Genomic DNA, 212947 nt, shown 5'->3' with positions numbered 1-212947 from the left:
GTTTGATTTGAACTCGAAAGGGGCGCAGTACCTGGACGAAGGCGACACCATCACGCTGACCTACACCGTGACCGTAACGGATGATAATGGCGCAACCGACACGCAAGACGTGGTCATCAGTGTCATTGGTAGCAACGATGCGCCAGTGATTTCGGTTGACGATAATACTGGAAAGATTGAACAAGCAACTATTTCAGAAGACGGTAACAGTGATGTGCCGGCAAACACTGATCCGACTATTATTACTGGTACATTAACTGCTATCGATGTAGACGATGACGCTAGTTCGTTGACCTGGTCGACCACGGGTGAGGCTACTTCTGTTAGTGTGGCTAGTGAGAGTGGAGAAACTTACAGCGACAAAGACTTAACTGCTCTGGGTTCATTCGAGCTTGTTGCAAACGCAGACGGTACTTACAGCTGGAGTTTCGATTTGAACTCTGGAGAGGCGCAGTACCTTAATGAAGGTGATACCGTAACTCTTACATACGCGGTTACAGTAACGGATGATAACAGCGCTTCTGATACTGAGTACGTAACCATTACAATCACTGGTAGTAACGATGCACCAGTCGTGTCTTCTGTTTCTGTCGATTCTTCATCTGAAGCTTCAATTTCAGGCGATGCTAATAGTGGTTACACAATTACTACAGCAGAAGATACATCTGTGCTGGGAAGTGTTGCGGCTACAGATATAGATAGTGGTGATGTGCAAACTTATTCATTTGATAATTTGAGTAATGGATATACTGTTACTGAACAGATAGTTAATGATGTTGTTATCTATACATTAACCACTCCTTCAGGAAGTACGGTTACCTTAAATTCATCAACAGGTGAATATAACTATGAACCAGCAAAAGATTATAGCGGTGATGATGAATCATTCACTGTATTAGTCACTGATTCATATGGTGCAACAGACAGTGTAGTTGTGTCATTAGAGGTTACACCAACAAACGATGCACCAGATGCGATAGACGATACTTATAGTGCTTCCCAAGAGACGGTACTCTTTACTGAATCCTTCGAGGGTATGACGACGCTATCTTCGGGTCGCTGGACTATTCTGTCAAACAGTGAAGTAAAAGATCAGAGTGCGTGGGAATCAACCAACGGTTTAGAAATTCAAAGTAACGGTGTATTGACGGATACTAACGCTAGCGATGGTTCGTATTACGCTGAGCTAGACCCGAATAATAACACGTCAATCAAAACGACAATTGATACCACAGGGCAAGATAGTGTTCGTGTAGAATTTGATTATAACCCTCGCCAAGATGGTAATTCTTCATCGAACATGAGTTTTGCTGTAGGTTCAATTTTAGTCTCCCTGTCAGCGGATGGCACAGTAAGTACTTCTGATGACAGTGTCTCTGTGACTATTGAAGGTCCGGATGCAGATGGTTGGTATCATATCAGTGGTACGTTCCCAGCATCAAGTGACGGAAACACAGATTTAGTTCTATCGGGGGAAGGTAGTAGCGATAGCTATGGTGCGTTAGTTGATAATATCGTTGTTACCGGAATTGTGAATGCTGACCTGACTACGACGGAAGATACTGCCTTAACTATCAGTGCAACTGACCTGCTGGAAAATGATAGTGATCCTGATGGTGATACGTTAACCATTACTTCGGTTAATGCAACTTCAGGTACCCATGGCACAGTAGAGTTAATTGACGGGAAGGTAGTCTACACACCTGAAAGTAATTATAACGGAGTTGCTAGCTTCACTTACACCATTAGTGATGGTCATGGTGGCACTGATACTGCAACAGTAACTGTGAATGTAACTCCTGAAAATGATCCTCCTGTAGCTGAAGACGATGGAAATACTGTCTCTAACGATCAGACAACTGCGGTTGGTAACGTACTGATTAATGATACTGACGTTGACACGCCTCACGAAGATTTGAAGGTTACATCAATCAATTATGATGGTGTTGATTATTCAGTTGATGAAAGTACGGGAGCGACAATCACAACGCCTTCTGGAACTTTGACTATTTATAGCGATGGTAGTTATACGTTTGAGGTTTCCTCTTCCTCAACAACAGACAACATCAATTTATCTGATTATGTTTCTGGGGTTGTATCTAATACTCAAACTACGAACGGTATTGAAGTATATGGATTAACTTCAGGCAGCTATACCTATCAGGTAGATGATGCTGTTTATGTTATCTCTAGTAATGAAACCCTAGAGAACAATGTATCTAGCAATGGCTCTGGAATTGGGGTTAAAGACTCAAATTCAAATGAAAGTAAACTTGACCAAGGTGAATCACTAATCATTCACTTAGATGCTGGCGCCAGTGCTGTCACTGTTGGGTTAAGTGAGGCTGACGACAAGGAAGTAACAATTTCAGTCTTTGATGTAAATGGTAAGCTGATTACGGACTATTCATATGAATACACTTACATAGGAAATAGTCACAATGTGAGTGCTATAACTATTACATCGACTGCTGCCGAAATAGGATACATAGTTTTCGAAGTATCAGATGATCTTAATCGCAACGATAATTCCTATCGATTAGATGGTGATATTGAGATTTCATACTCAGGAACTACCGATTCTCAGTTCGAAGAACAATTCACGTACACCGTAGAAGATGGTGATGGTGGCAGTGACACAGCAACGCTAACCATTAACGGTGAATATCCAGTTGATGATGCGCCTATTATTACATTCGAAAGTGGTCAAGATAGTGCAGTCGTCTCTGAAGAAGGGTTAGCGGCACTTAATGCTCTTCCAGATTCTGAAGGCACATCTGATACAACTAATGCCACAATTGCTAAAGGTACATTTTCTGTCAGTGATGTTGATACAGATAGTGACGATCTATCCGTTTCTCTAATTGCTCCAGATAAGGCTTTATACTCCAATGAAGTCTCTATCGAATGGACTACAGAGAATGGAAACCTAATTGGTAAAGCGGGTGATGAAACAGTAATCGTGATTTCTTTAACCCAAGATTCTTCTGACCCGAGTTCATATAGCTACACTGTGACTCTACTAGGAGCAGTCGATCATTCAGATACAACGACGGAAGATACGTTGTCTTTTGATGTCGGCGTATCTGTTTCAGATGGAACAAATACAGTTAAAGAATCCATAACTGTAACTGTGGAGGATGATTCTCCAGCAACGCCAGAGAATATCGTGGTGAATGCTGTTGAGAATAATGATTCAACGACCGTTTCAATGGGTAGTTATACATTTACTCAGCGACCAAATGAATCTGGATGCCACAATAATAATGCGTATACCTTCTCAGATACCAATACTGGAAGTTCAGTTTATGTTTATGCAGTAGGGTTAGATCGAACTCATCACAATGAGCTGACGTTTTCTTCTAATGGGGGGATGGGAGTTAAGTCATCTTCTTGGGGAGTTAACGATAGAACCGATAGCGAAATTGATTATCAAAATGGTAGCTCTGAAAAGATAGTAATGGATCTTGGTAACAACACTGCGTATGGCATGCAAGTTAGCTTGTCTTACTTCTATTCAAATGAAGGGGAAAAGGGCAAAGTTGTTTTCAAGTTGAATGGTGAAGTTGTCCAAGAAGAAGATTTGGTCGCGACGAGTGGTGACGGTAGCTATTCCGCGACTTTTGATGTTCCAAAAGGTTTTGATGAAGTAATTTTTGAGTCTGTAACGAATGGTAATGGCTGTGGGTCTGATAATAGTGACTACGCTATCAAATCAGTTTCATTCGTTAGTTCAATTGCTGACCCAGTAATTGCCTCTGATGAAGGTACAATCAGTGCAGATTTTGGTGCAGATGGTGCAGGTTCGATTAATTTAACGGGTATTGCTGACACAGATATTAAAACTGCTGCTGGTTTATCAATCAGTCTTGGTTCTACGACGATTGTAGATGGTATCCAAACTCAAGTTTGGGTTGATACCAACGGTGATAAAGTGTTTGAAATCGAACTTGATTCCAGCACTGGTGAATGGTCATTCACTCAGTATATAGAACTAGCTCAGGGTGACAGTGTACAAATTACCTATGATGTAGTGGATGCTGATGGTGATACAGTTTCATCTGTTGCGCCTGATACTGATTCTGGATCGGGTGACAATACTCTGACCTCGGGCTTACTCGGACAATTCTATAATGTAAGCTGTCAACTAGGTACAATTGCTCAAGCTACAGCAGTAATTAATTCTCAGAAAGCGAATGCTGAGTTTATCGCTACAGAAGTTGATTATCATAGCCATATTCAGCAGTTCTCTGATGAAGACCTAGGTGGTTTAGTGGGTAATGATAGTTCTCACTTACAAGAGTGGCTAGGTGATGATTCATCGAGTGTTGAATTCAGTAATAGAACAGATACTAATGATTCTGTTGTAAGACTTTCTGGTGGCGTGGAAATCGCTGCTGGCACTTATACGATGAAGGTCATTGCTGATGATGGTTATCAGATCAAAATTGATGGTGATGTCGTTGCTTCATTTGATAGAAACACGTCGAAGAGAACGGAAGAATTTAGTTTCACTGTAAGTGACGATGGTATCCATACAATTGAAATCATCTATTGGGATCAAGGTGGTGCCTACGTTTTAGACGTATCTATTAGTGATAGTAACGGTGAACATTATGAAACATTGGGCAGTGAAGCATATCCTACTTATTTGCCTGAAGAGACCCCATTTAGTTTCACCGAAGTTTCAACTAACTTGAGTGCCAATATTGCCGCATACCAGACTCATGCTAATGAAGTTGTTTATGGCAATACTAAATTTGGGGATTCAAATGAGGACACACTGACAGGTAGTGGCACTAACGACCATTTGTCGAGTGGCAACTCACAAGACCATCTGTATGGTAAAAGTGGCGACGATTGGCTAGAAGGCGGTGATGGTGACGATTATCTAGAAGGTAATTGTGGCGATGACGTGCTGGATGGAGGTTCGGCACAAGATACAATGTATGGTGGTGCAGGTAGTGATTGGCTGCTTGGGAGGGATGGAGATGACTACCTAAATGGTGGTTCAGGAAATGACCTACTACAAGGTGGCCAAGGTCAGGATAAGTTGTATGGTGACTACGGCAACGATATTTTAATTGGTGATGATGGCGATGATAAGCTGTTTGGTGGTGATGGTAACGATATATTAATTGGTGGGCTTAATCATGACACACTTGTTGGTGGTGAAGGTCACGATTTGTTTGTATTGACAGGCCGACTAGAAAACTCAGATCTGATTGTAGATTTTAATGTTTCAGAAGATGCTATCGATATATCTGATTTACTACACATAGAAAATTCAGGCGATCACAGTGCCGTTCAAGAGTATTTAGACTCAGCAAATTCTTCATTTGCTATTACCGCAAATAATGATGGTTCTGCAACAATCAGCATCGCAGATCAAAATCACATATGGGCCACTTCAGGTAGCTTTGGTGAGGGATCGCAAATTGCGTCTGGTGATATCGTTTCGGTGCTATTCAATAACCAAGAATATAAAGTGACAGTTGATTAACATTGATTGAGCTTTGAATACAAAAAGACCGGAGTTATCTCCGGTCTTTTCATATCTATCTATTAAAAATCAAAACAAATAAGGAAACAGCTTCTTCCTTTCTTCAGGGCTGAGGTTACTTACTCGCTCGATATTGATATCCGGAATAACTTCTGGATTTGGGTAGTGCTTGAGAACCTTTTCCATGCTCTCTTCACGAATAAGGTGGAAGATTGGGTATGGAGAACGGTTGGTTAAGTTTTCCGCGTCTTCGGGATCAGTTCCAGCAAAGTAATAGTCTGGGTGGAACGTCGCCACCTGAAAAACACCTTCCCAATCTTGCTGCTTTATTAATGCTTCAACCCAATCGATAAAAAAGTTGTAGTCGATAAAGTCATTCAACATATTGGGAACAACAACGAGAGTAGTTTCTAACTCGCTAGGTTCTTTTGTATCTAGTTCCAATAACTGGTCTAGGATGTCTTGCAGTAGGTTTTCTTCATTAGCTGCTTCACTGACGTAAATTTTTATCTGTTTATTACGCTGTGGCTTTGCAGCAAAAGGGCAAAGATTTAAACCAATCACTACGTCATTGAGCCATTGGTTGACTTGTTGAGTAATGTTTTGAATATCAGTTGTTGAGCTCATTAATTCGGATATATGTCATAGCTATTATTTGCCGCAAGCATACCACACTTAGTTCGTTGATTGATTAGTGCGTTGAATTGAGCATTGCAGATTGATTCGCTACAGGTAAGCGTGATGTCTGACTTAGCTTCCAACATAAACCAAACATTAATGCGTAGATTGCCAAACCTGCCGTCGCAACCATTGTCCAGCCGCCATGCTGCCAAAAATAGAGTAAGTAGAAGCCACCTAAACTACCGCCAATATAGTAATGAGAAAGATACAAAGCTGTTGCTGTTGCCTTTGCTTCTGTGGCCTTCTGGCTTACCCAAGCATAGGCTAGAGTATGAGTAAAAAAAGCGCCGAAGCTAATCAGCATTAAACCAATAAGCATAAAGGGTATGGAGTCGACAATGGCAACTAACATACCACTAAGGCTGATCACACCACCCAACACCATTCCCGAAATTGGAGGAAAGCGTTTACTCCAATTGGAAGTCAACTTTGAACTTAGCGTTCCTGCTAGGTAACAAACGAAGATCAGAGAAGCTAAACCGATAGGTAAGTTGTATGGTTCGCTGACGAGTCTGAATCCCATAACCGAATACAGGTTTACAAAAAGTGCAAAGTTAGCACCACCGATGAGCATGGCAAACCAGAGTGTTTTGTTTGATAGGTGTTTAATTAGGGCGCGGTTGTGATGGAAGAAAAGACCTTTTTGAGGTTTGAAATTCTTCTGAACGGGCAATAAGACAAGAACTAAGATGGCTCCAAATAGAGTAAAGATAGCCGCAATTATGAGTGCTTCTTTCCAACCTAACGCATCGGTAAGTAAACCACCGAAAATACGTCCGCTGATCCCACCTAAAGAGTTTGCTGCAATATAGCCACCAATCGCTTTACTAAATGCTTGTGGTGATAGCTCTTCAACCATGTAGGCAACTGCGACCGAAGCGAATGCTGCTAATGCAATGCCAAGTAGCGCTCTTGCTGCAACCATAACCCAAAATTCGCCACTGATTAACATAACTAGGCTTATAAAAGGCATGGCGAATAAGCCGAGCAACATAACCTTTCTGCGACCAATCGCTTCTGAAGTAATCGCCCAAGGCACCAAGCATACAGACAGTGCAAAGGTAGATGCTGCAAATAACCAGTTGATTTGTGTTTCAGAAACAGCAAAGTGCTTTGCCATGTAGGGTAACATCGGTTGGAAAAGATAGAGGTTGCAGAATACGAGGAATGAACCAAATGCGAGAGCAAAAGTAACTTTCTTGTATTGCGGACTTTGTAATTCGATCATGACGCTCTCAACACACCAACTGGTGAATAAAACTGGAAGACGCTCACAAATTATCAGTGAAATATAAATTAATAAAATATATTAAAACTATAATCGTAATATAAATAATCAATAGTTAGCCGTTGGTCTGAAAATGGAAACTCGCCATCTCAAATATTTTGTCGCTGTTGCAGAGCAGCAAAGCTTTACTCATGCAGCGAATGCTTTGCATATTGCTCAGCCAGCATTGAGTATTGCCATCAAAAAATTTGAGCAACAGCTTGGGGTAACCCTGTTTAAACGTGATGAAAGGAAAGTTAGCCTGACTCATGAAGGGGAAGTATTGCTTGAACACGCTTTGCGGATATTACGACAGCTAGAAGACGCTCAATTGGCTGTGGACGAATTGAAAGGTCTGGTGAAGGGGGAAGTTAGGCTTGGAACTCCCAGCATGATGGGGTCGTATTTCTTTCCAGAGATCATCATGGCGTTCAAAAGCTATTTTCCTAACCTGAAGATGACCATGGTGGAGGCGGGTACGCAATCAATACGTAAAATGCTACTTTCAGGCGAACTTGATATAGGCGTTATTCTCAATCATGACCTACCGCCGGACTTGGAAGTAGACCCGCTATTATCGTCGCAAATGGTTGCCGTAGTGGGTAAAGACCATGAGTTTGCGGATAAGAAAAAAATCGAGTTTGAAGAGTTTTTTAAACATGAGTTGGTGATGTTTAAACCGGGCTATTTTCACCGTGACTTCATCGACAACACATGTAAAGAACACAAATTAACAGCCAATATTTCGTTTGAAACCAACCTGCTGCCAATGATTCTGAGTATTGTGAAGCACGAGTACGCCATTACTGCGTTGCTTGAGCTGGTGACTGACCACGAACCAGAAGTTCGGGCAATACCCTTTAATCCACCGGTTTATCTTGATTTGGCACTAGCTTGGCGAAAAGAAGGTTACTTGTCTAATGCGGACAGAACCTTTATTGAGTTCGTGAAAAAGTACGTCTAGTCTAACCAAGCAGGCTTAGCCTTTTCCGTACATGCGGTCAAAGTTATTTGGATTCCAGCCAATCATTACGCGATCACCAATTTTCAATACAGGAACGCTGCGAGCGCCCATTGCATCGAGTTCTTTACGACCACGTTCCATTTTCGCATTACACAAGCGGTACTTTATGCCTTTAGAATCAAGGTATCGCTGTGCATCTTTGCAATGTGGACATTTGTCTTTGACGTATAAAACAACTCGTTTCATTGTATTAACTCTGTTCGTAAAGTGGCTTAGGTAACATGAAATAGAAAGCGGCAAAGTGTACCTATACTCATCTAGCGATGCAAACTCATAAACAGATACGTTACAGCTTGCCTAATACGTGAATCATGCACGAGTTTCAGCTAAACTGTGCGGCTTCGTTTTAAGGCTTTCAATAAATACGCATGAATTCAGTACTCAGATACATTCAAGGTTATCCTGCTCATATTGTCGAGTCAGTCCAGAAACTGGTTGATTCCGATAAGCTCATTCCATGGTTTGAGCAGCGTTACCCTGACCGTCATTCAATTCAAAGTGAAAAGGCACTGTTTGAATATACGATGGCGATTAAAAATCAGTATATGAAGAAGACCGCGCCTTTAAGTAAAGTGGTTTATGACAGCAAAATACACCTAATAAATAACGCGCTTGGACTTCATACCTACGTATCGAAAGTACATGGCAATAAAATCAAGTCTAAGAACGAGATTCGCATTGCTAGTATGTTTAAGAATGCACCAGAGCCTCTATTACGTATGCTGGTGATTCACGAACTGGCACATCTGCGAGAAAAAGATCACAACAAGTCTTTCTATCAGCTTTGCTGTCATATGGAACCCAATTACCACCAGTATGAATTGGATGCGCGTATTTACATGATGGTTTTAGAATTAAGCCGAGGTAACAACGGATGAACAATAAACCAAGTACGGGTAAAGCTCGCAGCAGTGTGCCAAACAACAAACCGTCAGCTGCAAAACTTGGTCGAAACAAAGGGGGCTCTTCAAATCAGTCTTCTAAGCCCAAAGCAAAGGTTCATTCACAATTGAGTGTGCAGAAAACATCATCGACTAAGCCAAAGCCAGCGGTAAATTCAGCGCAGTCAACGAAAGGCAAAGAGGGATTACACAATAGGAATCGCCATAAAGGTAACTACGATTTTATGGCGCTGTGTAAAGTGCTACCTGAGTTAAAACCGCATCTGATTAAGAATCCTAAAGGTGATTGGAGTATTGCTTTCTCAGATCCAATCGCAGTGAAACTATTGAATAAGGCTCTGTTAGCTCTTCATTACGGTGTCACGTTCTGGGATATTCCAAAAGGTTACTTGTGTCCACCCATTCCGGGGCGTGCCGACTACATTCACCGTGTTGCGGATCTTCTGCAATCAGAGAACAAATTACTCAAACAAAGCCGAGTTCGCGCTTTAGATATTGGTGTAGGCGCTAACTGTATTTATCCAATTATTGGTGTGGCAGAGTATGGATGGAACTATGTCGGCAGTGATGTCGATCCAGTATCGGTAAAGCAAGCGAACAATATTGCCCAATACAATGACAATTTGCGCGGGCGCATTGAGTGTCGTTTGCAGGGAGATAGCAAATCGATATTCGCTGGCATAATCCAGCCGAATGAAAAATACGATGTGACTACGTGTAATCCGCCTTTTCATGCTTCATTAGCAGAAGCGGAGCAGGGAACGCAGCGCAAGTTAAAAAATCTTCAAGCCAATAAGAAGAAAAAAGGATTAGTTAGCCAGCCGATGAACTCAAAGCAAGGTGAAAGTACGACGCTTAATTTCGGTGGGCAAAAGGCGGAGCTTTGGTGCTCAGGTGGTGAAGCTGAATTTATTAAAAACATGGCGTTTGAAAGTCAACAATTTGCGGAGCAGGTTCTTTGGTTTACTACTTTGATATCGAAAAGTGAAAACGTACGCTGGATGAAAAAACAACTTCAGAAAGTGGGCGTGGAGTCGATAAAAGTAGTAGAGATGCAGCAAGGACAAAAGATAAGTCGTTTTATTGCTTGGACTTTTCAAAATGTTGAGCAGCGCAAGCTGTGGTTACAAAGTAAGTGCTAATCTAACCGTAGTGGGATTGACCTACTGAATGAGAAACTGAGGAGGTAAGCATGGACATTGTGTTCTTTCAACCTTGCCAACCCGATTGGATATGTAAGCCATTCCTAAGTGTGTTCTCATTGTTACTGATTGTTGGATTGGTTCTCTTTATTCGCATTGTTTATCGCGAATATCTCAAGATAAAGCGAGTTAAGAAGGTGCGACGTCTACGTCGAGTTCATTATCGCGATAGAAAAGGCGGCAATAGCAGCCGCCCTAATAATGCAAAGTAGTGACAGCATTACTGCTGTTTCAGTAGTGCCAAATACTTCTGTTCTAATCTCGAGTTGCCTGCTCGTCGTTCTAAATTTGCTAGTAATTGCAATGATGCTTTCTGATAGCCGTGTGTTTGATGAAACTGCATTAGTCTTACTCGCGCTTTAGAAAAATCACCTGAATCTATTTCTAGTTTCGATAATTGTAATATCGAGCGAAAACGCTGTGGGTCGTGATCGATGGCTCGGCTGAAGTACTTTTTCGCTTTGCTCAAATTGCCGTATTTTATGGCGCATAGTCCCGCGTTTTCATAGCTTTCTGCAACCAAGTAATAATACGGTTGTTCGACGGCCTGATTGAAATACTTGTCGGCTTGGTGATATTCGCCAATTTTACAGAGAAATGCACCGTAGTTATTAAGCACTTGACCGTTATCGTCGTGTTCACTTAATGCATCTTCATAGGCTTCATGAGCTTTTTCTGTTTCCCCCACAACGTCGTAATAGTGAGCTATAGCAAGCATTGCGCGGTAATATTCCGGAGCATGTTCTAACGCTTTTTCGAGATTCTCTCTTGCTTTAGACATGTTCCCATTCTCCAAATAGCCTAAGCCTAGCGTGATCCTAGATTCGGCTTTTTCGATAGGGTCACTATCTAGTTGGTGGCTCTCTTCTTGTTCAAACGTCATGCAGCCTAATAAAGAAAACGATAACAAAACGATGAGTACGTATTTCATTCACTTACTCCCTGGATTTTTGAAAGTATGATAATGAAATCAGTTGATTATCGAAGTTGTGGCTAAATTTTATGCGACAGATTTTGCATATTCACCGTTAATTTCATACTCAAATTGGTGAATAAAAAAGCCCATCAGTAATTGGTGGGCTTAACATCTTGCTCTAGGCTCTATTATTACTAATCGTCTTTAGTAAATTTGTCTTCGCTGAAGTGTTCCAAATCAAACGGAGTTTGTTGGTAAACACAGTAGTTGAGCCAGTTGGCAAAGAGTAGGTGACCGTGACTACGCCAGCTTGCTCTCGGCTGATTATCTGGATTGTCATTTGGGTAGTAATTCACTGGAATCATAGGTTCCATTCCTTCCCCTAAATCACGTACGTACTCATTGTGAAGAGTATTGGCATCGTATTCAGGATGACCAGTGACAAATACATTACGTTTGTCTTTGGTTGATGCCAAGTACACCCCAGCTACGTCAGAAGTCGCAAGGATGTCTAGATCGGTATGCTCACCCAAATAATCCGCATCGAAATCAGCATAACGAGAGTGCGGAGCCAAAAACGTATCATCGAATCCACGCAGAATAGGGTGGAACGGTTGATGGATATCGTGATGGTACACGCCCGATAGTTTTTCTTTACGCGTTCTTTTAGGCAGGTTGTACAACAACTTCAAACCCGCTTGTGCAGCCCAACAGACATAAAGTGTTGACGTTACGTGATGTTTTGCCCAAGTCATAATGGTTTGTAAGTGATCCCAATATGCTACATCTTCAAACTGAACCAGACCTAATGGTGCACCTGTGATGATCAAGCCATCGAAGTTACGGTCCTTAATTTTGTCGAATTGACGGTAGAAGGCATTAAGGTGTTCTTCAGGCGTATTTTTGCTTGGACGATCGTCAATGCGCAGCAGCTCAATATCCAATTGAAGAGGAGAATTGGAGAGTAGACGTAGAAATTGAGTTTCAGTCTCAATCTTTTTCGGCATCAGATTCAAGATCAAAACTTTAAGTGGGCGGATTTCCTGCGTTGACGCACGAGACTCTGGCATCACGAAGATGTTCTCATTTCGCAGTACATCACTTGCAGGTAGTTGATCGGGGATCCTAATAGGCACAGCTTTCTCCCTTAGCTAATATTTTGGACGTCTATACATCTAGACTTATAGCCTAACTATTCGCATATGTCGATAGCAAAATGCAGGCTGACCGAAATTAAGTTAATATTCGCGTTCACCATGGCTATTTCATCATCTTATATTCCACAAAAAGGCTCTCAATGCTGACACTCACCCTTATCCGTGGTTTACCTGGTTCCGGTAAATCAACTTTAGCAAAAACACTCAAAGGTGTGCATTTAGAGGCGGATATGTACTTTGTGAACTCGAATGGAGAGTACCAGTATCGCCCAGAAGCCATTGGAGATGCTCATCAGTGGTGCCAGAATCAAACGGATTATTGGTTGAAGCAGGGGGAAAACGTCGTTGTTTCAAATACTTTTGTGAAGCATTGGGAGATGAGCGTGTATAAGAAATTAGCCAGAAAATACAAAGCTAAGCTAATCATTATTGTTTGCCGCGAATCTTATGGGAATATCCACGGCGTAGACGAAGATGTCATAGAAAGGATGAGAAAAGACTGGCAAGAATAAGCGACCAGTCTCTTCGTTACTTAGCTGCAATAGCACCTTTAACACTTCTCACATACTGTGTTTTTCTCATTTGCCACCAAGCCAATAGTAGCCAGAAAATGACCTGTCCCCAAAGTAAAGTCCACTGTGGCGCAATCTGATACCACTCCGCATCCATCTGATTGAGCGCTAAGAAACCTTGAATCGCAGGTGTACTTGGAAAAAGTTTCGATGCCCAAACGATGGGTTGAGGTATTGCTTCCACTGGCCATATAAAACCGGCAGAAAAAATCAAAGGCATTGAACTCAACAATACGACTAAGGTTACCAATTCTCGTCTTGGTGTAACTGCACCGAGCCATATTCCAATAAAGCAAGAAGATAACAAAAACGGTAGCAGCAGAGTCAGTAGCTCTGTCGCATGCGCAAGAGTATTGACAGCATGTAAGTTAAAGCTAGCGCCGAAGTAATACATACTCAGCAGATAATAAATGGGGATGAGCACAACACTTCGCAACGCAATGAGTTTGATGCTCGAAAGGTGGCTCCAGTAACCATTTCCATGCTTTTGTGTCCCTACCATCATGCCAGAAGCAATCAACATCGTTTGTTGAAGTATCAGTACGAAAACTGCTGGCACTACGTAATCGACATAACCCATACGAGCATTAAATGTTGGCTTGAGGTTTTGCCCAGTAGGAGAGTAATGTTTTGACGCTAGAGATAGTGGTTCTCCATCAACCAATAAGCGAGCAACTTTGGTTTTAGCCGCTAATGTCCCCCCCGCCTGAGCGAGCCCTTCAACTAATGTTCCGTAAACTAAGAAATAGGAAGCATCACCTGCATAGGCAAGGGTGGTGCTTTTACCCAACATTAGGTCTTTGTAGAAATGTTCTGGGATGACCAGAATGCCGCTGACTTCTTTGTTTAAAAAAGCCATCTTCGCATCTTCAATTGTGGAACTTCGTTGTACCACTTTAACTTGTGGAGTTGCATCAACCATACGTTCTAATTGATAGCTAGCCTGGCTCTTATCCAAATTCACGATAGTAAGAGTTTGTTCTCTCGGAGTTTGATGGCTGTACGGAAGCGGGTACAAAAACGAATAAAATACCACGCCGCCAAAGACAGTAAGAACAACCACGGGGTTAGTGAAAAGTGCTTTTAGTTCAGCTTTGAATAAGTTAAACCAACCCATGTTTGCACCTCATTTTCTCTTCTGCTTTTAGGTGTTTTTTAAGCAGTAACAGAGTTAATCCCAGTGGAGCAAGATACCCCAACATTGGCAACAAAGACGCGAGTGAATGATAGGCATCAAGACCGTAACTGGCTTGACTGACTTGCACATCAATGTAATGACTCACAGGTAGTAAACTACGCCAGAATTGAGCCAATGTACCCATATCGCTGGTTGGAAACGTAATGCCCATAAAGGCAAAGCTAGGCGCTGTGTAGGCTGCGGCAAAACTCATCGCTCTAGCAGGATCGAGTGAAATAAAGAAAAACAGTGAGCCCATAATCATACAGGCGATGATGGTAAACCACTGAGCAACGAGAATCGTCGATATCTGACCGTGCATCGGCCAGTCTAATCCTTGATAGAACCAAGTAAGAAATCCTGCTCCCTGCAGTGCGAAGACCACAGAATATGGCGCAAGCGTTGCTGCTAACTGAGATAGAGGGTTCGGTCTCGCCCACATCGCTAATCCATATGTTCGGTGATTGGCCGTTAATATCATAATGGTGGTGACTACCATAGCGATTTGCCAAATAGCAGGCACAACAGCAGAAACAAGAAACTGAGCGTAGTTGGTATTTTTATTAAATAGAGGTGTTATTTGTGTGCGTATTGGCACCACGTGACTCATTGCACCAAGGGTAGTTTGCTGACCTTTGGCGAGGGTTTTCACGACTTCGATTTGCGCATTAAAAGTCGATTGAGCTTGCACAACCGCAGAGTTGATTAACCTTCCTACCAATATCATTTGGCTGTTAAAAAAGGTTGTTACTTGTGGCTGCTCTCCCCGATAAATAGATTTATCAAACTGACTTGGTATGACGACGTAAGCGTATATCTCGGTTGCTTTTAAATCCTCGCTGGCTTCAGCTACGTTTGCATAGCTGCGAATGACAGAGAGGGTGGAGGTTGCGTCAAATTCTCTCGTTAACTGACGAGATAAACGACTGTTAGATAAGTCCACTACGCCAATCGGTAGATCGCGAACAATCGCTTGCGAGAAAATCCACCAGATTGTTACAACCAGTGCAATAGGAATCCACGTTAGACACGAAAGCAGCCATCGATCTCTACGAAGTATTTGCCACTGAGAAGTGGCAACAGGTGAGGACGCAGAGGTTGAAACATCAGCGTGTTTCATCATTAAAGCTCTACCACCACGCTCATTCCCATACGTAAGCCTTCAATAGGCTCAACTGGGCGAGCTTCTACTTCAAAAGTACGCAGGTCGAAACCTTGTGTCGCATCGGTAGAACGCCAAGTTGCAAAATCGCCCATGACTGCAATATGAGTCACTTTGAATTGAAGTGTTTTGTTGAGTGCAGGAACTAATGCATTGAATTGTGCATCTTTCGGGAAGTGGCTGAGCAAGTCTTCACGAACATTCAGTACAACCCAAGAATCTTGCGTATCTACCACAGTTACAACAGGGAAACCTTGTGGAGCAAGCTCGCCGCTTTGCATAAGCACTTGTGCAACTTCACCGTCAAACCAGCTAGATATCTGAGTATCAGCGGCATATGCCTCTACTTCGGCAACTGCACCTTCAGCCATACGAACTTTCTCTGCTGCCGCTTGCTTGGTTTCTTCACGCGCCCCTTCTTGCGCCATGTTATACATTTGCAAAGCTGAGCTTTCAGTGTATTTTGCGGCTTGCCATTGCGTTAACGCTTCATCATTTTTCTGCTCAGCGACCACACCGTCTTTATATAAGTTATTGACACGTAAATATGTCTTCTCAGCTAATTGAGACGCCGCACGAGCTTTTAACCATTGGTCCTTTGCTGCCTGAATTTGTTGCTCTCGAGCTCCATTTTCTGCCTCTTGCGCGAGCGCGCCAGCGGCTTTTTTTCCAGCTATAGCTTGGTCAAGCTTGGCTTCGATTTCTGGGCTGTGAATGGTGAAAATAAGTTGTCCTTTTTCGACCATGTCTCCTTTTCGCACATACACTTGATCAATTCGTCCCGGCACTTTTGACGAAATGCTGTATTGCTGCGACTCAATCTGACCTTGCAAATGAATAGGCTTAGGTTGATACGCTTTATAGAAGCCATAACCGACCCATGAAACTACTGCTAGGGCAGAAAGAGCAACTAATGTCGTTTTTACAGCTTTCATGATGGATCCTTTTCATTCGCAATAGATTTTGAATCAGTACTCGGTTTTGAATCAGCATTGGTCAGAGGAATGGCTGATTTCTTATAGGTATCAAACGTGTCCATTTCGCTAGTCAGAGCGAGTAACTTATTCAGTGATATAAGGTAATTAAAGCTTGCTACATATTGCTGAGTTTTAATGCTTGCCAGATACAGTTCGGCATCGACAACGTCAACAGAGGTCGATAAACCTTGAGCGAAAGCTTTTTGTCGAAGCTTGAGATTTTCCTGCGCAAGATTAAGGCTGGAACTGAGCCCAGTGACTTCTTCAAGTGCTTGCTCCGCCTCGAGATAGGTTTTCTTTACTAACACTTGCAAGTCTTGTCGAGCTTGAGCCTTTAGGTATTTCACTTGTGATACGGCACTTTGTGCTGCTTTCATCTGATCGCTACGCCCGGTGTTTTCCAGCAAAGGAACACTGACACCGATACCGACTAACCAATCAGGGGTCATTTGGCTTGCAAGTGAATCATCTTCATAAAGGCTGTAATCGCCGTAAAGATAGACTTCAGGATAATACTTACCTTTCTCTGCATTAATTAAACTGCTGGCTTGCTTTTCCTTGGCATCAAGCAAATTTAAACCTGGATAAGTATTAAGGGTTTGATCGACAAAGGCGCTCATAGGCGGCAGACTTTGGTTGATAAATAACACACCATCTGGCTCGACTTGTGTTGTTTGCCCCAGAATTTCGGTTAAAGCGCTTTGTGCAATATCGAGGTCTTTTTGCGCCTTTTTGCGTTCAACCGCGGCTTTGTCTAGTGAAGCATCGGCCTGAAGTCTTTCCACGTGCGCAATTTGTCCCTGTTGCTCAAGCTTAACGGCATTATCCCTGTGCTTCGCCAATCCGGCTTCGACGGAAGAACGCGTCTCGAGTACTTGTTGAGCTAATACGACGCTGAAATAGTACTTGGCCAGGTCTTCATAGCGAGCTTGAGTTTCCATCGCGAGTTGGCTTTGTGCTTCTTCTTTCTGACCCTGCGCAGCGTTTTGCGCGGCGGAAATACGACCGCCAGTGAAAATAGGCCAAACCGCTCTAATAGAAGAGCTGAATATGTCTCGTTCAGTGACTGTCGAAGTAATAGAACCAATAGAGCTAAGCAATGCGGCAGGAAGAGGTACGGTTTGTCCTGTGCTTTCCATGATTTGCTGTCCTGAGAGCGTAATGTCTCGATCAAGACGAGTATAATTCGCACCTACACTTATGGATGGTAAATTGAGGCTACCTTTAGAATTCGTAAGATGTTCATAACGCTCTACATTGGCACGTTCTGCGGCAAGGGAATTATTGTTCTGTTGAAGAATTTCCCAAGCTTGTTGAAACGAAATTGGCGCAGAATAAGCAGTTTGAATACCAAGCAAAGAGCACACAAAAAGAGCGACGGTTTTTGTCTTCATGTTTAGCTCAGTCATAAATAATAATTAGAGCTTATGCTCTAATTATTTGTCTGTTAAGTCAACGGGTTTTATAGAACCCTGTACTTAAGTAAGAATAGCTGCTCTACAGAAAACGAAACAGCTATTGTTAGAAAGGGCAGTTGTTAGAAATGACAATTATTAAAAATGACGATATTTAAAAATGATGGTCAGAGGGGCAAAAGTAATCTGCACGCCACACGAGCTTTTTGGTGCTTTGCATCGTGCTTAATAATTCTCTGCCTGACATTTGAGGAAAAGATAGAAGCACTAACATCTCTTCTACGCATGCGTCATATGGATCGTAAGCTCTTACGTGCGTGAATGTTGAAGACAGCTGTTCAGATAACATATCTTTAGAAAGGCATATCCCTAAGTCGTCCCGTTCCATAAATTTACTTCCTTCAAAACATAGCCCCATCAAACATAAGAGCTCTAAATTCTAAAAAAAAGTGTTCACCGTAAAGTCACACAAAATAATGCTAGCCAAATAAATAGTCATACTTGTCTAATAATTATACAGCTCGATTTTTCATTCTGTCGAAGTAAAGCTTTCCCGCACTCTGTGACTTCTGCCAAATTTAGAAGATGTAATTAAACTTTATTACTAGCTCTTTGGGGGTAGGTCTAGATTCTTTCTTAGCGCTAATAATATTAGCTTTTTTATAGCGATAAGTTGTTCACACTATTCGTTACCTATTTAGCTTCGATGTTAATTAAGTGTTACTTTCAGCGCGGAGGTGAGACATGACTTGGAACAGCATCAGCTTTCGTAAACGCTTGTTAATCATAATGACGTTGTCAGGTTTGATTGAACTGCTACTTTTGGTTGCAGCGGGTTTTGCATACGTGAAACATAGCCAAGAAGAAGAAGTCGGATTGAAAGCATTAGGGGTAGCTTCGTTTCTTGCTCAATCACCAAACGTTATCAATATGCTTCAAACCGGACATGCGACGTTAGAACAACAAGAGCGATTCCGAGATCTCACACAGCTGATCGGTGCTGCTTTTATCTCTATAGGTGATAAGCAAGGTATTCGTCTTGTCCATCCGCTTGATGAACGTATTGGTGAGCCAATGGTTGGTGGTGATAATTACCGAGCCTTGGTCGCTGGAGAGTCTTATGTTTCATACGCCAAAGGATCATTGGGTAAGTCGGTTCGAGGCAAATCAGCCATTAGAGATGAGAGCGGACAAATCATAGGTGTTGTCTCTGTCGGGTACCTGATTGAGCGACTACAAAATCGAATAGAACCTTTTTTGATGTATTTGACGGGTATGGCTTTGCTTGTTGTGGCAGCAAACGTTGTTGTCTCTAATTATGCTTCTCGTCGTTTCCAAAAGGCAATTTTGGGTTTCGAGCCAGAAGAAATCGGTCGCCTCTATGTCGAGCTTGATGTGACGATGAGTACCATCAAAGAAGGTATTTTAAGCATTGATTCAAAGGGATATCTACGTTCAATAAACAAGAGTGCCTGTGAGATTTTAGGATTAGATAAAGATCTGGCGTTAAATCGTTTATTAACGGACTCTCTGCCTGACAGTGACCTTTATACGGTTTTGGAAACCGGAGAAACGGATAAAGATATCGAGTTGTACCTGAATAACCAAAGGCTAATAGCAAACCGAAGTGCCATTATCGTTGATGGAGAAGTTGTTGGAGCAGTATCCAGTTTCCGTTTGAGGGATGAAATTAACGATCTTACGGAACAACTATCACAAACAAAAGAATATGCAGAGATGCTTCGTTCTCAAACTCACGAACACCGCAATAAACTGAATACGATTAGTGGCTTAGTTCAAATGGGCGAACTTGAAGCGGTGCAACAATTGATAGGTCAGGAAACGGCTCTCTATCAAAACTTAATCGAATTTTTACGTGAGACCGTCAAAGATCCACTCATAGCGGGGTTGCTACTTGGTAAAACAGAAAGAGCCAGAGAGCTTGGTCTTGAACTCTTTGTTGAACAAGGCTCCAAACTAGAGAATCTACCAGACCACATCAAAGCTGAAGATATTGTTACCGTGTTGGGTAACTTAATTGATAACGCCTTTGATGCTTGCTTGAGCTCAATACGAAGTGGCACTTATATTTCGCCTGATCGCCGTGTGATTCAGGTTTCCATCAGCGACTATGGTCATGAATTGATTTTGGAAGTTGAAGATCAAGGTTGTGGTTTGCCTGAAGGCTTGACTCAGGAGCAACTGCTTCAGAAAGGTGTATCCAGTAAAGCTAAACACAACAGGGGAGTTGGATTGTACTTGGTTAAACAGCTTACCGAGCGTTATCTCGGGCAAGTCGAAATGGCTGCAAATAAACCGTTCGGTACTCGTATTACCGTTTATTTACCAAAGGAACAGCAATGAACACTCGAGTTTTGATCGTCGAAGATGATGTCGCCATAGCTCAGCTTCATAATAAATATCTGGATAAAATCGAAGGTTTTGAAGTGGTCGGTATTGCTACCAGCCAGGCAGAAGCTGAGATGCAGCTAGACGTTCTTAAACCAGATTTAGTTCTTTTGGATGTTTATCTACCTGATGGTACGGGGTTAGACATCATTCAACGTATGAGAGGCCAGAACGACAGTTGCGACGTTATTTTGATTACTGCTGCTAGGGAAGTTGAAACATTGCAACAAGCAATGAGAGGTGGTGTTGTTGACTATCTTTTGAAGCCAGTGATATTCCCTCGTCTAGAAGCGGCACTTAGCAAGTACCGTATTAGGCAAGCGGAGTTGGGTAAGCTCGCTGATTTGGACCAATCACTCGTCGACAAAATGATGAAGGCAAATATAGGCGATGAACCTAAACAGTACCGTCTTCCTAAAGGTATTGATTCGGTTACTTTAGATAAAATTCGTTATTTATTTCAAACGCCTACCAGTTTGACGGCTGATGAGGCCGGAGAGAAAATCGGAGCGAGTCGAACTACGGCAAGGCGTTACCTTGAGTATCTTATTAGCACTGGAGAATTACTCGCGGATCTCAAGTACGGCACAGTTGGAAGACCTGAACGCAGCTACAAGAAGTTTGTACGCTAAGGTCTAATTGTTCTGCAATATCTTGATAACCATCTAAAGTAAAAGAAGCCACTAAGCAAAATTTTGCCTCAGGGGAGAGTCAAATGTTTAAACACTTTTTGATGTCTTTGCTTTTATTGCTGTCTGTTCATACTTCAGCTGTAACAGCAACTACCCTTGAGTCTCTTATTTATTACACCGAAGACTACCCACCGTTTAATTTCCGTGAAAACGGGCAAGTCAAAGGCATCTCTGTAGACTTATTGCGTGAAGTTGCTGCTATGTCAGGCGTAGATATACCTGACAGTAATATCATCATACTCCCTTGGTCACGTTCGTATCGCTCAGCACTTATTCAGAACAATAGTGGTCTGTTCTCCACCACCAAAACAGTCCATAGAGAGGAACTCTTTCAATGGGTTGGGCCTATAGATATCACTAAAGTGACCGTAATGGCTCGTAAAGGAAGTAACATTGTAATTAACTCGCCTATTGATATGGCGAGCTATCGCATTGGCGTAATGCGGGACGATGTTGGTGAACAAATGCTCTTTTCATTGGGTGTTCCAAGGGAATCAATGCAAGAAGCGAGCGTTATTAGTCAGCTTATCGAACAACTGTATAAAAATCGCATTGATTTAATGGTGTATGACGAACGTTCTGCTGGTTGGTTAATTGGTAAGGCGGGCTATGAGCCAGATAGCTTTGAAACAGTTTACACCTTAGAACAGAGTGAAATTTATTACGCCTTCAATAAGAAAATCGATAAAGCTGTGATAGAAGAGTTGCAGAAGAATCTAGACAAACTAAAAAGTACCAAGGATTCAAATGGTGTGACCCGATATCAGGCAATAGTGGAAAAATATCAATAATTCCCATTTATTGAGTTAAAACTGCAATTATCAATTGCTAGAAGTTTTTCGCTGTATCAACATCTCTCAAAAGTTACCTTCAATACTGGTTTTTCTAATTAACTTCGGTTATGAATTAAGGTGTTAGCGTCGTTTAGCTCAGGAGTCAGCTTCTTATTATGACCAACATATTCATTGTTGTTGCCATTTTGGTTTTATTTTTTTACGTCATTCAGAAAACAGTTACTCGTCGTGATGAAACCAAAGACTTTGCCTACAAAACAAAAGGTTCAGTTTTAAATATGTCGGAAAGTGCTTTTTATAACGCACTGAGAACGGCGGTTGGGGACCATGGTGTCGTATTGGCGAAAGTAAATATGGCGAATTTAATTACCCCCACTAAAACCAATAATAAGAAGCAGTGGTTCATTGCCTATAACCGAATTGCAAAAAGTTATTTTGACTTTGTTGTTTGCGACGCTCGTACATTAGAGCCAAGGGTCGTGATTGAACTGGATGATGGAAAGGAACTGCAGAAGGGTAAAGTAGAGCGCGAGAAGTTACTTATTCATGTGTGTAAGTCAGCCAACATTCCATTGATTGGAACTAACGTAAAACTGAGTTATCAAGTCAGTAAATTGAGACGTTTGCTCGCCGCGCATATAGATCTCATCGAATCGGATAAAGAAGTGCGTTTTTGTAAACGTTGTGGCAGCCCAATGGTAATCAAAACCGCTAGCCAAGGTGATTTTAAAGGGCGTAGATTCTTTACTTGCAGCCGACAACCACATTGTACTTATACAGAAAACTACAACGTGGTGTATGAAGTCGATAATTTTGATGATGATGCGGATATTGAACGTCTAAATTGAGTAGCGCAATCTCAGCAGGTGCTGCTATCTTCGGCGAAATCTTTTGCAGAGCGACTTAAACGGACTTGGTTACGTCCGTTTTCTTTTGCTTGATAGAGTTGAATATCTGCAAGTTTTAATAGGTCACTGAGCTTATCCCCATCACTGTATTCACAGATCCCCACACTCAATGTAATTTGAATTCTCTTATCGCCGAATGAGAAAAGATGATGACTCATCATAGAACGAAGACGCTCACCGATTTGTTCTGCTTGCTCAATCGGATGATCGAATAGCGTCACGCAAAACTCTTCACCACCAATACGGTAAAGATTATCGTCACCAACTACTTGGCTGAGTATGCGAGTGGTTTCCATTAAAACTTTGTCACCTGCATCATGGCCATATTGGTCATTTACTTTCTTGAAATAGTCTAAATCAATGAAAAGCAAGCAAAGAGTTGTCTGTTCGTCTTTGTGCGTTTCAAAATGCTTGAATGTTGAGGTTAGTGACAGTCTGTTGTGAGCGCCAGTCAAAGAGTCTCGCGATGCCAAATAAGTTAATGAATTTTCTATGTTTCTACGATTAAATTCGTAGATGTGGGCAATGATCCACACACATATGTAGCAGGCAATCAGGTTTACGAAAGTTGGCAACACGGCAATGGATTCGTGAGAATCCATTTTGTGATAAATACTTGCCAAATGAACCATTAGTACAACGAAGCAAAAAATTCTTCCCTGTTTCAATCCCAACAAAGAGTAAAAGAAAACAGGAAATAACATCGTCCAAACATAAGTTCCGTGCTCAATTGGCTGAATGTAGATGCTGGTGGAAGCAACAAACGTCAGTAAATAGACGAAAATTTGAATGTGGAACCGTTTATGTTTGTTCTTCTTTGCTAGCTGATAAGCATAGAAAGAGTAGGAACCTAATATCAGATCCAACGTTAAGAGAAAATAATTGCCGACAACGTGAAAATGGAAAAGGGAAAAGCAGAGTGCAATAACAGAAATGAAAAGACTGACTCCCGATAAAACGGAAGCTCTCAGAGTGTGTGAGTTATCGAAAATATGAACGTCCATTCACTACTTTGATGTTGGTTGTCTTAGGCATTTTTCGGATAAATCCCATATTACGTTTTTAGAGTAATCAATCAATCTGTTTTTTGGGTGAATATCACAAAATTAAAGAGAAGTGGCTTGCGCGAGTCTTATTAATAAGATTGTCGGTAGCCTTTGTAAATAAAGATTTCGACAGTGTGAATAAAAAAACAGCAAACTGTCGATAGAAGAGCCAATTGGTTCAAAAACATAGAAATTGCACTTGCATGGTTCAGCCTCTGTCGATAATATCGCTTTCGTTCTAAAGCAGTGCGTCCGTAGCTCAGTTGGTTAGAGTATCGCCTTGACATGGCGGGGGTCGGTGGTTCGAGTCCACTCGGACGCACCATTCATTCTGTTAAGAATACTTAGAACACAGAATTTGGGTCTATAGCTCAGTTGGTTAGAGTACTACCTTGACATGGTAGGGGTCGGCGATTCGAGTTCGCCTAGACCCACCAGATTCGTTCTTTATGAACAAACAACAAAGCCCGCTTATTGCGGGCTTTGTTGTTTCTGCATCATTCTCTTTTCATCCCCAAGTTTATGCTTTCTTTTTTCTTTTAAAGATCATACGAACCGCTAAAAAAATAGACCCTTGTTGGTGGTTTTAATTGCAAGGTATTAAACACACGTCATACTATTAGTTTTGTGAATAAGACGGCATTAATGAAATCGTTTAGATTACACGCCGTGAACAAGCGCATTCATTGTCTGAACAGGGAGGATCAATGAAACGATGTTTTGTGATAATCTTCGTTATTAGGACATGCAAATGCTGAGGATTTTATTTTCTATCTTATTTGCATTCATTTTCTTACCGCATCTTGCTCATGCTGACCATAATGAGCAAAGTGTTTTAGTCACTGAAATCTCATATTTTCAGGAGCCTACTGACCAACCGCTAACGTTGTCAGAGGCGCAACAGTATTTTCAACACAAACCTACTACTGAGGCAGACAATAGTCTGCTTAACTTTGGTATTAGTGATAAGGCGAGTTGGGTAAGGCTTTCTGTAAACAGTATAGAGAAAGATGCTGTACATAGGCGATTAACCGCTGGACAGACATGGCTGGAAAGAGTGGATGTCTACTTAGCTAATGAAACACAGCTAAAGCATTGGTTCTCAGGTGATGGCGAAAAAGCGAATCATCATTTGGTGCCTGATGTGGGTATTGTTTTTGACCTCTTAGTTCCGCCGGGCGAGAGCACTATTCTTATCAGAGCTCAGTCATTTGATCCAATGACTTTGCCCATCGAACTTATTACCAACGAAGAAGCTCGTCAGAAAGACACCGTAAATCACGTAATGTCAGGAGTTTTGTATGGCATCTTGTTCGCGCTGGTGGGTTATAACATCATCCTATTTTTCACTTTGAAGCAGGCAGACAGCCTATATTATTGTCTTTATATTGCCTGTTTTGTCGTGATGAACTTAGGCTATAGCGGATATGCGTTTTTATGGGTTTATCCGAATTCGCCACTCGTTCAGAACTACAGTACGCTTTTCTTCATGGTGCTTCACGGAGTATGCGGGCTTATCTTCGTTTCCAATTTCCTGAATTTGCCAGAGCGTATGCCTAAGTTAGACCGAGCCATTCGTGTCTATATTACGTTTGGAATAGCAGCTATTACGGTGTTTGTTTTTTTACAAAAACATCTGCCAAGTGCCTTTTTGGCATTTGCATACCTATCAGTAACAACGTTAATTATGATTCTGATCGGCATTGCGAATCTTGGCAAAGTTCGAGATGCCCAGTATTTTCTACTGGCTGTGTCATGCAGCATGATAGGTCTACTGCTAACCACTTTATCTGTTTGGGGAGTAATTCCTTATACTTATCAAGGCTACAATGGTGCCGTCTACGGCGTTTTGCTCGAAGCTTTAATTCTGGCGTTTGTGTTAGCTAATCGATTGAAGTTAATAGAGAACGAACGTATTACTGCGAAATTTCTTTCTTCTTTTGATCCACTTACACAACTGTTTAATCGACACTCTTTCGTTCAGGCAGGAACAAAGATTTTACAAGATGGTGCAAGGTTTAAGGCGCCAGTAAGTTTTATCATTTTAGATATCGATTACTTCAAATCCGTCAATGATAATTACGGTCACCAAGTAGGGGATAGAGCGCTTTGTCATATCTCCAACCTGTTGCAAAAGTTCTGTCGAAACAGCGATGTAGTGGCGCGTTGGGGGGGAGAAGAGATGGTCATTCTGTTACCCAATACCGATATGACAGAAGCTCTAAGTTGTGCGGAGAATCTACGTTCAGTTATTGAAAATACGCCATTGAGCGTTGATGGAGAAGTCATTTCAATAACCGCTAGTTTTGGTATTTCGATTCGAATGAATGATGAAAGTCTCGACCAACTCTTTAAGCTTGCAGATAAACAGCTGTATATCGCAAAAAGTCGCGGGCGTAATCGCGTAGAACCTCAAAATCACAATTGTTCTGAGATCTATCTGAATAGTTAATACTTGTTTTCCCCTTTGGTTGACTATCTCTCAGTATCGGATATCGGATGCTTCCGACACGAAGAATAGAGATTTCACCTCTACATTCACTCCTTTAAGCGATATGGTGTAGCGCCTATTAAAACCAACAACTAAAGTTGATTATGCGACGAGTGAAAACTCACCGTTTAATTTTCGAAGTTAGAGTAATGCCGTGTCCGCTACATCATTTATTAATCGCCGTAAATCAACTCGCACTGAACTTAGGACAGTGGTAGCCGCTTCGTGTTTATTCAACCGCTGGTTTAAACCGGTAATTCCGGTACAGATTATCGATATCTCCAACCATGGTATGAAGATTTTTACCCAAGACTATTTAAAGCTATCCAATGCGTCTATGAGGATTGATGTATTAGGAGAAACCTTGCGCGGCAAAATTGTATGGAGAATTGAACGTAATGGAGGATACATGTGTGGCTTCATGGTACAGGAAGGACACGAGATCTCTGACGAAGATATTGACCATCTGGTTAACTTATAAAAATATCAAATATGCATAGCTATTTAATTGCTGAAGTCGAATTTTCATGTAAATGATTGTCTTATTTTTGAAACAATCGTTAATTATTCTCGATAGCGAGATAAAAATGCTGAACAATTTCAGCGCGCTATAAGCCTTGACTACAAAGACTTTAGTTCATTTCTCGCTCAAACCTTCTGTTTAAAATGGGGCATTTTCTCCTAAACGAGGGTGAGTTTTGGCATTGAAGATGCCTTGTTAATATGATTATTATTTTAACAATTTTGTCGATTAGCCCAAGTTGTCACATTAAAGTATGAAAGTTCTTATCTGCGATGATTCCGCATTAGCTCGCAAATCCTTAAGCCAGACTCTTGCTAATTTTTACAATGTTGAGATTTTGTTTGCGGAAAATGGCAGAGAAGCGCTTAACGTACTTTGTCAAAATCAAATCGATTTCGTGTTTCTTGATCTCACTATGCCTGTCATGGATGGCTATGATGTCCTCGGGGCATTACCTGTAAACTCATATCCAACTAAAGTGGTTGTCATTTCTGGTGATGTACAGAAAGCTGCGAAAGAGCGTTGTTTTTCATTAGGTGCTTCGGACTTCATTGAAAAACCTTTCAAAGTTGAGCAGCTTGAGTCTGTTTTTAAAGATACTAATGTTGAAAGTGCTTTCGTTCAGCGAGTAACAACAGAACCTCAAATCGATCCAGATTCAAAGTTTAGAGAGCTGACCAACATTGCGCTGGGCAAATGCGTTGCACTGATATCCGACAGTGTGGGTGATTTCATCAATATGCCGCTGCCTACGGTTGGCGTATTGGAGCCTTCTGACCTTGAAATGACGGTTCATGATGTTCTCTACCGAGACAGTGTAAACGCAGTGACTCAGCGCTTTACTGGCGCAGGTATTCATGGAGAATCACTCGTGACTATTCGTGGTCAGGAGTTTCCTAAAGTGGGAGAGCGTCTAGGTTATCCGTTACAGGACGCGACCAGCAACGAATCATTGCTTAACATTTCTAATCTCGCGGTATCAACCTTCTTGCGTGCTCTAGCGGAGCTTATTACTGTTAGCTTTACACTTCGTCAGCCCGTCCTGATCAACAGTTACGAGAAAGAATTGCTTGCTCTGCAAAAAATTAACAAGGCTGCATTTACTATTGAGTTTTCTTATTCTGCTGAAAACCTCGATTTCCAGTGTGACATTTTGCTGTTGATTGATATGGAATCGGTAAAAGTAATTTATAAAATGATGGAATCTTTCTGATGCCTAATTTGACTGTAAATATGCGAGATTTCCATTGGGGAATCCAAGCGTTAGATACGATTGACGTTGGATTGGTGGTGCTGGATGTCAATTATGAAGTGTGCCTATGGAATAGTTTTATGCAGAACTACTCTGGGGTCATATCGACAAAAATTATGGCTAAGAACCTGTTTGAAGTCGTGACAGATCTTCCTGAAGCATGGCTCAAGGCAAAAATTGATGCCGCTGTGAAATTGGATACTCGCACTTTCTCTCGTTGGGAAGATAGACCGTACGTTTTTCATTTCAAAAACTATTCACCTTATACTAATGAAAGCACAATCATGTATCAGAACATGGTTGTTACCCCTTTGAAGTCGCTCAATGGTGATGTCTCTCATGTGTGTATCATGATTCAGGATGTTTCAGACATCGCGAAGAACAAACTGCATTTGGAACAGTCGAACCAACACTTGTCGAATATGAGCCGTACGGACGGTCTCACACAGTTACTGAATCGCAGTTATTGGGAATCTTTGCTGATTCAAAAGTACGAGAAAATCAGCGCAACAGAGGACCCTGCATCACTGGTGATTTTCGACATCGACCACTTCAAGAAGGTCAATGATACTTACGGGCATTCAGCTGGTGATGATGTGATTCGTAAAACAGCGGAAATACTGCGTAAAACAGCCCGATCATCCGATCATTGCGGGCGGTATGGTGGCGAAGAATTCACAGTGCTTCTACCTAATACAACGGTAGACCAAGCGCGTTACTTTGCTGAAAGATTGCGTAAGCGTATTGAAGCAGAAGTCGTTAACACTGAGCAAGGTGAGATCAGATACACCATCAGTCTTGGGGTCTGTGCTTTTGATAAGAAATTTCGAACACACTCTGAGTGGTTAGAGCACGCAGATAAAGCGCTCTACGAATCCAAAGAGCAAGGTCGTAATCAAACTACGGTTGCAGCTTAAAGCCACATTCCTAAATACATTGTTGATAGCTAATCAAGAAAGCCAAATAGTCGAGCGAAACTATCTGGCTTTTGCTTTATCTGGCTTTTGTTTTATCTGGAAGTAGCACTGCGTAGTTTTGGTTTTTTCTGTGATAGCACTAAGCCGATAAATATTAATGTCAGAGCGGTATAGGTCGATGAACTGATGGAATCACCAAGTAACATCACACTTATGACCATGCCAAATACTGGTACGAGGTAGTTATTGAAAGAGGTGAAAGTCGCACCAACTTGCGCCAATAAGTTGTAAAGCAGGAAATAAGCAAAGCAGGTACAGGCAAGTGCCAAAATTAAGAGCGCAGACATGGAACGAGCATTGAAAGTAAAAGAGCTGACATCATCCACAATCAAAGCAATGGGCATAGAAAGCACTGCCGAACATATCAAAATTCCAGCGGCATTTGCCAATGGATTGTATTGAGTAATTTTACTTCTGCGAGCATAGACGGAAGAGACTCCGTAGCAGCACGCTGCAACGATAACAGCAAGTTGTGCCCATATATGTGTTCCAAATCCTTGCAACGCGTCAACGCCGATGAGCACCACCACACCACCGCCGCCAAGTATCACGCCCATAACCTTGTGTAACGACATCTTTTCATCGTCAGTGAGGTAATGTGCTGATATTAACGTCGCAAGAGGTATTAAGCCCATTAGCACTGAAGCTAAAGCCGCATCTATGTATTGCTCCCCCCAAGTAATTAAAAAGAATGGAACAATATTCCCCACAATGGCGACAACAGCATAGTGTTTCCACACTCTTAGCTCGGTTGGAATTTTGAGCTGAAAGGCATAAATGAATACCGACATAGCAATAGCTGACAAGGTTAAACGCATGGCAACCGTGAGGATAGGTGAGTAGCTTTCTAATACGATTTTGAGAAATGGAAATGAGCTTCCCCAAATGGCTGCCAATAGGAGAAGCATCAAATAGTGCTTGCCTTTTACCTGCATCTTATTAATCCGTTATGTCCATTACAAAGAGCGTACAGCTCTAGACGCTTGGTCGTAAAAGCCTGAAAGCGTGCGCATCATAGTTGCAATGTCGCTCAATTGATCATTCATTCCCATACGTTTGATCACATCCACCAAGCACTGTTCTCTAACGTCTTTATAGCGATTACAAAAATCCTCGCCGCTTTGAGTGACATTGTAGAAAGTATCTTTACCTTGTCTCACTCCTTCAACTAACTGAAGTTTAACAAGCTTTCGCACGGAATAAGCGACAGTATGTAAATCATCGATGTTGAGAGTAAAAGCCACGTCAGTGATACGTTTTGGACGATTACGGTGGTAGATGTTATGTGCCACCATAATATCGAGAGGGCTTAGCTCAGGCATTCCAGCTGTTGTACTGCATGACTGCATCCAGCGATGGAAAGCATTGTTCATCATCGTCAGTGCATATTCAAACTCACTAACGCTTGACCCCTCTTTACTCGCTAGGTGAGAAGAAGACACAATCGGCATTCTGTTTTTGTTGGTGTTTGAATCATTCATCAGGTTGTTCCTGTTAATTTTGCGTCATGCTCATTGGTAGCCAAGTCACCAGTTGTGGGAAGAGGGTGACGATCACAACGGCAGCCAATAGCACGAAGAAAAATGGCAATGCTGCTTTGGCGATATAAAGAATATTTCTGCCCGTTAAGCTTTGAATTACAAATAAATTGAAGCCGACAGGAGGCGTAATTTGCGACATTTCGACCACTAAAACGATGTAGATACCAAACCACAGCGGGTCAATACCTGCCTGAACTACCATCGGGAGTACAACAGATGTAGTTAGTACAACCACCGAAATACCATCTAGGAAACAACCCAGAATCACGAACAGAATCGTTAAATAAACCAATAGCATGTATGGCGAAAGCTGCATAAGAGCAATCTCTTCTGCCAGCATTCTTGGTAATCCAATAAAGCCCATCGTGACAGTTAGGAATGCAGCACCAGCAAGAATGAAGATGATCATACATGAGGTTTTTACTGCACCCATTAAACTTTGAGTAAAGGTCTCCCAGTTCAGTGTGCGGCTTGTTAACGCTAAAACTAATGAGCCTAAAACGCCAAAAGATGCGGCTTCAGTAGGGGTAGTAATACCTGCGTAGATAGAACCTAGTACAAAGATAACCAAACATATAATTGGCAGTAGTTTGAGCAAACCACCAAGCTTGTCTTTCAGCGTATAAATCACTTCATTTGGCGGCGTTTCATGTTTATTACGCAGAGACCAAAAAGCGGTGTAACCCACAAACATCAGGAGCAGCATGATGCCTGGGATAGCACCAGCAATAAATAGGCGAGCAATAGAGACTTCTGCAGAAACACCGTAAACGATAAGGATGATCGACGGTGGAATTAAAAGTCCCAATGTTCCAGAACCTGCCAATGTGCCAATAGACATCTTGTCGGAATAACCTTGGCGCTTAAGCTCTGGTAAGGTCATTTTGCCTATGGTTGCTGCTGTCGCAGCGGAAGAGCCAGAAACCGCTGCAAACATACCGCAGCTCAGAATGTTCACATGGAGTAATGAGCCCGGAAAACGGCTTAGCCATGGGGTTAAGCCTTCGAATAAATCTTTTGATAGACGTGTGCGAAATAGAATCTCACCCATCCAAATAAACAGCGGTAAAGCTGCTAGAGACCAGTCTGAAATCGCTCCCCATGTTGAGGTCGCGTAGATAAGACCGAAGGAATCATTGCCTAATAACAGCATTCCGACTATCCCAACGGATATCAACGACAAAGCAACCCAAGTCCCACTGGCTAGCAAAGCAAAAAGAACAATAATGGAAACTATGCCGATATAAATTTCGCTCATTTCGTTGCTCCTTGCTCCACACACTCCACATTAAGATCAATTGGCTCAGCTTCTGCCAGCTCTTCCTCTTCAGATTTAGGTATCATTTCTAAGCCTAAGAAGTGACGAACTGTAGTATCAATGACTGAGATAGCAAAGATGATGCTACCAATCGAGACGGGTAACTGAACGATCCATAAAGGCATCGGAATGTAGCCGTGGGTGACTTCTTCAAATTCCCAAGATTCCCAAACCATAAAGCTGAGTTGGTAACTCAAGTAGCTGACTAAAACAGAAGCGAAAAGAAGAATAGTGCGTTCGACAAAGACAAGTGTGTTTGGGTTGAGCTTTTGCAAAAACAAGCTCACACGAATATGGGAGCCGCTACGAAAAGAGTAGGCAAGAGCCAAAAAGCTTGAGGCCGCCAATAGATACCCTGCAATGTCACCACTGGATGGAATCACCACACCAAACCATCGGCCTGTAACCCGAACCAGTATGGTAATACAAATGATGACAATACAGACGCCGGAAATAGCTCCGGCGAATCGGTATAGGTTGTCGAGCATCCTTCTCATAGTCGAACTCCCTGTTCTTACTACAGATTATTTTTGATAAGCAGCAAGTACCGCTTTACCACTCTCTCCAGCTTCCGTGATCCACTCTTGAGTCATGGTATCTCCCACTTTTTTAAGTGCTTCCATTAGTTCAGGAGTCGGTTGAGCAACAGTTATGCCGTTTTGAGCGAGTTCTTTAGTTTTCTCAACGGTTTCAGTCTTAGCCATTTCCCAACCGCGTGCTTCTGCAGATTTCGCAGCTTCAAGCAAATCAGCCTGTACTTCTTTAGGTAAGCGCTTGAATGAACGTTGGTTGACGATCACCATGTTCTTTGGAATCCACGCTTGAACATCGGTGTAGTTGCTGAGGTAATCCCAAGACTGACTGTTCACGCCTGTAGTAGGAGAAGTGATCATCATGTCAACGATACCTGTTGAGAATGCTTGTGGGATCTCCACGTTTTCAACTGTTGTTGGTGTTGCATCCAACAAAACGGCTAAGCGAGACTGAGTAGGGCTATAAGCACGCATTTTAGCGCCTTTGATATCATCAACAGAGCTGATTGGTTTCTTACCGTAAATCCCTTGCGGTGGCCAAGGCACAGAATAAAGTAGCATCATGCCTTCTTTATTCAATTTTTCTTCAATCGCTGATTTAGAAGCAGCATAAAGCGCTTTTGCTTGATCGAAGTTGGTTGCAAGGAAAGGGATGTTATCAAGCTTATAAATCGGGTCACTATTACCCAAAATCCCGATAAATACTTCGCCAATTGGGACTTGCTGAGTGCGAACTGCACGTGCAATTTCTGGGTGTTTAATGAGTGAAGATCCTGAGTGAACAACAATCTCAAGTTCACCGTCGGTGGCTTTTTTTACATCTTCAGCAAACTGGACGATGTTTTGCGTGTGGTAAGTTGCATCAGGATACGGTGTTGCCATATCCCAGCGAGTAGCTGCGTAACTGGAACCAGTCGTTGCAACCAGCGCGAGCGTGATCAGTGATTTCTTTAACAAAGGTTTCATCATGGCCTGTTCCTCGAAAGTATTTCCTTGGCTATGTTGTAAAATCCGATTTTTCTACACTAAAACTGCGTGTTACATCAAAAATCCATGAGTAATCGTTTTTCACAATAACGATAAATAAACAAATTGACAACATTTAAAAAGCAATTACGATTTAAATTGCATGCAAATTGTATTTGATGGGTAAAGAATGCTCTTGAAAGTATTCTTGCGCTTCAATATAAAAAGAGAGTTTTAGGGAGAATGCTCGATGAAATTGAATTGTGATCTGGGAGAAAGCTTCGGTAGCTGGGTAACTGGCATGGATGACGAAGTAATGCCTTATGTTGATATGGCCAATATTGCCTGCGGGTTCCATGCTTCTGACCCAGACGTGATGGCGAAAACCATTCAAAGTGCGGTTAGATATGGAGTGGCTATCGGCGCTCACCCTGGATATGACGATAAAAAGGGATTTGGTCGTCGTTCAATTCCTCACACTCACAGTGAACTGAAAAACTTAGTGGCTTACCAAGTCGGCGCAATGATGGGGATGTGTCTGCTCTACGGAGCAAAGGTTGAGTACATCAAGCCTCACGGAGCGTTGTACAACGACATGATGAGCAATGTTGCGGTATATAAAGCGATTGTTGAATGTATTTCCCAAGCCAAATTTGGATTACCGCTGATGATTTTGGCCAAAGTAGATAACGAAGAATATCAAGCAATCGCAGATGAAGCAGGAGTAGAACTGCTGTTTGAAGCGTTTGCTGACCGCGCTTATACCAATGAAGGCACGCTGTCATCACGCAGTTTACCGGGTTCTGTACATCATGATCCCCAGCTCATCATCAATCAAGTGGAACAACTTGTCACAAAAGGTACTGTTACCACTATTGATGGTAAAGAACTTAGCCTGAAAGCCGACACCATCTGCGTGCATGGTGATAATCCAGAATCTATTAATACTGTTCAACTGCTGCGCAAAGTGATTGACCGATGAAGGTAGAGGTTTGTCGGGTATCCGAGACAAGTTTAATTATCTATTTTGGTCATTCGATTGATTTGCAGTTGATAGAGCGAATTGCTCTGTTTAGCCATGCGGTACAAGAAAAGTATCAAGGCAAAATATTTGAAGTGATCCCTTCATATACAACGCTGCTCATCGAATATCACCCTTTAAAAGTCGATGTCGAAGAACTCATGGATTGGTGCCAATATCAGGCGGATAAAATGGCTCATAGTAAGGCAATGATCAGCGAGTCGAAAACAGTGACTTTTCCCGTTTACTATCATCCTGAAGTTGCGCCAGATTTGGAACGCATTGCGCGAGAAAAGCAGCTAAGCGTTCAGCAGGTCATCGATATCCATAGCCAGAACGAGTACACCGTCTGTGCGATTGGTTTCGCGCCGGGTTTTGCTTTTCTAGGCTCTGTAGATCCTAAAATCGCTACCCCTCGTCGTTCAGAGCCTCGTCTTAAAGTCGCAAAAGGCAGTGTGGCCATTGCTGATGAACAGACTGCGATTTACCCGCAACAAACACCGGGTGGTTGGCAGATTATCGGTAATTGTCCAGTGGATCTGTTCAACATCGAACATGACCCAATGATGCCATTTGAAGTGGGGGATAAGGTTCGCTTTGAACCTATTTCAAGAGAGCAGTTTTTGGCATTGGGAGGTGTGCTATGAGTGGTTTGCAGGTCATCTCATCGGGAATGCTAACTCTTATTCAAGATCTTGGTCGATTTGGAGTGGCTCGCCATGGACTAAGTGTCGGAGGACCGGCGGATCTTCATGCGCATTGCTGGGCTAATAAGCTGCTTGATAATCCAGTAAATGCTTCTGTACTCGAAATCACAATGGGAAATGCTTGCTTTCAGGCATTAGAAGACACGTTATTGTCGCTGACAGGTGCGCAGACCAATGCACAGATAGATGGTGAAACTCTTTCGACATGGCGCAGCTTTCTTTTGCGTAAAGGTCAGACGCTCAAATTGGGTTACGCCAAAACGGGCTTTCGTTGTTATTTAGCGGTTGCTGGAGGTTTTGATGTACCAAAACTGTTTGGCAGCAGTGCGACAGTCGTTCGTAATCAGCTTGGTGGCCTTGAACAGGCCTCTGGTAGAGCGATTCAAAAAGGCGATATTTTACCTGTTTCTAATCTGAGTACGCAAAAAGCAGAAAAGTTTAACTGGGTTCCAAGGCCATTTATTCCCAAATATGCTAATGAAGTCAGTTTGGCTGTGATTGAATCTTACCAATCACATCTATTTAGTCATTTGGCAAAACAGACCTTTTACGCGAAACCGTATGAGATTAGTGATAAATCCGATCGTATGGGTATCCGATTACAAGGTAATGCGGTGCCGATGGGAATGAGCGGCGTAATTTCGGAAGGAATTGCTTATGGCTCGATTCAGTTTCCGTCTAATGGGCAACCCATTATTCTGCTTAATGATCGCCAAACACTCGGTGGATACCCAAAAATTGGCTGCGTCTCAAAAATGAGTTTAATGAAACTCGCACAGGCAAGACCGGGCAGTGTGATTCACTTTTATAGAGGCGATTTAGCCCTCGAAACACAGGCGTACTGTGAGTTTCTTAATTACTTTTCTCTATAGCTAAATATTACGTAGCCAACAATTTTCCTTACAGGAGTCACCTTATTACGAAGCTGACTCCTTTTTTAATTTTCTTTTTAAATATCAGATGTTTTTATATTTCTTCCTAACCCAAAGTAGGATGTTTTGTGTTAAAAAAGTGTTACATTTTGCATATGACAGTAGATACATATTTAGTCGTAGTGACTTGCACCCTTCAGTAATCCGAACTAGACGTTTAAAGGTATAAAACTAAAAACCGTACATTGGTTCATAAAACGAAGGTTTAGAGAAATGTCAGATGGCCGCTTCGTCTTTGCAGACGATCCAAGTAGTACTGAATCAATTAGTACTCTGGAGTATGAAATCCAACCAAGTTGGAAAGTACTTACAGTTGATGATGACCAAGGTTATCAGCAGTCGCTTATCTATAGTTTGAACGACCTAGAGGTAAACGGGCGCTCTGTAGAAGTACTTTCAGCCAACTCAGCAACGGAAGCTGCATATGTTCTATCGCAGCACCACGACATTGCATTAATTTTGCTTGATGTGGTGATGGAGCAAGATGATGCAGGTCTTCGCCTTGTTGAAACTATCCGTAACGTTCAAGGAAATGCACTGGTTCGTATCATTTTATTGACTGGTCAACCGGGTTTTGCGCCACGTAAAGATGTGTTGCTCCAATATGACATCAATGAATATTGGAACAAATCAGAAGTTGACCACGAAACATTAAAATCGATTGCTGCTGCCAACTTTCGCTCTTGGCAATCTATGTATGAATTGGATAAAGCCAGATTGGGGTTGCAATTGGTGGTTGATGCTTCTCGTAATATTGCCAGCAAATATGACACCAACACCTTTATCCAGGTGGTGATTAAGGAAATTGTCGGGCTTTTTGGTGGCTATGGAGAACCCATTCTCTGTGTTTTGCGTGTCGATAAGGATACCTCATTCGAACATGCACCGATTATTGCCTCTTCAGGAATTCACGGTGTTGAGCCCGGAAATACCTTAACGGAAGAGCTGAGATCAGAGTTTGAAGAACTGAGCCAAGAGGCTGTAGCTCATCAGAATCACAAATTTAAAAACAACCTATCTGTATTGTACTTTTCAGGTGACAGCCACGGCAGTTACTACTACTTAGTATTAGCTGAAAGTAAGCAATGCCTAAGCGAATATCATATTCGCCTGTTGCAGGTTTTCAGTGAGAACATCAGTTCGGGTTTTATGCAGATAGCGTTAGTGAATCAGCTCTCGAAGTTGGCTTATCAAGATATTGATCTAGAAGTGAAAAACCGAAATTGGTTGCTTCGTGAGCTTGATGTAATGAATCAGGACGAGATCAGCCAACTAGAAATGCTGGTGGTTGAATTGGATGACTATGACACTCATGCTATTTCATTCAATCAACAGTCCTTGATGGAACTAGTCGGATTGGTTTGCCAGCGGCTCGCTGATACTTTTCACAGTTCATCTGTCATCACTCGTGTTGGGTCAGATCGCTTTGCAATGCTATATAACAAGTCGTTTTCACTGTCCGATGATGAACTGATGAACTTATCGAACTCTTCATACTCAGTGGGCGGATTTCAAGTTCGCTGTACCCTTACTTTTGCAAGAGTTGAATTAAGCTTGTTAGCAACTTATTCAGCACAACAAATATTACATATGGCACGCAGCTTACTGTGTTGCGCTCGTGACCATAAAATGCAGATAGTGGCGTATGAGCCTTCCTATCGAGATAACCTTATGCGTGACTATCAAATCCTAGGGGATTTGAAAGCAGCAATAGATAGCGATGAGTTTTATGTCGTTCTGCAACCTAAATGTGACCTTAGAACGGGACGAGCAGTGGGCTTGGAAGCGTTGTTGCGTTGGAAAAAGCAAGAAACCATGATTCCACCAAATATCTTTATTCCAATAGCCGAACGCAGTGGCTTGATTAATAAGCTTGATGCCATCGCTGCAAAATTGACGTTCCAAGCACTTCATGTACTCGATGATGCAGGTTTTAGCCTGCCAACTTCAATTAACGCAACGGTTAAAGATCTAACTGATCCAGACTATATTGGTCTGCTATTGGATTTGGTAAGAGGTGAAGGTTTAAACCCGGATTTGATTGAAGTGGAAATCACCGAAAGCCAAGCTATGGAATCTTATTTAGAAATCAAACCGATCTTAGACCACTTACATAACGCAGGGATAAAAATCAGTATCGATGACTTTGGAACAGGCTATTCCTCGCTTTCACATATCTCGCAGCTTGCCGTTGATACCATAAAAATTGATATCTCTTTTGTTCGACGTCTTCATGAAGATATGGCTAGTCAACAAGTGGTTGAACTGGTTATGAGTTTGGCGAACTTATTTGATTTTTCTGTCGTCGCAGAGGGCGTTGAGACGGATGCACAACGTAATGCGTTGCTAGAAAAAGGATGTACCATCGGTCAAGGTTATTTATACGCTAAACCTATGGTGACCGACGAATTATTGGATTGGTTAAAGCAGAATAGATCTGATTGTAACGAATGAAAGTACGAAAGTTAGAACGGTCATTTCGACGAAACATATTGCTGTTGTTCTTATTTGGTCTGGTTATTTGTGGAATGCTGGGGGGATTGTTATATCGAAACGATATCAATCATCGTTTGGATACAGTCTCAATAGAGCAACAAAGAAAGATTGCCCAAGCCGAAGTTTTGTGGGGGCAAAATATCGGTGATATTCGGCATACCATAAAAATTCTTTATCGGTCCCCTGCATTCAACTATGCACTAGCTGTTGAAAGAGAAATCAATACCGATTTAATTCAACGCATATTCATCTCGTATGCAGAGAGCGTGGATTCCTTGATGCAAGTTCGTTGGCTTGACGAAGAAGGCTTTGAAAAAGTTCGGGTAGATATCAAAGATGGGCAGGTAATTCCAGTCGCAGAAGACGCACTGCAAAACAAAATGAGCCGCTACTACGTTAAGGAGGGTTTAGAGGCTGATGTCGGGAAAATATATCTTTCGAATATCGACCTTAATGTTGAAAACGGAGCGATTGAAGTGCCGTTTAAACCAACCATTCGCGCGTCAATTAAGACCGGACCCGAAAACGGATTGCGTGCTGGGTTATTGGTTCTTAACTACGACATTGGCGAGCTCCTTGAAGTGATTCGCACCTTTGACTCGGATAGAGTAACTCTACAAATCATTGATAAAGATGGTTTCTGGTTAAAGAACGGCGACCAAAACCTAGAGTGGGGGCGGGATTTGAAAAATGACACTCACAATATAGCCGTGCAAAATCCAGAAATTTGGTCGCTAATCAACAAGCAAACCTCTTTAAGCCAGTATTCACACGCTTCAGGATTTATTAGTTATGAGTGTAATAACTTGGTTGGCAGTTTTTTTTCTGTGGACATTACTAGTACTCCTTCATTGTGTTTTTTGGCAAGCACATCTGCATCTGTAATGACTCAGTTAAGAATTGACGCGCTGATTCCATCTCTCTCTGTATGCGTGACAATCGTGTTGTTTGGTATTTTTATCCTTCGGCGCGAATGGGATTTAAAAATGCAGCTTATTGGTGTTTACAGAGAGCAAGAAAGGGATAAGCAGAAAATTGAAGAGGCTTATGAGAACAATCGAAATCTATTGCAACAGCAACAACTTCTGCAAAATGATCTCGTGGAATCACGTAAGCTATCGGCGTTGGGGATGATGGTAGCAGGTGTTGCACATGAGCTAAATACACCCATTGGTACTGCAATATTGGCTGCTTCTCGGCTCAAATCTGAACATAAGCGTTTAGCCACAGCAATGTTAGAAGGTTTGAGTAAAAGTGCACTTGAGCAGTATTTAGTATCGACCAAAACAGGCTTAGAGTTGGTAGAAAAAAGTCAGAAAAAGGCAGCGGAATTGATTCGTAGCTTCAAACGTTTGGCGATAGATAGGGTTAGAGAAGATGTTGTTTCTTATCGATTAGATGTTGTAATCAAAGACCTGATTGCCACACTCTCTCCCCGTTTTAAAGAGAGCCAGATAGAGTTTGATGTGCATGTGGAACCTATAGATATGTTAGGTACACCGGGCGTAGTGTCGCATGTTGTACAAAATCTTATGGTCAACGCGATGCAGCATGCTTTCAAAAAGGAGATAGGCGGTAAGCTCAAAATAAGCGCAGGTTTGTGTGAAAACTCAAAGGATGTACTTATCCAAGTATCTGATAATGGTATGGGGATTGATCCGGAAATCTTACCAAATCTGTTTGACCCTTTTGTGACAACCAATAGAGCAGAAGGGAATACAGGCTTAGGTATGCACTTTGTTCACCAATGGGTGACAAGCTCAATGCAGGGAATGATTTCTGTTGAATCGGAACTGAGCAAAGGTACAACGTTTACAATTAAACTACCCAGACACTATCAGGAACAAGAAGAGATAGGGATTAGTTAGTTTTGATACTTGGGTTAAACCAATCAGTTTCGGTTGGCTACAGAGTCGCGAGTCACCAATTTACCTGTTACCAATGGCTTTTTGTCTGTTCCTCTACCACTTAAACAAGCATCTAATTGATCCATCGCTAAGTTAACTAATTGCTCCGAAGGATAGCTTATACACGTCAGTTGCGGATTCAACTGGCTGGCGAGTTGAGAGTCTTCTAGAGAGATAATAGAAACTTCATTCGGTGTTGCTAAGTTAAAATCACGCAGCAAATTCATTGCTACCGCAGCTTGGCTGTCACGCATCACCACAATCGCTGTAAACGGACTGTAGCTATTGAGCAGCGCCATTATTGATTGTTCAGTGTTGTTATTTGCCGTCACAATCAGTTGGCGGTTCACTGGCATCGCTAAGTTCTGCAAACAGGTTTTATAACCTTCCAGTACATGCTGCGAGGGGGCGTGTTCATCATCAAGAACTAAGGCAATAGATGTATGACCTTTACTTGAAAGGAAACGGCAGGCACTTTCGGCTGCGAATTTATAATCGTAGCCAATTGAAAAAGGAGACTCTGAAGTACCATCGATAGAGATGATCTTGTCACTTTTAATGTGAGAGCTGTTGCCACCAAGAGTGATGATTGCATCACAGTGGCTTTGCATCAGTTCTTCAATCAGATGAGATTGCTCTTCCGCTGATTCAGCAAATTGAACCAGCATGTGTTTACCTTTTTGCTTCAGGGATTTAGACAGTAAAGGCAAGTAGGTGGAAACTTGTCCTGCATCGCTTGAAGAAAGAATAACACCGATATAATCAGAACGTTGATTCGCTAGAGATTGAGCAGCGGCATTCGGGCGATAATTGAGTTCTTCTGCGGCACGCAGAACGGCTTCGCGGCTTTCAGCTTTTACACCTCGGCTACCACTCATTACGCGTGAAACAGTCGCTTTCGACACGTTTGCAAGTAAAGATACATCGGTAATCGTTGCCATCAATTAATAACCTTAAATTTGCTCAAATTTTCATAAATAGGAAAACGGTTCCAAAAGTTTTCATAGTTTACTCTTTCTAGTACATACAGCTCAAGTTTTGTTTGGCTTTTAAGCGTTGAGAATGAAAGGCTTTGTAAAAGTGCAGCCCGATATGGGCACGAGCTGCACAGGTTTGGTTTTTAAATTAAGCTGCTGAAACTTTCTTATGTAAGTCGATAAGTTCAGTCACGAGCTCTTTGGCTAACATTGATGTCATCAAATGATCTTGGGCGTGAACCAAGATCAGCGTCATCCTTGTTTTTCCTGTGCCTTCATCCGCTTCTATCAGCTGTGTTTGAACAAGATGAGCTTGATTGGCAAATTGTTGCGCTTCTTTGAGCAAGCCTTCAGCTTCAACAAATTCACCATTTTTCGCATGTCTTAACGCTTCGTAGCAAAGGCTGCGGGATTGTCCTGCGTTAATGATGATACCCATAACTTGTTCTTCTAAATCTATATTTTCCATGGTGTTGCCTTTAATTATTCTTCAATAAGTCTGCTATGACGTTGTTAGCGAAATCTATGTGTCGCTTGGTTTTGTATTGAACCGTGTTGTAGTGATTAGTGTTTCAACACTAAGTGTTTAGAAGCCATTGTTTTTAGAGACTTCAGCAAACCATTCGCCGCTTTTCTTTACTGAACGTTTTTGGGTCTTGAGGTCGAGTTGATAGAAGCCATAGCGGTTTTTGTACGCGTTAGCCCAAGACCAGTTATCGATGAACGTCCATAAGTGGTAGCCAAAGCAGTTCGATCCTTCCTCAATACCTTTATGAAGCCACTCAAGATGACCACGAATAAAATCGATTCGGTAATCGTCCTGAATTTGTCCCTCAACCAAGAATTTCTCTTCGCCTTCAACGCCCATGCCGTTTTCAGAGATGTAACAAGGCAAATTGCCATAGTTTTCACGCAGGTTAGTTAAGATGTCGTAGATTCCCTTTTCGTAAATTTCCCAACCTCGGTGAGGGTTCATTTTGCGTCCCGGCATTTCATAGTAATCGAAGAAAAACTCTGGCATGAACGGGGCGTCAGGGTGCACTGCATTCTCACGAGCTTTTACGCGTCGTGGCTGATAGTAGTTGACACCCAGTACATCAACTTTACCTTTGGCAATCAGTTCGCAGTCACCATCTTCTATCACAGGCATCTGATCATGTTGCTTAAGTAACTCAATCAGTTCCTGCGGGTATTCGCCTTTCACTGCTGGATCTAAAAAGCTGCGGTTAAACATTAAGTCACAGATGTTCGATGCTTTTAAATCTGCTGGATGCTCAGAGCGTGGGTAAGAAGGTGTAAGGTTTAAAATGATACCTATCTGACCATCGCTATTGAGTGCGCGATATTTCTCAACTGCTTTCGCATGAGCAAGAATTGTGTGGTAGGCGACGGTTGCGGCGCGTTTGAAATCAACCACGTTAGGGTAGTGGAAGTCATAGAGGTAGCCGCCTTCTACAGGCACAATGGGTTCGTTGAATGTGAACCAATGCTTAACTCTGTCACCGAATAATTTGAAGCAAATTTCAGCGAATGATGCGTAGGCATCCAAAACTTCTCGGTTTTCAAAGCCGCCAATATTTTGCATCTCTAAAGGCATATCAAAATGATAGAGACAGATAAAAGGCTCGATTTCTTGGGTAATCAGTTCATCTATTACTTTGTTATAAAACTCAACGGCTTCTTGATTCACTTCGCCTGTGCCATTGGGAATTAACCGTGACCAAGAGATGGAGGTTCTAAAACTGTTATGACCGATATCTTTCATCAGTTGAATATCAGATTTGTAGTTTTCGTAGAATGTTGAGGCATCCGTGGCGGAAACACCGTTGTGGAAGCGGTTTGGTTGTTGTTTAAACCAATGATCCCAGATGTTCTCGCCTTTACCACCGGAAAAAGCGGCACCTTCGGTTTGTGTGGCTGACGCTGCGCTACCCCAGCAAAAATATTCGGGAAATTGAAAGTTCATTTTGTAAGTCCTTTGCGAGGGCAGAAAGCTCTGCCCTCAATAGATGAAAATGGAAATTGATGAAGTCTGGTTAAGCTGTGACAGGTTGTTTCTTAGCTTCGCTTTGGGCGTTACTTTGTTCTTCTTGCTCAAGCAAAGTTTTTTCATACGCCTTCAGGAATGGGTAGTACATAACAGCAGAAATCAGCATACATACACAGCACATGATGACAGGACTAAACGCCCAGTTTGCAGCCCAAGAAGCACCGATTGGGCCTGGAGTTGTCCATGGTGTAAGCGATACAACACGAGCGACTAAACCACTATCAAGAGCCAACCATGCCAAGGTGGCATTGATCATCGGAATGAAGACAAATGGTAAGAAGAACACAGGGTTCATAATGATTGGCGCACCAAACAGCACTGGTTCGTTAATGTTAAACAGCGCTGGCACACAACCCAGTTTACCAATGGTTCTCAAATGGATTGCTTTACTGCGAATCAAGAGGAAAGCCAGCGGTAGAGTTGAACCTACGCCACCGATAAGTAGGTAGTGATCCCAAAAGCCCTGTACAAAAATATGAGGAATTGCTTCACCTGCGGCCATCGCAGCTTGGTTTACTGATAAATTCGCCATCCAAAATGGGTTCATAATACCTGTGACAATCAAAGAGCCGTGAATACCTGCAAACCACAAAATGTTACAGATAAAAACCGCTAGAAGTACGGCTGGGAGAGAGTCAGAAGCTGAAACTAATGGCTGCAGTAACGACATGATTGCTTCAGGGATGATCATGCCAGTTTGCGCTTCAATGAATAGGTTCAAAGGATGGAGCGTTAGAATGATCGCTAAAACCGGAATTAGAATTTCAAATGATCTTGCAACACCTGTTGGTACTTCTGGTGGTAGTTTGATAGTGATGTTGTTGCGTTTTAGATAGGCATACAACTCTGTCGAGTACAACGATGTAATGATTGCTGTGAAGATACCCTGACCTGAGAAGTATTGCATAGAAATCGTACCATCCTTCAAAGGCGCTGCCACAAGAAGGAATGACATCAGTGCCAATAGGCCCGTAGTTACAGCATCAAGATTGTGATGTTTTGCAAGGCTTGAACCTATACCAACGGAAATGAATATGGTCATGACCCCCATACTGAGATTGAATGGCAGCATCAACTCTTCACGGTAAGTTGAAGAGAAATTTAACCATGCTCGTGCAAATCCCCAAGAGGTGTCAGGAGAAAATGGAGGAAAGATAAACACCAGCATAAATGAACCAACAATCATAAATGGCAGTGCGGCGATGAAGCCATCGCGAATTGAGGTAACGTATTTTTGTTGACCAATTTTACCTGCAATCGGTGTTACTTTTTGCTCGATAACATTGACCATTTTGTCGTATAAAGCGCTCATGATTTGTATCTCGTATTGAATAATAAAAAGAGTTCGGTGCGAAAAGTTAATCAACGGAGCATTAATGGGTAGGTTGATTAACGGTGTAGGGGATAGCACCGAACCGTAAGTTAATTAATAAGTTCCAGTGCGAAATCTAAAACCTTGTCTCCCTTTTGCATGCCGTAATCCATCATGTTGATGGGCTCAACTTTGATGCCGTATTGATTGGCAACTTGTTGAAGATCGTTTTGCATGTATTTCACTTGGGGACCAAGAAGTACTACTTGGTAGTTCGCTACTTGATCTGCAAATTCGTTAGTACCAAACGCTTTTATTTCTGCTTCTATTCCGCGTTCCTGAGCAGAAGCCAGCATCTTTTTGACTAGCAGTGAAGTCGACATTCCTGCTGAGCAACAAAGCATTATTTTTTTCATTTTCGTTTACTCCTTACGTTCTTGTTACCGCGTTACTATGCGCTTTTGGAAATATAATGGAAACCGGTTTCCATTATATTTCCTTTGAGGCGTGAAAGTGATCACTGTATTTGATTAATAGGGACATTTTTTCGTGATTAAGATAACGAATTATCCTAGGTCGTTTCCAAAGTAGAGTTATCAATAAAGCGGAGGTTAATAAGCGTTAACTGAGAAAATAATGGGTTTAAATTTATGTGGTTAGGCTTTTGTTGTACTCAGTTGCCAAATTGTGTGTTCAAACCGTCAAAAAATGACAATCGGTTTCCGAGCTATGAAGAAGGTAGGGTATCCTAAGGTTAAGTCTCTTATACGGTAATTACCAAATGAACCATGTCATCATGAAAGTGTTTGCTTCACAGGTTGAACAAATTATGAATCCTGTGGCAAAGCTCCTAACGCGTAGCCAACATTTGATGGCTTTGCGAGATGGTTTTCAGTTGGCAATGCCGTTTATTGTTGTGGGATGTATTTTTGTTCCCATGATATTTCCGCCTTTTGCGGATGCCGAATCTCGCTTCTCGGTGTGGTGGTTTGCACTTGCCACTTCGTTAAGACCAATCCTTTTGCCCACATATCAGGTGACGCTGGGTGTGGTTGGAATCATAGTGGCATTTGGTATTGCTGCGAGCCTTGCTAAGAATTATCAGTTACCCGAGCGCCTTTCAGGTTTAACTGGTTGTATCGCTTTTCTATTGTTGGTTGGCTTTCACGACATGGGACCAGGATACATTCGTTATTTAGGTGGTTCAGGATTGTTCACCGCAATTATCGCAAGTATCTATTCTGTCGAAGTAATTAAATTTTTTGTTCGAAAAGGGTGGTACATCAGAATGCCAGAAGATGTACCTCTCCTAACACAACAGAGTTTTAAGTTGATGATTCCCATTTTTGTGGTTGTCACAACTTTATCGATGTTCAACGCTTGGGTTGATGGTAAGTTTGGCGCCCATCTACCTCAACTTATAGAAGCCGCTTTTCGCCCATTAATTCTCGCATCAGACAGTTTAGCTGCTGTTCTAATTTCTATTTTGATTTGCCAGTTATTGTGGTTTGTCGGGATTCATGGCGCATTAATTGTTACTGGAATAATGAACCCATTTTGGACCTCAAACTTGTTAGAGAACCAATCTGTGTTGGAGCAAGGTTCTGCGGTTTTGCCACACATATATCTCACCGCATTCTGGGATTTTTTCATCTTAGTTGGCGGTGTAGGTTCGACGTTGCCACTAATCTATTTGGCGATTAAGAGTCGATCTAATCAATTGAAATCAGTAGGTAAAATAGGTGTCATTCCGTCGATATTTAATATCAACGAGCCGATACTGTTTGGTTTCCCTATCATTATGAACCCATTATTTTTGCTGCCCTTTGTCTTTATTCCAATGATCAATGCGACCATTGCGTGGTTCTTGAGCTCTGCACACATCTTAGATCGCGTGGTGTTGATGATTCCTTGGTCTGTACCTGCGCCAATCGGTGCAGCATGGGCGGCAAATGGTAGTATCGTTAATGCTTTGATGGTGATTTTTGCGATGGTGAATGCGTACTTCTTGTATCTACCATTCTTCCGAGCGCATGAGAAGATTTTGGTCGAGCAGGAAAAAGAAAGAGCAGAACGGATTCGTAATCGCTAGTTCTGCTCTTATTCGAGATTAAGTGAGGAAAGTGGCGTAACAGAGCTAGTTGCTATTAGCTGCTTTTCTTACTCATTGTCACCATATAGATACCGCTACAAACCAATACGAGTGCAGCGATGTTCTTCCATTCCATAATGGTTTCACCAAGGAATATTGAAGAAAGACCACTACCAAATACAGGTACTAAAAAGTTGAAAATGGTTACCGTGCTGACAGGGTTATGTTTCAGCAACACACTCCAGAGAGCAAACGCGGCAGAAGATAAACAAGCGAGATAGAGAAGCAGTGCAATGCTGGCTAAATCGAAGTTGCCTGAGTGACCGCCAAAGACAAAACCTACGCACAATAGCGCTAGGCCACCAATAGCCAACTGCCACGCTGTCATTACCATTGCATCAATGCCTTGAGAGATTTTTTTACCATAAATGGAAGCCGCAGCAAGAATGAATGCAGCAAAAATCACTGAGCCTTCACCTAATAAACTAAACTGAAAATCGAGCAGTGATTGGTTGAAGTTAACAATGAACACTCCCAAGAAACCCACAGTACAGCCCAAAGCTTTTCTCTGTGTTAAGCGGTCATTGTGGTAGATGAAATGCGCCAATAGCACACTGAAGAACGTGCCGGTTGCGTTTAGGATTGACGCTTTTACGCCGGTTGCAAACGCCACACCCAGATAGAAGAAAATGTATTGAAGACTGGTTTGAGTTAAACCCAAAACCACGATTTGACGTACTTTTGTTTTGGTGATCGCGCCCGTACTGCGTTTAAACAGTACTGAAAGCACAATCAGAATGATCCCTGCCAGTAGAAAACGCTGTCCTGCAAACACCATTTGTGATGCTACATCATGGGCTTCAATGTTTAACAGGGCATAACCAGTCTTAATGGCTGGATAAGCGCTTCCCCATAAAAGGGTGCAGAGAATAGCTAAGCTATACACGACCATAGGTCGTGAGAAAAAATGCGGTGATTGCGATGACATAAAGCAGATTACCTAAGGGCAGAAAATGGCAAAAAATAATGTGGCTCATTGGCAACATTTATAAAACGATGGTTTGTATCTTTTTTGAACGAGGGGGATTCTATACCAAATCCCATACTTATTTAATCACTGTTGCATAAACAATTTTTAGCACTGATGGTTTGCTGTTCAGATTGGGCATGAATAAAGCAATAAACAGGTGAAAAACATGGCGTTTTTGGGCTATGTGCTAAATTTAAAAGGAATAATGAAATCGAAGCTTACTGCCTTGCGCAGTTATTGCATTCGATAAAACTAAAAGCGCTAAAAGTGAATGGACTGTTCAGGTAGGGATACGTTATGGCTAGGCGTAAATCAATTTTGGTAGTGGATGATTTTCCGGCGATGAGGAGTGCGCTAAGAAACGGATTAGAAAGCGTGGGCTTTCGGGATATAACGGTTTCACCGAATGGACGAGATGCATGGCGGCTATTAAATGCTGAAAAATTTGATTTAGTCATTTCCGATTTGAATATGCCTGAAATGAATGGATTAGAGCTGTTAGAAAAAATACGTTCCGATGATCACCTTAAATACATTCCCTTCATTTTAGTCACCGCAGAGCGTGAAAAGAATCTCATCACCCAAGCCATTGACCTAGGCGTCACCGACTGTTTAATTAAACCTTACCGTCCAGCCTATTTCATTGAGAAAGTACAAAAGGCATTTAAAAGCCAATCTCCACTCGTTAGTTCAAATCAAGATGATCAATCATCAGAATCTGGCGAGGTGACTGCACTCTCTGATGCGGAATCAATATCATCTCCAACATCAGTGTCATCAACAGATAACCAAGAAACTATTTTGGTAGTGGATGATGTTGAAGACAACATTGCTGTGATTGCCAATCTGATAAAACCTCATTTCAAAGTAAAGGTGGCAAAGTCTGGAGAAAAGGCGTTAGAGATAGCACAGTCCAGTGAGTTAGATCTAATTTTGCTTGATATCATGATGCCGGGAATGGATGGTTATGAAGTCTGCCGACAGTTAAAAGCCAAATATGAAACGGAAGATATTCCAGTTATATTTTTGTCCGGTAAAAATGATGTTAAGAACATTACCGAAGGTTTTCGTTTAGGCGCAGTTGACTACATTACTAAACCCATTGAGCCAGAAATTTTAATGGCGCGTGTTCAAACCCACATGGCTTTGCGTCGTAATCGCTTAGATTTAATCAAACAAGTCGATACCTTGATTGAAAACGCCCGCCTTAAAGAAGATGTAGAACGTATTATTCAGCATGATTTGACGAATCCTTTAGCCGCCGTTTCTAGTGAACTCGAATTGTTAATCGAAAACAAAGCATTATCACCGAAAGCCAAGGATCATTTTCGTTCAATGCAACGTTCCGTAGGGCAGGCATTAAGTACCGTTTCAAGCTCGCTGGATCTCTACAAAATTGAGAAAGGGAAGTTCGCTTTTAAGCCAAAACGTGTTGATATCAGTGAGACTCTCAATCAGGTCATTCGTGACTTGCATGATATCGCCGAAAATAAAAACATCCTGATAGAAAAGAGAGACAAACAGCAGCAAGTCTTTATCAGCGGTGATAGCGTGCTCTGTTATTCCATATTTTCCAATCTTTTAAAAAATGCCATTGAAGCATCGCCATCGTATGATCTGGTGATTATCACCGTAGAAGTAAAAGAATCCCAAGCACTTGTACATATCGAGAATACTGGGGTGATTGACCCAAGAATCCGAGACAAATTGTTCGATAAATATGTGACAGCCAACAAAAGCAACGGGACAGGGTTGGGAACTTATTCAGCGCAGATGATGGCTGCCGTGCAAGGTGCAAAATTGAGTTTTGCCACTAAAGACGAGGAAAAAACGGTGTTTACGGTTGAGTTCAAACGTTTTGACCAGCAATAGCAAATGGGTGGCGAAGACAGATTCTTCCTGAACAATCAGCCATTTATTTTCATTTTTATGAGTTTTCGATTGGCAAAATGAGAAAGGTGCTACCTATACTGATAACTTAATGGTTTTGTTGGTTTTTATGTTGTGCGCTGTATAAATAGAACTTAATTAGAAGAAGACTCTATGCGGAATTGGCTAGTTTCGGTTGTGTGCATTATTGCACTTAGTTTGTCGTCGATTGTTTTTGCTAAGGATGATAAACCTCTTATTAGAATTGGTGTGCCAGAAAACTTTGCACCTTTTTATTTTCAAGATTCTGAAGGTGCATACAAAGGTGCTTCTTACGAAGTGGCTGTTTCCCTTCTCAATTCGTTGGGCTATCGGGTGGAAACGACACATTACCCCAACATGAGACAGCTATTGGCACAAATCGCTATTGGACAAGAAGATATTGTTGTAAACCTCACCGCTACAGAATCCCGCCGCAAAGTCGCACTATTTACCCAAACCCCCCATATCTATGAATCACAGGACGTGATTGTCAGAGCTGACAGCAATATTCGCTTTGATGGCAAGTTACTTCAGTTATCCCCGTATCGAATCGGAACCATATTTGGTTGGACATACGGCCCTGATTTTGACAGCGCTGAATACCTAGATAGGGAGTTTGTTAATAGTTCTGAAGATCAGATAAAAGGATTGCTTGCGGGCAATTTTGACATGGCAATCAATAACAAACAGTTTGTTCAGGGCGTTTCACGTGAACTTGGTGTATCTGGCGCATTCAAAGCACTCGATACTTCGGTGTTTATTCTTCCCGTTACCATCGCGGTGTCTAAGGTACATCCTAATGCAGATACCTTGGTACGGCAGTTAGAAGAAGCGGTGATAAAGTTTCGTAAAACAAACGAATTCAAAAGTATCCTTACTCGTTACGGATTTGACCCAGAGATCTTAACCAAGGACGGTTCATTATGATGGGAAGCGTCTTTAAAAAGGTATTCGCCGTTGTATTCCTCGCATCGCTTGCCTTATCGATTACGATTGCAGCAACGGAAAACGAGCATGACCATCCAGATAACAGCGCGCTGCGTTTAGTGGAGCTGGCTCAAAACTTACGTTTACAAGACGAAATAGCGACGAGCGCGATTACCACCTACACCTATTCAAGCGACCTTCGCTGGGCAGATAGGTATGATCAGGCTATCACTCAATTTGATGCCACACTCTCCGAAATAAAACGTCTTTACCGTGGCGAAGGTTTGTCGGAAATTCTTCTTATTGAGGGTGCCAATGAGGCACTTTCGGCTTTAGAAGAACGGGCAAAGAAACTGGTGCTCAACACAGACTTAGAGCATGCGCAGTTGTTACTAGAGTCTGTGGATTACAAGCAAAATAAGACTCAACTGAAGAAATCGATAGATACCTTTGCTAGATATCTGGAAGAAGACTTATCCGACACTCTGACGATTGATGACAGTATAAAAGGCAGCTCTTTAGGTTTGTCTGATGTCAAATCTGCGCGACTCGATCTATCGGAAGAAGAAGAGCAGTGGATAGCAGATAACCCTGTTGTTACCGTCGGTAGAGAAGTCGATTGGCCACCATTTAATTTTGCCAACAGCGACGGTCAGCAAGTCGGAATTACGATTGATATTTTAAACCTGATTACCAAGAAAACAGGGCTTGGCTTTACCTTTTCCGAGCCTGCTAGCTACGCACAGTTGCATGAGAAATTGGCAAAAGGTCAGATTGATGTGATTGGCGCTGCGTACTTTTCGGAGGAACGTAGTACCTACGCGCTTCACACGCCAAGCTATATCGTCTTGCAAGAACACGTTTTCGTAAAAAGTAGCTCAACCATTCGAACTATGGATGATTTGAACGGGAAAATTTTAGCAGTACCAAAAGGTTATGCCACAACCGATATCATAAAAACTCAGAGGCCAAACATTAAGATCATTGAAACGGATTCGATCATCGATGGCATTGAAATGGTATTGGAAGGCAATGCAGATGCCACAATGGATTCGCAAAGCGTGGTGGAGTTCTATCTGCGAGAGCACGCATTGTCCGGCTTCCGTTCATTTTCTACGGATACGGGTAAACATCCTCTACTGATGCTGGTAAACGGCAGTAAGCCGCTTTTACATCAAATTTTAACCAAGGCGATTGTTTCGATTACCAGAGAAGAGCGTTTGGAAATCTTGGATGACTGGCTCCAACCTGAAAGACACTCGTCGGTGACTTATTCTCTGCCGACAACAGACCTTACCCCTGAAGAGCATTCTTGGTTAAATGGGCACCCAGTAATACGAATCGCAGGAGACCCTGACTGGCGTCCATTTGAATTTATGGACGATAGAGGTCAATACAGCGGTATTGCTTCGGAATATATGCGGTTTATTGGTGCTCAGTTAGGGATAGAGTTCGAATTCGTGCCTACCGCCTCATGGCAAGAAACATTGGATAAAGCTAAGGCAAAGGAAGTGGACGTTCTGCCAGCGTTCACTCAGACGCCTGCAAGAAAAAAAGACTTTGGCTTTACCGAACCTTATCTGAAGATCCCTACGGTAGTCATTACCCAAAGAACGAAACCGAATCTCTCATCTATTAATGATTTTGGCAAAATGACACTGGGTGCTATCGAGGGATATGCAAGCACTGAATGGTTAGAAACCAATTATCCGAACGCGAATATCGTGCATGTAAGCAGTATTACGGAAGGGTTAGAAAAGGTGTCTGATGGTCAGTTGGATGCCATGTTTGCGAATCAGTTGAGTGCGGTTGATCGAGTGAATAAGCTTGCTCTCAATAATCTTAAAATCAATTTTAGAACCAGCTTTCAGTACCAGCTCGCATTGGGTGTGCGTAAAGATTGGCCTGAGCTAATCCCGATTCTAAATAGAGCGTTAGAGAGCATTACACCATCACAAAGAGATGCGTTCAGGCAAAAGTGGGTCAGCGTTGAACTAGAAGGTGTCGTAGCACCTGCCATATCCAAAGAGAGTAGCCAATTACCCCTCGTTATGTTTGCCTCCGTGACTCTTGGACTTGCTACATTCTTTCTGATTCTCGCTTGGTATCTCAGTCGTAAAAGTGGTGGTGCTGTAACTTTTTATCAGTCGGGTCGTTTACGTATTTTTGGCATGTTGGGTGTCAGTGCGCTGTTAATTGTGATTGCGATGCTTACTTGGAACTCGTTAGCCAAAGAAGAACAAATAGCAAGGCAGCGCATGGGGCAAGCGTTAGTTACGGTATTGCAATCTACCCATGACACCTTGCGTTACTGGGTGAAAAGTCGTCTTCAGTTGGTTACGCTGGTGGCGAACGAATCTAATCTGAAAACTCTTTTTTCATCGACATCTACATCGAAACAAATTGAAGGCAACGATGCCTTTGGAGCCAATAAAAACTTGGCTTCATTACTCAATCGCCAAAATTTGGGCGAAGAAGACTGGAAGTTCTATATGGTTCTGACCGATGGAACCTCCGTATTTGATGGTGCTCCTCGTCTTGAGCACATAATGAATATTCTAATCAACAGAGTCTTTGCGGGCGAAACGGTCTTTATTCCGCCAACTCGCAATCCAACTAATGGCGAAGTTGAGATTTACTTTGCTGCTCCTGTGGTTGATTACTCAGGCAAAGCTATTGCCGCTGTGATTGCATCGGCCGATCCGAAAGGCGAGTACGCCAGTATCTTATCTAAGGGGCAAATAGGCGAAAGTGGAGAAACCTATGTCGTCGGTGCTGAAGGGTTATTGCTTTCGGAAAGTCGATTCCTAAACAAGCTCGATCAATACGGTGTGTTAACTAAGGGCGAGGTATCAATCCTCAATGTTCGATTAACCGATCCTGCTACTCGGTTTGCCAGTGATGAACCTTTGGGACTTGAAGGGTTGAGCCCTTCGGTACGTAATGTGATAGAGGGAACCAGCGGGTTAGAAACCCAAGGCGTCGATAGCTACTTAGACAGACCTGTTTTAAGTGCTTGGGCTTGGGATGCTGAGTTGGGTATAGGTCTGGTTACTGACATCAGTGAATCTGAGGCATTGCAATCTTTCGATATTTCACGAGTCACTATGTATTCAGTACTCGGTGTCACCTTGTTGTTATCACTCAGTTTAATGGCTATCAATGCTTGGATAGGTCATAGAGCTAACACCGCCTTGCTGAGGGCAAGAGATGAACTTGAAGACAAAGTCGAAGAGCGCACGGAAGAGCTGAACAAAACTAAAGACCAGTTCTATAACCTATTGGAACTGGCTCCTGATCCTATGGTGGTTTCAGATAAACATGGTCGAATTGTCATGCTCAATAATCAGGCTCAAAAACTGTTTGGTTATGAGAAGGACGAGCTAGTGGGACAATATGCTGAGGTACTTGTGCCACAAGAAGACCGAGGTCTTTACTCAAAAGAAGACGAATTGTTTGCCACCTCAGTACGCGAATTCTTTAGAGAGAAAGATGTTGAGATAAACGTTCTCACCAAAAATAATCAAAAAATATCTGTTGAAGTCAACGTTAGCCCTATTGAGTCTGAAAACGGCACCTTAGTGGCGAGTTCATTGCGCGATGTTTCTCAGCGTAAAAAAGCGGAAAAAGCGCTGGCTGAATCTCGGAAACTGTTGCAAGCCGTTCTCGATAACTCTCCTGCTTTAATCTATCTGAAGGATACTGAAGGTCGCTATATCTTAGTGAATCAGGTTTGGCAGACTGTGGTTCGACGCACGGATGAGTCAGGTATCGGTCTGAAAGATGAAGATTTTCTCCCGTATGACACTGCTACCGAACTGCGTGAAAACGATCTTAAAGTCATGGAACAGGGTGAGACTCTACAAATTGAAGAAAGGCTCACTCAATCAGACGGTTCTGAAGTGACATACATTTCCTTCAAGTTCCCTGTTTATGACGCGGATGGAGAGATATTTGCGGTTGGCGGGGTATCAACAGATATTACGGAGTTGGTTGAGGCTCGTGAGCAGGCTTATGAAGCCAACAAAGCGAAGAGTGAGTTTCTCGCCAACATGTCTCATGAAATTCGCACACCTATGAATGCAATCATAGGTATGAGCTATCTTGCGTTGCAAACCGAGCTCTCACCGCGTCAGCATGACTATGTCACCAAGATCAATTCTGCGGCTAACTCTTTGCTCGGCATAATTAATGACATTCTCGATTTCTCGAAAATTGAAGCCGGTAAACTAGAGCTGGAAGATATTCCATTCAATCTGGATGAAGCGTTAGAAACACTGGTTAACTTAGTCACGGTGAAAGTGCGTGAGAAAAACTTAGAGTTTCTTGTGTCTGTAGAATCGGATGTACCAAGAGGTTTGGTGGGTGATCCGCTTCGCTTGGGGCAAATTCTAATTAACTTAGTCAATAACGCGATTAAGTTTACCGAACAAGGCGAGATCATTGTTCGCGTCTCTGTACAAGAGATGTCATCAGACCGTGCTTCTGTGCAGTTTAGCGTTACAGATACGGGTATTGGCATGAGTAAGAAACAGATGAGTTCTCTGTTCCAGTCATTCAGCCAAGCGGATGCTTCAACCACCAGAAAATATGGAGGTACAGGTTTAGGTCTGAGTATCTGCAAAAACCTATCTCAGCTAATGGGTGGTGACATTTGGGTAGAGAGCATGCCGGACAAAGGCAGTACTTTCTCTTTCACCATTGATGTTGGACTAAGCCAAGAAGTGGAAAGTAAACCACTGACCTTAGATGCCGATCTAAGAGGGCTGCCAGTCTTGATCGTGGATGATAGCCCAATGGCTCGTCACATCATGAAGCAGACCGCAGAGTCACTGACTTTTGAGCCAATACTGGCATCTTCTGGAGCGGAAGCTCTGGAACTGATCGTTAAACAAGAACAACACGGTTATCCGTTCGCGATTGCATTTGTCGATTGGAAAATGCCGCGTATGGACGGTATTGAGCTAAGTGAGATTATTCATTCGGACTCAACGATAGCGTCGCCTCCGAAAGTGATACTTGTCTCCTCATATGACGTATCGGAAGTTCAAAGACACACCATGAACAAAACCGAAGGCATTCTGACTAAACCAGTATCGAGTTCTTCTATGTTAGATGCAGCGATGGTTGTGTTAGGTAAAGGCACTTCAAGTAACCAAATCGGTACTCAAAAAGGACAGGAACTTGAACTGGTTGCTGCCGTTACTGGCGCGAAAATACTGCTGGTGGAAGACAATGAAATTAACCAACAAGTGGCGACTGAGCTTCTTGTAAGAGCGGGGATGGAAGTGGATGTCGCAGAGAATGGTTTAGTGGCGGTTGAGAAAGTGCGCGCCAACCGTTACGACATAGTGTTGATGGATATTCAGATGCCTGTTATGGACGGTTTTACTGCGGCGAAACAGATACGCGGTGACAGCCAGTATGACGGTATGCCAATTATTGCGATGACAGCCAATGCGATGGCGGGAGATAAAGAGCGCTGCCTAGCCGCCGGAATGGAAGACCATATTGCTAAACCGATTGATGTTGAGGTTCTGTACAAAACGTTGGCGGAAAGAATTCGTCCCCGCGAAGGTCTAGGTAAAGAACTTATCAACCCAACAAACAGTGATGTTGCAGCTAATATTGAGTTACCACGTAACATAAAAGGTTTAGATATAGAAATTGGTCTTAGCCGTGTCACTGGTAATCAAACTCTCTATCAAGATTTGATTCGCCGCTTTGTAAAAAGCCAGAAAAACTCCACTACGGAAATCAGCGACGCCATTGAACAGCAGGACTTCAAAACCGCAGAGCGCCTAGCTCACACCACCAAAGGTGTAGCTGGAAATATCGGTGCAGTAGAACTACAGAATGTTTCTCAAAATCTTGAAACACTTCTGAGTAATGCTAGTGCTGACGCTGAGAGTGTGGTTCAAGAGTCGATGGCGCAGGCAATCAACACATTTGACGCTGTTCTAAGTGGACTGACGGACGAGCTATCTCAGTACCTTGGCAAACTGGATGAACAGCAAAGTCAAAACGGCAGTACAGGCGGCGATGTTGAACTTTATGCAGAGAAGCTCAAAGAGTTGTACACGCTCCTTGATGATGATGACGGGGAAGCTGAAGGTTGCTTTATTGATAATAAAGCTTTGATTCAACGTTTTGCACCAGTGAACATTTACAGAGAGCTGACTGACCATATCGAAAGCTTTGAATATGACGAAGCGGCAGAGGTCGTTCGCTATTTGCAAGCAACCGTTCCGCAGCGATCGAGTATGCCTACCCAAGTCGATATCTCCGAATTGCTACGATTGCTTGATGACGATGATGGCTCTTCAGTCGATATCTTTGAACAGCAGAAAGCAGCGCTGAAACAAACGTTGGAAGCAGATATATTCGGCTCTGTAGAAAGTGCGATAGAGAATTTTGATTTTGAAAATGCGGCAGCGTTGCTAAGAGAACATCAAGCCTAAACAGTTGGATGTGGAGTGAATGCAGCGATTTAAGGGAGTAAGCCGATGAGTGAGAAAAAAATAGTATTGATCGTTGATGACACGCCAGCGAATGTCTCTTTGCTCAATAGTATCTTGAAGGACGTGTATAAAACCAAAATCGCCACGAGTGGTGAAAAGGCGCTTAAACTTGCGGCATCCGAACCTCAGCCAGACCTAGTTTTGCTGGATGTCATGATGCCAGAGATGGATGGCTATGAAGTGTGCGAACGCTTAAAAACCGATGAAGCTACCCGCGATATTCCTGTTGTATTTCTTACTGCTAAAGTGGCAGTTGAAGATGAAACGAAAGGCTTGTCTTTAGGAGCTGTGGACTACATCACCAAACCGATCAGTCCGCCTATTGTTATGGAACGTGTGAAAAATCATCTCACTTTGAAAGAAGCTCGCGACTTACTCAAGAATCAAAATCGAATTCTGGAAGAGAAAGTAAAAGAGAGAACCCGACAGTTAGATGAGCTGCACGATGTTGCGATGGAAGCTATGGGAGCGCTTGCAGAGTCGCGAGACCCTGAAACGGGTAATCACATTCGCCGGACTCAGCTTTATGTCAAACTTCTCGCGGAAGCCTTAGCTCAACATCCGAAATTCTCAGACTTTCTTACGCCAGAAAATATTACTCAACTTTGTAAAGCAGCACCTTTACACGATATCGGCAAAGTGGGTGTACCAGATGCTATTTTGCTTAAACCCGGAAAATTAACCGATGAAGAGTTCGAAATCATGAAGCTTCATACGGTATATGGTAGAGACGCGTTGATATCTGCGGAGAAAAAGCTCTCAGTGCCGAGTGACTTCTTATTGTTTGCTAAAGAGATTGCTTATAGTCATCAGGAAAAATGGGATGGTTCGGGTTACCCGCAAGGATTGGCAGGGGAAGACATTCCTATTTCCGCAAGACTCATGGCGATTGCAGATGTGTACGATGCTTTGATCAGCCGCCGCGTTTACAAACCGCCATTTCCCCATGAAAAGGCGATGTCAATTATGATTGAGGGCAGAGGATCTCATTTCGACCCAGATATGTTGGATGCATTCGTAGAAATTTCTGAAGAATGCCGTTCTGTGGCAGAGGCGTATGCCGACACGGAAGAAGATGTAAAAGGGAAATTCTAACTCAACATTCACTCATCTTATTTAGAACCCGCTTGAGCGGGTTCTTTCGCTTTAATACGCTCGTCTGACTTGTCCTACTTAAAGCAACTCGTTTCTTATTTGTTACCCATTGCATTTGTTTTCATAGTAAATCGATTTTCTATTCAAAAATCTTGCGAAAGGCATCCGGTAAATCTGATTTCTTCCCATATTCGAGTTCATAAATCTGCATTTTGTTTGAGTTAGCTCAAAAAATATCAGGCACCGTTATTCGAAAGTACTAAAACGATCACAAATCAAATATGAATGAATTTGTTCAAATATAAATGAGTGATAAATTTCTCGCATCTTAAAGGAGGGTGCTATGCACATTAATTACAACAACAATCCAAAAGACGCGAAGTCGTACGATACGGATCGTTTAAGAGAAGAATTCCTAACTGAAGAATTGTTTAAGCAAGGTGAAATTACACTTGTGTACAGCCACATCGACCGTGTAGTGGCTATGGGTATCAGCCCAAGCAATGCAGTTCTTAAACTTGAAGACTTTGTTGATAACAAAGCTTTTGGTACTGACTATTTCTTACAACGCCGCGAATTGGGCATTGTGAACTTGGGCGAGAAAGCAGAAGTTCGCACTCAAAACGGTGTTTACGTGTTAGAGCACTTGGATGCGGTTTACCTAGGTAAAGGCGAGCAAGATATCGAGTTTCGTGCATTGGAAGGTGATTTCGCAAAACTTTACTGTTTAAGCGCTCCTGCTCATCACACATATCCATCACGCACTATTTTGCGTAGTGAAGCTCGCGTTGTTGAGTTGGGATCATTAGAAACTGCTAACGACCGTGTGATTAACCAATACCTACACCCAGATGTACTGCCAACTTGCCAACTTTGCATGGGCGTTACTCATCTGAAACCAGGTAGCGTTTGGAACACAATGCCAGCTCATACTCATGAACGTCGTATGGAAGCTTACCTATATTTCAACGTTCAACCATCTCAAGTGGTATTCCACTTCATGGGTGAACCAACAGAAACGCGTCACATCGTAGTGAGAAACCACCAACTTGTTCTATCTCCAAGCTGGTCAATTCACTCTGGTTGTGGCACTCAAAACTACAGTTTTGTGTGGGGAATGTTGGGTGAGAACCAAACATTCGACGATATGGATTTCGTTGATATGAACGAAATTCGATAACAAAAAACCTATTTGTATCCTACGGAGAAACATGATGTTTAAGAAATCTGCCCTAAAATTAGCAGCTATCGCAACAGTTGTTGGTAGCGCACTGAGCTACTCTTCAATTGCATCTGCTGCAACTGAAATCAAAGCTGCTTTCAACCAATCTGACAAGCACCCACAGTACCTAGCTCTTAAAGAGTTCGGTGAGAAGCTAAACAAAGAAACTGATGGTCGTTACAAACTAAACATTTTCCCTAACGAACTATTAGGCGACCAACGTGCAGCACTTGAGCTAGTACAAAACGGCGCAATTCAAATGGCGGTTGTAGCTAACCCATTGGTTGAAAACTACGACAAAACATTTGCTGTAATCGGTATGCCTTACGTGTACACAGGTTCAGCACACCAAGAGAAAGTATTTACTTCTGGCGTACTAGATAACCTATTTGCATCTACTCAAAAATTCGGTTTTGAAGTACTAACAGCATACACAGCTGGTGCACGTAGCATGTACACAAAAGGTAACTCTGTAGCAAACGTTGCAGACATGAAAGGTAAGAAAATCCGTGTAATGCAATCTGACACTATGATCAAGATGCTTTCTTGCATGGGTGGTACTGGTGTTCCAATGAGCCAAGGTGAAGTTTACACTGCAGTACAACAAGGCGTTCTTGATGGTGCAGAAAACAACGAAATCACTTACGCTGACCTTAAGCAATACGAAGTGGCTCCATACTTCTCTGCTACTCGTCACCTAATGGTTCCAGACCTAGTAGTAGCAAGCAGCTACTTCCTATCAACTATGTCTAAAGAAGACCAAGCTACATTCAAAAAGCTAGCGAAAGAGAGCACAGTAAGCGAATTCGCTCTATGGAATGCTCAAATCGAAACAGCTAAGAAAACAGCTATGGATAAAGGTGCAACTTTCGTAGAAGTTGATATCAAACCTTTCCAAGAGTCTTGCAGCGCTCTACAAAAAGACCTAATCAAGACTCCAGAGCAAAAAGATCTATTCGAAAAAGTTGCAGCACTGCAATAATTTTCACCGGTAATATGGCCGAGCGTTTGCTCGGCCTCATTAGCCTTCGGCTTTAGCCATAACAAGGTAAGATGTTATGTTAGACCATACTCCAAGTGGCTTATTTAAAGTTTTTTCTGTCGTTAAACATTGGTTAGACAAGATCGTTTCTTGGTTCTGTATTTCCATTGTTGCCCTTATGACTATTCTTGTTACTTATCAAGTAGTTGTTCGTTACGTTTTCAATAGCCCAAGCGCGGTAAGTGAAGTGCTTTCTCGCTACCTGTTTATCTGGTTAGTGTTGTTTGGTAGTGCGCTTGTTTTCGGTTTGAAAGAACACATGGCTATCTCTTTTATCAAAGAGAAGTTCTCCCAAAAAACACAAATCATCGTTGAAGCGTTTATCGAACTAGCGATTGTAACTTTCGCTCTATCAATCATGATTTTTGGTGGATACAGCAGCGCAACGCGCCAAATGTGGCAGTTAGATTCTGCACTACAAATTCCAATGGGAACGATTTACGCAGCGATTCCAATCAGCGGCGCGTTAATGGTTTTCTATTTTATTTACAATGAATTGCAGCTAGTCGAGCGCTGGAAGCAATTACGTTCTTCGGCAGAGTAGGAGTTAGTCATGGACTTAGCATTAACAGCTGCCTTAATTATGTTCGCCGGTGTGGTCTTCTTCCTCGTGATAGGCGCACCGATTGCTATCGCTGTAGGTATCTCATCTTTCGGCGCAATGATGGTTATCCTGCCTGCACAAGGTGCAATGGTTACGTCAGCACAACGTATGTTCGTAGGCTTAGACTCCTTTGCTCTGCTCGCCATTCCGTTCTTTATTCTTGCTGGTAACATCATGAATAACGGCGGTATAGCGATACGGTTGATTAACTTCTCAAAGATTGTCAGTGGTTTCTTCCCTGGTTCTCTTGCTCAAACTAACGTTGTATCGAACATGCTGTTCGGTTCAATCAGTGGTTCTGGTGTAGCATCTGCGGCGGCTATCGGCGGCATCATGTCACCAATCCAAGAGAAAGAAGGTTACGACAAGCGCTTTAGCACTGCGGTAAACATCGCGTCAGCACCAACAGGTATGTTGATTCCACCAAGCAACACGTTGATCGTTTACGCAACAGTAGCGGGTAGTGTATCTATCTCTGCATTGTTCATGGGTGGTTACATCCCGGGTATCCTTTGGGGGCTAGGTGTAATGCTTGTTGCTGGTGTAATGGCAAAACGTCGTGGTTACATCGCTAAACACCGTATGACGCTTAAAGAGTGTGTTCAAGTAACAGTGGATGCAATCCCAAGTTTGTCTCTGATCATCGTTGTAATTGGCGGTATCTTAGGTGGTGTATTTACAGCAACAGAAGCTTCAGCAATCGCGGTTGTCTACTCGCTACTATTGAGCGCAATGTACCGTTCGCTAGATTTCAGAAGACTGCCAGAAATCTTCCTACAATCAGCAAAAATGACGGCTATTGTTATCTTCATGCTGGCAACTTCGTCAATCATGTCTTGGGTAATGGCATTTACACAGATCCCAGGAATGATTGCAGATATGCTACTAGGTTTGACTGATAACCCAATCATCATCCTATTGATCATTAACATTATCTTGTTGTTTGTGGGTACATTTATGGACCCAACACCAGCAGTACTTATCTTTACACCTATCTTCCTACCAATTTGTATGGGCTTAGGTATGGATCCAGTACAGTTCGGTATCCTATTAGTATTCAACCTTTCACTAGGTACGATTACACCGCCAGTAGGACCGATTCTGTTTACCGGTTGTAAAGTGAGTGGTATCAGCATCGATTCAGTAATCAAAACATTGCTACCGTTCTTCTTCGTGATTTTTGCGGTACTGATGTTAGTAACTTACATTCCAGCAATCTCAATGACGCTTCCACAAGCGATGGGTTTGATTAAGTAAGTACTATGATTTATCAAAAACAACCTCAGCCTTGTCTGGGGTTGTTTTCTTTTAGATATAGGCGTGTGCGCTTATTAACAAAATGCTTTTTATACCAATGCCAGTTTTAAAATAGCGGGCATCGGTATGAGACAAACAAAGTTCATTTCGAGTATTATCGGCTCGTTTTGATGGGCATGTATTGAGTAAATGGTAATGGAATCAGTTAAGAAGACTGAATATAGAGCGCCTGCGCTAGAAAAAGGCTTAGATATTCTTGAGCTCCTTGCTCAACAAGATGAACCGCTGAGTAAAAAACAGATTGCGGAAAGCTTAGATAGAAGCATCAACGAAATTTTTCGTATGTTATCTGTGTTGGTTGAAAAACAGTTCATTGAATATGACAGCTACACATCAACCTATGCGCTAACACTTAAAATGTTTGCGTTGTCGAACCAACATCCACCGATAGCACAGCTTTTAAAACGTGCAACGCCTTTGATGGAAGACATCTGCAATAAGGTTAACCAGTCTTGCCATATGTCGGCATACAGTAACGGTGAAATGGCGGTTATCGCGCGCCATGAGAGCCCGTATAAAATGGGTTTCAGCCTGAGATTGGGTTCTATCATTGATATATGTTCATCGGGTTCGGGTATCGTATTCTTGAGTTTTCTCAGTGAAGAAAAACGCCAATCGGTATTAGACAGATTGGATGCAACCCCAGAAGAAAAAGCGCATGCATTAAGCCATGTAGAAGCGACAAGAGAGCGTGGCTACTACGTGGGTGAAAGTCCTCAGATCAAAGGTGTAACCAACATCAGTGTGCCGATCTTTGGTGTACTAGGGGATGTTTTAGCGACCATTACTATTCCGTATATGACGCTGAACTCAAACACTGTTCACCATCACATCGAAGATCTGGAAAACACCAAACGCGAATTGATTGAGCTTGCAAGCAAGTTAAATCAGAACCTGTCTTAATTAGAATAAACAGATTAAATAATCTGGTTTGTAATGTAGCGTTATCAAAGTTTTTCTTACGTGTTTGATAGCGCTACTTGCACACATCAATAAACCATTCAACAAATGACATGACAGCTTTGGAAGCGTCTTTTCGCTTACAGATATTATAAAATTTGTCTGAATTGGTCGCGATATCAAACAGAGTGATTAAATCTCCCCGTTTAAATTCATCACGGAACGCACCAATTGGGCAGAGTGCAACGCCATGTCCGGCAATTGCAGATATAACCAACAGATTGAAATCGGCGTATGTATTGCCTGGTAATCCATCCTCAATATTGACTCCTGCTAGCTTGAACCATTCTGTCCAGCCATCTTTGCTTTCATCATGAATCACTGCGGTTTGAAGGAGATCGATTGGTTCTTTAAATGGCCCGTTTTCTTGCAAGAACTTTGGGCTACACACAGCATAGGTATCTCTTGAAATAAAAGGCACTTCAATCACATCGCCGGATTTTTGCTCTATGTAAGTAATGAGTACGTCGTAGTTACTCCCAGCAAGTTGATCCTTCATATCTGCGTATAGAACCTGTACTTCTACGTCAGGGTGCAGCTCAGTAAAACTCTTTAAGTTGGGAACCAACCAACGTGTCGCAATAGATGGAATACAACCCACAACAAGTGAGCTTTTACGACCCCTTACTTTAAAATCAGTGGCAATATTCGCTAGTTCATCGAAGAGTTGTTCAGTACGGTGATTAAGCTCACGACCCGTTTGCGTCAGTTTTATATTTCTCCCTTTCTTCTTAAACAGTTCTATACCAAACCATTCTTCCAAATTGGATATCTGATGGCTAATTGCCGTGCTCGTGACATGAAGTTCTTCTGCTGCTTGTGAATAGCTTTCGTATTTAGCCGCGCTATTAAATGCTTTCAAGGCATTTAGAGGTGGAATTAAATTACTGATACTCTTCTTCATAATAACCAAGTTTTTCTCATCTATTAGTCTAGATTTGATCATTTGTTGTGCTAAAAGGCAAGTGATAGCATCAATTTACGTTAAATAGGTTGCCTAAACGTAAAATATTGGTGAATTAATTTCATAAGGAATGGTTATGTTTGTAAGAAGCTTAAATGATGTAGCGAATAGTGATTACTTTGTAGAATGGGGTAATGGTACTAGTCACCGTTTACTTACTGAAAAAGATGGTATGGGTTTTACGGTTTGTCATACCGTTGTTTCGCAAGGTTCTGAATCTGTTTTGGAATATAAAAATCACTTGGAAGCTTGTTATTGCATCGCTGGCAACGGCGAAGTTGAAGACATGGAAGGTAATGTCTACAAAATCACTCAAGGTGACATTTACGTATTAGATAAGAACGACAAGCACTATTTACGAGCTTCTGAACAAGGAGACATGGTTTTAGTCTCTGTGTTTAACCCGCCGCTTAAAGGTACTGAAAGACATAACTTAACTGGTGATGGGTCTTCAAGCTACTAGTTCATCCCCTTGAATTTTTAACTGCATTTAAGGAGGAATGCTTATGGCTTATACATATGCTGCTTTCATTTTCTATTTAATGGGAATGTTAGCGATCGGTTACTATTTCTATAAAAAGACGAATACAGTATCTGACTATATTCTGGGCTCTCGTAATCTGCCACCAAGTGTGGCAGCTTTAAGCGCAGGTGCTTCTGACCTGAGTGGCTGGGCTTTGATGGGGCTACCAGGTGCGCTTTATGCGGGCGGTTTGGGTTCAATCTGGATCATTCTTTTTACGCTAATGGGCGTATACATTAACTGGAAATTCATTGCACCTAAACTCCGTGTTGCTACTGAAGAGTTGAATGATGCTCAAACTATCCCTGAGTATTTGCATAATCGTTTCGAAGACAAAACAAACGCCTTGCAGCTAACGTCCGCATTAGTGACGCTTTTGTTTTTTACTTTGTATGTGGCGGCAGGCTTAAGTGGTGGAGCGGTTTTATTCGAAAGCACTTTTGGTTTAAGTTACGAGCTGGCTCTTGTCATAGGCTCAGTTGTTATTGTTTCTTACACCTTTATGGGCGGTTATCTTGCGGTTTGCTGGACAGATTTTTTTCAGGGACTAATGATGGCGTTATCGCTTTTCATTACAGCGCTGAGTTTGTTCTTTGTGTTTAACGCACCAGAGTATGATGTTTCATACAATCAGATAGTCAGTAGCTTATCATTTGAGAGTCTTAAACCTTCGGATGGTTGGTTATTAGGGTTACTATCACTGAGTGGCTGGTGTATTGGTTATATTGGGCAGCCTCATGTACTTGTGCGCTTTATGAGTGTACGAAGTGTAGAAGACATTAAGGTTTCTCGTCGTATCGCAATGGTGTGGTCAACAATCACTATGTTGTCTGCTGTTGTTGTCGGAATATTAGGCTCTTACTATTTTGAGCCAAAACTTGATAACCCAGAAACAGTCTTTATTGCGTTGGCTCAGGCTTTTTATCACCCGTTAGTGGCTGGCTTGATAATCGCAGGTGTTCTAGCTGCAATTATGAGTACGATAGATTCACAGCTTTTGGTATGTTCGACGACAATCTCGGAAGACTTGTACAAGACTTATTTGCGCAAATCTGCATCTGACAAAGAAGTGCTTTTTGTTGCTCGTCTCGGTGTCGTCATTGTTGCTCTTATTGGTCTAATGCTTGCGTTCAATAAGGCAGATAAGACGCTGCTGAGTATGGTCGCCTTTGCTTGGGGGGGATTTGGTGCTGCATTTGGTCCAGTGATACTGATGAGTTTATTTTGGTCTGCGATGACAAAAACAGCTGCTATTTTAGGCATGATAACTGGGGCTTCGGTTGCGTTGATATGGGAAATTATGGATGGGGGAATCTTTGACTTATTCGGTGTAGTCCCTGGATTTATAATTTCTATCATCACGATAGTGGTCTGTTCATTGTTAGCGCCAAATACTCAAAGTGATGAAAAACTGTCTTTATCATAACGGCAGCCCATTATTAAGAAATATCAGCACTTGTATGGTTATTCTGGGCTGAGGTTTTAAGAAAGGGGTTGCACTTTAGCCTCGATAAATAATAAAAAAGCCTAACTCTTTGAGTTAGGCTTTCTGCATTAATTCCCTAAGGGAGGGGAATTAATTATTTTGCGATTACGTTAGCTACGTCTTTAACAAGTGCAGCTAGTTCATCCCATTTTTCGCCATCGATAAGATCGTTTGGAACCATCCAAGTACCACCACAAGCTAGAACGCTAGGGATTGCTAGGTAGTCGTTAACGTTTTTAGGGCTTACGCCACCAGTAGGCATGAATTTAACAGGGTAAACAGCAGTTAGTGCTTTAAGCATGTTAACGCCGCCTGAAGGTTCAGCTGGGAAGAATTTAAGAGTACGTAGACCCATTTCCATTGCTTGTTCAACAAGGCTAGGGTTGTTTACGCCAGGTACGATTGTCGCACCACGTTGTTGGCAGTATTTAACCGTAGTTGGGTTGAAACCTGGGCTTACGATGAAATCAACGCCAGCGTCGATAGCTTCGTCAACTTGCGCAGTTGTTAGAACTGTACCAGCACCGATCAGCATTTCAGGGAAAGCTTCACGCATGTTCTTGATTGCTTGAACTGCAGCTTCTGTACGGAAAGTAACTTCTGCACATGGTAGGCCGTTTTCAATTAGAACTTCAGCAAGTTTCACTGCTTTGTCTGCATCTTTGATTGCGATTACAGGAACAACTTTGATTTCAGATAGTTGTTGGTTTAAATCTTTCATCTTCTCTTCCTTAAACTGTTGGCATTGCGCTATTTGGAATGATAGCACCACGGTATTGAATAACGGTTCCAGCCACTAGGTGACCAGCAGAAGCAGATTGTTCTTCGCTGCCTCCAAGAATTCGTTTCGCTAGGTAACCTGCACTGAATGAGTCACCTGCTGCTGTTGTATCAATCACGTTAGAGATCTTGTTCGCTGCAACAGTGTATTGCTCACCGCCGGTAATAACGAAACAAGCATCTGCACCACGTTTAACTACGATCTCTTCAACGCCGAAGCCTTGAGTACGCTCGATTGCTTGCGTCTCTTCGCTGTCGCCCCATAGTAGGACTTCGTCATCGAAAGTAAGGAAAGCAATATCAGTGATTTTTAGGATCTCAGTGTACACTTTCTTCGCGTCTTCAATAGAAGACCATAGAGCAGGGCGGAAGTTGTTATCGAAAGCAATCTTAACGCCTTTCGCACGGCATTTAGTGAGAACTTCGATAAGTGACTTCAGACAATCTTCAGGAAGAATCGCAACACTGATACCGCTTAGGTAAATCATTTGATGTTCGCAAAGCTGTTTCTCAAGCTCTTCAAGTTGAACATCACGTAGCCAGTATTTTGCTGCTGCATCATTACGCCAGTAGAAGAAGCTTCTTTCACCATCTTCACGAGTCTGGATTGTGTAGATACCCGGCAATTTTTTCTCAGATAGGAAAACCATATCTGTGTTAAGACCTTCTTGTTTCCATGCTGATAGCATTTCTGTACTGAAAGGGTCTTTGCCAAGGCCCGTTACGTACGAAGTCGTAACACCAGCAGACTGAGTAAGACGAGATAGGTAAACAGCAGTATTTAAAGTGTCGCCACCAAATCCTTGTTCAACTGCACCTTCGTTTTTTCTAAGTTCGACCATGCATTCGCCGATGATCGCCACTTTTTTGATTTGGTTCATAGGAAAACTCCGTATGTATTACGAGATTTGATTGAATCTAAACTCGTAATGAAACAAGGCGTAATAAGCAAAAATAAAACAACTATCCATATGGTTATATAAAGCAGCTGTCTTATAAAAAATTAAAATATTTCGACCATATTTAATCGAAAAAAGCCAACCAGAACTGGTTGGCTTAAAATCATCTATTCCCGATAAATGATTTACTCACAATTAAGCGATTAAAGACTTAACGTAAGCTTCAAGTTCTGCATCTTGGCAGTTGCTGAAGAAACACTCTTGGAAACGAGCGCCGCCAACAGCAGTTTTCACTAGCTCTTGGTCGATTGAACGTAGAGCTTCAACGATGCTGTCTTTAGCTACTGCAGATTTAACTTGGCTTAGGATGCCAGCGTTACGTTGTTGTGGTTCAGCACGCTCTTTAGGGTAGCCTTCGCCACGTGGGCCAGTGAAAGCTTTTTCGAACATGTAACGTACGTTAAGTTCGCCAGCCCAACCAAAGCCTTTAGCGAATGCTAGAGCAATAGCGTTACCGTTGTTGATTTGGTTGAATAGGAAAGCGTCAGATGGCTCTAGGCAGTAACCACAAACAACACCTGGGTGTAGGTTTAGAGACATCATTGCGCCTTGACCAGTACCACAACCTGCAACTACGAAGTCAACTGCTTTAGAGTTAAGAAGGATGCTAGCCATGATGCCTAGGTGGATGTAAGTTAGGTGGTGATCAGCTTCATCGCTCATACCAACGTTGAATACATCGTGACCAAGAGGAGCCGCAACAGTGTTTAGTTCGTTAAGAACCATTGCGTTTTTACCAGCTTGGCTGTTTTCCATCATCAATGCAATTTTCATCAGATTCTCCTGCAACCGTAGTTGCGTATATTATTTAAACTTTTAGCAGTCTTCTGCGAAGCTCACTAACGTTAACGTAATTAATACTGTTAGTTCTAAACACTGAGTGTCAACGCTTAGAACTAACACTCTTAGAGCTTAAATACTAGACGTTTATCTTAGTATAAAAGGCTAAGAATAAAGCAGTTCAGAATAGAGAAAGTGATCGTTAAACAATCACTTTCCCATAATCTGACAGTTAGACGAATTAACGTGCTAACCAACCACCGTCAACAGCGATAGTGTAGCCGTTGATGTAGTCTGAAGCTTTAGAAGCTAGGAACACACATGGACCAGCTAGGTCTTCTGGAGTACCCCAACGGTCAGCAGGGATACGCTCAAGGATAGCTTGGTTGCGGTCAGCGTCTGCACGTAGAGCAGCAGTGTTGTTAGTAGCCATGTAACCAGGTGCGATAGCGTTAACGTTGATGTTGTGCTTAGCCCATTCGTTAGCCATTAGACGAGTGATACCCATTACGCCGCTCTTAGAAGCAGTGTATGAAGGAACACGGATACCGCCTTGGTAAGAAAGCATAGAAGCGATGTTGATGATCTTGCCGCCGTTGCCTTGAGCCATGAATTGCTTAGCTACTGCTTGAGACATAAAGAATACAGACTTGATGTTGATGTTCATAACATCATCCCAGTCTTGCTCAGAGAAGTCGATTGCGTCGTTACGACGGATGATACCAGCGTTGTTTACTAGGATATCAACGCGACCACACTCTTCAACAGCGCGGCTAACGATTGAAGGGATGTCGTCCAACTTCATTAGGTTCGCACGAACGTCGATGAACTTTTGGCCAGTTGCTTTGATTAGTTCGATTGTTTCAGTTGGTTCAACAATGTTCACACCAACGATGTCACAACCTGCTTGTGCAAGACCTAGAGCCATACCTTGACCTAGACCAGTATCACAACCAGTTACGATTGCAACTTTACCTTTCACATCAAATGAATCAAGAATCATTACTTTTTCCTCAACGTACCCAATTAAATATGAACAGGAACTCCCTGATCATCATGTGCAGTAAACATAACAAAAAAAAAATCGACCATCAATTAAAAATGAAAGGGCATTTCAAAAATTTCTACCCACATCTAATTTTTGCTCTGTAACTCTCACTCTCAAAAACAAAATAGCATTTTAAAATTAATGTTAGTTAAAATTAAAGCTGTTACAATGGACATGTATATTAATAAATGGTTAAGAAGATATGACAGAAAAAGCGACCCTACCGGAACAAGTCTCTTCAGTACTGAAGGTGTTTAATATATTGCATGCCTTGGGCGAAAATAAAAAATGCGGTGTGTCCGATTTATCGCAACGTTTGATGATGTCCAAAGCGAAAACCATCCATTTCCTCGAAACCATGATGAGCTTAGGCTACGTAACTAAAGTTGGCGAGGAGTACTCTTTGACTCTAAAACTGTTTGAGTTGGGTGCAGGTCCGCTTGAATACATTAATTTAGAACAACTTGCGGACAAAGAGATGGTGTTTATCTCGGATGTGATTGGTGAAGCAATTCATCTAGGAGTATTAGAAGGTGACTGCTTCGTTCACACACATAAGATTGATGCGCAATATAACCTGATTACACATTCAGACATTGGTCGCCCGCGTCCTTTATACAGTACGGCGATTGGCAAGATGTTGCTTTCTGGCTTAGAAGACAGAGCAGTAAAAGCGCTTCTAAACGATATCGAATTTATTAAGCACACGCCAAATACGATGGAAAACGTTGAGCAGGTTGTGGCAGCGTTGGCTCCAATTCGTAAACAGCATTATTCGGAAAGTATGGAAGAGCAAGAACCGGGGATCCGTTGTCTTGCTGCACCTATCTATGATCGAATGGGTAACATTATTGCTGGTTTGTCGATTTCTACACCAACCATTCGTTACAACGAGACGCGTAAAGCAGAATGTATTCAACTGCTTCATGGCGCATGTCAGCGCATTTCAGCCCAGCTAGGATTCCATAAATATCCAGTGCCTGTGATGCAAGCTGAAGCAATCTAACTTATTTACTACTTTCCATTTATTAAAAAAGCCACCGTCGATAGAGGGTGGCTTTTGCTTTTTGAGTGTCTCGTATTAGGTTATTTCGTTAAACCTAACGCTTCATTCATCACGTGGAAGATGTAGTTTTGCTCAACCGCACCTTGGAAAAGGTAAGCTTGAGGACCACGAGCAAAGATAGCAACGTCTTCACCTGAGTGTGTTTCTGAATCCAGCTTGATCATTGACTGTTGTAGGTAGTCAATCTTCATCACTTCTTCTTCCGTTGGATTTGGACGATCTGCACCACCAGTCGCTACTGCACCAGGGCCGTTGCCATAGCTCAATGTCGTGTAGTTTTTGCCGTATGCATCAACGCTTAGCTTACCGTTTGATTTTGATAAACCTAGAATAGGGTTGCCACGGTCAGCATAACCATTAGAAATCAGTGTGTGTGCATGGTCAGCAGTAACAATGATCAGCGTATCTTCTGGATTTGTTTTATCGAGCGCGGCTTTGATAGCGTTATCGTAAGCAACGGTATCCCATAATGCGCGAGCTGCATTACCTTCGTGGTGCGCGTGGTCAATACGACCTGCTTCAACCATCAATACATAACCTTCTTTATTCTGAGCCAGTAGATCAATCGCTTTAGACGTCATTTCAGCTAAAGATGGTTCGTCACCTTTACGATCAGCTTCGTATTGCATGTGGCTGCTTTCAAACAGACCAAATACTTTTTTCGCATCAGCAGGGATGCTTTCGAAACCTTTTTGGTCGTAAACGTATTGACCATCTGGGTGCTGTGCTTGCCATTTTTCAACTAGGTTTTGACCATCTTTACGTTTACCTTTTTTACCTTCTGGATCGACGACATCGACAGGTAAGAATTCACGGCGACCGCCACCAAAGACGACATCCATACCTTTACCGTCGTTAAAGTTGATCAACTGCTGAGCGATATCCACACAGCCTTGATTCTTCGCGATGTTTGGCATTGTTGCGTCATTTTCCCAGTCGCGGTCAGCCGAGTGAGCGTAAGTGGTTGCTGGAGTTGCATGGGTAATACGTGCAGAAGAAACAACACCGACAGACATGCCTTTTTCAGCCGCCATTTCCCATGCTGTTTTTGCTTCGTTACCTTTCACGGTGTTACAGAAACCACGTTGAACGTTGTCATCTACGCTAATCACGCCTTGTTTCGTTTTCACACCTGTTACCATCGCAGATGCTGTACCCGCTGAATCTGGAGTTTGTGCGTTGGTATTGTAAGTTTTTGATAGCGCCATGTTTGGCATGCTTTCCATGCTTAGGCGATATTCTTCACCCATTAAACCACGGCGTTGACCTTCAAAAATTCGCGCAGCGGTAATGGTGCCAACACTCATACCGTCACCAACGAACAAAATAACGTTCTTAGCTGGCTTATCAATCGGTAGGTTAGCTTTTGCTTTCGCGATATTTTCTTGTGCTTGTTTAAACCAAACATCGTCTTTTTGCGGTGCAGTAACACCTGCTGTTTGGCTTTGAGAAGAACAACCTGCTAGGGCTGTCAAAATACCACTGACTAATAGAAGTTTTTTACTTTTCACGGGCATAGGCTCCAAATGTTTTTTCGAATTTCCATGTTGTTCAAAGGCTTAACAGAGACCAATTACCCAATATCTTTGTGAATAATGCGTTACTGATGTATGAAGTTTTTATTATTGTCATATTACTGTCTTATGGAGCGGGTAGTTTTTTGGCTAACGATAACTAACGTATCTTTCTGATATCAATAGAATTACTGACAATGAAAAAAACTCGATTAAAACGTTATGTAGGCATAGCGATAGTGGCAGTGTCGTGCGCGATGGGAAGTGCTTCAACTGCTGCTGCATCACAAGAAACGACAGTACCCAGTTCAGATGTTATCACTCTCGACTGGATGGATTTGATTCCTGAAAATGAACGCAACGTGGCTTTGATGCCGAAAAAAGCACCAGTTAACCATGAAAGCGACACGCCTGCGCAAAATTTGGCGGGTGGATTTCGTGATGACTTAGATGAAAAACAAGTGCGTATTCCGGGCTTTGTTATTCCCTTAGAAGGGAATGATGAAGTGGTGACTGAGCTACTCTTAGTCCCTTATTTCGGCGCTTGTATCCACGTTCCGCCACCGCCACCTAATCAAATTATCTATGTGAAGTTTGAGAAAGGTGTACCAATCCAAGGCTTGTGGGATGTGGTCTACATTGTAGGGGAATTGAATGTTGAAATGGTTGAGTCAGATTTAGGCCAAGCCGGTTACCTGATTAACGGTGTTACGGTAGAAGCTTATAACGATTCAAGCTCATAATGGATTACAAGGATCAATCGTTTATTGCTCAATCAGTTATTACTCAATCAGTGATTGTTTAAACTTTGATTGCTAGCAAAGACATCTAAGTATAAGAAGGCCGCTGAGAGGAAGGAAATTTACCCAGCGGCAAAAAAATTAGCCTATTTAGGTGGGTGGTGCTCAATCCAGTGGCGAGCGATTTGTTCGCGAGTGGTAATCCAAACACCTTCGTGAGACTGCACGTAATCCAAAAATTTCTTCAGTGCCATAAAACGACTGGGTTTACCTATGATTCGACAATGAAGACCAACCGACATCATTTTTGGTTTATCTCTGCCTTCTTCATATAGGCAATCAAAGTTCTCTTTTAGATATTGGAAAAACTCCTCGCCGTGGCTAAAACCATAAGGTGAAGAAAAACGCATGTCATTGGTATCTAATGTATATGGAATCACCAGATGTGGTCTGGTTTCCCCCGGTTTTTGACTGTTTGGTACATTTGTCCAGAATGGCAGGTCATCACCATAGTAATCGGAGTCGTAGAGCATGCCATTTTGCTCTGCAACTAATTCACGGGTGTTTGGTGAATCTCGTCCTGTATACCAACCAATAGGGCGCTTACCGGTTAAACGTTCGATGATATCGAGCGCTTGCTTCATGTGTTCGCGTTCTTTCTTGATCGGCATGTTTTGATAGTGAATCCACTTTAGACCGTGGCAAGCAATCTCATGTCCATCTTCGATAATGGCTTTGGTTACTTCTGGATTACGCTCTAAAGCAGTGGCGACGCCGAAAACAGTTAACGGCAGTTCGCGCTTTTTAAATTCATTGAGAATGCGCCATACACCTGCGCGTGAACCATATTCATAAAGTGATTCCATACTCATATGGCGAGTAGGGTAAGCCTCTGCGCCTGCTATTTCTGATAAGAAAATTTCGGAGTGTGAATCTCCGTGAAGAACACAGTTTTCACCGCCTTCTTCATAGTTAAGAACAAACTGAATGGCGATTTTGGCATTATTGGGCCATTTGGCATCTGGAACGTTATCTCGTCCATAACCTACGTAATCACGAGGATTAAATTCTTCCATGTTAACTTCCTTTTTAACGGCTTTTCTTTCTTTATATGTTGTACGTTTTTAGCATTTCTTTTTATTGGCTGAACCTAGCGGAGTCAGAGAAGCTATGACGTCCAGTGTTGGTAACGTCCTTTAAATGATTTTTTTAGTGGTGCTGCGTACTGACCACTTTTGGACGTCGTAAGCTTGAGCTGATGGAGTGACTCAGCCAGTTTGACGGCTGCGCTTACTCCGTCAATCACGGGTACGCTTAGCTCTGAGGAAAGCTTCTCAACTAAGTCAGACATTCCAGCGCAGCCCAGTACAATTGCTTCTGCTTTGTCTTCACGTATCGCTAATTGACACTCGTTAAGCAGCAGTTGGTAGGCTGAGTCGGTTAGGTCTTCAAGATCCAATACAGGAATATCTGTAGCTCTCACGCCTGAACACAAGTGCTGATATCCATAGCGATGCAAGAGATGGTCTGCTGCCGGCAAGGTGCGAGACATGGTCGTCACAACGCCAAATCGGTGCGAAACCAAACTTGCCAATTGGAAAGCTGCGCCTGCAATACCGATGACTGGAACGCTGGCTAGTTCGCGTGCCGCTTCAATAGCAGGATCACCAAAACAGGCAATAATATGAGCGTCTACATTTTCCGCTTCACCTTGAGCAATCACATCCAGCAGCGCGGCGGCGGCAATTGTTTCATCCAAAGCGCATTCAATACTTTCAGGCCCGTGTTCAGGAGAGCGGGCAATAATTTGTGTATCAGGCAAACATACGGCGCGTGCTGATTGTGCGATTTTGCTCGTCATACCTAAGCAGGTATTGGGATTAATTAATTGTATTTTCATCGCTGATTCCGTTGTTGCGTGCTTTTATCAATGTTTAATTAGGAAAATGCTTAATTAGGAAAAAAGGTTTAATTAGGCAAACAGTTTTCCAAAATCCACATGTGTGTCCTGTTTGCCAGTTAGTGAAATGGATGCTTTCAAATGCACTAGGTGGTGGCGCATCCAATGTTGAGCTTCACTAACTAACCCTTTGTCGAGTAAATCAACTAGGCTCATGTGATCGCCACAGTCGCAATTGACACTTTCACGTGTGCCATAAGCTGCGATCACCAATGAAGAGCGATAACACAGCTGCTCTACAAATTCAGCGAGCACAAGGTTGTTACCCACGCGGGCTAATTCATAGTGGAACTTAGCCGTGAGCTGAATCGCTTGCGCAACTTCGCCATTGAGATTAGCTTGTTTTTCTAGCTCAACCATTGTGCGGAACTGTTGTGATAACTTGTCGTTCCAACTCTCACTGATTGCTGGAATCAACAAAGGCTCAAGCATGATTCGGCTATCCCAAACTTCGGAGGCTTCTCTTCGGCTTGGTCGATTTACTTGCGCGCCTTTATTAGGTTGAATAACAACAAAACGCTCTAATGCTAATCGTTGCAGCACCTTGCGAATACCTGTACGGCTGACACCAAATGCTTCAGACAGTTTGTCCTCTGGAAGACGTTCGCCTGGCGGTAGTTGATGTTCAACAATGGCCTTTAGCATTTTTTGATAAATGATATCGTCGTTAGACATGTGGAACTCTCTAATTACGGTTGTATACAAAGCGGTAGTGCAATATGTATACCAAACAGTCTTTTATTGTTTTCCGTGCGCAGCAGCGATACTCAGGTTGATAATGCTTGGTCTTATTGCACTAAGATGCAGCATTTGTTCGACTCTGGTGCATAAAACTGTGTGTACAATATTCGGTAAGCTAGTGATATGGTAGCTTGTGAGTTTGGCACACTACTTGTATTTATAATTGTATACAATTGACGTAATTAAAAGCTTACATGGATATGTAGGGATTATTTAAAGAGCAGACACAATACTATGAATGTAATCGATAAGTTGAAAAAGGAATGGTTTCTCGTTGGCATGGTCGTCGCTATCGCTTTAGCAACGGTGAGCTCGGATGTGGGTAAATCAGGGGGATGGATTCACCTAGATGTGCTTACCGGTGTCGGTGTGGCGATTGTTTTCTTCCTCCATGGCTTAGGGCTTTCTCCACAAGCGATTAAAGCCGGTATGGCGAATTGGCGTCTGCATTTGTATATTCAAGCGGCGACTTTCGTTGTCTACCCGTTGTTGTGGGTGATCTTTGGTGAAGCGTTTATGGCCTATATGCCAGCCGCTTTAGCATTTGGTTTCTGCTATTTACTCGTGCTGCCAAGCACAATCTCATCTTCTGTCGCGATGACCAGCGTAGGTAAAGGCAACGTACCGGGCGCAATTTTCAATGCATCGTTATCGAGCATCATCGGCGTCGTGATCACACCATTCTTAATTCAACTCTTTATGGGTGTTGAAGGGGTAGAACTTGACTTAATGGCTTCGGTTTTATCCATTGCTAAGCTTCTGCTTCTGCCAATGATCGTCGGTCAAATTCTTCGTCCATACCTTGTTGATTGGATCTCTAAACACAAAGGTGCGGTGGGCAAAGTCGATAAGTACGTGATTTTGGCTATTGTTTACAACGCGTTCTGTGATTCAGTAGAAAACGGCATCTGGAGTGAGTTCTCAATTGGGCTGCTTGCGACTTCTATAGCGATCTGTTTGCTAATTCTGTTGTTTATGGTGCATTTAATTCAGTGGGGTGCACGCCGCGTAAACTTCGAACTTCCAGATGAAGTGGCTGCAGTATTCTGTGGCACTAAGAAAACACTGGCGGCGGGTATTCCAATGGCAAAAGTGATTTTTGGAACCGATCCTACACTCGGCATGATCTTATTGCCTATCATGCTTTACCACCCAATCCAGATTTTCTACTGTGCAATATTAGCGAATCGTTATGCGCGCCAACATGAAGGTGCAGCTGTGACGAATTAGTCGTTAAGAATATGAAGTTTAGTCGTTAATAAATAGAAAGATAAAAGGAAGTAAAATGACTAAGGATAGTCGAGTCTATTGCTCTCAAGGGCCAGAACAATTACCTGCCAAAGAACGCGGAAGCTTAAGCGGAAAACAGTTTGTTTTTAAAGACTTGTTTGATGTTAAAGGCTATAAAACTGGAGCAGGAAATCCTCAATGGTTGGCGACGCATGCTTGTGCGCCAACCACATCTTCATTGATCTCTAAGCTGCTCAATAACGGTGCCGAGTGTGTCGGACGTGTACAAACCGATGAACTGGCATACAGCCTAAATGGACAGAACATCCACTACGGCACACCAATAAACCCTGTTGCGCCAGATTGCATTCCTGGAGGCTCGTCCAGTGGCAGTGCTGTTGCCGTGGCAAACAGTGAATGTGATTTCTCAATCGGCACGGACACCGGCGGATCTGTACGAGTACCTGCCAGTTATTGTGGTTTGTTTGGTCTTCGACCAACACTCGGTTCGCTTGATCTTCACGCGTGCTTTGAACTATCGAAAAGTTTCGATACCGCAGGCATTTTCAGTCGCGAGTTACCATTGCTGCGCAAAGTTTGGCGTGTGTTGTCTGGTTCAAAATCAGAAAGTCGCAGTGCAACTCATCTCTACTTAGATAACCAGTGTGCACAAGTACTCAGTGAAGAACGCTTGGCTCGTTTAATAAGTTGGTGTGACCAAGCTGAGATTGAGTTAGTCCGTGGTGATGTCTTGCAGGAGAATGGTTGGCAATTAAGCGATCTCAGCTTGTTGTTCAGAACTATCCAAGGCTACGACATTATCCAAAAACATGGATTATGGCTTGAACAACATGGTGACAGTTTAGACCCAGCAATTTTGGAGAGAGTGAAGTGGTCTCGTACCATTTCTGAGCAGGATTATTTGCAAGCGTTGGATAAGCAGTCCGAATTCCGTGAGCTCATTACTTACCATCTAACTGAATATGCGCTTGCTTGGGCAATTCCAACCACACCATCAGGTCCGCCAGCGTTGACTATGAGTGGCGAAGCACTTGCGACTTACCGAACTCAGCTAATGGGTTTAACCAGTATTGCAGGTCTAAGTGGATTGCCTCAATTACATCTGCCAATGCAAGGATTGCAAGAAGGCCCATGCGGAGTATCCGTTATGGGTTTATCGAATCGAGAAGAAGACCTAATGACGTCAGGTGAAAAGCTGATCCAAGGAGAAAGTAAATGAAATATCAAACTGCTTTTACCGCTCCACACTATAAGGCTGCTCAAGTAGGTCAGAAGATCCTCGATCAAGGTGGCACTGCAAGCGAGGCAATGGTTTCAGCGGCGGCGATGATTGCTGTGCAATATCCTCATATGAATAGCATTGGTGGTGACAGTTTCTGGTTAATTGCCAAACAAGGTCAAACTCCGGTTGCCATTGACGGCTGTGGTGCGGCTGCAATGAATGTCGATGTTGAACACTACCGCAGTCAAGGTGCAGAACTGCCAGAATTTGGAGGTCAGGCTGCGATTACTATGGCTGGTACAGTTTCGGCTTGGCAAAAAGCACTAGAGCTTGATTCAACCAACCTCAGTTTGCATACCTTGTTAGACCCAGCGATCATCGCGGCGCAGCAGGGTATTGAAGTTACTCAAAGCTTAGTGAATGCCAGTGAGAAAACATTCGGTCGTTTAGCGCAGCTCAAATCATTTGCAGAACACTTTCTCAAGGACGGAAAAACACTGACAGTGGGTGACATTGTCACTAACCAAGCGCTGGCAAACACACTTAGAACTCTTGCTGAAAATGGGTTAGATGATTTCTATCGCGGAGAGGTAGCAAAAAGTGCCGCCGCTGAGTTGGCACAAGCCGGAAGTCCCATTTCGTTAGACGATTTCGAGCAACATCAAGCCAAAGTGATGGCTCCTTTATCGGTAGAAACATCGAAAGGTAAGCTTTACAACTTTGGCGCGCCAACCCAAGGTGTCGCATCGCTGCTGATATTGGCGATATACGACCGACTAGCATCACAAGCTCAAAGCGAAGTCGACCATATACATCTCTTGGTTGAAGCAACCAAACAAGCTTTCATCATTCGAGATAAAGAAGTGTGTGATGAGGAATATCTGACTCAACCACTACAAGAGTGGCTGAACGATTCAGTGATTGATCGTTGCACTGCACAAGTTTCAATGGAACAGGCATTGCCATGGCCGCATCAGGCACAACCGGGTGACACTATCTGGATGGGTGCAACCGACCAATACGGCACTATGGTCAGTTTCATTCAAAGTATTTATTGGGAGTTTGGCACTGGTGTTGTGCTGCCATCCACAGGTATTTTGTGGAATATCCGTTCAAAAAGTTTCTCGTTAGATGCTAAGCATCACAACGTGCTTGCGGGCGGTAAAAAGCCGTTCCACACATTAAACCCTGCATACGCGGAATTAGCTGATGATCGACGCATGGTTTACGGAACCATGGGTGGTGAAGGGCAACCTCAAACTCAAGCCTGTTTGTTTAGCCGCTACCACTATCAGGGATATGCGCTGGATGAAGCAGTTGCGCTTCCGAGATGGTTGTTAGGACGCACTTGGGGGGATTCAACCAACAACTTACGCCTTGAAGAATCTCTCTATCAGCAATATGGCGAACAACTGAAACAAAGAGGCCACGATGTTACTTACGTGGCGGATAACAACGAATTAATGGGACACGCTGGCGCAATCATTATTGATACGCATGGAAAAGCTTCGGCGACCAGTGATCCTCGTAGCGATGGAACTTATTTACTTGGAGAATAAAATGACAGCCCATAATGAATTGCATTCAACTGGCAACTTATTTGAAACGCTTAACCCGCCACAACGTCTGCTTATGGGGCCTGGGCCAATCAATGCGTATCCACGCGTACATCAAGCGATTTCGCAATCCCTGATTGGTCAGTACGACCCTGTAATGACAGGTTATATGAACCAAGTTCAGTCGCTGTATCGCGGTGTGTTTTTTACTAATAACCAACAAACTATGCTGGTGGATGGTACGGCTCGTTCAGGAATTGAAGCGGTATTAGTTTCGGTTCTTCAGCCGGGTGACAAAGTGTTGGTTCCAGTCATTGGTCGATTTGGTCATCTGCTTTGTGAAATAGCGCAACGTGTAGGTGCAGTCGTTAAAACGATTGATATTGAATGGGGTGAAGTATGTCCTGCTGAAAAAGTTGAGCAGGCGATTAAATCCTTCAATCCAAAATTGGTGGCGACGGTACAGGGTGACACATCCACGACCATGAATCAGCCATTGCAAGAAATCGGCGAGGTTTGTCAGCGTCACGGTGTACTTTTCTACTGTGATGCTACCGCTTCAATTGCGGGTAACGATCTTAAGGTGGATGAATGGCACTTAGATGCGGTATCAGCAGGTTTGCAAAAATGTCTTGGCGGACCTTCTGGTTCTGCGCCAATTACCTTAAGTGACCGTTGCGCGGCACTGATTAATCGTCGCAAACATGTTGAAGCCGGTATTCGCGCCGATCACCACACTCAAGGTGAGGATGCGATGATTCAATCGAACTATTTCGATTTAGCGATGATCATGGATTATTGGGGACCAGAGCGCCTGAACCACCATACAGAGGCGACCAGCATGCTTTATGCCGCTCGTGAATGTGCGCGAATCTTCCTTGAAGAAGGTCCAGAAAAGGTTATCGCGCGTCATAAGCAAGCCGGTGATGCAATGGCAGCTGGATTACGTGCGATGGGGCTTGAGTTATTTGGTAATCAAGCTTACAAGATGAACAACGTAGTTGGTGTCTACATTCCTGCGAATGTGAATGGTGATGCTGTTCGATTAGAGCTTCTAAACCGTTTTGGTATCGAAATCGGCACTTCATTTGGACCGCTACATGGCAAGATCTGGCGTATTGGCACTATGGGCTATAACGCTCGTCAAGAGTGCGTGCTTTCTACTTTGGCCGCTTTAGAATCGATGCTGATCAAGCACAAAGCGAAAATAGACCCAGGTCAAGCTGTTGCTGCGGCAATGGAATTTTATCAATAGTGGGAGTGTTATGACTGTTTTTATTGAGATGGACACACAAAGTCGCGCGATGCGACTGATGGAGCAATCTGATGTTCTTGCTTCATTTAGTGAGAGTGAAACGGGCTTAACACGGGCGTATTTAACACCACAACATCGTGCTGCGCATGATCAATTAGCATTATGGATGCAGCAAGCGGGCTTAGAAACTTGGCAAGACAGTGTGGGCAATCAGTGGGGCAGAAAAGTCTCGCCAAATCCAACTAAGCCAACGCTGATTTTGGGCTCTCATAGCGATACGGTGGTGAATGCGGGTAAATATGACGGTAACTTAGGTGTCTTGCTCGCCATTGAAACACTGGCAGCTCTGCGTGAAGAAACCTTTCCATTTCACATCGATGTTGTCGCCTTTGCTGACGAAGAAGGCACACGGTTTAACACCACGTTAATCGGTTCGAGTTCGGTTGCTGGCTGCTTCAACTCGAATTGGTTACAAGTGGCTGACGCTAACGGTGTCACTATGGCTCAAGCGATGCGAGAGTTTGGACTTGATCCTGAGAAAGCGGGCAGTGATGCACGTAAAGCGCAGGATGTTCAGGCTTACTTAGAAGCGCATATTGAGCAAGGTCCCGTGCTTGAAGCAGAAAATCTAGCGGTGGGTGTGGTAACGGGTATTGCGGGTGCAAAACGTTTTCAATGTGAAGTGACAGGTATGGCTGGTCACGCTGGAACAGTGCCAGTGCGCCTACGTCAAGATGCGATGAGCGGTGCTGCCGAGATGATTTTGGCAATTGAGAAACTGGCTAAAGATCAAGGCGTGGTCGCTACCGTGGGCAAATGCGAAATCATTTCCGGTGCAGTAAACGTGATTGCGGGCAAAGTGAAGTTTACGATTGATATTCGTAGCGCTTCGCAGTCCGCGTTAGAAACCGCAACTTATGAAATGTTAGAGCAACTGAAGCATATCGCTCAACAGCGCAAGCTTACTTTTGACTGTGAAAACATCTACAAAGCGAAAGCCGTTCAATGCAGCAATAAGCTGCAACAAAAATGGGCGAATGTAGTTGAGAAAGTCACCAACTCATCGGCTCGTTATTTGCCAAGTGGTGCAGGGCATGACGCCATGGTGATGGCGGAACTGACAGATACAGGAATGTTGTTTATTCGTTGCGAAAAGGGCATCAGTCATAACCCTAGAGAGCAGGTTCTGACGTCCGATGTTGAGATTGGTTTGGCGTGTTTTATTGAGATGATTCGAAGCTTTAACGCTTGATGAGATCTGCTTTTAGAAACTTCGTAAGATTAAATAAAGAACCCCACAATCGTGGGGTTCTTTATCGTTTTAGTTCAGCTCTTCTGCTTCAACAAGGTTGGCTGTTTTCTCTTCATAGGCATGCTCAAACGCTTTAAGACGTTTGTAGATAGACAGCAGTTCAACAATCGTAGTCCAAGAGTTGACTAAGTATTGGAATGAGTTTTCAACTTGGTTGAACGCGTTCATGATTCGTTGCATCACGCCAAGCGTAAACGCACCAGCAACAATCGATGGTGCAAGCGCAATAAACGGGATAAATGCCCCGAACTGCAAGTAGCCATAGCGAACCACGTTGAAATACACATAGTGCATGTACAGTTTGAAGTAGTTCTGACGAACATTACCAAACAGTTCTTCTAATGTGAGTGGATGTGCGCGGTCTTCGTAGTCTTCACCGTAAACCAGTTCTTTACGATACGCCGCTTCAACTTTCTGGTTGTTAAACTCTAGACCCGGTAGTTTGATACCTGCAAAAGCAAGCAGCACTGTACCAAAAATCGACCAAATGATAGCAACGAACACTAAGGCTTGTGGCACTTCGCCAACGAACGGTAGCGTTGTGACATAGCCCGATAATCCCCAAAGAATTGGCAGGAAGGCGATCAGTGTCATTACTGAGTTAAGCAAGCGAACGCCTAAGCTTTCCATGATGCTTGCAAAACGCATGGTGTCTTCTTGAATACGTTGAGCAGCACCTTCAATGTGACGAACATGTTCCCATCTTGCGGTGTAGTGTTCTGTCATTGCTGTGCGCCAACGGAACACAAAATGGCTGACGAAGAAGGCGTTACCCACTGCTACCATAATGGCGATCATCAGCAGTACCATCACTGTTGAAAGCTCAGAGTAAAACTCTGCGAGGGTAATGCTGTTAGGTGCTGTCAGTGCTTTTTGGATCAAGTTATAAAAATCACCGTACCACTCATTAAGCATTACACTGACTTCTACTTGGAACCAAGTAATAAACACAATTAAGCCAGAGCCAAGTACCGACCATTTTGCCCATTTCTGTCCACCGAGTATCATCCAACCGCCAATGAAAAGGGCGTAACACACCGTCATAAACTGATACAGCCAAGCATTCACGGCAGTTTCTGTTGCTGATTGAAACTCAGCAGTTACCGCTTCGCTTGCACCTTCAACCAGAGCCGCAGGATAATCAACGCCGAAGATGTGAGCCAAACTGAGGTAGGGGCCGAGATCTTCAATGACGGTATACCAGCCGATAACACAAACGAGTGCCCAAAGAACAAAGCTCAAGAAAAACAATTTGGGTTTTGGGAAAAAAGAACTAAACACGGCATCTTCCTTTTGATGACAAAACGCTACACCCACTTTCAGAATTTGAGTAAGGGTATCTTTAATTTCAGTATATTACTGACCGCATAAAATACGATTAGTTTTATACACATCCTAATTAAAACCATTTTAGACGTGGCTTGGTTTGTAAAAAAACTATTAATTAGTGTTAATGAGTATTTAATCCAACAAACCTCTTTTCTTACGGGTTCAACTTGTTTTAGTATCAGAACACTAAGTATTGGACATGCATCTCACATCGCCAGCCCAGACTTAACGGACTTATCTTTAGTAGTAATTTATTTGTAGGAAAAAATATGGCGGCTTTTGGTACTGTATTTATGCCTAAGATGGCATTAGCAACATTCGAAAATAATCAATGGTCAGACGCTGAAATCGTAGCTTCTGACAGCATCTCGCTTCATCCGGGTGCTCACGTCTTGCATTATTCAAGTACGTGTTTTGAAGGTTTAAAAGCTTTCCGTCACGAAGATGGTAGCGTGCACGTCTTTCGAATGGACCAAAACGTCAACCGTTTCGCACAAAGCAGCAAACTACTTTCTCTACCAGAAGTGAATAAAGAACAACTTTCAAAGATGATCGTTGATGTTGTTGCTGAGTTCGCTTCAGAAGTACCTGCGCCTCCGGGTTCTATGTACATTCGCCCAACTCACATTGGTACTGAAGCGGCTGTTGGTAAAGCAGCAGCTCCATCTCTATCATCTATGATGTATGTACTGCTTTCTCCAGTGGGTGACTACTTTGCTGGTGGTGCAAGTGCGCTGCGTCTTCTGCTTGATGAAACAGGTCAACGTTGCGCGCCACACATGGGTATGATTAAGAGTGGTGGTAACTACGCAAGTGCTCTTTCTCCGACACTAGAAGCAAAAGCAAAATACAAAGCTGACCAAGTTCTGTTCTGTCCAAACGGCTACATTACAGAAACAGGTGCTGCAAACTTCCTGTTGGTTGATGGCAACGAAATCATTACTAAAGCATTGGATTCAAGCTTCCTACACGGTGTAACTCGCTCAAGTATTCTGACGATTGCTAAAGATCTAGGTATGACAGTAAGCGAACGTGAAGTGTCTGTAGAAGAACTTCTAGAGCGAGCTGCGAAACCGGGTGTAGAAGCAATGCTTTCTGGCACAGCTGCGGTTCTAACGTCAGTAGGTACATTTATCCACAACGGCGAAGATGTGAAAGTAGGCAGCGGTGAAGTTGGTCCTATTGCTCAGAAACTTCGTCAAGCACTGAACGATATTCAGTGGGGTAAAGCACCAGATACACACAACTGGCTAACTAAGATTGCTTAATTCAATCATGTAGTTAGTTAGAAAAGACAACAAAAAAAGCCAGCGATGACCGCTGGCTTTTTCTTTATCGATTTCAATCTATTAGGAGCTATTATCCATAAGCCACACTTGGGAACCACAGTACCAGTTGTGGCCAAGCGACGAGACAAACCAGAGCAAATAGTTGAATCAAAATGAAAGGTACTACGCCTCGGTAGATATCTTTCAGGGTTACGCCTTCAGGGCAAACACCTTTGAGATAAAACAGCGCAAATCCCACTGGTGGTGTTAAGAAGCTGGTTTGAAGCGCCATGGCCACCAACATCACAAACCAAACCAATGACGGATCATCAACCACGCCGTGACCGTCCAGTTCGAAACCCAAACTTTTTACTACTGGTGCTAGTAATGGCAGCGCAATTAAGGTGATTTCAATCCAGTCTAGGAAGAAACCTAGGAAGAACACAATCATCAAAATAAACGCAATAATGCCGTACGGACCAAATGGTAATCCTCTGAGGAAACTCTCAATCAGTTCGTCGCCACCCAACTCGCGCAGAACGAGTGCGAAGCAAGATGCACCTAGGAAAATCATAAAGATGTAGGCCGTCGTACCGTAGGAAGCTAACACCACTTCTTTAACAACTTTCAGATTGAGTTTCTTGTTGTACACAGCAAGTAAAGTTGCACCTAGTGCACCAATGCCAGAAGCTTCGGTCGGTGTTGCGATACCAGCGAAGATTGAACCCAGCACAACAAAGATCAGTATTACCGTTGGTGTGATGTCTTTGAACACTTGCAGAATTAGACGCCATTCAACCGGTTGAATGTCTTCTGGGATCGGTGCCTTTACTGGATTCATCTTACCGACGAACAAAATGTAGAGGATATAGAACAGACCTAACAATAACCCCGGAATAACTGCACCCATGAAAAGGTCACCCACAGACAGTCCGAGCTGGTCAGCCATGATGACCAACATAATTGAAGGTGGAAGAAGTATTCCCAAAGTGCCAGCGGATGCCACTGTGCCTAGTGCCAGAGGTAGGTGGTAGCCTTGGCGCATCATGGTAGGAAGTGACATCACCGCGAGAAGCACAACCGACGCACCAATGATGCCTGTTGAAGCGGCGAGAATAATGCCTATCGCCATTACCGTGACCGCAAGTCCACCATGAACTTTACCAAATAGTGCTTGCATGGATGCCATCAGTTTTTCGGCAATTCCCGATTTATCAAGCATGTTGCCCATAAAGATAAACATTGGAAGCGCGACCAAAATCCAGTTATCCATGATTTTGTAAATGCGGTTTACCACTAAGCCAAGGCTGGTGAAGTTTAATCCGGTAAATGTGTCGAGATAAATATCCGCGAGGTACCCGACACCCGCAAAGAATACGCCAATACCACCTAAAACATAGGCTACAGGAATCCCAGTAAATAGAAGTAGGATAAACGAGCCGAACATCGCGATTACAATCCACTCATTTGGTTCCATGGCTATTTCCTTTGTAAATGATTTCTAAATTGCGCAGCACTTTTGCCAGCATTGAAAGCAGCAACAGTGAGAAACTGATTGGAATAACACTTTTGATTAACCAGCGATAAGGCAAACCAGAAGGGGAAGCCGAGCTTTCATTCACTCGCCAAGACTCATAGGTGAAGTCGTAGGAATGGATGATCACTACAATCACAAACGGTGCTGCCAGAAGCAGCAGACCTAGCAAGTCAATAATTGCTTTTTTGCGTTCACTAAACTTGTGGTAAAAAAGGTCGACTCGCACATGCATATCGCTTATTTGCGCGTACGCGGTGCCGAACATAACGGCTGTCGCATACAAATGCCATTGCAATTCTTCCAATGTGATCTGCCCGTTAGAAAAGACTTTGCGCAAAATAACTTGAAGAACGATAACACCGATAAGAAATACGTTAGTCCAAGCCAGAATTTTACTCGCTGACTGAACGACTCTTTCGATGTGGTAGTAAACAGGAATAGGTGGGGTTGAGCATAACACCTTACTCATTGCTTTCTCCTTGCCTGATTAGGGCTGGATGTACAAATCCAGCCCATATTTCCGATGTATGTAAGGATTACTCTAGAGTTGCGCGAGGTAGGAAACCGTTCGCTTGCCACAATGCATATCCCTGACGGAATGTGCTTAGGTCAGTCCATACTTTATCGAAGAAAGGATCTTCAGATTTTTTCTCTTCAACCACTTCTAGCCAAGTTTTCTTGAACAAATCCAACATCTCTTTGCTCCAGTAGCGAATTTCTACGCCATTTTGTTTCGCTTTTTCCATCGCGGTAAACTGAATTGCTTCACCTTCTGCAATCGAATAAGTCATCGATGCCATACACGTGGTTTCGATAGCGTCATGTTGGGTTTGGCTCATTTCGTTCCAAGTATCTTTGTTGATCAATAGTTCAAAGATGGTGGATTGTTGGTGCCAACCTGGGAAGTAGTTGTATTTTGCTACTTTGTGGAAGCCTAAGCGTTCATCGATAGCTGGTTGAGAGAACTCAGAGGCATCGATTGCACCTTTCTCAAGTGCGCCAAAGATTTCGCCACCCGGCAGTTGCACCGTGCCTGCGCCCAGTTTCTCCATAACTGATGCGCCCAAGCCGAAGAAACGCATGTTCAGACCTTTTAAATCTTCTGGTTTGTCGATTGGTTTTCTAAACCAACCAGAAGATTCAGGAGAGATGATTGCGCATGGCAGAACTTTTACGTTGTAGCCACCTTGGTCATACATTTCTTGATATAGCTTCAAGCCATTGCCGAAGTACATCCAAGCCATGTATTCACCCGCTTCTGGTCCAAAAGGAACCGCAGAAAACAGCGCGGAAGCCGGTAGTTTGCCTTGCCAGTAGCCAGCGGTTGAATAGCCAGAGTTTACTTTGCCGGTAGAAACCGCATCTAAAATTTCAGCAGGGTTAACCAGTTTACCCGGCTCATAAATTTTCATTTTGACTGTGCCACCAGACGTTTGACCGATGTGGTCTGCGTACCATTGAATTGGCGTACCCAATGCAGGTAAGTGGCTGCCAAAAGCAATCGGAGTTTTCAGAAGGATTTTTTTGTCTTCAGCATGTGCACTAAGTGAAAGTCCAACTGACGTTAAAGCAATGGCAGTTGCAATGGCAGCTTTTTTCAAATTCATAACATAGTCCTTGTTTGGTTTTTATGTGCTAATAAATGTGAACATTTCGTATTTAACGATGTTAATTTAATGTTACATTTGAGCTGAGTATAAGCAGGGGTAAACGGATGCTCTATTGGTGAAATTGCGCAAATTGAGTGAGTAGTTTGGGCAGTTTTTGATACAGGGAATCCGTAAAACTACGTATAAGAATTGGAAGCAAATATGGGCTTTGTCAGGAACAGAAAGCTAACCGTTAACATCATTTTACTGTCGATTGTTCCCTTGATTATTGTGGTGGCGATTGTCGCTGCGATTCTTTTTAGCCAAGCAAAACAATTAGTTGAAGATCAAGTTCAGCTCACTAGAAACAATATTCTGGCTGCCAAAAAACAAGAGTTGCAGCAGTACGTAGAAATGGCAGTAAAAAGTATCATGCCTTACTACCATGATGAGTCGTTAAGTGATGAACACGCCAAGCAGATTGTTGCCGAAAAATTGAGCCAGTTAACATATGGCGTTGATGGTTACTTCTTTGTTTATAACTGGAAAGGTGATGCCATAGTACTGCCTTATCAGCCAGAACGTATTGGCGTTAACTGGTGGGAAGTTGAGGATGTAAAAGGCAAAAAGCTGCTGCAAGAGTTGATTCGCGTGGGCAGGGCGGGCGGCGGTTTTGTCGATTATTTATGGCACAAACCCTCAACAAAAGAGCCGCTTCCCAAGCTCAGTTACGCTATCTCGCTGGATAAATGGCAGTGGATGGTGGGAACTGGTGTCTATCTGGATGATATCGAGCGTCAAGTCTCTCATATGCAAAACGGCTACGACCAAAATGTAGGTAGAACCAGCAGCGCGCTGTTCTTTGTCATGTTGATATCCATCTCTGTTATTGCCGCTTTAGGCGCTTCCTTAAACTTGAACATACGCCGCTTGGCGAATGAACAACTCAGTGTTTTGAACCAGCAGATCATCGACTCTCAGGAAAATGAACGTCAGCGAGTATCCCGTGAGCTGCATGACGGTGTAAATCAGCTTTTAGTCGCAGCAAAATATCGTTTGGACAACGTCGGGAAAGAGTTGCATCAAGAACAACAAGTGAGAGAGCTAGACGCCAGCAAGCGAGTAATGGAACAAGCAATTGTTGAACTACGTAGGATCTCCCGAGATTTAAGACCACCTCAGTTGGATGACTTGGGATTGGTTGCAGGTATTGAAGCCTATATTAACGACATGCGTCAACGTACCGAATTGGAGTTGGTGTTTGAACACGACATTGATGGTGTAGAGATGGTTCAAGAGGTTGAAACAACCTTATATCGCGTGATTCAGGAAGCAGTGCACAACGTCGAAAAACATGCTCAGGCTCAGGGCGTTGACATCATTATGCAGCGAGAAGGGCAACTACTGATTTTAACGGTGAGCGATGATGGAATCGGTATCGCACCGACCATAGCAAAACCGGGGAAACGTAATAAACCAAATTTGGAACATATGGGGTTACAGAATATGAAGGATCGTATTCACGCCATTGGCGGAACGTTCGCCGTATCAAGCATACCGGGCGAAGGTACGGAAATTCGCGTCAGCTTAAATATGGAGTTTGTATGATTAAGTTGGTACTTGCTGATGATCATCGCTTAATGCAGGACGGTTTGAAATCTCGTTTAGAGAGGGAAGACAATCTTGAGATTCTGTCTTGTGTCGGTACGGGTGCTGATGCACTCAAAGCGACACTTACACTCAAACCGGATGTGCTTTTGCTGGACATTAATATGCCCAACATGAACGGCATTGAGATGCTTGAAAAGCTTTCCCAATCTAAGTCAGAAACCGCAGTGATTATGCTGTCGATGCACGACAGTAAAGACTATGTGGTTCGCTCGGTAAAAGCGGGAGCAAAGGGCTATGTGTTGAAAGATGTGGGTTCTGAAGAGTTGGTGATGGCGATTAATCAGGTAGCTCAGGGGCGTTCTTATCTTTGCCCTCAAGCATCTGACCGTTTGCTTGAACAAATCAACGATAAACCAGAACCGAAAGACGATGAACTCTCCAAACGCGAGTTTGATGTTCTCAAACTTATTGTCAATGGAGCAGGAAACAAAGAGATAGCTGACACGCTACACATCAGTGTGAGAACCGTTGAAACACATCGATTGAGAATAAAGAAAAAGCTTGGTGCTACCTCTACCGCTGCGCTGGTTAAACTTGCGTTAGATAAAGGGTTGGTAAGCTGATGACAGGGAAATTGCTCTCCAGCCGCCAGCCTATCTTAGATAAGATTGTCTTTTTCTGTGCGGTGCTGAGAACGGGCTCATTTCGCGAAGCGGCTCTTCAACAAGGGCTATCTCCTGCTGCGGGAAGCCGCTGGGTGAAAGAGCTCGAAGAGGCAATGTCCGTTGAACTTATCAAAAGAAGCACACGACAATTGGTGGCGACTCAGGCAGGGCAGCTTCTTTACGAACGCTTCTCTCCGCTGCTGCCGGACATCAATAATCTGTGTGAAGAGGTTCAGAACCTTGCGGCTGAGCAGCAAGGTGAAATCAAGATATCTTCAACGCCTCTGTTTGCTCGCCAGTACCTAACGAAAATCGTGGCTGAATACATGGAAATGCATCCTCAAGTGCATTTTCGAATCTTTATTGAAGCGGGAGATTTTGATTCTCTCACTATCGATTTTGCATTCAGAGCCACAGCCAATTATGACGGCGACATCTCTCCTGATTCTTTGATTGTGCGAAAGCGCGTTCTTACGGAGCCACTTTATCTCTGCGCTTCAAAACACTATTTGCAGGAACATGGTGTGCCTGAAACCCCTGAGTTTTTAACACAGCATCGTTGCCTGTACGCGAGAACTCTATTGGGAGGAAATCGCTGGAGCTTTGAACTGAATGGCAAGCAAGAATTCGTGACCATTCAGGACACACTAGAATGTGATAACAGTGAAATGCTACTCGATTTCGCGATGGAACACGCGGGAATTGCTTATCTACCTCATTCACTGGTGCACAAGTGCATCGAAAGTGGCGACTTGATTCAGATCTTGCCCGATTATCGTTGCGCCAGCTTTGATATTGACCTTTTGTATCGTCCTCGTTCGCCGATGCCCGAACGTTGTGCTCGCTTCAAACAGTACTTGTTAGATCGAGTGAGTGCTATGCGTAGCGAAGGGATGTTCTAGCACGGATGATTGTTGCAAATTCGAAATTCACAATCTCTATATGTGCAATTATCAAACAGACTCTCTGCGTCTAACCTGAAATTCATCAAATCAAGGAAGGTGAATTGTGGTTAAACAACTTACAGCAGAGCAAGCAGCGCAATGGATTGAAAACGGGCAGTCAGTCATGCTCGGAGGCTTCATTGGCAGTGTAGTACCTGAAGCCATCGAACGTGCGATTGGCGAACGGTTTCAACAGTCAGGTTTGCCCAAAGATCTCACTCTGGTTTTCGCTGCCGGTCAGGGCGATGGTAAATCACGAGCCATTAACCATCTGGCGCAGCAAGGTTTGGTGAAAAGAGCCATTGGTGGACACTGGGGACTTGTACCTAAGCTGCAACAGCTGGTGGTTGATAATCTGATCGAAGGTTACAACCTGCCTCAAGGCGTGATTTCTCATTTGTTGCGTGATAGCGCGTCAGGCAAGCCTGGTTTGTTTACTAAAGTTGGATTAGGCACTTTCGTCGACCCACGTATTGAAGGTGGAAAGCTCAATTCCATTACGTCACAAGACTGGGTTCGAGTGACAGAAATTGATGGTGAAGAGTATCTGTTTTACAAAAAGCTTCCTATTGATGTGGCGATTTTGCGTGGCACAACCGCCGATGAAAACGGCAATATCACTATGGAAGATGAGTGTCTGATTGTTGAAAGCCTCGCCGCGGCGCAGGCTGCAACCAACAACAATGGCAAAGTGATCGTTCAGGTTAAGCAAATCGTACCCGCAGGTACTCTAGACCCACATCTGGTCAAAATTCCGGGCATATTCGTTGATGCGGTTGTGGTGTGTGAAGACTTAAGCGAGCACATGCAGACTTTTGCGACCCAAATGAATCCTGAGTTTATCGGACGTGGCAACAAATCATCTCACAACAACATTAACGCCTCGATTGTTGAACCGACGGTTGAAGCTGTCATCGACGCGAAAACCATAATTGCTCGACGTGCAGCGTTGGAACTCAAAGCGAACTCAGTACTCAATCTTGGCATTGGCGCACCTGAATATATTGCGAAAGTCGCTCAGCATGCGGGCATTCTGGATAAATTCACTCTGACGGTGGAACCGGGCGCCGTGGGTGGTTCTCCAGCTAGTGGATTAGATTTTGGTGCTTCCGCATTTCCTGACGCCATTATCGGACAAGATCAAATGTTCGACTTCTATGATGGTGGTGGTGTCGATCAAGCCTTTTTGGGGCTTGCTCAATGTGATGCCAAAGGTGACATCAATGTTTCCCGATTCGGCACCAAAATCGCCGGATGTGGCGGATTTATTAACATCACTCAAAACGCCAAAGAGGTGTATTTCTGTGGCACTTTCACCGCCAAAGGTTTGGATATTCAGGTGGAAGGTGGGCAACTGCAAATCACTACTGAAGGTAGCCAAAGTAAGTTCATCTCCAAAGTCGAGCAAATCACCTTCAGTGCCTATCAGGCATTAAAAGCGAATAAGCCAGTGCTTTACATCACTGAAAGGGCGGTATTTCGAATGGTAGCGCAAGGAATAGAGCTGATAGAAGTTGCTCCGGGTATTGATGTTGAGCGCGACATACTCCATCACATGGCGTTTAAGCCTTTGATTAGCCCTGAGTTAACAACAATGGATAGCGCCATTTTCCAACCCCAATTTTCTATAAATCTGCACTCTGACTAGATATCAGAAGTGGATTAAAACCCTACAGTTAAATAAAAAAGATAAAACAAAAGGTCAGCAAATATGTTTCAAAACAAGATATGTATTGTCACAGGTTCCGCACAAGGAATCGGTAAAGCAGTGGTTGAGCGTTTTTATTCTCAAGGCGCTGAAATGGTCTATGCATTGGACATGAATGATAAGGCGCTGATGGAAGCTTATTCCCATATTGAGCGAGTCGTACCTGTCACTATCAATATCTGCGACAGAGCTGCGATTGCAGAGCTTGTCGCCAGTATTCAAGCGCAATTCGGACGAGTGGATGTACTTGTTAACAACGCCGGTGTCACGCGTGATGCTCTGATCGATAAGATGACGGAAGCAGACTGGGATTTAGTCATTGATGTCAATTTGAAGGGTGTGTTTAACGTTACCCAAGCGGTTGCCCCTTTAATGATGGAAAACAACTATGGCTCTATCGTAACTATGTCTTCTGTTGTTGGTACTGATGGCAACATTGGTCAAAGCAATTACGCAGCAACTAAAGGTGGCGTGATTGCAATGAGCAAAAGCTGGGCGAAAGAGTTTTCACGCAAAGGTGCGCAAGTGAGATCAAACTGTGTTGCTCCTGGCTTTATCGAAACACCAATGACGGCGGATCTTCCTGAAAAAGTTCTCAACATGATGAAAGAGAAAACACCGTTAGGGCGCATGGGAACCACCGAGGATATCGCCAATGGCGTAGAGTTTTTGGCAAGTGATAAGTCGAGTTTTATTACCGGACAAGTACTAAAAATTGACGGTGGATTGGTGCTCTAATTGGGGAAATAAAACTATGGCTAACAAAGTTTATATTGTTGCAGCGAAACGCACCGCAATCGGCACTTTTATGGGTAGTTTGTCGCCACTATCAGCGGTAGAACTCGGCAGCGCCACAATCAAAGCTGCATTGGAACAATCGGGTATTCAACCAAAAATGGTGGATGAAGTGATTGCGGCAAATGTGCTCAGTGCTGGGCAAGGACAGGGGGTAGGACGACAAGCAGCAATGCACGCAGGTATCCCCGCCGAAACACCGGCATACACACTCAATATGATTTGTGGCAGCGGAATGAAGTCCATTTTGAATGCAGTGAACGCTATTCGATCTGGCGATGCAGAGATTGTCGTCGCTACAGGAATGGAGAGCATGAGTAATGCGCCGTTTGTCATGAATGGCAACCTCCGTTCAGGTAATAAAATGGGCGACTTCTCTGTCACCGATACCATTTTAAAAGATGGATTAACGGATGCGTTCAGCGGCATTCATATGGGCATTACAGCCGAAAACATTGCTAAGCAGTTTTCTATTAGTCGCGAAGATCAGGATAAGTTTGCTTTAGCCAGCCAACATAAAGCGGAAGCTGCAATTAAAGCAGGGCGCTTTAACCAAGAGATAGTCCCGCTAGAAATCAATACTCGTAAAGGTTCTGTCATGGTAGAAACTGACGAACATCCTCGCTTTGGCGCGACGCTTGAAGCGCTTTCTCAGCTTCGCCCTGCATTTGAAAAAGAAGGAACAGTGACCGCAGGTAATGCTTCAGGTATCAATGACGGTGCGTTTGCACTTGTGATTGCTAATGAGAATGCAGTCAAACAGCATGGCTTGAAACCGTTAGTGGAAGTGGTATCGACAGGACAGGGTGGTGTCGCTCCAGAAGTTATGGGTTTAGGTCCAGTTCCAGCGATTAAACAGGCGTTAACTCGCGCCAAATTGAACCTTTCAGATATCGATAAGGTAGAACTCAACGAAGCTTTCGCAGCGCAAGCAATTGGTGTGATGAAGATCCTTTCAGAGCAGCACCATCTGGACCAATCTTGGTTTGATGAACACGTAAATGTGAATGGCGGTGCTATTGCACTGGGGCATCCTATTGGCGCATCTGGTGGACGTATCGTCACAAGTTTGATCTATGAAATGCTACGTTCCCAATCTCAGTTTGGGCTTGCTTCTTTGTGTATTGGTGGCGGTATGGGAACGGCATTGGTGTTGTCTCGTTATCATTAAGCGTTAGTTACCTTCTCATAAAGCTCCGGTTCGGAGCTTTATGACTTTATATAAATCAGTATTTTTCTTATACAATCTACGTGCTCACTCAGGGCTTAAATTTTTGTACTTGGTTATTCCGTTCTTGTAGTTCAGTTCAATGTACACACTGCTGAGACCGTTGAAATGATGAGTCTGGTATTAATCGTATGTAGCCCTAATGTCTTCGGAAATACGACGCAAGCAACGTTTGGCACTCTCACTTACGCCCGACAACTGATGAAAACCATGAATCACACCTAAGTATCTTTCACAATATGCCTCAACTCCGGAATCCAACAACTGCTTATACAGTTGTTCACCTTCATCCCGCAATGGGTCGAATTCTGCGGTGATGATATGCGTAGGCGGTAATCCTTTTAACTCGGCGCACGCTAAAGGATGGAGATCTGGATTGGTGTTGATTGAACCTTTATCCATTTCACCCGTGTACATAGAGAAACCAGAAAGCAGCATGTTCGCTGTGATGATGTAGTCAGTACCGTTTTGAACATAGCTATGTGACTTGCCGAAAGGATCAAGCATCGGGTAAAGCAAAATTTGTTTCTTCGGTAGCCATTTTTGATTTTGCTTTAAGCGTAAAGTCGTGGTTAATGCTAATTGTCCACCAGCACTATCACCAACAAAGACGATGTTACTGGTATTGCCTCCGTACTGAGTTGCTAACTCTTTTATCGCCAGTACTGCATTGTAAACATCATCGTGTGCAACTGGATAAACGTTTTCAGGCGCTAAACGATATTGAATACAAATTACGATACTGTTTGACAATTTGGCTATCTGTCTGAGTTGTTGTTCGTGTGTTTTGAATCCACCACTGATAAAACAACCTCCATGAAAATAGATGGTAATCGGCAATCCTTCATCGTTGCTCGGTTTGTAAACTTTCAAAGTGATACCGTTGAGTTGATCGACGAACTCGTCAAACATCTCAGGGCTGCTACCCGATAGAATCGTACTGGAAAGGTAGCCAGCTCTTCGATTTTCAATGTCATATACAGAGAGGCAAGGTCTTCCGTCTGCTATAAACGTTTCAACAAGCTCTCTTATTCCTACTTCTATTTGATTTATCATCTAAGCCACCAACTTTTTAAAATGTTAGGCTTCAATAGTGTACTAGTACTGTTTTTTTGTACAGTTATAATGTCGAAAGATAAAACTCACAAACTGAATCTTGCTGGAATCAACAAGTATCAATACAGGCAGACCTTTGCAGAGCGGCGGATTGAAGTGATAACAAGCTTACTTGAACCTTCCTGTAGTAAAAATTAATTTTAAATCAATTGCCTATAGTTAAACTTCTAACCTCGGCTATGTAGAAAAGTAGCTGTTCTTGTCGACGGCTACTTATATGTTATTCAGTTATTAGCAGTAACATACAGTGGCGATGAAAATGACAGAACTTTAAGAATGAATTTTGAATATAAATTACTTGTTGATTATTAAAGAATATTTATTTAATTCAGAAATGTAATAAATATTAGTTTGATGATTTTATGCAACCATATAATAATAAAAGGAAATTTATTTATGGATGTATGTGTCTGTTTGTTATATGTTTCTCATCTTGTCTAATGGCGTGTTTATATATTTTTATATATAACTTCATGTTTATCAATTGTTTTATTTTTCATTATAATAATAGGTAATATGATATATGAATGAATTAATTATCAATTTACTTCGTTTTACGAAAAATTACATTTGTTAAACTTGATCTAAATCATTTTACTACTAAAGTATAGGTGTATGACCAACAATACCTTGGCTTACATTTGCCATAGGAATTTATTTATATAATCTGTAAGTTGCTAAATTTCTTGGTAATGGGAAGGTAAAGCAAGTACCAATACTACTTACGATACTTTCATTGGTTAGTTCATTGTAAGGAAATATTATGAAAGCGTTAATCACCTTAGCATGTTCTATGCTAGTTGCGTTTACCGCTACAGCAGGACCCCGTGAAACTATTCATAGAGATGCAACTCTGTATTCCGATGCGTTTGCTTCCAAACAAGAAGCAATTGATGCTGGCTTCAACATGTATGAGGCTCTAGAAACCGCCAGCGACAGCGATTTACGATGGAAACTAAACACAACCGGAGATACAGTAATTGGCGGCACTATGGTTGTTGAAAGTGCACAAGTCAAAATAGAGGAGTTCCCGGCAAGCAGAGATACTATGCAGTATCGTGCGATTGTAGAAGTCGATTACAACTACAAAGCAATTTCAGATAATTAATTAAACTTAAATCTCAGCTCTGTTTAATACAGTGAATATATAGTCATTATCTATATCGAGAAGTACATTATAGTGAACGCATACTTAGTTGATTGCTATGCTGAAATAAAAGGTGATTATTGATAATCACCTTTTCAGTATTTGTTGTCTATATTTTTATCGACTTATATTAACAGTAAACTCTTAACGGTAAACAAATTTGTCTTGCTTGCCATTTTTACTAGCAGATTTAAACTTATCAGAAATTCTGTCCAACTCTAATAAAGCATAACTGTGTTCACTAAAGTTGAATACATTTAAGGATAAAGCAAGTTTATAAACGCATAGCGCTCTTTTAATATCACCATTAGCCATATAATTCTTACCTAAATAAAAGTAAGCTTCGGTGAATTTTTGTGCCATTATGGTATTGTTTGCTGTGCTGTTGACAATATAATTTGAGACATCTTCTTCACTTACCTCATTTAATATAATGCCTACTAACATCCATTCCCATTGGTCTGTTTTGTTTTCATAAGTTGATTTTAGTCGGGTAAGAGCGGCATTTTTATCTAACTCAGATTCAATGATATAGAGCCACAATGCGCTGAAAGGGTCACTTGGATTACTTTCGTAATAAGTTCTCATGTCTTCTAACGCGAGATCTGGTCTTTTACCATAGTACTGAGCAACAGCTCGGTTAAAGACGGCGCTTAAATTTGAAGGGTCAAGTTCGATGGTTGAATCGAATGCTTGATAGGCCGTATCAAACTTACCGATTTGCGTGTAGTACATACCAAGTAAGTTATATACATCGGCTTGTCTTGGATTAATTTCTAATGATTTAAAATAATCCATTCTGGCTAGGTCTCTTAGGCCCATACTGTCGTAAGAACGACCACGATCTAGGTATATCTGGGCTCTATCTGCAGCCTTAACTTTGTCTCCTGACAGGAGTTGGGTTAGCTCTGCAATATTGTTTTCTGCCAATGTATTCGGCTGTAAAGGGACTGCCATTGCAGGATAGCTCTCTTGCTGGGCAGTGCTTGCTGTATTAACAGGTGTATCGACTGAACTGACAGGATTACACCCAGAAATAGCAACAATACTTACACACAAAAAGCCGAACTGTTTAAACATAAATCTACTCCTTTTTACTTCCGCATACCCGATGGAAGTAACGTCGGCACCTTTATAGCACAAAAAGCGACCAATTAGTCAACTGTTGAGTGTTTAATCATTAGTGCAGTCACAGTTCCTGAGTTTCTGAACCTAAAAGGGTATCTAACAATATGAAATTAAAAGAAATGTTGTAACTGTTTGATATGGCTTGATATTGTGCAGATTGCGAAAAACGTGGAGGAAATTCATTGTCGTTAGAAGAATCGTTTAGGTAGTTTATTTGTCCACCTAAACGCTCTTTAACGGTCACTTTTTGCTAAGCAGCGACAGAGACCAGTAATGAGACATTAAAAGACGTGTATATGTGCCGTGTAGTTAATCTGCCAAATTTCGATTGTTCTGCTCGATGGAACGTACTCAAACTCTAAACTTCGACACTTGGTTATTGAGTTCAATGTATACACTATTGAGATCGTTAAACTGTTGGCGAATCTCTTTAGAAGCTCGGTCAACTCCGTCAGTTTGGTCTTTCATTGAGATGAGATTTTGATTGATCTCATTTGAGACGCTGGATTGTTCCTGTGTAGCCAGTGCGGTCTGTTCGGACAAATCTCGTACTGAACTGAGAGAGTTGTTCAGTGCATCGAATACCTGAATAACGCTGTCAAAATTACTCACTGCGCTGTTGGCGTTGTCTTTACTGAGCTTGATTGCGGTAAACGCGTCAGAAACGCTGTCGGTCAATTGACTAATCATCTTCTCAATCTGGTTGGTGCTTTCACCTGTCTGAGTTGCAAGTTTGCGAACTTCATCGGCGACAACCGCAAAGCCTCGTCCAAATTCGCCTGCACGTGCAGCTTCAATTGCAGCATTCAAGGCGAGTAGGTTGGTTTGTTCGGCAATCCCACGAATGACTTCGAGAACAGATGAGATGGCCTCTGAGTTTTTCTCTAGCTCTTCGGCTTTTGTCATCGTCACATCAATATTGTCGACAAGTGAATCAATACTGGCGTGAGAAGACGTCACTACATCTCGCCCACGGTCAATGTGCTCGGCTGCGGAAGTGGATTCATCAGACGTATTGGCTGCGACATCCGCCATCTGAGCATTCGCCATCGACATTTCGCTGGCAGCACTAACAATGGAATCGCTCGATTCCACTAATTTTTGCGTGATATTGCTGACTGAGTTAGCCACAGCCTCCAAGCGATGAGTCGAGTCACCCAATGCTGAACTTTTTGATTGGATGGTCTTCATTATCGTTTGCAGATTTCCAACGAAGGTATCGAACTCTTGTGCCAATTCTCCCAACTCATCTTTTGCATTAGAGTTGATTCGCGCTGTCAAATCACCATCACCTTCTGAGATTTCACGAATTCGCTGCGAGATATTGTTTACATTTTGCGTAATGTTTTTCGGTATGTAGTAGCTGATCAAGAACGCAATCAGAAAACCGATGACGACTATACCAATGGTGACTTGTTGATAACGTTGAATCTCCTGAGCCGTCTCCTGTTCTTTTATCCGACCCTGATTCTTTACCGCTTCTCCGGCTTTATCGAGCACGTCTCTAATGCGCTCAAACTTCTCGTCGGTAGCGGATAAAACGTCTTTCTGACTGCCAGCAATTTTTATTTCATCAGAATCCATGAGATCGGAACTCTCTTTAAACCAGCCTGAAAAAAGGTCGTCAAATTGTTCATAGGGAGTAACAAACTCAGGTTCGGGAGACATCAAGGTTCTGTAAGATTGAAAACGGTTGTTTGCTTGGAGAGCGTTTTCTTGGAAATCGTTGAGGTTTTTCTCTGCATCACCAATACCAGTAACAAACTTTTGCTGAGCTAAACGTGCTTGATATAAATCGCGGTCAGCATTGAGCACTTCTGCCAGCGCATCGAGGTAGCGTTTAAGTATCTGACGGTCGGTATTATCTTTACTCCAGTCTGACGCATGGGTGCGAAGCTTCGCCTCTGCCTGATCGAGTAAATTACGCATGGTAAAGAAATCTTTATCGATATCAGCCAAACGATCATCCACGAACTGGCTTGCAACATAGATAGAGGAAACATTCTTGCTGCTTTGGAGCCAATCATCGTAGAGGGCGTCAAAGTTATTAAAAGGCTCTACTAATTCTGGTTCATCGACCAGATACTTGCGGAAACTTTGGAAGCGATCATAGACTTGTTGCGCATTCTCATCGAAGTCTTTTTGTTGCTGTTGTTTGTCTCCGTAGTCCGAGAGCATCTCTGCCTGAGCTAAACGCGCTTGATAGATATCCCGATCCGCATTGAGCACGACTGCAATGGCTTCAAAGTAGGACTTGGTTTGTTTCTCCATCGCCCGATCTTCTATCTTGATGATGACCTGCATAAAGACAAAAATTGAAATCACTAGCACAGTGAGCAAGATAATGGGCAACATCATTTTTAATCGAATCGAATGAAGTCTCATACTAACCTCTTAAAGAAATAAATGTTGACCACACTAAAGTGGCACTTTCCGTTAAGATTTATTGTAGTTCACTGTTGTATATGCGCAAATTTGAGGATGTTTGGGGAAATAGGAAATAGGAAATAGGAAATAGGAAATAGATGCAGTTGTGATTTCTGTGTTTTCACAAGGGATAAAAACCACCAGCATTGAGCTGGTGGTTTTCGTATGGTCAGTTAATCGTATTTAATAAATCACCTAACTGTTGACGTTCTTCGTCCGTCATTTTTGTCTTATTGAGGAAAGGCATATCTCCACTTACTACAGCTCGTGCGAGAATTCTCGGTTTCCATCGTTCAACATCTTGCCAACTATCGAACATTGCACCACCTTGAGCGACTTTAAATACATCATCGGTAGGCGCTGAACTGTGGCACTGACTGCATCGCGTTTGGATGATCTCAAAAACATCGTGCTGCTGCTGAGTTAAGCTCGCTGTAGTCGTTGTTTCTTCAGTTGTGGTCGAACTTGGACTTGCTACCACAGCTGCTTCACTGTTTTTCACTTTTGCTGCATTTTTCGCTGTATGCATTTGTTCAGTGGCTTGCCAACTGATCACAACTGCAAGTGCAAACATAGCCGCAGCGCCTGTGTACATCACGCTTGGTTTTGATTGACCAGAGTGCTTTAGGTTGAAGTAATGACGGATGTAAGCACTGATAAGCATGATTAACAGACCAACCAACCAACTTTGAGCGTGTTGGTAAATCATTGGGTAGTGGTTACTGATCATCAAAAAGATGATTGGCAAAGTGAAGTAGTTATTGTGGATTGAACGACGTTTGCCTTCCAAACCCGGTGCTGGGTCAACAGGCTCACCAGCTGCTACTTGTTTTACCATTTTGCGTTGACCAGGAATGATCTTATGGAAAACGTTGTTCACCATGATCGAACCAATTAACACACCCATATGAATGAACGCACCGCGACCACTAAACATATGCGAGAACGCGTAGAAGAATAGGGCACCGAACAAAATCAACACCGCAACAAACAGCGGCGTTGAGCGATTTAGCGGAGAACGCATTAAACCTTCATAGACAACTACACCTAGGAAGATTCCGCCCACACCTAAGCTCACTGCTTGAAGCGTGCTCAGTTCCATCACACGTGGGTCAATCAGGTATGCTTGCGCGTTGAAGTAGTACATCCAAATCAGTAATGCCGTACCTGTCATCCAAGTGGTATAAGCTTCCCACTTAAACCAATGCAGCTTTTCAGGCATCTGTTCTGGGCCAACTTGATATTTGGCAACTTCGTAGAAGCCACCGCCGTGTACCGCCCAAAGATCGCCTTTAATTCCTTTGTCTTGTTTCCATTTTGGTGGCGTTTCTAATGAGTTATCCAACCAAGTGAAATAGAAACTTGCGCCAATCCATGCAACACCGCAGATTACATGGAACCACTTGATAAATAGCGCAATCCATTCGTAGAGTTGTGGCCACATAACATTACATCCTTTTGATAAACTAAATTTCCATGAACATAGGTTTTCTCGATCACTCGCTCGTCACCCAGTGTGACCAAAGCGAAAAGTTGCTCTGACAATTCCTGACAACGCAAAATGCGCTGCTTGAGCATTGGAAATGCAGTCAGATCGAGTTCCACGAAATCGGCTTCAGTGCCGATATTAAAATTGCCGATAAGATGATCGAGTCCCATTGCTGCCGCAGCACCTTGAGTGCAGAGATAAAGTGACTCGAACGCGTCTAAGCTCAAGCCTTGTAGCTGACAAACTTTATACGCATCGCTTTGGTTGCGAAGTAAGCTCAAGCTAGTTCCTGCACCAACATCGCTGGCAATAGCGACCGGAATTCCCGCTTCTTTTGCTTTTTGATAGTCAAATAAACCACTGCCTAAAAACAGGTTCGAAGAAGGGCAGAACGCAATAGAAGCGCCGTTTGCCGCTAAAGATTTAAACTCACGATCATTAAGATGCAAAGCATGACCAAACAGAGCACGGTCTCGCACTAGGTTATAGCGCTCATACACAGCTAGGTAATCGTCTTCTTCTGGGAAGAGGTCTTTTACCCACGCCATTTCACCGTGGTTTTCACTCAAGTGAGTTTGAATAAAAGTATCCGGATGCTCTTTCGCAAGTTGTCCTGCTTTTGCAAGTTGCTCTGGCGTACTGGTTGGTGCAAAGCGAGGCGTAATGGCATAGAGCGCCCGCCCATTTTTGTGCCAACGTTCGATCAGTTCTTTACTGTCGCGATAGCCGGATTCAGGCGTGTCTTGCAGTTCGTCAGGACAAAATCGATCCATCATGATTTTGCCGCAAATCATTCGTGCATCATGTCGCTCAGCGGCTGCAAAAAACGCATTCACTGATTGTGGATGAACCGTTGCAAACACACTTGCTGTGGTTGTTCCGTGACTGAAAAGCTGCTGGATGAAAAATTCAGCTTGAGCGTTACAGTAATCCTGCTTAGAAAACCTTAGCTCGGTTGGGAAGGTATAAGTGTTTAACCAATCCAACAGCTGCTTACCATAGCTTGCAATCATCTCGATTTGCGGAAAGTGCACATGTGCATCAATCATCCCCGGAATAAGCAGTCCGTGGTGTTGAGTCACATGCCCCTGAATTAACAGTGCTTTATTCGCAGAAACAGAAAAGAACTCTTTCGCTTCGCCCACATGGGTAATGCGTCCATTTTCCACCACGAGCACACCGTCGTTCCAATACTGATAGTTATCAGCTGGTGACGATGTCACTTGGGGAAAATGGAGTAAACTCCCTCTATGTACCTTCAACGTCATACTAACTACCTCGATAGCTAGAATATGAGTACGGAGATAGGAGTAGAGGAATGTGGTAGTTGCAGTCATCTGCAACGGTGAAATGTACGTCTATCATCGGAAAGAATGACGAACCAAATTGTTCTTCGCAGTATGGTTGTACAAGAAAGCGCAATGTGAAATTGTGCTTATCCAGTGTGATCCCTTCAAAAACCGCACGACCGTCTGCGTTGGTTGTCTCTTCTGCAAGGCATTCAAAACTGCCTAAACGAAACAGTTTAACAACGATGTTAGCTGCGGGATGCCCGTTAGATGTGTCCAGCACATGGCAACTGAGTCTATTCATAAATAAGCTTCCATTCTTATCTGACTGATTTTTTGTTGTTCTATTGCGGCTTGCTGCAACTCTTGTTCACGAGTGCGGTTAATGCGCGCTTTTAACATGGCAAGCATTTCATCAGCACTTTTGTTGGTAGCGCACACGATGAAAATGAAACCGAATTTCTCTACATATTCTTTGTTGAGTGAAAGTAGTTGGTGCAAAGTTTCATCAGATGCGCCTTTTACGCCACCTTGCTCTTTTTCACTTAACGATTTTCCCTGTGCGTATTTCTTTTGCAGAGTGGAGATATCACCAATCATTGGATGACCAGCAAACGCTTCTAACCAATCTTGTTCTTCAAGCTCTGTAAACGCTGCGATGGCTGCACTTTTAAGCGCATCTGCATCCGAAAAAGGCATTTTTTCTTTAACCAGCGCCACCCATTTTTGGCTGGTGCAGATTTTGTTCAACGCTTGATCGTCTAATTCCAAGCTCGTTTTTACTGCTGTCATTGTTTCTCTTCCTTTAGAACCTTACGAGCTTCATTTGCTTGTTTCCATTGCACTTCTTCAACGTCAGATTGACTTTGCTGGCTGTGGTTTCCTTGTTCACTGAACAGACCAATCAACTGCGCTGCAACTGATACTGCCACTTGCATAGGCAACTTACCTTTGACCTCTGGATGACCAATCGGGCAGGTGAGATTGTCAATCAAGCCAGCATCTGAAAGTTGTTCTTTTAAGCGAAACTCAAAACGTTGCTTCTTACCTTGTGACCCTATTAGTCCAACAAAAGCAAAGCGGTTTTCCTCCAGTGCCAACCGAGCAATCTCGAAGTCCAGCCCATGATCTTGTGTCATCACAATCACATATGCGTTGTTGGGTAGGTGACCTAGCGCTTCACTTGGATTTTCTAGCAGTTCAACGTTGATACCTTTGTTCTGTAGAGGTTCAAGCCATTCGTGGCGGTTGTCTATCACTGTGAGTTGACAAGGCAGCTCACTTAGCACAGTGGTTAACGCTTGGCATACGTGCCCAGCACCGAAGATAACAACGTGAGGTGTTTGAGTATGGAAATACTCAAACATCACTTGCACTGCGCCGCCGCAACATTGACCGAGATCTGCTGAAAGAGAGAAACGTTCTATCGCCACTTGGTTTTGATGAGAAGCTAATCCTTCACGTGCCTGAGCTATCACTTGAAACTCAAGGTTGCCACCGCCCAGCGTGTCGAACTGACACGCCTGCGTAATGACCATTTTAGATCCACTCGCTCTTGGCACTGAACCTACGTAGGCAACGATGGTAGCGATGCAATACGCTTCACCCTGTTCCTCAAGCATTTGACACGCTTTGAGCCAGTGTAAAGATGGATTGTTTAGTAATCCTTTATGCAGTAAACCTTCGCTGAGAAGGCTTGATGACTTATGGTGTGACGGCATCTTCAGTCTCCTTAACGGCACTGTGCTCCAGCCAATGCAGCTGCTTTTCACACGCCGTTAGAATCGCTTCACCTGTCGCAGGTGCATGCAGCTCTGGCGCATGTCTGTGGCCACTGATTGAAGCCACTGCATCGAAAGCTGCGCACCAAACACTGATGCCGTGCATGAAAGGTGGTTCACCCACCGCTTTCGAGCGATAGATGCTGTGCTCTGGGTTAGCTTTTTCATACAAATCGATGTGCATCTGTTTTGGATAATCACCAATCGTCGGGATCTTGTAGTTCATTGGACTGTTGCTTAGTAGGCGACCGTCTTCATGCCACACAAGCTCTTCGGTTGTCAGCCATCCCAAACCTTGCACAAACGCGCCTTCAATCTGACCTCTGTCGATGGCTGGGTTTAAGCTGTTGCCCACATCGTGCAGAATATCCACGCGATCAACACGCATCTCGCCTGTTAGTGTGTCGATAGTGACTTCTGAGCACGAAGCGCCCAAAGAGAAGTAGAAGAATGGATGACCTGTAGCTGTCTTTCTGTCGTAGCCAATCTTCGGTGTTTGGTAAAAACCGGTAGCTGAGAGAGAGACTCGACCCATGTACGCTTTTTGTACCAACTGAGCCCAAGTGACGGTTTCACTCACACCCACAAGCTCGCCGTTAACGATATCGACGTCTTCAACCTTATAATGGCTGCGTGCGAACTCCAACAGACGCTGTTTAATCTCTAGCGCTGCTTTGTGCGCTGCCATACCATTCAGATCAGCGCCGGAAGAGGCTGCTGTCGGAGAGGTATTTGGAACTTTGTCGGTACGGGTTGAGGTGACGAGCACTTTGTCTAAGCTCACGCCAAAAGTTTGCGCCACGATTTGCGCAATCTTGGTATGCAGACCTTGCCCCATTTCAGTACCACCGTGCGAGACTTGCATTGTACCGTCTGTGTAGACGTGGATAAGTGCACCTGCTTGGTTAAGATGTGTTGCGGTAAATGAAATGCCGAATTTAATCGGTGTCAGAGACAAGCCTTTCTTCAATACAGAATGGGTTTTGTTCCATTGGTTTACTTGTTCACGACGTGCACGATAATCACTGCTTTGCTCAAGCTGCTTCATGATTTCAAGCATGGCGTCGTATTGATCTACCTGCATTCCATAAGGCGTTACATTTTTACCCGCGCGATAGAGGTTTTTAAGACGGATATCCAGAGGATCTTGTTTCGCTGCAAGTGCCAGCTCTTCCATCGCTTTTTCAATCACGATCATCCCTTGAGGACCACCGAAACCGCGATAAGCAGTATGAGAAACCATGTCTGTTTTTAAGCGGTTGCCTTCAATACAGGCATTTCCCAGAAAATAAGCGTTATCGGCATGGAACATCGCACGATCGACAATCGCATCAGAGAGATCGGGAGAGTGACCACAAAGTCCATTGACTTGGATATCCGCCGCGATGATTTCACCTTGTTTGTTCGCCGCGATTTGATAGCGGTTATAGAAAGGGTGACGTTTACCAGTCGCAGTCATATCAATGCCACGAGGAAGGCGCATTTTCACGGCGCGCTTGGTGTGGTATGCCCCTAATGATGCTAAACATGCCCATTGTGCTGCTTGGCTTTCTTTACCACCAAATCCACCACCCATACGACGCATATCCACCGTTACGTGGTTAAAATCAAGGTGCAGAACTTCTGCGATTAGCTTTTGAATTTCAGTTGGGTTCTGTGTGGATGAACGTACAAAAATACCGCCATCTTCAGTGATTTCAGCAAGACTTACTTGGCTCTCAAGATAGAAATGTTCCTGACCACCGACGTGCATTTCGCTGTCAATCGCGATATCAGCGCTAGCAAACACAGCTTGTTCGATATGTTTGCCCATCTGGTGAGAAGGAAGTAAATCACTGGCGTTTTCGTGGCTGAGTACAACCGCATCTTGTTGGTATTCAATATTCGCTAAACGTGCGGCTTTCCATGCCTGCTCATGTGTAGTTGCCAATACTAAAGCGATAGGCTGACCGTAATAGCGGATTTCATTATCCAGAGTCAGAAGCGGGTCGCCTTTGAAAATGGTGCCAATGTCTTTCTCGCCGGGAATGGCGTCCGCTGTATAGACTTTCACAACACCGTCAGCACTTTCAACAGGAGAAAGATCCAGCTTGGTAATTTTGCCTTTGGCAATCGATGAAATCACAACCGCAGCGTGAAGGCAGCCGCGTGGTGTGACGTAATCATCAACGAACAGTGCTTCGCCGCTCACTTGTTTATCAGCACTTTCATGTTTGTGCGGTTTGCCTACAACGTCAATGACAGGTTGTTGCCCAGAAGTTTGAGTATCAACAGCAGTTTGTTTATCAACGGAAGTTAATTTACGCATGTTGCACCAACCTTGTTTCAACTTGCTGTGATTCTAAGTAAAAGCGTTGCAGCAGGTTTTGTACCAGTTTTACGCGATACTCAGCAGAGCCACGAACATCGCTTAGCGGATGAATGACTTGCGTAACTTTTTGACGCGCTTTGTTGACGATAGGTTGGGTCAGTGGCTGACCGACAAAGACTTTTTCCAACTCGAACAGACGCACTGATTTCGCTGCAACACCGCCTGCGGAAATAATGCAGTTTTTCACACGTTTGTCTGAATCAATGGTCATGTTGATAGCCAGAGTGACCGTTGCGATGTCGTCCTCGTAACGCTTACTCACTTTGTAGATTGCGTGGTGCTGGTTAGGTGCCAAACGTGGTAGATGAATCGCGCTGATCCACTGATTTGGTTTGATCAAGGTTTCACGATAGCCAGTAATGTAGTCTTCAGGCGCATACAGGGTTTTGTTTGCGCCATCATCGAGTTCAATTTTGCCCTGAAGACTCATCAATAGTGGTGCAATATCACCAATAGGGGATGCGTGACCAAGACTGCCTCCCAATGTTGCTCGGTGGCGAATGGTTAAACTTCCTAAACGTTCTATAACTTCATCCGTTGTTGGGAAGTGTTTTTTCATAAATTCATGAACGATGTTCATTGGCACTGCTGCGCCAACACGCCAGCCTGATGTGGTTTCCGTGATACCAAGCAGGTCATCCACGCTTGAAATATCAATCAGTTCTGGAATGGATTTCAGTTGTTGTGTGACTTCTAGCGATAAATCGGTACCGCCAGCAATCAGTTTTGCATTCGGATGTTCAGCACGTGCTTTTGCCAGAGCTTGACGAGTGGTTGGCTTGATATATTGAGCACTTTCGAGTGGCTGAACAGATTTCATCCATGCTTTTACGCCTTCGATTTCAGCGCTGAGTGGATCTTCAATTTCAGTTGTTGCAATGGTGTTGGCTGCTTCAATCAGCGGACCATAACCGGTACAACGGCATAAGTTACCCGCTAAGAAATCTGCTGGGTGTTGTGGTTTTTCGGTCTGTTTGGATAAAGCATAAAGAGACATGACAAAACCCGGTGTGCAGAAGCCACATTGGGTGCCGTGCTTATCTACGACCATTTGTTGAACAGGGTGAAGTTGGTTGCCCTGTTTTAGGTGTTCAACGGTAATAACCTGTTTGCCATGCAGTGAGTGAATTGGCGTGATACAGGCGTTTATCTGGCGATAATTGGTGTTATCACCCTCTAAGCTGACTAAAACGACAGTACAAGCTCCGCAGTCTCCGCTTGCGCATCCCTCTTTAGAGCCTGTCATTTGTTTCTGCTCGCGTAGGTAGTTCAATAGCATGGTATCGGCTTTAGCAGACTCCACTTTGACCACTTCGCTATTAATCATTAGCTCTAACATAACTTCCTCTCTCCCTTTCTAATTGTAGCTGCAGCCTTGTCTATCTGCGCTTCCTTGCTTCAATGAGTACGGGTTTTTGTTATTAAACTTGTCCAACTGGTCAACTATTTGGGTAAAAAAAGACTCGCGTATCTTGAGCGGATACGCGAGTCGGGCTTTATTAGTTAGGAATTTTTGCGTCGATACCTTCAACGTACCACATTACTGATGCCAACTCTTGGTCAGTTAGAGAGTGGCCAGCAGCGATCACTTCTTTACCTTGGTTGTCTTTCATAGGACCAGTAAATGGAACGATTTCACCAGAGATGATTTTTGCTTCAGTTGTAGAGATAGCAGTCTTGATCTCTTCAGGAAGGCTAGGGTTGATAGATACGATTTGTAGCAATTCGTCTTTTAGACCACCCCAGTAATCTTCAGATTTCCAAGTGCCATCCATAACTGCTTGCACGCTCTTGATGTAGTGTGGTGCCCAGTGGTCACGTACTGAGAACATGTGTGCTTTAGGAGCAAAGTGGCTCATATCTGATGCTTGACCGATACCCATCATGCCGCGTTTTTCTGCTGCGATAAGTGGAGCTGGGCTGTCAGTGTGTTGGATGATGATGTCTGCGCCTTGGTCCATTAGAGCATTTGCTGCATCGGATTCTTTACCTGGATCGTACCAAGTGTTTACCCAAACGATTTTTAGTTTGATATCTGGGTTCACGCTTTTCGCGCCAAGGTAAGTTGCGTTGATGTCACGAATAACTTCTGGAATAGGGAAAGTTGCGATGTAGCCAAGAGTGTTTGTTTTAGTTGCCATACCAGCAGCAACACCAGATACGTAACGACCTTCGTAGGTACGAAGTACGTAAGTACCTAGGTTTTTATCCATTTTGTAACCAGTTGCGTGTTCAAACGTCACTTTAGGGAAACGTTTTGCAGCTTTAGCTGTTGGGTTCATAAAACCGAATGACGTAGTGAAGATCACTTCGTTACCAGATTTTGCTAGCTGAGTAATAACACGCTCTGCATCAGCACCTTCAGGTACGTTTTCTACGAATGTCGTTTCTACTTTGCCTTTAAAGTATTTTTCCATTTCTAGACGGCCTTGGTCGTGCTCATAGCTCCAACCGTGGTCGCCAACTGGACCTACGTATACAAAGCCGACTTTCATCGGGTCGTCAGCAAGGGTAGAAGTTGAAAACACTGCAGACACTGAAAGTGCTGCAACCGTCATCCACTGATTTATTTTCATGAAATTCTCCATTTCAAAGATATCGCTACTTTTAAATAGCTATTTGGTTATGCATTTTTTGATAAGCAAAAAATTAAGGTTAAAAGTTGTATGTAAAAAATGCTTGATACGAGTTTGTTAGCAAAAAGTTGACCAACTGGTCGTGTTTTAAATAAAAAATTTTCAATACTCTCGTAAGCATTGTGCACAAAGGGGTTAGCCACATTGTATACATTGAGTATAGACGCTGGTGTGAAAGTGACTTTAAGTGAATGTTTTACAATGGTGCTTTCTTGTATACAAAATGCACCATTTTGATGCGACTGAAAAAGAAACAGCCCGCGAAAGCGGGCTGAGTAGAACGGTTTTTACTGACGTTTAGGGTCGAACGGTTTGCCTAAACTCATTGGTGTTGCCAATTTCTGGCGCAGCTCGTTTGAACTCAACAGAACCATGACCACAACAGTTGCAACATACGGTGTCATCGCCAATAGGTTAGGAGAGATATCGATACCCGCACCTTGCATCATTAAATGCATGATGGAGGTAAAACCGAACAAGTATGCGCCTAACACCAGATAACCAATACGCCATGAAGCAAACACAACCAAAGCCAGTGCAATCCAACCACGGCCAGCGGTCATGTTTTCCATCCACATTGGTGTATACGATAACGACATATAAGCACCCGCAAGACCTGCGAAAGCGCCACCTAATAATGTGACCATGTAACGCACTTTGATAACTCTGATACCTAATGCGTTTGCAGAGTGCGGATTTTCGCCCACAGCGCGAATCACTAGACCAATACGCGTTTTATGCAGCACCCACCAAGAAGTACCAACAAGGATGAAACTCGCGTAAACCAAAATATCGTGGTTAAACAACAAAGGACCAAAGAACGGAATATCACTCAGCAGAGGAATTGCGATTGGCTTGAACCCTTGAATGGTATTACCCACTAAGCTGCCGCCTAAGAAGGCACTTAGACCAGTACCAAAGATAGTGAGAGCCAAGCCAGTTGCAACCTGATTCGAGCTCAGGGTTAGCGTCAACACGCCAAACAACCACGCCATCATCATGCCTGCAAACATGGCGACCAACACACCGACGAGCAAGCTGCCCGATACCATAGCGCCGGCAAAACCTGCCATTGCGCCCATCAGCATCATGCCTTCCTGACCAAGATTTAACACCCCTGTTTTTTCGCAGATCAGTTCGCCTAAAGCGATGATCAGCAGTGGGGTACCTGTTTTAAGCGCCGCGATACACAGCGCCTGAATTAGCATTGCATCCATTATGCGGCTCCTTTCTCTTTAACTAGTGAATTAGCAGATTGTTTGCTTAACGAACGATTCGGAACGAATCGGTAGTAAATTAAGAAATCACAAGCTAATAAGAAAAAGAGCAAAGTACCTTGGAACAAACCAGTGACGGCAGTCGGCAAATTCAGTTCGATTTGAGCAAGGTCACTTCCCATGTAGAGAGCACCCATAAACAGCGCAGCAATAATCACACCTATCGGGTTTAAACGACCAAGATAAGCAACGATGATGGCAGCATAGCCGTACCCCGGAGATACTGAAGGAACAAGCTGACCAATGGGGCCCATGACCTCCGAAGCGCCTGCAAATCCAGCCATTGCTCCGGCGAAAAGCATCACGCCCCACACCAATTTGTTTTCGGAAAAGCCCGCGTATTTTGCAGCGGCACGCTCAGAACCCATCACGCGAAGTTTAAAACCTGGCAGTGTTTTGAACAGCATCCAGCCTGAAGCTATTGCCACAATGACAGCAATCACAATCGACATTGTTGCGCGCCCAGATTCCATCAATGGTGACATGATTACTGCATCAACAAACACGGCTGATTCTGGGAAACCAAATCCAGAAGGATCGCGCAACGGACCATGTACAGCCCAAAGCAAAATGTACAAACCAATGTAATTAAGCATGATGGTGGTTAGGATAATGTTGGTGTGAAAACGACGGTTTAACCACGTCGGAATACCCGCCCATAACGCACCAGCGATAACACCTGCGCCAACGGTTAGCAGGAAAGAGCCAAAGCCAGAATCATCAGTCGCCGTGACTGCCACTGCGCTACTGGCAACCGCGCCAATCAACAATTGACCTTCAGCACCAATGTTCCACATGTTTGCTCGGTAACATAGCGCCAAACCAATCGCACACAACATGAGTGGTGCAGACTTCACCAATAGTTCGCCTAAGTTGTAGCTGTCTGAAAATGGCATCAGAACAAATACTTGGAAGGCTTTGATTGGATCAACATCCAACCAGACAAACATCAAGCTGGATACCGCCATAGTTAGTGCGACAGCAATGAATGGAGAAAGCCAAGACATCAACTTAGAGCTTTCTAAACGAGGTTGAACCTTAAGCATTTACTACCTCCGCATGAGAAACGAAACCACCGGCTATCCATTCCCCAATTTGATCGATAGAGGTATTGCTGGTTTTAACTGCGTCTGACACTTGCCCTTCATAAATCGCGGCTAAGCGGTCACACAAAATAAACAGTTCATCAATGTCTTCAGAGACAACAAGAATAGCTGTGCCTGAATCACGCAGTGCGATGAGCTGACGATGAATCGCGCTGGCTGCACCGATGTCTACCCCCCATGTTGGATGGGCACAGATAAGAACTTTGGGCTGCTGAGCTACTTCTCGCCCCATAATGAATTTCTGCAAGTTACCGCCTGAAAGACTCTTCGCTTGAGAGTTTTCATTGCGGCATTTCACTTGGTTATGACTAATGAGCTGCTGAGCCAATTGTTTGAGCTTAGGGAAGTTAATCACACCACGAGAGCTTAGAGATCGAGAGTGAGTCAATAGGGTGTTTTCTTCCAAACTCATTTCAGGGACAGCGCCTTGACCAAGGCGGTTTGCAGGAACATAGGCAAGACCAAGTTCACGACGTTTACCTGCGTCCCAATCGCCAATATTGATCTGCTGCCATTGAATGCTGTCTGCATTACTGCGAGTGTCTTCACCGCTAAGGACTGCTAATAGGTCTTCCTGACCATTACCCGCAACGCCCGCTAAACCGAAGATTTCACCAGTTCGAAGCTGCAAGTTCACGTTCTCAAGACCACAGCCAAATGGGTGAGAAGGTGAGAGTGTGAGGTTGTTTGTTTTCAAAATGATATTGGTCGTTTCCGTTTTCGGATAGCTTTCAGATAGCTGGGTTTCATCACCCACCATCATGCGAGCAATGGAATTTGGTGTCTCTTTGCTCGGGTCACATTCTCCAGTAACTTTTCCGCCACGCAGAATGACTGCTCGATGGCACAAAGAGGTGACTTCTTTCAGCTTGTGGCTGATGAACAAAATGGCGCAACCTTCGCTCGAGAGTTGGTTCAGAACTTCAAACAAACCTTCAATTTCCTGTGGGGCAAGCACAGATGTGGGTTCATCAAGGATCAAAAGTTTTACGTCTTGAATCAAACAGCGAAGAATCTCTACGCGCTGTCTTTCACCAATACTTAGGCTATGCACATAGCGGTCTGGGTCAACGTGCAGTTTGTATTGTTCACTCTTATCGATGATGAGTTTGCGTAAGTCAGAAACTGAATCAAGAAATTCCTTATCTAAACCCAGTTGAATGTTTTCCAATACGGTCAGTGTTTCGAATACGGAAAAGTGTTGGAACACCATGCCGATACCCATTGCTCTTGCTTGGTTTGGCGAGCTGATTGTGACTTCGTGGTTATTCCACATAATAGCCCCTTCGCTTGGGCTATTTACGCCATAAATCATCTTTACTAGCGTTGATTTTCCTGCGCCGTTTTCCCCTAACAGAGCTAGGATCTCTCCTTGATGGAGTTTCAAATTCACTTTGTCATTCGCCACGACGCCGGGGAAAAACTTACTGATATTCCACAGCTCGAGAAGTGGTGTGTCCATGTTGAGCAGATTCCTTTCTAATATTTTTTACGGCTATTTTTGTTTAATTATTTATTCTTGGTCTGAATTGATAAAAGCCAAATGCAAAAACCTGACCAAGTGTTCAACATCAATAGGCGTAAGGCTTGGCATTCAACGTTAGTCATTACTGTGCACTGATATAGTGCATGGTGTTGAAATTGGTGCAAAAAATAGGCACTTGACAACACAACCTTAACCATTGATTACTTTAAATATAGTCACGAATTAAAAGGAGTTCTTTTGGATACCGAACTTGCTCAGCACAAGCGGTCAATTTCAGGTGAAATACGTCGCCGAAATGAAACCTTGATCCTTCAAGCTGCTGCTGATGAATTTGTCAAACACGGTTATAAAGGAACATCGGTTCAGGCGATCGCAGATAGAGTTAATTTGCCCAAAGCCAATATTCTGTATTATTTCAAGTCGAAAACAGGGCTTTACAAAGCCTTATTACAAGACATTTTAAATCTATGGAATGAGGGTTTCTCTGAAGATGCCGCCAATATGCCGCCAGAAACGGTACTGAGGAACTACATCGTGGGGAAGATGCGCTATAGCCGAACACATCCGCAGGAATCCAAGATATTCGCGCAAGAGATTATCCAAGGCGCACCGATCATTCGTGATGAGATTCAATTCCCAGTGGTTGATTGGGCGACAGGAAAATCGTCAGTGATTCGCACTTGGATTGATAAAGGATTGATTCGTCCGGTTGAACCGCTCTATCTGCTGTTTTTGATTTGGAGCTCAACACAGTTTTATTCAGATTTTGATACCGAGATTCAATTGATAAAAGGCTCTCCCATGTCAGAAAGAGAATTTGAAGACGCACAAGATTTTTTGGTAAACATCATCATTCGTGGTTTAGCGGTAACAACATCCTAAGGTTTGTTGGACAACATAAATAATTTAAGTGAGGGAAAACTTGAGTCAGCACAGTTTTAATCAGCCAAGTGCAAAAATGCCGCTCTTTGGTATTGGCATTGCCGGTAATTTTGCAGGACATTTACAGCAGACCGGAGAAGCAAAAGGATTACAAGGAACCGTTGATACGCAAAGCCCACAGGCTTTGTTTCCGTTTTATGTACCTGGTGCTAGCGATGTTTATCTGGATGTGAATCCGTATTCTTTTGATGTTCTGATGTTACCTAAAGATCCTACAGCAAAAGTGCAAATGGAGCCCGAAATAGCATTGATTGCTAAGGTTAAATATCTGGGCACTTCGGTACTTGGGTTTGAGCCAGAATCAATGACTCTATTTAACGACGCTACTCATCGTAATGCGGTCGTGGAGAAATTGGCACAAAAGAAAAACTGGGGAGCGGCGTCAAAAGGTATCGCAACTAAAGTGATTCCTCTTGCTGAGTTCAGTAAGAGTGCTGATTTAGATAAATACCGTTTTTGTAGTTTTCTGGGGCGAGATGGGGAATGGAGTCTCTGTTGCAACGACGTTTCTCTCGGTGATTATAGCTACAGTTATGAGCAGTTGATTGCGTGGCTAGTCAGTCAAAGTAACACCCAAGCAAACGAAGGGGCACTGCATAGCATTCAGGATTTACTTGGTCAGGCTGGATACCCCGAGCGCATTTTGATTTCCCTTGGATCGTCACGCTACACATCGTTTGGCGAGAGTCATCAACTGCTCGTCAAGGATAAAGTATGCGCCGTACTCTATGACTCAACACGTATCGATGTGGATGAGATTCAATCATTTGTTGAACGCGAAGAAGTTAAGCAACTGAAACCGCACCATGTTGTGTTGTGGCAAGAGTGCCAGTGAAAAACACGCCAACTTGCTAGTTAGATAGCTCCAATTTGCGGGAAAAGATTGATAGGTCGGCTTATCTGAAAAGATAAGCCGTTTTTATATCAGTCTAGGATTTGTTGGCCGTTGATCGCTACAAAATGCACTTCTGAACTTCTTTAATCAGCCATTGAACGCTGTCTTGGCTGTCGTAAAGCTGATGAGTAAAAATACTCAGGGATAGTTCAGGGGTACCTTCTGGTAATTCTACAATTCTAACTGGCAGCATTTTGCTCAGTTCTGTTGCGATTCTGAAGGGAACACACATCAAATTGTTGGTATTTGCAATTAGTCGACCACCGACTGCATAACTCTGAACGATCATCGAAATGTGTCGCGCCTGATGTTGTTCTAGCAGCCATCGGTCAATTGGGTCGGCACCAGAGTTGATTAACGGCAAGTGAACCTGTGGTGTCTCAAGAAAAGCTTTAAAATTCAGCTTATTAGGCAGTGGGTTGTCGTTTGCAACAATACCAACGTATGGATCGGTAAGCCAAGGATAGCGATGATAGTAGCGCGGCATGGATTGTAATTGGTCAACACCTAATGTCAGATCAATATGTCCTTGTTCCACTCGCTCCATCTGCATGTTTTCAGACAGAATTTCAATCGCAATTCTGACGTTTGGTGCACTCTTTTCCAATGCTTTTCCAAGTCTCGGTAAAGCGTAAAACTCAAAGTAATCAATGGCACCGATATAGAAGGTTTTTGCATCCACACTTGGGTTAAACGGTTTAGTTTTAGCTAATGCCATGTCTATCGAAGAGAGTCCTTTTTGGATGTCTGGAAGCAGCATTTGCACCAAAGGAGTTGGTTCCATTCCCGTTCGAGTTTTGATGAAAAGCGGGTTGTCGAAACGGTCTCTGAGCTTAGACAAAACGTGGCTTGCGGCAGATTGGCTCATAAACATTTTCTGCGCCGCTTTTGATAAGTTTCTTTCCTTTTCCAGCACGACTAGCAATCGCAGCTGGTTGATGTCCATATCCATAAGTTATCGAAATCTCTCATATAAAGATAAAAATAATGCATTTCAATAATAACCACATAAACGTTAAAAATATCAACAGTTTTTGACTAGAAATTAAGGGAATTAAATGAGAAAAGTCACTGTTGCCGCGACTCAGATGTCATGTTCATGGAATGTTGAAGAAAACGTAGCAAAAGCTGAGCAGCTTGTGCGCGAAGCTGCTGCACAAGGCGCGCAAATCATTCTTTTACAAGAACTATTTGAAACGCCGTACTTCTGTATTGAAATCAGTGAGGGCTACCATAAGTTGGCTTCTACACTGGAAGAAAACGAGACTTTCAAGAAGCTCACCGCGTTAGCAAAAGAACTGCAAGTTGTTTTGCCATTTAGCTGGTTTGAAAGAGCAGGGAACGTTAAGTTCAACTCCGTTGCTGTGATTGATGCCGATGGATCACTACTGGGTGTTTATAGAAAAACTCACATTCCAGACAGCGATGGTTACCTAGAAAAATACTACTTCAGCCCTGGTGATACTGGCTTCAAAGTGTGGGATACGCGCTATGGTCGTATTGGTGTTGGTATCTGCTGGGATCAATGGTTCCCAGAAACGGCAAGAAGTATGGCACTGCAAGGGGCAGAACTATTGTTCTACCCAACAGCGATTGGCAGCGAGCCTAGCCAGCCACAATTAGATTCACAACCAGCATGGCAAAACGCGATGCAAGGTCATGCGGCTTCCAATGTTATGCCTGTTATCGCTTCCAACCGAATTGGTCGCGAACAAGCACAAACCCGAGATTTAGAAATCAACTTCTTTGGTTCGTCCTTCATTGCTAATTACAACGGCGAAATTCTGGCAAAAGCCGATCGTGAGACTCAAGGCATTCTTATTCATGAGTTCGACCTCGATGAAATTGCATTTCAACGTAGCGCATGGGGACTGTTCAGAGATAGACGTCCAGACCAATACAAGCACCTTTTAACACTGGATGGGCAACTAAAGGACTAATGTCATGGAAGACAAAAAAATGGGCGTGACGCCTCTAGCTCTGTTCAGCTTATGTGCGGTGTTAGTGGTGGATACGTTAACGGCATCAGCGTCAATTGGTGTCAGCTCGCTAGGATGGTGGGCGCTAATGTTGGTGGTATTCGTACTACCATACGGATTGATTACTTCTGAACTCAGTTCTGCTTATCCGGGCGAAGGTGGTATCTACGACTGGGTGAAACGTGCTTTTGGTCCGCGTTGGGCTATTCGCACTACATGGTTCTACTGGATTAACGTTGGCTTGTGGATGCCAGCGGTATACATCCTTTTCGCGGGTTCATTTGCCGAGCTGTTTGCACCTGATCTTTCATTGTTTGCTCAAGTGATCATGTGCGTTGCCCTGACTTGGCTAACCGTTTGGGTGTGTAACATTTCCGTTGATATTGGCGTTTGGGTAACTAACTTCTGCGCCGTATTAAAGGTAATCATCATTTCTGTGTTAGGCATTGGTGGATTCATCTATGCCGCAAAAAATGGTGTTGCCAACGAATTCACTTTTGAAACTGTGTTGCCATCTTTCGATTCTGGCGTCGCCTTTCTTCCTGCTTTGGTTTTCAACCTAATGGGCTTTGAGCTCGTGGCTACCATGACTAAAGAGATGAAAGACGTTAAGCAAATGCCAAAAGTCGTATTTCTGGCAATGACGGTAACGGCTCTGCTTTATGTACTTGGCACGTTAGGCATTCTGATGGCACTACCTGTGGAAGAGGTCGGTCTGGTTGCTGGCATCGTCGATACGTTGAAAGTCTTGTTTGGTGATGGTGCATTCGGTCAGTTCATGACTTACGCACTGGGCATTGTGACTTTGATTACCTTCATCGGAAACATGGTGAGTTGGACAATGGGTTCAAGCCGCGCTGCTGCTGAATCTGCACGTGATGGTGAACTTCCTGCTGCATTAGGCAAAACTTCAAGCCGTTACTCAACGCCAGTAGGGGCGAATGTTGGCACAGGTTTGGTATCCACCGCGGTAATCGTCGTATATGCGTTCTTTGCAAGCAGTAATGATGAACTGTTCTGGTCTATCTTTGCGTTCTCAAGCTGCGTGTTCTTAGTGCCATATCTATTTATGTTCCCAGCATACTTAAAACTTCGCGTGTCAGATGCTGATCGTCTGCGTCCCTTTAAAGCTCCGGGTAACATGGCCACACAAGCGGCGATGACGGCGATCTGTTTCGTTATCATTCTTCAGGCGGTGGTTCTTTTCATCTTCCCTGATGTGATTTTCGGATCAGTAGATTGGCAATATACCGCGCCAGTTTTAGCGGGTGTTATCGTAACGGTTGTGATTGGTGAGCTTTTACTGAAGCGTGCACATTCTCAAACTGAATCATCGGATGTGAGAGGTATAGCATGAGTAAAACATTAGAAGGCTCACCTAAAGATTTTGGCTATCACATGCCCGGTGAACACGAACCGCAAAGTGAAGTGTGGATGGCATGGCCGGTACGCAGTGACAACTGGCGATTTAGCGGCAAGCTAGCTCAACAAGCATTTGTCGAGGTTGCTACTGCGATTTCAAAGGCTACACCTGTGGTGATGTTGGTTGCACGAGAGCAATACGCCAATGCACGAGTTCAGTTGCCTGATCACATCAAAGTGGTGGAAATGTCATACAACGATTGCTGGATGCGCGACATCGGAGCAACTTACGTTGTGAATAGTGAAGGACAACGAGCAGGTGTTGACTGGCATTTTAATGCATGGGGTGGCTTGGTTGATGGTCTGTATTTCCCTTGGGATTTAGATGATGCCGTAGCGGATAAAATGGTGAACCTGACTGGTGATAACCTATTTAAAGCGCCTCTGGTTTTAGAAGGTGGCTCTATTCATAGTGATGGTGAGGGAACCATTTACACCACTGAAGAGTGTTTACTTCATCCAAGTCGTAACCCTGATCTGACTAAACAGCAGATAGAAGCATTGTTGCTGGCTTATCTCGGTGCTGAGAAAGTCATATGGCTACCAAACGGTTTATACAATGACGAAACCAATGGTCATGTGGACAACATCATGCACGTAGTGAAAGCTGGCGAAGTCGCATTAACTTGGTGTGACGACGTGAATGATCCTCAATATGAAATCAGTCGTAAGGCTTACGATGTGCTCAGCACGCAACTTGATGCTAAAGGACGAATTATCAAGGTGCATAAGTTGCCGATGCCGGGTCCGCTGTACATTGAAGAGCATGAAGCTTTTGGTATCGATCAAAGTGAAGGAATGGAGCGTGAAGCCGGTGAGCGTCTAGCGGCGTCCTATGCAAACTTCCTCATTACCAATAGCAGAATTGTGTTTCCTTTATTGGATGCCAGTAACGATCTGCTTGCCAAAGCCGTGTTACAAGAAGCGTTTCCGAATCACGAAGTGGTTGGCGTAAATGCTCGAGAAATACTGCTAGGTGGGGGTAATATTCACTGTATTACTCAGCAAGTGCCTTTAATCAACCATTCTTAAACACCCATTCTTAATTACCAATAACAAAAGCGGCGGATATTATCCGCCGCAAACTGTTTTAATCATCATCTTAACTACTTGTTTTAGATGCCTGCATCAAAATTATTCTTAGCAAACGCATTGGCATTTTTGTTGAGATACATTGCGTGGTCTGCTTTGGTGATTAAGCTATCGATATCTATGTTTTTATCGTCATAGATAGCGTAACCGATGCTCAAACTAGGTTTGATTTCCATATTGTTATGGTAGAAAGGTTCGCTTTCGATTTCCTTTTTAATCGACTGAGTGACACTGTTCACCTTCTCTGGCAAATAGATGTTTGTCAGGATAACCAGAAATTCATCACCGCCAATTCGCGCTACGGTGTCTGTGCTGCGAACATTCTCTTTCAACTTCATGCTGATGAACTGTAAAAACCGATCTCCAACATCGTGACCAAAATTGTCATTCACGTTTTTGAAGTCATTCACGTCAATACTCAATAAAGTAAAGTAACTATTACTTTCTCTCTTCGAAGACATCTTTCTAAGAAGTTCATTGATATAACGGCGGTTAGGTAAACGAGTCAGTTCATCCTGCATCGCTGCCATATGGATGGTCTTGTAGTTCTTATAAATTAAGAAAAACAGCGCATAGATAAGAAAGATCGAAAAGAACGCGGTAGACAGTATTGCGCGCTTAATGAACAACAGGTGTGCGCTGTCGGTCAGTTTGTATTTTGCTGCTAGCTGCCAACGACCAAACGGTAGATTAATGAAATGCTGAATGTCTGGCTTATCGAATGTTTCGATTTCGCCGTACAGCAATTTATTGGTGTTGGTGATGTTTCGAATCGCGATGTCAGCATCGAAAATATCGTAGATACCGCTGCTCTTCATCAGTGCATCATAATCGATAACAACGCTAACGGTTCCCCAATATGCCTTGTTATAAGGGAAATCGGAGTAAATAGGGTAGCGGGCGATCAAACCTCTACCACCTTGAACCAGATTAACTGGGCCATCGATATAGACGTGCTGGTTTTGCTTCGCTAACTGAATGGCTTTGTTCTGTTCTGGTACTTTCGAAAGATCTATACCTATGGCTGCTTCATTCCCTTTCAGCGGATAGATATAAGTGATGATGTTGTTCGGCGAAGCGGTAACGTTACGGACATGTTGAGACTTGCTCAGAAGCTGACTTGCCACAACGTCCCAATTTTTAAATGCAACGTGTGGATCGATAGTTATCAGTGTCGCTAAGCTATCAGCGAGGAAAGTATCCATAAAGATCGATGCTTCAAAGTTAGAACGCACTAGAGAAATGTTGTTCGCTACAACCATCTCAACTTTTTTGGACTCTAAACCGACGTAATGATTTTTGATTGCTATTGTAATTGGGGCAGCAATAGCAAAGTAGATGAGGGATAGTACGACAAATATGAGGTCTGTTTTCTTGTTATATGACACGTAATTTTGTATCCAGATTATTGAACAGTTGCGTAACTAACCTATTCGTTAGAGTTAATTGTAGGTAACGGTTAGCCAATACGAAAATCGTTAATTGTTAAAATAATTTTGCATACACGTATATATTTATAGTTCTATTTATATAAGTGTATCAATTAATAGTTCAAATATTTTTAATATGAATGAAATATACAATTTGAGCGGTTATTTGTGAAGTAAGTCGTAAATAAGTTTAACTGGTACGATAACAATCAAAGGTGAGTTTTTAACTGGCTTAGCAAGCAAGCAAGCAAGCAAGCAAGCAAGCAAGCAAGCAAGCAAGCAAGCAATCAATCAAGCAATCAAGCAACAAGAAGTAGAGAACTCCCTTTCCCTTAAATAAACACTAAGAGAAAGGGAGCATTTTTTTAGGCTAAATCAAAACGGTCTGCATTCATTACTTTTACCCAAGCAGTAACGAAGTCATTCACAAACTTCTCTTTACTGTCGTCCTGAGCATAGACTTCAGCGTAAGCCCTGAGTATAGAGTTGGAACCAAACACGAGGTCTACACGTGTTGCAGTCCATTTCTTGCTTCCGCTTTGTCGCTCACAAACTTCGTAGAGGTTTTCACCTGCGGGTTTCCATGTATAAGCCATGTCCGTGAGATTAACAAAGAAATCATTGGTGAGTTTACCGACGTCGCTAGTGAAAACACCATGGGTAGTTCCACCATAGTTCGTTCCAAGAACTCTCATACCACCCACTAATACGGTCATTTCACAGGCGGTTAAACCCATGAGCTGCGCTCTGTCGAGAAGCATTTCCTCAGCACTAACCACGTAATCTTTCATTTGCCAGTTTCTAAACCCATCCGCTAGCGGCTCTAGAACGTCGAAAGAGTCTACGTCGGTTTGTGCTTCTGTAGCATCACCGCGACCTGCACTGAAAGGTACTTTGATATTAAAGCCAGCTGCTTTCGCTGCCATTTCGACACCCACATTACCTGCAAGTACTATGGTGTCAGCAACACTAGCACCCGTTTCAGCGGCGATTGTTTCTAATGTTTTCAATACTTTTGCGAGTTTAGCAGGTTCGTTACCTTGCCAATCTTTTTGTGGAGCTAAGCGAATGCGAGCGCCATTCGCACCCCCACGTTTATCCGAGCCTCTAAAGGTACGGGCACTATCCCAAGCAGTTGAAACCATTTCACTTACAGACAAACCGGATGCCGCAATTTTCGATTTAACGGCCTCAATATCATAAGCAGTACTGCCCGCAGCTACAGGATCTTGCCAAATCAGATCTTCTTTAGGCACGTCTGGACCGAGATAGCGAGCTTTAGGGCCTAAATCGCGGTGAGTCAGTTTGAACCAAGCTCTTGCAAAGGTATCTGCGAAATAATCTGGATCATCTCTAAAGCGCTCAGAAATTTTGCGATAGTTTGGGTCCATTTTTAGCGCCATATCGGCGTCAGTCATGATTGGATTGTAGTGTTTGGATGGGTCTTCAACATCGGCCGGTTTATCTTCCGGAGCAATGTTAACTGGCTCCCATTGCCAAGCACCCGCTGGGCTTTTCTTGAGTTCCCAATCGTATTTGAACAAGAGATAGAAGTATCCGTTGTCCCATTGAGTTGGGTTGGTTGTCCAAGCACCTTCAATACCACTGGTAACCGTATCGCGACCAATCCCTCGAGTGTTGTGATTCATCCAGCCTAAACCTTGTTCTTCAAGCGGTGCGCCTTCAGGATCTGGACCAAGATTTGCTGCATTACCGTTACCGTGACATTTGCCCACTGTATGTCCACCAGCGGTGAGGGCAACAGTTTCTTCATCATTCATCGCCATGCGCGCAAAGGTAACCCGCATATCTTTGGCTGTTTTCAATGGGTCAGGATTGCCGTCCACGCCTTCTGGGTTAACGTAAATTAACCCCATCATTACGGCCGCGAGTGGGTTCTCTAAATCGCGTTCGCCAGAGTAGCGGCTGCCTTTCCCACCACTAGGTGCAAGCCATTCTTTTTCCGAGCCCCAATAAGTGTCCTTTTCTGGTTGCCAGATATCTTCACGACCAAATGCAAAGCCAAATGTTTTGAAACCCATAGACTCATAGGCCATGTTGCCAGCGAGGATGCTCAAATCTGCCCAGCTGATTTTGTTACCGTATTTTTGTTTTATCGGCCAAAGAAGGCGACGAGCTTTATCTAGGTTTGCGTTGTCTGGCCAAGAGTTAAGTGGTGCAAAACGTTGATTACCAGTTGCTGCGCCACCTCTGCCGTCGGCAATGCGATAGCTACCTGCAGCATGCCATGCCATACGAATCATTAAGCCTCCGTAATGGCCCCAATCAGCTGGCCACCAGCTTTGGCTGTTAGTCATGAGTGCTTTCAGGTCATTTTTGAGGGCGTCAACATTCAGTTTTTTTAGTTCTTCTTTGTATGAGAAATCGGCACCTAAAGGATTAGTCTTGCTATCGTGCTGATGCAGAATGTCGAGATTGAGTGCTTTTGGCCACCAATCCATGACTGACATATCTGAGGAAGTCATCCCACCATGCATCACAGGGCATTTTCCGCCTGTGTTTGCTCCATGTTTTTCCATGTCCAACTCCTTGTCTCACGTTGCTTTATTAAATTAGTGAATAAATTTTAAGGGCAGATATTACGTGTTACAGATATTGATATTTCAATTGCTTGGAACTAACTACTGATAAAACATAGTTCAAGATGCGAGTGTCGGCATGGAGATATGCCGATTAATTTATAGTTGGGTAAATAGGTCTCATATTTTGGAAAATGAAAACGAAAGTTTAATGGGAATCACAATACGAGAATTAATCTACGCACCAAAGAAGGGAAAGAGATGATAGAAGTTGCGTATTCTGCAACTTCTCGTAGACATTAAGTATTAGGCGTGCTGATATTTCATGGCTAAATTATTATAAATTTCGATGTGGTTAACGTTAGTGGCATAGGAAGTAAAACGTTAAATGATCTTTCCCCAGTATTTCTCGCTCAATCGTTTATTGCTTTTCATTATTTTAGGGGTATTTTCGCCTCTTAAAGCTTGGGCGCAAACTAGCCTGATAACGCCAACTTCTCTCACTGATTATTACGTCGATACGTGGACTTCTACAGAAGGCTTACCTCATAACAGCATCAATGCCATAGCTCAAACCCAAGATGGTTATCTGTGGTTTGCAACTTGGGAAGGTGTGGCGAGATACAACGGTCTTGAATTCAGATTGTTTGATCGCAGTCCTGATACGCATATGCTCGATTCAGGAACTCGTGCGCTGGTTTCCGGTAGCAACAATTCATTATGGGTCGGGGGTGCAAGGGGCAGCCTCAGTTTAAGAACGGGTTTTACTTGGCACCTGCAACAAGCAGCACCAAGCATGGTTAACCATGTATTAATCGACAGTTCTGGCAATCAATGGTTAGCGATAGAAGGTCAGGGGATTGTTCGTCGCCAACGAAACTCCGACGGCTCATTTGGTGACAATGTTTGGGTATTGCAACATATCAGTACCTATCGGTTAGTGGAAAATGCAGCCAATGAAATTTTTGCTGCGACCGAAAAAGGATTGTTCAAACTGTCAGACTCTTCTGCAGAAAGAGTCGACAACTCAAGTTTCGATAAAGTGTATTACCTCTCACTCGCACAAAATGGCGACTTGCTTATCGGTTCAAACCGAGGTGCATGGCGCTATGATGGCAAAGAACTCAATCTGCTTGATTCAAGAATGGATAAAACAGTGGTTACTGTTGTTGAGCAAGATACGGATGGCAATATCTGGCTCGGTACTATCAATAAGGGACTTGCACGTCTAGCTCACGGCGTTCTTGAATTTCTGGATGCAAGCGGAGGTTTGCCAAACAACCGCATACTTTCTTGGTATCAGGATATTGAAGGAAGTATTTGGGTTGGTACTAATGGCGGTTTAATTCGCCTTCGTAATGCGCCATTTATGTCGATTACACAAGATAAGGGTTTGGTCGGAAACTATGTCAGAACCTTGTTACCAATCGCTGAAGATGAGTTTCTTGTTGGTTCAAGTAATGGATTAAGCCTGATTAAACAAAATAGCGCAGAGAGAGCTATTAACGACGATATTTCGTTATCCGTGCTTAGTCTTGCCAATGCTTCAGATGGTGGTGCTTGGATAGGAACCTATCAGAAAGGTTTGATGCACTGGAGTAATGGCAATATCAAATCGGTCATTACCGATAAACAAGGCTTACCGACCAACGAAGTTCGAGCCATATTAGAAGATAGCCAGCGTAACCTTTGGATAGGAACACCGTTTGGATTAGTGAAAAAGCAGCCAGACGGCACTTTATCTCACTTTAATCAGCAAAATGGTTTAACGGATGACTATGTGATGGCTCTTGCGGAAGATGAGCTAGGCCATATTTGGGTGGGCACCGGCGTTGGTGTTGGCTATTGGGATGGTGCCCAACTGGTCAATTTGGATCTAGAACCTCTTGAGCAAGCTCAATATGCTTTCGGTTTTTATGTGGAAAAGGGCTATGTGTGGATAGCAACAGATAGAGGCATAGTTCGTTATCGTCACTCTGACCAAACTCTCGCGCTGGTCGGGCGTCCGCATGGTCTTCCTATTGATAAGTTTTTCCAGATCCAGAAAGATGAAGACGGGTATTTTTGGTTATCCAGCAACCGAGGTATCTGGAAAATTGATGCGAACCGAGCTCATAAAGTTGCAGATGGCACAGAGTCAAACATCATCTTTGAACATTTTGATGAAACAGATGGTATGGCAAGCAGCCAAGCAAATGGGGGATCCAACCCTGCGTCAGCCAAACTTAGTAATGGCGCTATCTATTTTGCTACGGCGAAAGGCGTAGCTTCTATCCATCCGACTAATCTTTACAAGTTAAGTAGTAATCCACTTCCTGTTGTGTTGCAGTCGATTCGATTTGACTCAGAAGCGGTGAACCCTGATGAAACTCGCTTAGTGCCGGCAGGTACCAGTCGAGTCTCAATCAGTTATGTGGGATTAGGTTATGTGATGTCGGAGCGTATTCAGTACCGAACAAAGCTAGAAGGGTTTGATAACTCTTGGTCTGAGCGCAGAAACATTCGCACAGCGGAGTTTACCAATTTACACCCTGGTCATTATAAGTTTCTTGTTAGTGCTCGATACCCCTACGGCAATTGGACAGAGGCGAAAGCGCTGTACGAATTTGACGTTGAACCTTTGTTCTGGCAACGCAAAGATGTCATCGTGTTTATCATCTTGTCAGTTATTGCATTGATTGGTTCTGGCGTTATGTGGCGTATTGAAATGCTCAAACGCAGCGCTATGTATCTGAAGCAGCAAGTGGAATTGCAGACTCAGGAGCTACGCTCACAAGCGGATATGTTTGAGAAACTATCCCACGAAGATGAGTTAACAGGGCTCGCTAACCGACGAGCTTTCGATGCAGAGCTGAAACAGAGATTTGAATCCGCAAAACAAAACGGTGAAGTATTGCACCTTGCGGTGCTGGATATTGACCACTTTAAACGCATTAACGACAAGTATTCACACTTGGTTGGTGATCACGCGATTGTTGAAGTAGTTGATGTTCTGAAAAATCACATCAACAGTGACACATTGCTAGCGAGATGGGGTGGAGAAGAATTCACACTGTTGTTTGTGGGTGACATTAATGAATCTAATGCTTACTTGGAGCGTCTACGAGAAGCGATTGAAGCACACAGTTTTGACAACGTTGCCTTCCTACTGAAAATTACCGTTAGTATCGGCGTTTCAAGTAGCGAATTAATTGAAGATTATGAAGACCTATTAAAACTGGCCGACCATGCCTTGCTTAACGCAAAAAGAAATGGCCGAAATCGAGTGGAAAGAATCACCGCTTAATAGATGAAAAACGGTCGCTAGTGCGACCGTTTTAGTGTGTGTTTGAATGCCGAAAGTATTTTTAGAATACCTTACAAGCAAAACCTTTTAGGTAGAAACCTTCTGGATAAGCGGTGTCTGTTGGGTGGTCTGCAGCTTGTTCAAAACGTTCTACGAATTTCACGTCACGTCCTGCATCCAAAGCCGCGTCCGCAATGATTTTTTGGAATAGCGCCTGATCCATCAAACCAGAGCAAGAATAAGTTAATAGCGTGCCACCCGGTTTTAAGATTTGCATCGCTAGCATGTTGATGTCTTTGTAGCCACGACATGCACCTGTCAACTGCGCTTTAGACTCAGCAAATTTTGGTGGGTCCATGATGACCACATCAAACTTAGTACCTTGATCGCGGTATTCGCGTAGCAGCTTGAATACATCGGCATTTAAGAAAACAGCACGCTTTTTAGAAATATCAAACTCATTCAATTCAGCGTTAAATTTTGCTGTATCAAGTGCTGGTTGAGACACGTCAGCGTTAATCACGCGTTTTGCTCCGCCTTTAAGCGCGTACAAACCAAATCCGCCTGTGTATGAGAAGCAGTTCAATACATCTTTCTCTTTCACATACTTCATTGACTGGAAGCGGCTGTCACGTTGGTCAAGATAGAAACCGGTTTTGTGCCCGTTGACGATATCAACATTGATTTTGATACCGTTTTCTTCAATAACCACAGACTTCGGTGGTAGCTCGCCGTGAAGCACACCGACACGCTCTTCCAAACCTTCTTTCTTACGTACAGCTACGTCAGAGCGCTCGTAAATATGGCAGTCAGGGAAACAGGTGTTCAATGCTTTTACCAGTGCATCTTTTTGGTATTCAGCACCGGCGCTTAAAAGCTGACACACTAGGTAATTATCGTATTTGTCGATAGTGATACCTGGTAAGCCGTCTGATTCAGCAGCAATTAAACGGTAACCAGTTAAGCCGTCACGCTCGATAAAATCATCGCGAAGTAGCTGGGCTTGTTGAATACGCTTAACGAAGAACGCGCTATCAATTTCATCTTTGTCGAAACTCCAAACACGAGCACGAATTTGTGAATGAGGAGAGTACGCTGCTTTGGCTAGCCACTGACCGTCGTTTGCATAAACATCTACAGTTTCACCTAACGCTGGTTCACCTTCGATGCGTTGAATACCACGAGAAAATACCCATGGATGTTTACGACGTAATGATTTATCGCGGCCTTTGACCAAATAGATTGCAGAAGTCATTGCTCTACTCTGAAGAATGATAGAAAAGGTCGAGTATTGTCGTGGAACTGAGCTTGAAAAGCAACTCGACTTATTGTGTTCATAATTAAGTGATATACATACTCTTCGTACTTGGAGTTGCAGCGGTGTTGGCTACGTTCGTTCGCCCCAATCACATAGTTGATCTATGCTCATGGGGATTCACTTACTTGCCGCCTAGCTGCTACTCCAAGTGGTTTGAGTAAATTAAAAATAAACACGCGACTTTTTAGAAACTAAGATCATGATCCAATAGTGAGTCCTTGTTAAAACAATGAGCTAACTATTGGCTATGCTTTATAGGAATCGAAAATTAGGAATGAATTCGAATGGTAGCAAAGTGTGAAAAATTTATTGTTTCGGGAGTGGTGCAGGGTGTGGGTTTTCGTTATCACACCTCACATCAAGGATTAAAGCTTGGATTGACGGGATACGCGAAAAATCTCAACAATGGTGACGTAGAAGTTATTGCATGTGGTTCAAACGAGCACGTCGATGAGTTTTATGAGTGGTTAAAAATGGGACCAAGAACGGCGTCGGTTGAGAAGATTGTTCGTACGACGTGCACCACTGACAAGAGTTACCGAGGGTTTGAAATTCTGTAAGCCCTACTCTTTAGTAAAGGCTTACAGAGTTTTCGATAATTCTAACTGTTATATGCAGAGGTGTTACAACTAAAGGTGTTATAAGCATTTAGCGGGTTTTGGTAAACCTGCCAATTTAGTGGCTTGTTTTGCTGGACCTTTAGGGAACAGTTTAAACAAATACTTGCTGTTGCCTTTTTCAGGGCCGTGCTCTTTTTCCATCGCTTTTACAAGCATGCGAATCGCTGGAGATGTGTTGAACTCTTCATAGAATTTACGCACAAAAAGTACTACTTCAATATGCGCTTCCGTTAGATCAATCCCTTCTTGCTTAGCCAAAATATCCATCATGCCTTCAACCCATTGGGTAGAATCTAATAGATAGCCTTGAGCGTCAGTTTCAATAGTGTTGCCGTTGTATTCAAACATTGTGTTTAACAGTGAGTAGCTTAAATAATTGGGCATAGGGTAGCGAAGGGATTCATTTTGCTCAAGAAGAAAAAAGCCCGAGAAATTCTCGGGCTCTTGTATGTATTCAATTCGGCGACGTATTAATCGTCGTTCATGATGCCTAGGATGCTTAGTAGGCTAGTGAACAGGTTCAGAATGTTCAGGTACATAGAGATTGTTGCGCTAACGTAGTTAGTCTCTTCACCACGAACAATGCGGCTAGTATCGAATAGGATGAAGCCTGAGAATACTAGTGCTGACATGCTGCTGATTGCTAGTTGACCCATTGTAGAACCAACAAAGATGTTGATGATTGCTGCAACGATAACAATGATAAGACCTGCAACTAGGAAGTTACGCATGAATGAGAAGTCTTTTTTGCTGCTTACTGTGTATGCAGAAAGACCAAGGAACACCATACCAGTCAAACCAAGTGCTTGAGCAATAATCGATGGACCATTTGGAATTGCAGCGTAATAGTTAAGCATTGGACCTAGAGCACCACCCATTAATGTGGTGAACACAAATGTCCAAACAATACCCATTGATGAGTTGATTGCTTTTGGTAGAGCGAAGAACAGAACACCGATTGCAGCAACTTGCATTACAAGCGCCATGATTGGTGAAATACCCATTGCCATTGTTACTACAGCTGCGATAGCGCTGGTTACTAGTGTCATCGACAGTAGGAAATAGGTGTTTTTAAGCGTTTTGTTAATCTCAAGTGTGTTTAAACCACTTGTAGAACGAGAATACATAGGAGTGTTCATACTTTTACTCTTCCTCATTGAAAGGTGTTTCTTGTTTATGTAGACATTAATGAGGCCAATAGTTCCATTTTTCAAGCCTCTGCCTAGGTTGTTACTAAAAATAATAAACAAAAACGGGCTAAATAAGCGTGACAAGTTGTAACACAATATTTCCGTTCATCTAAGTTTATATCTGGCTTAATACTAACACTAATTTGCTTTTGTTTTTGTCGGGAATGGATGAATTAAACCATTAGTTACAAAAGAAAAATAATGTACTAAAAAACAAAAGAGGCGAATGAATCGCCTCTTTAGATAATGCCAATAGGCATGGTAATCCAGTCAACAATTAATGGTGAAGGATCTGCGCTAGGAAGTTTTGCGTACGATCGGACTGAGGATTTTCGAAGAAATCTTTTGGATTGTTTTCTTCGATGATTTCACCTGCGTCCATAAAGATCACTCGGTCTGCTACTTCTTTTGCAAAGCCCATTTCGTGGGTAACACAAAGCATTGTCATACCTTCGCCGGCAAGCTCAACCATTACATCCAGTACTTCACGAACCATCTCTGGGTCTAGTGCTGAGGTTGGTTCGTCAAACAGCATAACTTGTGGGTTCATACATAAAGAGCGAGCAATCGCCACGCGTTGTTGCTGGCCACCAGATAACTGACCTGGGTATTTGTCTGCTTGGTCTGGGATCTTTACACGTTTCAAGAACTTCATTGCGATCGCTTCAGCTTCTTCTTTAGGCATTTTTTTAACCCAAATTGGTGCTAGCGTGCAGTTTTCCAAAACAGTTAGGTGAGGGAATAGGTTGAAGTGTTGGAAACACATTCCTACCTCACGGCGTACCGCTTCAATGTTCTTTAAGTCTTCAGTCAGCTCTGTTCCCGCCACAAGAATTTGACCTTTTTGGTGTTCTTCTAAGTGGTTGATACAACGAATCATGGTTGATTTGCCTGAGCCTGAAGGTCCACAAATAACGATTTTTTCGCCTTTTTTAACATCAAGATTAATGTTCTTTAGTACGTGAAATTCACCATACCACTTGTTCATGTCCTTAATTTGAATCATGAAATCTTCTGCAGTTTGTTGCGTCATAATACGTTCCCTGAATTATTGTTTATCGTTTGTGACCGGTATGGAGTTTGCCTTCTAGCCAAATCGAGTATCTCGACATGCTAAAGCAGAACACCCAGAACACTAACGCGACAAATACGTAACTTTCTGTAGCAAAACCAAGCCAGCTTGGGTCAGTGTTTGATGACTGACCAACACCGAGTACGTCAAACATACCGATGATAAGAACCAGACTGGTATCTTTAAATAGACCGATAAAGGTATTTACGATTGATGGAATCGTGATTTTCAAAGCTTGTGGAAGAATGATTAACCCAACTTTCTTCCAGTATGAAAGACCTAAAGCATCGGCAGCTTCATATTGACCTTTCGGTATTGCTTGTAGACCACCACGAACCACTTCTGCCATATAGGCTGAGCTAAACATAACCACACCGATAAGAGCACGGATAAGTTTGTCTGTTTCTGAACCTTCTGAAAGGAACAGCGGTAACATTACCGAAGCCATAAATAATACGGTGATCAGTGGTACACCACGCCAAACTTCAATATAGACAGTACATAGGCTGCGGATGATTGGCATATTAGAGCGACGACCGAGCGCTAAAACCACACCGATAGGCAGTGAAACCACGATACCAACCAGAGCAATAATAAGCGTGATTAGTAATCCACCCCATTTATGGGTTTCAACCACGGTTAGACCAAATACACCGCCGTACAACAATGCCGCAATTAAGAAGGGGTAGATGTTGACGAAGAATAGCCAAATCCAAGTACGCTTAGGCGTTTTGTCGTAAGCAATCAAACCAACGAATACAGCTAACGTGAAGAAGAATAGGCGAGGGCGCCAAAGTTCTGCTTCAGGATAGAACCCGTACATGTATTGTTGCCAACGAACGCTGATAAACACCCAGCAAGCGCCTTCTCCGGTACAGGCATCACGAGTTGTACCAACCCAATCTGCGTTAATAAATGCCCAGTTAAAGATGCCCCAAATGCCTTGGAAGGCAAAGTAAGCCAAAATAATCGTTACAACTGAGTTGATTGGACTATTAAACAGATTTTTCTTAAACCAGCCTACAATACCTGTCGTTTTAACTGGAGGCGGAAGACTTGGTTGAAATTGATGTACTTTCATCTTATCTCTCCACCAATGCTACTTTACGGTTGTAGATGTTCATAAATAGTGATGTGAGCAAGCTAAGTGTTAAGTAGACGCCCATTGTCATCGCGATAATTTCAATCGCCTGACCTGTTTGGTTAAGTGTTGTACCTGCAAATACAGAAACAAGATCTGGATAACCAATCGCCATCGCTAAGGATGAGTTTTTGGTTAAGTTCAGATATTGGCTTGTTAGTGGTGGAATGATGATTCTCAGAGCTTGAGGAATCACAACCAATTTCAACGTTTTAGAACGAGGCAAACCTAGCGACATTGCAGCTTCTGTTTGACCATGGCTAACAGCGTTAATACCAGAACGAACAATCTCAGCGATGAACGAAGCGGTATAAATTGTTAAAGCCAATAGTAAAGCAGCAAGTTCAGGAATGATGCTTACACCACCTTGGAAGTTAAATCCTTTCAATACAGGGTATTGCGCAGAAATTGGTGACCCCATGATGAAGTAAACAACCAAAGGCAACACGACACACAAGCCAAGAGCAATTCTAAGCATTGGTGTTTGTTGACCTGTTAAACGTTGCTTGTTCTTTGCCCAGATACTAATAGCGATAGTCGCTATTACACCCAAAATGAATGCTCCAACGACAACACTGCTTCCTGCTTCAAAAACCGGAGTAGGTAGAAACAGACCGCGAACGTTTAAGAAAATAGCTTCGCCTAAGCTTAGACTTTGGCGTGCTGATGGCAGCGTTTGAAGTACTGCGACGTACCAAAACAAAATTTGTAGTAGTAATGGAATATTACGGAATGTTTCGATATACACAGCAGCCAAGCGGCTAACTAACCAGTTGGTTGATAGACGAGCAATACCTAAGATAAAGCCCAAAATCGTAGCAAAGAAGATACCTAAAATAGATACCAGTGCAGTATTGAGTAGACCAACAAAAAACGTACGTCCGTACGAGAATGTTTCATTATACTCAATCAAAGTTAAACCAATCCCAAAGCCTGCTGGTTGATCCAAAAAGGCGAAGCCTGTTGCTATACCACGAGCACTAAGGTTCGTCAGCGCATTGTTTACAATGGTATAGAAGAAAAAGACCAGAGCCGCGATCGCAATCGCTTGGAAGACAATCGAGCGAAAAGTAGGATTGTATAGAAGGTTGGTGCTTTTTGAAGAAGGTACTGCCGCCTTCGGCACCGAAGTTGTCATAGGTTTCATACAGCGATAACCTCTTTATCCATTTAGACAAAGGGCGGCATTACACCGCCCATTTCTTTCCATATCTATAAACGGAGAGGAATTAACGAATTGGTGGAGCGTACATGAAGCCACCCGCATTCCATAGTGCGTTAGCACCACGAGAAATTTGAAGTGGAGAACCTTTACCTACAGTACGTTCGAAACTCTCACCGTAGTTACCAACTTGTTTAACGATTTGGTAGCCCCAGTCGTCACGAATACCTAGACCAGAACCTTTAGGACCGTCTACACCTAGAATACGTTTAACTTCTGGGTTTTCAGACTTCAACATTTCGTCTGCGTTAGCTGAAGTAATGCCGTATTCTTCTGCGTTGATCATCGCGTTCAGAGTCCACTTAGCAACGTTGAACCATTTGTCGTCATCTTGACGAACTACTGGGCCTAGAGGCTCTTTAGAAATGATTTCTGGTAGTACAACTGCTGAGTTTGGATCAGCTAGGTTTAGACGAAGTGCGTATAGACCTGATTGGTCAGTTGTTAGAACGTCACAACGGCCAGCATCGAAGCCTGCAGCAGTTTGAGTTGATGTATCAAATACAACTGGCTTGTAGCTGATGCCGTTTGCACGGAAGTAGTCAGCAAGGTTTAGCTCTGTAGTTGTACCAGATTGGATACAGATAGATGCGCCATCAAGCTCTTTTGCACTTTTAACACCTAGATCTTTCTTAACCATGAAACCTTGACCGTCGTAGTAGTTTACGCCAGCAAAGTTTAGACCTAACGCTGTATCACGTTGAAGAGTCCAAGTTGTGTTGCGAGATAGAATGTCGATTTCACCAGATTGAAGTGCAGTGAAACGCTCTTTAGCTGTTAGTGGAACGAATTTTACTTTAGTTTTGTCGCCAAGAACTGCAGCAGCTACTGCTTGACAGTATTCTACGTCGATCCCTTCCCATTCGCCTTTAGCGTTAGGGTTAGAGAAGCCTGGAAGACCAGTACTTACACCACATGACAAAACACCAGCAGCCAAAACTTTGTCTAAAGTACTATCTGCTGCCGATGCTGACGTTGCTGCGAAGGCAGAAGATGCCGCTACAACTGTGGCAAGAAGTGTGAGTTTATTCGCCATTTGTATCCTTCCTGTATGATCCATGTTTGACCAGGTGATCCCTGATACAAGCTTTATAAATGTTGTGTTTTATAATTAGTTTTGCGATTGACTAGCACTTTCTTGTGCATTTATGAATCAATCGTTTATAAGCGTAGATATAAAGCGCGGATTTCTCAAATACATAATTTAAAAAGATTTTTGATTGAAATCACATACCTAAGCTATGTTTAGAATGTCTAAATGTTGTTCCAATGTAAATAGTGCAACTAGGCTCATCATTGGTGCAACAGAATGTCTTCGGGATAATTGACTAAAGAATTAATATATAAAAATAGCCTTGTTAGGAAATTCTTATATTTTTATCTATTAACTGTGCAAAATTCAGTCATTAATTATTTGGTGTGCATTTGCTAGTGCTTTTGTTGCACCTTTTTTGTTAGCATAATCGAATAGTTATTTACATTGTGATGAAAAATAAATGCAATATTTTCCGCTGTTCTTAGATCTCACAAATAAAGCCGTTTTAGTCGTTGGTGGAGGCGAAGTTGCATGCCGTAAAATTGACGCGCTATTACGTGCTGGCGCTCGTGTCACAATCGTTTCTCCCCAGATTGCCCATTACCTACATACGCTTGTCGAGCAAGGGAAATGCGAGTGGATTCAAAACTTCTATTCACCTAGTGTTTTAACCAATCGCTTTGTGCAGGTATGGGCGACAACAGATAACCCAGATCTCAACCATCAAGTGCATAAAGATGCAAAAAATATCGGTGTTTTAGTCAATGTGGTCGATGACTTGCCGTATTGTGACTTCATCACCCCTTCGATGATAGACAGAGGTCGAATACAGATAGCGATCTCTAGCGGAGGCGCGTCACCAGTACTTGTGCGCAACATTCGCGAGACATTGGAATCAGTATTGCCACAAAATTTAGGTCTACTTGCTGAGTTTGGCGCTTCAAAGAGAAGTTCGATAAAAGAGCACCTACCAACAGTTGATCTACGTCGCAAGTTTTGGGAAATGTTTTTTTCATCAACTCAAGTGAAGGAAGCAAATTCGCGAGAACAGTTGGAAGTTCTGTATGTATCTGCGTTAGAGAATGAGATCGAAAACTATAGTGATGTGACATGGATAGAATATGGTAATGATGTTGAACTTCTCCCAATGAAGGCTCTAAGGTATATGCAGCAAGCAGAAATCGTTTTGTTTGAAAAAGACTGTTTGTTTAATGTGATCGATCTATGTCGTAGAGATGCGGAGAGGGAAGAATTTAGCAGCTCAGCGCATTTGGGCGAGCGTTTAAAACAAGTTAAAGCTGAGAAAAAGCGAGTCTGTGTCTTGATCTCTAAGCTTACTCAAGAATTTTCTTTGCTTCACAGTCAACAAAGAGTGATTAAGCCTGGCAGTGAAAAGAAATAATTTAAGCCTGATTAGACTGGGCTACAAAGCATAGAAATATGTGCTTTGTCATTGCCACTCTCATAGAAAAGGGATGAATACCACTGATAGGATTCATCCCTTTATTGTTTCAGTATCGTTACTTACAACACGAATTTTTCAATTGCCGCCGCGACACCATCTTCATCATTACTCAAGGTAATGTAATCCGCGATACGCTTGGTTTCTTCCATCGCATTTGCCATTGCAATACCCATTCCTGCGTATTCAATCATATGATGGTCGTTTTCAGCATCACCCATACACATAACCTGACTAGCAGGTACGCCAAGATGATCCGCAATCGCTTTGATACCTACGCCTTTGTTGCTCTGAGTGTTGAGGAACTCTAAGAAGTGTGGCGCACTTTGTACAACCGTAAATTGTTCATGCATGTGAGCTGGAATCTTCTTGATAGCAGCAGAAAGTAGACTAGGTTCCGCCACAATCATGGTTTTTATGATTGGGTGATCGTCTTCGAGTTCTGAAAAATCCATCTCAGTAATTTTCAAACCATCATTAATTTTCGATTCGAGCTCGGTGAACTCACTGACGCGTGGAGTGATCAGACCGTGAATTTGGCTAAATGCATGAGTATTGACGCCAAGCTCTTCTGCAAGCTTAGCCACAGCTTTTGCGGCTTTACCATCGATGATTTGTTTATAGATAACTTCGCCAGTCGCTACATTCTGAACCATCGAACCGTTGTAGTGCAGGACGTAATCTTGGTCTGAAGTTAATTCCAGTTCTTCCAGCTTGCTGCGCATACCATCAATAGGGCGGCCTGATGCAAGCACCACACGCACACCTTGTTCTTTCGCTAGGGCAATAGCCTGTTTAGTGCGAGGTGTAATTTGCTTTTGGCTATTGAGAAGTGTGCCATCCATATCAAGAGCGATGATTTTGTACATGAGATACCTAGAATGCGTTAATTAATTTGGAAAAGAATATCTATAATTTATGACAGTTTGCTCGTTTGTAATGTAAAGCGCAAAACAAATTGCATCATTTGTTTGAACTCGAAAGTAACGGTTTCGTGTTTAAAGCGCGTGATATTTGTGATTTAGGCGAGGTTTAAATTGACCTCAAGGAGACCTTCTATTAAGGTCTGCGGCTGCGATTTTTCGGAAAATTGAATTAGGCAACTTACTTTGTACAAAGTTAATGAAATGTTTGAAACGATACAGGGAGAGGGCGTATTTACTGGCGTTCCAGCTGTTTTCGTTCGTTTACAAGAATGTCCGGTTGGCTGTGCGTGGTGTGATACTAAGCAGACGTGGGAAGCCGAAGAGAAAGACCAGCAGTCTTTTGAGCAGATTATTGTCAAAACCGGTGATTCACCCAAGTGGTGTTCAGCAAGTGCTGAGCAGGTCATTGCCATGTATCAATCACAAGGTTATACCGCAAAGCACATTGTTATTACCGGCGGTGAACCTTGCATTTATGATTTGATTCCTCTGACGCAGGCGTTTGAAGCGATTGGTTGCCGATGCCAGATCGAAACGAGTGGTACCTTTGAAGTGCAAGCATCCAAAGATACTTGGGTGACAGTGTCACCAAAAGTAGCAATGAAAGGTAAGCTTCCGGTTATTCATTCGGCTTTGTTGCGTGCTAACGAGATCAAGCATCCTGTGGCTACCGACAAAGACATCGAGAATTTGGATCAATTGCTGCAATCTGCCAACGTGCCTAGTTCAACGGTTATTGCTTTGCAACCTATTAGCCAGAAGCCTCGAGCGACCCAATTGTGTATTGATACGTGTGTGGCGCGAAATTGGCGTCTATCCATTCAAACTCACAAGTATCTCAGTATTGCCTAAAGGAATTACCCATGAAAAAAGCGGTTGTCGTATTTAGTGGTGGTCAGGACTCAACAACGTGTTTAGTTCAAGCGCTGAAAGATTTTGATGAAGTTCATGCGATTACGTTCGATTATGGACAGCGACACAAGCTCGAAATCCAAGTGGCTCAAGCATTAAGTAAAAAACTTGGTGTCACTGCGCACAAAGTATTGGATGTTGGTCTGCTCAATGAGTTGGCGATCAGTTCTCTAACTCGTGATGATATCCCTGTATCTCATGAGCTTCAGGATAATGGACTACCAAATTCATTCGTTCCGGGTCGCAACATACTCTTTTTAACCTTAGCTGGTATCTACGCATATCAAATTGGTGCTCAAACCGTCATTACGGGTGTGTGTGAAACCGATTTTTCAGGTTATCCAGATTGCCGTGATGAGTTCATCAAGTCGATGAACAGTGCACTTGTTAAAGGTATGGATCGTGAACTGGAAATTCGTACTCCGCTTATGTGGTTGAACAAAGCGGAAACATGGGCTCTCGCTGATCAATATGAATCGTTAGATCTCGTGCGTAATGAAACGTTGACATGCTATAACGGCGTTATCGGAGACGGTTGTGGCGATTGCCCTGCTTGTCATCTTCGTAAAGCAGGGCTGAAAGATTATTTAGATAATCGCGCCGCAGTTATGGCTTCTTTGAAACAAAAGAGCAATCAATAGAGTCTCTGCAAGCATCAAAGATGCAGTTCTGTCCTTTTTGTTTGATCTTGAAAAGCGCCTGATCCAAAACTGAATAGAGCTGATTGAAGTCGCTGATTTGTTCCTCCGTTGTCAGAAAGGCAAAACTGGTGGAGACATACAGCGGCTTTTTGTTTGCAGAATCATTGGTTTTGTATGAGTATGGTTTCGATGTCAGTGCTTTATGCAGCGTTTCTACTCGTTGCTGTACCTCATAGTGCTCAACATTTCTCAGCACGAGAATGAATTCATCACCACCCAAGCGTCCCCAGAAATCCGGCTTATTCAAATTTTTTTCAACCGTTTTGGATATCATTTTTAACGCTTTGTTGCCTGCCTCATAGCCGTATAAGTCGTTTATTAACTTGAGATTGTCGATATCAAAAAGAATCACCACATTTTTGGTATCTCGAAGCGGAGTTATGTCGGCATTTTTTAGTCTATTAATAAAAACTGTTCGATGTAGCGCGTCGGTAAGGCAATCCATTTGTTGTCGATTGTGTGAATGAGCCGCCTTGTGGATGAGATAAGCCACTATCATTAAAAGCAATACAACCATCAGCAGAACATAGCGTCGCTCCTGTTTTAAGTGTTCTATATCTGCATAAAGCTTTTCATTTTGAGCAAGTAGCTCTGAACTCAATAATTTTTGCTCTAGCGTTGATGTGGATTGATCAAGGGCTTCTAATGCTTTGAAATGCTCACTGTCTCGAATTGTTATTTCATTTTCAACGTATAGACGATAGTAGGAGAGTGCCAGTTCGTATTTTCCACTCTTATCCGCGATTTTCGCTAACTGACGTAATGCTTGGGTTAGTGTTCGTATATTCTGTGATTCTTCTGCAAGCACCTTTGCCTTTAATGCGTAGTACTCTGCCTGTCGATAATACTGTTTTTGAACGTAGGAATTAGACAACGCTAAAACTACATCGGTTTTAAGAGTGATATCTTTGCGTTGGATGGCGTAGTCGAGACCTTTAAGAAGTTGATTGATACCTTCGTGGAAAGATCCAAGTTCAGTATATGACTTACCCAGCCCAAGATGCACGTAAGCCAGACCTCGCACATCGTTGTGCTTCATGTGTATTAAACGTGCCTTATTAAAATGGGTAATGCTCTGATGCAACTCGCCTTTGTGATGGTACACCTCGCCTAAACTGTGTTCAGTTTGTGCGATACCTTTATCATTCTGATTCTCAACATGCAGTGTTAGGGCGCGATACAGATATTCTAACGCTTGTTGATATTGACCCAATGTGCAGAGCAGAATCCCTATGTCATTAAATACTTGTGCTGTATCGATACCTTCAGGAACTTCATCTAACAGTCGCTTATAGGCACTTAATGCTCCTTTGTAATCACCAATATTTTCGAGATTCTTGGCTATTACGTTGAGGGTGCGATAACGAGGAATGATCGGGTCTCTAGTTTCATCCAACCTGTTCTGTAGTTGTGTGCAATAGTTTTGACTCTGCAGGTAGTCACCCTGAAAATTAAGTAGTCGGCATAGGTGGTACTCGAATAAGAAAATGCCATCACTGTCTTGTCTTTGTTGCATTTGAGCATAAAGCTTTTGATAACTCTTTATGGCATCAGATTCGCGTTTATTTCTTTCATGATTTAGCGCCTCAATAAAAAGCCTCTCATCTTCATTATAAGAAAGAGGTAATGCGTTTTTATTGCCGAAATAATGTTGGTCCTTATTAGTCATAAACTCATGGATACGACTAGCGACATAGAGTTTTTCCGCATTAGGAGCGAGAGAGGCATATCTGTCTTTTAAAAGCTGTAAGACTAAATCAGGATCTCGGTTTAGTGATTTATTCACTACTGAGTCCCATTCGGCTCTGTCACTGGCATGACTTGTCGATAGGACGGAACAAAGAGATAACAAAAGTATGGTTGCGTAAATATGGAACATTGAGTGCATTTTTGGCGGTGTGACGAGAAAACCTCAACACTATATGCCTCTGAAAATCTGCTCTCAATTCGTTATTGCAAACGAACATTAATCTGTGAAATGTGCCGAAACATGCGTCAAATAAGTTGCATTTTTAAGACGAATTTCGCTTTAACCTACTAAATTTAAATAACAAAGTATTAGAGGTGCGAAAGTACTAACACTATTTAAAAAGACAGTGGATAATGCCGCGCAATTTATTAGCCCTAAAGATCTACAACTTTTCGTCATTGTGAGGAAATGCCTTGAACGCAGCTGATATCTTGACTCAGTTTAACTGTTATGAGCGAATGCATATTGAGATCCCTGATTGGGAAATCTACTCACATGAATCACTCGTCCGAGTGATTTCTCCAGATGTGGATGGCAGTTTTATCGCGTATTTCAATCTTGAGGCTTCGCAAGCGCCTGATGTCATTGAACAGCAAATGGCTTATTTCTATCGTTTAGGTAAAAACTTTGAGTGGAAAGTCTATGACTTCGATTCGCCAAGCGAAATCGAACAGATGTTGTTGGACAAAGGATTTTACCAAGAGGATGAAGAGTCCTTTATGGTGCTCGATCTTGGCGCTTATGATTCAGTGCCTGAACTTCAAACTCAATGTGTTGAAGTGTTTGATGCTTGTGGTATTCGCGATGCGATTGAAGTGAAACGAATTCAAACTGGTGAAGACTTTAGTGCCTATTATTTACACTTGCTTCATTTGAAGCAAACGCGTCCAGACAGTATTCGCATCTATGTTATTTATGACGAAGGGCAGCCAGTGTCATCGGCTTGGGTGATCTTTAACAATGATAAGTCGCCGTTTGCAGGTATCTGGGGCGGAAGTACAGTCCAAAGCCAGCGTGGACGTGGTCACTATCAAGCATTGCTTAAACAAAGGATTCGAGATGCAATGTTAGCGGGTAAGAAATACTTGTACATTGATGCCTCCGAAATGAGTCGTCCCATCGTAGAAAGGTATGGATTTAAAGTTATTTCAAAAACGGTGCCTTATTTTTATAGACATCCCAATATTGACTAATGTTTTATATAACAAGTATTTGTAGTGTAAATGGTTGAAGATCGTTAAAGATCCTGAACTAAGATCTCATCCACAATTACTGTGTTAATAACCAGTATTTTTGTTGACAATTATGTAACCTTAACTATACTGTATGCATAAACAGTGCTAGAGGAGGTAACTTATGTTGTTAGAAACATTAGAACGCATTAACCGCCTACGCCAAGAGGCGATGTCTAACCCTGATTTCATTGAAATGGCTAAAGAACACGAAGCCACTCTCAAACATGTCGAGCAAGAATTTGAACCGAAACGGTCTCGACGTCATACTACCAAACACAAAAGCAAATCGCTTGCCGATATCTATAAACAAACCGATTTCGGCTCAAATCCATCAGGTGTTCAACATTAATCGTAACTGTGTTTGATGCACCGCAACTGAATAACAGTAAATAAGAAAAGGCTCATGTGATTACACATGAGCCTTATGTATTTCGTTCATCCTAAATAAGATTCTGGTGACAAGTCTCGTTTAGAAATCGGCTTTTTTTACGAAATATGGGTTGGTGTATTTACGCTCTGGGCCAAATTGTGACGTCACCAATTTATTCCACAAATTCTTGTCAAATTGCTCTTTGGGTATAGACGGGTAGAGTGTTTCTACTTCTTCCCAAGCATATACCATCAGCTCTTTCTTTTTGATCTTGTTGTATTTATTGACGATGTCGTTGTACTTACGCATCCATTCGATTTTGTATTGGCGCAAAGCAGGTTCAGCTTGTTCAAGTGGCACTCGAGACAAATATACGCGCTTGTAAGACACTTTCTTATCAATCATGGTGAGCATCGTTGTTTGAATATATTTACCATGATGAGTAATAGAAATATCGTCTTCAGAGAACGGTGTTAAACACCAGCCGCGAGGAAGGAAATCTGGTTTTTGGAATTGCTTGTTACGAGCAAGCAAAGCATCGTGCAGAACAATATCCGAAGTACCACGGAATGTCGCTTGCCATTTGGCAATACGAACCTGAATAGAACCCGGCAGACGATAAACGTTAGTAAACTTATCTTTATCCATTAGCTTTCACAATCTTTGAATAATGCAGTGTATTAATACGAAAGTTATTGCCATTTCGAATAAAAGGTATCGAAAACGATCTACACCTTGGGTCGGAACACTCTGAGTGTAAATCCACTTATACTCTTCTCAATTGAATCTGCAATATCGTTGATTACATTCACTTAACCACATCACACTAACCAATTTGCGCTAACCTTCTTCCATCAATAGGCAGATAGGGCTAGATTGGCAATATTGGGCAATGCGTCGTGTTCTACAGATTAAGACCAAATAAGAAGTAACCTCACTGCTTGGCATATTTTTAACCACTCAGGCAGCGAGGGCGCACATTCTACAACGGTTTATAGTTCAAATGCGAGTCCAAATAAGTGCGTTTTTTCATCTAATTGAAAGAAAATATATACAGGATTGAACAAATAAAGAGCATTTTCTTGTTATTTAACGTTCATGATGTCTTGTTAAAGTAAACCGAACCCAAAGATGAACTTCTTGGCTCGGTTTACTAACACAGCTCATGAACGATTTAGTGAGAGATGAGTGTCAAACCATGAGGAAGTGCATCACCAAAAATGCGTTTTGACTCGGTTTCACTTAACTCACTCACATTTTCTACCAATTGAACCCAAGCCTCAGGTGCGCGGCTTTGTTTGAGTTTTTCGAGTACAGATGCTCGGAAGTCATCTGAAATGTCTAACGTTCTATCGCCGGTCTTTCTACAAATCATTACAGCGGCAAACGCGATCATTGGCTCCTTAACCCAGTCTTTATCCAATAGCTTTGGTAACCATTGTTGAACTTGTTCGCGGGACACCACATTATGTGCACTGCCGTAAAGCGGTGTTCTAGAAAGAAGGCGACCCGCTGCCCACCAGTGAGCCTGCTCAAATTGTGTTTGATTCAAAGCTTTATTAATAAACCAAGTGGCTAACAGTACTTTATCTTCCACATCCAAATGTTCTAAAGATGCCGCTAAGCGAACCATGGCTTCATAGCCTTTGTCTTGTGCTTCTTGATTAGATTTAGGATTGCGAGAAGCTCCCGGATGCAGATGTTTCGCGATGTCCGCTAACAAGATTTCTTGCTGCTCTTGGTTTAAACCTCCTGCGATACGTCGCCAAAATACCCACCAGTCACTCCAGCCTTGATGGTTTTGAAACTGAATACCTTGTTGGTATAAACCCCAAATTTGTTCGATCCGCCAGCTATCGGTGGCGTCGCCAAATCCAGGACGCAATGCAAACCCTGCTAATCGTAACCAGTTTTTCTCGTGTTGTTCGGAGCGGCGGCGACGTTTTCTACCTAATGCCAAAGTATCAAATAGAGAACGAAGAACCGAAAAGTCCCACTCGTCACGTTTGCCGAGTAGTTTCTCTAAATCTTTGTTTAATGTTTTGACTGCGTTATTGTCGGCACTGTTCTTATTGCCACTGTAAATCTGCGTTACTAACGTTTTTGCCTGTTCAAGCTTAGGGTTTGGCTTATCCAACTCTTGATTGGCTTGGTTTTGGTTATTGTTACGAACTTCAAACTCCATCAACCAGCGTTTAGTTTCATCGCTGGTGGATACACATTCCATTTTCAGTGTACCTACTTCTGTAAGCTGGCAGGCGAGAAGTACTTCTTCACGCTGCTTTTGATTGGCTTGCAGTTGAATGTTTTCATTGCCTTGTAAGGTGGTGATGTAGGGTGGTAATGGTTGGAATTTATCCGCGTCAATATCAACCAAGACTCCATTTTGTATTCTGATGTCGTTAGATATTTGATCGTGCGTTGACGTTAGCAGGTTAAAACGCACAGGCATACCTAGCGTTAATGAAAAACGACGGCTAGTTAATCGGATCTCTTGACCTTCTTCAGTTCCTTTCGCTAATAGACACAGGGCTTTGCCCATACTGTTTTTTTCTTGCAAATGAAGGAAGTAAGAGCGAGCCGATCCTCCACCGATTTTAAGTTGTACGCCACGACGAGCTTTGGCAAACGCTACGGCTCCGAGAGCTACTGACCAGTCAGGATGGGGGTTATCAAGTTGAGTGATACTCTCACCACGCCAGTGACCAAGCAACGTCTTCATTCGCTCTGTAATCAGATCGCTGTTAAAAACACCGCCATTTAGCAACAACCCTACAGGGATAGAAGGCTGGTCAGCGTCGATTTCATTAAGCGCGGCTTTTGATACTTGCTGATGTTGAGTCAGAAATTCTGCGACATGTTTACTGACAGCGGGGTCAGCTACATAGGGAAGACCAAATTCCATCATGGCGCTACGGCGTTTATTTGGCAGCTGAGCGAAATCGGAAATTGGGAAGAAACCATCCAATGCGATTTGGTGTACTTCTTCTTTGGTGAGACTGACGCTTTTTGTTCCACCAAGTAGCTTAGAACCACTACCAAGCATGGTTATTTTAACGGTTTCTGGAGCGTTACTTGAGAGCAGGTTTTCTTTTGCTTGTCGTGTTTGCTGTATCAGTTTTGTTAGACCCGCCGCTGTCAGCTTTTTAGCTTGATTAAATCGGCTTTCTGCTAAGTGTGCGAGCGCAAGGTCAAGGTTGTCACCGCCGAGCATCAAATGCTCACCTACGCCAATACGGTTAAGCGCCAAATCACCGTTATCGAATTTTGCTTCAATGAGGCTTAAATCGGTTGTGCCGCCACCCACGTCGCAAACGAGAATCAGAGGGATTTCAGCGAGCTGCTCACTTGCCGAATCTTTGTGTCGGGAATACCAGTCATAGCAAACTGCCTGAGGCTCTTCCAATAAAATGATGCTGCCTAGCCCAGCAAGTTTCGCTGCCTCTAAAGTGAGTTTTCGCGCTGTCTCATCGAAAGAAGCTGGAACGGTAACGACCACTTCCTGATTTTCTAATGGATTACTTGGGTGTCGGTAGTTCCATGCTTGACGAATATGATTTAGGTAGCTTGCACTTGCCACCACCGGTGATACTTTTTCAACATCAGCGGCTCCCGCCCAAGGAAGAATAGCTTCTGAGCGATCAACCGACGGATGAGATAACCAGCTTTTGGCACTGGAGACTTGGCGACCTTCGACTTTAGCGCCTAAATCTCTCGCCCATTGTCCAATAATGGCAAGATCAATGTCGCCAGAAACAGGTTTGTTATCCCAAGGAAGCGTTAGGTCACTGGCAGCAATTTGTCCCGGTGCCGGGTGATAGCGGAAGGAGGGTAACAGTGGTTTTCGGACAACTTCGCCAGGACCAATCAGTTGGTCTATCGGAAAAAGTTCTACAGCTGCGTGTTCGAGATCATCCATTAATTCACAAAATGCGACCACCGTATTGGTGGTTCCTAAATCGATCCCGACAAGAAAACGTGGTGCTGCCATTTAGAGAAACCTCGTTATACTCTTCCTACTTGAAGCTGTAGTGCTTTATGTTTTGGTATAGGGGCTTGTTCGCTCACCCCAATCACATAGTTTATCTATGCTCATGGGGAATCACTCACTTGCCGCCTACCTGAAACTCCAAGTAGTTTGAGTATTAATCTTTAATTAGAGTCGTTATTAGTAACGACACTTTGAATATAGATAAACGGCATCGCTAAGGATGCCGTTTAATAGTTAGTACTGTGAATCTTCTGATTCTTCGTTGGATTCTCTTACATCGAACTCAACATGCCATTTTTGACCGTTGTCTGCGGCAATCGCTTCAAGATAGAGAGTACCAAGTTCTGTTACGCGCGAAGCAAGCGTGACAGGAATGACTTCACCTTCACGGCGACCTTCAGATACAGGCAGTGTTACTTGAATTTCAGGTAACTCCTCTAGCTCCTCTGGAGCCCAGTAGTCAAGGTGAGTACCGGCAGTATCATCGCGGCGAGTCGTTGAACCGTAGAACTGGAAGTGAACTGGCTGACCAATGACTAGACCAAACTTCTGGTTTGTAACTTCAACATGGGAGCCTTCTTCCATGCCAAAAGGTGCGACACATAAAGCTTCCATTGGTGGCGCCATTCCCGGAATTGCAGGCATAGCACTTTCGATACCGACGTAATAGGCTGACGCGATGCCACCGCGAATTCTAACACCTTGACCACGGCGAACATTGCCGTAGTAAGCTGCACCGCTAGCAACGGCTAAATCAAGATCCAGACCCGACAGACGTTTCGCTTGTGGGGCTTGTGCGCTGCTTAACCACTCATTAATGGTGTTAAACAAACGATTGGCTAATAGGTCTGACTTAAGCACGCCACCATTGAACAAAATTGCGTTTGGTTTAATGAAGTCTACAGTAGGGGCGGGCATGCCCGGTATGCCTGCCATATTGAATGGAGTTTGCTCACCATTGCTATAACCGCTGTTGTCACCGTGTCTTTGAGCATCAGCTTGTTTTGACAGGAAAGCGGCGATGTGGCGAGTAATACCCGCATCTTGCGCATAAGGCAGCCCCATATGGGTTAATGCGCCGCGCGTTTTCTGAATTGGGTGGTCAGAAATTGCAACTTGCGGGAAGAAGCCGTCTACCAGCGTTTGCTGAACTTCTTCTTTGGTCAGTTCCGTTTTTAGTGTCGTGCCCAGAAGTTTCGAGCCACGGCTTGGTACCACAATCGGCACAGATTGCAGTTCAGAATCTTTAAGAAGTGCTTCTTTTGCATCACGGCAAGCGTGCGTCATTGCATGAACTTGCCAAGGTTGTAACTCTTTACCTTCCTGAGCCAGCTTCATTTTTAAGCGGTATGCAAGTGCAAGATCCATATTGTCGCCACCAAGCAGGATATGCTCTCCAACCGCAATACGATTTAGCGATAGATTACCTTGGTCTTCAGTTACTTCCACCAAAGATAAATCCGTTGTACCACCACCAATATCGACCACCAGAATCACTTCACCTACAGACACTTCATTGCGCCATGCATCAGCACTGTTGTTGATCCAGCTGTATAGCGCCGCTTGCGGCTCTTCTAACAGGGTTAGTTGGGTGAACCCTACATTACGTGCCGCTTCAGCGGTCAGGTCTCGAGCTGCAGGATCGAAAGATGCTGGTACTGTAATTGTCACATCTTGCTCTGAAATAGGATGAGCAGGGTGCTCATGATTCCAAGCTTGTTTAATGTGTTCTAAGTACAGCTCAGTCGCACGAAGTGGTGAAACTTTTTCCACATCTTCAGGACTGCCTTGTGGCAGAAATGCTTCACGGCGATTTACACCACCGTGACACAACCAAGATTTCGCACTAGCGACAAGACGAATCGGAGTTTTGACACCAAGGTTACGTGCAATAGCGCCAACCAGAGCAGGTGGTTTATCAGTCCAAGGTAAGCGTCTTGAAGACTCAGACATCTCATGTTCATGAGGCTGATACAAAAAAGATCCAAGTTGGTCACGTGTTTCAACCGTACCCGGAGCCGTCATCTGAGCAATGCCCATGACATTGACGATTGGGTTTTCTATTTGAGTATCCACATAGGCAAGCACACTGTGAGTAGTGCCTAAATCAATACCAATACTGAATTTTGCGTTTTGTTCCATTACAGCTCAACCTCAGCTGGAGCAATGATAGAAGCGTCATAGTTCTCTGCAAGTTTTGGCAGAGTCATCGAATCAGCTTTCCAACCTTTATGAATCAGAGTGCCAGTAAATGGCGCTGAACCTGATACGTTACCAACTAGGCGTACTTGTTGAGCGTTAAAGCCTTCTTGCAAAGTGATGCGTGTTTCTTCTTCTTCACTGCGAACAGGAGATAGAGCCACATACTCTTTTAGTACTTTCTGACCACCAGCATGGATAACTCGTGCCGCTGCACCTACTTCTTCATCAGAAAAGCCTGCAACGTCTTCTTTTAGGAAATCAATCAGACGAGCTTCCTGTTGAAATAAAGAAAGTAGCTGCATTGCCGAATCTGTATTTGCAGTCGCTAGTTTCGATTCAACTTCAACGACTTTCTCGACGATTTTTTCTACCTCGACAACTTTCTCAACTTCAACGATCTTCTCAACAGGTTTTTCGACTTCAACAATTTTCTCGACAGGCTTCTCAATAACTTTGGATTTGCGAGATACGGCAATCAGAAGAAGTAGAACGCTAGACGCGGCTAGACCAGCATGAAGCATATCGAAGGTGGTTGGAATGGCGTTTAAATCGAAGTTCATGATGAATTCTCTATAGATAAATGAATGCAGACAATGTTGAGCAAAACATCTGCACCACTAGATAAAAGTTAGCAAAAAAATAGGGGCGAATCTTACCATATTCAAGGATTAAGGCTTACAGAAAAGCGGTCTTCTCACTATTAATCTAGTTCAATAGACTATCTTTTAAACACATTTGAAGAATTAATAAGCGAATGAATGAACTTAGGATGGCTATGCAGGGCAAAATTGTGTTTGAACGTCGAGTTTTCACTTTCGTTCAGGTAACATAGCCGCTTTTCAGTTTTAGACTTTGAGTATTAAAAGAAAGGGATCAGATTTACCAATGAACTATAACCGCGTTGTTTGCTTCGATTTGGAAATGTGCTGTTGGAATGAAAACGGAGTGGGCACGACTGGCGAGATCATTGAAATAGGTCTGGCTGAAATTGATTTGTCAGCAGGCGAAATCGTCAAACGAGCTCAGTACTATGTGAAACCTGAGCATGATGAAATTTCACTGTTTTGTAGCGAGCTGACAGGCATCACTCCGAGAAAGATTGAAAAGCAAGGTCGTCCATTGGCTGAAGTTCTCAAATCTATGGTTAAGAATTTTGGTGGTCCACATAAGATCTATGCCTCGTGGGGAAGAGATGACCAAATCTTACTTAAAGAGTGTCAGGATAAGGGCATTGAAGTTCCGTTTAACGAGTTCTTGAATCTTGCCACTATTTACCGCATTCAAAATCGCCTCAAAGATAAGCGTATTGGGCATCGTGCTGCTCAAGAAGGTAAAGGCATTGAGTGGGAAGGTCGCCAACATTCGGGATATGTTGATGCCTACAACTTAGCGAAGCTCGCATTAACTATGCTTTAAAAAAGATGCTTTTAAAATTGGTCATCTAAACTGTTGATCATCAAAACAGTTGATTAAAAAAATAAGGGGCACTGAAGTGCCCTTTGTTGTATCTGTCGAGGTTTATTGCTTATTTGCCGTCATCAGTTTTGCGCGGATAAACTGGTTGTGGTCAACATATAGAAGTTCAGAGGCTTTTCGGATCACGGCGTCTTCTAACGGGTCAATTTCACCGTCGGCATGGGCGACCTCCCACATTGCTTTGATCAGTTCAAAACGAGTTTCTTGCGAAAGTTCACGCAATTGAGAAGTGAAATCGTATAGTGAGGCAGACTGCTTAATCTGTTCGTCGGCTTTGTTCACTAGCGCTTGCGCTTCTATTTCATCCAAACCGAGTAAACGTTGTACTAGATGCAGCTTAGCTTCTTGCTCTTTGCTATCAGTTTGGTAGTCGGCACCTGCAACTTCACTTAATAAACAAGCAATCGCTAGGTTTGGACTCTGTTTTTGTTGGCTAAGATCTTGGCCATCAAGCAGCTGTTTGAATAAAGAGGTAATTGCATTGAACATGATAAAATCTCACTCGCTAATATTCAGATTGTTCGGTGTAAAGACCTTAATATAGAGACCAACATCACAACAAACAGTTCAGTAAAATTTATGTAGCACAATATGAAGGTAATTGAAATCGAGCTGGGGTGACGAGAACACCTTTAAAACTCGTTGTCGTCGGCATAGGGTTCGATTAATTCAATGAATTCTGAACTGGTACGTTCATGTGCCATGATAAGTAAGGTCAGCAACATCTCAGATTTGGTTTTGATGCCTTTGTCTTTCTCGCGAAGCAAAGTTTCGATTTGGCTACGAATCATCTCGATTTCATGTTCTACAAAACCGCGACCTTCTTCGTCACCTTGATCTTCTTCGGGGGCGTTATCAAACTCTAGGAATAAAAAATCGTCATTAAGGTGGGTATTAATCAGGCGTTCTGGCAACCACTCTTCACCCATAACAATGTCTGGGTCGAAACCTTGTGGAAGATTGTCTAATAGCGCTTTAAGTTCTGATGCTTTCAAAATCAAGTCTTATTGGTATTTTAGTCTGCGTATATTAACGGTCAAACGTTATGAAAACTAAGTATTCTTAACTTCTTTGTCTAAATAAATGATCTCTTTGTCTAAATAAATGTGGTTTGTGCCACTAATTTTGTCCAATTTATAAAGACCCAAGAAAAAAGCAGCCTAAAATGGACTGCTTTATAGTGCACTGAGTTATGGACTACGGGCTATGTCGTAGCTTTACAACGATTGGAGATTACAGTGCGATAGCTTCTAGTTGAGATTGTGCTGATTCAATCCCTTTAGCTGCTGGCTCTTCGCCCATGTTTAGAGCTTCTGCATAGACAAACTCAACGTTTGTTATGCCAACAAAACCTAGAATCGTTTTTAGATAAGGCGTTACGATGTCTGTCGCTGAATCTTTGTGGATACCACCACGAGTAGTGATAACAACCGCTTTCTTACCTTCAATAAGTCCTTGTACGCCAGCTTCAGTGTATTTAAATGTCACACCTGCGCGAGCAATCAAATCAAACCAGTTTTTTAGCTGAGTTGGGATTGTGAAGTTGTACATAGGAGCTGCAATAACAAGAGTGTCTGCTGCTTTAACTTCTGCGATTAGCGCGTCTGATAGTGCAACAACTTCTTTTTGTTCTGCAGTGAGATCGTCTGTAGCGCGAAGTGCTGTCGCAACGGATAGATCAAGTACTGGAAGTGGAGAAGCAGCCAGATCACGAACAACAAGTTTCTCTTGATCAAATTTGGTTAGGTAAGCGTCAATCAGCTTACTTGATTGAGAGTAATCACCAAGGATGCTGGATTTAAGTGCAAGTACTTGAGACATAATTTTTCCTTTGTTGAAGGTATCACATTGATGATTGCATAATAATGAGAGGTGGCACGCATAAAAAGCAGGAATATTCGCATGAATCATTCAAAAAAATTGAATAAGAGGAATTGCTAATCCTCAGCCCACACTGTGGTACAATCCGCGCAGTTTTGTTAAATAAAAGAATAGGTAAACGCTTTGACTCAGTCACAGCCAAATTCAGAATCCAATGCTTCAGTAAAAGCGAACAGCGCAGAATCTTTGAATAAAGCGCTTAAGCAATGCTTGCTGAAAGATCGATTTCGTTTCAGTAAGCGTATTTCGGGCGCAAGTAAAATTAAGAAAGATGCTGCACGTAACGCGGTGTTTGATGAAATCGCTTTAGATATTGCGCAGTCAATGATGGTTGTGCAGCAACGAATCAACCAGAAAGTCACCATCGAATATCCAGAGCTTCTGCCTGTAAGTCAAAAGCGTGACGATATCGCAAAAGCCATCAAAGAAAACCAAGTGGTTATCGTGGCCGGTGAAACGGGCTCAGGTAAAACCACTCAGTTACCGAAAATTTGTGCAGAACTTGGTCGAGGAAAGTACGGTCTCATTGGTCATACTCAGCCACGCCGACTGGCGGCACGTTCGGTTGCGACCCGTATTGCTGAAGAGATGGAAACGGAAATGGGTAACTTTGTTGGTTACAAAGTACGATTCAACGACCAGATCTCAGATCAGACTCAAATCAAATTGATGACGGACGGTATCTTACTGGCTGAAATTCAGCATGACCGCTTTCTGAATCAGTACGACACCATCATCATCGATGAAGCACACGAACGCAGTTTAAACATCGATTTCATTCTTGGCTATTTGAAGCAATTGCTGCCGCGTCGCCCAGATCTTAAAGTCATTATTACTTCAGCAACCATCGACCCTGAGCGCTTCTCAAACCACTTTAGTGGTGCGCCGATCATTGAGGTTTCTGGACGTACGTATCCGGTGGATACGCGTTATCGCCCATTGGCGAGTGATGAGGACAGTGATCGTGATCAGCTAGAAGGTATTTTTGAAGCTGTTGATGAGCTTTGCGATGAAGGGCTGGGTGACATACTCATATTCATGAATGGTGAGCGTGAAATCCGCGATACCGCAGATGCACTGTCTAAACGTAATCTTCGTGATACTGAAATTGTGCCTTTGTACGCTCGTTTATCCGCGGGTGAACAAAACAAAATCTTCCAACCACACGCGGGTCGTCGAATTGTACTTGCAACCAACGTAGCAGAGACGTCACTGACAGTTCCGGGTATCAAGTATGTGATTGACCCAGGTACAGCGCGTATCAGTCGTTATAGTTATCGCACCAAAGTTCAGCGTCTTCCAATTGAGCCTATTTCTCAGGCGAGTGCGAACCAACGTAAAGGTCGCTGTGGTCGTGTGGAAGAGGGTATCTGTATCCGTTTGTATTCCGAGGAAGATTTTAACTCGCGTCCGGAGTTTACTGACCCTGAAATCCTGCGTACCAACTTAGCATCAGTTATTTTGCAAATGACAGCTCTTGGGCTGGGAGACATCGAAGCTTTCCCATTCGTGGAAGCGCCAGATAAACGCAATATTCAAGATGGTGTGCGCCTGCTTGAAGAGTTAGGTGCAATCAAAGAAGACTCGAAAAACAGTGACAAACAACTTACGGAAGTGGGGCGTAAACTGGCTCGACTGCCAATTGACCCTCGTTTAGCTCGTATGGTTTTAGAAGCGCCTCGTATGGGCTGTTTGAAAGAGGTGATGATCATCGCCTCTGCACTATCGATTCAAGACCCACGTGAAAGACCAAGCGATAAGCAGCAATCTTCTGATGATAAACATCGCCGTTTCCACCATGAAGAGTCTGACTTCCTCACGTTTGTGAATTTGTGGGAATACATTAAGCAACAGCAAAAGGCATTAACGGGCAATCAGTTCCGTCGTCAATGCAAACAAGACTATCTGAACTATTTGCGTATTCGTGAATGGCAGGACGTATATTTCCAATTGCATCAATCAATGCGAGAAATGGAGTACAAGCTAAACGATGAACCGGGTAGCTATGACGCTATTCATACTTCGATTCTAGTCGGCTTACTGTCTCATATTGGTATGAAAGACCCAGAGAAGAACGAGTATCAAGGTGCTCGTAATGCTCGATTCAACATATTCCCAGCATCGGGACTATTTAAGAAACAGCCTAAATGGGTGATGTCCGCTGAATTGGTTGAAACCTCAAAACTTTGGGCGCGTATCGTTGCGAAAATCCAACCAGAATGGATTGAACCTCTAGCTAAACACCTAATCAAACGCAGCTACAGTGAGCCGCATTGGTCTAAAAAACGTGCAGCCGTCATGGCGTATGAAAAAGTGATGATTTATGGCATTGCTATTGTGCCTAAACGTCTAGTGAACTACGGAAATATCGATCCGGCGTTGAGTCGTGAAATCTTTATTCGTAGCGCTCTTGTTGAGGGTGAATGGGAAACCAAACATAACTTCTTCAAACTTAACCGCTCGTTATTGCAGGAAGTGGAAGAGTTAGAGCATAAGTCACGCCGTCGTGACATCTTGGTTGATGATGAAGATCTATTCCAATTCTATGATCAACGTGTTGGTACAGAAGTGGTCTCTGGTCGCCATTTTGATACGTGGTGGAAAGCAACCAGCAAGAAAACACCAGAGCTACTGAACTTTGAAAAAGAGATGCTTTTCAAAGGCGATGCTAGCCATGTTACCGATTTGGATTACCCTAACTTCTGGTACCAGAATGGACTTAAACTCAAGCTGAGCTATCAGTTTGAACCGGGTGAGGATAGTGACGGTGTCACAGTGCATATTCCATTGCCTATCCTTAACCAAATCGAACCTCAGGGTTTTGAGTGGCAGATACCGGGTTTGCGTCATGAGCTCGTTGTTAGCCTAATTAAGTCATTACCAAAAGCGGTACGTAAGAACTTTGTACCAGCACCAAATTATGCAGATGCGTTCTTAGCTCGCGTGACAGCAATGGAACTTCCTTTACTTGATGCATTGGAGAAAGAACTACGTCGAATGACGGGTGTTGCTGTATCTCGTGATGATTGGAACTTAACGCAGGTGGCTGACCACTTGAAAGTAACCTTTAGAGCGGTAGATCATCGCAACCGTAAACTGAAGGAAAACAAAGATCTCTACGAACTTAAAGAGAGTTTGAAAGAGAAAGTTCAAGAAACACTCTCTCAAGTTGCTGATGATGATATTGAGCAATCGGGTCTACACACGTGGTCGTTTGGTGAACTACCAAAAGTCTATCAGCAGAAGCGTGGCGGTTTTGAAGTTAAAGCATATCCTGCACTGGTGGATAAAAAGGATAGTGTCGAGATCAAGCTGTTTGAAACAGAGCAAGAGCAGCAAAGCGCGATGCGCGAAGGCCAGCGCCGTTTGATTTTGCTTAATGTACCGTCACCAATTAAATATCTGCATACCAATTTGCCGAACAAGTCTAAACTTGGATTGTATTTCAACCCGTTTGGTAAAGTGATGGACTTGATTGATGACTGTATTGCTTGTGGTATCGATAAGTTACTAGAAGAACGTGGTGGCTTAGCCTGGACGCCAGATGAGTTTGAATCTCTCAAAGAGTTTGTTAGAGCGGAACTGGGTGACACTGTTGTTGATATTGCCAAACAAGTGGAGGCCATTTTGACGATGGCATTCAACATCAATAAGCGATTGAAAGGAAAGGTTGATTTTACGATGGCATTTGCATTGTCAGATGTAAAAGCTCAAATCGAAGGTCTGATTTTCAAAGGTTTTGCGACAGAATGTGGTTGGAAACGACTACCAGACATTTTGCGCTATATGAAGGCAATAGAGCGCCGCTTAGAGAAGCTGCCGATAGATCCGAATAAAGATCGTCTGCATATGCTGAAAGTGGAATCTATTCGAGAAGACTATAAAGAGCTGCTAAATAAAGTTCCAAAAGGAATGGCATTGCCGGAGAACATCAAGGAAGTGCGTTGGATGATAGAGGAACTTCGAGTAAGTTTCTTCGCTCAACAACTCGGCACGCCTTATCCTGTCTCAGATAAGCGCGTTAAAAATGCTATTGATGCTTGTTCGGTATAACATTTGCATAGCTAAGTGAAATCACTATAATTTGGCGCTATGTGGCAACGGACGGCCGATTACCGGATTGTTGCCTCCCGTTACAAAAAGAAGGTTAATTATGAAAAAGACTCTATTAGCACTCGCTCTTATCGGAGCGTCTACAACAGCTTTCGCTGATTCATGGATCTACGGTGGTGCGTCTGTTGGACAGTCTGACCTTAATGGTAAAACATCTACGTCTATGACTGTGCATGCAGGTACAGGTATTCTGCCGTTTATTGGCGTTGAAGCGGGTTATACCGATCACGGTGATTTTGACATCGGTGCAAACCAAGAATTATCAGCAAGTTCAGTTTACTTTGCTCTTAAACCTAGTATTGATTTTGGTCCTTTGCATGTTTACGCACGTGCTGGTGTTCACTCTTGGGATGAAGAAATTAATGGCAGCAAAGTCGATGATGGTGTTGATCTAATGTATGGCTTTGGTGCCGAATATTTCATCATGGGCCCATTCTCAGTAGGCGCGAGCTACAACAACTATGAACTGGACAATGACAACATTGACTCGTTTACACTGAACGCGACTTTCCATTTCCTATAAATCATTCGCTCAGTTATACAAAAGCCAGCCTCAATGGGCTGGCTTTTTTACGTTAACAGTTTAGCCACCTAACCTAAATATCGGGAAGTTAAATGCTGGTTAAAGAACGCGGCGTTTAGAGTCTCACCGGTTGCTTGTTTCACTAACTCATCAGTTGTGAGTAAGCTGCCTTTACTCCAAATATTTTCAGAAAGCCAAGTGAAAATAGGTGTTAGATCGCCGCTTATTATCACTTTGTCTACATCCACAGTTTTCTTCATTGCCGCCATAAACTGAGCTGCGTACATAGCCCCTAATGTGTAACTAGGGAAGTACCCGAAGCTTCCATCCGTCCAGTGGATGTCTTGCATGCAGCCATTCTTGTAATTGTCTTTTGTAGTCAATCCAATGTAAGACTGCATTTTTGCATCCCAGAGTTCTGGTACATCTGTGTGCTTTATCTTGCCGTTCATCAAGTCGCGCTCTATTTCGTAACGCAAAATGACATGGCTAGGATAGGTGAGTTCATCAGCATCGACGCGGATAAAATCTCTTTTCACTCGAGTGTAGAGTTTCTTCATATTCTCTACTTCAAGCACTTGTTTATCACTGTCTTTAAAATGTGTCGCAGCTAAACCAGCCAAGTGGTGAATAAAGTTCTCGTTGCGGCCGACCTGCATTTCAAAGAACAAAGACTGAGATTCATGGATGCCCATAGAACGCGCTTCGCCAACAGGATTGCCAGCTAATGACTTTGGAAGCCCTTGCTCGTAACGAGCGTGCCCAGTTTCATGCACTATACCCATGAGAGACTGCACGAACTCTTGTTCGCTGTAACGAGTAGTGATGCGAACATCGCTTGGTACGCCCCCGCAGAATGGGTGAACACTTTCATCAAGTCTGCCGTGGTTGAAATCGAACTGAAGTAGCTTCATTACGTCTAAACCAAGCGCTTTTTGCTTCTCTGTTGCGTAATGACCGTTAGGCAAAACAATATGTTCTGATTTTTGCTTTTCTATCGCGGCATCAATCAGTGCTGGTAGCCAGCTTTTCACATCATTGAAAACCAAATCTAAAGATTGTGTAGTTGTTCCGGGTTCGTAGATGTCTAACATCGCGTCATAAGGTGAAAGCCCAGTTGCAGCTGCTCGTATTGCCGCTTCTTCTTGAGACAGCTTAACCACTTCAGCCCAGTTCTTTTCAAAACCTACCCAGTCGTTGTTCTTACGTTGGCTACGCCAAGCATGCTCACATTTAGAACCTGCCAGAGATTTTGCTTGCACTAAACTCTCTGGCAGTACGTTGGCTTGTTGCCATTGGCGCTTCATTTCTCTTAGCGTAGAGAGTTGCTGGTTATCAAGATTTTCAGATGCCGCATTGGCAAACCACTCTTCAAGTTGCGGTTTTGTCATCAGGCTATGGATGTGAACCGAGAGTTCTGCCATCGCTTCGGAGCGTGCCTCTGCACCGCCGTTTGGCATCATTGACGCTTGATCCCAGCCACAAATTGCAGAGAGATGGCTGAAATGCGAAATGGTTTTAAAGTGTTGAACTAAGGTGTTGAATGCACTCATCGAAAGCGTTCCTTTTTCCTTAAAGAAATTTTGGGAAAGTGTATCAAGGGAAAATCTAATCACCAAATTAAGTTGGTTTTGTATGTTGCTCATTAAGCAGGTTATTACTTCTGTTTAGGCAGAATATTGCACAATATTTCAAAGAGTTATTTTAAGTGTTTGATTTGTTGATGCTATTTCTTTGGCATTTCACTTGCTCTCTAGAAGAAGACTTAACGCATAACGCGATACTTATACTGATAAAGAGGAATGTAAAATGCCAACTCCATGTTATATCTCGATTGAAGGGCAAACACAGGGTTTGATTACGTCTGGCGCGTGTACGTCAGATTCTATTGGTGACTCATTTGTTGAAGGCCATGAAGACGAAATGTTGGTCCAGCAGTTCGACCACAGCGTAACCGTGCCGACTGACCCACAATCAGGTCAACCTTCGGGGCAACGTGTACATAAACCGTTTAAGTTCACTGTGGCATTAAACAAAGCAGTACCTTTACTCTATAACGCATTAGCTTCAGGTGAGAAAATGAAGACGGTCGAGCTGAAGTGGTACCGTACTTCCATTGAAGGAAAACAAGAAAACTTCTTTGTCACTAAACTAGAGAATGCTTCTATCGTTGATATTCATTGTGAAATGCCACATTGCCAAGACCCAGCGAAATCGGATTTTACTCAGAATCTCACGGTGTCTATGTCATACCGCAAAATTACTTGGGATCACGTTAATGCTGGTACTTCTGGCTCTGACGACTGGCGTAAACCTATCGAAGCATAGTCCATTGACCAAACAAAAAAGTCGCCAATTAGGGCGACTTTCTTTTCTATTTAACACAATAATTCTTATGCTAATCGGCGACCAATACGTTGTCCAAACACGTTGATCAACGCGCCTACGACAATAAGAGCACCACCGATATATGTCCACATGGCTGGAATTTCATCGAAATACACAAGCCCGATAATAATCGAGAACACGATTTGAACGTATGAGAATGCTGAGGCTTTACCTGCTTCTTGGGTTTTCATGGCTTTGGTTAAACCATATTGTCCAATTTGAGTAAAGATCCCGATCATAATTAACATAAAGGTCAGTGTCATGTCTGGCCAAATGAAATCATTCCATACCAAAAGAATTGATATCGGAGTCGCTATCATAGGGAAGTAAAGAATGATGACTGAACTGTCCTCAGTTTGACTAAGCTTGCGCACGATTACGTAGGCAATTGAGCTACCAAATGCCCCAAGCAATGCGACCATAACGCTAAACGTAGGTAAACTTACTTCGCTTGAACCATCTAGCTCCGGTAGCAATATACAGTACAAACCCAATATACAAAGTACGATGCAGATTAACGTTGCAGGTTGAATGCGTTCTTTTAGGAAAAAGACCGCTAAAAGTGCCGTAAAAATAGGATGCGTATATTGTAGAATCGTTGCTTCTGCCAGTGGTAGTGAAGTCACCGAATAGTAAACGCAGATCAATGAAAATGTACCAATCGCGCCTCGAATCAGCAGCAGAGGCCTATTGTTTCCCCATACTGAAATACCTTTACGTTTTACGTCTGCATAACTAATGATGAAAGAGATCAAAGCCCTGGCAGCAACAATTTCAAATACAGGAATGCCGTATTCGTGCACCGCTTTGACACAGGCCGTCATTAATGAGAAGCCAAGTGCAGATAGAAACATAAAACGAACCCCAACAGGGATCGTCAGTAAAGGGTTGGATTGCATAATAAAGTGTGACTTAGTTTAAAGCAGAAAGAGGGCGATACTTTATCGCTACAAAACAGTGTTGTCGCGTTTTTTCTGATCAGTTGCATAATGCTTGTGTAATTTATCGAACAAATAACGGTAAGTTTATTGCCTTAATTTCTCATTTTTCGTTATTGTATTTGCATCTGAAGGCGTGCCTGATGAATTCACTCGTCATCTAGAGTGGAAGCAATGCGCCATGTTTATGGTGTTTTATCAACGACAAAACCGTTGTGTTAGTGGCTTGTGATTTACACTAACGACAACAAATTAAGTCCGATTCCCCTGAAATGGTTGAAACGGCTAAGGATATTTATGAATGCAAACTATCTGGATTAAGAATCCTCTCGCGATTTATACAGGGAATTCCAACGATGCTCGTGGTGGAGTGGTAATTCGCGGAAACAAAGTTATTGAACTGGTTGCGTTAAACGGTTCACCTTCAATGTCTTACGATTATACGGTTGATTCATCGCGTCACGTTGTCACTCCCGGGTTAATTAATGCCCATCATCATTTCTACCAAACACTCACCCGTGCTTATCCCGGTGCTTTAAACAAAGAATTGTTCCATTGGTTGAAAAGTCTTTATCCCGTTTGGGCAAATCTGGATGATGAAATGCACAGCGTCGCTACTGAGCTAGCCTTAGTGGAGTTGATGCGTTCTGGTTGTACAACAGCGTCTGACCATCACTATTTGCTGCCTGCAGGACTCGAACATGCCATTGATATTCAGGTTGAGACAGCTCGTAAGCTTGGCGTCCGTACAATCTTTACTCGTGGCTCAATGAGTTTAGGTGAGGATGAGGGGGGTCTTCCTCCAAGACATACCATACAGAAAGAACAAACCATCATCGATGATAGCGAACGATTAATTCGTGACTATCACCAGACTGAAGATGGAGCGATGACGCAAATCGCGTTAGCGCCTTGTTCGCCGTTCTCGGTCACAACGGACTTAATGAAGGAAACCGCTCGTATTGCCAAACGTGAAGCGGTTATGACTCATACACATCTGTGTGAAACCATAGATGAGGAAAATTTTTGCATTCAACGTTTCGGGATGAGACCCGTTGATTATTTGGAAGACGTAGGCTGGCTAAATGACAGAACTTGGTTAGCACATGGCATACATTTCAACTCAGAAGAAATTCTCAGACTTGGCAAAGCGGGTGTAGGCATTTCTCATTGCCCAACTTCAAATATGATGCTGGCTTCTGGTATGTGTAAAAATCTGGAACTGGAATCTGCGGGCGTGAAAGTAGGGCTGGGTGTTGATGGTTCCGCTTCAAATGATGGTTCAAATATGATTGCTGAAGTGCGTATGGCGATGTATTTGCAACGTCTTCACTATGGTTCAGCAAAAGTGACACATTTTGATGCATTACGTTGGGCGACGAAAGGTTCGGCAGCCGCAATGGGACGTAGTGATATTGGTGAGTTACAAGTTGGCTTAGAAGCTGATATTGCCATGTTTAAACTTGATGATATTCGTTTTTCAGGCAGTCACGATCCTCTGGCGGCATTACTTTTATGTGGTGCTCAGCAGGCGGACAAGGTGATGGTTGCTGGTCAATGGCGCGTTTTAGATGGCGAAGTTGTGGGCGTTGATATGGCTCATCTGCTAGAGCGTCATGCTGCGGCGGCTAAACGATTAGCTCAGCTTGCCAACTAATTATTCTTTAACTTAAAAGTCATAGAGACACTATGAGATCTTTGTTGTATAACGAAGATCTCATAATTCATCAGGGATTGATAATGTACATCCAAAATTTCGAAGCTTTTCTAATTGCAATTACCATTCTGACTCTCACTCCGGGTTTGGATACCGCTTTGGTTATCCGTAATACTTCTCGAGCGGGATTCGCTGATGGTTGTACTACTAGCTTGGGAATTTGTACGGGACTTTTTGTCCACGCTACCTTTTCTGCAATCGGTATTTCTGCCATTTTAGCTCAGTCTGCTGAGCTGTTTCATTTTGTGAAGATGATTGGTGCGGCGTATCTTATTTGGCTTGGTTTATCGAGCTTGAGAGCACTAATGGCTTCTGGTCAAGGGCTAAACGTTGCTGTGGCAACACATTCGTCGTTGAACCTTAAGCGTTCATTGCGAGAAGGTTTCCTTTCAAACGTTCTAAACCCAAAAACAGCGGTGTTTTACTTAGCGTTTTTGCCACAATTTATTAATCCTGAACATTCGCCATTGCTTCAATCTTTATTGATGGCGGCGATTCATTTTGTGATTGCGATGATTTGGCAATGTGGTTTGGCTGCAGCATTAAGTTCAGCAAAGAACCTACTTAAAAATGCTTCATTCATGCGTTGGATGGAAGGTACAACAGGCGTGGTATTGGTGACTTTAGGCATCAAATTACTACTAGAGAAAGAAACGGTTTAAGCTTTAGTTATCTATATGTAATAAAAGAAAATAGCGCCAAAAGGCGCTATTTTTTTATCCTCTTACTCCGCGTTTAAGCAAGAGCTTTTGAATAACGTACGTGCGCCTCAAAATAACGTCTCGTCTCTTCAATTACAACGTGACGAAGGGCAATTAGACCAATGAGGTTTGGAATTGCCATTAATCCATTTACGATGTCTGCGAGAATCCAGATCATATCCAAGTGAAGGAATGCCCCTGATGCCACTAGAGCGATGAAAACGAGCTTATATGGTAATACTGCTTTCGTACCCAATAAATACACGACACAGCGCTCGCCGTAGTAGTTCCAGCCTAAGATCGTCGTAAACGCAAAGAACATTAGACCAATTGAAACCAGCATTGGCCCTAACGTATTTGCATTCAAACCAACAGCGAACGCATGCGTAGTCATTGCTGCACCGGCTAAATCTGTTTGCCATGCGCCTGTAAGGATCAACGCTAAACCTGTCATGGTACAGATGATGATGGTATCGAAGAATGTGCCAGTCATAGAGATCAGACCTTGGCGTACGCAGGAATCTGTTTTCGCTGCTGCAGCTGCAATAGGAGCACTGCCAAGTCCTGATTCATTTGAGAACACACCACGCGCAATACCAGACTGGATAGCCAGCATAATGCTTGCGCCTAAGAAGCCTCCGGTGGCAGCTGTAGAAGTAAACGCAGAAACCAGCACAAGCTCAATCGCATTGAGCAGCTGATCTGAGTTGGTGATGATAACGCTTAAACAAGCAACGACGTAAAATACCGCCATTGTTGGTACGACTTTACCAGCAACCTTGGCAATAGATTGAATACCGCCAATCGTTACAAATGCTACTAGCAGAGTCAGTACTACAGCCGTCACTTCTCGTGACACGCCAAATGAGATTTGTGTAGCATCCAAAATGGCGTTCACTTGAGGGAAGGTACCAATACCAAAACAGGCTACGCCCACAGCAAATACAGCAAAGAGAATCGCAAGAGTTTTTGAACCTACACCATCTTGCAAGTAATACATTGGACCGCCGACCATCTGACCGTTTGCGTCTGTTTTACGGTATTTGACCGCAAGTAGACATTCAGCGTATTTAGTTGCCATTCCAAATACCGCGGCTAACCACATCCAAAACAGAGCGCCAGGACCGCCAACTTTGATGGCCGTTGCCACACCCACAATATTACCTGTACCGATAGTGGCAGATAGGGCAGTACACAAAGCTGCAAAACTGGAAACGTCGCCTTCTTTGTTTGAATGCTTGTCCTTAGAAAAGACCATTTTTAACGCGGTTGGAAGATGGCGAAACTGTAGTAAGCCAAGACGGATTGTAAAATAGATACCTGTACCAACAAGTAATATAAGAAGTGGTGGACCCCAAATAAAATTGTCGATGGATTGTAATAAAGATTGAAGGTTTGTCATGAATTCCCCTTAAAAAACAACACATAAGGAGAAGAGAGAAAGGGTGCTAAATAATATAAATAGATCCGTGGCGCAGAGCGCTACGAATACAAAAGTGCCTTTCACTCCTCTGTCCTTTTGCCTGAGAGTTTCACCCTGCTAAACGCAGGACTTGCTCCTTCGGCGACCGATTTAACGGTTCTCTCCAGAGGTTCCTCCAACTACAGTCCTCGCTCATTCCAAATGTGGAATAAAGCACCTGAAAGATTTACTTCTTCGGCGGGTAACACTAATCTAACAATTTGTTATTAGATTAATAACCTCTCTCCTGCAGTCTTCATCGGAACAATTATCCATGTGAATGGATAATTTGCGTTGGGGATATTAGCGAAATCAAAATGTGATGTCACGCGCTAGATCAATTTAATGTTACATTGTGGTTCAAGTTACGGATTTATATACTTTCCCATGACCTTTTGGGCAATAATACGTGTTATAAGCTAGTCAACAATTTGGAGGCTTCCATGAATAGGTTAATCGCTATTGCTGTATTGGTGATACTGGCTTTTCTGTTGATCCGTTACGGTACTAACGCGAAATTTCAAAAGTGGATTGTTACCACTTTAGTCTCTGCGTTTGTTATCTATGTGGTGACTGTCGTTATTGCTGAATTGATCCGCTGATGTTTGAACTAGGAGTTGAGAATGAATCAAACAGATTTAGATGATAATGATGATGTTGTTGTCATCGAACAGCGTGATAAAAACGGTGTTATTTATATCGCAGTTGCTGCGATTTTGGGCTTAGCGCTAGGCGGGCTGATAGGTTCTTCATTGACGGCTTCGAAGTGGGAAAAAACTTATCACGTTTTAGAATCTCAGTTTCTGAAGAGTCAAGATGCTAAAACCGAACAAGCCGCGGTGGTTGAACAGAACAAAACTAACGCCAAAGAAGAGTTCGACAAACAGTTGGCAGCCGCTTTGGAAGAGCAGCAGCAGAAACATAAACAAGCGATTTCGGATATTGAATCACAGCTAACTGAACTTGAAAAAGTCAACATGTCGTTAGAAGCTCAAGTTGCTGAACAAAAAGCTCAATTAGAGCAAGCGAGTCAGCAAAACGATAAGCTTAATCGTCAGTCAGATATGCAATCAACCATGCTTGAACGTTCACGTGAGTTATTCCAACAAGAACTGAAGATTAAGCAAGAAGTTGAAACTCTACAAAAAGAACGTGATGAGTTGGTTCCCAAGCTGAAAACGTTGAAGAAAGAATGCGATGTTTATCTCGAAGGCAAGTCATGGGATGCTACTTCAGACTCTTGCGATAAACAGGATGCAGCGAATTCGCGTATTAGCCAAATAGACCAGATGATGAGAATCCATCAAATGGACTTGGAGCAAATCAAAGCATTATCTGAAGATCTTGGGCTTTAATATTTACACTTATCCAACTTATAAAAAAACCAGTCAGATGACTGGTTTTTTTGTATCTTCTTGAGCGATAAACAGAGGATTAATCGCGGAAGTTGTTATATTGGAATGGTTGTTCCAAATCTGAACCACGTAGGAACGCGATCACTGCTTGCAAATCATCACGCTTTTTACCTGTTACGCGTACTTTGTCACCTTGAATGGAAGCTTGAACTTTTAGCTTCTCATCTTTGATCATCTTAACGACTTTTTTCGCTAAATCGGTCTCAATACCTTGTCTGAAAACCACTTCTTTTGACCAAGTTTTACCTGATGGTACCGATTTTTTTGACTCCATAGAACGAGGATCAACACCGCGTTTAGCGAGGTTGTTACGCAATATATCCATCATTTGAGTGATTTGGAAATCGTCAGGGGCAGTAAGTTTTACGGTTTCATTCTTTAGTTCAAAACTGGCTTCAACGTTACGGAAGTCAAAACGTGTAGCTAGATCACGTACAGAGTTATCGACAGAGTTGCGTACTTCAACAGTATCGACTTCAGAAACGATATCAAAAGAAGGCATGTTAAGTTTCCTTGTTGTTGATTATTGTTGTTTAGAGCGGCGTACTTTTATTGACTCAGCCAGCATCGCTAGCATCGTCTTGGTATCTTCCCAACCTAAACAAGGGTCAGTGATCGATTGGCCATAAGTAAGATTATCAAGGTCAACCATAGACTGGTTTCCTTCCTCGATAAAACTTTCAGCCATGATACCCGCTATTTTATGACTACCAGACTCAATTTGCTCACAAATGTTTTGAGCTACGTCTAATTGTTTACGATGCTGCTTTTCACAGTTCGCGTGGCTAAAATCAACCACAAGACGTTCTGGCAAATTAAACTGTGCTAGTTGTTTACATGCATCATCAATAGACGCAGCATCAAAGTTTGGACCGGATTCGCCACCACGTAGAATTACATGGCCAAACGGGTTACCTGCTGTGCGGTATACCGTCATACGTCCATTTTTATCTGGCGAGTAGAAGTAGTGTGACGCGTGAGAAGCGCGAATAGCATCAATAGCAATTTTTACATTACCGTTTGTGCCGTTCTTAAATCCGACAGGACATGACAGTGCTGATGCCATCTCGCGGTGAATCTGAGATTCTGTTGTACGCGCGCCAATTGCACCCCAAGTAATCAAATCGGAGATATATTGACCCGTGATCATGTCGAGGAACTCAGTCGCTGTCGCAAGTCCAAGTTTATTAATGTCCAACAAAAGCTTACGAGCTTTGTTTAAACCTGTCTCCAATGCGTATGAACCATCAAGATTAGGATCAGTAATTAAACCTTTCCAACCAATAACTGTGCGCGGTTTTTCAAAGTAAGTTCGCATAACAATGAACAATTCGTTGCTATATTGTTCTTGAATTGCGCTTAGACGTTGACCGTAATCCAAAGCAGCTTCTGGATCGTGTACAGAGCAAGGGCCAACGATGACCAAAAGGCGGTCATCTTCACCTGTTAGAATCTGTTCGATTTGTCTGCGAGAGTGGGCAATACGTTGTGCAACTTCTTCCGTAATTGGATGTGCTTGGCTAAGTTCTGCCGGAGTTGGCATTGGTCCCAACGCTTGGGTTCTTAATTCATCTGTTTTGGTTGGCATGGAGAATAGCCTGTCCTTTTATTGCGAAGCGCTAAAGATAGCGAATTTGGCTGTCAGAATAAACAGTTGCGAGCGTTTGACGCTCATAAAAAGTGTAAAGTGAAAATATATTCATTTTTTCATCATAACTATTGAATATATGCTTGTTTTTCTCTCGTTGACTCGGTATTTTCGAGCAAACAACAAAACGATAATTGGAGCAGTAATGAGTTTTGAACAACAAGGAATCATCCAACCAGAGTTGGTTTTGGGAAATACCCTGCCAAGCGCAGACTCACAACAAAGCAGTCATGCTTTATTTGTCTCGCTGTCTGAATTGATTGCGGAGAGTGTCTTTTATCATCCTGCGTTAAGTGCAGGTGGAGTAGAGTTGCTTCCTGAGTTAGAACAAAACTCGTTGAATTCTCTACTAAATGGTCAATCCATCGAGCAACACTTTGTCTCTGTTCTTGTGGACCGTATTGAGCAAGCGATTAGCGCACAGCACACTTCTATTCGTATCTGCTTGAGCTCGTCAGACAGCTATGCTTTTAAAGCATTGATCGGCGGCAGCATTGAAGACCAAGAAGTGAACCCTGCGATGGGTGTTCGTGGTGTATCACGATTTGCTTCTAGCAAATATTCGCCCGCTTTTGCTTTAGAATGTAAAGTGATCAAAGCGTTGAAAGAGAAAGGGCACAAGGTAGAAATTGTTGTTCCGTTTGTTAGAGCATTGAGTGATGCCGCGACCATTATCGACAGACTGGCTGAACAAGGTTTGCCTCGTGGTTTAAATGGTCTGAAAGTTCTGTATGTGTGCAGTGTTCCTTCCGCAGCCTTGGTTGCAGATAAGCTACTTCAGTACTTTGATGGTGTAGTGATCGATTGGGATGAACTGACTCAAATGACATTGGGCGTTGATAAGTATAATGAAGCGCTCAGCTATTTATACAATCCAGAAAGCGAAGCTGTCAGTCAACTTGCAAACCTTGCGGTTAGCGCTGCAAATTTGGCTAAAAAGCCGGTAGTGGTAGTGACTCACGGCTTGGAAAGCTATCCAAAGTTGAAGGAACATTTAGTGGAAACCATCCAACCAGAGGCTGTATTTAACTTTTAAATAGCGTTTTCTGTTCTTTTACAAATGTCACCTTCAGTCCAGAATTAAGAGATTAGCGAGTTCGTCGTTGATCTCTTAATTTTGTTAACGAAATGTTGACACTTAATTTAGCATCCCTTTAACTGACCCTATAAATATAAAACAACATACCTTAAAAGGTCAGTATCATGCTCTCTACACTTACTAAAGCAAATTGGTATCTCAAGTCATTTGGTTTTTTCAAAGTGCCATTGATTTGGGCTTGTCGTCCTCGAATCTTATCTCTTAATGATCAGTCGATTGAAATACGTATTCCTTTAAACCGTCGCAACAAGAATCATCTCAACAGTATGTATTTCGGTGTGCTCGCTGTTGGTGCTGATGTTGCGGGTGGTTTTATGGCAATGGATAAAGCTGGAAAGCGAGGTGAAAAGGTTTCGCTGGCGTTTAAAGCAGTAAAAGGGGACTTTTTCAAACGCCCAGAAGCAGATGTACACTTTCACTGCCATGATGGTGATTTAATTGATGCAATGCTTGATGAAACAATTGCAACGGGAGAGCGTATTAACAAAGATGTGAAAATTGTTGCTACATGCCCATCTTTGCATGGTGATGAACCGATGGCGGAGTTTTTATTAACACTCTCCCTCAAGCGCATCGATAAACGAACTTAATCAGCTAACTATTTGAAGCTTGGTTAATTAGAGCTTGGGACATCTATTTCAGTCTTCTCTATATCAACAATTCTGCTACGGTTGAGAACCACTTTCCAACGGTAGTAACGTGGAGCTTGTTGATGTCCATCCTCTTTAATGATGACGTTGATTAAGTGGCGTTTCTCAACAGATTCACGACTTACCTGACCATTATTCAGTTGATAGATTCGGTTTGAGCCTTTATCCATCAAGCGGGTAAGGGCTCGAAGGTCGATAAGCATTACGTCGCGAGTCTCTTCATAGCCGCTCATGAAACGTGACGTTGTCATTTCTGTTTCTGAGCGGTAATGGAGAATTTGCTCTTCTCGTTGCACTACGCGCTTCTTTCGTATCATTTGGATTCTATCTGCCAGTGCAGTCAGGGGTTTATAGTCCAGCCATTCTATTTTCTGCCCAACTTGTTTGCCTGTTGTAGGGTCGAAATAGCGTCGACGCCACTTGGGTTTACCTTTGCGAATCCAGCGCCACATCATGTCTTTTAAATCGTCTTTAAAAATCTCGCGCAGTGCGTAGACAAAAGACATGGCGATAATAAATGACGCGGTGATTTCACCCCAGTAATCACGCGCAAGAATAGCAGTGATGGTAACAAACACCATCACTAAACCCGTTGCCATGCCTTTTACTGCACGCCTCATGTTTTTGCCAAGCGAAGTGACTTTCTCGGTGAGAATAATTGGATGCTCAATCAAACGACGCAACAATCGCATTTTATTGCTTAGACGAGTAATGTCTTGGTCTGCTTTGACAGAGTTATAACTGTTGAGGGCGCGGTGTGCTTGCTCTCGCTCAACTAGGGTTATCAAGCGCTCTTTTATGGTTTTGTACTCTTTGTCACGAGTGAGTTTAGAAACCATAGATAAGAATTTTTGTTCGGTATACCAAGAAAGATAGTTGTCGATATTCGCGTAATAACGCTTCAAACCTTCTTCGTAGGGAATCGTTCTGCGTAGCCGTTTTAAGATATCTAAAGAGAGTTCTATAACTGTATCAACCTCATCTTCAGTGACGGTGTCACTAGATAGGTTGAGTTGGTTTACTGCTTTGTCCAAAGCAATAACATATTGATAAGCAAACAAACTTAAACTTACGCGGTATTGAGTTGCAGATAATCTGCCACGCTGGGCGAGTCGACTGTGGACGAGAGGAAGAAGTATTTTATCACTGTAGTAAGCGCGCTTTTGATGTATGGCGCTATAGAAAAATTCGGACTCAGTCATCACATCAGAGGTTAGTCCGAGCTCTCCGGGAATAAAGAGATACAAATCCAAGTCTAGCTTTTTGCTCTCTGACATCTCTGTGGTGATTTTGAGTGTAACCGCGTCTTGCTTGTCTACCGTGATCAACAATAACTCCTACAATATCTTCGAAAAATAACGAAATTTTCTCTGATGAACAGGCGAAAGCATAACAGAGATAACGTATAATCTCTGCAAATTTGAGGTGAGACAGTAATTAATGATTAACGTTGGCAAGATTAACAGTCTAGAAGTGGTAAAAATCGCAGAGTTTGGCGTGTTTTTGGATGCAGGTGAATATGGCACTACTATGTTGCCTAAACGTATGGCACCTGAAGGCGTCGAACTCGGCCACTATGTTGACGTATTTTTGTACTTCGATTCCGATAACCAACTCGCTGCTACCACTGAAAAACCAGTGGCAGAGGTAGGCGAATGGGGTGTGATGACGATTGAAAGTGTCAACAGCACTGGTGCATTCGCAAGTTGGGGTATCAAGAATAAAGATCTACTGCTGCCATTCAGTGAGCAGCGTACACGCTTTAAACCTGGTCAAAGTGTTCTGGTTTATGTCTATACAGATAAAGCGTCTGGTCGTATCGTAGGTACAACCAAATTCAATAAATGGCTAGATAAAACACCAGCCAATTACACCAAAAACCAGCAAGTTGATCTGATCATCGCTGAGCGTTCTGATTTAGGCTTTAAAGCGATTGTTAATGGTCAACACTGGGGTATGATTTTCCCATCTGATGTATTTGGAAAACTCTTCATTGGTAAAAAACTAAAAGGCTTTATTAAAAACATTCGTCCGGATGGCAAAATCGATCTTTCTTTACAAAAAATTGGTGTAGAGAAAATGGATGATCTGAGCGAGAAGATTTTAGAGACTTTGGCTAAAAAGGGTGGTTTTTTACCGTTAAGTGATAAGTCGTCTCCAGAAGAGATTTTTGCTGCATTTCGTACCAGTAAAGGTACGTTCAAAAAGTCCATCGGTACCTTGTACAAACAAGGCAAGATTGTAATCGAAAAAGACGGTATTCGATTAGCTTAAAGCGGCTTCTCTGGCTGTTTATATCAACCGTTTCTCTAGATCAAAAAAAGGCCCGAAACGCTTTGCATTTTTGGGCCTAGGGGAATGGCTCCGAAGAGCCTGCGCTAATCTCTACTTACCGTTAAGTGTAGTACAGGCTCCTCAATTGGCGAGTGTGAACTAGAATTTCATACGATAGTTTGCTTTTTCAAAAGAGGGGTCTGCTTTTTAGAATAGGTTTTTATCTCTAACCAGTTCTCTCGGCAGACCATTTTTTACTCTATTGCCAACCCATTTTCCTAATCCAATCACATCGTTACCATAACGCACGATCACTTCGCCTTGGCCATTTTGACCTTCTGGGCGTACATCACGTCCCATATACCATTCTCTCGCATCTTCAATCGACAGTTCTACACAGCAGGCTTCATTGCCAGTTGCTAGAGTCGTGGCTACTTGGTGCTGCCAGCGATAGCCTTTCTTATGTGTTTCAGCGATTTTAATCCCCATACGTGAGAATCGCAGTTCACCCAGCATTGGCTCTAAAGCATCTGGGAACAACCAAACATCATTGTCACGCAACCAAATTGAACTGTGTTCTGGCAATGAAATACCCAAGCATTTTTGTAGCTCTTGATTAACATCGTTAAAGATTTTTGCGTTTGCTTTTTCAAATGGGAATTTACCCAAGCGTTTTTTCACCGCTGGAGTGTCAACGCTGGCATTTTTACGAATACGAGCAACAAAGAAGCCTTCGCAGTCATAAACTTGCGGGAAAATATGGAGGAAACCTTCCTCTGTTAAGGCTTTATTTGCTTCAGGAAAGAGTGATGCTAAGGATTCGAAACTGACCGCATCGCCGAATGTGTTTTTAAGGTGCCGGCAGACATCTTGGTTTTCTTCGCGACTTAGGGTACAGGTTGAATAGACAAGTACTCCGCCAACTTTTAGTGCCTGAAAGGCGCTTTCAATCAACTCTTTTTGTGTATCTGCAATACTCTGAATGGATTCTTTGCTCCAGTTCTTGAGTGAATCTGGATCTTTGCGAATGGTGCCTTCTCCTGAACATGGAGCGTCAAGAAGGACTGCATCAAATTGCTCAGGTAGCCAGCCACCGAATACACGACCATCAAAATTGGTTAGGGCGGTATTGCGAATACCACATCGTTCAATATTGGCGTGCAGTACTTTGACTCGACTTGCAGAAAACTCGTTCGCGACCAGAATGCCATCATTTTGCATCAGGGCTGCAATCTGAGTCGTTTTTGAACCGGGAGCCGCTGCGGTATCAAGTACTGAACGGTAAGGTGCATCATCTTCAGTAAACAACGCTGATACTGGCATCATTGAGCTGGCTTCCTGAATATAAAACAGTCCTGCCATATGCTCAGCGGTATTGCCTAAAGGGACTTCGTTCTCATCAGCCTCAATCCAGAAACCAGTGTTACACCAAGGTACAGGCTCTAATGTCCAACCTTTCTTTCTGGCTCGCTCGACAAATTCCTCAACTGAAATTTTCAATGTATTGACTCGAACACTTTTACGAAGAGGTCTTTGGCAAGCGGCAATGAAGTCTTCCATGTTTAATTCGGCAGGAAGAATCTCGGCCATTGACGATAAGAAAAGTTCAGGAAAGGAAATATTAGGGTGCAAAGCGTAACCTCGGCTAGCAAGAGGAATTGATAACAATAGGCGGCAGATTATAGCGATAACCTGTTTCTATTTGAAGTCGCGGGTGATTTTGCGTTGAGGGAAGTATTGGGGAAAACAAAAGAAATAAGCGTGTTACCACGCTTATCCGTATTGAAATTAGTCGATGTAGACCATCATTAATTCGGTTGTGGTATTGGTGTGCGCCATTGTTTCCAGCCTTCTTGTGCCCGTGGGTACAAATAGAAAGACTGACCTGCTTTTGCTGCGGGCATTAGCTGTTTTTGGTCTGGTGTTGAGAAGGTTATACCCCCTCGCACAATACTGTCAAATGTACCAGCCTTAATGTCAGCGCCTGATAAACCAATAGAAACATCTACACCTGATACATTCCAGAAGACGCTGTTTTGGCGAATGAGATAGCTGTACTCTGGTTCAATCTCGATGGTCGAAATCACTCTGTCAGCTAAGTTGCCAAGTTGAACACGTGTCACACGACCGACATCCATACCTCTAAACAGAACCGGAGTACCGACTGAAACGGAGCCTTTATCTTCACTTTGCAACGTAAAGGAAATACTTGTTTTCTTATATGGCAGTTCTGAAAGTGAGAATGAATAGGTTGGTTCACCGTCTCCAGGTTTAACCTCAATCGACTTACTCAATAAGTTTTCTAAGTTTTCAACACCATTAGTTAAGCTCACTTTCGCTTCGGCAATCCAGAATACAGAGCCTTTGATCGCGATGTTTTTGCTGTATTCGGGTTTGATTTGCGCTGCGATGGCAATTTTATTTGAAGTGAAACTAGGCGTTACGCTTACGACTTCACCAACAGAAACACCTTGATACTTAATGCTTGTTCCGACCGGTACTGATACATCACCAGAAGCGGTTAGGGTAATTGTTTTGCCGTATTTTTGTGCCTGTTGATAGCTCGGATAGAGTACCCAAGTGTTTCCGACTTTATTGTCGACACCTGTAATGTTGTCAAATGCGATACCACCTTGAATCAATGTTTGCAGCGGCGCAGCTTTGACGCTAATTCCAGCTAATGAAGCATCAATTTCAACGCCTGAACGGTTCCAGAACACCGTTTGAGCAGTGATTAGATGCTTGTATTGGTTCTCTATTTTGACTTTGATCTCTACACCTTTCGACGTTAGGGTGTAGCCCGAAACACTGCCCACACGGAGGTTGCGATAGAGTAGTGGACTGCCCGCATTAACTGGCGGCAGCTCGTCCGCCATTAGCGTCAAGGTTTGAGTGCCTGACTGATTGTATTTAGCAAGTTCCGCTAACGATTGACTCTGATAAAGACGATATTGAGACTGAATTTGCTTACTGCCTTCACTGACAAAACTGATTGAACCGGTGAGCAGTTGTTTAGCTGGCGGAATGGAGACATTTAGACCAGATTCAGTAAGCTCTGCTGTAGCAGTACCTGTTACATAAAATCGGCTGTTGGAGCCGATGAACGGAACGTATTCCTCATCGATTAAGGCATCGAATTCAACACTATCTGGCTTGAGTGAAACCTTTGTTACGCTGCCTACAGCAACACCACGATACAAAATTTCCGTGCCAGCGCTGAGGCCAAATGAACTATCAGCAATCAATTTAAGAGAGACAGATTTTGCTTGAGTGCGGTTAAATTCTTGCTTACGCACGGCCGTAAAGTGGCGTGAACGTTCGCCTTCTCCGGGGATAAGTGTCAGGTAATTGCCTTTAAATAGGTTGCCTAAATTTTCGACGCCTGTAAGAGCAATTTTGGCTTCTTCGAGAATGAAATTGCTGCCGCTGTTTAGCATATCGCTAAATGCAGGTTGAATAGCCGCCGATGCAATAATTTCTTTTCTTTCTTCATCAAGCTGCAAGTTAGTGATTTGACCTATTTCTAGGCCGCGATACATGATAGGTGCACCGGAAAGACTTATGTTGTTATCGTCTGGCAAAACAATTTTGATCGCGACACCGCGTCCTGCTGTTCGAAGATCGGGATACAATCTAAATTGAGCATTTTGTTCCGCTGGCTCACCTTCGTCTGGTGAATCAACAGCAATAGCGCCACCGAGCAATGCAGTAACACTTTCAAGACGGATATCAACACCACCTAGACCTAAATTTGCACCAATGCCGCTCACGTTCCAAAAACGACTTTCTGTAGTGATAACGTGGCGATACTGCTCTTGAATAGAAGCGTCAATAATTACTGATTTATTATCATCGGCTAATTGATAGTTATAAACCTCACCAATTGGGATCTTCTTATAGACGATTTGCGACCCAACAGATATACCTCCCAGATCACGCGCTTTCAACGTGATGGTAAGCCCTTGATTAGCGAGTAAATCTGAAGGTGCTGAATCGAGTGCTCGGTAGCTTTGTGGATGATCATTAGCATCATGGTCGTTATCTTCGATAATCTCATCACCGGGATGAATCGCAATATAGTTCCCCGATACCAATGCATCCAGACCGGAAATTCCAGAAAGGCTGGCGGTTGGTTTTACCAACCAAAAACGGGTATTGTCCGATAGCAACATGCGCGCTTCTGGATAAATATCGGTATCGACGTAGATACTGTCTAGGTTCGGTGAAAGTTTGATGTCTCGAACCATGCCCACTTCTAAACCTTGGTATCGAACTGGAGTTCTGCCCGCGACTAAGCCTTGAGCATTTGAGAAATAGATCTGTATACGCTCACCAGCATCATGGATGGACTTCATAATGAGCCAACCAGCTAACACAACCGTCAACATAGGCAAAATCCATAGGGGAGATATACCTTTGTTTCTTTTTACATCAGGTTTGTATGAGGTTTGCTGAGTAATATTTTTATTCATCAACTGACTCTTGTTTATAGTTATCGTCGCGGTAATTGTCCCAAATAAGCCTTGGGTCGAGGCTCTCCGCTGCTAACAGCGTAAGAACGACAACCATACCAAATGCTATCGCGCCATATCCGGGGGTGAAATCAAGTAGCTGACCGCGATCAACTACCGCCAACATGATAGAAATAACGAACAGATCCATTACAGACCATTTCCCTATCCATTTGATTACAAAATATATGATCATTCTCTGGCGGAAAAAGACATTTCTCTTAAATTTAATAGCTAGGAGCAGGTAACCTAAACCAAGGATCTTCGCGACAGGAACAACGATGCTTGCAACAAATATAATGATCGCAATTCCAACCATTCCGCTATTTATAAGCGAGGCAACGCCAGAAAAGATGGTGTCTTCTAATCGCTGCCCATTGGTAAGCAATATGGAAATAGGGAGAAAATTCGCCGGCACGATAGAGACCGTTGCTGCCAACAAATACGCCCAAGTTCTTTCAATTGATTTAGGAATACGGTGGTAAAGCTTTTGATGGCAACGTATGCACTGAGAGTTTTCAGGTTGAGAAAGGTGACAGTTGTGACAATGCACATGTTTCACCTCAAGCGGATATTCGGTTTCTGGACGCCATGCTTCCCAATAACGCCGAACACTGATTCTACTGATAAGTAATACGGTAAACACCTGCAATAAGATTAAACCGTAGAGCCCCGGGCCAAAGAATACATCCGAAATATCGATCAACTTGAAACAAGACACGGCAATACTTACCAGAAAAACATCTATCATCACCCAAGGTTTGAGTTTGGAAACGAGAAGTAGCGAGTAACGAAGCAAAGGGAAGTTGTTGTGTTTTAATGCAGCATGAGCACCAATGACTGAACAACAAAGTATGAATGGCGCGAGGGATGCACAAAAAAAGACCAGCAGTGCTAAACCAGCATAGCCCTCGTTGTAGAGCGCCTCAACGCCTGAAGGAAGTGTTGCAGGGATCATCACACCAATCAGGCGAATACGAATAAAATCAAAAAAATGAGAAGGAATGAATAGCAGTAGACAAGTAATAGCAAGTGCAAGGTTGCCGGAAAGAGACGGTTGTCCACCTCGGTAAAGTTGCGTACCGCATCGAGGACAATACGCGCTTTTACCTTTTTCCACACTGATAATATCAACGGGCAGTTCACAGCCTTGGCAGAGGCGTATCCCAGAAGGTGTAGAGAGATGTTTTTCTATCGCTCTCACTTTCATAGAATACACCGTAGATTAAATGTGACATTGTCACTAATTGGCGTGAGACTGCACAGAACCGTAAAGGGTTTGATAGAGTCCTTCTTGTTCAACCAGTTCTCTGTGTGTGCCAGCTTGGCTAACGCGTCCATCTTCCAATACATAAATTAAATCTGCTTGTTTCACCGCTGAGAGTCTATGAGCGACAATCAAGGTAGTCCGCCCTTTCAAAAATTCGTTCAATGCCTTGTGTAAAGCGCTTTCTGTAGCGGTATCTAACGCTGATGTTGCTTCATCCAAAATAACGAATTTGGGATTGCTTAAAACCATGCGTGCAATTGCTAGACGTTGGCGTTGACCACCAGACAGTCGGATACCATTACGACCGATTTGTGAATTTAATCCTTGATCAAGTTTATTGATGACGTCTTGCATTTGAGCGATTTCTAAGGCGCGCCATAAAGACATTTCATCATGCTGGCCGCCTAGAGTTAAATTGTGCCTTAAAGTGTCATTAAAGAGTATAGGTTGTTGTAGAACAACGGCAATTTCTCCTCTGATTACATCAAAGCTAATATCGTCACACGTCTCGCCATTGAAACGTATCTGCCCTGAGTTTGCGCGATAGACACCAATTAGCAGCTGTATTAGAGTCGATTTTCCGCCACCACTTGCTCCGACCAGTGCTACTTTTTTCCCTGCAGGTATATCTAGCGAGAGATCATTCAGCACGTTGTTTTCACCATCATAAGAAAAATTGACGTTAGAAACGGTGACTTCAACTTCTTTGTCATTAGTGAAAGGATTAACTTTACTAACAGGGCGGTATTCTTCTTCTAGATCCAGCAAGGCGTTAATACGTCCAAGAGCCGCCTTGGCACTGTACCAAGAAAATTGAATGCTTAATAATTCCTGAACAGGAGAGAGCATGAACCACAAGTAACCGAATACAGCAAACATCTGTCCAATGGATAGGTCACTGAAGACAACCATCAGCATCGCGGCAGCTCGGAATAGTTCAAATCCCAATAGGAAGAGTAGGAAAGATAACCTGCCAGCGGCTTCGGATTGCCAAGCATACTTATCTGCGCTTAAACGTACGTCATCTGCTTGAGTTTTCAGTTCAGAGAGAAATTCTCTTTCTTTATTGGCTGCGCGTAGTTGGTAGATGCCATCGAGTGTTTCTACAAGACGATTTTGAAAGCGTTCAAAGGCTTGGTTTTCCCGTTTTTTAAGATGCTTAACTTTGCTTCCGAGCAAGCGGGAGAAATAAACAACTACGGGATTCACAAGCAGAATAAACAAACCTAAACGCCATTCAATCCATAATAAAACGATGGCAGTGCCAGAAACGGTAAGTAAACTGATGATAAATTTACTTAGCGTAGAGCCGATAAATTGGTCTATTGTTTCAATATCTGTAACTAAATGGGCGTTAATTCCACCACTTCCCCGAGTCTCGTATTGTTTTATGCTAATTTGTCCCAATTTATCTATCATCTTGCTTCGCATCTGATAGGTGATGGTTTTAGAGACAAGGGTAAACTGGCGGCTTTGCAGAATGTTGAGCATCTGGCTCGCTGCGCGCATTAAAACAACCATGATTAATGTGAGAACAATATAACCCGTGGCAGTGTGCCATGATGTTGGCAACACGCGATTCATCATCTCAATACCTGTTGAAGGTTTATTAAGTAACACTTCGTCAACCATCAGGGGCATAAGTAGGGGAATTGGCACACTGATTAGTGTTGCTACAATTGCAATTACATTGGCAAACAATAACTTGGATTGATGCTTTTTCGCTTGTGTTATTAGCCAAGAACGGCTAATAGTGTCTGTGGAATTTGCCATCTTTATGAGAATGAATCCTATTTAGTTTTGGCGCATTATATGTAAAACCTTTAGGTAAGCAAAACTTAAAGGCATTTAAAACCTAAAGTGAAGTCTTTATTTTTCAATTGGAAGTTTAGTTTATATGAAATTAGAACATTACCACCGCTTAACAAAACAAGCTGTCGCATTACTAGAATCAGAAAAGGACTTGATTGCGAACTTGTCTAATTTAAGCGCACTACTCAACATGGAATTAGAAGACCTTAACTGGGTCGGCTTTTATCTAATGAGAGACGGTGAGTTGGTATTAGGTCCATTCCAAGGCAAACCTGCTTGCGTACGTATTCCGGTAGGACGCGGTGTATGCGGTACAGCAGTTGCTTCTAATAGTGTACAACGTGTTTATGATGTTCATGAGTTTGAAGGACATATCGCGTGTGACGCTGCCAGCAATTCAGAGATTGTAATTCCATTTTCAATTAGTGGAGAGGTAGCTGGTGTACTTGATATTGACAGCCCAAGTGTAGGTCGTTTCTCTGAAATTGATGAGGAAGGTCTTACATTTTTGATGACAGAAGTAGAAAAGCTGCTCAATTCACAGGCTAACAAGGCATAAATTGTCTTTTGCCTGTGGTTTTTCGTATTCAGGTCACTATAATACCGAACATATTTACTCTTAATGCTCGCGGACAAGCCGCATAAACCAGGAATCCTCATGGAAAACACTGAAAAGTTAAAAAACAGCAAAGAAGTTATTGCGTACATTGCTGAATGTTTCCCTAAATGCTTTACTTTAGAGGGTGAAGCGAAGCCTCTTAAAATTGGTATTTTTCAAGATCTTGCTGAACGCCTTGGCGAAGATCCAAAAGTTAGTAAAACTCAGCTTCGTGCAGCGTTAAGACAGTACACTTCTTCATGGCGTTACCTACACGGCGTAAAACCTGGTGCGGTTCGTGTAGACCTAGATGGCAACGCTTGTGGAGAGCTTGAAGAACAACATGTAGAACATGCACAAGCAGCGTTGGCAGAAAGCAAAGCTCGCGTTGACGCTCGTCGTAAAGAACAAGGTAAAAAGGCTCGTGAAGAAGCGAAAGCTAAGCCAAAAGCTAAAAAAGCTGCTCAGCCTCGCCGTCCTCAACAAACTAAAGGGCCAAAACCAGAAAGTAAACCAGTTGAAACTAGAGCTTTAAACAGTGACGAAATCGTTGTTGGTAAAGAAGTGAACATCAACATGGGTAAAGGCAACATGGCAGCGACCATTGTTGAAATCAATAAGGAAGATGTGCGTGTTCAACTTGGTAACGGCCTACAAATGGTTGTAAAAGCGGAGCACTTGCGCGCTTAAAGGAGAAACTCCTACGCATGAAATGCCGTTCAAAATGGACTCTGATTGCTGCTAGCGTTTGGCTAGCAGCATCATCAGCTCAGGCTGTAGAAGCCCAAATTCAAAAGAAAGATTTACCAATACTTGCTCCTGAAGCTCAACACGAAACAGCTAGCAAAAGGGTAACTTCTCGTTTTACTCGTTCTCATTACAAGCATTTCAATCTCGACGATCAATTCTCTCAAGCGATTTTTGAACGTTACATTGAACTTCTCGACTACAACCGCAGTCTTTTCACTCAGGCGGATATCGATTCTTTTCAGTCTAAAGCTATTCAGTTAGATGATGAACTCAAGGCAGGTAGCAACGTTATTGCGTTTGAAGTTTATAACTTATCGATGAACAAACGTTTTGACCGTTTTAAATATGCGTTGTCGCTGCTTGATAAAGAAATCAAATTTAATACTGACGAAACGATTGAGATAGATCGTTCGAAAGCTGCGTGGCCGAAAAACAAAGCAGAAATTGATGAGTTGTGGCGCAAGCGCGTGAAGTACGACGCTTTGAGCTTAAAACTGACGGGTAAAGAGTGGCCTGAAATCAAAGAAACGCTTTCAAAACGTTATAACAATGCAATCAAGCGTTTGACGCAAACACACAGTGAAGATGTTTTTCAACTTTACATGAATGCGTTTGCGCGCCAAATCGACCCACATACCAGTTACTTATCTCCACGTAATGCTGAACAGTTCCAGTCTGAGATGAGTTTATCTCTGGAAGGGATTGGCGCAGTTTTACAAATGACCGACGACTATACGGTGATTACCTCTTTAGTCACTGGCGGCCCAGCGGCTAGCAGTAAGCAGTTGTCTGAAGGTGACCGAATTGTTGGTGTTGGTCAAGATGGTGAAGAACTCGTAGATGTAATCGGTTGGCGTTTAGATGACGTGGTTCAGCTTATTAAAGGACCAAAGGGTACTAAGGTTAACCTTGAGATTCTACCTGATGGTAAAGATGCTAAACGTCACGTTGTAACAATTGTGCGAGATAAGATTCGTCTGGAAGATAGAGCTGTAAAATCAGAATTAATTGAAAAAGATGGCAAAAAGATTGGTGTTTTGGAAGTACCAAGCTTTTACGTTGGTCTTTCTCAAGATACAGATAAGCTCATTACTCAGTTAAAAGCGGATAAAGTTGACGGCATCATTGTTGACTTGCGTAACAACGGTGGTGGTGCGTTAACTGAAGCAACAGCATTATCTGGTTTGTTTATTACCAGTGGTCCTGTTGTGCAAGTGCGTGATAGTTATGGTCGAGTGAACGTAAATAGCGATACAGACGGAAAGATCAGTTATTCAGGTCCTATGACGGTACTGATTAATAGCTACAGTGCATCCGCATCTGAAATCTTTGCTGCGGCAATGCAGGATTATGGGCGTGCAATCATCCTTGGCGAAAACTCATTTGGTAAAGGTACTGTGCAACAACACCGTTCTCTAAATCATATCTACGATATGTTTGATAAGGAGTTAGGGTATGTTCAGTACACTATTCAAAAGTTTTATCGTATTGATGGTGGTAGTACACAGAACAAAGGTGTGATTCCTGATATTGCTTTCCCTGCTGCAATCGAAGCATCCGAAACCGGTGAAAGTGTGGAACCAAATGCACTTCCGTGGGATAGCATTGATCATGCTAAGTATTCAAAACTTCGTGATTTCTCGACACTTATTGGCTCTTTGACTCAAAAGCATCAAGCTCGTATTGTATCTGATCTTGAATTTGGTTTTATTCAACAAGATATTGCTAAGTATAAAGCCGAAAAAGATGACAACTCTTTGTCTTTAAACGAGAAGGCTCGTAAGAAAAAGACTGAAGAAGCTGATGCAGAACGACTAGAGCGTATTAACAAGCGTCAGGTTGCTGCTGGAAACGCAGAATACAAAACGCTGGATGATGTGCCAAAAGATTATGAAGTGCCAGATGCTTATTTGAATGAATCGGTATCTATCATGGTAGATATGCTCAAATCAGCGAAAAAATAGCATTTTCAAAGTGTTAAAAAGCGAGCTTATTAGCTCGCTTTTTTTATTTGTTCATAATTCATATGCAACCGAATGTGACATGTATCAAATAATTTAGCGAAATCTAACATGCGATCCTAAGCTTACAAAAAGTGAGGGAGATCGCTATGAAATGGATAACCGTTATTTTTGCTTGCATCGCACTGGCGAGCACAGGTCAAGCGTTTGGTTCTATGAATGGACCATTAAAAGATTTAACCCAATTTGATCAGCCGTTTCTTCTTGGGGATTGGTACCTTTTGAACCCTGCACCAGATGAGACAGAAGAAAACTTCCTGGCTATCAAGCTTAACTTTGAATCGGACTATACATTTTCTATCGATATTCAGAAGAAAGATTACAGTGTTGACCACTGGGAAGGGATGTTCACCGCTAATAGCGATACGATCATTCTTGGATTAAATAGCGATGATCCTCAAGTTTACGAATATAAAAGTAATCACAATTTGTTGTTTTTGAATGGCGTTACATTTACTAAAGCGTTACCCAACGCATTAGCAGGTATGTGGTCTAGTACTTCACTTTCTGGTCAAGACTCATACGCGGATAAACTCACCGAAGTGTTACTTATTCTTCAACCTGATTTTGTGTTTTTGTTTAAAGCCAGTGGCAGTGACGGTAATGAAACGACTCATCAGGGAGTCTATTACATGGAAGGTGACCACTTGGTTTTGCTCTATGAAGATGGCGAACAAGATACCCGTTATACCTTGCAGCAAGATCAGCTAACGCTGGATATGGAGGGTGGGTCAATGTTTGCGGTTTTGAATCGTATTCGTTGATGTTGTTATTAGAATGTTTATTAACCAATTGATTTGCATTTATGAGAGATAGCCTCGCTGGTTATCTCTTTTTTTGTCTTAGGGGTTGTTATTGCCTGTAACAAGCCTAAGATCTGTTACTGTCACATATCACTATGTCAAAAGGATTCCGGCAATGGCTCAAACTCCTCAAGCCAAATATCGTAAAGATTATACTCAACCATCACATACCATTTCTCAAATTGAACTGACCTTCGATCTCTTTGATACAGCAACTACAGTAACGGCTGTTTCGCAAGTAAAGCAGATGAAAGACAGCACGACATTGGTTTTGGATGGTGAAGAACTAAAACTACAAGCACTAAAAGTTAATGGCGTAGATTGGACTGAATTCACTCAACTTGACGCGGGTTTAGAAATTCGCCAACTGCCAGCAGAGTTTGAGCTGACGATTGTTACGCTGATCAACCCAGAAGAAAATACTGCATTAGAAGGGTTGTACAAATCTGGTGGCGCTTTCTGTACTCAATGTGAAGCAGAAGGTTTCCGACGTATTACTTATTATCTAGACCGCCCTGATGTACTGGCGAAATACACCACAACAGTCATTGCTGACAAAGCCCAATATCCATACTTGCTAAGTAACGGCAACAAGCTGGAACAAGGTGAAGTGGAAGGCGGTCGTCATTGGGTTAAATGGGAAGACCCACATCCGAAACCTGCGTATCTATTTGCTTTAGTGGCTGGCGATTTTGATGTTCTAAGAGACAAATATGTTACTCAATCTGGTCGCAATGTTGACCTAGAAATCTTTGTCGATAAAGGCAACTTAGATAGAGCCCACCATGCGATGGTTTCTTTGGTTAACTCGATGAAGTGGGACGAAGAACGCTTTGGTTTAGAATACGACTTAGACATTTATATGATCGTCGCGGTTGATTTCTTCAACATGGGCGCAATGGAAAATAAAGGGTTGAACATTTTCAACTCGAAGTTCGTGTTAGCGAATGATCAAACAGCAACAGATACCGATTATCTTGGTATCGAAGCGGTAATAGGGCATGAATATTTCCATAACTGGACGGGTAACCGCGTGACGTGTCGCGACTGGTTCCAGCTAAGCTTGAAAGAAGGCTTGACAGTGTTCCGTGATCAAGAGTTTTCGTCTGATTTGGGCTCTCGTGCTGTTAATCGAATCGGCAATGTTCGCATTATTCGTGGTCCACAGTTTGCAGAAGATGCAAGCCCAATGTCTCATCCAATTCGTCCAGATAAAGTAATAGAAATGAATAACTTCTACACTTTAACTGTTTACGAAAAGGGCAGCGAAGTTATTCGTATGATGCATACTCTGCTTGGCGAAGACGGTTTCCAAAAAGGCATGAAATTGTACTTTGAACGTCATGATGGCACTGCGGCTACTTGTGAAGATTTTGTCTCTGCTATGGAAGATGCGTCGGGTGTTGATTTGAAGCAGTTCCGTTTATGGTATAGCCAGTCAGGCACACCAACAGTTTCTGTAACCAGCAAATATGATGCACAAGCTAAAACCTATGCGCTGACAGTTTGCCAATCAACAGAACCGACTCATGACCAAAAAGAAAAGCAAGCACTGCATATTCCTTTTGATGTAGAACTGTATACAAAAGACGGCAAGGTTATTCCATTACAGTGTAACGGAAAGCCAGTTGCGAATGTTCTAAATGTTACTCAAGCAGAGCAAACCTTCGTATTTGAGAATGTAGTAGAGCAACCAATCCCATCATTATTGAGAGAGTTTTCTGCGCCGGTAAAACTGGAATACGACTACTCAGATGACGAGTTGGTGTTCTTAATGTCTCATGCGACTAACGAATTCGCTCGTTGGGATGCTGGTCAAATCCTAATGGCTAAGTATATCCGTGACAATGTCACTCGATTGCAGCAAGGGCAACGTGTTGAATTAAGTGAAGTTGTTATCGATGCTTTCCGTGGTGTATTGCTCAGTGATTCATTAGATCCTGCATTTGTGGCAGAGATGCTTTCATTGCCTAGCCACAATGAAGTTTCTGGCTGGTATAAGTGTGTTGATGTCGATGCAGTTGCGAATGTGCTTAAGGCGTTCAAAGTTATTCTTGCTACAGAGTTAGAAGATGAACTTAGCGCGACTTACCAAACTCTAAGACAAAATGAATACACCATCAGTCATGATGCAATTGGTAAGCGTTCATTGCGCAATATTTGTTTGTCTTACTTGGCATACACCGAGCAAGGTAATGCTTTAGCGGAGAAACAGTACAATGAAGCGAACAACATGACTGACACTATTGCTGCTATGAGCGCTGCTAACAGCGCGGGCTTGCCATGTCGCGAAGCTCAAATGGCTGATTACAGTAATAAGTGGAAACATGACGGTTTAGTTATGGATAAATGGTTCACTCTTCAAGGTTGCAACCCTGCAGGTAATGCACTTGAAGTCATCAAAGAAACGATGAACCATGAAGCCTTTAGTCTAAAGAACCCGAACCGCACGCGAAACCTTATTGGTGCATTCTTAAACAGTAACCCAGTAAACTTCCATGCGAAGAGCGGAGAAGGCTATCGCTTCGCAGGTGAAATTTTGCGTGAACTCAATAGCAGTAACCCACAAGTGGCTTCTCGTTTAATTGACCCGTTACTTAAGTTCCGTAAATACGATGAAGAGCGCCAGGGGTTAATTAGAAAAGAGCTGGAAGCGTTAAAAGCGATGGATAACTTAGCGCGAGATCTTTTTGAGAAAGTGTCTAAAGCTCTAGAAGACTAAAAGACAAACTGTGGTGGCATTTCGGTGCCACCTTTTTTTTCATCTAAACTTTTTAATCTTTAAATTCAACATAGAGCGCTTTGGTTGTTATATGAAGCATTACTATTTTTCACTCAATATTTCTTATCAAGCGTATTTGGCACATTACTCAGGAGCGGCAAGTTCCGTTTTAGTTGTAACAGAGCAGGGATTGCGTTTGCAGTTGCCAGCATCAAGATTTCGACCATTTCTTAGTCAAATTGGAGTAAAAGGTCGATTTAGGCTGATAACTGACCAAAATAACAAGTTTATAAAGTTAGAAATGCTGTGATGAAAGATAATGCCAGATGTTTAAATAGGTATCTTAGTCACATTCTCAAACATTTGCCTGAGTGTAAATGTTAAAACTATTAACGTTTAGTTTCTAAAACTTTTACAATAAGGCATGCATTACCAGCAGTAGGCTATATTCTTACTGCATCCCCTACAAAACATAATTCTAATCTGGAGTCGCCTATGACCGCGCGTGAGACTTTGATGCCGGTTCTACTTGAAAAAGTTTACCAACTTATTCAAGACAAACTTGAGCAAAAACAACAACCCTTGGTTACTCAACTCGCTCAACATTTATTTAGCAATGTATCGCAAGATGATTTAGCTGAACGAAATGAATCCGATTTATATGGTGCAGTAGTTAGTCTTTGGCATCATATCAGTGAGAAGAAAAGTGATGATTACTCTGTGCGAGTTTTCAATCCAACGGTAAGTCGTCATGGTTGGGAATCTACCCATACGATTGTTGAGATTGTTGTCCCTGATGGTCCTTTCCATGTTGACTCTATTAAGATGGCACTTAGCCGACTTGATCTTACTTCCCACTTAATGCTTAACGGTCCAACTCAAATTGATCGCGATGACAAAGGCGCAATCAAGAGCGTCAATAATGGAGAAGGGCCACTTCAATCTCTATTCCATATCGAAGTTGACCGCTTAAGTAACAAAGAAGAGATGAAGACTCTTCAAGAAGAATTGCTTGATATTCTGCTTGATACCGCTTTAGTCGTGAAAGACTGGAAACCTATGGTAAGTAAGTTGGATCAAGTAATTGGCCAACTTGAAGCCAATGTTGCTCAGCTTCCAGAATCTGATCGTTTCCAAGAAACTATGGCGTTCTTACGTTGGTTAGGAAACCATAATTTCACTTTCATGGGTTACAAAGAATATGACCTTGTTGATGTTGATGGCGACACAACACTAAAACCGACTGATGAAGCTGGTTTAGGTCTTTTCTCTCAAAGTGAACGTGTTCGTTCAGTTAAACTTTCCGAGTTCTCTGACTCAGCTCGCCTAGAAGCGAAAAAAGCCTACTTACTTATTCTAACTAAAGGCAACAAGCAATCTAGAATTCATCGACCAGCTTATACTGACTATATCGGTATTAAGAAGTTTGATGAAAATGGAAAGGTGATTGGCGAGCATCGTTTTACTGGTTTATATACTTCTGCTGTGTATAACCAAGCGGTGCAAAGCATTCCACTCATTCGTGAGAAAGTCGAACGTATTCTAACTGCAAGCCGTTACCGTGTTGGCTCATATGCTTATAAAGCATTGCACAATATTCTAGAAAATTACCCACGTGATGAACTGCTCCAAGCAACAGAAGAAGAACTGTTAGAAGTTGGAATGGGTGTTGTACAAATGCAAGACCGAGATCTTCTTCGTCTGTTTGTGCGTAAAGACCCGTTCGGACGTTTCTTCAGTTGTATGGTGTATGTAACGAAAGAGCGTTACAACACAGAGTTGCGCCGTCAAACGCAACGTATTTTTAAACAGTATTTTGGTTGTGAACAAGAAGTAGAGTTCACGACGTATTTCTCTGAAAGCCCACTTGCAAGAACCCATTACATCGTTCGTGTTGATAACAACAATATGGACGTGAATGTGAAGAAAATAGAGCAAAACTTAATGGAAGCATCAACAACTTGGGATGATCGTTTAGCTGAAGCGATCGTGGCAAACCGCGGTGAAAGTAAAGGTTTACCACTTGCTAAAGAATACCTGCATGCATTCCCACGTTCATATAAAGAAGATGTAATGCCAGCTTCTGCGGTGGCAGACATTGAGCGTTTAGAAGCTCTAAACGAAGACAACAAATTAGGTATGTTGTTCTATCGTCCGCAAGAAGAATCAACAGATTCTAAAGCGGTTCGCTTGAAGCTGTACCACCGTGATGAGCCAATCCATCTTTCTGATGTAATGCCAATGCTTGAAAATCTTGGCTTGCGTGTTATCGGTGAATCACCATACGAAGTGGTGAAGTCAAATGGCCAAGTTTATTGGATCCTTGATTTCTCTATGCTTCATAAGAGTGAGAATAAAGTTGATCTTCGTGAAGCTCGCGATCGTTTCCAACAAGCATTTGCTGCTATCTGGAATGGTGATCTAGAAAGTGATGGTTTCAACCGTTTGGTGTTGGGCGCTTCATTAACAGGCAGAGAAGTTTCCATTCTTCGCGCTTATGCACGTTACATGCGTCAAGTTGGCTTCCCATTCAGCCAACAATATATTGAAGATACATTAAGCCATTACCCTGATGTTGCAAAAGGCTTGGTGGATCTATTTGTGCGTCGTTTCGATCCGAAACATAAGGGCGCGCAAAAAGGTCAAACGGATCTAATTAATAAGCTAACTGAACAATTAGATCACGTAGAAAGCTTAGATGATGACCGTATTATTCGTCGTTACATGGAGATGATCCTAGCGACATACCGTACCAACTATTATCAATTAAACGAAGACAAACAGCCTAAGCCTTGGTTAGCATTGAAGATGAAGCCAAGCGAAATCCCAGAGATTCCTGCTCCGGTACCAGCGTTTGAAATCTTCGTGTATGCACCTGATATTGAAGGTGTACACCTACGTGGTGGTAAAGTTGCTCGTGGTGGTTTGCGCTGGTCAGACAGACAAGAAGATTTCCGTACCGAAATCCTTGGGTTAGTAAAAGCACAACAAGTTAAGAACACTGTGATTGTTCCTGTGGGTGCTAAAGGTGGTTTCGTCTGTAGAAAACAGTACTTATACAACACTCGTGATGAGATTTTTGCTGAAGGTCAACGCTGTTACAAACGCTTCATCCGTGCGCTATTGGATGTAACTGATAACATCGTAGAAGGTGATCTCGTTGCTCCTGTGAATGTGGTTCGTCACGATGAAGATGATCCGTATTTGGTTGTTGCAGCAGATAAAGGTACAGCAACATTCTCAGACCTTGCTAACTCAGTATCTGCAGAATACAACTTCTGGTTAGGTGATGCTTTCGCTTCAGGTGGCTCTAATGGTTATGACCACAAAGCAATGGGTATTACAGCGAAAGGTGGTTGGGAGTCAGTTAAGCGTCACTTCCGTGAGATTGGCATCGATTGCCAAACCACCGATTTCACCGTAGTGGGTATCGGCGATATGGCGGGTGACGTATTTGGTAACGGTATGCTGCTGTCGAAACACATTCGCCTACAGTGTGCATTTAACCACTTACACATCTTTATCGATCCAACGCCAGATGCAGCAAGCAGTTGGGAAGAACGTAACCGCTTATTTAATCTACCTCGCTCTAGCTGGGAAGATTACAACCCTAAACTGATTTCTAAGGGCGGTGGTATTTTCTCGCGTAAGGCAAAATCGATTACTTTAACGCCTGAAATTCAAAAGATGTTGGGTACGAAGAAAGGATCCGTTGCTCCAAACGAATTGATTAAGATGATCCTTTCTATGGAGGTTGATCTACTTTGGAACGGTGGTATTGGTACATACGTTAAGTCTTCACGTGAAACTCACACCGATGTTGGTGATCGCGCGAATGACTCACTACGTATCGATGGTCGTGATCTAAACGCTAAAATCATTGGTGAAGGTGGCAACTTAGGCATGACTCAACTGGGGCGTGTTGAATACGCACTGAAAGGTGGTCGTGTTAACACGGACTTCGTTGATAACGTTGGTGGTGTAGACTGCTCGGATAATGAAGTTAACATTAAGATCTTCCTAAATGGTCTTGTTGCCAATGGTGATATGACAGTTAAACAACGTAACCAAGTTCTTGAGTCTATGGAAGATGAGGTTGGCGCGATTGTAATCGAAGATGCTTATGTTCAGTCTGAGTCTATTTCAGTGACTGAACAGCAAGGTGTTGCGGTAGTTAAAGAACAGGTTCGCTTTATTCATCAATTGGAGAAAGCAGGGCATTTGGATCGCGCGCTTGAGTACATTCCTGATGACGAAACTCTACTTGAACGCGAGAAACAAGGTCATGGTTTGACTCGCCCTGAACTTTCAGTACTCGTTGCTTACGGTAAGATGGTGTTGAAAGATGAGTTAGCGTGCGAAGACATTGCGAATGATGAGTTCCATGCACAGCAACTTATCAATTATTTCCCAACTGAGTTACGTCGTAACTATTCACAGCACATGCAAAACCATCCGCTACGTGCTGAAATCATTGCAACAGCACTTGCAAATCAGATGGTTAACGAAATGGGTTGTAACTTCGTTACTCGCTTGCAGGAAGAGACTGGTTCAAGTGCCGTTGATGTGACTAATGCTTATGCTGCTGCGCGTGAAATCTATAATTTAGGTTCAGTGCTTGAAGAGGTACGTAAGCTAGATAACAAAGCGGATGCATTGATTCAGTATGAAGTGATGTTCCATGTTCGTCGTACACTTCGCCGTTTGTCTCGTTGGTTGCTACGCAATCGTCCAGGTAAACAGTCTGTTCTTGAGTTGATTGAACTGTACAAAGCCGATGTCGAAGCGATTGCCAATAAACTTGATGATGTACTTGTCGCTGAAGAAGTGGAAGAGCACAACATTATGGCTAAAGCGTGGATCGAGAAAGGTATCGAGCCGACATTAGCAAACTATGTTGCTCGTTTATCTAGCCTACACTCAGTACTGGATATATCCTCAGTAGCAAAAGAAAAGCAAAAAACAGTCGAACAAACTGCGAAGCTGTACTTCAACTTGGGTGACCGTTTGTCTCTACACTGGTTCTTGAAACAGATTAACAACCAAGCGACAGACAACAACTGGCAAGTATTGGCTCGTGCAGCATTTAGAGAAGATTTGGATTGGCAGCAACGTCAATTAACAGCCCAAGTGCTTAACTGCAAATGTGAAAGCGGTGAATTGGATGTGATCAAAGCTCTCGAAGAGTGGATGGAGGCAAATTCAGTGTCACTGCATCGTTGGGAAAATATCCTGAACGAGTTCAAAGTTGGTACTGTGCATGAGTTCGCGAAGTTCTCTGTCGCTTTAAGAGAATTGATGCTGCTCAATTTAAACTGCCAAGCGGTTGAATAAAGTTTGAATTGTTAGCTGAATCAGACAATAATTACGCCCCGTTTAATCGGGGCTTTTTTCTATCGGAGGCACAATGCTCTACCGCTTAGCCAGAACTGGCTTTTTCAAATTGGATGCTGAAAAGGCGCATGATCTTGCCATCCAAAACTTCAAACGTTTCACCGGCACTCCTCTTGATCTTTTCTATCGTCAACATCTTCCAAATCGACCAGTTGAATGTATGGGATTAACATTCAAGAACCCTGTAGGTCTTGCGGCAGGTCTAGATAAGAATGGCGAATGTATCGATGCATTTGGTGCTATGGGATTTGGATTCGTTGAAGTAGGGACGGTAACTCCTCGTCCTCAATCAGGAAACGACAAACCGCGTCTATTCCGTATTATTCCCGCTGAAGGGATCATCAACCGTATGGGTTTTAACAACCTAGGTGTTGATAACTTGGTTGAGAACGTTAAAAAAGCCAATTATGACGGGATTATCGGTATCAATATCGGTAAAAATAAAGATACACCTATCGAAAAAGGTGCTGATGACTACTTAATCTGTATGGAAAAAGTCTATCAGCATGCAGGCTATATCGCTGTAAACATCTCATCACCAAATACTCCAGGGTTACGCTCACTACAATATGGTGAAGCGCTTGATGAGTTGTTAGCTGCGTTAAAGGAAAAGCAGGCTGAGTTAGCGAGTAAATACGATAAGTATGTTCCTCTAGCTCTTAAGATTGCTCCAGATCTAAGTGATGACGAAATTAAACAAATTTGTGCATCATTACTTAAGAATAATATTGATGGTGTTATTGCAACGAACACAACTTTGGATCGTACTTTGGTTGAAGGTATGAAACATGGTAGTGAAGCGGGTGGGTTAAGTGGTAAACCACTTCAATCTCGCAGCACAGAAGTGATCAAATGCTTGTATCGTGAATTGGGAGATCAAATTCCAATTATTGGTGTTGGTGGTATCGATTCATATGTTGCAGCGAAAGAAAAATTACTCGCTGGAGCAAAATTGGTTCAAGTATACAGTGGATTCATCTATCAAGGTCCACGTTTAGTTGCTGACATCGTAAAAAATATCTAATTGAGACTTTTGTTTATGAAATAGAACAGAAGTGACAAGGTCATGTAGAGAGGAAATGAGAAAATCATTTCCTCTTTTTTTTTGTTTTTCCTCTCTTAGAATTAAGTGCAGTTAGTTGGCAAGGGTAATTAAGCGTTTTACCTAATAGTCTGATAATAAATAAATAGCGAGTCAGGACAATGCTTAAACCGAGTGACAAATGGAATTGGTACTACTCAGATAGTGAAGGTTATCTGATGTTAGAACTGGGTGATGATATGGTGTTTCGCACCAATCTAAGCAGCAATCTCTTAGTAGATTGTGCTTTTGCATCTAATCAATTTACTGTTGACGACGCTTCTGACTACCAAACTTACAAAGAGCGCGTTGATTACCTCAATCTCAGCGAGCCACGCAAAGTAGAGTTAGTTCTTTATTGCGTTGCTGCTAAGCGCTTCCATAAGCCAGTCCAACCTAAGAGCTGGTTCTTTGATTACCAAAGCAGTGGTTATTCTCCAGAGGAGGGTGAAATTGTAAGTCTGGTCAATAGCAATGGCCAAGGTTACTTCATCGTCCTAGAAGTGGGTGACAATGCAAGCTTATGTGCATTAGTTGACCTCGAAGATTTTGTTCTAAGCGGTTCTAAGCAGCTACGCTATGGACAAGTGATTAAAGTGATGCATGACAGAATGGCATCAGCTAATCAGATTTTACTGCCACAGCCTATGGCATTGGTGGGTTAAGTTTCCCTAGTATTTTCGTTCCTTTGTTTCATTTCCCATCGGCGTAAGCCGATTTTTTTTGCCTTCAATTCACCTCGGTAGAGCTGTGTAGTTTCAATATCGCCAATCATATTTCTACTTCTGACAAAATATTTGCATTTAAATTGCCTTAAATGTGACGGTAAAAACCTGCTTCTTTCCCATTAAAAGCACCTAATTATTCCCGTTTTAACTAAAAATGTAATTAATTTACAGTGTAAAAAACAAACTGGTATAGTCCAAATTTATTGTGAATAAATACTCACTATCGCTGTGAGGTAATAAATTAGGGGATTAGTAATTCAACAGTGGTTTTGTTAACAAGTGAGAGAGTTGGAAATGTATGTTTTGTGTTTTTATGGATTTAGGCTGTTTAGATTTGGGCAAGTTGTTCTTTGTCAGGTATAATCTGACACCATTTTTATTAGCTAAAGAACACTATGAATCAGTATCTAGCGGTAACCTCAAACGGTCTTGAGAACCTATTAGTAGAAGAATTAACAAAATTAGGGATTTCAGACGCCAAACCTGTGCAAGCAGGGGTGAAATTTAAAGCGTCAAATGAGCAAATTTACCGTTGTTGTTTATGGAGCCGCCTTGCTTCACGATTTGTACGTGTTATTACAGAATTCAATTGTCAGAATGATATGGACCTGTACCTGTCGGCAACGTCAGTGAACTGGGTTAATCATTTTCATAGTTCTAAAAAGTTTGTGGTTGATTTCAACGGTACAAACAGAGAGATCCGTAACAGTCAATATGGCGCAATGAAAGTTAAAGATGCTGTAGTTGATTGTTTTGAAAAGAAAAACCTCCCAAGACCATCGATCAGTAAAGATCATGCAGATCTTCGTATCCACGTTCGACTACATAATGATAAAGCTCTACTTGGTATCGATATGGTCGGCGGTGGCTTACATGTGCGAGGCTACAGAACGGAAGCTGGTCGAGCTCCGCTCAGAGAAACACTTGCCGCAGCTATCATCTTGAGAAGTGGTTGGGACACATCTAAACAGTTACTCGACCCTATGTGTGGTTCAGGTACTTTATTAATCGAAGCTGCGATGATGGCTGCGAATATTGCCCCTGGACTCAAGCGCGAAAAATGGGGTTTTGAGTCTCTACAAGACTTCGAACCAGAGCTTTGGGCACAAGTAAAAGCTGAAGCTAGTGTTCAGGCTAGAAGGGGTGTCAACAAAACTGACACTAAGTTTTTTGGCTTAGATAGTGATAGTCGTGTTCTTAAAACTGCGAAAGATAACGCTAGACGAGCTGGCGTAGAAAACTTGATTCAGTTTGAGCTTGGAGATGCTTCACTTCTTAAGAAGCCACAGGGGTTTGAAAGTGGTGTAATTATCTGTAACCCACCTTACGGTGAGCGTTTAGGTACACATCCAGGTCTTATTGCACTCTACACAGCATTTGGTGCGCAACTTAAATCGGAATTCGGCGGTTGTCAGGCGTCCATCTTCTCTAGTTCAGATGAATTACTAAGCTGTCTGCGTATGCGTGCTGAGAAACAATACAAGTTGAATAACGGTGCGTTACCTTGTCACCAAAAGAACTATTCAATTTCTGCTCGTGAGCGTTCTGAAGACGAGCAACAAACGCAACAGACTCAAATCGCGCCTGATTTTTCAAATCGTCTGAAGAAGAACATTGCAAAAATTGGCAAATGGGCAAAGCGTGAAGGTTTGGATTGTTATCGTATTTATGATGCTGATTTACCTGAGTACAACGTAGCAATCGACGTATATTTAGATCAGTTAGTCATCCAAGAGTATGCTGCACCGAAGGATATCCCAGAAGAGAAGGCAAAACGCCGTCTCACTGACATCATTAGGGCGGCGATTCAGGTTACGGGTACGAATGCCAACAATGTAGTTTTAAAAGTTCGTGAAAAACAAAAAGGTTCATCTCAATATCAGAAGTTTGGACAGCAGTCTCAAACGATGGAAGTCAATGAGTATGGTGTGAAGCTGATTGTAAACTTGCACGACTACTTGGATACCGGTCTGTTCCTAGATCATAAGATCACTCGTCGTAAACTTGGTGAAATGGCTAAAGGCAAAGATTTCCTAAACCTATTTGCTTATACAGGTTCTGGCACAGTTCATGCCGCTTGTGGTGGAGCGAAATCAACGACAACGGTCGATATGTCAAATACCTATCTCGAATGGGCAAAAGACAACATGAAGCTTAATGGTCAAGTAGGGCGTCAGCATCAGTTCGTTCAAGCAGATTGCCTTCAATGGTTAGATCAAGCTTCGGGTAGTTACGATTTAATCTTTATCGATCCGCCAACGTTCTCGAATTCGAAGCGTATGGAACAGTCTTTTGACGTACAGCGAGACCATATTCAATTGATGAAGAACTTGAAACGTATTTTGCGTCAGGATGGCACTATTGTCTTCTCAAACAACAAACGTCATTTCAAGATGGATATGGCTGAGTTAGAGAACTTGGGTTTAGAAGCTAAGAATATCTCTGCGCAGACGCTTCCACTAGACTTCGAACGCAACAAGCACATTCATAACTGCTGGGTAGTTACTCATAAGCCAGTTTAGTGAACGAACAATAGGGAAAGTTGATTGATCACTTTATACAGTACTGAAGGCTGCCACTTATGTGAGATGGCCTTTTCACTGCTTACACAAGCGAATGTGGCTTCACAAGTTGAAGTAATCGATATTGCATTCGATGATGAACTGTTTTCTCGTTACGGGGTCACTATCCCCGTAGTCTCATATCAAGGTACAGAGCTAAACTGGCCTTTTGATTTTTCAGAATTAACTCAGTGGTTAGAAAATAATGGCATTAATTACCATTCATAACGGTTTACTAGCTTTTGGTGACCACCCTTTACTTGATCATGCTGATTTCGCATTGCAAGAAAACGAGCGTGTTTGTTTGGTTGGTCGCAATGGAGCAGGCAAGTCAACGCTGATGAAAATCATCGCAGGCGAAATTTTGTTAGATGACGGAAAGATGCAAGTGATGCAGGATGTTGTTGTTTCGCGTTTAGAGCAAGACCCTCCGCGCAACCAGGAAGGTACGGTATTTGATTATGTTGCTGGTGGTCTGCAAGAAGTCGGTGAGCAACTTAAGATCTACAACGATCTGCTCGATCTTGTCGCTATTGACCCATCGGAATCCAATATTAAGAAGCTAGCAAATGTTCAAGAGCATCTAGAACACGCGGGTGCTTGGCGCTTTGAAGACCGAATTCAGAACGTTTTAGCTTCATTAAAGCTTGATGGTCATACAAAGTTAACGGACCTTTCAGGTGGTTGGCAGCGTAAAGCGGCTCTTGCACGTGCTTTGGTCTGTGACCCTGATGTATTACTACTTGATGAGCCTACCAACCACTTAGATGTCACCACGATTGAATGGTTAGAAAGTTTCCTAAAGGATTTCCGTGGTTCGATAATCTTCATTTCTCACGACCGTTCGTTCATCAAATCGATGGCGACTCGCATTGTGGACTTAGATCGCGGTCAATTGAACTCATTTCCTGGTGACTACGAAAATTATCTTACTGAAAAAGAAGAGTTATTGCGCGTCGAAGAGCTACAAAACGCAGAATTTGATAAGAAACTAGCGCAAGAGGAAGTGTGGATCCGTCAAGGTATTAAAGCTCGTAGAACTCGTAATGAAGGCCGTGTTCGTGCGCTTAAAAAGCTCCGTCAAGAACGTAGTGAAAGACGTGAAGTGCAGGGCAAAGTTAACTTACAAATCGATGACGCATCTCGTTCTGGCAAGATCGTATTTGAAGCAGAAAATCTCAACTACGCTATCGAAGACAAGTGCTTGGTTGATAACTTTAGCTTTAATATCATGCGCGGCGATAGAATTGCACTTATCGGTCCAAATGGCTGCGGCAAGAGTACACTCTTAAAGCTTCTACTTGGTCAATTGACAGCGGATAGCGGTCGTTTGCACTGCGGTACAAAGCTAGAAGTTGCATACTTCGACCAATATCGTGAAGTATTAGATCCTGAAAAAACAGTTATCGATAACCTTGCTGACGGCAAACAAGAAGTCACTGTAGGTGGACGTCAGAGACATGCATTAAGTTATCTTCAAGATTTCTTGTTTGCACCAAAACGCGCAAGAACACCGGTTAAAGCTCTATCTGGTGGCGAGAAAAACAGGCTTTTGCTTGCTCGTTTATTCCTTAGACCAAATAACTTGTTAGTTCTGGATGAACCAACAAACGATTTAGATATCGAAACTTTGGAACTTTTGGAAGATTTGCTTGCCAATTATCAGGGTACTTTATTGTTAGTCAGTCACGACCGTGAATTTGTCGATAATACAGTAACTACGAGTTGGATCTTTGAAGGTAACGGGAAGATAGAAGAGTTTGTCGGTGGTTATCATGATGCTCAGCAGCAACGTACACAAGTTCTGCAATCGCGTAGTGTAGAAAACGTCATCAAACAAGAAAAATCGGTTGAGCCAGCTCCCAAATCAGAGCCTGCGAAACCTAAGTCTAAGAAGTTATCTTATAAACTGCAGCGTGAATTAGAAACTCTGCCGCAAAAACTCGAAGAATTAGAAGCAGAGATTGAATCACTGCAAGAGCAAGTTAACGATGCTGACTTTTTTAGTAGCACTGTTGACGTGACACAACCAATTTTAGATAAGTTATCTGCTAAAGAGCAGGAGCTTGAAATTGCATTTGAGCGCTGGGAAGAGCTCGAAGCAATGCAACAGGATAGTTAATGGATTTTATGAATAAAAAATTGTTTAAGCTGAGCCTTGTGAGCTCAGCTATTCTTGCTTCCACACAAGTATTGGCTGCGCTTTATAATGTTGTCGAGGTGACCCCTAGTACAACATACACCTATAAGAGTTCTTATGGTGTTGCAATTGAACAACCAGCTGGGGGTGCTGGATTTGATGCTGAGGACAACTGTTTCGAAAATAGTAGTGCGGGTGGCAAAGCATGTGATAGTTACCTGCTCGCAGGGGAAACTCGTTTGAAATCACTTAATTCTGGCCATGCTGTAGATGGTATCAGTTTTCGGGAAGAAACACCGTTTGCATTCAATGATCGCAATGCTTTTGATTATCTTGATAGTTATAATGATTTTGTAAATTACTGTGAAATTGAGTTGAGATATTCAACATGTAATTATTGGGCCAGCGATCGTTGGGATATATGGAATAGTGAAAAAAGCGGGTCAAACACCCCTAATTCTATTGCATTTACAGGTTCTTCAACTATTGGTACTGCAATAGATGAAAACTATAATATAGTCGTAAATAGTTTACATTCAGCAACCCCCGTGGGAATTGGTTTTAAACTGAGTATCACTGGTACAATTCGCGAACTTGTTGATATTAGTGATAACTCAGACACAACCTTTAGAGCATGGCGAATGGATGATACTGGTACTTACACTGTAGGGAGCACAGTTGTTTCATCAGGTTCTGACTACTATACAACTAAGGCTGCGATTGTTAATGGTGGGACAACTTATCCAATTAATTGGCCAAGTAATAGTTCTCTAACCGATAGTAAATACGCACAAGGTAGTATGCGGGATCTTGTCATAGATGGAAGTGGTAATATCTATGGGGTTGGCTATAACACCTATGATTCTAGTGAAAACTACATGAATGCAACGGTGTTTCATGGTAGTACGACAGATTTGGGGACTTGGACGTCTATTGTTGTTGATGAAGCGAGCGTTGAAGTTAATAGCGAGGTTATACATAGTAATTCTGTCGTTACGTCTGTAAACAATAACTTTGTAGCGATTGGTTCAGCAAAGCGAGACGGCGGCAAGCCTAAATCCAACGCTGCCGCGAACCGATTATTTATCGTTGACGATGTTCGCTTGACAAATTTATCAGCAAAGTTTCCTTCTGGAGGAATTATATTTGATGGTGCTGGGGGGAAAGCTGGCGCTATTAATAATTATAACGAAATAGTGGGTCAAATTGATTATGAAAAGACTCGCGAAGTAGATGGCAAGCCTCGTAGAAAACGCGGGTTTATTTATCCTTATGTTGCAGGTAATTACGAAGGTTCTGATACAGTAGAATATGCATCTCGCGCTGCTCGTTTTAAAAATAAAGCGTGGTATCTCGATGATTTAACGAACGATGGTTCAGCAGCGGGTAATAATCAGTACCGTATTATAGATGCCACTGATATTAATGACGCTGGTGTTATATCAGCCACAGCACTGAAATGTAGTGGCGGATATGATACTACTGCTCATAACTCAACATGCGGTGGCGGAAGTCAAACAGAAACCACAGTAGCTGTTAAATTAGTTCCAATTGTCGGAGCTACTTCAAGTAATATAAGCGAACGAGGTACTGATTCAACCAGTTCTGAACGCTCTGGAGCTGGAGTAGGTTTATGGGGCATACTTCTCCTTGGCGTAGGTTGGTTCCGTAGAAAATAGTCATTTTTTGTCAAGAAAAGCACAAGCTCACAAAAATAAGCTTGTGCTTTTTTTTGACTTGAGAAAGGTTGGATTTTGCGCGATTCTTAAAAGTGTGGTCACAAAAGATCCACACCAATGTAATAGTTGTAAGTAAGACACAAGTTACTGTATGAGGACTGCACTATGAAGAGACAAAAGCGTGATCGCCTTGAAAGAGCACAATCTCAAGGTTACAAAGCTGGTTTGAATGGACGATCTCAAGAAGAGTGTCCATACCAACAAAGCGATGCTCGTTCATATTGGCTAGGCGGTTGGCGTGACGCAAGAGATGACAAACACTCTGGTCTCTATAAATAACCCCCACATACTAAAGGATCTTAAGCCCCGAAAGGGGCTTTTTAGTATCGAACTCATTTAACGCACTATAACTAAATATAATGTGCAAAATTAAAGCAGCTAAAAAGCTGCTTTAATCATACATAAGCTCAAATTAAAACGATGAAGTGTCTTGGAAGAGACCAACTTTCAAATCTTTAGCTACGTAGATTTCTTTTCCGTCAACAAGTACGCGCCCATCAGCAAGACCCATAACAAGCTTACGGTTTACTACGCGTTTCATATTGATTTCGTAAGTCACTTTTTTCGCTGTTGGCAGGATTTGTCCCGTGAACTTAACTTCACCAACACCAAGAGCACGGCCTTTTCCTTGACCACCAACCCAGCCTAGGAAGAAACCAACAAGCTGCCACATAGCATCAAGACCTAAACAGCCAGGCATTACTGGGTCACCAGGGAAGTGACAATCAAAGAACCATAAATCCGGAGTGATATCTAACTCAGCAATGATTAGACCTTTACCAAATTCGCCTTCAGTTTCTGACATTTTGCTAATACGATCCATCATCAGCATATTTGGCGCTGGTAGCTGAGGGTAACCTGGGCCAAATAGTTCTCCACGGCTAGAGGCTAATAGGTCTTCACGATTATATGAGTCACGTTTGTTTTGCATTATCAATTACTCCAATTTCTGATAGGGTGCATGTTAGTGAACACGTGTACGCCAAACAACTCCGATCAGTATTAAACAAACCAGTTTTTGATACGGTCCACAAACCCAACAGGCTGTACATGTTTTTCAAAGTTTTCAATGCGCTCTGCAATTTTACTAATCACACTTTCTTCGTCTTCTCCTCTAAATGGCTTACCCATGACAAGAGGAACGACTTCATCCACATGTGATACTGGCCAAATGTGGAACTCTCCATTTTTTATACTCTCTACTACCGATTTATGAAGAGCCAAATGTTTTAAGTTACTTTGAGGAAGAATGACACCTTGTTCGCCAGTAAAGCCTTGATGCTGACAAACGTGATAAAAACCTTCTATCTTTTCGTTTAGTCCACCAACGGCTTGTACACGACCAAATTGATCTACAGCGCCCGTAACGGCAATTTGTTGATTAATAGGGTACTCAGATAGTGCACTAACTAATGAGCATAGTTCAGCTAACGAAGCACTGTCACCATCAACCTCACAATAAGATTGTTCGAATACAACTGAAGCAGAGTAAGGAAGAGGAACATCAAGGTCTAATTCGCTACTTACAAATGCCTGCATTATCATCATACCTTTTGCATGAAGATTACCGCCAAGCTCAACTTTACGCTCAACGTCAGCAATATCGCCATCACCAAAATGAATCACACAAGAAATTCGTGCTGGTTCTCCGTAAGAGACAGGATGCCCGGCGACGTCTACGACCGTTAATCCATTGACTTGCCCAACTTGTTCACCTTGCGTTTCGATATACACCTGTCCATCAAGAATATCGTCTAGTGCGCGGTCTGGAAGATAAGACTGACGATAATCACGAGCATCTATCGCTTGATCCAAATGCACAGCTTCTATTAACTGTCCATTAGCCTCAAGTGCTGCTTCTTCCAGTAGAGCTCTATGCCACATAACGCAGAGAGGAGCGTAGTGTTGATCTTCGGTGTAGCGAGCGCCTGCGGTCATTAAACGTTCTAATGCATCAGCAGTTAACTCAGGTAACTTATAGTAATTACACAGCCATTTGACGAACGAAAGATAATCAATAATTGAATCTTCGTCGATTTTGATATCGAGCTCTAACTCACTGTAAATACAAAGTCCTGAGTGGATATCTGCATCCAGAAAATCGACATCACCTAATTGACTTCGATCACCAACGATAATCAGTTTGACATCGTATTCATTGAAAGATTGCTCCTCGATAAGGGACTTCGCATCGCAATTCAGTGGGCTAACAGGACAGCCAAGAATGGCTGATTTTAAAATAGGCCAATGACGTGGGTTCGCTAAAAGCAAATTTGCAGAAACGATAAGGTAACCACCATCTGCTTGTGATAACAGACTTTTAGAACGAGCAACTATGCTTCCGTTTTCTGCTTTTACTTGTCCAAAAATAGCTTCTATATCTAAAGTTTCTGTTGAAACCACTGGAATACTATCATCTACCAAACTTTCTATTGTCTCTTTCAATAGTGAGCGATAAATAGAATTATCAGGTGCATTCACGACCAAGACACGGCTAAAGCCACTAATGTTAAGAAATCTGTCGATTGCTATTGTTAACCTAGACTGTATGTCGACAAGGGAAATCGGCTGTAGGTTAGGGTACTGTTCGAGTTGAACTTTAAATTCATCGTACTGGGGAGTTGCAAGGCGCCAAATATCTTGAGTCATTGAGTTACTAAATTGTTTATTAAGAGACAACGAATTATATAGAAAAACCATTGCTTCGAATAGCTCGTAAGATGAATGATCTCTCTCTAGTTTTTGTTAGGATTAGTTTGAACATAGATACTGATTGGGTTACGCTGTCACCCTAAATTTTAATGGATTGCCTCAAATGAAATATCAGCAGCTTGAAAACTTAGAATGTGGTTGGAAATGGCAGTACTTGATTAATAAATGGAAAGATGGCGAATCTATCACATGTCATATCGATCGTAGTGAAGCCGAATCAGCTATTCAAAAACTTAAATCTATTGAGCATGAACCAACTTTGGTTCTTGAATGGATTGAGAAAAATATGGCTCCTCAGCTAGATAATAAGCTAAAGCAAGCGATTAGAGCTAAACGAAAACGACATTTCAATGCTGAACAAATTCACACTCGCAAAAAGTCGATCGATCTTGATTACCAAGTATGGGAAAAGCTTTCTACTAGAGCCAATGAATTAGGTTGTACTTTATCGGACGCTATTGAATATCTATTGAGTGAAGCGTCTCGAAGTGAAAAAGCCAGCAAAGCTGTATCTAATTTGAAAGAAGATTTGAGTAAGTTGCTATCTAACTAGGAGTTAACTCATGTTGTACGTAATTTTGATCGCTGCTGTAATTATTTTTTGGCTAGTTGCTGTTGATAGACCAGTACTAAAAGTGAGCTTTAAGGACGGTACAGTACATAAAGTAAAAGGACATTTTCCTCCCACATTTAAACATAACGTTACTGAAATTGCTGAAGTAACACCATTTAGTGGGGAATTGAAAGTATATCAACAACGTACAGGTATGAAATTGGTTTTTACTGAACAAGTTCCTAAGAAAGTCCAACAGAGAATTCGCAACGTGTTCCCGCATCAAGGCTTTAAAAGTACAGGCGACAAAACAAAAAAGAATCATTAATAAATTCAATCAGATAATGTGTCAATTAGAAGCGTTATCTTTATCATATCTAAGTGCGCATTATGTCGAATTACGGTAAATAATCGTTATTTAACAAACACTTATCGTATGATGTTTTTATACCCTAATTCGGTGAGAGAGTCTAGCCATGCATAAAAATAGACTTTTTCGAGAATTCGAATGTGGATTGGACATCGAAGAAACCGCCGAATTGTGTTTCAAAACTGCGAGGACGATCACGGAGTGGGATAAAGGTAAAGACATCCCACCCGAGTGCAGGAGGTTGATGCGCTTCGCAAAATGTCGGCAGATCAGTCATCATGAGTCGTGGCAGCAGTTCAAAATGGTGCGCGATAAACTCGAACTTCCTACTGGTCAATTAGTCTCTCCCCAACAGATTGTCATCGGCATTGCCTTACTCGAGATCCAGTCAGAACTTGAACTCAAGACGACACGCAAGTTGATCCGCTTTGCTCGAGTTTTAGCCAAGATGCTTCATAATTCTAAAGCACCGAGATAAACACACGAAAATTCTCAAATAGATTCGCAATTTCAACCGTTTAAATAACTACATGTCTCAGAGTAGTGACGGTTGAATTGCTTCGATTTGTGTCACCAAAATGCTGTATTTCTTACGATGATCTAAAGTGTTTTCGTCTTTAAAATACTTAGAGATGTAATTAAAAAGGAAGAAGTATGGATTGCTATACCATCAAAGTACTATCTAGCGGAAAATTGGATTTTTACTCTTGGGAGCTATTGGAAAAGATAGAACTTTCTGTGAGCGTAAATGGACGGTTCGTCCATGTGCTTAAAGGCGTTAGGCTTGAGTCTGAAAAGCTTGCAAACCAATATATTGAAGCCTTGAAAGTTCGCCGAGCCAAACTTGGTGACAGTAGCTTTGAGGCAGAGGCTATACGATGGAATATGGACAGAGCCACCGTCATAGAACATAGCAACATGATCAAGGAAAAGTTGGTCAAGTGGGAGCAACAAAAATCAAAGACACCAACACCTACAAAGCCAACCACTAAATGGATTGTGCGAGTTCAGAACACGAATAACGACTTAACATTTTACTTGGTGAAAATGGGTCGCTCAACAACGTTTGATCTAACTTCGAGTAAGTCAGATGCAAAGCAGTACACACAATTTCATTTCGTACAGAAAACTCTACAAAAGATAAATCAAAGTAAGCACTTTAGAGCCTTTGCGCTCGAACTGTCATCCTCAGATTTATAGATCTGCGCATATGTGATTGACATCATGTAGTGCATGCGAATTCATAACTAATCTTCGAAAGCTGTAAGGAATAAACTTTTGAATGATTAAAGGAATAAGCAGAATGAAATACTTAGCAATACTATTGATATCGTTAGTTGTTAGCCAATCAGCGTTCGCTCATGGTGGAGGCTGTCGTAAAAGTTCACCACAAGGGCAATGCTGTCATATGGACAATAAAGCAGGAAGCGTTCATTGCCACTAAGCTATATGTGAATTGACTCGCATTAGATTGTTCATTTAAATATATGTAATTGCGAAGAATTGCGAGTTATCTGTATAACGCACACCTTTTAAAATCGCAGTCAATGAAACGTCCACGTTATACAAAAAACCAACTCTTCCGTGAAATTGAATGCGGTCTCTCGATTGAAGAGACCGCTGATCTTTGTTGTAAGCATATAAATACTGTAAAAGCATGGGACAGAGGGCGTGAAATGCCCGAATGCTGTCGACGACTCATGCGGCTTAATACAGGTCGAGTTATCAGTCATAAGAAGAACTGGGAAGACTTCAAAATATCCCATCATCATATCGTTACACCAACCGGTGAAACCATCACGCCTCAACAAATTCTCTTGGCTCAAGCTCTTATGTATGGTCAGGATAAAGAAACCCTTCAAACAAGTTCTAAGTTGTTAAGGTTGGCTAGGGCTGTAGCGAAAATCTTAGTATTAGAGAGGCGCTAAACGTCCCCAAAACAGTGAACGCCGATAGTTCGGTGGAATTTACCCCCGTAATACAGATTCGGGGGTTTTGCCTTTCCTTTAGCGTATCACGCTTGTGCGTGCGCTCGTTCCGAGCACACACTCAACCGCAATTGCGCTTTAACTACTAGACGGAAAGCCGCTATTTGTATGCTGCAAAGCTATGAGCAACTTTTGACGCTTTAGGTTATTAGGTCGTTTGGCTTGGCAGGAAGGGGAATTTGTTGCTATCAAAGGATTAGGGAAGCTCCGCGCCATATAACGACACGAGACACTCAGCATTTGTGTGGGCTTGGTGCCTCGGTCGCGTAACACGCTCCCTTATCCCTTCGGGGCAGTCAGCATTCAGTATTAGTTTGTACACTAAAACAATATGTATTATCGCCAATACTATATTCAATTCCAGCAAAGGCTATAGATAGACTTTCAGTTTGCTGTTCCTTTTTATCTGTATAACCCGAAACAGAATAACTTGTTAATACTGCGTTACGCAGAACAACTTTCGAAGCTCCTCTTAACAATTCAACTGAATTGAACATTTGTCCAGTTGCCACTGCCATTAGTAAAAACGGAGATTGATCGTCGGTGTACCTAGTCAATGAAATTTCAGAAAATGAAGCTCTTCCGCTACCACTTCCTGTACCAAGGTTTATCGCACGACCAACCCCCCAGTTCCATGAAATGATCTCTGATGATGTACTATCATCTTCGTTAAACGTTATTGTTGTAGGTCCTTCAACCTTAGCCGATACAGCAGAACTAAAGATTAGTAAAAAAGCAGCTGCAGTTGACGTTATTAATTTACCTATCTTGTTCATGAACAAAGCTCCTCTATCACAGTTCAAAAAAAGTATAGGTATCAACAAACAAAACAATTGACCAAATAGTCATTATGGAATGGAAATCGTAATTACAGGTTAAGCTAGTGGCAAAATTGAAGTTTCATATTACGTGAGCAAACTTTGATGCTTTAGGTTATTTCGCTTGTCAGGAAAGGCGAACTTGATAAATCGCTCACTTTTGAAATCTTTATAAAATCTGGATCAAAAATGAGGAACTGATCATGAAGTTACTTGCATATACAGTGTACGGTATAAGTTCTAGTAGAAAATCATAAAGGCTAAAAATGGAACTTGAGAAACTTTGTGACGAAATTCCGCATAAAAAGAGAAGTGTCGAAGAATTAATTACTTATATAACAACAAAGGCAAGTAAAACCGCCACCAATTACAGCTTGTTACTTGGTGCTGGGGCTTCAGTAACATCCGGAATAAAAAGCGGTCAAGACTTAGTTGTTGAATGGCGTAAGGATATATTCCAACGCTATAACCCAACTGACACACCATATTCAGATGAAAAGGCTAGTACTTATTTTTCTAAACAGAGTTGGTATGATCCTACTAAAGAGTACTCATCTTTATTTGAAAAGAAGTTTGATCTGCCATCTCAAAGGCGTCGCTTTGTTGAGCAACAAGTTGATGCAGCATTTCCTTCAATTGGCTATGCATATCTAGTGTCACTCGCTAATGGTGAAAATATATTTTTTGACACCATATATACTACAAACTTTGACGACTTAATTAATGAATCATTTTACCAATTCTCTCACACTAGACCACTTCTATGTGCGCACGATTCCTCTGTAAGCAGCCTATCAATAAATAGCTCTAGACCCAAAATAATAAAACTGCATGGCGACTATTTATATGATGATATAAAAAGCACCCTACGAGAAACAGAAACACTTGAATCTAATATAAAGAAGAAGCTGATTGAATTTTCAAAAGAATATGGGTTAATCGTAGTTGGCTATTCAGGTAGTGATCGTTCTATTATGGATGTTATATCACATCTCCTTAAGAACGAAGAATATTTCAAAAATGGCATATATTGGTGTATAAGAAAAGGTGACTACATTAGTCAAGAACTTAAAAATTTACTTTGGAAAGATCGCGTATACTTTGTTGAAATTGATGGTTTCGATGAGTTAATGGCGAATATTCATAATGCCACTAAAGGGTCATTGTCGCTAGATGATAGTTTTGGCGACTCTAAGAAAGAAAAAATTATTAGATCTTTTACAGATGATATATATAACCTTAAAAAATCCTCACCTTATATTTATCAAGATCTAGAAGTTATAACCAAAAGACAAAATGATAAAGATATAGGAGGGTTATTAGCAGAAATCACCCGAGATAGTGAAGAAAAGTTTGATAATGAGTTATCTGACGATGATTTGAAAAAACTATTACAAATTGATAGCTTTATAAAACATGAAAACTATACAGATGCTGAATCTGTTATTAAAAAATTCATGTCTGAAGATAATGATAAAGAGCTTCAAAATAGATATATAACAAGACTTATCCAAGTTTATTTATTAGAAGATAAAACATCGCTTGCAATATCTTCTGCTGATGATCTAATGAAGTCAGACCCATATAATGTCAACTTTTTATTCAGACGTACGACATTAGAAAGAGATCCTAAAGATAGGTATAATTTATTACTAGAAAGTGAAGAGAAATTTAACCTAGTATATCCATATTACAATGCCTTAGCATCTAGCGCCCTCGCACTAACGAAAGAGGATACTATAGAAGATAAAGTTCCATTTGTTCAGATGCTCAAATACTGTGATAAAAGTTTAAAACTAAACCCTTCATTATCGAACGATGCTTGGAAAATAAAACTCAGTATAATCGAAGAAAAACACAATAGTATTGAGTGTAAGTTAAGTGTTAAAGATAAAGAAAAAGATATCTTGGATTTAGTTGATGAAGTAAACGCAATTAATCAAAATCATATAACTAAACTAGAAATAATCGGTGATAATTTTGTCTTACATAATGATATGAATAAACTTAGAGAATTCTATGAGGAATCTAATAGGATTTATAACGTTTCTAGTTCTTATAAAAAAGAAAATGTAGTAGACAATTTATGTATGAGTTATTACTTCGTCGAGAGATTCAGTGAAGATGATAGTTATAAAACAGAGTTAGACAAAATAGTAAACTCTAAGATAATTAGAGAAAATATGAAACTAAACTCAGTTAATTTACTGATGGTTTATTATCATATTAATGTTGATTTTGATCTTCCAGCAGCAAGAAGATATATAGATTATATAATTGATCATTCTTCAGATTATGAATATATATCAAAAATAATAGAGTTACTGTTAGATGTTTACTACGATAGTGAAACTGCACTAATTTATTTGAATTCAAATAAAGATAGAATTAGTAGAACTAATTATTTTGATGCTATGTTTAGTATATCTATTCACAAAGATGAATTTGAAGATGCTATTGAATATCTAAACAAAGCTAAAGATAGTGGTTTAATGAAATCTAAGTATGCAATATCTCTATCATACTGCCATTTGAAATCTAAAAAATATTTGGAAGCAATTGAGTGTTGTGATTGGTGGTTAGGCAAGATAAAGGATCTAGCCTCGAGAGACATACTGATTATAAATAGAGAATTTGCTAATAAGTGTTTGTATGATAAGGTCGATAAAGACTCCTTAAATATGGTTGTATCCCACAAAAATGGTAAGAATCACTTAATGTGTTCTAATTACCTATTAGGAAAAGATACTCAAGCCTATAGCTTGTTCAAGAAGGATGTAGAGCATTATCGGTTAAATTTATATATGTATGATAAATGGCCTATTTTACCTCGCAGTTATTTTGAACCGTACAAAGATGTTTTGCGGAGTAACAAAGATGATACTGCTAATATAGCCGATATCACCGAGTTACCTAAGACTGCATAAATGTTTTACCAAACTGCTGCTTGTAGTAGCAGTTTGGTATAAACAACCTACATAAGTTCTTGGACAAATAGAACAACATCAAGCGTTCGATTACTGGTTTTCTCTGACTCAGAGCGGAACAAAACGCCAAGGTAGGGAATATCCCCAAGTACCGGTACTTTCATTGTCACGGTTTGGGAATCCCTTGCCATCATGCCGCCAAGCGCAATAGTTTGACCGGATTTGACCGCAAGAACGGTATCGATTTGTCGCTTACTCGTGACAATGTCACTGGCTTCCACGGATTTATCAACACGACTAAGCTCTTGTTTTACCCTAAGTTTAATATCTCCATTCAAACCAATCATAGGCTGAACCCAAAGCGACAAGCCTACGTCTTTACGCTCGATCGTCTGAAACGGTTTACTGCTTCCATCGGTTTCCGTGGTGTATGAGCCGGTAATGATAGGCAGCTCCTGACCAACACTAATCAATCCACTGTGACCGTGCAGAATGCTGATTTCAGGACGGCTTAATATCTCGGTTCTGTCATTGGACTCAATCCAACGCACAAACGCATTAAAATCATCACTGGTCGCGGTGAAGTTAGGAGAGCCGGTTAAGAACGCAATGGCTGAACCATCAAACGCTGTCTTAATTGCACCCGCACCGGCAGCGAGATTGACCGTTAAATCTCGTAAGTCACCGTCAACGGTTTCCACAATCACAGCGCGTATCTTCACTTGTTTGAGTGGTTTATCGACCGTATCGATGAACTCGGCAATGTCACTGTGCATGGACTTGGGCGCAGTGATCATCAGCGCAGAGCCGGCAATAATGCTGTCAACGTTGGTCACATCAGGCACATCGAGTACAGACGATTGCACCACGAGGGACTTTCTAAGCGGTTCGAGTAAATCATCGGCAGTCAGATAAAGCAGCTTATAAGTGCGTGTGACGATTTCATTGCTGCCAGTGAGCTTGTTGCGCTTGTCTACCCGAATGACCGTACCCGATTCAATGTAAGTGAGGTTATGAGCGCGCATGACACTGAACCACACATCACGAAAGTTCGCCGCACCCGAGGCTTGATAGAGCTTCAAGTCACCGTTTACCGACGGGTCAACGATGATGGTCTTATCAAACACCTTACTGGAGATGATAAAGAACTCGTTAAGCGTCTTACCGGCGAGGTTGGCTTCAAAGGCAAAAGCTCGGGAAGCGAGGCACAGCAAGGCGAGGGCAAGGATGCGTTTCATCAGTAGAGTCCACCTTTATTAAGCGTGACATTGTCACTATTTGAGCGATTTTGGGCTGTTTTGCGGCGTTGATTGCTGTCGGTTTCAACCTCAAACGGGTCAAAATAGCCATAACGAGCAATGTTAAAACAGGCACTGGTTTCCAGTGCGTAGGCAGAGCCTTGCTGTGTAAAACAGCTGCATTGTTTTCTCACAATCACACAGGTGAGTTCGGGATATTGGTTTGCATCGAACGTGAGCGAGTCGTAGACCGGCGCGGAGAACGGCAGGGAATTGAGCCTTGGCAGAAACTTTTCTATATATACTGTGTTTATATCCAGTATTTTTACTTCTTCCGTATTTTCGGCACTTTCAACGGTGGAAACCTCGCTCTGAACCACTTCAACGGCAGCCGGTGTGACCTGTTTTTGAAACCACGAATAGAGGTAGAACGCCGCCGCGCTGATACCTAAAATGCCGACCGTTAAGCCAATGATGCCTTTCTTTAACTGCGGGTCGATTTTGACCTTTTGCGTGTGCTTGATGGAGCTGAGATAGACGCCATAGTATTTGTTATCACGCTTAACTTTCTCTTTCTCAGCCTTAGCAAGTTCGGTCTTGTTGGCAGGGTCAAAGCCCTCGATGTGGAAATATCGATGCAGCCAATCACCGCCGATGAATTCGTAATGGACGTAATACTGCATCCGTCTTCGAATGACTTGGTCAACGTCTTTGAAGTCTTGGGAGATGTAGACCAAATCAATGCCTTTGTGCCGGTGCGTGGTCACGAACTTCACGTCAGGGGACATGGCTTTACCCGCCGTTCTGTTGCCCCAAATGTTTTGCACTTCATCAACCAGAATCACCGAACCGGCAGGAAGTGTGTGGATCTCGGTCGGATCATCAAACGCCGTCCAAGACAGGTTCAAGTGTTCAACATCGTGATAGGTTATCGATTCTTCATCGAGTTCAAGCACCGCTAACGCTTCTTTAAACGCAGCGAGTCGCTTAGGGGATGCGAGTTTCTTAAACCAGTGCATCCACTGTTTGAACGGCTCGTGTTTTTTGTAGTGAAACGCCAGATAGGGAAAGTCTTCGAGTGTGGCCAGACGTTGCTCGGTTTCAATGCGCAGCAGTTTAGACTCAAGCTCCTTGTTGTGACTGTTGGCAGGGAAATAGACGCCATAAAGCCACCCTTGGAAACTGTCACACACCTTGTAATCGAGCAGCATGACGCGAATACCGTGATAGTACACAGGACGCTCCGCGAAGTTGTCGTTCTCGATGATGAACTTAATCGCGTTGAGGCTTTTGCCTGTTCCCATGCCGCCACTGAAACCGTGCAACATTGCTTTTGCTCCTTACGCTGGGTCAACCGGTTTGCGCCACGATGGACGATAGCCGGTCGCCGACATTAAGCCGTTCAAGGTAAAGGAGAACACCACACAGGTGAGCACCACATTGATATAGGTATCCACACCCGCCATGCCCATGAGCGCCGCAAGTTTCGGTGTCACGCCATTCATGTTGGTCTGTATATAATCGGCAACAGTATCAATCGCCATCGATACGCCGGTGTAAGCTACAAGAGAGAAGCCGACCGAGAGCGCTACATAAGTGGCAAGCCCTTTGGCAAGGCTTGGAATGAGAGGGACTAAAACGGTGGCTAAAAATCCGATGAAGTACTGCATATTAAACCGCTCCTTGTGTGCGACCGATGATGAACAATCCCGTTAGCCAGGCGAACGCGATAAGTAGGGGTCTTAATAATTCTGCGTAGCGACAAGCGGGATCAAACTTAAATTCAATGGATTTGGATTCGCCAAAGGCGCGAAACGAAATGCGCTCAGGTGCAGGGCAACCACCGCCACCAAAGGAGACACCGCCGCTCAGATACTTTTTATTCATGCGTGAGTAATCAATGGTGTCGTTTTGCACCAGTAGCGTTTCGTTGTTGAGTAACTTGATGCCTTTGAACGCTTCTTCAAGTTGAGCAAACTCATCGACCGTGCACGTGCTGTCGTATTGGACTTTGAGTAGGGCGCATTGAATGACATCACCGCGACACTCGAAAATCGATTTGTCACAGTCGGCGCTTGCCATCGGTTGCTCGGTTTTTTCGTCCTCTTCTTCTTTGGGCTTTTCTTCTTTACCGGTTTCATTAGGAATGAGCGCACTGTTATCGCCTTGGATAAGATGCTCCAACATTTCACGCATTAAGCCGAGTTGATGCTGAGAAAACTCATTGCCCCGTGAGAGTTGTTCAAGCAGCTGACCGCCGAGGCTTTTCAAGTTGCTGTTCACGTTCTCCAAGTGCTGATTGGAAAGCGAGACTTCTTGCACAATCTCATTATCACCGGCAGACAGCTCTGTATTGTCGGGCTTTTCCGTTGGAGTAGGATTCGGCTCGGGTGGGGATTGTGGCGGCTCTTGTTTCTCACACAGCTGCGGATTCAAATCGCAGAAGTTGGGGTTCTCTGTCGGAATGTCTGCTCCCGTACCGGCAGTACCATCACCGGCTCCGTTCTTTGAACCATCAAGGGGCGGTAACTCAGGAATCGGGTCGTCTTTCTTTTCAGTTTGTGGAGGTAGGGCGCACAT

Annotated in this window: 175 protein-coding genes, 2 tRNA genes and 1 riboswitch; of the genes, 92 read left to right on the top strand and 85 right to left on the bottom strand. The window is 42.7% G+C overall.

Annotated elements, in window-relative coordinates; translation table 11 throughout:
- Positions 1-5503, top strand: a 5503-nt coding sequence (locus ACOSVQ_RS09730; RefSeq protein ID WP_491982386.1) for a cadherin-like domain-containing protein, incomplete at its 5' end; no start/stop codon positions are given.
- A 69-nt stretch (positions 5504-5572) separates the two neighbouring features.
- Here ACOSVQ_RS09730 and ACOSVQ_RS09725 read toward each other — a convergent pair.
- On the bottom strand, positions 5573-6130 hold the full coding sequence (locus tag ACOSVQ_RS09725) for a DUF1415 domain-containing protein (RefSeq protein WP_491982385.1): 558 nt from the start codon (positions 6128-6130) through the stop codon (positions 5573-5575).
- Between the two features lie 64 nt (positions 6131-6194).
- Positions 6195-7412, bottom strand: coding sequence for an MFS transporter (locus ACOSVQ_RS09720; RefSeq protein ID WP_491982384.1), 1218 nt, complete (start codon positions 7410-7412; stop codon positions 6195-6197).
- A 133-nt stretch (positions 7413-7545) separates the two neighbouring features.
- On the opposite strand from ACOSVQ_RS09720, the gene ACOSVQ_RS09715 reads away from it, so the two are divergent.
- The gene (locus ACOSVQ_RS09715; RefSeq protein WP_491982383.1) at positions 7546-8415 is read left to right on the top strand and encodes a LysR family transcriptional regulator; all 870 of its coding nucleotides are present in this window, start codon (positions 7546-7548) and stop codon (positions 8413-8415) included.
- Positions 8416-8430: 15 nt separating this feature from the next.
- Here ACOSVQ_RS09715 and ACOSVQ_RS09710 read toward each other — a convergent pair whose 3' ends face one another.
- The gene (locus ACOSVQ_RS09710; RefSeq protein WP_042488833.1) at positions 8431-8661 is read right to left on the bottom strand and encodes a glutaredoxin family protein; all 231 of its coding nucleotides are present in this window, start codon (positions 8659-8661) and stop codon (positions 8431-8433) included.
- A 182-nt stretch (positions 8662-8843) separates the two neighbouring features.
- Between ACOSVQ_RS09710 and ACOSVQ_RS09705 the strand changes: the two genes are divergently transcribed.
- Genes ACOSVQ_RS09705 through ACOSVQ_RS09695 form a run of 3 tightly spaced genes read left to right on the top strand, consistent with a single transcriptional unit; the run spans position 8844 to position 10791 of the window.
- Positions 8844-9353 carry a M48 metallopeptidase family protein gene (locus ACOSVQ_RS09705; RefSeq protein ID WP_491982382.1) on the top strand — a complete coding sequence of 170 codons (510 nt, stop codon included), beginning with the start codon at positions 8844-8846 and terminating at the stop codon, positions 9351-9353.
- Positions 9350-10519 carry a 23S rRNA (adenine(1618)-N(6))-methyltransferase RlmF gene (gene rlmF, locus ACOSVQ_RS09700; RefSeq protein ID WP_491982381.1) on the top strand — a complete coding sequence of 390 codons (1170 nt, stop codon included), beginning with the start codon at positions 9350-9352 and terminating at the stop codon, positions 10517-10519. Before ACOSVQ_RS09705 ends, rlmF begins: the two co-directional genes overlap by 4 nt.
- A 50-nt stretch (positions 10520-10569) precedes the next feature.
- Positions 10570-10791 carry a hypothetical protein gene (locus ACOSVQ_RS09695; RefSeq protein WP_165311180.1) on the top strand — a complete coding sequence of 74 codons (222 nt, stop codon included), beginning with the start codon at positions 10570-10572 and terminating at the stop codon, positions 10789-10791.
- Between the two features lie 8 nt (positions 10792-10799).
- Here the strand turns inward: ACOSVQ_RS09695 and pilW are convergent, their stop codons facing one another.
- Together pilW and metA are read right to left on the bottom strand one after the other, a co-directional pair.
- Positions 10800-11510, bottom strand: a complete 711-nt coding sequence (gene pilW / locus ACOSVQ_RS09690) for a type IV pilus biogenesis/stability protein PilW (RefSeq protein ID WP_491982380.1) — start codon at positions 11508-11510, stop codon at positions 10800-10802.
- Positions 11511-11689: 179 nt separating this feature from the next.
- Positions 11690-12631, bottom strand: a complete 942-nt coding sequence (metA, locus tag ACOSVQ_RS09685; RefSeq protein ID WP_491982379.1) for a homoserine O-succinyltransferase MetA — start codon at positions 12629-12631, stop codon at positions 11690-11692.
- A 161-nt stretch (positions 12632-12792) separates the two neighbouring features.
- Here metA and ACOSVQ_RS09680 point away from each other — a divergent pair, with 161 nt between their 5' ends.
- Positions 12793-13164, top strand: coding sequence for an ATP-binding protein (locus ACOSVQ_RS09680; RefSeq protein WP_491982378.1), 372 nt, complete (start codon positions 12793-12795; stop codon positions 13162-13164).
- Positions 13165-13180: 16 nt separating this feature from the next.
- Here the strand turns inward: ACOSVQ_RS09680 and ACOSVQ_RS09675 are convergent, their stop codons facing one another.
- From ACOSVQ_RS09675 to ACOSVQ_RS09655, 5 genes are all read right to left on the bottom strand, one after another.
- Positions 13181-14341: an ABC transporter permease gene (locus ACOSVQ_RS09675; RefSeq protein WP_491982377.1), complete on the bottom strand. Its 1161-nt coding sequence runs from the start codon at positions 14339-14341 to the stop codon at positions 13181-13183.
- Entirely contained in the window at positions 14328-15521 is a 1194-nt protein-coding gene (locus tag ACOSVQ_RS09670; RefSeq protein WP_491982390.1) for an ABC transporter permease, read from the bottom strand. The genes ACOSVQ_RS09675 and ACOSVQ_RS09670 overlap by 14 nt, the downstream gene beginning before the upstream one ends.
- Positions 15522-15523: 2 nt before the next feature.
- Entirely contained in the window at positions 15524-16498 is a 975-nt protein-coding gene (locus ACOSVQ_RS09665) for an HlyD family secretion protein (protein ID WP_491982376.1), read from the bottom strand.
- Positions 16495-17934 (bottom strand): TolC family protein, encoded by a 1440-nt coding sequence (locus ACOSVQ_RS09660; protein ID WP_491982375.1) that lies wholly within the window; start codon positions 17932-17934, stop codon positions 16495-16497. Before ACOSVQ_RS09660 ends, ACOSVQ_RS09665 begins: the two co-directional genes overlap by 4 nt.
- Positions 17935-18109: 175 nt before the next feature.
- A complete protein-coding gene (locus ACOSVQ_RS09655) occupies positions 18110-18343 on the bottom strand; it encodes a hypothetical protein (protein ID WP_491982374.1) in 234 nt (77 codons plus the stop codon).
- A 356-nt stretch (positions 18344-18699) separates the two neighbouring features.
- Between ACOSVQ_RS09655 and ACOSVQ_RS09650 the strand changes: the two genes are divergently transcribed.
- The 4 genes from ACOSVQ_RS09650 (at position 18700) to ACOSVQ_RS09635 (ending at position 22698) form a co-directional block, all read left to right on the top strand.
- On the top strand, positions 18700-20319 hold the full coding sequence (locus ACOSVQ_RS09650; RefSeq protein ID WP_491982373.1) for an ATP-binding protein: 1620 nt from the start codon (positions 18700-18702) through the stop codon (positions 20317-20319).
- Positions 20316-20996: a response regulator gene (locus tag ACOSVQ_RS09645; RefSeq protein WP_491982372.1), complete on the top strand. Its 681-nt coding sequence runs from the start codon at positions 20316-20318 to the stop codon at positions 20994-20996. Before ACOSVQ_RS09650 ends, ACOSVQ_RS09645 begins: the two co-directional genes overlap by 4 nt.
- An 83-nt stretch (positions 20997-21079) precedes the next feature.
- Entirely contained in the window at positions 21080-21847 is a 768-nt protein-coding gene (locus ACOSVQ_RS09640; RefSeq protein ID WP_491982371.1) for a substrate-binding periplasmic protein, read from the top strand.
- A gap of 158 nt (positions 21848-22005) precedes the next feature.
- Positions 22006-22698 carry a DUF2726 domain-containing protein gene (locus ACOSVQ_RS09635; RefSeq protein ID WP_491982370.1) on the top strand — a complete coding sequence of 231 codons (693 nt, stop codon included), beginning with the start codon at positions 22006-22008 and terminating at the stop codon, positions 22696-22698.
- Positions 22699-22709: 11 nt separating this feature from the next.
- Here ACOSVQ_RS09635 and ACOSVQ_RS09630 read toward each other — a convergent pair whose 3' ends face one another.
- Entirely contained in the window at positions 22710-23762 is a 1053-nt protein-coding gene (locus ACOSVQ_RS09630) for a GGDEF domain-containing protein (RefSeq protein WP_491982369.1), read from the bottom strand.
- Positions 23763-24052: 290 nt separating this feature from the next.
- On the opposite strand from ACOSVQ_RS09630, the gene ACOSVQ_RS09625 reads away from it, so the two are divergent.
- From ACOSVQ_RS09625 to ACOSVQ_RS09600, 6 genes are all read left to right on the top strand, one after another.
- A tRNA-Val gene (locus ACOSVQ_RS09625) sits at positions 24053-24129 on the top strand.
- Between the two features lie 35 nt (positions 24130-24164).
- Positions 24165-24241: transfer RNA gene (locus ACOSVQ_RS09620), tRNA-Val, on the top strand.
- 314 nt (positions 24242-24555) lie between these two features.
- Positions 24556-26256, top strand: a complete 1701-nt coding sequence (locus tag ACOSVQ_RS09615) for a sensor domain-containing diguanylate cyclase (RefSeq protein WP_491982368.1) — start codon at positions 24556-24558, stop codon at positions 26254-26256.
- 193 nt (positions 26257-26449) lie between these two features.
- On the top strand, positions 26450-26776 hold the full coding sequence (locus ACOSVQ_RS09610) for a PilZ domain-containing protein (protein ID WP_491982367.1): 327 nt from the start codon (positions 26450-26452) through the stop codon (positions 26774-26776).
- A gap of 295 nt (positions 26777-27071) precedes the next feature.
- Positions 27072-28031, top strand: coding sequence for a response regulator (locus tag ACOSVQ_RS09605; RefSeq protein ID WP_491982366.1), 960 nt, complete (start codon positions 27072-27074; stop codon positions 28029-28031).
- Complete coding sequence (locus tag ACOSVQ_RS09600) at positions 28031-28987, top strand: sensor domain-containing diguanylate cyclase (RefSeq protein WP_491982364.1); 957 nt, start codon at positions 28031-28033, stop codon at positions 28985-28987. The genes ACOSVQ_RS09605 and ACOSVQ_RS09600 overlap by 1 nt, the downstream gene beginning before the upstream one ends.
- Positions 28988-29079: 92 nt before the next feature.
- Here the strand turns inward: ACOSVQ_RS09600 and ACOSVQ_RS09595 are convergent, their stop codons facing one another.
- From ACOSVQ_RS09595 to ACOSVQ_RS09575, 5 genes are read right to left on the bottom strand one after another with little or no spacing between them, the layout of a single operon-like run.
- Positions 29080-29982 carry a DMT family transporter gene (locus ACOSVQ_RS09595; RefSeq protein WP_491982362.1) on the bottom strand — a complete coding sequence of 301 codons (903 nt, stop codon included), beginning with the start codon at positions 29980-29982 and terminating at the stop codon, positions 29080-29082.
- Positions 29983-30003: 21 nt separating this feature from the next.
- Positions 30004-30528, bottom strand: coding sequence for a winged helix DNA-binding protein (locus tag ACOSVQ_RS09590; protein ID WP_491982361.1), 525 nt, complete (start codon positions 30526-30528; stop codon positions 30004-30006).
- Positions 30529-30541: 13 nt separating this feature from the next.
- Positions 30542-31846, bottom strand: coding sequence for a TRAP transporter large permease (locus ACOSVQ_RS09585; protein ID WP_491982360.1), 1305 nt, complete (start codon positions 31844-31846; stop codon positions 30542-30544).
- Positions 31843-32403 (bottom strand): TRAP transporter small permease, encoded by a 561-nt coding sequence (locus tag ACOSVQ_RS09580; protein ID WP_491982359.1) that lies wholly within the window; start codon positions 32401-32403, stop codon positions 31843-31845. The genes ACOSVQ_RS09585 and ACOSVQ_RS09580 overlap by 4 nt, the downstream gene beginning before the upstream one ends.
- A gap of 27 nt (positions 32404-32430) precedes the next feature.
- Complete coding sequence (locus ACOSVQ_RS09575; protein WP_491982358.1) at positions 32431-33408, bottom strand: TRAP transporter substrate-binding protein; 978 nt, start codon at positions 33406-33408, stop codon at positions 32431-32433.
- A 247-nt stretch (positions 33409-33655) separates the two neighbouring features.
- On the opposite strand from ACOSVQ_RS09575, the gene ACOSVQ_RS09570 reads away from it, so the two are divergent.
- The 5 genes from ACOSVQ_RS09570 to ACOSVQ_RS09550 all read left to right on the top strand — a co-directional run bounded on the left by ACOSVQ_RS09570 (position 33656) and on the right by ACOSVQ_RS09550 (position 40429).
- On the top strand, positions 33656-34387 hold the full coding sequence (locus tag ACOSVQ_RS09570; RefSeq protein WP_491982356.1) for a 5-oxoprolinase subunit PxpA: 732 nt from the start codon (positions 33656-33658) through the stop codon (positions 34385-34387).
- Complete coding sequence (gene pxpB, locus ACOSVQ_RS09565) at positions 34384-35073, top strand: 5-oxoprolinase subunit PxpB (RefSeq protein ID WP_491982354.1); 690 nt, start codon at positions 34384-34386, stop codon at positions 35071-35073. The genes ACOSVQ_RS09570 and pxpB overlap by 4 nt, the downstream gene beginning before the upstream one ends.
- Positions 35070-36005, top strand: coding sequence for a 5-oxoprolinase subunit C family protein (locus ACOSVQ_RS09560; protein WP_491982352.1), 936 nt, complete (start codon positions 35070-35072; stop codon positions 36003-36005). The genes pxpB and ACOSVQ_RS09560 overlap by 4 nt, the downstream gene beginning before the upstream one ends.
- Positions 36006-36278: 273 nt before the next feature.
- On the top strand, positions 36279-38519 hold the full coding sequence (locus tag ACOSVQ_RS09555) for an EAL domain-containing protein (RefSeq protein WP_491982351.1): 2241 nt from the start codon (positions 36279-36281) through the stop codon (positions 38517-38519).
- Positions 38516-40429: a sensor histidine kinase gene (locus ACOSVQ_RS09550; protein WP_491982350.1), complete on the top strand. Its 1914-nt coding sequence runs from the start codon at positions 38516-38518 to the stop codon at positions 40427-40429. The genes ACOSVQ_RS09555 and ACOSVQ_RS09550 overlap by 4 nt, the downstream gene beginning before the upstream one ends.
- A 23-nt stretch (positions 40430-40452) precedes the next feature.
- Here the strand turns inward: ACOSVQ_RS09550 and ACOSVQ_RS09545 are convergent, their stop codons facing one another.
- The 5 genes from ACOSVQ_RS09545 to ACOSVQ_RS09525 form a co-directional block, all read right to left on the bottom strand.
- Positions 40453-41409 (bottom strand): LacI family DNA-binding transcriptional regulator, encoded by a 957-nt coding sequence (locus ACOSVQ_RS09545; RefSeq protein WP_491982348.1) that lies wholly within the window; start codon positions 41407-41409, stop codon positions 40453-40455.
- A gap of 184 nt (positions 41410-41593) precedes the next feature.
- Positions 41594-41914 (bottom strand): PTS N,N'-diacetylchitobiose transporter subunit IIA, encoded by a 321-nt coding sequence (gene chbA, locus ACOSVQ_RS09540; protein ID WP_491982347.1) that lies wholly within the window; start codon positions 41912-41914, stop codon positions 41594-41596.
- A 117-nt stretch (positions 41915-42031) separates the two neighbouring features.
- Entirely contained in the window at positions 42032-43411 is a 1380-nt protein-coding gene (locus tag ACOSVQ_RS09535; RefSeq protein WP_491982346.1) for a glycoside hydrolase family 1 protein, read from the bottom strand.
- Positions 43412-43481: 70 nt separating this feature from the next.
- A complete protein-coding gene (locus ACOSVQ_RS09530) occupies positions 43482-44807 on the bottom strand; it encodes a PTS sugar transporter subunit IIC (protein ID WP_491982345.1) in 1326 nt (441 codons plus the stop codon).
- 110 nt (positions 44808-44917) lie between these two features.
- A complete protein-coding gene (locus ACOSVQ_RS09525) occupies positions 44918-45223 on the bottom strand; it encodes a PTS sugar transporter subunit IIB (RefSeq protein WP_491982343.1) in 306 nt (101 codons plus the stop codon).
- Between the two features lie 365 nt (positions 45224-45588).
- On the opposite strand from ACOSVQ_RS09525, the gene ACOSVQ_RS09520 reads away from it, so the two are divergent.
- Entirely contained in the window at positions 45589-46899 is a 1311-nt protein-coding gene (locus ACOSVQ_RS09520) for a PTS sugar transporter subunit IIC (protein ID WP_491982342.1), read from the top strand.
- A gap of 55 nt (positions 46900-46954) precedes the next feature.
- Here ACOSVQ_RS09520 and ACOSVQ_RS09515 read toward each other — a convergent pair whose 3' ends face one another.
- Positions 46955-47887, bottom strand: coding sequence for a DMT family transporter (locus tag ACOSVQ_RS09515; protein WP_491982341.1), 933 nt, complete (start codon positions 47885-47887; stop codon positions 46955-46957).
- 339 nt (positions 47888-48226) lie between these two features.
- On the opposite strand from ACOSVQ_RS09515, the gene ACOSVQ_RS09510 reads away from it, so the two are divergent.
- The 9 genes from ACOSVQ_RS09510 to ACOSVQ_RS09470 all read left to right on the top strand — a co-directional run bounded on the left by ACOSVQ_RS09510 (position 48227) and on the right by ACOSVQ_RS09470 (position 63471).
- Positions 48227-49801, top strand: a complete 1575-nt coding sequence (locus ACOSVQ_RS09510; RefSeq protein WP_491982340.1) for a response regulator — start codon at positions 48227-48229, stop codon at positions 49799-49801.
- A 171-nt stretch (positions 49802-49972) separates the two neighbouring features.
- Positions 49973-50767, top strand: coding sequence for a substrate-binding periplasmic protein (locus ACOSVQ_RS09505; protein WP_491982339.1), 795 nt, complete (start codon positions 49973-49975; stop codon positions 50765-50767).
- A complete protein-coding gene (locus ACOSVQ_RS09500) occupies positions 50764-57228 on the top strand; it encodes a transporter substrate-binding domain-containing protein (protein ID WP_491982337.1) in 6465 nt (2154 codons plus the stop codon). Before ACOSVQ_RS09505 ends, ACOSVQ_RS09500 begins: the two co-directional genes overlap by 4 nt.
- Positions 57229-57273: 45 nt before the next feature.
- Positions 57274-58383: an HD domain-containing phosphohydrolase gene (locus tag ACOSVQ_RS09495; protein WP_491982335.1), complete on the top strand. Its 1110-nt coding sequence runs from the start codon at positions 57274-57276 to the stop codon at positions 58381-58383.
- 343 nt (positions 58384-58726) lie between these two features.
- On the top strand, positions 58727-59563 hold the full coding sequence (kduI, locus tag ACOSVQ_RS09490; protein ID WP_491982334.1) for a 5-dehydro-4-deoxy-D-glucuronate isomerase: 837 nt from the start codon (positions 58727-58729) through the stop codon (positions 59561-59563).
- A 34-nt stretch (positions 59564-59597) separates the two neighbouring features.
- Complete coding sequence (locus ACOSVQ_RS09485) at positions 59598-60587, top strand: TRAP transporter substrate-binding protein (protein WP_102943079.1); 990 nt, start codon at positions 59598-59600, stop codon at positions 60585-60587.
- A gap of 76 nt (positions 60588-60663) precedes the next feature.
- The gene (locus ACOSVQ_RS09480) at positions 60664-61191 is read left to right on the top strand and encodes a TRAP transporter small permease (protein ID WP_491982332.1); all 528 of its coding nucleotides are present in this window, start codon (positions 60664-60666) and stop codon (positions 61189-61191) included.
- Between the two features lie 9 nt (positions 61192-61200).
- The gene (locus ACOSVQ_RS09475) at positions 61201-62508 is read left to right on the top strand and encodes a TRAP transporter large permease (protein ID WP_491982331.1); all 1308 of its coding nucleotides are present in this window, start codon (positions 61201-61203) and stop codon (positions 62506-62508) included.
- Between the two features lie 195 nt (positions 62509-62703).
- Entirely contained in the window at positions 62704-63471 is a 768-nt protein-coding gene (locus ACOSVQ_RS09470; protein ID WP_491982329.1) for an IclR family transcriptional regulator, read from the top strand.
- 73 nt (positions 63472-63544) lie between these two features.
- Here the strand turns inward: ACOSVQ_RS09470 and ACOSVQ_RS09465 are convergent, their stop codons facing one another.
- On the bottom strand, positions 63545-64474 hold the full coding sequence (locus ACOSVQ_RS09465; RefSeq protein WP_491982328.1) for a LysR substrate-binding domain-containing protein: 930 nt from the start codon (positions 64472-64474) through the stop codon (positions 63545-63547).
- Positions 64475-64568: 94 nt separating this feature from the next.
- Here ACOSVQ_RS09465 and ACOSVQ_RS09460 point away from each other — a divergent pair, with 94 nt between their 5' ends.
- Together ACOSVQ_RS09460 and putP are read left to right on the top strand one after the other, a co-directional pair.
- Positions 64569-64955 (top strand): ectoine synthase, encoded by a 387-nt coding sequence (locus ACOSVQ_RS09460; RefSeq protein WP_491982327.1) that lies wholly within the window; start codon positions 64569-64571, stop codon positions 64953-64955.
- Between the two features lie 43 nt (positions 64956-64998).
- Positions 64999-66441, top strand: a complete 1443-nt coding sequence (gene putP, locus ACOSVQ_RS09455; protein WP_491982325.1) for a sodium/proline symporter PutP — start codon at positions 64999-65001, stop codon at positions 66439-66441.
- 154 nt (positions 66442-66595) lie between these two features.
- Here putP and ACOSVQ_RS09450 read toward each other — a convergent pair whose 3' ends face one another.
- The 4 genes from ACOSVQ_RS09450 to kduD all read right to left on the bottom strand — a co-directional run bounded on the left by ACOSVQ_RS09450 (position 66596) and on the right by kduD (position 70023).
- A complete protein-coding gene (locus ACOSVQ_RS09450; protein ID WP_491982323.1) occupies positions 66596-67222 on the bottom strand; it encodes a bifunctional 4-hydroxy-2-oxoglutarate aldolase/2-dehydro-3-deoxy-phosphogluconate aldolase in 627 nt (208 codons plus the stop codon).
- Between the two features lie 10 nt (positions 67223-67232).
- Positions 67233-68162, bottom strand: coding sequence for a 2-dehydro-3-deoxygluconokinase (kdgK, locus tag ACOSVQ_RS09445; protein ID WP_491982322.1), 930 nt, complete (start codon positions 68160-68162; stop codon positions 67233-67235).
- A 213-nt stretch (positions 68163-68375) separates the two neighbouring features.
- Positions 68376-69014: an RpiB/LacA/LacB family sugar-phosphate isomerase gene (locus ACOSVQ_RS09440; protein ID WP_416923792.1), complete on the bottom strand. Its 639-nt coding sequence runs from the start codon at positions 69012-69014 to the stop codon at positions 68376-68378.
- Positions 69015-69261: 247 nt separating this feature from the next.
- A complete protein-coding gene (kduD, locus tag ACOSVQ_RS09435; protein ID WP_165311209.1) occupies positions 69262-70023 on the bottom strand; it encodes a 2-dehydro-3-deoxy-D-gluconate 5-dehydrogenase KduD in 762 nt (253 codons plus the stop codon).
- Between the two features lie 247 nt (positions 70024-70270).
- Between kduD and kdgR the strand changes: the two genes are divergently transcribed.
- Positions 70271-71074 (top strand): DNA-binding transcriptional regulator KdgR, encoded by an 804-nt coding sequence (gene kdgR / locus ACOSVQ_RS09430; RefSeq protein WP_491982320.1) that lies wholly within the window; start codon positions 70271-70273, stop codon positions 71072-71074.
- Between the two features lie 80 nt (positions 71075-71154).
- Here the strand turns inward: kdgR and ACOSVQ_RS09425 are convergent, their stop codons facing one another.
- A complete protein-coding gene (locus ACOSVQ_RS09425) occupies positions 71155-72645 on the bottom strand; it encodes an alkaline phosphatase family protein (RefSeq protein WP_491982318.1) in 1491 nt (496 codons plus the stop codon).
- Between the two features lie 260 nt (positions 72646-72905).
- On the opposite strand from ACOSVQ_RS09425, the gene ACOSVQ_RS09420 reads away from it, so the two are divergent.
- Complete coding sequence (locus ACOSVQ_RS09420; protein WP_491982389.1) at positions 72906-73391, top strand: DUF3299 domain-containing protein; 486 nt, start codon at positions 72906-72908, stop codon at positions 73389-73391.
- Positions 73392-73534: 143 nt separating this feature from the next.
- Here the strand turns inward: ACOSVQ_RS09420 and puuE are convergent, their stop codons facing one another.
- The 3 genes from puuE to ACOSVQ_RS09405 all read right to left on the bottom strand — a co-directional run bounded on the left by puuE (position 73535) and on the right by ACOSVQ_RS09405 (position 76023).
- Entirely contained in the window at positions 73535-74464 is a 930-nt protein-coding gene (puuE, locus tag ACOSVQ_RS09415) for an allantoinase PuuE (RefSeq protein WP_491982316.1), read from the bottom strand.
- 92 nt (positions 74465-74556) lie between these two features.
- Entirely contained in the window at positions 74557-75288 is a 732-nt protein-coding gene (locus ACOSVQ_RS09410) for an aspartate/glutamate racemase family protein (RefSeq protein WP_491982315.1), read from the bottom strand.
- 72 nt (positions 75289-75360) lie between these two features.
- Complete coding sequence (locus ACOSVQ_RS09405) at positions 75361-76023, bottom strand: GntR family transcriptional regulator (protein ID WP_491982313.1); 663 nt, start codon at positions 76021-76023, stop codon at positions 75361-75363.
- Positions 76024-76323: 300 nt separating this feature from the next.
- Here ACOSVQ_RS09405 and ACOSVQ_RS09400 point away from each other — a divergent pair, with 300 nt between their 5' ends.
- The 5 genes from ACOSVQ_RS09400 to ACOSVQ_RS09380 are packed head-to-tail and all read left to right on the top strand — an operon-like array spanning position 76324 to position 82625.
- A complete protein-coding gene (locus ACOSVQ_RS09400; protein WP_491982311.1) occupies positions 76324-77319 on the top strand; it encodes a bile acid:sodium symporter family protein in 996 nt (331 codons plus the stop codon).
- A gap of 55 nt (positions 77320-77374) precedes the next feature.
- The gene (locus ACOSVQ_RS09395) at positions 77375-78559 is read left to right on the top strand and encodes an amidase (protein ID WP_491982309.1); all 1185 of its coding nucleotides are present in this window, start codon (positions 77375-77377) and stop codon (positions 78557-78559) included.
- Positions 78556-80121: a gamma-glutamyltransferase family protein gene (locus ACOSVQ_RS09390; protein ID WP_491982308.1), complete on the top strand. Its 1566-nt coding sequence runs from the start codon at positions 78556-78558 to the stop codon at positions 80119-80121. The genes ACOSVQ_RS09395 and ACOSVQ_RS09390 overlap by 4 nt, the downstream gene beginning before the upstream one ends.
- A 1-nt stretch (position 80122) precedes the next feature.
- Positions 80123-81373 (top strand): pyridoxal-phosphate-dependent aminotransferase family protein, encoded by a 1251-nt coding sequence (locus ACOSVQ_RS09385; protein ID WP_491982307.1) that lies wholly within the window; start codon positions 80123-80125, stop codon positions 81371-81373.
- A gap of 10 nt (positions 81374-81383) precedes the next feature.
- Positions 81384-82625 (top strand): allantoate amidohydrolase, encoded by a 1242-nt coding sequence (locus ACOSVQ_RS09380; protein ID WP_491982306.1) that lies wholly within the window; start codon positions 81384-81386, stop codon positions 82623-82625.
- 69 nt (positions 82626-82694) lie between these two features.
- Here ACOSVQ_RS09380 and sbmA read toward each other — a convergent pair whose 3' ends face one another.
- Positions 82695-83966 carry a peptide antibiotic transporter SbmA gene (gene sbmA, locus ACOSVQ_RS09375; RefSeq protein WP_491982304.1) on the bottom strand — a complete coding sequence of 424 codons (1272 nt, stop codon included), beginning with the start codon at positions 83964-83966 and terminating at the stop codon, positions 82695-82697.
- Between the two features lie 317 nt (positions 83967-84283).
- Here sbmA and ACOSVQ_RS09370 point away from each other — a divergent pair, with 317 nt between their 5' ends.
- Complete coding sequence (locus ACOSVQ_RS09370; protein WP_102942077.1) at positions 84284-85282, top strand: branched-chain amino acid aminotransferase; 999 nt, start codon at positions 84284-84286, stop codon at positions 85280-85282.
- 91 nt (positions 85283-85373) lie between these two features.
- Here ACOSVQ_RS09370 and ACOSVQ_RS09365 read toward each other — a convergent pair whose 3' ends face one another.
- The 3 genes from ACOSVQ_RS09365 to ACOSVQ_RS09355 form a co-directional block, all read right to left on the bottom strand.
- Positions 85374-86759 carry a TRAP transporter large permease gene (locus ACOSVQ_RS09365; protein ID WP_392478155.1) on the bottom strand — a complete coding sequence of 462 codons (1386 nt, stop codon included), beginning with the start codon at positions 86757-86759 and terminating at the stop codon, positions 85374-85376.
- On the bottom strand, positions 86746-87288 hold the full coding sequence (locus ACOSVQ_RS09360) for a TRAP transporter small permease subunit (RefSeq protein ID WP_491982302.1): 543 nt from the start codon (positions 87286-87288) through the stop codon (positions 86746-86748). The genes ACOSVQ_RS09365 and ACOSVQ_RS09360 overlap by 14 nt, the downstream gene beginning before the upstream one ends.
- 67 nt (positions 87289-87355) lie before the next feature.
- Positions 87356-88426 (bottom strand): TRAP transporter substrate-binding protein, encoded by a 1071-nt coding sequence (locus ACOSVQ_RS09355; RefSeq protein WP_102942080.1) that lies wholly within the window; start codon positions 88424-88426, stop codon positions 87356-87358.
- A 204-nt stretch (positions 88427-88630) separates the two neighbouring features.
- Here ACOSVQ_RS09355 and ACOSVQ_RS09350 point away from each other — a divergent pair, with 204 nt between their 5' ends.
- From ACOSVQ_RS09350 to ACOSVQ_RS09325, 6 genes are all read left to right on the top strand, one after another.
- Positions 88631-90016, top strand: a complete 1386-nt coding sequence (locus ACOSVQ_RS09350) for a cache domain-containing protein (RefSeq protein WP_102942081.1) — start codon at positions 88631-88633, stop codon at positions 90014-90016.
- A complete protein-coding gene (locus tag ACOSVQ_RS09345; RefSeq protein ID WP_102942082.1) occupies positions 90013-90642 on the top strand; it encodes a response regulator in 630 nt (209 codons plus the stop codon). The genes ACOSVQ_RS09350 and ACOSVQ_RS09345 overlap by 4 nt, the downstream gene beginning before the upstream one ends.
- A complete protein-coding gene (locus tag ACOSVQ_RS09340) occupies positions 90642-91586 on the top strand; it encodes a LysR family transcriptional regulator (RefSeq protein ID WP_491982301.1) in 945 nt (314 codons plus the stop codon). Before ACOSVQ_RS09345 ends, ACOSVQ_RS09340 begins: the two co-directional genes overlap by 1 nt.
- A 106-nt stretch (positions 91587-91692) precedes the next feature.
- Entirely contained in the window at positions 91693-93276 is a 1584-nt protein-coding gene (locus ACOSVQ_RS09335; protein ID WP_491982300.1) for an acyl CoA:acetate/3-ketoacid CoA transferase, read from the top strand.
- A gap of 63 nt (positions 93277-93339) precedes the next feature.
- Positions 93340-94074 (top strand): 3-oxoacyl-ACP reductase FabG, encoded by a 735-nt coding sequence (gene fabG, locus ACOSVQ_RS09330; protein WP_491982298.1) that lies wholly within the window; start codon positions 93340-93342, stop codon positions 94072-94074.
- A gap of 16 nt (positions 94075-94090) precedes the next feature.
- Entirely contained in the window at positions 94091-95302 is a 1212-nt protein-coding gene (locus ACOSVQ_RS09325) for an acetyl-CoA C-acetyltransferase (RefSeq protein WP_491982296.1), read from the top strand.
- A 180-nt stretch (positions 95303-95482) separates the two neighbouring features.
- Here the strand turns inward: ACOSVQ_RS09325 and ACOSVQ_RS09320 are convergent, their stop codons facing one another.
- A complete protein-coding gene (locus ACOSVQ_RS09320) occupies positions 95483-96415 on the bottom strand; it encodes an alpha/beta hydrolase (RefSeq protein WP_491982294.1) in 933 nt (310 codons plus the stop codon).
- Between the two features lie 823 nt (positions 96416-97238).
- Here ACOSVQ_RS09320 and ACOSVQ_RS09315 point away from each other — a divergent pair.
- Positions 97239-97583 (top strand): DUF3316 domain-containing protein, encoded by a 345-nt coding sequence (locus tag ACOSVQ_RS09315; protein ID WP_102942088.1) that lies wholly within the window; start codon positions 97239-97241, stop codon positions 97581-97583.
- A gap of 183 nt (positions 97584-97766) precedes the next feature.
- On the opposite strand, the gene nlpI is transcribed toward ACOSVQ_RS09315, so the two are convergent.
- From nlpI to ACOSVQ_RS09250, 13 genes are all read right to left on the bottom strand, one after another.
- The gene (gene nlpI, locus ACOSVQ_RS09310) at positions 97767-98702 is read right to left on the bottom strand and encodes a lipoprotein NlpI (RefSeq protein ID WP_491982293.1); all 936 of its coding nucleotides are present in this window, start codon (positions 98700-98702) and stop codon (positions 97767-97769) included.
- Between the two features lie 399 nt (positions 98703-99101).
- Positions 99102-101135, bottom strand: coding sequence for a methyl-accepting chemotaxis protein (locus tag ACOSVQ_RS09305; protein WP_491982292.1), 2034 nt, complete (start codon positions 101133-101135; stop codon positions 99102-99104).
- A gap of 211 nt (positions 101136-101346) precedes the next feature.
- Positions 101347-102621, bottom strand: a complete 1275-nt coding sequence (locus ACOSVQ_RS09300) for a urate hydroxylase PuuD (RefSeq protein ID WP_491982290.1) — start codon at positions 102619-102621, stop codon at positions 101347-101349.
- A complete protein-coding gene (gene guaD, locus ACOSVQ_RS09295; RefSeq protein WP_491982288.1) occupies positions 102567-103934 on the bottom strand; it encodes a guanine deaminase in 1368 nt (455 codons plus the stop codon). The genes ACOSVQ_RS09300 and guaD overlap by 55 nt, the downstream gene beginning before the upstream one ends.
- Before the next feature lies 1 nt (position 103935).
- Positions 103936-104259 (bottom strand): hydroxyisourate hydrolase, encoded by a 324-nt coding sequence (gene uraH, locus ACOSVQ_RS09290; RefSeq protein ID WP_491982287.1) that lies wholly within the window; start codon positions 104257-104259, stop codon positions 103936-103938.
- Complete coding sequence (gene uraD, locus ACOSVQ_RS09285; protein WP_491982285.1) at positions 104256-104747, bottom strand: 2-oxo-4-hydroxy-4-carboxy-5-ureidoimidazoline decarboxylase; 492 nt, start codon at positions 104745-104747, stop codon at positions 104256-104258. Before uraD ends, uraH begins: the two co-directional genes overlap by 4 nt.
- Entirely contained in the window at positions 104744-105676 is a 933-nt protein-coding gene (gene xdhC / locus ACOSVQ_RS09280; RefSeq protein ID WP_491982283.1) for a xanthine dehydrogenase accessory protein XdhC, read from the bottom strand. The genes uraD and xdhC overlap by 4 nt, the downstream gene beginning before the upstream one ends.
- A complete protein-coding gene (gene xdhB / locus ACOSVQ_RS09275) occupies positions 105660-108044 on the bottom strand; it encodes a xanthine dehydrogenase molybdopterin binding subunit (protein ID WP_491982282.1) in 2385 nt (794 codons plus the stop codon). Before xdhB ends, xdhC begins: the two co-directional genes overlap by 17 nt.
- Positions 108037-109446: a xanthine dehydrogenase small subunit gene (gene xdhA, locus ACOSVQ_RS09270; protein ID WP_491982280.1), complete on the bottom strand. Its 1410-nt coding sequence runs from the start codon at positions 109444-109446 to the stop codon at positions 108037-108039. The genes xdhB and xdhA overlap by 8 nt, the downstream gene beginning before the upstream one ends.
- A 160-nt stretch (positions 109447-109606) precedes the next feature.
- Positions 109607-110683 carry a BMP family ABC transporter substrate-binding protein gene (locus ACOSVQ_RS09265; protein WP_491982279.1) on the bottom strand — a complete coding sequence of 359 codons (1077 nt, stop codon included), beginning with the start codon at positions 110681-110683 and terminating at the stop codon, positions 109607-109609.
- Between the two features lie 347 nt (positions 110684-111030).
- Positions 111031-111960, bottom strand: a complete 930-nt coding sequence (locus tag ACOSVQ_RS09260) for an ABC transporter permease (protein ID WP_491982278.1) — start codon at positions 111958-111960, stop codon at positions 111031-111033.
- Positions 111960-113066, bottom strand: a complete 1107-nt coding sequence (locus tag ACOSVQ_RS09255; protein ID WP_165311240.1) for an ABC transporter permease — start codon at positions 113064-113066, stop codon at positions 111960-111962. The genes ACOSVQ_RS09260 and ACOSVQ_RS09255 overlap by 1 nt, the downstream gene beginning before the upstream one ends.
- Complete coding sequence (locus ACOSVQ_RS09250) at positions 113059-114588, bottom strand: ABC transporter ATP-binding protein (protein ID WP_491982276.1); 1530 nt, start codon at positions 114586-114588, stop codon at positions 113059-113061. The genes ACOSVQ_RS09255 and ACOSVQ_RS09250 overlap by 8 nt, the downstream gene beginning before the upstream one ends.
- 261 nt (positions 114589-114849) lie before the next feature.
- Between ACOSVQ_RS09250 and ACOSVQ_RS09245 the strand changes: the two genes are divergently transcribed.
- Together ACOSVQ_RS09245 and ACOSVQ_RS09240 are read left to right on the top strand one after the other, a co-directional pair.
- The gene (locus tag ACOSVQ_RS09245; protein ID WP_165311242.1) at positions 114850-115494 is read left to right on the top strand and encodes a TetR family transcriptional regulator C-terminal domain-containing protein; all 645 of its coding nucleotides are present in this window, start codon (positions 114850-114852) and stop codon (positions 115492-115494) included.
- A gap of 40 nt (positions 115495-115534) precedes the next feature.
- Positions 115535-116389, top strand: coding sequence for a DUF5718 family protein (locus ACOSVQ_RS09240; protein WP_491982275.1), 855 nt, complete (start codon positions 115535-115537; stop codon positions 116387-116389).
- Between the two features lie 118 nt (positions 116390-116507).
- Here ACOSVQ_RS09240 and ACOSVQ_RS09235 read toward each other — a convergent pair whose 3' ends face one another.
- A complete protein-coding gene (locus ACOSVQ_RS09235; RefSeq protein WP_491982274.1) occupies positions 116508-117401 on the bottom strand; it encodes a LysR family transcriptional regulator in 894 nt (297 codons plus the stop codon).
- A 106-nt stretch (positions 117402-117507) separates the two neighbouring features.
- On the opposite strand from ACOSVQ_RS09235, the gene aguB reads away from it, so the two are divergent.
- From aguB to aguA, 3 genes are read left to right on the top strand one after another with little or no spacing between them, the layout of a single operon-like run.
- Positions 117508-118389 carry an N-carbamoylputrescine amidase gene (gene aguB, locus ACOSVQ_RS09230; protein ID WP_491982273.1) on the top strand — a complete coding sequence of 294 codons (882 nt, stop codon included), beginning with the start codon at positions 117508-117510 and terminating at the stop codon, positions 118387-118389.
- A gap of 4 nt (positions 118390-118393) precedes the next feature.
- Positions 118394-119785, top strand: coding sequence for an APC family permease (locus ACOSVQ_RS09225; RefSeq protein ID WP_491982271.1), 1392 nt, complete (start codon positions 118394-118396; stop codon positions 119783-119785).
- A complete protein-coding gene (gene aguA / locus ACOSVQ_RS09220; RefSeq protein ID WP_491982270.1) occupies positions 119782-120882 on the top strand; it encodes an agmatine deiminase in 1101 nt (366 codons plus the stop codon). Before ACOSVQ_RS09225 ends, aguA begins: the two co-directional genes overlap by 4 nt.
- Before the next feature lie 83 nt (positions 120883-120965).
- On the opposite strand, the gene ACOSVQ_RS09215 is transcribed toward aguA, so the two are convergent.
- Both ACOSVQ_RS09215 and katG read right to left on the bottom strand, forming a co-directional pair.
- Positions 120966-122330: a diguanylate cyclase domain-containing protein gene (locus ACOSVQ_RS09215; protein ID WP_491982268.1), complete on the bottom strand. Its 1365-nt coding sequence runs from the start codon at positions 122328-122330 to the stop codon at positions 120966-120968.
- 407 nt (positions 122331-122737) lie between these two features.
- A complete protein-coding gene (gene katG, locus ACOSVQ_RS09210; RefSeq protein ID WP_491982267.1) occupies positions 122738-124912 on the bottom strand; it encodes a catalase/peroxidase HPI in 2175 nt (724 codons plus the stop codon).
- 388 nt (positions 124913-125300) lie between these two features.
- Between katG and ACOSVQ_RS09205 the strand changes: the two genes are divergently transcribed.
- Positions 125301-128198, top strand: a complete 2898-nt coding sequence (locus tag ACOSVQ_RS09205; protein WP_491982265.1) for a ligand-binding sensor domain-containing protein — start codon at positions 125301-125303, stop codon at positions 128196-128198.
- Between the two features lie 61 nt (positions 128199-128259).
- Here the strand turns inward: ACOSVQ_RS09205 and ACOSVQ_RS09200 are convergent, their stop codons facing one another.
- Positions 128260-129453, bottom strand: a complete 1194-nt coding sequence (locus tag ACOSVQ_RS09200) for a class I SAM-dependent methyltransferase (RefSeq protein WP_491982263.1) — start codon at positions 129451-129453, stop codon at positions 128260-128262.
- 347 nt (positions 129454-129800) lie between these two features.
- Between ACOSVQ_RS09200 and yccX the strand changes: the two genes are divergently transcribed.
- Positions 129801-130076, top strand: coding sequence for an acylphosphatase (gene yccX, locus ACOSVQ_RS09195; protein WP_491982261.1), 276 nt, complete (start codon positions 129801-129803; stop codon positions 130074-130076).
- A gap of 78 nt (positions 130077-130154) precedes the next feature.
- Here yccX and ACOSVQ_RS09190 read toward each other — a convergent pair whose 3' ends face one another.
- The 6 genes from ACOSVQ_RS09190 to ACOSVQ_RS09165 all read right to left on the bottom strand — a co-directional run bounded on the left by ACOSVQ_RS09190 (position 130155) and on the right by ACOSVQ_RS09165 (position 135797).
- On the bottom strand, positions 130155-130484 hold the full coding sequence (locus ACOSVQ_RS09190) for a TusE/DsrC/DsvC family sulfur relay protein (protein ID WP_491982260.1): 330 nt from the start codon (positions 130482-130484) through the stop codon (positions 130155-130157).
- A 122-nt stretch (positions 130485-130606) separates the two neighbouring features.
- Complete coding sequence (locus tag ACOSVQ_RS09185; RefSeq protein WP_165311290.1) at positions 130607-131275, bottom strand: Bax inhibitor-1/YccA family protein; 669 nt, start codon at positions 131273-131275, stop codon at positions 130607-130609.
- A 328-nt stretch (positions 131276-131603) separates the two neighbouring features.
- Positions 131604-132359 (bottom strand): amino acid ABC transporter ATP-binding protein, encoded by a 756-nt coding sequence (locus tag ACOSVQ_RS09180; protein WP_416923249.1) that lies wholly within the window; start codon positions 132357-132359, stop codon positions 131604-131606.
- A gap of 22 nt (positions 132360-132381) precedes the next feature.
- Entirely contained in the window at positions 132382-133479 is a 1098-nt protein-coding gene (locus ACOSVQ_RS09175; RefSeq protein ID WP_491982257.1) for an amino acid ABC transporter permease, read from the bottom strand.
- 1 nt (position 133480) lies between these two features.
- On the bottom strand, positions 133481-134677 hold the full coding sequence (locus tag ACOSVQ_RS09170; RefSeq protein WP_491982388.1) for an amino acid ABC transporter permease: 1197 nt from the start codon (positions 134675-134677) through the stop codon (positions 133481-133483).
- Between the two features lie 91 nt (positions 134678-134768).
- Positions 134769-135797, bottom strand: a complete 1029-nt coding sequence (locus tag ACOSVQ_RS09165) for an amino acid ABC transporter substrate-binding protein (RefSeq protein WP_491982256.1) — start codon at positions 135795-135797, stop codon at positions 134769-134771.
- 460 nt (positions 135798-136257) lie between these two features.
- On the opposite strand from ACOSVQ_RS09165, the gene ACOSVQ_RS09160 reads away from it, so the two are divergent.
- Complete coding sequence (locus tag ACOSVQ_RS09160) at positions 136258-137199, top strand: precorrin-2 dehydrogenase/sirohydrochlorin ferrochelatase family protein (RefSeq protein WP_491982255.1); 942 nt, start codon at positions 136258-136260, stop codon at positions 137197-137199.
- Positions 137200-137321: 122 nt separating this feature from the next.
- On the opposite strand, the gene ACOSVQ_RS09155 is transcribed toward ACOSVQ_RS09160, so the two are convergent.
- Positions 137322-138128 carry a Cof-type HAD-IIB family hydrolase gene (locus ACOSVQ_RS09155; protein ID WP_165311296.1) on the bottom strand — a complete coding sequence of 269 codons (807 nt, stop codon included), beginning with the start codon at positions 138126-138128 and terminating at the stop codon, positions 137322-137324.
- A 240-nt stretch (positions 138129-138368) separates the two neighbouring features.
- Between ACOSVQ_RS09155 and queE the strand changes: the two genes are divergently transcribed.
- A complete protein-coding gene (gene queE, locus ACOSVQ_RS09150) occupies positions 138369-139037 on the top strand; it encodes a 7-carboxy-7-deazaguanine synthase QueE (RefSeq protein ID WP_491982252.1) in 669 nt (222 codons plus the stop codon).
- Positions 139038-139048: 11 nt separating this feature from the next.
- Positions 139049-139738 (top strand): 7-cyano-7-deazaguanine synthase QueC, encoded by a 690-nt coding sequence (gene queC, locus ACOSVQ_RS09145; protein WP_491982250.1) that lies wholly within the window; start codon positions 139049-139051, stop codon positions 139736-139738.
- On the opposite strand, the gene ACOSVQ_RS09140 is transcribed toward queC, so the two are convergent.
- Positions 139704-141584 (bottom strand): GGDEF domain-containing protein, encoded by a 1881-nt coding sequence (locus tag ACOSVQ_RS09140; protein ID WP_491982248.1) that lies wholly within the window; start codon positions 141582-141584, stop codon positions 139704-139706. The two genes, queC and ACOSVQ_RS09140, sit on opposite strands and share 35 nt — an antisense overlap.
- A gap of 377 nt (positions 141585-141961) precedes the next feature.
- On the opposite strand from ACOSVQ_RS09140, the gene ACOSVQ_RS09135 reads away from it, so the two are divergent.
- Together ACOSVQ_RS09135 and ACOSVQ_RS09130 are read left to right on the top strand one after the other, a co-directional pair.
- Positions 141962-142741: a GNAT family N-acetyltransferase gene (locus tag ACOSVQ_RS09135; RefSeq protein ID WP_491982246.1), complete on the top strand. Its 780-nt coding sequence runs from the start codon at positions 141962-141964 to the stop codon at positions 142739-142741.
- A gap of 163 nt (positions 142742-142904) precedes the next feature.
- Positions 142905-143132 (top strand): hypothetical protein, encoded by a 228-nt coding sequence (locus tag ACOSVQ_RS09130; RefSeq protein ID WP_491982245.1) that lies wholly within the window; start codon positions 142905-142907, stop codon positions 143130-143132.
- A gap of 120 nt (positions 143133-143252) precedes the next feature.
- Here ACOSVQ_RS09130 and ACOSVQ_RS09125 read toward each other — a convergent pair whose 3' ends face one another.
- From ACOSVQ_RS09125 to ACOSVQ_RS09110, 4 genes are all read right to left on the bottom strand, one after another.
- Positions 143253-143801 carry an MSHA operon transcriptional regulator gene (locus ACOSVQ_RS09125; protein ID WP_491982244.1) on the bottom strand — a complete coding sequence of 183 codons (549 nt, stop codon included), beginning with the start codon at positions 143799-143801 and terminating at the stop codon, positions 143253-143255.
- Positions 143802-144327: 526 nt separating this feature from the next.
- Positions 144328-147144 carry an Hsp70 family protein gene (locus ACOSVQ_RS09120; protein WP_491982243.1) on the bottom strand — a complete coding sequence of 939 codons (2817 nt, stop codon included), beginning with the start codon at positions 147142-147144 and terminating at the stop codon, positions 144328-144330.
- A 234-nt stretch (positions 147145-147378) separates the two neighbouring features.
- A complete protein-coding gene (locus ACOSVQ_RS09115; protein WP_491982241.1) occupies positions 147379-149286 on the bottom strand; it encodes an Hsp70 family protein in 1908 nt (635 codons plus the stop codon).
- Complete coding sequence (locus tag ACOSVQ_RS09110; RefSeq protein WP_491982240.1) at positions 149286-149906, bottom strand: DUF2760 domain-containing protein; 621 nt, start codon at positions 149904-149906, stop codon at positions 149286-149288. The genes ACOSVQ_RS09115 and ACOSVQ_RS09110 overlap by 1 nt, the downstream gene beginning before the upstream one ends.
- A 325-nt stretch (positions 149907-150231) precedes the next feature.
- Between ACOSVQ_RS09110 and ACOSVQ_RS09105 the strand changes: the two genes are divergently transcribed.
- Positions 150232-150762 carry a 3'-5' exonuclease gene (locus ACOSVQ_RS09105; RefSeq protein ID WP_491982239.1) on the top strand — a complete coding sequence of 177 codons (531 nt, stop codon included), beginning with the start codon at positions 150232-150234 and terminating at the stop codon, positions 150760-150762.
- Between the two features lie 102 nt (positions 150763-150864).
- Here ACOSVQ_RS09105 and ACOSVQ_RS09100 read toward each other — a convergent pair whose 3' ends face one another.
- The 3 genes from ACOSVQ_RS09100 to ACOSVQ_RS09090 all read right to left on the bottom strand — a co-directional run bounded on the left by ACOSVQ_RS09100 (position 150865) and on the right by ACOSVQ_RS09090 (position 152643).
- Positions 150865-151311: a tellurite resistance TerB family protein gene (locus ACOSVQ_RS09100; RefSeq protein WP_491982238.1), complete on the bottom strand. Its 447-nt coding sequence runs from the start codon at positions 151309-151311 to the stop codon at positions 150865-150867.
- Between the two features lie 143 nt (positions 151312-151454).
- Positions 151455-151817 carry a VC1380 family protein gene (locus ACOSVQ_RS09095; protein WP_491982237.1) on the bottom strand — a complete coding sequence of 121 codons (363 nt, stop codon included), beginning with the start codon at positions 151815-151817 and terminating at the stop codon, positions 151455-151457.
- 238 nt (positions 151818-152055) lie between these two features.
- Entirely contained in the window at positions 152056-152643 is a 588-nt protein-coding gene (locus ACOSVQ_RS09090) for an FMN-dependent NADH-azoreductase (protein WP_491982236.1), read from the bottom strand.
- A 183-nt stretch (positions 152644-152826) separates the two neighbouring features.
- Here ACOSVQ_RS09090 and hrpA point away from each other — a divergent pair, with 183 nt between their 5' ends.
- Positions 152827-156756 (top strand): ATP-dependent RNA helicase HrpA, encoded by a 3930-nt coding sequence (gene hrpA / locus ACOSVQ_RS09085; RefSeq protein WP_491982235.1) that lies wholly within the window; start codon positions 152827-152829, stop codon positions 156754-156756.
- Between the two features lie 100 nt (positions 156757-156856).
- Positions 156857-157339 carry a porin family protein gene (locus ACOSVQ_RS09080; RefSeq protein ID WP_491982234.1) on the top strand — a complete coding sequence of 161 codons (483 nt, stop codon included), beginning with the start codon at positions 156857-156859 and terminating at the stop codon, positions 157337-157339.
- A gap of 68 nt (positions 157340-157407) precedes the next feature.
- Here ACOSVQ_RS09080 and ACOSVQ_RS09075 read toward each other — a convergent pair whose 3' ends face one another.
- A complete protein-coding gene (locus tag ACOSVQ_RS09075; protein WP_491982233.1) occupies positions 157408-158892 on the bottom strand; it encodes a carboxypeptidase M32 in 1485 nt (494 codons plus the stop codon).
- Between the two features lie 256 nt (positions 158893-159148).
- Here ACOSVQ_RS09075 and hcp-2 point away from each other — a divergent pair, with 256 nt between their 5' ends.
- Positions 159149-159667 (top strand): type VI secretion system effector Hcp-2, encoded by a 519-nt coding sequence (gene hcp-2 / locus ACOSVQ_RS09070; protein ID WP_491982232.1) that lies wholly within the window; start codon positions 159149-159151, stop codon positions 159665-159667.
- Between the two features lie 65 nt (positions 159668-159732).
- On the opposite strand, the gene ACOSVQ_RS09065 is transcribed toward hcp-2, so the two are convergent.
- A complete protein-coding gene (locus tag ACOSVQ_RS09065; protein WP_491982230.1) occupies positions 159733-160626 on the bottom strand; it encodes a DMT family transporter in 894 nt (297 codons plus the stop codon).
- A 340-nt stretch (positions 160627-160966) separates the two neighbouring features.
- On the opposite strand from ACOSVQ_RS09065, the gene ACOSVQ_RS09060 reads away from it, so the two are divergent.
- Both ACOSVQ_RS09060 and ACOSVQ_RS09055 read left to right on the top strand, forming a co-directional pair.
- Entirely contained in the window at positions 160967-162322 is a 1356-nt protein-coding gene (locus tag ACOSVQ_RS09060) for an 8-oxoguanine deaminase (RefSeq protein ID WP_491982229.1), read from the top strand.
- Positions 162323-162405: 83 nt separating this feature from the next.
- Positions 162406-163044, top strand: coding sequence for a LysE family translocator (locus ACOSVQ_RS09055; protein ID WP_491982227.1), 639 nt, complete (start codon positions 162406-162408; stop codon positions 163042-163044).
- A gap of 73 nt (positions 163045-163117) precedes the next feature.
- On the opposite strand, the gene ACOSVQ_RS09050 is transcribed toward ACOSVQ_RS09055, so the two are convergent.
- Positions 163118-164485, bottom strand: coding sequence for an alanine/glycine:cation symporter family protein (locus ACOSVQ_RS09050; protein WP_491982226.1), 1368 nt, complete (start codon positions 164483-164485; stop codon positions 163118-163120).
- Positions 164486-164584: 99 nt separating this feature from the next.
- Positions 164585-164683, bottom strand: a riboswitch (glycine riboswitch).
- Between the two features lie 305 nt (positions 164684-164988).
- Here ACOSVQ_RS09050 and ACOSVQ_RS09045 point away from each other — a divergent pair.
- Positions 164989-165147 carry a hypothetical protein gene (locus ACOSVQ_RS09045; RefSeq protein ID WP_165311316.1) on the top strand — a complete coding sequence of 53 codons (159 nt, stop codon included), beginning with the start codon at positions 164989-164991 and terminating at the stop codon, positions 165145-165147.
- 21 nt (positions 165148-165168) lie between these two features.
- Positions 165169-165900, top strand: coding sequence for a chromosome partitioning protein ParA (locus tag ACOSVQ_RS09040; RefSeq protein ID WP_491982224.1), 732 nt, complete (start codon positions 165169-165171; stop codon positions 165898-165900).
- Positions 165901-165979: 79 nt separating this feature from the next.
- On the opposite strand, the gene ACOSVQ_RS09035 is transcribed toward ACOSVQ_RS09040, so the two are convergent.
- Both ACOSVQ_RS09035 and ACOSVQ_RS09030 read right to left on the bottom strand, forming a co-directional pair.
- Positions 165980-166462 (bottom strand): YajQ family cyclic di-GMP-binding protein, encoded by a 483-nt coding sequence (locus tag ACOSVQ_RS09035; protein WP_416923657.1) that lies wholly within the window; start codon positions 166460-166462, stop codon positions 165980-165982.
- Positions 166463-166483: 21 nt separating this feature from the next.
- Positions 166484-167548 (bottom strand): 3-deoxy-7-phosphoheptulonate synthase, encoded by a 1065-nt coding sequence (locus ACOSVQ_RS09030; RefSeq protein WP_491982222.1) that lies wholly within the window; start codon positions 167546-167548, stop codon positions 166484-166486.
- 205 nt (positions 167549-167753) lie between these two features.
- On the opposite strand from ACOSVQ_RS09030, the gene ACOSVQ_RS09025 reads away from it, so the two are divergent.
- Both ACOSVQ_RS09025 and ACOSVQ_RS09020 read left to right on the top strand, forming a co-directional pair.
- Positions 167754-168644 (top strand): putative PEP-binding protein, encoded by an 891-nt coding sequence (locus ACOSVQ_RS09025; RefSeq protein ID WP_491982221.1) that lies wholly within the window; start codon positions 167754-167756, stop codon positions 168642-168644.
- Positions 168645-168811: 167 nt separating this feature from the next.
- Positions 168812-169297: a PaaI family thioesterase gene (locus ACOSVQ_RS09020; RefSeq protein ID WP_491982220.1), complete on the top strand. Its 486-nt coding sequence runs from the start codon at positions 168812-168814 to the stop codon at positions 169295-169297.
- A gap of 23 nt (positions 169298-169320) precedes the next feature.
- On the opposite strand, the gene ACOSVQ_RS09015 is transcribed toward ACOSVQ_RS09020, so the two are convergent.
- A complete protein-coding gene (locus ACOSVQ_RS09015) occupies positions 169321-170685 on the bottom strand; it encodes a hypothetical protein (protein WP_491982219.1) in 1365 nt (454 codons plus the stop codon).
- Positions 170686-170797: 112 nt separating this feature from the next.
- On the opposite strand from ACOSVQ_RS09015, the gene ACOSVQ_RS09010 reads away from it, so the two are divergent.
- Complete coding sequence (locus tag ACOSVQ_RS09010; protein WP_491982218.1) at positions 170798-171631, top strand: CvfB family protein; 834 nt, start codon at positions 170798-170800, stop codon at positions 171629-171631.
- Positions 171632-171838: 207 nt separating this feature from the next.
- Here the strand turns inward: ACOSVQ_RS09010 and rsmF are convergent, their stop codons facing one another.
- The 4 genes from rsmF to ACOSVQ_RS08990 form a co-directional block, all read right to left on the bottom strand.
- A complete protein-coding gene (rsmF, locus tag ACOSVQ_RS09005; RefSeq protein WP_491982216.1) occupies positions 171839-173263 on the bottom strand; it encodes a 16S rRNA (cytosine(1407)-C(5))-methyltransferase RsmF in 1425 nt (474 codons plus the stop codon).
- A 176-nt stretch (positions 173264-173439) separates the two neighbouring features.
- On the bottom strand, positions 173440-176103 hold the full coding sequence (locus ACOSVQ_RS09000; RefSeq protein WP_491982213.1) for an MlaD family protein: 2664 nt from the start codon (positions 176101-176103) through the stop codon (positions 173440-173442).
- Complete coding sequence (locus ACOSVQ_RS08995) at positions 176096-177352, bottom strand: PqiA/YebS family transporter subunit (protein WP_491982211.1); 1257 nt, start codon at positions 177350-177352, stop codon at positions 176096-176098. Before ACOSVQ_RS08995 ends, ACOSVQ_RS09000 begins: the two co-directional genes overlap by 8 nt.
- A gap of 33 nt (positions 177353-177385) precedes the next feature.
- Positions 177386-179185: an ABC transporter ATP-binding protein gene (locus ACOSVQ_RS08990; RefSeq protein ID WP_491982210.1), complete on the bottom strand. Its 1800-nt coding sequence runs from the start codon at positions 179183-179185 to the stop codon at positions 177386-177388.
- A 124-nt stretch (positions 179186-179309) separates the two neighbouring features.
- Here ACOSVQ_RS08990 and ACOSVQ_RS08985 point away from each other — a divergent pair, with 124 nt between their 5' ends.
- The 14 genes from ACOSVQ_RS08985 (at position 179310) to rmf (ending at position 200040) form a co-directional block, all read left to right on the top strand.
- Entirely contained in the window at positions 179310-179783 is a 474-nt protein-coding gene (locus ACOSVQ_RS08985) for a GAF domain-containing protein (RefSeq protein ID WP_491982209.1), read from the top strand.
- Positions 179784-179882: 99 nt separating this feature from the next.
- Positions 179883-180512: an RNA chaperone ProQ gene (gene proQ, locus ACOSVQ_RS08980; protein ID WP_491982207.1), complete on the top strand. Its 630-nt coding sequence runs from the start codon at positions 179883-179885 to the stop codon at positions 180510-180512.
- A 17-nt stretch (positions 180513-180529) separates the two neighbouring features.
- Positions 180530-182536 (top strand): carboxy terminal-processing peptidase, encoded by a 2007-nt coding sequence (prc, locus tag ACOSVQ_RS08975; RefSeq protein ID WP_491982206.1) that lies wholly within the window; start codon positions 180530-180532, stop codon positions 182534-182536.
- Between the two features lie 146 nt (positions 182537-182682).
- The gene (locus ACOSVQ_RS08970) at positions 182683-183357 is read left to right on the top strand and encodes a hypothetical protein (RefSeq protein WP_491982205.1); all 675 of its coding nucleotides are present in this window, start codon (positions 182683-182685) and stop codon (positions 183355-183357) included.
- A 154-nt stretch (positions 183358-183511) separates the two neighbouring features.
- A complete protein-coding gene (pepN, locus tag ACOSVQ_RS08965) occupies positions 183512-186118 on the top strand; it encodes an aminopeptidase N (protein WP_491982204.1) in 2607 nt (868 codons plus the stop codon).
- A 91-nt stretch (positions 186119-186209) separates the two neighbouring features.
- Positions 186210-186428: a DUF2835 domain-containing protein gene (locus tag ACOSVQ_RS08960; RefSeq protein WP_491982203.1), complete on the top strand. Its 219-nt coding sequence runs from the start codon at positions 186210-186212 to the stop codon at positions 186426-186428.
- A 185-nt stretch (positions 186429-186613) separates the two neighbouring features.
- On the top strand, positions 186614-191452 hold the full coding sequence (locus ACOSVQ_RS08955) for an NAD-glutamate dehydrogenase (protein ID WP_491982202.1): 4839 nt from the start codon (positions 186614-186616) through the stop codon (positions 191450-191452).
- A 73-nt stretch (positions 191453-191525) separates the two neighbouring features.
- Complete coding sequence (pyrD, locus tag ACOSVQ_RS08950) at positions 191526-192536, top strand: quinone-dependent dihydroorotate dehydrogenase (RefSeq protein WP_491982201.1); 1011 nt, start codon at positions 191526-191528, stop codon at positions 192534-192536.
- A 179-nt stretch (positions 192537-192715) separates the two neighbouring features.
- The gene (locus ACOSVQ_RS08945; protein WP_491982200.1) at positions 192716-193258 is read left to right on the top strand and encodes a cell division protein ZapC; all 543 of its coding nucleotides are present in this window, start codon (positions 192716-192718) and stop codon (positions 193256-193258) included.
- A gap of 458 nt (positions 193259-193716) precedes the next feature.
- Positions 193717-195843 (top strand): bifunctional 23S rRNA (guanine(2069)-N(7))-methyltransferase RlmK/23S rRNA (guanine(2445)-N(2))-methyltransferase RlmL, encoded by a 2127-nt coding sequence (gene rlmKL, locus ACOSVQ_RS08940; protein WP_491982199.1) that lies wholly within the window; start codon positions 193717-193719, stop codon positions 195841-195843.
- A 24-nt stretch (positions 195844-195867) separates the two neighbouring features.
- The gene (locus ACOSVQ_RS08935) at positions 195868-196110 is read left to right on the top strand and encodes a glutaredoxin family protein (protein WP_491982198.1); all 243 of its coding nucleotides are present in this window, start codon (positions 195868-195870) and stop codon (positions 196108-196110) included.
- A complete protein-coding gene (locus ACOSVQ_RS08930; RefSeq protein WP_491982197.1) occupies positions 196088-198004 on the top strand; it encodes an ABC transporter ATP-binding protein in 1917 nt (638 codons plus the stop codon). Before ACOSVQ_RS08935 ends, ACOSVQ_RS08930 begins: the two co-directional genes overlap by 23 nt.
- Before the next feature lie 8 nt (positions 198005-198012).
- Positions 198013-199701 carry a DUF3466 family protein gene (locus ACOSVQ_RS08925; RefSeq protein ID WP_491982387.1) on the top strand — a complete coding sequence of 563 codons (1689 nt, stop codon included), beginning with the start codon at positions 198013-198015 and terminating at the stop codon, positions 199699-199701.
- A gap of 165 nt (positions 199702-199866) precedes the next feature.
- The gene (gene rmf, locus ACOSVQ_RS08920; RefSeq protein ID WP_165311341.1) at positions 199867-200040 is read left to right on the top strand and encodes a ribosome modulation factor; all 174 of its coding nucleotides are present in this window, start codon (positions 199867-199869) and stop codon (positions 200038-200040) included.
- Between the two features lie 133 nt (positions 200041-200173).
- Here the strand turns inward: rmf and fabA are convergent, their stop codons facing one another.
- Positions 200174-200692: a bifunctional 3-hydroxydecanoyl-ACP dehydratase/trans-2-decenoyl-ACP isomerase gene (gene fabA, locus ACOSVQ_RS08915; RefSeq protein WP_491982196.1), complete on the bottom strand. Its 519-nt coding sequence runs from the start codon at positions 200690-200692 to the stop codon at positions 200174-200176.
- Positions 200693-200763: 71 nt separating this feature from the next.
- Positions 200764-202410 (bottom strand): S16 family serine protease, encoded by a 1647-nt coding sequence (locus ACOSVQ_RS08910; protein WP_491982195.1) that lies wholly within the window; start codon positions 202408-202410, stop codon positions 200764-200766.
- A gap of 166 nt (positions 202411-202576) precedes the next feature.
- Here ACOSVQ_RS08910 and matP point away from each other — a divergent pair, with 166 nt between their 5' ends.
- The 6 genes from matP (at position 202577) to ACOSVQ_RS08880 (ending at position 205324) form a co-directional block, all read left to right on the top strand.
- On the top strand, positions 202577-203026 hold the full coding sequence (matP, locus tag ACOSVQ_RS08905; RefSeq protein WP_491982194.1) for a macrodomain Ter protein MatP: 450 nt from the start codon (positions 202577-202579) through the stop codon (positions 203024-203026).
- A 10-nt stretch (positions 203027-203036) separates the two neighbouring features.
- Complete coding sequence (locus tag ACOSVQ_RS08900) at positions 203037-203354, top strand: DUF3634 family protein (protein WP_491982193.1); 318 nt, start codon at positions 203037-203039, stop codon at positions 203352-203354.
- 148 nt (positions 203355-203502) lie between these two features.
- Positions 203503-203874: a regulator gene (locus ACOSVQ_RS08895; RefSeq protein WP_491982192.1), complete on the top strand. Its 372-nt coding sequence runs from the start codon at positions 203503-203505 to the stop codon at positions 203872-203874.
- 176 nt (positions 203875-204050) lie between these two features.
- Complete coding sequence (locus tag ACOSVQ_RS08890) at positions 204051-204596, top strand: hypothetical protein (RefSeq protein WP_491982191.1); 546 nt, start codon at positions 204051-204053, stop codon at positions 204594-204596.
- Positions 204597-204699: 103 nt separating this feature from the next.
- Positions 204700-204840 carry a hypothetical protein gene (locus ACOSVQ_RS08885; RefSeq protein ID WP_491982190.1) on the top strand — a complete coding sequence of 47 codons (141 nt, stop codon included), beginning with the start codon at positions 204700-204702 and terminating at the stop codon, positions 204838-204840.
- Between the two features lie 103 nt (positions 204841-204943).
- Entirely contained in the window at positions 204944-205324 is a 381-nt protein-coding gene (locus ACOSVQ_RS08880; RefSeq protein WP_491982189.1) for a DUF3653 domain-containing protein, read from the top strand.
- A gap of 356 nt (positions 205325-205680) precedes the next feature.
- On the opposite strand, the gene ACOSVQ_RS08875 is transcribed toward ACOSVQ_RS08880, so the two are convergent.
- Positions 205681-206160 (bottom strand): type VI secretion system tube protein Hcp, encoded by a 480-nt coding sequence (locus tag ACOSVQ_RS08875; RefSeq protein WP_491982188.1) that lies wholly within the window; start codon positions 206158-206160, stop codon positions 205681-205683.
- Between the two features lie 308 nt (positions 206161-206468).
- Between ACOSVQ_RS08875 and ACOSVQ_RS08870 the strand changes: the two genes are divergently transcribed.
- Entirely contained in the window at positions 206469-209129 is a 2661-nt protein-coding gene (locus tag ACOSVQ_RS08870; protein WP_491982187.1) for an SIR2 family protein, read from the top strand.
- 47 nt (positions 209130-209176) lie between these two features.
- On the opposite strand, the gene ACOSVQ_RS08865 is transcribed toward ACOSVQ_RS08870, so the two are convergent.
- The 4 genes from ACOSVQ_RS08865 to ACOSVQ_RS08850 form a co-directional block, all read right to left on the bottom strand.
- On the bottom strand, positions 209177-210367 hold the full coding sequence (locus ACOSVQ_RS08865; RefSeq protein WP_491982186.1) for a type II secretion system protein GspD: 1191 nt from the start codon (positions 210365-210367) through the stop codon (positions 209177-209179).
- Positions 210367-211695 (bottom strand): zonular occludens toxin domain-containing protein, encoded by a 1329-nt coding sequence (locus ACOSVQ_RS08860; RefSeq protein WP_491982185.1) that lies wholly within the window; start codon positions 211693-211695, stop codon positions 210367-210369. The genes ACOSVQ_RS08865 and ACOSVQ_RS08860 overlap by 1 nt, the downstream gene beginning before the upstream one ends.
- Positions 211696-211707: 12 nt before the next feature.
- A complete protein-coding gene (locus ACOSVQ_RS08855) occupies positions 211708-212037 on the bottom strand; it encodes a DUF2523 domain-containing protein (RefSeq protein WP_491982177.1) in 330 nt (109 codons plus the stop codon).
- A 1-nt stretch (position 212038) separates the two neighbouring features.
- Positions 212039-212947, bottom strand: a 909-nt coding sequence (locus tag ACOSVQ_RS08850; RefSeq protein ID WP_491982184.1) for a virulence factor TspB C-terminal domain-related protein, incomplete at its 5' end; no start/stop codon positions are given.

This window comes from Vibrio sp. HM8-C, from assembly GCF_058630515.1.
Note: the sequence above shows the minus strand (reverse complement) of the source record. Positions and strands in the feature narration are given on the sequence as shown.

Bases quoted from the DNA above. Each gene is read 5' to 3' on its own strand.
- ACOSVQ_RS09450 (WP_491982323.1), bottom strand. From the start codon at position 67,222: ATGAAAGATTTAAACCAACAACTATCTGAAATCAAAGTTGTTCCTGTA.
- ACOSVQ_RS09590 (WP_491982361.1), bottom strand. From the start codon at position 30,528: ATGAATGATTCAAACACCAACAAAAACAGAATGCCGATTGTGTCTTCT.
- katG (WP_491982267.1), bottom strand. From the start codon at position 124,912: ATGGAAAAACATGGAGCAAACACAGGCGGAAAATGCCCTGTGATGCAT.
- ACOSVQ_RS09170 (WP_491982388.1), bottom strand. From the start codon at position 134,677: ATGACAACTTCGGTGCCGAAGGCGGCAGTACCTTCTTCAAAAAGCACC.
- kdgK (WP_491982322.1), bottom strand. From the start codon at position 68,162: ATGAACCAAATCAAAAAAGTGGCGATCATCGGCGAATGCATGGTCGAA.
- xdhC (WP_491982283.1), bottom strand. From the start codon at position 105,676: ATGCCGTCACACCATAAGTCATCAAGCCTTCTCAGCGAAGGTTTACTG.
- ACOSVQ_RS09505 (WP_491982339.1), top strand. From the start codon at position 49,973: ATGCGGAATTGGCTAGTTTCGGTTGTGTGCATTATTGCACTTAGTTTG.
- ACOSVQ_RS09520 (WP_491982342.1), top strand. From the start codon at position 45,589: ATGAACCATGTCATCATGAAAGTGTTTGCTTCACAGGTTGAACAAATT.
- ACOSVQ_RS08870 (WP_491982187.1), top strand. From the start codon at position 206,469: ATGGAACTTGAGAAACTTTGTGACGAAATTCCGCATAAAAAGAGAAGT.
- ACOSVQ_RS08890 (WP_491982191.1), top strand. From the start codon at position 204,051: ATGGATTGCTATACCATCAAAGTACTATCTAGCGGAAAATTGGATTTT.
- ACOSVQ_RS09075 (WP_491982233.1), bottom strand. From the start codon at position 158,892: ATGAGTGCATTCAACACCTTAGTTCAACACTTTAAAACCATTTCGCAT.
- xdhB (WP_491982282.1), bottom strand. From the start codon at position 108,044: ATGCGTAAATTAACTTCCGTTGATAAACAAACTGCTGTTGATACTCAA.
- ACOSVQ_RS09460 (WP_491982327.1), top strand. From the start codon at position 64,569: ATGTTTGTAAGAAGCTTAAATGATGTAGCGAATAGTGATTACTTTGTA.
- ACOSVQ_RS09500 (WP_491982337.1), top strand. From the start codon at position 50,764: ATGATGGGAAGCGTCTTTAAAAAGGTATTCGCCGTTGTATTCCTCGCA.
- ACOSVQ_RS09325 (WP_491982296.1), top strand. From the start codon at position 94,091: ATGGCTAACAAAGTTTATATTGTTGCAGCGAAACGCACCGCAATCGGC.
- pepN (WP_491982204.1), top strand. From the start codon at position 183,512: ATGGCTCAAACTCCTCAAGCCAAATATCGTAAAGATTATACTCAACCA.
- ACOSVQ_RS09405 (WP_491982313.1), bottom strand. From the start codon at position 76,023: ATGTCTAACGACGATATCATTTATCAAAAAATGCTAAAGGCCATTGTT.
- ACOSVQ_RS08960 (WP_491982203.1), top strand. From the start codon at position 186,210: ATGAAGCATTACTATTTTTCACTCAATATTTCTTATCAAGCGTATTTG.
- chbA (WP_491982347.1), bottom strand. From the start codon at position 41,914: ATGGAAAATATAGATTTAGAAGAACAAGTTATGGGTATCATCATTAAC.
- ACOSVQ_RS09720 (WP_491982384.1), bottom strand. From the start codon at position 7,412: ATGATCGAATTACAAAGTCCGCAATACAAGAAAGTTACTTTTGCTCTC.
- matP (WP_491982194.1), top strand. From the start codon at position 202,577: ATGAAATATCAGCAGCTTGAAAACTTAGAATGTGGTTGGAAATGGCAG.
- ACOSVQ_RS09710 (WP_042488833.1), bottom strand. From the start codon at position 8,661: ATGAAACGAGTTGTTTTATACGTCAAAGACAAATGTCCACATTGCAAA.
- ACOSVQ_RS09615 (WP_491982368.1), top strand. From the start codon at position 24,556: ATGCTGAGGATTTTATTTTCTATCTTATTTGCATTCATTTTCTTACCG.
- ACOSVQ_RS08930 (WP_491982197.1), top strand. From the start codon at position 196,088: ATGGCATTAATTACCATTCATAACGGTTTACTAGCTTTTGGTGACCAC.
- ACOSVQ_RS09470 (WP_491982329.1), top strand. From the start codon at position 62,704: ATGGAATCAGTTAAGAAGACTGAATATAGAGCGCCTGCGCTAGAAAAA.
- ACOSVQ_RS09155 (WP_165311296.1), bottom strand. From the start codon at position 138,128: ATGTACAAAATCATCGCTCTTGATATGGATGGCACACTTCTCAATAGC.
- ACOSVQ_RS09480 (WP_491982332.1), top strand. From the start codon at position 60,664: ATGTTAGACCATACTCCAAGTGGCTTATTTAAAGTTTTTTCTGTCGTT.
- ACOSVQ_RS09360 (WP_491982302.1), bottom strand. From the start codon at position 87,288: ATGAGTAAGGTGTTATGCTCAACCCCACCTATTCCTGTTTACTACCAC.
- ACOSVQ_RS09345 (WP_102942082.1), top strand. From the start codon at position 90,013: ATGATTAAGTTGGTACTTGCTGATGATCATCGCTTAATGCAGGACGGT.
- ACOSVQ_RS09380 (WP_491982306.1), top strand. From the start codon at position 81,384: ATGACTGTTTTTATTGAGATGGACACACAAAGTCGCGCGATGCGACTG.
- ACOSVQ_RS09300 (WP_491982290.1), bottom strand. From the start codon at position 102,621: ATGTGGCCACAACTCTACGAATGGATTGCGCTATTTATCAAGTGGTTC.
- ACOSVQ_RS09350 (WP_102942081.1), top strand. From the start codon at position 88,631: ATGGGCTTTGTCAGGAACAGAAAGCTAACCGTTAACATCATTTTACTG.
- ACOSVQ_RS09560 (WP_491982352.1), top strand. From the start codon at position 35,070: ATGAGTGGTTTGCAGGTCATCTCATCGGGAATGCTAACTCTTATTCAA.
- ACOSVQ_RS09125 (WP_491982244.1), bottom strand. From the start codon at position 143,801: ATGGATAAAGATAAGTTTACTAACGTTTATCGTCTGCCGGGTTCTATT.
- ACOSVQ_RS09190 (WP_491982260.1), bottom strand. From the start codon at position 130,484: ATGTTTGAATACAACGGCAACACTATTGAAACTGACGCTCAAGGCTAT.
- ACOSVQ_RS09705 (WP_491982382.1), top strand. From the start codon at position 8,844: ATGAATTCAGTACTCAGATACATTCAAGGTTATCCTGCTCATATTGTC.
- ACOSVQ_RS09670 (WP_491982390.1), bottom strand. From the start codon at position 15,521: ATGAAACACGCTGATGTTTCAACCTCTGCGTCCTCACCTGTTGCCACT.
- ACOSVQ_RS09055 (WP_491982227.1), top strand. From the start codon at position 162,406: ATGTACATCCAAAATTTCGAAGCTTTTCTAATTGCAATTACCATTCTG.
- ACOSVQ_RS08875 (WP_491982188.1), bottom strand. From the start codon at position 206,160: ATGAACAAGATAGGTAAATTAATAACGTCAACTGCAGCTGCTTTTTTA.
- ACOSVQ_RS09695 (WP_165311180.1), top strand. From the start codon at position 10,570: ATGGACATTGTGTTCTTTCAACCTTGCCAACCCGATTGGATATGTAAG.
- ACOSVQ_RS09320 (WP_491982294.1), bottom strand. From the start codon at position 96,415: ATGATAAATCAAATAGAAGTAGGAATAAGAGAGCTTGTTGAAACGTTT.
- kduI (WP_491982334.1), top strand. From the start codon at position 58,727: ATGCACATTAATTACAACAACAATCCAAAAGACGCGAAGTCGTACGAT.
- queC (WP_491982250.1), top strand. From the start codon at position 139,049: ATGAAAAAAGCGGTTGTCGTATTTAGTGGTGGTCAGGACTCAACAACG.
- ACOSVQ_RS09340 (WP_491982301.1), top strand. From the start codon at position 90,642: ATGACAGGGAAATTGCTCTCCAGCCGCCAGCCTATCTTAGATAAGATT.
- putP (WP_491982325.1), top strand. From the start codon at position 64,999: ATGGCTTATACATATGCTGCTTTCATTTTCTATTTAATGGGAATGTTA.
- ACOSVQ_RS08885 (WP_491982190.1), top strand. From the start codon at position 204,700: ATGAAATACTTAGCAATACTATTGATATCGTTAGTTGTTAGCCAATCA.
- ACOSVQ_RS09045 (WP_165311316.1), top strand. From the start codon at position 164,989: ATGAATAGGTTAATCGCTATTGCTGTATTGGTGATACTGGCTTTTCTG.
- ACOSVQ_RS08925 (WP_491982387.1), top strand. From the start codon at position 198,013: ATGAATAAAAAATTGTTTAAGCTGAGCCTTGTGAGCTCAGCTATTCTT.
- ACOSVQ_RS09675 (WP_491982377.1), bottom strand. From the start codon at position 14,341: ATGGGTTGGTTTAACTTATTCAAAGCTGAACTAAAAGCACTTTTCACT.
- pilW (WP_491982380.1), bottom strand. From the start codon at position 11,510: ATGAAATACGTACTCATCGTTTTGTTATCGTTTTCTTTATTAGGCTGC.
- uraD (WP_491982285.1), bottom strand. From the start codon at position 104,747: ATGACAGCAGTAAAAACGAGCTTGGAATTAGACGATCAAGCGTTGAAC.
- ACOSVQ_RS09130 (WP_491982245.1), top strand. From the start codon at position 142,905: ATGTTGTTAGAAACATTAGAACGCATTAACCGCCTACGCCAAGAGGCG.
- ACOSVQ_RS09550 (WP_491982350.1), top strand. From the start codon at position 38,516: ATGAAAGTACGAAAGTTAGAACGGTCATTTCGACGAAACATATTGCTG.
- ACOSVQ_RS08970 (WP_491982205.1), top strand. From the start codon at position 182,683: ATGAAATGGATAACCGTTATTTTTGCTTGCATCGCACTGGCGAGCACA.
- ACOSVQ_RS08990 (WP_491982210.1), bottom strand. From the start codon at position 179,185: ATGGCAAATTCCACAGACACTATTAGCCGTTCTTGGCTAATAACACAA.
- ACOSVQ_RS09645 (WP_491982372.1), top strand. From the start codon at position 20,316: ATGAACACTCGAGTTTTGATCGTCGAAGATGATGTCGCCATAGCTCAG.
- ACOSVQ_RS09580 (WP_491982359.1), bottom strand. From the start codon at position 32,403: ATGAGAAGGATGCTCGACAACCTATACCGATTCGCCGGAGCTATTTCC.
- rlmKL (WP_491982199.1), top strand. From the start codon at position 193,717: ATGAATCAGTATCTAGCGGTAACCTCAAACGGTCTTGAGAACCTATTA.
- yccX (WP_491982261.1), top strand. From the start codon at position 129,801: ATGGTAGCAAAGTGTGAAAAATTTATTGTTTCGGGAGTGGTGCAGGGT.
- ACOSVQ_RS09570 (WP_491982356.1), top strand. From the start codon at position 33,656: ATGAAATTGAATTGTGATCTGGGAGAAAGCTTCGGTAGCTGGGTAACT.
- ACOSVQ_RS09105 (WP_491982239.1), top strand. From the start codon at position 150,232: ATGAACTATAACCGCGTTGTTTGCTTCGATTTGGAAATGTGCTGTTGG.
- proQ (WP_491982207.1), top strand. From the start codon at position 179,883: ATGGAAAACACTGAAAAGTTAAAAAACAGCAAAGAAGTTATTGCGTAC.
- fabG (WP_491982298.1), top strand. From the start codon at position 93,340: ATGTTTCAAAACAAGATATGTATTGTCACAGGTTCCGCACAAGGAATC.
- ACOSVQ_RS09525 (WP_491982343.1), bottom strand. From the start codon at position 45,223: ATGAAAAAAATAATGCTTTGTTGCTCAGCAGGAATGTCGACTTCACTG.
- nlpI (WP_491982293.1), bottom strand. From the start codon at position 98,702: ATGTTTAAACAGTTCGGCTTTTTGTGTGTAAGTATTGTTGCTATTTCT.
- ACOSVQ_RS09225 (WP_491982271.1), top strand. From the start codon at position 118,394: ATGGAAGACAAAAAAATGGGCGTGACGCCTCTAGCTCTGTTCAGCTTA.
- ACOSVQ_RS09715 (WP_491982383.1), top strand. From the start codon at position 7,546: ATGGAAACTCGCCATCTCAAATATTTTGTCGCTGTTGCAGAGCAGCAA.
- ACOSVQ_RS09235 (WP_491982274.1), bottom strand. From the start codon at position 117,401: ATGGATATGGACATCAACCAGCTGCGATTGCTAGTCGTGCTGGAAAAG.
- kdgR (WP_491982320.1), top strand. From the start codon at position 70,271: ATGACAGAAAAAGCGACCCTACCGGAACAAGTCTCTTCAGTACTGAAG.
- ACOSVQ_RS09050 (WP_491982226.1), bottom strand. From the start codon at position 164,485: ATGACAAACCTTCAATCTTTATTACAATCCATCGACAATTTTATTTGG.
- uraH (WP_491982287.1), bottom strand. From the start codon at position 104,259: ATGAATAGACTCAGTTGCCATGTGCTGGACACATCTAACGGGCATCCC.
- ACOSVQ_RS09200 (WP_491982263.1), bottom strand. From the start codon at position 129,453: ATGACTTCTGCAATCTATTTGGTCAAAGGCCGCGATAAATCATTACGT.
- ACOSVQ_RS09165 (WP_491982256.1), bottom strand. From the start codon at position 135,797: ATGGCGAATAAACTCACACTTCTTGCCACAGTTGTAGCGGCATCTTCT.
- ACOSVQ_RS09410 (WP_491982315.1), bottom strand. From the start codon at position 75,288: ATGAAAATACAATTAATTAATCCCAATACCTGCTTAGGTATGACGAGC.
- ACOSVQ_RS09370 (WP_102942077.1), top strand. From the start codon at position 84,284: ATGGCGGCTTTTGGTACTGTATTTATGCCTAAGATGGCATTAGCAACA.
- ACOSVQ_RS08945 (WP_491982200.1), top strand. From the start codon at position 192,716: ATGCTTAAACCGAGTGACAAATGGAATTGGTACTACTCAGATAGTGAA.
- ACOSVQ_RS09100 (WP_491982238.1), bottom strand. From the start codon at position 151,311: ATGTTCAATGCAATTACCTCTTTATTCAAACAGCTGCTTGATGGCCAA.
- prc (WP_491982206.1), top strand. From the start codon at position 180,530: ATGAAATGCCGTTCAAAATGGACTCTGATTGCTGCTAGCGTTTGGCTA.
- ACOSVQ_RS09485 (WP_102943079.1), top strand. From the start codon at position 59,598: ATGTTTAAGAAATCTGCCCTAAAATTAGCAGCTATCGCAACAGTTGTT.
- ACOSVQ_RS09495 (WP_491982335.1), top strand. From the start codon at position 57,274: ATGAGTGAGAAAAAAATAGTATTGATCGTTGATGACACGCCAGCGAAT.
- pyrD (WP_491982201.1), top strand. From the start codon at position 191,526: ATGCTCTACCGCTTAGCCAGAACTGGCTTTTTCAAATTGGATGCTGAA.
- ACOSVQ_RS09065 (WP_491982230.1), bottom strand. From the start codon at position 160,626: ATGCAATCCAACCCTTTACTGACGATCCCTGTTGGGGTTCGTTTTATG.
- ACOSVQ_RS08900 (WP_491982193.1), top strand. From the start codon at position 203,037: ATGTTGTACGTAATTTTGATCGCTGCTGTAATTATTTTTTGGCTAGTT.
- ACOSVQ_RS08865 (WP_491982186.1), bottom strand. From the start codon at position 210,367: ATGAAACGCATCCTTGCCCTCGCCTTGCTGTGCCTCGCTTCCCGAGCT.
- aguB (WP_491982273.1), top strand. From the start codon at position 117,508: ATGAGAAAAGTCACTGTTGCCGCGACTCAGATGTCATGTTCATGGAAT.
- ACOSVQ_RS09545 (WP_491982348.1), bottom strand. From the start codon at position 41,409: ATGGCAACGATTACCGATGTATCTTTACTTGCAAACGTGTCGAAAGCG.
- ACOSVQ_RS09080 (WP_491982234.1), top strand. From the start codon at position 156,857: ATGAAAAAGACTCTATTAGCACTCGCTCTTATCGGAGCGTCTACAACA.
- ACOSVQ_RS09250 (WP_491982276.1), bottom strand. From the start codon at position 114,588: ATGGACACACCACTTCTCGAGCTGTGGAATATCAGTAAGTTTTTCCCC.
- ACOSVQ_RS08985 (WP_491982209.1), top strand. From the start codon at position 179,310: ATGAAATTAGAACATTACCACCGCTTAACAAAACAAGCTGTCGCATTA.
- rmf (WP_165311341.1), top strand. From the start codon at position 199,867: ATGAAGAGACAAAAGCGTGATCGCCTTGAAAGAGCACAATCTCAAGGT.
- ACOSVQ_RS09020 (WP_491982220.1), top strand. From the start codon at position 168,812: ATGCTCTCTACACTTACTAAAGCAAATTGGTATCTCAAGTCATTTGGT.
- ACOSVQ_RS09680 (WP_491982378.1), top strand. From the start codon at position 12,793: ATGCTGACACTCACCCTTATCCGTGGTTTACCTGGTTCCGGTAAATCA.
- fabA (WP_491982196.1), bottom strand. From the start codon at position 200,692: ATGCAAAACAAACGTGACTCATATAATCGTGAAGACCTATTAGCCTCT.
- ACOSVQ_RS09535 (WP_491982346.1), bottom strand. From the start codon at position 43,411: ATGAACTTTCAATTTCCCGAATATTTTTGCTGGGGTAGCGCAGCGTCA.
- ACOSVQ_RS09000 (WP_491982213.1), bottom strand. From the start codon at position 176,103: ATGAATAAAAATATTACTCAGCAAACCTCATACAAACCTGATGTAAAA.
- aguA (WP_491982270.1), top strand. From the start codon at position 119,782: ATGAGTAAAACATTAGAAGGCTCACCTAAAGATTTTGGCTATCACATG.
- ACOSVQ_RS09060 (WP_491982229.1), top strand. From the start codon at position 160,967: ATGCAAACTATCTGGATTAAGAATCCTCTCGCGATTTATACAGGGAAT.
- ACOSVQ_RS09530 (WP_491982345.1), bottom strand. From the start codon at position 44,807: ATGAGCGCTTTATACGACAAAATGGTCAATGTTATCGAGCAAAAAGTA.
- ACOSVQ_RS09600 (WP_491982364.1), top strand. From the start codon at position 28,031: ATGCCTAATTTGACTGTAAATATGCGAGATTTCCATTGGGGAATCCAA.
- ACOSVQ_RS09120 (WP_491982243.1), bottom strand. From the start codon at position 147,144: ATGGCAGCACCACGTTTTCTTGTCGGGATCGATTTAGGAACCACCAAT.
- ACOSVQ_RS09315 (WP_102942088.1), top strand. From the start codon at position 97,239: ATGAAAGCGTTAATCACCTTAGCATGTTCTATGCTAGTTGCGTTTACC.
- xdhA (WP_491982280.1), bottom strand. From the start codon at position 109,446: ATGTTAGAGCTAATGATTAATAGCGAAGTGGTCAAAGTGGAGTCTGCT.
- ACOSVQ_RS08955 (WP_491982202.1), top strand. From the start codon at position 186,614: ATGACCGCGCGTGAGACTTTGATGCCGGTTCTACTTGAAAAAGTTTAC.
- ACOSVQ_RS09110 (WP_491982240.1), bottom strand. From the start codon at position 149,906: ATGAACTTCGATTTAAACGCCATTCCAACCACCTTCGATATGCTTCAT.
- ACOSVQ_RS08880 (WP_491982189.1), top strand. From the start codon at position 204,944: ATGAAACGTCCACGTTATACAAAAAACCAACTCTTCCGTGAAATTGAA.
- ACOSVQ_RS09395 (WP_491982309.1), top strand. From the start codon at position 77,375: ATGACTAAGGATAGTCGAGTCTATTGCTCTCAAGGGCCAGAACAATTA.
- ACOSVQ_RS09595 (WP_491982362.1), bottom strand. From the start codon at position 29,982: ATGCAGGTAAAAGGCAAGCACTATTTGATGCTTCTCCTATTGGCAGCC.
- ACOSVQ_RS09420 (WP_491982389.1), top strand. From the start codon at position 72,906: ATGGGAAGTGCTTCAACTGCTGCTGCATCACAAGAAACGACAGTACCC.
- rlmF (WP_491982381.1), top strand. From the start codon at position 9,350: ATGAACAATAAACCAAGTACGGGTAAAGCTCGCAGCAGTGTGCCAAAC.
- ACOSVQ_RS09260 (WP_491982278.1), bottom strand. From the start codon at position 111,960: ATGGATGCAATGCTAATTCAGGCGCTGTGTATCGCGGCGCTTAAAACA.
- ACOSVQ_RS09640 (WP_491982371.1), top strand. From the start codon at position 21,080: ATGTTTAAACACTTTTTGATGTCTTTGCTTTTATTGCTGTCTGTTCAT.
- ACOSVQ_RS09255 (WP_165311240.1), bottom strand. From the start codon at position 113,066: ATGCTTAAGGTTCAACCTCGTTTAGAAAGCTCTAAGTTGATGTCTTGG.
- ACOSVQ_RS09635 (WP_491982370.1), top strand. From the start codon at position 22,006: ATGACCAACATATTCATTGTTGTTGCCATTTTGGTTTTATTTTTTTAC.
- ACOSVQ_RS09115 (WP_491982241.1), bottom strand. From the start codon at position 149,286: ATGGAACAAAACGCAAAATTCAGTATTGGTATTGATTTAGGCACTACT.
- ACOSVQ_RS09305 (WP_491982292.1), bottom strand. From the start codon at position 101,135: ATGAGACTTCATTCGATTCGATTAAAAATGATGTTGCCCATTATCTTG.
- ACOSVQ_RS09605 (WP_491982366.1), top strand. From the start codon at position 27,072: ATGAAAGTTCTTATCTGCGATGATTCCGCATTAGCTCGCAAATCCTTA.
- ACOSVQ_RS09475 (WP_491982331.1), top strand. From the start codon at position 61,201: ATGGACTTAGCATTAACAGCTGCCTTAATTATGTTCGCCGGTGTGGTC.
- ACOSVQ_RS08895 (WP_491982192.1), top strand. From the start codon at position 203,503: ATGCATAAAAATAGACTTTTTCGAGAATTCGAATGTGGATTGGACATC.
- ACOSVQ_RS09440 (WP_416923792.1), bottom strand. From the start codon at position 69,014: ATGAAAATTGCATTGATGATGGAAAACAGCCAAGCTGGTAAAAACGCA.
- ACOSVQ_RS09030 (WP_491982222.1), bottom strand. From the start codon at position 167,548: ATGCCAACCAAAACAGATGAATTAAGAACCCAAGCGTTGGGACCAATG.
- ACOSVQ_RS09655 (WP_491982374.1), bottom strand. From the start codon at position 18,343: ATGGAACGGGACGACTTAGGGATATGCCTTTCTAAAGATATGTTATCT.
- ACOSVQ_RS08910 (WP_491982195.1), bottom strand. From the start codon at position 202,410: ATGACTCAAGATATTTGGCGCCTTGCAACTCCCCAGTACGATGAATTT.
- ACOSVQ_RS09025 (WP_491982221.1), top strand. From the start codon at position 167,754: ATGAGTTTTGAACAACAAGGAATCATCCAACCAGAGTTGGTTTTGGGA.
- ACOSVQ_RS09400 (WP_491982311.1), top strand. From the start codon at position 76,324: ATGAATGTAATCGATAAGTTGAAAAAGGAATGGTTTCTCGTTGGCATG.
- ACOSVQ_RS08995 (WP_491982211.1), bottom strand. From the start codon at position 177,352: ATGAAAGTGAGAGCGATAGAAAAACATCTCTCTACACCTTCTGGGATA.
- ACOSVQ_RS09010 (WP_491982218.1), top strand. From the start codon at position 170,798: ATGATTAACGTTGGCAAGATTAACAGTCTAGAAGTGGTAAAAATCGCA.
- ACOSVQ_RS09365 (WP_392478155.1), bottom strand. From the start codon at position 86,759: ATGGAACCAAATGAGTGGATTGTAATCGCGATGTTCGGCTCGTTTATC.
- ACOSVQ_RS09205 (WP_491982265.1), top strand. From the start codon at position 125,301: ATGATCTTTCCCCAGTATTTCTCGCTCAATCGTTTATTGCTTTTCATT.
- ACOSVQ_RS09035 (WP_416923657.1), bottom strand. From the start codon at position 166,462: ATGCCTTCTTTTGATATCGTTTCTGAAGTCGATACTGTTGAAGTACGC.
- kduD (WP_165311209.1), bottom strand. From the start codon at position 70,023: ATGATTCTTGATTCATTTGATGTGAAAGGTAAAGTTGCAATCGTAACT.
- ACOSVQ_RS09180 (WP_416923249.1), bottom strand. From the start codon at position 132,359: ATGACGCAACAAACTGCAGAAGATTTCATGATTCAAATTAAGGACATG.
- ACOSVQ_RS09265 (WP_491982279.1), bottom strand. From the start codon at position 110,683: ATGAAAATAAATCAGTGGATGACGGTTGCAGCACTTTCAGTGTCTGCA.
- puuE (WP_491982316.1), bottom strand. From the start codon at position 74,464: ATGGAAGAATTTAATCCTCGTGATTACGTAGGTTATGGACGAGATAAC.
- pxpB (WP_491982354.1), top strand. From the start codon at position 34,384: ATGAAGGTAGAGGTTTGTCGGGTATCCGAGACAAGTTTAATTATCTAT.
- ACOSVQ_RS09585 (WP_491982360.1), bottom strand. From the start codon at position 31,846: ATGAGCGAAATTTATATCGGCATAGTTTCCATTATTGTTCTTTTTGCT.
- ACOSVQ_RS09465 (WP_491982328.1), bottom strand. From the start codon at position 64,474: ATGATCAAATCTAGACTAATAGATGAGAAAAACTTGGTTATTATGAAG.
- ACOSVQ_RS09515 (WP_491982341.1), bottom strand. From the start codon at position 47,887: ATGTCATCGCAATCACCGCATTTTTTCTCACGACCTATGGTCGTGTAT.
- guaD (WP_491982288.1), bottom strand. From the start codon at position 103,934: ATGACGTTGAAGGTACATAGAGGGAGTTTACTCCATTTTCCCCAAGTG.
- ACOSVQ_RS09650 (WP_491982373.1), top strand. From the start codon at position 18,700: ATGACTTGGAACAGCATCAGCTTTCGTAAACGCTTGTTAATCATAATG.
- ACOSVQ_RS08860 (WP_491982185.1), bottom strand. From the start codon at position 211,695: ATGTTGCACGGTTTCAGTGGCGGCATGGGAACAGGCAAAAGCCTCAAC.
- ACOSVQ_RS09660 (WP_491982375.1), bottom strand. From the start codon at position 17,934: ATGAAGACAAAAACCGTCGCTCTTTTTGTGTGCTCTTTGCTTGGTATT.
- ACOSVQ_RS09575 (WP_491982358.1), bottom strand. From the start codon at position 33,408: ATGATGAAACCTTTGTTAAAGAAATCACTGATCACGCTCGCGCTGGTT.
- ACOSVQ_RS09385 (WP_491982307.1), top strand. From the start codon at position 80,123: ATGACAGCCCATAATGAATTGCATTCAACTGGCAACTTATTTGAAACG.
- ACOSVQ_RS09090 (WP_491982236.1), bottom strand. From the start codon at position 152,643: ATGTCTCAAGTACTTGCACTTAAATCCAGCATCCTTGGTGATTACTCT.
- hcp-2 (WP_491982232.1), top strand. From the start codon at position 159,149: ATGCCAACTCCATGTTATATCTCGATTGAAGGGCAAACACAGGGTTTG.
- ACOSVQ_RS09355 (WP_102942080.1), bottom strand. From the start codon at position 88,426: ATGAATTTGAAAAAAGCTGCCATTGCAACTGCCATTGCTTTAACGTCA.
- ACOSVQ_RS09665 (WP_491982376.1), bottom strand. From the start codon at position 16,498: ATGAAAGCTGTAAAAACGACATTAGTTGCTCTTTCTGCCCTAGCAGTA.
- ACOSVQ_RS09040 (WP_491982224.1), top strand. From the start codon at position 165,169: ATGAATCAAACAGATTTAGATGATAATGATGATGTTGTTGTCATCGAA.
- ACOSVQ_RS09510 (WP_491982340.1), top strand. From the start codon at position 48,227: ATGGCTAGGCGTAAATCAATTTTGGTAGTGGATGATTTTCCGGCGATG.
- ACOSVQ_RS09175 (WP_491982257.1), bottom strand. From the start codon at position 133,479: ATGAAAGTACATCAATTTCAACCAAGTCTTCCGCCTCCAGTTAAAACG.
- ACOSVQ_RS09555 (WP_491982351.1), top strand. From the start codon at position 36,279: ATGTCAGATGGCCGCTTCGTCTTTGCAGACGATCCAAGTAGTACTGAA.
- ACOSVQ_RS09725 (WP_491982385.1), bottom strand. From the start codon at position 6,130: ATGAGCTCAACAACTGATATTCAAAACATTACTCAACAAGTCAACCAA.
- ACOSVQ_RS09630 (WP_491982369.1), bottom strand. From the start codon at position 23,762: ATGGACGTTCATATTTTCGATAACTCACACACTCTGAGAGCTTCCGTT.
- ACOSVQ_RS09160 (WP_491982255.1), top strand. From the start codon at position 136,258: ATGCAATATTTTCCGCTGTTCTTAGATCTCACAAATAAAGCCGTTTTA.
- ACOSVQ_RS09185 (WP_165311290.1), bottom strand. From the start codon at position 131,275: ATGAACACTCCTATGTATTCTCGTTCTACAAGTGGTTTAAACACACTT.
- ACOSVQ_RS09390 (WP_491982308.1), top strand. From the start codon at position 78,556: ATGAAATATCAAACTGCTTTTACCGCTCCACACTATAAGGCTGCTCAA.
- ACOSVQ_RS08855 (WP_491982177.1), bottom strand. From the start codon at position 212,037: ATGCAGTACTTCATCGGATTTTTAGCCACCGTTTTAGTCCCTCTCATT.